214 protein-coding genes, 2 tRNA genes, 2 other RNA genes, 10 pseudogenes and 1 riboswitch (1 of these 229 running past the window's edge) are annotated in these 221,058 nt (G+C 65.0%); of the genes and pseudogenes, 109 read left to right on the forward strand and 119 right to left on the reverse strand.

The genetic code is table 11. The features are described 5' to 3' along the window. Together ACZ46S_RS04850 and ACZ46S_RS04855 are read right to left on the reverse strand one after the other, a co-directional pair. Positions 1-939 carry the 5' portion of an NAD(P)/FAD-dependent oxidoreductase gene (locus ACZ46S_RS04850; protein WP_464063581.1) on the reverse strand. 168 nt of this gene lie to the left of the window's left edge, so 939 of the gene's 1,107 nt are visible here — the first part of the coding sequence; its start codon is at positions 937-939; the stop codon falls past the left edge of the window. Continuing rightward, positions 936-1,700: an alpha/beta fold hydrolase gene (locus ACZ46S_RS04855; RefSeq protein ID WP_464063582.1), complete on the reverse strand. Its 765-nt coding sequence runs from the start codon at positions 1,698-1,700 to the stop codon at positions 936-938. Before ACZ46S_RS04855 ends, ACZ46S_RS04850 begins: the two co-directional genes overlap by 4 nt. Positions 1,701-1,768: 68 nt before the next feature. Between ACZ46S_RS04855 and ACZ46S_RS04860 the strand changes: the two genes are divergently transcribed. The 5 genes from ACZ46S_RS04860 to ACZ46S_RS04880 all read left to right on the forward strand — a co-directional run bounded on the left by ACZ46S_RS04860 (position 1,769) and on the right by ACZ46S_RS04880 (position 6,279). After that, positions 1,769-2,701 (forward strand): hypothetical protein, encoded by a 933-nt coding sequence (locus ACZ46S_RS04860; RefSeq protein WP_464063583.1) that lies wholly within the window; start codon positions 1,769-1,771, stop codon positions 2,699-2,701. Next, on the forward strand, positions 2,650-3,081 hold the full coding sequence (locus ACZ46S_RS04865) for a hypothetical protein (RefSeq protein WP_464063584.1): 432 nt from the start codon (positions 2,650-2,652) through the stop codon (positions 3,079-3,081). Before ACZ46S_RS04860 ends, ACZ46S_RS04865 begins: the two co-directional genes overlap by 52 nt. Next, positions 2,976-3,971 (forward strand): YncE family protein, encoded by a 996-nt coding sequence (locus tag ACZ46S_RS04870; protein ID WP_464063585.1) that lies wholly within the window; start codon positions 2,976-2,978, stop codon positions 3,969-3,971. The genes ACZ46S_RS04865 and ACZ46S_RS04870 overlap by 106 nt, the downstream gene beginning before the upstream one ends. Before the next feature lie 106 nt (positions 3,972-4,077). Further along, complete coding sequence (locus ACZ46S_RS04875) at positions 4,078-5,043, forward strand: sterol desaturase family protein (RefSeq protein ID WP_464063586.1); 966 nt, start codon at positions 4,078-4,080, stop codon at positions 5,041-5,043. Between the two features lie 9 nt (positions 5,044-5,052). Then, positions 5,053-6,279 carry an argininosuccinate synthase gene (locus tag ACZ46S_RS04880; protein ID WP_464063587.1) on the forward strand — a complete coding sequence of 409 codons (1,227 nt, stop codon included), beginning with the start codon at positions 5,053-5,055 and terminating at the stop codon, positions 6,277-6,279. Positions 6,280-6,371: 92 nt separating this feature from the next. Here the strand turns inward: ACZ46S_RS04880 and ACZ46S_RS04885 are convergent, their stop codons facing one another. Continuing rightward, positions 6,372-6,800: a GFA family protein gene (locus ACZ46S_RS04885; protein ID WP_464063588.1), complete on the reverse strand. Its 429-nt coding sequence runs from the start codon at positions 6,798-6,800 to the stop codon at positions 6,372-6,374. 355 nt (positions 6,801-7,155) lie between these two features. Between ACZ46S_RS04885 and recA the strand changes: the two genes are divergently transcribed. Together recA and alaS are read left to right on the forward strand one after the other, a co-directional pair. Further along, positions 7,156-8,205 carry a recombinase RecA gene (gene recA, locus ACZ46S_RS04890; RefSeq protein ID WP_295738465.1) on the forward strand — a complete coding sequence of 350 codons (1,050 nt, stop codon included), beginning with the start codon at positions 7,156-7,158 and terminating at the stop codon, positions 8,203-8,205. Between the two features lie 201 nt (positions 8,206-8,406). After that, complete coding sequence (gene alaS / locus ACZ46S_RS04895; RefSeq protein WP_464063589.1) at positions 8,407-11,061, forward strand: alanine--tRNA ligase; 2,655 nt, start codon at positions 8,407-8,409, stop codon at positions 11,059-11,061. A 30-nt stretch (positions 11,062-11,091) separates the two neighbouring features. On the opposite strand, the gene ACZ46S_RS04900 is transcribed toward alaS, so the two are convergent. From ACZ46S_RS04900 to fusA, 3 genes are all read right to left on the reverse strand, one after another. Beyond that, the gene (locus ACZ46S_RS04900) at positions 11,092-12,252 is read right to left on the reverse strand and encodes a glycosyltransferase family 2 protein (protein WP_464063590.1); all 1,161 of its coding nucleotides are present in this window, start codon (positions 12,250-12,252) and stop codon (positions 11,092-11,094) included. Beyond that, positions 12,249-13,541 (reverse strand): hypothetical protein, encoded by a 1,293-nt coding sequence (locus tag ACZ46S_RS04905; protein ID WP_464063591.1) that lies wholly within the window; start codon positions 13,539-13,541, stop codon positions 12,249-12,251. The genes ACZ46S_RS04900 and ACZ46S_RS04905 overlap by 4 nt, the downstream gene beginning before the upstream one ends. A gap of 126 nt (positions 13,542-13,667) precedes the next feature. Continuing rightward, on the reverse strand, positions 13,668-15,749 hold the full coding sequence (fusA, locus tag ACZ46S_RS04910) for an elongation factor G (RefSeq protein ID WP_464063592.1): 2,082 nt from the start codon (positions 15,747-15,749) through the stop codon (positions 13,668-13,670). 203 nt (positions 15,750-15,952) lie between these two features. Here fusA and ACZ46S_RS04915 point away from each other — a divergent pair, with 203 nt between their 5' ends. Together ACZ46S_RS04915 and ACZ46S_RS04920 are read left to right on the forward strand one after the other, a co-directional pair. After that, a complete protein-coding gene (locus ACZ46S_RS04915; protein ID WP_295738288.1) occupies positions 15,953-16,279 on the forward strand; it encodes a cupin domain-containing protein in 327 nt (108 codons plus the stop codon). A gap of 25 nt (positions 16,280-16,304) precedes the next feature. Continuing rightward, on the forward strand, positions 16,305-16,973 hold the full coding sequence (locus ACZ46S_RS04920) for a DUF1345 domain-containing protein (protein WP_295738286.1): 669 nt from the start codon (positions 16,305-16,307) through the stop codon (positions 16,971-16,973). 13 nt (positions 16,974-16,986) lie between these two features. Here the strand turns inward: ACZ46S_RS04920 and ACZ46S_RS04925 are convergent, their stop codons facing one another. Genes ACZ46S_RS04925 through hfq form a run of 3 tightly spaced genes read right to left on the reverse strand, consistent with a single transcriptional unit; the run spans position 16,987 to position 19,440 of the window. Next, positions 16,987-17,805, reverse strand: coding sequence for an inositol monophosphatase family protein (locus ACZ46S_RS04925; protein WP_464063593.1), 819 nt, complete (start codon positions 17,803-17,805; stop codon positions 16,987-16,989). After that, positions 17,802-19,082: a GTPase HflX gene (gene hflX, locus ACZ46S_RS04930; protein ID WP_295738280.1), complete on the reverse strand. Its 1,281-nt coding sequence runs from the start codon at positions 19,080-19,082 to the stop codon at positions 17,802-17,804. The genes ACZ46S_RS04925 and hflX overlap by 4 nt, the downstream gene beginning before the upstream one ends. Before the next feature lie 16 nt (positions 19,083-19,098). After that, positions 19,099-19,440 (reverse strand): RNA chaperone Hfq, encoded by a 342-nt coding sequence (gene hfq, locus ACZ46S_RS04935; protein ID WP_295738277.1) that lies wholly within the window; start codon positions 19,438-19,440, stop codon positions 19,099-19,101. Between the two features lie 206 nt (positions 19,441-19,646). On the opposite strand from hfq, the gene mntR reads away from it, so the two are divergent. Beyond that, on the forward strand, positions 19,647-20,084 hold the full coding sequence (gene mntR, locus ACZ46S_RS04940) for a manganese-binding transcriptional regulator MntR (protein ID WP_295738275.1): 438 nt from the start codon (positions 19,647-19,649) through the stop codon (positions 20,082-20,084). A gap of 122 nt (positions 20,085-20,206) precedes the next feature. Here mntR and ACZ46S_RS04945 read toward each other — a convergent pair whose 3' ends face one another. Both ACZ46S_RS04945 and ACZ46S_RS04950 read right to left on the reverse strand, forming a co-directional pair. After that, positions 20,207-21,157 carry a lipid A deacylase LpxR family protein gene (locus tag ACZ46S_RS04945; RefSeq protein ID WP_464063594.1) on the reverse strand — a complete coding sequence of 317 codons (951 nt, stop codon included), beginning with the start codon at positions 21,155-21,157 and terminating at the stop codon, positions 20,207-20,209. A gap of 133 nt (positions 21,158-21,290) precedes the next feature. After that, the gene (locus tag ACZ46S_RS04950) at positions 21,291-21,959 is read right to left on the reverse strand and encodes a DsbA family oxidoreductase (protein WP_295738268.1); all 669 of its coding nucleotides are present in this window, start codon (positions 21,957-21,959) and stop codon (positions 21,291-21,293) included. 150 nt (positions 21,960-22,109) lie between these two features. Here ACZ46S_RS04950 and ACZ46S_RS04955 point away from each other — a divergent pair, with 150 nt between their 5' ends. Further along, a complete protein-coding gene (locus tag ACZ46S_RS04955; RefSeq protein WP_464063595.1) occupies positions 22,110-22,700 on the forward strand; it encodes a biliverdin-producing heme oxygenase in 591 nt (196 codons plus the stop codon). A gap of 85 nt (positions 22,701-22,785) precedes the next feature. After that, positions 22,786-23,334, forward strand: coding sequence for a nucleotide exchange factor GrpE (locus tag ACZ46S_RS04960; RefSeq protein ID WP_464063596.1), 549 nt, complete (start codon positions 22,786-22,788; stop codon positions 23,332-23,334). A 2-nt stretch (positions 23,335-23,336) separates the two neighbouring features. Here the strand turns inward: ACZ46S_RS04960 and ACZ46S_RS04965 are convergent, their stop codons facing one another. Then, on the reverse strand, positions 23,337-26,063 hold the full coding sequence (locus ACZ46S_RS04965) for a YhdP family protein (RefSeq protein ID WP_464063597.1): 2,727 nt from the start codon (positions 26,061-26,063) through the stop codon (positions 23,337-23,339). A 17-nt stretch (positions 26,064-26,080) separates the two neighbouring features. Between ACZ46S_RS04965 and ACZ46S_RS04970 the strand changes: the two genes are divergently transcribed. The 3 genes from ACZ46S_RS04970 to ACZ46S_RS04980 all read left to right on the forward strand — a co-directional run bounded on the left by ACZ46S_RS04970 (position 26,081) and on the right by ACZ46S_RS04980 (position 30,566). Then, the gene (locus ACZ46S_RS04970) at positions 26,081-28,927 is read left to right on the forward strand and encodes a bifunctional [glutamine synthetase] adenylyltransferase/[glutamine synthetase]-adenylyl-L-tyrosine phosphorylase (RefSeq protein WP_464063598.1); all 2,847 of its coding nucleotides are present in this window, start codon (positions 26,081-26,083) and stop codon (positions 28,925-28,927) included. A 2-nt stretch (positions 28,928-28,929) separates the two neighbouring features. Continuing rightward, positions 28,930-29,397 (forward strand): thioredoxin-dependent thiol peroxidase, encoded by a 468-nt coding sequence (gene bcp, locus ACZ46S_RS04975; protein ID WP_464064259.1) that lies wholly within the window; start codon positions 28,930-28,932, stop codon positions 29,395-29,397. Between the two features lie 95 nt (positions 29,398-29,492). Continuing rightward, positions 29,493-30,566: a GGDEF domain-containing protein gene (locus tag ACZ46S_RS04980; RefSeq protein WP_464063599.1), complete on the forward strand. Its 1,074-nt coding sequence runs from the start codon at positions 29,493-29,495 to the stop codon at positions 30,564-30,566. A gap of 98 nt (positions 30,567-30,664) precedes the next feature. Here the strand turns inward: ACZ46S_RS04980 and mutM are convergent, their stop codons facing one another. Further along, positions 30,665-31,492 carry a bifunctional DNA-formamidopyrimidine glycosylase/DNA-(apurinic or apyrimidinic site) lyase gene (gene mutM, locus ACZ46S_RS04985; RefSeq protein ID WP_464063600.1) on the reverse strand — a complete coding sequence of 276 codons (828 nt, stop codon included), beginning with the start codon at positions 31,490-31,492 and terminating at the stop codon, positions 30,665-30,667. A gap of 26 nt (positions 31,493-31,518) precedes the next feature. Here mutM and ubiE point away from each other — a divergent pair, with 26 nt between their 5' ends. The 5 genes from ubiE (at position 31,519) to ACZ46S_RS05010 (ending at position 37,181) form a co-directional block, all read left to right on the forward strand. Continuing rightward, positions 31,519-32,271, forward strand: a complete 753-nt coding sequence (gene ubiE, locus ACZ46S_RS04990) for a bifunctional demethylmenaquinone methyltransferase/2-methoxy-6-polyprenyl-1,4-benzoquinol methylase UbiE (RefSeq protein WP_464063601.1) — start codon at positions 31,519-31,521, stop codon at positions 32,269-32,271. Then, positions 32,268-33,449: a bifunctional phosphopantothenoylcysteine decarboxylase/phosphopantothenate--cysteine ligase CoaBC gene (coaBC, locus tag ACZ46S_RS04995; RefSeq protein WP_464063602.1), complete on the forward strand. Its 1,182-nt coding sequence runs from the start codon at positions 32,268-32,270 to the stop codon at positions 33,447-33,449. Before ubiE ends, coaBC begins: the two co-directional genes overlap by 4 nt. Continuing rightward, the gene (gene dut, locus ACZ46S_RS05000) at positions 33,446-33,898 is read left to right on the forward strand and encodes a dUTP diphosphatase (RefSeq protein ID WP_464063603.1); all 453 of its coding nucleotides are present in this window, start codon (positions 33,446-33,448) and stop codon (positions 33,896-33,898) included. Before coaBC ends, dut begins: the two co-directional genes overlap by 4 nt. Before the next feature lie 227 nt (positions 33,899-34,125). Next, positions 34,126-35,853 (forward strand): ABC transporter permease, encoded by a 1,728-nt coding sequence (locus tag ACZ46S_RS05005; RefSeq protein WP_295738241.1) that lies wholly within the window; start codon positions 34,126-34,128, stop codon positions 35,851-35,853. A 5-nt stretch (positions 35,854-35,858) separates the two neighbouring features. After that, positions 35,859-37,181, forward strand: a complete 1,323-nt coding sequence (locus tag ACZ46S_RS05010; RefSeq protein WP_464063604.1) for an ABC transporter ATP-binding protein — start codon at positions 35,859-35,861, stop codon at positions 37,179-37,181. 80 nt (positions 37,182-37,261) lie between these two features. Here ACZ46S_RS05010 and ACZ46S_RS05015 read toward each other — a convergent pair whose 3' ends face one another. Further along, on the reverse strand, positions 37,262-38,083 hold the full coding sequence (locus tag ACZ46S_RS05015; RefSeq protein ID WP_295738235.1) for an alpha/beta fold hydrolase: 822 nt from the start codon (positions 38,081-38,083) through the stop codon (positions 37,262-37,264). A gap of 120 nt (positions 38,084-38,203) precedes the next feature. On the opposite strand from ACZ46S_RS05015, the gene ACZ46S_RS05020 reads away from it, so the two are divergent. Next, the gene (locus ACZ46S_RS05020; RefSeq protein WP_464063605.1) at positions 38,204-38,671 is read left to right on the forward strand and encodes a MarR family winged helix-turn-helix transcriptional regulator; all 468 of its coding nucleotides are present in this window, start codon (positions 38,204-38,206) and stop codon (positions 38,669-38,671) included. A 121-nt stretch (positions 38,672-38,792) separates the two neighbouring features. Here the strand turns inward: ACZ46S_RS05020 and trmB are convergent, their stop codons facing one another. From trmB to dapB, 4 genes are all read right to left on the reverse strand, one after another. After that, on the reverse strand, positions 38,793-39,461 hold the full coding sequence (gene trmB / locus ACZ46S_RS05025) for a tRNA (guanine(46)-N(7))-methyltransferase TrmB (protein WP_464063606.1): 669 nt from the start codon (positions 39,459-39,461) through the stop codon (positions 38,793-38,795). 2 nt (positions 39,462-39,463) lie between these two features. Then, entirely contained in the window at positions 39,464-40,342 is an 879-nt protein-coding gene (locus ACZ46S_RS05030) for a DMT family transporter (RefSeq protein ID WP_464063607.1), read from the reverse strand. A 115-nt stretch (positions 40,343-40,457) separates the two neighbouring features. After that, positions 40,458-41,645 carry a methionine adenosyltransferase gene (metK, locus tag ACZ46S_RS05035; RefSeq protein ID WP_464063608.1) on the reverse strand — a complete coding sequence of 396 codons (1,188 nt, stop codon included), beginning with the start codon at positions 41,643-41,645 and terminating at the stop codon, positions 40,458-40,460. 239 nt (positions 41,646-41,884) lie between these two features. Beyond that, entirely contained in the window at positions 41,885-42,646 is a 762-nt protein-coding gene (gene dapB, locus ACZ46S_RS05040; protein ID WP_295738218.1) for a 4-hydroxy-tetrahydrodipicolinate reductase, read from the reverse strand. 156 nt (positions 42,647-42,802) lie between these two features. On the opposite strand from dapB, the gene ACZ46S_RS05045 reads away from it, so the two are divergent. Together ACZ46S_RS05045 and ACZ46S_RS05050 are read left to right on the forward strand one after the other, a co-directional pair. Continuing rightward, entirely contained in the window at positions 42,803-43,753 is a 951-nt protein-coding gene (locus ACZ46S_RS05045) for a tetratricopeptide repeat protein (RefSeq protein WP_464063609.1), read from the forward strand. A gap of 1 nt (position 43,754) precedes the next feature. Further along, positions 43,755-44,978 carry a tetratricopeptide repeat protein gene (locus ACZ46S_RS05050; RefSeq protein WP_464063610.1) on the forward strand — a complete coding sequence of 408 codons (1,224 nt, stop codon included), beginning with the start codon at positions 43,755-43,757 and terminating at the stop codon, positions 44,976-44,978. 190 nt (positions 44,979-45,168) lie between these two features. Here ACZ46S_RS05050 and ACZ46S_RS05055 read toward each other — a convergent pair whose 3' ends face one another. Then, positions 45,169-46,803: an electron transfer flavoprotein-ubiquinone oxidoreductase gene (locus tag ACZ46S_RS05055; RefSeq protein WP_295745008.1), complete on the reverse strand. Its 1,635-nt coding sequence runs from the start codon at positions 46,801-46,803 to the stop codon at positions 45,169-45,171. A gap of 112 nt (positions 46,804-46,915) precedes the next feature. Between ACZ46S_RS05055 and ACZ46S_RS05060 the strand changes: the two genes are divergently transcribed. The 3 genes from ACZ46S_RS05060 to moaB all read left to right on the forward strand — a co-directional run bounded on the left by ACZ46S_RS05060 (position 46,916) and on the right by moaB (position 50,051). Then, positions 46,916-47,689 (forward strand): uracil-DNA glycosylase, encoded by a 774-nt coding sequence (locus ACZ46S_RS05060; RefSeq protein WP_464063611.1) that lies wholly within the window; start codon positions 46,916-46,918, stop codon positions 47,687-47,689. A 389-nt stretch (positions 47,690-48,078) separates the two neighbouring features. Then, entirely contained in the window at positions 48,079-49,515 is a 1,437-nt protein-coding gene (locus ACZ46S_RS05065) for a lytic transglycosylase domain-containing protein (protein WP_464063612.1), read from the forward strand. Then, positions 49,512-50,051, forward strand: coding sequence for a molybdenum cofactor biosynthesis protein B (moaB, locus tag ACZ46S_RS05070; protein ID WP_464063613.1), 540 nt, complete (start codon positions 49,512-49,514; stop codon positions 50,049-50,051). The genes ACZ46S_RS05065 and moaB overlap by 4 nt, the downstream gene beginning before the upstream one ends. 75 nt (positions 50,052-50,126) lie before the next feature. On the opposite strand, the gene ACZ46S_RS05075 is transcribed toward moaB, so the two are convergent. Beyond that, on the reverse strand, positions 50,127-51,788 hold the full coding sequence (locus ACZ46S_RS05075) for an ABC transporter ATP-binding protein (protein ID WP_464063614.1): 1,662 nt from the start codon (positions 51,786-51,788) through the stop codon (positions 50,127-50,129). Positions 51,789-51,996: 208 nt separating this feature from the next. On the opposite strand from ACZ46S_RS05075, the gene ACZ46S_RS05080 reads away from it, so the two are divergent. Next, entirely contained in the window at positions 51,997-53,046 is a 1,050-nt protein-coding gene (locus ACZ46S_RS05080) for a glycosyltransferase family 4 protein (protein WP_464063615.1), read from the forward strand. A 23-nt stretch (positions 53,047-53,069) separates the two neighbouring features. Here the strand turns inward: ACZ46S_RS05080 and ACZ46S_RS05085 are convergent, their stop codons facing one another. The 6 genes from ACZ46S_RS05085 to ACZ46S_RS05110 form a co-directional block, all read right to left on the reverse strand. Beyond that, positions 53,070-54,776 (reverse strand): tetratricopeptide repeat-containing sulfotransferase family protein, encoded by a 1,707-nt coding sequence (locus tag ACZ46S_RS05085; RefSeq protein WP_464063616.1) that lies wholly within the window; start codon positions 54,774-54,776, stop codon positions 53,070-53,072. Positions 54,777-54,928: 152 nt separating this feature from the next. Then, positions 54,929-55,333, reverse strand: coding sequence for a DUF5335 domain-containing protein (locus ACZ46S_RS05090; RefSeq protein ID WP_464063617.1), 405 nt, complete (start codon positions 55,331-55,333; stop codon positions 54,929-54,931). A 233-nt stretch (positions 55,334-55,566) separates the two neighbouring features. Next, positions 55,567-56,802, reverse strand: coding sequence for a c-type cytochrome (locus ACZ46S_RS05095; protein ID WP_464063618.1), 1,236 nt, complete (start codon positions 56,800-56,802; stop codon positions 55,567-55,569). Positions 56,803-56,813: 11 nt separating this feature from the next. Then, positions 56,814-58,583, reverse strand: a complete 1,770-nt coding sequence (locus ACZ46S_RS05100) for a GMC family oxidoreductase (RefSeq protein WP_464063619.1) — start codon at positions 58,581-58,583, stop codon at positions 56,814-56,816. Positions 58,584-58,601: 18 nt separating this feature from the next. Continuing rightward, positions 58,602-59,333 (reverse strand): gluconate 2-dehydrogenase subunit 3 family protein, encoded by a 732-nt coding sequence (locus tag ACZ46S_RS05105; RefSeq protein WP_464063620.1) that lies wholly within the window; start codon positions 59,331-59,333, stop codon positions 58,602-58,604. A 306-nt stretch (positions 59,334-59,639) separates the two neighbouring features. Then, a complete protein-coding gene (locus ACZ46S_RS05110; RefSeq protein WP_464063621.1) occupies positions 59,640-60,524 on the reverse strand; it encodes a DMT family transporter in 885 nt (294 codons plus the stop codon). A 77-nt stretch (positions 60,525-60,601) separates the two neighbouring features. Between ACZ46S_RS05110 and ACZ46S_RS05115 the strand changes: the two genes are divergently transcribed. Beyond that, a complete protein-coding gene (locus ACZ46S_RS05115; RefSeq protein WP_295743429.1) occupies positions 60,602-60,913 on the forward strand; it encodes a zinc ribbon domain-containing protein YjdM in 312 nt (103 codons plus the stop codon). Positions 60,914-61,079: 166 nt separating this feature from the next. Here the strand turns inward: ACZ46S_RS05115 and clpA are convergent, their stop codons facing one another. The 3 genes from clpA to ACZ46S_RS05130 form a co-directional block, all read right to left on the reverse strand. Next, positions 61,080-63,422 (reverse strand): ATP-dependent Clp protease ATP-binding subunit ClpA, encoded by a 2,343-nt coding sequence (gene clpA / locus ACZ46S_RS05120; RefSeq protein WP_464063622.1) that lies wholly within the window; start codon positions 63,420-63,422, stop codon positions 61,080-61,082. A gap of 149 nt (positions 63,423-63,571) precedes the next feature. Then, entirely contained in the window at positions 63,572-63,901 is a 330-nt protein-coding gene (gene clpS / locus ACZ46S_RS05125) for an ATP-dependent Clp protease adapter ClpS (RefSeq protein ID WP_008493450.1), read from the reverse strand. 276 nt (positions 63,902-64,177) lie between these two features. Then, positions 64,178-64,711 carry a phasin family protein gene (locus ACZ46S_RS05130; RefSeq protein ID WP_295743437.1) on the reverse strand — a complete coding sequence of 178 codons (534 nt, stop codon included), beginning with the start codon at positions 64,709-64,711 and terminating at the stop codon, positions 64,178-64,180. Positions 64,712-65,070: 359 nt separating this feature from the next. Here ACZ46S_RS05130 and ACZ46S_RS05135 point away from each other — a divergent pair, with 359 nt between their 5' ends. From ACZ46S_RS05135 to ACZ46S_RS05145, 3 genes are read left to right on the forward strand one after another with little or no spacing between them, the layout of a single operon-like run. After that, on the forward strand, positions 65,071-66,411 hold the full coding sequence (locus tag ACZ46S_RS05135; RefSeq protein ID WP_464063623.1) for a serine hydrolase: 1,341 nt from the start codon (positions 65,071-65,073) through the stop codon (positions 66,409-66,411). Positions 66,412-66,466: 55 nt separating this feature from the next. Further along, the gene (locus tag ACZ46S_RS05140; RefSeq protein WP_295743442.1) at positions 66,467-67,051 is read left to right on the forward strand and encodes a DedA family protein; all 585 of its coding nucleotides are present in this window, start codon (positions 66,467-66,469) and stop codon (positions 67,049-67,051) included. Continuing rightward, complete coding sequence (locus tag ACZ46S_RS05145) at positions 67,048-68,157, forward strand: D-alanine--D-alanine ligase (RefSeq protein WP_464063624.1); 1,110 nt, start codon at positions 67,048-67,050, stop codon at positions 68,155-68,157. Before ACZ46S_RS05140 ends, ACZ46S_RS05145 begins: the two co-directional genes overlap by 4 nt. A 90-nt stretch (positions 68,158-68,247) precedes the next feature. Here ACZ46S_RS05145 and ACZ46S_RS05150 read toward each other — a convergent pair whose 3' ends face one another. Together ACZ46S_RS05150 and ACZ46S_RS05155 are read right to left on the reverse strand one after the other, a co-directional pair. Next, on the reverse strand, positions 68,248-69,390 hold the full coding sequence (locus tag ACZ46S_RS05150) for a mechanosensitive ion channel family protein (RefSeq protein ID WP_464063625.1): 1,143 nt from the start codon (positions 69,388-69,390) through the stop codon (positions 68,248-68,250). A 96-nt stretch (positions 69,391-69,486) separates the two neighbouring features. Continuing rightward, positions 69,487-71,487 (reverse strand): primosomal protein N', encoded by a 2,001-nt coding sequence (locus tag ACZ46S_RS05155; protein ID WP_464064260.1) that lies wholly within the window; start codon positions 71,485-71,487, stop codon positions 69,487-69,489. 26 nt (positions 71,488-71,513) lie between these two features. Here ACZ46S_RS05155 and fsa point away from each other — a divergent pair, with 26 nt between their 5' ends. The 4 genes from fsa to ACZ46S_RS05175 all read left to right on the forward strand — a co-directional run bounded on the left by fsa (position 71,514) and on the right by ACZ46S_RS05175 (position 74,574). Then, complete coding sequence (gene fsa / locus ACZ46S_RS05160; protein ID WP_295743454.1) at positions 71,514-72,170, forward strand: fructose-6-phosphate aldolase; 657 nt, start codon at positions 71,514-71,516, stop codon at positions 72,168-72,170. Further along, positions 72,163-73,065, forward strand: a complete 903-nt coding sequence (locus tag ACZ46S_RS05165) for a tyrosine recombinase XerC (protein ID WP_464063626.1) — start codon at positions 72,163-72,165, stop codon at positions 73,063-73,065. Before fsa ends, ACZ46S_RS05165 begins: the two co-directional genes overlap by 8 nt. A gap of 2 nt (positions 73,066-73,067) precedes the next feature. Beyond that, on the forward strand, positions 73,068-73,724 hold the full coding sequence (locus tag ACZ46S_RS05170) for a hypothetical protein (protein ID WP_464063627.1): 657 nt from the start codon (positions 73,068-73,070) through the stop codon (positions 73,722-73,724). Between the two features lie 73 nt (positions 73,725-73,797). Then, positions 73,798-74,574: a sulfite exporter TauE/SafE family protein gene (locus ACZ46S_RS05175; RefSeq protein WP_464063628.1), complete on the forward strand. Its 777-nt coding sequence runs from the start codon at positions 73,798-73,800 to the stop codon at positions 74,572-74,574. Between the two features lie 38 nt (positions 74,575-74,612). Here the strand turns inward: ACZ46S_RS05175 and ACZ46S_RS05180 are convergent, their stop codons facing one another. The 7 genes from ACZ46S_RS05180 to ACZ46S_RS05210 all read right to left on the reverse strand — a co-directional run bounded on the left by ACZ46S_RS05180 (position 74,613) and on the right by ACZ46S_RS05210 (position 77,454). Then, entirely contained in the window at positions 74,613-75,239 is a 627-nt protein-coding gene (locus tag ACZ46S_RS05180; protein WP_464063629.1) for a phosphoribosylanthranilate isomerase, read from the reverse strand. Further along, positions 75,236-75,925: an orotidine-5'-phosphate decarboxylase gene (gene pyrF / locus ACZ46S_RS05185; RefSeq protein WP_464063630.1), complete on the reverse strand. Its 690-nt coding sequence runs from the start codon at positions 75,923-75,925 to the stop codon at positions 75,236-75,238. Before pyrF ends, ACZ46S_RS05180 begins: the two co-directional genes overlap by 4 nt. Before the next feature lie 9 nt (positions 75,926-75,934). Next, positions 75,935-76,180: a LapA family protein gene (locus ACZ46S_RS05190; protein ID WP_295743473.1), complete on the reverse strand. Its 246-nt coding sequence runs from the start codon at positions 76,178-76,180 to the stop codon at positions 75,935-75,937. A gap of 44 nt (positions 76,181-76,224) precedes the next feature. Then, on the reverse strand, positions 76,225-76,548 hold the full coding sequence (locus ACZ46S_RS05195) for an integration host factor subunit beta (RefSeq protein WP_008493465.1): 324 nt from the start codon (positions 76,546-76,548) through the stop codon (positions 76,225-76,227). Between the two features lie 118 nt (positions 76,549-76,666). Beyond that, a non-coding RNA gene (gene ssrS, locus ACZ46S_RS05200) (6S RNA) lies at positions 76,667-76,824 on the reverse strand. 62 nt (positions 76,825-76,886) lie between these two features. Next, complete coding sequence (locus tag ACZ46S_RS05205) at positions 76,887-77,210, reverse strand: cell division protein ZapA (RefSeq protein WP_464063631.1); 324 nt, start codon at positions 77,208-77,210, stop codon at positions 76,887-76,889. 4 nt (positions 77,211-77,214) lie between these two features. Beyond that, a complete protein-coding gene (locus ACZ46S_RS05210) occupies positions 77,215-77,454 on the reverse strand; it encodes a hypothetical protein (RefSeq protein ID WP_295743480.1) in 240 nt (79 codons plus the stop codon). 51 nt (positions 77,455-77,505) lie between these two features. Between ACZ46S_RS05210 and ACZ46S_RS05215 the strand changes: the two genes are divergently transcribed. The 3 genes from ACZ46S_RS05215 to thiE all read left to right on the forward strand — a co-directional run bounded on the left by ACZ46S_RS05215 (position 77,506) and on the right by thiE (position 79,689). After that, positions 77,506-77,895 (forward strand): hypothetical protein, encoded by a 390-nt coding sequence (locus ACZ46S_RS05215; RefSeq protein WP_464063632.1) that lies wholly within the window; start codon positions 77,506-77,508, stop codon positions 77,893-77,895. A gap of 57 nt (positions 77,896-77,952) precedes the next feature. Next, the gene (locus tag ACZ46S_RS05220; protein WP_295743487.1) at positions 77,953-78,867 is read left to right on the forward strand and encodes a class I fructose-bisphosphate aldolase; all 915 of its coding nucleotides are present in this window, start codon (positions 77,953-77,955) and stop codon (positions 78,865-78,867) included. A 186-nt stretch (positions 78,868-79,053) separates the two neighbouring features. After that, positions 79,054-79,689 carry a thiamine phosphate synthase gene (gene thiE, locus ACZ46S_RS05225; protein WP_464063633.1) on the forward strand — a complete coding sequence of 212 codons (636 nt, stop codon included), beginning with the start codon at positions 79,054-79,056 and terminating at the stop codon, positions 79,687-79,689. Between the two features lie 20 nt (positions 79,690-79,709). Here thiE and ACZ46S_RS05230 read toward each other — a convergent pair whose 3' ends face one another. From ACZ46S_RS05230 to epmA, 3 genes are all read right to left on the reverse strand, one after another. Next, positions 79,710-79,964, reverse strand: a complete 255-nt coding sequence (locus ACZ46S_RS05230) for a hypothetical protein (RefSeq protein ID WP_295743494.1) — start codon at positions 79,962-79,964, stop codon at positions 79,710-79,712. Between the two features lie 124 nt (positions 79,965-80,088). Beyond that, complete coding sequence (locus tag ACZ46S_RS05235) at positions 80,089-80,436, reverse strand: hypothetical protein (RefSeq protein WP_464063634.1); 348 nt, start codon at positions 80,434-80,436, stop codon at positions 80,089-80,091. A gap of 24 nt (positions 80,437-80,460) precedes the next feature. Next, the gene (epmA, locus tag ACZ46S_RS05240) at positions 80,461-81,429 is read right to left on the reverse strand and encodes an EF-P lysine aminoacylase EpmA (RefSeq protein WP_464063635.1); all 969 of its coding nucleotides are present in this window, start codon (positions 81,427-81,429) and stop codon (positions 80,461-80,463) included. A 23-nt stretch (positions 81,430-81,452) separates the two neighbouring features. Between epmA and ACZ46S_RS05245 the strand changes: the two genes are divergently transcribed. The 3 genes from ACZ46S_RS05245 to ACZ46S_RS05255 all read left to right on the forward strand — a co-directional run bounded on the left by ACZ46S_RS05245 (position 81,453) and on the right by ACZ46S_RS05255 (position 84,016). Next, positions 81,453-82,247 (forward strand): radical SAM protein, encoded by a 795-nt coding sequence (locus tag ACZ46S_RS05245; RefSeq protein WP_464063636.1) that lies wholly within the window; start codon positions 81,453-81,455, stop codon positions 82,245-82,247. Positions 82,248-82,697: 450 nt separating this feature from the next. Further along, positions 82,698-82,886, forward strand: a complete 189-nt coding sequence (locus ACZ46S_RS05250; RefSeq protein ID WP_464063637.1) for a hypothetical protein — start codon at positions 82,698-82,700, stop codon at positions 82,884-82,886. A gap of 362 nt (positions 82,887-83,248) precedes the next feature. Then, complete coding sequence (locus ACZ46S_RS05255; RefSeq protein WP_464064261.1) at positions 83,249-84,016, forward strand: oxidoreductase; 768 nt, start codon at positions 83,249-83,251, stop codon at positions 84,014-84,016. 146 nt (positions 84,017-84,162) lie between these two features. Here ACZ46S_RS05255 and ACZ46S_RS05260 read toward each other — a convergent pair whose 3' ends face one another. Then, the gene (locus ACZ46S_RS05260; RefSeq protein ID WP_464063638.1) at positions 84,163-84,399 is read right to left on the reverse strand and encodes a hypothetical protein; all 237 of its coding nucleotides are present in this window, start codon (positions 84,397-84,399) and stop codon (positions 84,163-84,165) included. Positions 84,400-84,424: 25 nt separating this feature from the next. Then, positions 84,425-85,357 carry a YbfB/YjiJ family MFS transporter gene (locus ACZ46S_RS05265; RefSeq protein ID WP_464063639.1) on the reverse strand — a complete coding sequence of 311 codons (933 nt, stop codon included), beginning with the start codon at positions 85,355-85,357 and terminating at the stop codon, positions 84,425-84,427. Positions 85,358-85,490: 133 nt separating this feature from the next. Here ACZ46S_RS05265 and purC point away from each other — a divergent pair. The 13 genes and pseudogenes from purC (at position 85,491) to ACZ46S_RS05330 (ending at position 95,951) form a co-directional block, all read left to right on the forward strand. Then, positions 85,491-86,254, forward strand: a pseudogene (purC, locus tag ACZ46S_RS05270) (phosphoribosylaminoimidazolesuccinocarboxamide synthase). A 50-nt stretch (positions 86,255-86,304) separates the two neighbouring features. Further along, the gene (purS, locus tag ACZ46S_RS05275) at positions 86,305-86,547 is read left to right on the forward strand and encodes a phosphoribosylformylglycinamidine synthase subunit PurS (protein WP_295742910.1); all 243 of its coding nucleotides are present in this window, start codon (positions 86,305-86,307) and stop codon (positions 86,545-86,547) included. Positions 86,548-86,635: 88 nt separating this feature from the next. After that, positions 86,636-87,145, forward strand: a complete 510-nt coding sequence (locus ACZ46S_RS05280; protein ID WP_464063640.1) for a hypothetical protein — start codon at positions 86,636-86,638, stop codon at positions 87,143-87,145. After that, complete coding sequence (locus ACZ46S_RS05285) at positions 87,034-87,870, forward strand: NAD-binding protein (protein WP_464063641.1); 837 nt, start codon at positions 87,034-87,036, stop codon at positions 87,868-87,870. Before ACZ46S_RS05280 ends, ACZ46S_RS05285 begins: the two co-directional genes overlap by 112 nt. A gap of 240 nt (positions 87,871-88,110) precedes the next feature. Then, a pseudogene (gene purQ / locus ACZ46S_RS05290) lies at positions 88,111-88,772 on the forward strand (phosphoribosylformylglycinamidine synthase subunit PurQ). Further along, positions 88,769-90,936 (forward strand): annotated as a pseudogene (gene purL, locus ACZ46S_RS05295) (phosphoribosylformylglycinamidine synthase subunit PurL). Before purQ ends, purL begins: the two co-directional pseudogenes overlap by 4 nt. Before the next feature lie 16 nt (positions 90,937-90,952). Beyond that, positions 90,953-91,186 carry a BolA/IbaG family iron-sulfur metabolism protein gene (locus tag ACZ46S_RS05300; protein ID WP_008493484.1) on the forward strand — a complete coding sequence of 78 codons (234 nt, stop codon included), beginning with the start codon at positions 90,953-90,955 and terminating at the stop codon, positions 91,184-91,186. A 14-nt stretch (positions 91,187-91,200) separates the two neighbouring features. Continuing rightward, positions 91,201-91,536 carry a Grx4 family monothiol glutaredoxin gene (gene grxD, locus ACZ46S_RS05305; protein WP_295742924.1) on the forward strand — a complete coding sequence of 112 codons (336 nt, stop codon included), beginning with the start codon at positions 91,201-91,203 and terminating at the stop codon, positions 91,534-91,536. Positions 91,537-91,584: 48 nt separating this feature from the next. Then, on the forward strand, positions 91,585-92,778 hold the full coding sequence (locus ACZ46S_RS05310; protein ID WP_464063642.1) for a glycosyltransferase: 1,194 nt from the start codon (positions 91,585-91,587) through the stop codon (positions 92,776-92,778). Positions 92,779-92,879: 101 nt separating this feature from the next. Then, positions 92,880-93,728 (forward strand): EAL domain-containing protein, encoded by an 849-nt coding sequence (locus ACZ46S_RS05315; RefSeq protein WP_464063643.1) that lies wholly within the window; start codon positions 92,880-92,882, stop codon positions 93,726-93,728. 215 nt (positions 93,729-93,943) lie between these two features. Then, the gene (locus tag ACZ46S_RS05320) at positions 93,944-94,210 is read left to right on the forward strand and encodes a DUF3253 domain-containing protein (RefSeq protein WP_464063644.1); all 267 of its coding nucleotides are present in this window, start codon (positions 93,944-93,946) and stop codon (positions 94,208-94,210) included. A 2-nt stretch (positions 94,211-94,212) separates the two neighbouring features. Continuing rightward, entirely contained in the window at positions 94,213-94,335 is a 123-nt protein-coding gene (locus tag ACZ46S_RS05325) for a hypothetical protein (RefSeq protein WP_464063645.1), read from the forward strand. Beyond that, a complete protein-coding gene (locus ACZ46S_RS05330; protein ID WP_464063646.1) occupies positions 94,296-95,951 on the forward strand; it encodes an ABC transporter ATP-binding protein/permease in 1,656 nt (551 codons plus the stop codon). The genes ACZ46S_RS05325 and ACZ46S_RS05330 overlap by 40 nt, the downstream gene beginning before the upstream one ends. 231 nt (positions 95,952-96,182) lie before the next feature. On the opposite strand, the pseudogene ACZ46S_RS05335 reads toward ACZ46S_RS05330, so the two are convergent. After that, positions 96,183-97,348, reverse strand: a pseudogene (locus ACZ46S_RS05335) (Hint domain-containing protein). A 199-nt stretch (positions 97,349-97,547) separates the two neighbouring features. On the opposite strand from ACZ46S_RS05335, the gene ACZ46S_RS05340 reads away from it, so the two are divergent. Continuing rightward, positions 97,548-97,700 carry a DUF3309 domain-containing protein gene (locus tag ACZ46S_RS05340; RefSeq protein ID WP_155992634.1) on the forward strand — a complete coding sequence of 51 codons (153 nt, stop codon included), beginning with the start codon at positions 97,548-97,550 and terminating at the stop codon, positions 97,698-97,700. A 48-nt stretch (positions 97,701-97,748) separates the two neighbouring features. On the opposite strand, the gene mnmA is transcribed toward ACZ46S_RS05340, so the two are convergent. Genes mnmA through cysE form a run of 4 tightly spaced genes read right to left on the reverse strand, consistent with a single transcriptional unit; the run spans position 97,749 to position 100,917 of the window. Further along, the gene (gene mnmA / locus ACZ46S_RS05345) at positions 97,749-98,792 is read right to left on the reverse strand and encodes a tRNA 2-thiouridine(34) synthase MnmA (RefSeq protein WP_464063647.1); all 1,044 of its coding nucleotides are present in this window, start codon (positions 98,790-98,792) and stop codon (positions 97,749-97,751) included. 1 nt (position 98,793) lies between these two features. Continuing rightward, positions 98,794-99,123, reverse strand: a complete 330-nt coding sequence (locus ACZ46S_RS05350) for a ferredoxin family 2Fe-2S iron-sulfur cluster binding protein (protein ID WP_464063648.1) — start codon at positions 99,121-99,123, stop codon at positions 98,794-98,796. 30 nt (positions 99,124-99,153) lie between these two features. Further along, entirely contained in the window at positions 99,154-100,245 is a 1,092-nt protein-coding gene (locus ACZ46S_RS05355) for a cysteine desulfurase family protein (protein WP_464063649.1), read from the reverse strand. 9 nt (positions 100,246-100,254) lie between these two features. Next, complete coding sequence (gene cysE / locus ACZ46S_RS05360; RefSeq protein WP_464063650.1) at positions 100,255-100,917, reverse strand: serine O-acetyltransferase; 663 nt, start codon at positions 100,915-100,917, stop codon at positions 100,255-100,257. 318 nt (positions 100,918-101,235) lie between these two features. Between cysE and ACZ46S_RS05365 the strand changes: the two genes are divergently transcribed. Further along, the gene (locus ACZ46S_RS05365; protein WP_008493499.1) at positions 101,236-101,901 is read left to right on the forward strand and encodes an alpha/beta hydrolase; all 666 of its coding nucleotides are present in this window, start codon (positions 101,236-101,238) and stop codon (positions 101,899-101,901) included. A gap of 64 nt (positions 101,902-101,965) precedes the next feature. On the opposite strand, the gene ACZ46S_RS05370 is transcribed toward ACZ46S_RS05365, so the two are convergent. The 13 genes and pseudogenes from ACZ46S_RS05370 to ACZ46S_RS05430 form a co-directional block, all read right to left on the reverse strand. After that, positions 101,966-102,454 (reverse strand): chemotaxis protein CheW, encoded by a 489-nt coding sequence (locus ACZ46S_RS05370; RefSeq protein WP_295742955.1) that lies wholly within the window; start codon positions 102,452-102,454, stop codon positions 101,966-101,968. Positions 102,455-102,659: 205 nt separating this feature from the next. Further along, complete coding sequence (locus ACZ46S_RS05375; protein ID WP_295742958.1) at positions 102,660-103,034, reverse strand: hypothetical protein; 375 nt, start codon at positions 103,032-103,034, stop codon at positions 102,660-102,662. Positions 103,035-103,105: 71 nt separating this feature from the next. Next, a pseudogene (locus ACZ46S_RS05380) lies at positions 103,106-103,677 on the reverse strand (chemotaxis protein CheD). Next, positions 103,678-104,709 carry a protein-glutamate methylesterase/protein-glutamine glutaminase gene (locus ACZ46S_RS05385; RefSeq protein ID WP_464063651.1) on the reverse strand — a complete coding sequence of 344 codons (1,032 nt, stop codon included), beginning with the start codon at positions 104,707-104,709 and terminating at the stop codon, positions 103,678-103,680. Further along, positions 104,706-105,590, reverse strand: a complete 885-nt coding sequence (locus ACZ46S_RS05390; protein ID WP_464063652.1) for a CheR family methyltransferase — start codon at positions 105,588-105,590, stop codon at positions 104,706-104,708. The genes ACZ46S_RS05385 and ACZ46S_RS05390 overlap by 4 nt, the downstream gene beginning before the upstream one ends. Further along, positions 105,590-106,054 carry a chemotaxis protein CheW gene (locus ACZ46S_RS05395; RefSeq protein ID WP_008493506.1) on the reverse strand — a complete coding sequence of 155 codons (465 nt, stop codon included), beginning with the start codon at positions 106,052-106,054 and terminating at the stop codon, positions 105,590-105,592. Before ACZ46S_RS05395 ends, ACZ46S_RS05390 begins: the two co-directional genes overlap by 1 nt. Then, positions 106,051-108,261 carry a chemotaxis protein CheA gene (locus ACZ46S_RS05400; RefSeq protein WP_464063653.1) on the reverse strand — a complete coding sequence of 737 codons (2,211 nt, stop codon included), beginning with the start codon at positions 108,259-108,261 and terminating at the stop codon, positions 106,051-106,053. The genes ACZ46S_RS05395 and ACZ46S_RS05400 overlap by 4 nt, the downstream gene beginning before the upstream one ends. A gap of 17 nt (positions 108,262-108,278) precedes the next feature. Continuing rightward, positions 108,279-108,644, reverse strand: coding sequence for a response regulator (locus ACZ46S_RS05405; protein ID WP_295744264.1), 366 nt, complete (start codon positions 108,642-108,644; stop codon positions 108,279-108,281). After that, positions 108,641-108,940 carry an STAS domain-containing protein gene (locus tag ACZ46S_RS05410; protein WP_295744267.1) on the reverse strand — a complete coding sequence of 100 codons (300 nt, stop codon included), beginning with the start codon at positions 108,938-108,940 and terminating at the stop codon, positions 108,641-108,643. The genes ACZ46S_RS05405 and ACZ46S_RS05410 overlap by 4 nt, the downstream gene beginning before the upstream one ends. Positions 108,941-108,989: 49 nt before the next feature. Further along, the gene (locus tag ACZ46S_RS05415) at positions 108,990-110,948 is read right to left on the reverse strand and encodes a methyl-accepting chemotaxis protein (protein WP_464063654.1); all 1,959 of its coding nucleotides are present in this window, start codon (positions 110,946-110,948) and stop codon (positions 108,990-108,992) included. 124 nt (positions 110,949-111,072) lie between these two features. Further along, positions 111,073-111,783, reverse strand: coding sequence for a uroporphyrinogen-III C-methyltransferase (cobA, locus tag ACZ46S_RS05420; RefSeq protein WP_464063655.1), 711 nt, complete (start codon positions 111,781-111,783; stop codon positions 111,073-111,075). 142 nt (positions 111,784-111,925) lie between these two features. After that, positions 111,926-112,783, reverse strand: a complete 858-nt coding sequence (locus ACZ46S_RS05425) for a division plane positioning ATPase MipZ (protein ID WP_464063656.1) — start codon at positions 112,781-112,783, stop codon at positions 111,926-111,928. A 68-nt stretch (positions 112,784-112,851) separates the two neighbouring features. Then, the gene (locus tag ACZ46S_RS05430) at positions 112,852-114,054 is read right to left on the reverse strand and encodes an MFS transporter (protein ID WP_464063657.1); all 1,203 of its coding nucleotides are present in this window, start codon (positions 114,052-114,054) and stop codon (positions 112,852-112,854) included. Between the two features lie 125 nt (positions 114,055-114,179). On the opposite strand from ACZ46S_RS05430, the gene ACZ46S_RS05435 reads away from it, so the two are divergent. Next, entirely contained in the window at positions 114,180-114,962 is a 783-nt protein-coding gene (locus ACZ46S_RS05435; protein ID WP_464063658.1) for an AraC family transcriptional regulator, read from the forward strand. Here ACZ46S_RS05435 and ACZ46S_RS05440 read toward each other — a convergent pair whose 3' ends face one another. Continuing rightward, positions 114,963-115,505, reverse strand: coding sequence for an NADPH-dependent FMN reductase (locus ACZ46S_RS05440; protein WP_295744285.1), 543 nt, complete (start codon positions 115,503-115,505; stop codon positions 114,963-114,965). 156 nt (positions 115,506-115,661) lie between these two features. Then, positions 115,662-117,077 (reverse strand): NAD(P)H-dependent flavin oxidoreductase, encoded by a 1,416-nt coding sequence (locus tag ACZ46S_RS05445; protein ID WP_464063659.1) that lies wholly within the window; start codon positions 117,075-117,077, stop codon positions 115,662-115,664. 136 nt (positions 117,078-117,213) lie between these two features. On the opposite strand from ACZ46S_RS05445, the gene ACZ46S_RS05450 reads away from it, so the two are divergent. From ACZ46S_RS05450 to ACZ46S_RS05485, 8 genes are all read left to right on the forward strand, one after another. Then, positions 117,214-117,969, forward strand: coding sequence for a HesA/MoeB/ThiF family protein (locus tag ACZ46S_RS05450; RefSeq protein ID WP_464063660.1), 756 nt, complete (start codon positions 117,214-117,216; stop codon positions 117,967-117,969). Further along, entirely contained in the window at positions 117,951-118,472 is a 522-nt protein-coding gene (locus ACZ46S_RS05455) for an SH3 domain-containing protein (RefSeq protein WP_295744293.1), read from the forward strand. The genes ACZ46S_RS05450 and ACZ46S_RS05455 overlap by 19 nt, the downstream gene beginning before the upstream one ends. Before the next feature lie 114 nt (positions 118,473-118,586). Next, the gene (locus tag ACZ46S_RS05460) at positions 118,587-119,036 is read left to right on the forward strand and encodes a GcrA family cell cycle regulator (RefSeq protein ID WP_026439467.1); all 450 of its coding nucleotides are present in this window, start codon (positions 118,587-118,589) and stop codon (positions 119,034-119,036) included. A 196-nt stretch (positions 119,037-119,232) separates the two neighbouring features. Continuing rightward, the gene (locus tag ACZ46S_RS05465; protein ID WP_295744299.1) at positions 119,233-119,481 is read left to right on the forward strand and encodes a cold shock domain-containing protein; all 249 of its coding nucleotides are present in this window, start codon (positions 119,233-119,235) and stop codon (positions 119,479-119,481) included. A gap of 159 nt (positions 119,482-119,640) precedes the next feature. Then, positions 119,641-121,047 carry a leucyl aminopeptidase family protein gene (locus ACZ46S_RS05470; protein ID WP_464063661.1) on the forward strand — a complete coding sequence of 469 codons (1,407 nt, stop codon included), beginning with the start codon at positions 119,641-119,643 and terminating at the stop codon, positions 121,045-121,047. Between the two features lie 362 nt (positions 121,048-121,409). After that, the gene (locus ACZ46S_RS05475) at positions 121,410-121,790 is read left to right on the forward strand and encodes a MarR family transcriptional regulator (RefSeq protein WP_295744305.1); all 381 of its coding nucleotides are present in this window, start codon (positions 121,410-121,412) and stop codon (positions 121,788-121,790) included. An 88-nt stretch (positions 121,791-121,878) separates the two neighbouring features. Continuing rightward, positions 121,879-122,439, forward strand: a complete 561-nt coding sequence (locus ACZ46S_RS05480; protein ID WP_295744308.1) for a LolA family protein — start codon at positions 121,879-121,881, stop codon at positions 122,437-122,439. A 31-nt stretch (positions 122,440-122,470) separates the two neighbouring features. After that, a complete protein-coding gene (locus tag ACZ46S_RS05485; RefSeq protein WP_464063662.1) occupies positions 122,471-123,280 on the forward strand; it encodes an exodeoxyribonuclease III in 810 nt (269 codons plus the stop codon). A gap of 267 nt (positions 123,281-123,547) precedes the next feature. On the opposite strand, the gene ACZ46S_RS05490 is transcribed toward ACZ46S_RS05485, so the two are convergent. From ACZ46S_RS05490 to ACZ46S_RS05510, 5 genes are all read right to left on the reverse strand, one after another. Further along, the gene (locus ACZ46S_RS05490) at positions 123,548-124,114 is read right to left on the reverse strand and encodes a histidine phosphatase family protein (RefSeq protein WP_464063663.1); all 567 of its coding nucleotides are present in this window, start codon (positions 124,112-124,114) and stop codon (positions 123,548-123,550) included. A 2-nt stretch (positions 124,115-124,116) separates the two neighbouring features. After that, complete coding sequence (locus ACZ46S_RS05495; RefSeq protein ID WP_464063664.1) at positions 124,117-124,734, reverse strand: glutathione S-transferase family protein; 618 nt, start codon at positions 124,732-124,734, stop codon at positions 124,117-124,119. 258 nt (positions 124,735-124,992) lie between these two features. Beyond that, positions 124,993-125,925 carry a ribose-phosphate pyrophosphokinase gene (locus ACZ46S_RS05500; RefSeq protein WP_008493533.1) on the reverse strand — a complete coding sequence of 311 codons (933 nt, stop codon included), beginning with the start codon at positions 125,923-125,925 and terminating at the stop codon, positions 124,993-124,995. A gap of 60 nt (positions 125,926-125,985) precedes the next feature. After that, the gene (gene proC, locus ACZ46S_RS05505) at positions 125,986-126,792 is read right to left on the reverse strand and encodes a pyrroline-5-carboxylate reductase (protein ID WP_464063665.1); all 807 of its coding nucleotides are present in this window, start codon (positions 126,790-126,792) and stop codon (positions 125,986-125,988) included. A 46-nt stretch (positions 126,793-126,838) separates the two neighbouring features. Then, complete coding sequence (locus ACZ46S_RS05510; protein ID WP_295745720.1) at positions 126,839-127,351, reverse strand: type III secretion system chaperone family protein; 513 nt, start codon at positions 127,349-127,351, stop codon at positions 126,839-126,841. A gap of 233 nt (positions 127,352-127,584) precedes the next feature. Here ACZ46S_RS05510 and ACZ46S_RS05515 point away from each other — a divergent pair, with 233 nt between their 5' ends. Next, on the forward strand, positions 127,585-128,364 hold the full coding sequence (locus tag ACZ46S_RS05515; RefSeq protein ID WP_295745723.1) for a tetratricopeptide repeat protein: 780 nt from the start codon (positions 127,585-127,587) through the stop codon (positions 128,362-128,364). Between the two features lie 157 nt (positions 128,365-128,521). Here ACZ46S_RS05515 and eno read toward each other — a convergent pair whose 3' ends face one another. The 22 genes and pseudogenes from eno to ACZ46S_RS05625 form a co-directional block, all read right to left on the reverse strand. Beyond that, on the reverse strand, positions 128,522-129,799 hold the full coding sequence (eno, locus tag ACZ46S_RS05520) for a phosphopyruvate hydratase (protein WP_464063666.1): 1,278 nt from the start codon (positions 129,797-129,799) through the stop codon (positions 128,522-128,524). Positions 129,800-129,885: 86 nt separating this feature from the next. Next, positions 129,886-130,794 (reverse strand): UDP-3-O-acyl-N-acetylglucosamine deacetylase, encoded by a 909-nt coding sequence (gene lpxC, locus ACZ46S_RS05525; protein ID WP_464063667.1) that lies wholly within the window; start codon positions 130,792-130,794, stop codon positions 129,886-129,888. Between the two features lie 318 nt (positions 130,795-131,112). After that, the gene (gene ftsZ / locus ACZ46S_RS05530) at positions 131,113-132,576 is read right to left on the reverse strand and encodes a cell division protein FtsZ (protein ID WP_464063668.1); all 1,464 of its coding nucleotides are present in this window, start codon (positions 132,574-132,576) and stop codon (positions 131,113-131,115) included. Between the two features lie 48 nt (positions 132,577-132,624). Continuing rightward, a complete protein-coding gene (ftsA, locus tag ACZ46S_RS05535; RefSeq protein WP_464063669.1) occupies positions 132,625-133,932 on the reverse strand; it encodes a cell division protein FtsA in 1,308 nt (435 codons plus the stop codon). Beyond that, complete coding sequence (locus tag ACZ46S_RS05540; protein ID WP_464063670.1) at positions 133,929-134,936, reverse strand: cell division protein FtsQ/DivIB; 1,008 nt, start codon at positions 134,934-134,936, stop codon at positions 133,929-133,931. Before ACZ46S_RS05540 ends, ftsA begins: the two co-directional genes overlap by 4 nt. Continuing rightward, complete coding sequence (locus ACZ46S_RS05545; RefSeq protein ID WP_464064262.1) at positions 134,924-135,826, reverse strand: D-alanine--D-alanine ligase; 903 nt, start codon at positions 135,824-135,826, stop codon at positions 134,924-134,926. The genes ACZ46S_RS05540 and ACZ46S_RS05545 overlap by 13 nt, the downstream gene beginning before the upstream one ends. Beyond that, the gene (gene murB, locus ACZ46S_RS05550) at positions 135,826-136,719 is read right to left on the reverse strand and encodes a UDP-N-acetylmuramate dehydrogenase (protein WP_464063671.1); all 894 of its coding nucleotides are present in this window, start codon (positions 136,717-136,719) and stop codon (positions 135,826-135,828) included. Before murB ends, ACZ46S_RS05545 begins: the two co-directional genes overlap by 1 nt. Continuing rightward, complete coding sequence (gene murC / locus ACZ46S_RS05555; RefSeq protein ID WP_295743260.1) at positions 136,716-138,152, reverse strand: UDP-N-acetylmuramate--L-alanine ligase; 1,437 nt, start codon at positions 138,150-138,152, stop codon at positions 136,716-136,718. Before murC ends, murB begins: the two co-directional genes overlap by 4 nt. Further along, a complete protein-coding gene (murG, locus tag ACZ46S_RS05560; RefSeq protein WP_464064263.1) occupies positions 138,149-139,243 on the reverse strand; it encodes an undecaprenyldiphospho-muramoylpentapeptide beta-N-acetylglucosaminyltransferase in 1,095 nt (364 codons plus the stop codon). The genes murC and murG overlap by 4 nt, the downstream gene beginning before the upstream one ends. A gap of 23 nt (positions 139,244-139,266) precedes the next feature. Next, on the reverse strand, positions 139,267-140,382 hold the full coding sequence (locus tag ACZ46S_RS05565) for an FtsW/RodA/SpoVE family cell cycle protein (RefSeq protein WP_295743257.1): 1,116 nt from the start codon (positions 140,380-140,382) through the stop codon (positions 139,267-139,269). Beyond that, positions 140,382-141,671 carry a UDP-N-acetylmuramoyl-L-alanine--D-glutamate ligase gene (gene murD, locus ACZ46S_RS05570; RefSeq protein WP_464063672.1) on the reverse strand — a complete coding sequence of 430 codons (1,290 nt, stop codon included), beginning with the start codon at positions 141,669-141,671 and terminating at the stop codon, positions 140,382-140,384. Before murD ends, ACZ46S_RS05565 begins: the two co-directional genes overlap by 1 nt. Continuing rightward, on the reverse strand, positions 141,668-142,756 hold the full coding sequence (mraY, locus tag ACZ46S_RS05575) for a phospho-N-acetylmuramoyl-pentapeptide-transferase (RefSeq protein ID WP_295743251.1): 1,089 nt from the start codon (positions 142,754-142,756) through the stop codon (positions 141,668-141,670). Before mraY ends, murD begins: the two co-directional genes overlap by 4 nt. Then, the gene (locus ACZ46S_RS05580; RefSeq protein WP_464063673.1) at positions 142,756-144,090 is read right to left on the reverse strand and encodes a UDP-N-acetylmuramoyl-tripeptide--D-alanyl-D-alanine ligase; all 1,335 of its coding nucleotides are present in this window, start codon (positions 144,088-144,090) and stop codon (positions 142,756-142,758) included. The genes mraY and ACZ46S_RS05580 overlap by 1 nt, the downstream gene beginning before the upstream one ends. Continuing rightward, positions 144,087-145,468, reverse strand: a pseudogene (locus ACZ46S_RS05585) (UDP-N-acetylmuramoyl-L-alanyl-D-glutamate--2,6-diaminopimelate ligase). The gene ACZ46S_RS05580 and the pseudogene ACZ46S_RS05585 overlap by 4 nt, the downstream one beginning before the upstream one ends. Continuing rightward, a complete protein-coding gene (locus ACZ46S_RS05590; protein WP_464063674.1) occupies positions 145,455-147,506 on the reverse strand; it encodes a peptidoglycan D,D-transpeptidase FtsI family protein in 2,052 nt (683 codons plus the stop codon). Before ACZ46S_RS05590 ends, ACZ46S_RS05585 begins: the two are co-directional and overlap by 14 nt. After that, positions 147,503-148,336, reverse strand: coding sequence for a cell division protein FtsL (ftsL, locus tag ACZ46S_RS05595; RefSeq protein WP_464063675.1), 834 nt, complete (start codon positions 148,334-148,336; stop codon positions 147,503-147,505). Before ftsL ends, ACZ46S_RS05590 begins: the two co-directional genes overlap by 4 nt. After that, on the reverse strand, positions 148,333-149,268 hold the full coding sequence (gene rsmH, locus ACZ46S_RS05600; RefSeq protein ID WP_464063676.1) for a 16S rRNA (cytosine(1402)-N(4))-methyltransferase RsmH: 936 nt from the start codon (positions 149,266-149,268) through the stop codon (positions 148,333-148,335). Before rsmH ends, ftsL begins: the two co-directional genes overlap by 4 nt. Next, positions 149,265-149,708, reverse strand: a complete 444-nt coding sequence (locus ACZ46S_RS05605) for a division/cell wall cluster transcriptional repressor MraZ (protein WP_008493557.1) — start codon at positions 149,706-149,708, stop codon at positions 149,265-149,267. The genes rsmH and ACZ46S_RS05605 overlap by 4 nt, the downstream gene beginning before the upstream one ends. 263 nt (positions 149,709-149,971) lie before the next feature. Further along, an RNA gene (gene rnpB, locus ACZ46S_RS05610) (RNase P RNA component class A) lies at positions 149,972-150,355 on the reverse strand. Positions 150,356-150,368: 13 nt separating this feature from the next. Further along, on the reverse strand, positions 150,369-151,043 hold the full coding sequence (locus ACZ46S_RS05615) for an N-acetylmuramoyl-L-alanine amidase (protein WP_464063677.1): 675 nt from the start codon (positions 151,041-151,043) through the stop codon (positions 150,369-150,371). After that, entirely contained in the window at positions 151,043-151,675 is a 633-nt protein-coding gene (locus tag ACZ46S_RS05620) for a LysE family translocator (protein WP_464063678.1), read from the reverse strand. Before ACZ46S_RS05620 ends, ACZ46S_RS05615 begins: the two co-directional genes overlap by 1 nt. Before the next feature lie 6 nt (positions 151,676-151,681). After that, a complete protein-coding gene (locus ACZ46S_RS05625) occupies positions 151,682-152,467 on the reverse strand; it encodes a TerB family tellurite resistance protein (RefSeq protein ID WP_464063679.1) in 786 nt (261 codons plus the stop codon). A gap of 120 nt (positions 152,468-152,587) precedes the next feature. Here ACZ46S_RS05625 and ACZ46S_RS05630 point away from each other — a divergent pair, with 120 nt between their 5' ends. Beyond that, entirely contained in the window at positions 152,588-155,425 is a 2,838-nt protein-coding gene (locus tag ACZ46S_RS05630) for an AsmA family protein (RefSeq protein WP_464063680.1), read from the forward strand. Positions 155,426-155,626: 201 nt separating this feature from the next. Here ACZ46S_RS05630 and ACZ46S_RS05635 read toward each other — a convergent pair whose 3' ends face one another. Then, positions 155,627-155,953 carry an FYDLN acid domain-containing protein gene (locus ACZ46S_RS05635; RefSeq protein ID WP_464063681.1) on the reverse strand — a complete coding sequence of 109 codons (327 nt, stop codon included), beginning with the start codon at positions 155,951-155,953 and terminating at the stop codon, positions 155,627-155,629. 99 nt (positions 155,954-156,052) lie between these two features. Here ACZ46S_RS05635 and aroA point away from each other — a divergent pair, with 99 nt between their 5' ends. Continuing rightward, complete coding sequence (gene aroA / locus ACZ46S_RS05640) at positions 156,053-157,387, forward strand: 3-phosphoshikimate 1-carboxyvinyltransferase (RefSeq protein WP_464063682.1); 1,335 nt, start codon at positions 156,053-156,055, stop codon at positions 157,385-157,387. Beyond that, a complete protein-coding gene (gene cmk, locus ACZ46S_RS05645) occupies positions 157,384-158,013 on the forward strand; it encodes a (d)CMP kinase (RefSeq protein ID WP_295743215.1) in 630 nt (209 codons plus the stop codon). Before aroA ends, cmk begins: the two co-directional genes overlap by 4 nt. Before the next feature lie 213 nt (positions 158,014-158,226). On the opposite strand, the gene ACZ46S_RS05650 is transcribed toward cmk, so the two are convergent. Next, positions 158,227-159,660 carry an NAD-dependent succinate-semialdehyde dehydrogenase gene (locus tag ACZ46S_RS05650; RefSeq protein ID WP_464063683.1) on the reverse strand — a complete coding sequence of 478 codons (1,434 nt, stop codon included), beginning with the start codon at positions 159,658-159,660 and terminating at the stop codon, positions 158,227-158,229. Positions 159,661-159,768: 108 nt separating this feature from the next. Beyond that, positions 159,769-161,091: an omega-aminotransferase AptA gene (gene aptA, locus ACZ46S_RS05655; protein ID WP_295740581.1), complete on the reverse strand. Its 1,323-nt coding sequence runs from the start codon at positions 161,089-161,091 to the stop codon at positions 159,769-159,771. Positions 161,092-161,350: 259 nt separating this feature from the next. On the opposite strand from aptA, the gene ACZ46S_RS05660 reads away from it, so the two are divergent. Then, complete coding sequence (locus ACZ46S_RS05660) at positions 161,351-162,382, forward strand: DUF6976 family protein (protein ID WP_464063684.1); 1,032 nt, start codon at positions 161,351-161,353, stop codon at positions 162,380-162,382. Beyond that, positions 162,379-162,714 (forward strand): DUF952 domain-containing protein, encoded by a 336-nt coding sequence (locus ACZ46S_RS05665; protein WP_464063685.1) that lies wholly within the window; start codon positions 162,379-162,381, stop codon positions 162,712-162,714. The genes ACZ46S_RS05660 and ACZ46S_RS05665 overlap by 4 nt, the downstream gene beginning before the upstream one ends. Before the next feature lie 34 nt (positions 162,715-162,748). Here the strand turns inward: ACZ46S_RS05665 and ACZ46S_RS05670 are convergent, their stop codons facing one another. The 5 genes from ACZ46S_RS05670 to folK all read right to left on the reverse strand — a co-directional run bounded on the left by ACZ46S_RS05670 (position 162,749) and on the right by folK (position 167,192). Then, entirely contained in the window at positions 162,749-163,360 is a 612-nt protein-coding gene (locus tag ACZ46S_RS05670; protein WP_464063686.1) for a flavin reductase family protein, read from the reverse strand. 167 nt (positions 163,361-163,527) lie between these two features. Beyond that, positions 163,528-163,929, reverse strand: a complete 402-nt coding sequence (gene acpS / locus ACZ46S_RS05675; RefSeq protein ID WP_464063687.1) for a holo-ACP synthase — start codon at positions 163,927-163,929, stop codon at positions 163,528-163,530. Then, positions 163,929-166,193: a RelA/SpoT family protein gene (locus tag ACZ46S_RS05680; RefSeq protein ID WP_464063688.1), complete on the reverse strand. Its 2,265-nt coding sequence runs from the start codon at positions 166,191-166,193 to the stop codon at positions 163,929-163,931. The genes acpS and ACZ46S_RS05680 overlap by 1 nt, the downstream gene beginning before the upstream one ends. A gap of 4 nt (positions 166,194-166,197) precedes the next feature. Next, positions 166,198-166,611 carry a DNA-directed RNA polymerase subunit omega gene (gene rpoZ, locus ACZ46S_RS05685; RefSeq protein ID WP_026439432.1) on the reverse strand — a complete coding sequence of 138 codons (414 nt, stop codon included), beginning with the start codon at positions 166,609-166,611 and terminating at the stop codon, positions 166,198-166,200. A gap of 74 nt (positions 166,612-166,685) precedes the next feature. After that, the gene (gene folK, locus ACZ46S_RS05690; protein ID WP_295740568.1) at positions 166,686-167,192 is read right to left on the reverse strand and encodes a 2-amino-4-hydroxy-6-hydroxymethyldihydropteridine diphosphokinase; all 507 of its coding nucleotides are present in this window, start codon (positions 167,190-167,192) and stop codon (positions 166,686-166,688) included. 121 nt (positions 167,193-167,313) lie between these two features. Between folK and ACZ46S_RS05695 the strand changes: the two genes are divergently transcribed. Further along, positions 167,314-167,883: a LabA-like NYN domain-containing protein gene (locus tag ACZ46S_RS05695; protein ID WP_008493577.1), complete on the forward strand. Its 570-nt coding sequence runs from the start codon at positions 167,314-167,316 to the stop codon at positions 167,881-167,883. A 5-nt stretch (positions 167,884-167,888) separates the two neighbouring features. Further along, positions 167,889-168,527, forward strand: coding sequence for a uracil-DNA glycosylase (locus ACZ46S_RS05700; protein WP_464064264.1), 639 nt, complete (start codon positions 167,889-167,891; stop codon positions 168,525-168,527). A gap of 35 nt (positions 168,528-168,562) precedes the next feature. Here ACZ46S_RS05700 and smpB read toward each other — a convergent pair whose 3' ends face one another. Then, the gene (gene smpB, locus ACZ46S_RS05705) at positions 168,563-169,045 is read right to left on the reverse strand and encodes an SsrA-binding protein SmpB (protein WP_295740564.1); all 483 of its coding nucleotides are present in this window, start codon (positions 169,043-169,045) and stop codon (positions 168,563-168,565) included. A 7-nt stretch (positions 169,046-169,052) separates the two neighbouring features. Beyond that, positions 169,053-169,931, reverse strand: a complete 879-nt coding sequence (gene dapA / locus ACZ46S_RS05710) for a 4-hydroxy-tetrahydrodipicolinate synthase (RefSeq protein ID WP_295740562.1) — start codon at positions 169,929-169,931, stop codon at positions 169,053-169,055. 1,277 nt (positions 169,932-171,208) lie between these two features. On the opposite strand from dapA, the pseudogene ACZ46S_RS05715 reads away from it, so the two are divergent. The 4 genes and pseudogenes from ACZ46S_RS05715 (at position 171,209) to panB (ending at position 173,336) form a co-directional block, all read left to right on the forward strand. Beyond that, positions 171,209-171,651, forward strand: a pseudogene (locus tag ACZ46S_RS05715) (lytic transglycosylase domain-containing protein). Continuing rightward, entirely contained in the window at positions 171,633-172,094 is a 462-nt protein-coding gene (locus ACZ46S_RS05720; RefSeq protein WP_464063689.1) for a phosphatidylglycerophosphatase A family protein, read from the forward strand. The pseudogene ACZ46S_RS05715 and the gene ACZ46S_RS05720 overlap by 19 nt, the downstream one beginning before the upstream one ends. Continuing rightward, positions 172,091-172,576, forward strand: a complete 486-nt coding sequence (locus ACZ46S_RS05725; RefSeq protein ID WP_464063690.1) for a CinA family protein — start codon at positions 172,091-172,093, stop codon at positions 172,574-172,576. The genes ACZ46S_RS05720 and ACZ46S_RS05725 overlap by 4 nt, the downstream gene beginning before the upstream one ends. Continuing rightward, positions 172,560-173,336, forward strand: a complete 777-nt coding sequence (gene panB / locus ACZ46S_RS05730; RefSeq protein WP_464063691.1) for a 3-methyl-2-oxobutanoate hydroxymethyltransferase — start codon at positions 172,560-172,562, stop codon at positions 173,334-173,336. The genes ACZ46S_RS05725 and panB overlap by 17 nt, the downstream gene beginning before the upstream one ends. A gap of 214 nt (positions 173,337-173,550) precedes the next feature. Here panB and ftsH read toward each other — a convergent pair whose 3' ends face one another. The 4 genes from ftsH to pal form a co-directional block, all read right to left on the reverse strand. After that, a complete protein-coding gene (gene ftsH / locus ACZ46S_RS05735) occupies positions 173,551-175,458 on the reverse strand; it encodes an ATP-dependent zinc metalloprotease FtsH (RefSeq protein ID WP_295740553.1) in 1,908 nt (635 codons plus the stop codon). A 121-nt stretch (positions 175,459-175,579) separates the two neighbouring features. Continuing rightward, a complete protein-coding gene (gene tilS, locus ACZ46S_RS05740) occupies positions 175,580-176,737 on the reverse strand; it encodes a tRNA lysidine(34) synthetase TilS (protein WP_464063692.1) in 1,158 nt (385 codons plus the stop codon). Next, positions 176,728-177,591, reverse strand: a complete 864-nt coding sequence (locus ACZ46S_RS05745) for a tol-pal system YbgF family protein (RefSeq protein ID WP_464063693.1) — start codon at positions 177,589-177,591, stop codon at positions 176,728-176,730. The genes tilS and ACZ46S_RS05745 overlap by 10 nt, the downstream gene beginning before the upstream one ends. Before the next feature lie 126 nt (positions 177,592-177,717). Beyond that, the gene (gene pal / locus ACZ46S_RS05750) at positions 177,718-178,218 is read right to left on the reverse strand and encodes a peptidoglycan-associated lipoprotein Pal (RefSeq protein WP_295740547.1); all 501 of its coding nucleotides are present in this window, start codon (positions 178,216-178,218) and stop codon (positions 177,718-177,720) included. A gap of 309 nt (positions 178,219-178,527) precedes the next feature. Here pal and pheS point away from each other — a divergent pair, with 309 nt between their 5' ends. The 3 genes from pheS (at position 178,528) to ACZ46S_RS05765 (ending at position 182,752) form a co-directional block, all read left to right on the forward strand. Further along, positions 178,528-179,622, forward strand: coding sequence for a phenylalanine--tRNA ligase subunit alpha (gene pheS, locus ACZ46S_RS05755; RefSeq protein ID WP_464063695.1), 1,095 nt, complete (start codon positions 178,528-178,530; stop codon positions 179,620-179,622). A 4-nt stretch (positions 179,623-179,626) separates the two neighbouring features. Next, positions 179,627-182,083, forward strand: a complete 2,457-nt coding sequence (pheT, locus tag ACZ46S_RS05760) for a phenylalanine--tRNA ligase subunit beta (protein ID WP_464063696.1) — start codon at positions 179,627-179,629, stop codon at positions 182,081-182,083. A gap of 72 nt (positions 182,084-182,155) precedes the next feature. After that, positions 182,156-182,752, forward strand: coding sequence for a hypothetical protein (locus ACZ46S_RS05765; protein ID WP_464063698.1), 597 nt, complete (start codon positions 182,156-182,158; stop codon positions 182,750-182,752). Here the strand turns inward: ACZ46S_RS05765 and ACZ46S_RS05770 are convergent, their stop codons facing one another. Genes ACZ46S_RS05770 through ACZ46S_RS05780 form a run of 3 tightly spaced genes read right to left on the reverse strand, consistent with a single transcriptional unit; the run spans position 182,753 to position 185,883 of the window. Continuing rightward, positions 182,753-182,965: a ribbon-helix-helix domain-containing protein gene (locus ACZ46S_RS05770; RefSeq protein WP_464063699.1), complete on the reverse strand. Its 213-nt coding sequence runs from the start codon at positions 182,963-182,965 to the stop codon at positions 182,753-182,755. Further along, on the reverse strand, positions 182,949-185,531 hold the full coding sequence (locus ACZ46S_RS05775) for an MMPL family transporter (protein WP_464063700.1): 2,583 nt from the start codon (positions 185,529-185,531) through the stop codon (positions 182,949-182,951). Before ACZ46S_RS05775 ends, ACZ46S_RS05770 begins: the two co-directional genes overlap by 17 nt. A gap of 43 nt (positions 185,532-185,574) precedes the next feature. Next, positions 185,575-185,883 (reverse strand): YggT family protein, encoded by a 309-nt coding sequence (locus tag ACZ46S_RS05780; protein WP_464063701.1) that lies wholly within the window; start codon positions 185,881-185,883, stop codon positions 185,575-185,577. 121 nt (positions 185,884-186,004) lie between these two features. Between ACZ46S_RS05780 and ACZ46S_RS05785 the strand changes: the two genes are divergently transcribed. The 5 genes from ACZ46S_RS05785 to ACZ46S_RS05805 all read left to right on the forward strand — a co-directional run bounded on the left by ACZ46S_RS05785 (position 186,005) and on the right by ACZ46S_RS05805 (position 188,508). Next, positions 186,005-186,080 (forward strand) — tRNA-Ala (locus ACZ46S_RS05785). 211 nt (positions 186,081-186,291) lie between these two features. Then, a complete protein-coding gene (locus ACZ46S_RS05790) occupies positions 186,292-187,326 on the forward strand; it encodes an ATP-binding cassette domain-containing protein (protein ID WP_464063702.1) in 1,035 nt (344 codons plus the stop codon). A gap of 97 nt (positions 187,327-187,423) precedes the next feature. Then, positions 187,424-187,600: a hypothetical protein gene (locus ACZ46S_RS05795; protein WP_162173883.1), complete on the forward strand. Its 177-nt coding sequence runs from the start codon at positions 187,424-187,426 to the stop codon at positions 187,598-187,600. 150 nt (positions 187,601-187,750) lie between these two features. After that, positions 187,751-187,963 carry a hypothetical protein gene (locus tag ACZ46S_RS05800; protein ID WP_008493599.1) on the forward strand — a complete coding sequence of 71 codons (213 nt, stop codon included), beginning with the start codon at positions 187,751-187,753 and terminating at the stop codon, positions 187,961-187,963. 71 nt (positions 187,964-188,034) lie between these two features. Beyond that, entirely contained in the window at positions 188,035-188,508 is a 474-nt protein-coding gene (locus tag ACZ46S_RS05805; protein WP_295740529.1) for a YbaK/EbsC family protein, read from the forward strand. Positions 188,509-188,601: 93 nt separating this feature from the next. On the opposite strand, the gene ACZ46S_RS05810 is transcribed toward ACZ46S_RS05805, so the two are convergent. Beyond that, positions 188,602-189,495 (reverse strand): ketopantoate reductase family protein, encoded by an 894-nt coding sequence (locus ACZ46S_RS05810; protein ID WP_464063703.1) that lies wholly within the window; start codon positions 189,493-189,495, stop codon positions 188,602-188,604. Between the two features lie 85 nt (positions 189,496-189,580). Between ACZ46S_RS05810 and ACZ46S_RS05815 the strand changes: the two genes are divergently transcribed. Then, complete coding sequence (locus ACZ46S_RS05815) at positions 189,581-190,807, forward strand: transcription antitermination factor NusB (RefSeq protein WP_464063704.1); 1,227 nt, start codon at positions 189,581-189,583, stop codon at positions 190,805-190,807. On the opposite strand, the gene ACZ46S_RS05820 is transcribed toward ACZ46S_RS05815, so the two are convergent. Next, positions 190,782-191,996 carry a glycosyltransferase family 87 protein gene (locus tag ACZ46S_RS05820; protein ID WP_464063705.1) on the reverse strand — a complete coding sequence of 405 codons (1,215 nt, stop codon included), beginning with the start codon at positions 191,994-191,996 and terminating at the stop codon, positions 190,782-190,784. The genes ACZ46S_RS05815 and ACZ46S_RS05820 overlap by 26 nt on opposite strands. A gap of 82 nt (positions 191,997-192,078) precedes the next feature. Between ACZ46S_RS05820 and rpe the strand changes: the two genes are divergently transcribed. The 5 genes from rpe (at position 192,079) to ACZ46S_RS05845 (ending at position 197,127) form a co-directional block, all read left to right on the forward strand. Next, entirely contained in the window at positions 192,079-192,786 is a 708-nt protein-coding gene (rpe, locus tag ACZ46S_RS05825; RefSeq protein ID WP_464063706.1) for a ribulose-phosphate 3-epimerase, read from the forward strand. Next, positions 192,783-194,390, forward strand: a complete 1,608-nt coding sequence (locus ACZ46S_RS05830) for a heparinase II/III family protein (RefSeq protein ID WP_464063707.1) — start codon at positions 192,783-192,785, stop codon at positions 194,388-194,390. Before rpe ends, ACZ46S_RS05830 begins: the two co-directional genes overlap by 4 nt. Before the next feature lie 4 nt (positions 194,391-194,394). Then, the gene (galE, locus tag ACZ46S_RS05835; protein WP_464063708.1) at positions 194,395-195,408 is read left to right on the forward strand and encodes a UDP-glucose 4-epimerase GalE; all 1,014 of its coding nucleotides are present in this window, start codon (positions 194,395-194,397) and stop codon (positions 195,406-195,408) included. Between the two features lie 85 nt (positions 195,409-195,493). Beyond that, positions 195,494-196,630, forward strand: coding sequence for a glycosyltransferase family 4 protein (locus ACZ46S_RS05840; protein ID WP_464063709.1), 1,137 nt, complete (start codon positions 195,494-195,496; stop codon positions 196,628-196,630). After that, the gene (locus ACZ46S_RS05845; RefSeq protein WP_464063710.1) at positions 196,627-197,127 is read left to right on the forward strand and encodes a CreA family protein; all 501 of its coding nucleotides are present in this window, start codon (positions 196,627-196,629) and stop codon (positions 197,125-197,127) included. Before ACZ46S_RS05840 ends, ACZ46S_RS05845 begins: the two co-directional genes overlap by 4 nt. 3 nt (positions 197,128-197,130) lie before the next feature. On the opposite strand, the gene ACZ46S_RS05850 is transcribed toward ACZ46S_RS05845, so the two are convergent. Continuing rightward, on the reverse strand, positions 197,131-197,511 hold the full coding sequence (locus ACZ46S_RS05850) for a hypothetical protein (RefSeq protein ID WP_464063711.1): 381 nt from the start codon (positions 197,509-197,511) through the stop codon (positions 197,131-197,133). Positions 197,512-197,695: 184 nt separating this feature from the next. Then, a riboswitch (ZMP/ZTP riboswitch) is annotated at positions 197,696-197,773 on the forward strand. Positions 197,774-197,797: 24 nt separating this feature from the next. Here ACZ46S_RS05850 and purH point away from each other — a divergent pair. The 5 genes from purH (at position 197,798) to ACZ46S_RS05875 (ending at position 202,393) form a co-directional block, all read left to right on the forward strand. Further along, positions 197,798-199,354, forward strand: coding sequence for a bifunctional phosphoribosylaminoimidazolecarboxamide formyltransferase/IMP cyclohydrolase (purH, locus tag ACZ46S_RS05855; protein WP_464063712.1), 1,557 nt, complete (start codon positions 197,798-197,800; stop codon positions 199,352-199,354). Between the two features lie 23 nt (positions 199,355-199,377). Beyond that, complete coding sequence (locus ACZ46S_RS05860; RefSeq protein ID WP_295740492.1) at positions 199,378-199,800, forward strand: hypothetical protein; 423 nt, start codon at positions 199,378-199,380, stop codon at positions 199,798-199,800. A 303-nt stretch (positions 199,801-200,103) separates the two neighbouring features. Continuing rightward, positions 200,104-200,568, forward strand: coding sequence for a 50S ribosomal protein L13 (gene rplM / locus ACZ46S_RS05865; protein WP_295740490.1), 465 nt, complete (start codon positions 200,104-200,106; stop codon positions 200,566-200,568). 5 nt (positions 200,569-200,573) lie between these two features. Beyond that, positions 200,574-201,065 carry a 30S ribosomal protein S9 gene (rpsI, locus tag ACZ46S_RS05870; protein ID WP_464063713.1) on the forward strand — a complete coding sequence of 164 codons (492 nt, stop codon included), beginning with the start codon at positions 200,574-200,576 and terminating at the stop codon, positions 201,063-201,065. Between the two features lie 155 nt (positions 201,066-201,220). Further along, a complete protein-coding gene (locus tag ACZ46S_RS05875) occupies positions 201,221-202,393 on the forward strand; it encodes a hypothetical protein (protein WP_464063714.1) in 1,173 nt (390 codons plus the stop codon). Positions 202,394-202,436: 43 nt separating this feature from the next. Here the strand turns inward: ACZ46S_RS05875 and ACZ46S_RS05880 are convergent. From ACZ46S_RS05880 to ACZ46S_RS05890, 3 genes and pseudogenes are all read right to left on the reverse strand, one after another. Beyond that, positions 202,437-203,066 (reverse strand): annotated as a pseudogene (locus ACZ46S_RS05880) (cobalamin B12-binding domain-containing protein); the annotation flags it as partial. After that, complete coding sequence (gene yddG / locus ACZ46S_RS05885) at positions 203,063-204,010, reverse strand: aromatic amino acid exporter YddG (RefSeq protein ID WP_464063715.1); 948 nt, start codon at positions 204,008-204,010, stop codon at positions 203,063-203,065. The pseudogene ACZ46S_RS05880 and the gene yddG, both read right to left, overlap by 4 nt. Before the next feature lie 114 nt (positions 204,011-204,124). After that, positions 204,125-204,979 (reverse strand): AraC family transcriptional regulator, encoded by an 855-nt coding sequence (locus tag ACZ46S_RS05890; RefSeq protein ID WP_464063716.1) that lies wholly within the window; start codon positions 204,977-204,979, stop codon positions 204,125-204,127. 187 nt (positions 204,980-205,166) lie between these two features. On the opposite strand from ACZ46S_RS05890, the gene ACZ46S_RS05895 reads away from it, so the two are divergent. The 3 genes from ACZ46S_RS05895 (at position 205,167) to ACZ46S_RS05905 (ending at position 208,091) form a co-directional block, all read left to right on the forward strand. Continuing rightward, positions 205,167-205,949 (forward strand): DinB/UmuC family translesion DNA polymerase, encoded by a 783-nt coding sequence (locus tag ACZ46S_RS05895; RefSeq protein WP_464063717.1) that lies wholly within the window; start codon positions 205,167-205,169, stop codon positions 205,947-205,949. Between the two features lie 96 nt (positions 205,950-206,045). Beyond that, positions 206,046-206,612 carry a heme NO-binding domain-containing protein gene (locus ACZ46S_RS05900; protein ID WP_464063719.1) on the forward strand — a complete coding sequence of 189 codons (567 nt, stop codon included), beginning with the start codon at positions 206,046-206,048 and terminating at the stop codon, positions 206,610-206,612. Beyond that, a complete protein-coding gene (locus ACZ46S_RS05905) occupies positions 206,613-208,091 on the forward strand; it encodes a diguanylate cyclase domain-containing protein (RefSeq protein WP_464063720.1) in 1,479 nt (492 codons plus the stop codon). Between the two features lie 36 nt (positions 208,092-208,127). Here the strand turns inward: ACZ46S_RS05905 and ACZ46S_RS05910 are convergent. Beyond that, positions 208,128-208,304: pseudogene (locus ACZ46S_RS05910) on the reverse strand (IS3 family transposase); the annotation flags it as partial. Positions 208,305-208,655: 351 nt separating this feature from the next. Between ACZ46S_RS05910 and ACZ46S_RS05915 the strand changes: the two are divergent. The 8 genes from ACZ46S_RS05915 to ACZ46S_RS05950 all read left to right on the forward strand — a co-directional run bounded on the left by ACZ46S_RS05915 (position 208,656) and on the right by ACZ46S_RS05950 (position 216,976). Beyond that, positions 208,656-209,660: a hydroxyacid dehydrogenase gene (locus ACZ46S_RS05915; protein ID WP_464063721.1), complete on the forward strand. Its 1,005-nt coding sequence runs from the start codon at positions 208,656-208,658 to the stop codon at positions 209,658-209,660. A gap of 157 nt (positions 209,661-209,817) precedes the next feature. Beyond that, positions 209,818-211,287 (forward strand): MFS transporter, encoded by a 1,470-nt coding sequence (locus ACZ46S_RS05920; RefSeq protein WP_464063723.1) that lies wholly within the window; start codon positions 209,818-209,820, stop codon positions 211,285-211,287. Positions 211,288-211,302: 15 nt separating this feature from the next. Beyond that, entirely contained in the window at positions 211,303-212,178 is an 876-nt protein-coding gene (locus tag ACZ46S_RS05925) for an amidohydrolase family protein (RefSeq protein WP_464063724.1), read from the forward strand. Positions 212,179-212,295: 117 nt separating this feature from the next. Continuing rightward, on the forward strand, positions 212,296-213,537 hold the full coding sequence (locus ACZ46S_RS05930; protein ID WP_464063725.1) for an MFS transporter: 1,242 nt from the start codon (positions 212,296-212,298) through the stop codon (positions 213,535-213,537). A 44-nt stretch (positions 213,538-213,581) separates the two neighbouring features. Continuing rightward, the gene (locus ACZ46S_RS05935; protein ID WP_464063726.1) at positions 213,582-214,253 is read left to right on the forward strand and encodes an RraA family protein; all 672 of its coding nucleotides are present in this window, start codon (positions 213,582-213,584) and stop codon (positions 214,251-214,253) included. 59 nt (positions 214,254-214,312) lie between these two features. Beyond that, entirely contained in the window at positions 214,313-215,263 is a 951-nt protein-coding gene (locus ACZ46S_RS05940) for an amidohydrolase family protein (RefSeq protein WP_464063727.1), read from the forward strand. Between the two features lie 15 nt (positions 215,264-215,278). Further along, the gene (locus tag ACZ46S_RS05945; protein WP_464063728.1) at positions 215,279-216,199 is read left to right on the forward strand and encodes an SMP-30/gluconolactonase/LRE family protein; all 921 of its coding nucleotides are present in this window, start codon (positions 215,279-215,281) and stop codon (positions 216,197-216,199) included. Positions 216,200-216,274: 75 nt separating this feature from the next. Beyond that, entirely contained in the window at positions 216,275-216,976 is a 702-nt protein-coding gene (locus ACZ46S_RS05950) for an IclR family transcriptional regulator (RefSeq protein WP_464063729.1), read from the forward strand. A 46-nt stretch (positions 216,977-217,022) separates the two neighbouring features. Here ACZ46S_RS05950 and ACZ46S_RS05955 read toward each other — a convergent pair. Further along, a pseudogene (locus ACZ46S_RS05955) lies at positions 217,023-217,207 on the reverse strand (IS21 family transposase); the annotation flags it as partial. 56 nt (positions 217,208-217,263) lie between these two features. Next, complete coding sequence (locus ACZ46S_RS05960; RefSeq protein ID WP_464064329.1) at positions 217,264-218,082, reverse strand: hypothetical protein; 819 nt, start codon at positions 218,080-218,082, stop codon at positions 217,264-217,266. On the opposite strand from ACZ46S_RS05960, the gene ACZ46S_RS05965 reads away from it, so the two are divergent. Further along, positions 217,977-218,925, forward strand: a protein-coding gene (locus ACZ46S_RS05965) for an IS630 family transposase (protein ID WP_464063730.1) whose coding sequence is annotated in 2 segments (ribosomal slippage) — positions 217,977-218,318 and positions 218,320-218,925 — 948 coding nt in all. Because the reading frame shifts where the segments join, the coding sequence is not laid out codon by codon here. The genes ACZ46S_RS05960 and ACZ46S_RS05965 overlap by 106 nt on opposite strands. A gap of 65 nt (positions 218,926-218,990) precedes the next feature. Here the strand turns inward: ACZ46S_RS05965 and ACZ46S_RS05970 are convergent. Beyond that, complete coding sequence (locus ACZ46S_RS05970) at positions 218,991-219,509, reverse strand: GIY-YIG nuclease family protein (protein WP_464063731.1); 519 nt, start codon at positions 219,507-219,509, stop codon at positions 218,991-218,993. A 2-nt stretch (positions 219,510-219,511) separates the two neighbouring features. Here ACZ46S_RS05970 and ACZ46S_RS05975 point away from each other — a divergent pair, with 2 nt between their 5' ends. After that, positions 219,512-219,814 (forward strand): DUF3987 domain-containing protein, encoded by a 303-nt coding sequence (locus tag ACZ46S_RS05975; protein ID WP_464063732.1) that lies wholly within the window; start codon positions 219,512-219,514, stop codon positions 219,812-219,814. Positions 219,815-219,885: 71 nt separating this feature from the next. Here ACZ46S_RS05975 and ACZ46S_RS05980 read toward each other — a convergent pair whose 3' ends face one another. Continuing rightward, positions 219,886-220,734, reverse strand: a complete 849-nt coding sequence (locus ACZ46S_RS05980) for a hypothetical protein (RefSeq protein ID WP_464063733.1) — start codon at positions 220,732-220,734, stop codon at positions 219,886-219,888. 150 nt (positions 220,735-220,884) lie between these two features. After that, positions 220,885-220,961, reverse strand: a tRNA-Arg gene (locus tag ACZ46S_RS05985). Between the last annotated feature and the right edge of the window lie 97 nt (positions 220,962-221,058).

The following is a 221,058-nucleotide window of genomic DNA, read 5'->3' on the forward strand; positions in this document are numbered from 1 at the left end:
AAAGGCCAGCGAGCGGTCCGGGGTGAAGGTGCGCAGGCCCGCCCAGCTATGCTCGATGCGCTTCACCGGAATATCCAGCGCCTGCTGCATGCGGTCGATGCCAATGGCGATGTCCAGCTCGTCCGGCTGCACGTCATGCGGCACATCCGGGGTTTCATCGCAGGGTGTGACCATCAGCTTGGCGCGCGCTTCCGGCCTGGCATACCAATCATGGGCGGCGGACTGCACCAGCGGCCAGTGCGCGACCTGGTGCGGGCCAGGGTCGATGATGGCGGCGGTGCGCCGGCAGGGAACAAGGCCGAGCGGGGCGAGGCCGGCGATTTTGCCCACCTCATCGCCCCAGGCCCCGGCGGCATTCACCACGATAGGCGCGGTGATGGTGAGCCCGCCGGAGGTCTCCACCGCCCAGAGACCGCTCTTGCGCGCGATCCGCCCGGCACGGTTGCGAAGCAGCAGCTGCCCGCCACCCTGGCGCATCCGGCGCAGATAATATTGGTGCAGCCCGGCCACATCCATGTCGAACCCGTCCGACTCCAGCCCGGCGCGAGTGGCGTAGCCCTCGATCAGCGCCGGGCAGAGCGCCTTGGCCTTCGACAGGGGGATTTCCTCGATGCCGAGATCCTGGGCGATCAGCTCATCCAGCTGCCGGCCCTGCGCGGGCGGGGCGAGATAGAGGATGGCGCGGTCCACCGCCAGCCGGTCGGTGCCGATATCGGCGGGCGGGGATTTGTAGAAATCCCGCGACAGGCCGGTGAGCACGCGCACCGCGGGCGGGCCGTAATTGCGGATCCAGATCGCCGCCGAGCGGCCGGTGGTATGGAAGCCCGCCTGCTCCTCGGCCTCCACCAGCGCCACCTTATGGGTGGCGATGAGATTGGCGGCGATGGAGGCGCCGACCATGCCGGCGCCGATGACGATGGCATCGAAATCCTGGCTCATGCCGCGAAGAATTCCTGCAGCGCGGCGATCACCTGCTCGGGCTTGTCGGCATGCAGCCAGTGCGCGGCGCCTTGGATGCGGGTGATCTCGGCGCGGGGGAAGCGCTGGCGGATCGCCGCGTCATAATCCGGGCGGACATAGTCCGATTCCGCGCCGCACAGAAACAAAGCCGGGCCGTGATAGGGGGTGGCGCCCGGCGGATCATCCCAGCGGAACAGGTTTTTCATATTGGCGCCGATCTCCTCCAGCCCGACGCGCCAGCGCGGGGCGCTGCCCAGCACCAGATTGTTGAGCAGGAAGGCGCGCATCGGCGGGGCCTTGACGCTGGCGGCGAGCGCCTGGTCGGCCTCGCCTCGGGAGAGGCCGGGGGTGAGCGGGATGGCCCGCATCGCCTCGACAAAGCCTGAATAATCATGGTTGTAGCTGACCGGGGCAATATCCATCACCGCCAGCCGCTCGACCAGATCGGGCGATTGCAGGGCCAGCATCATCGCCGTCTTGCCGCCCATGGAATGGCCGCAGAGCCGCACCCGGGAGAGGCCGAGGCTGGAGAGGGTTTCCGCCACGTCCCGCGCCATGATGGCGTAATTCATCTCAGGCCCGCGCGGGCTGTCGCCATGGTTGCGCAGATCCAGCGCGAAGACGCGGTAATGCGCGGAAAAGGCCCGGGTGAGCACGCCGAGATTGCGGGCGGCGCCGAACAGGCCATGCAGCAGCACCAGCGGCGAGCCGTCGCCGGCCTCGGAAACGTTTAATTTCATGGGCATCATCTTTGGCGCATCGGGAAGAAATCACAAGCGCGGTGGGTTCAAATGGGCTATGACGAGCCATGCTGCAATTCCTGGTTGTGGTTTCTGCGTTGCCGCTCGTGCTGCTGGCCCTGGCGCGGCCGCGCGAGGCGGTGATGCTGTGGGTGCTGGCGCTGGCCACCGCGCCGGATGGCTGGCTGAGTGCCGCCACCGGCAGCCTGGAGGCGACGGCGGGGCTGCTCAAGCTCTATGGCTTGCTGGTGCTGGCCGGAGCACTCTGGCGCTACGGGCCACGGCGGGATGTGGGCAATCCGTCCCTGGCGTTTCTGCTGATGTTCTGCGTCGGGCTGATCCATGGGCTGCATCCGGGGCTGAGCCTGGAGGCCTCGGCGCGGTCGCTGATCGGCTCCGCCGCGCCGTTTTTGTTCGGCTTTGTCCGCCAGGATGAGGGCTTCGCCCGAACCGCCTGCCGGGCGGTGATGATCGCCCCGCTCTGCGCCGTGGGGGTTGCGGCGATGCTGGCGCTGGCGGGGCTGGACCGGTTCTACACGCTGGAGCTGGGGGCGCTGCGGCTGGGCGGGGATGGGCAGCCGCCCTTTCTGGCCGGGGCGGCGCTGGTGGGGCTTTATGCCGGGGTGCTGGAGCTGGCGGTACGGCCGCGCCGGGCCGTGGCGCTGCTGACGGGGATCAATTTCACCCTCATCCTGCTCACCGGGGCGCGCTCGCCGTTGGTTTTGGGCGGCCTCGTCCTGGCGGCGTTGCTGGCCCAGCGCGGCTGCCTGCGGGCTTTCGCCCTGGCCGGGGCGCTGGCCGCGCTGGTGGCGCTCTGTTTCAGCCAGCTCGATTTTCTGCGCGTCATCGACATGACGCAGCTTGGCCTGGCGTCCAACTTGTCCAACCGCACGCTGGTCTGGCCCTATTTCTGGACCGCCATCACCCAGTCTCCCTGGGTCGGCTGGGGGTGGGGGCGGGCAAGATCATCATTCCGCTCAGCGCGCCGCTGGCCAGGCTGATCGGCACCAACGCCGCGCATGATGAATATCTGCGCATCGGCACCGAGGGCGGGGTGCTGGGGCTGGGGCTGCTGCTCGGGCTGATGCTGCTGTGGGTGGGGCGCGGCACGGCGCGGCTGCCGGCCCGGCAGGCCTGGCTGATGCGGTTGATTTTCATTGCATTCGCCGTGCAATCCCTGACCGACAACACCCTGATCGCGGGGACCGCCTCGGCGTTCTTCTTGTGGGTAAGCGCTATCTTCGCAAACGCACAAAACGGGTCTACAGGGGCTGCATGCTCACACGCCGCACCGCCATCGCCCTGCCCGCCGCCCTGCCCCTCGCCCTCGCCGGGGCTGCTCCGGCCCTGGCGGCAACGCCCCCCCTCGCCTTCGTCCTGAACTCCGCCGCCGGCTCGGTCAGCCTCATCGACATGGCGAGCCGCCAGGTGGTGGGGACGGAGCCGGCCTATCGCGAGCCCAGCCATTGGTGCCTGACCCCCGACCGCGGCCAGCTTTTCATCTGCGATGCCTCGGGCAACGCGATTTTCATCTTCGACCCGATCACCGGCGCGCCGCTGGGCCGCAAGCGCATCGCCGACCCGTATCAGCTCGGCTACACGCCGGATAACAAATATCTGATGGTCAACGCGCTGCGGCTGGATTTCGTGGATGTCTATGACGGCGCCACGCTGCGGCTGGTGAAGCGCTTCAAGCCCGGGCGCTGGCCGAGCCATCTGGATTTCTCGCCGGACAGCCGCTGGTCCTTCAACTCCATGCAGAATTCCAACACGCTGGTCTCCTTCGACCTCACCAGCATGACTGAGCGCTGGGCGGTGACGGTGGGCGAGACGCCGGCGGGCGTGCTCTGGCATCGCGGCAAGGTGCTGTGCTGCATCATGGGCGGGCGCGGCTTTGTCGAGGTCGATCCGGTGAGCGGGCAGATCACCCGGCGGGTCGTCACCGGCGATGGCGCGCATAATATCTTCCTGGATACCAGGAAGCAGATCCTCTACGTCTCCAATCGCGGCCCGGGGCGGACCGGCCTCACCGCACTGGACCCGGTCAGCTTCCAGATCCTGCGCCAATATGAGATCCCTGGCGGGCCGGACGATATCGGCATCGATCCGGAGGGGAATATCTGGATCTGCCTGCGCTATGCGGAATCGGTGGCGATCCTCGATCCGGTGAGCGGCAATTACAGCTCCATCCCGGTCGGGCGCTCGCCGCATGGCATCTTCCTCAACACCATGCTGCGCCAGAAAGGCCGGATCACCGCCGAGCGGATCTGAGCGCTTGCATTTAAGCCTTTGTAACAACGGCTTTTGCCCTCTCGCTTTTTGCGGCGGGCGGGCGCTATAAAGGCTGGTTGCCGCCAGTCCTGCATGGGGTTTGGGTATGGGTCTCGATCGTCTCTTCTCCAACATCGCCGGCTATATGGACCAGTATCTGGTGCTGCCCGTGCTGTTCCGGCTGCATTGGATGGCCTGGGACGATCTCGCCTTCGATTGGTGCCTGATCTGCGTCTACGGGATGTTCGCGGTGCTGGTGACCTACGCGGTCTGCCTGCCGCTGGAGGCCTGGCGGCCGGTGGAGCGCTGGCCGGACAACAAGGCGGTGTGGGTGGATGTGTTCTACACCTTCCTCAACCGCGTCGGCGTCACCCCCATCGTCACCTTCGTGCTGTTCTATCAGGTGCAGACCTGGTCCACCGGGCTGCTGGTCGAGCATGGCTTCATCCCGCCCACACTGGACAGTCTGGTGCCCGGCCTGTTCGGGCACCCGCTGATCACCTTCCTGGTCTATGCGCTGATCCTGGATTGCGCCGATTACTGGCGCCACCGCCTCTCCCATTCCTTCCGCTGGTGGTACGCGCTGCACGCGCTGCACCACGCGCAGACGCAGATGAGCTTCTGGTCCGACGACCGCAACCATCTGCTGGACGATGTGATCAGCTTCTTCTGGTTCTTCGCCATCGGGCTGCTCATCGGCATCCCGCCGCTGCAATTCCCGCTGCTGCTGATGGCGATGAAATTCATCGAAAGCCTCAGCCACGCCAATATACGCGCCTCCTTCGGGCCGCTGGAATGGGTGTTCGTCTCGCCGCGCTTTCACCGCTTCCATCATGGGCTGCGCGCCGCCGGGCGGCATAGCTGCAATTACGCCTCGGTGTTCGCGGTCTGGGACATCATCTTCCGCACCGCCGATTTCCGCGACGAATATCTGCCCACCGGCGATGCCCGCGCCCCCGCGGCGCTGGTTTCCGGCTCCTACCTCGCCCAGCAGGCGACCGGGCTGAAATTATTCTGGCAGGCCCTGGGAAAGAGCTGGGCAAGCCTTGGCATCGGCCGCGCCGCGTCATAAGCAGCCAGCATGGAACAGAAAGTCAAAAAGGTCGTCCTGGCTTATTCCGGCGGGCTGGACACCTCGGTCATTCTTCGCTGGCTGCAGAACACCTATAAGTGCGAGGTGGTGACCTTCACCGCCGATCTCGGCCAGGGCGAGGAGCTGGAGCCGGCCCGCAAGAAGGCGGAGATGTTCGGCATCAAGGAGATCTTCATCGAGGATCTGCGCGAGACCTTCGTGAAGGATTTCGTGTTCCCGATGTTCCGCGCCAATGCGCTGTATGAGGGCCAGTATCTGCTGGGCACCTCCATCGCCCGGCCGCTGATCGCCCAGCGCCAGATCGAGATCGCCGAGATGGTGGGGGCGGATGCCGTCGCCCATGGCGCCACCGGCAAGGGCAATGACCAGGTCCGCTTCGAGCTTGGCTATTACGCGCTGAACCCGAATATCCGCGTCATCGCCCCCTGGCGCGAATGGGAGCTGACCTCGCGCACCAGGCTGCTGGAATATGCCGAGGCGAACCAGATCCCCATTGCCAAGGATAAGCGCGGCGAGGCGCCGTTCTCCGTGGATGCGAACCTGCTGCACTCCTCCTCCGAGGGCAAGGTGCTGGAAGACCCGGCGGTGGGGCCGGATGAGATCGTGTATCAGCGCACCATCTCCCCGGAAGCCGCTCCTGATCAGGTCACCGAGATCACCATCGCGTTCAATAATGGCGATGCGGTGGGGATCAATGGCGAGGCGCTCTCCCCGGCCACCATCCTCACCCGCCTTAACGAATACGGCAAAGCCAATGGCATCGGCCGGCTGGATCTGGTGGAGAACCGTTTCGTCGGCATGAAGTCCCGCGGCGTGTACGAAACCCCGGGCGGCACCATTCTGCTCGCGGCCCATCGCGGCATAGAGAGCATCACGCTGGACCGTGAGGCCGGGCACCTGAAGGACAGCATCATGCCGCGCTATGCGGAGCTGATCTATAACGGCTTCTGGTTCTCGCCGGAGCGCCGGATGCTGCAGGCGCTGATCGATACGTCGCAGGCTTCCGTGACCGGCACGGTGCGGCTGAAGCTCTATAAGGGCAATGTGATCGTCACCGGGCGGGAGAGCCCGAATTCGCTCTATAATACCCGCATGGTGACGTTCGAGGACGATGCCGGGGCGTATAACCAGCAGGATGCGGCGGGTTTCATCAAGCTCAACGCGCTGCGGCTGCGGCTGGGGGCGTCCATCGGCCGCCGCGGCGGGAGTTTATAAAAGTTTTTGGGGGTGTGGGGTGTTTTTACAAAAACACCCCAATTCTTCGCCGCTTTTTTGAAAAAAAGCGGCACCAAAAAACTTTTGCTCTTTTATTCCGGCGCCGTTTCGCCGCTGCCGCCCAGTTCGGCGGGAAAATCCTTCAGCTTGGGCAAGCCGTCCTTCATCGGCAGCACCGTCTCGGCATAGTTCACATGCACGCCGGGCTTGAACTCCAGCGTCGGCAAGGTGGCCGCGAACACATCCACCAGCCCAAAGCCCGGATGCGCCGTCATCAGATGCCCGCCGCATTGGCGGCAATATTGCCGATGACTGGCCTCGGTTTTGGCGTAGGTGGCCACCTCGCTCGCGCCCTTGGTCACCTTCACCGCCTCGGGCTTCCATAGCGTAAACGCATTCACCGGCCCGCCCGACCAGGAGCGGCAGGAGCGGCAATGGCAATAGCCCATCGCCTCCGGATCACCGCTCACGGTCAGCTCCACCGCCCCGCAAAAACACGCACCTTGATAAGTCTGGCTCATTTTTCCTCGCCTTGTTGCTTTTGGATGGCTCAGCATGGCGAGACGCGCTGTGCCGTCAAACCCTGTCCCGGAATGGATCAAAGACGCGGCTGAGTCGAAGTTTCCAATATGTTCTAATCACATTACGTATCTGCAATATTTTCTCCAGAATTATCGAACAAAATACGAACAAATTATTAACGGATATGTTGCTAATTTGTTCTCGCCATGCCAGGATGCGATTCAACGATTCCCTATGGCAAGATCAGGAAAACACGCTATGGTTGCATCCACCACAAGCAAAAAAGCTCGTTTGACAGAAATCGAGTCGATGTTGGACGCTCCGGAGGCACCTTTCATGGCGACAGTGACGACGATGGCAAAACCCGATCTCGAAAAAAACAAGGCGCTCGACGCCGCGATGGCGCAGATTGAGCGCGCCTTCGGCAAAGGCTCCATCATGCGCATGGGCGCCAAGGGCGGCAATGAGGCGATCGAGGTGATCTCCTCTGGCTCGCTCGGGCTGGATCTGGCGCTGGGCATTGGCGGCCTGCCGCGCGGCCGCGTGATCGAGGTTTACGGCCCGGAAAGCTCGGGCAAGACCACCCTGGCGCTGCATGCCGTGGCCGAGGCGCAAAAGCGTGGCGGTGTCTGCGCCTTTGTGGATGCCGAGCACGCGCTTGACCCGGTCTATGCCCGCAAGCTCGGCGTGGATGTGGATAATCTGCTGATTTCGCAGCCCGATACCGGCGAGCAGGGTCTGGAAATCGCCGATACGCTGGTGCGCTCCGGCTCGATCGACGTGCTGGTGATCGACTCCGTCGCCGCGCTGGTGCCGCGCGCGGAGTTGGAAGGTGAGATGGGTGATAGCCATGTCGGCCTGCATGCGCGGCTGATGAGCCAGGCGCTGCGCAAGATTACCGGCTCGGTGGCGCGCTCCAACACCACTTTGATCTTCCTGAACCAGATCCGTCTGAAAATCGGCGTGATGTTCGGCAATCCGGAGACGACGACCGGCGGCAACGCGCTGAAATTCTATTCCTCCATCCGCATGGAAATCCGCCGCACCGGCTCGATCAAGGAGCGCGACGAGGTGACGGGCAACCATGTCCGGGTGAAAGTGGTGAAGAACAAGCTCGCCCCGCCCTTCCGGCAGGTGGAGTTCGACATCATGTTCGGCGAGGGGATTTCCAAATCCGGCGAGCTGGTGGATCTCGGGGTGAAGGCCGGGGTGGTGGAGAAATCCGGCGCCTGGTTCTCGTACGACAGCCAGCGGATTGGCCAGGGGCGGGAGAATGCCAAGCAGTTCCTGCGCGACAATCCGAAAGTGGCCGAAAGCATCGAGAAGAAGATCCGCGATCAGTCTTCGACGCTGGGCGAGGCGCTGATGGCCGCCGATGGCGGCGAGGACAGCGCTGAGGATTAAACGTTTTTGGGGGTTGAAGGGGCGTTTTTTCAAAAACGCCCCTTCGTGACGAAAGGCCGGATCGCCCCTTTGGGGGCGTCCGGCCTTTCGTCTCTTCGCGCCCTTTTTGAAAAAAGGGCGCCCCCAAAAACTTTTGCCCTTTTTGCGCCCGGCCGGCGGGCGGGCTTGGCGAAAACCCGTCCGCCTTGTAATCCAGCCCACATGGTCACCAGCAACGATATCCGCGCCACCTTCCTCAATTATTTTGGCCGCAACGGCCACCAGATCGTGCCTTCCGCACCTCTGGTGCCGCGCAACGATCCCACCCTGCTCTTTACCAACGCAGGCATGGTGCCGTTCAAGAACGTGTTCACCGGCCAGGAAAAGCGCCCCTATAGCCGCGCCACCTCCTCGCAGAAATGCGTGCGCGCCGGCGGCAAGCATAATGATCTGGATAATGTGGGCTATACCGCCCGCCACCACACCTTCTTTGAGATGCTGGGGAATTTCTCCTTCGGCGATTATTTCAAGGAACAGGCCATCCTGCATGCCTGGACGCTGCTGACCAAGGATTTCGGGCTGGATAAGGATAAGCTGCTGGTCACCGTGTATCATACGGATGACGAGGCGGCGGGGCTCTGGTCCAAGATCGCCGGGCTGCCGGATCAACGCATCATCCGCATCCCCACTGACGATAATTTCTGGCGCATGGGCGATACCGGCCCCTGCGGCCCCTGCTCCGAGATTTTCTACGATCACGGCCCCTCCATCCCCGGCGGCCCGCCCGGCTCCCCGGATGAGGATGGCGACCGGTTCATCGAGATCTGGAACCTCGTGTTCATGCAGTATGAGGAAGGGGCGAATGGCCGCGTCGATTTGCCCCGCCCCTCCATCGATACCGGCATGGGGCTGGAGCGCTTCGCCGCCATCCTGCAAGGCAAGCACGATAATTACGACACGGACACGCTGCGCGCCCTGATCCTGGCCTCCGCCGAGGCGACCGGCCAGGACCCGGACGGAGCGTTTCGCATCAGCCATCGCGTGGTGGCGGACCATCTGCGCTCCTCCTGCTTCCTGATCGCCGATGGCGTGCTGCCCTCCAATGAAGGCCGCGGCTATGTGCTGCGCCGGATCATGCGCCGCGCCATGCGCCATGCCCACATGATGGGCGCCAAGGAGCCTCTGATGTACCGGCTGGTGCCGGCGCTGACCCGCCAGATGGGCCAGGCCTTCCCGGAGCTGAACCAGGCCGAGGCGCTGATCACCGAGACGCTGCAGCTGGAGGAAAACCGTTTCCGCGCTTTGCTGGACCGCGGCATCTCGCTGCTGAAGAGCGAGAGCGAGGGGCTGGCCCAAGGCGCCGCCCTGCCCGGCGCCGTCGCCTTCAAGCTCTACGACACTTACGGCTTCCCGCTGGATCTGACCCAGGACGCGTTGCGCGAAGAGGGCAAGAGCGTGGATGTGGAGGGCTTCAACGAGGCGATGGCCGAGCAGAAGGCCCGCGCCCGCGCCGCCTGGGCCGGCTCCGGCGATGCCGCCACCGAGACCGTCTGGTTCGAGCTGAACGAAAAACTCGGCGGCACCGAGTTCCTGGGCTACTCCACCGAGACCGCCGAAGGCAGCATCGTCGGGCTGGTGGTGGACGGCCAGCCGACCGACGAGGCGCTGCCCGAGCAGACCGCCTATATCCTGCTCAACCAGACCCCGTTCTACGCCGAAAGCGGCGGCCAGGTCGGCGATACCGGCTATATCACCGGCCCGGACAATCTGCGCATCCGCATCACCGACACCCAGAAGAAGCTGGGTTCGCTCTATGTGCATATCGGCGTGGTCGAGGCCGGCACGGCCCGTGTCGGCCAGGCCGTGGTGGCAACCGTGGATCATGAGCGCCGCAGCGCTATCCGCGCCCACCATTCCGCCACCCATCTGCTGCATGAGGCGCTGCGCCGCGCACTTGGGCCGCACGTGACCCAGAAGGGCTCGCTGAACGCGCCGGACCGGCTGCGCTTCGACATCTCCCAGCCCCGCCCGATCACGGCCGAGGAGCTGGCGCAGGTGGAGCGCGAGGTGAACGCGCATATCCGCGAGAACGCCGAAGTCACCACCCGGCTGATGACGCCCGATGAGGCGGTGAAGCTGGGCGCGATGGCTTTGTTCGGCGAGAAATATGGCGATGAGGTCCGCGTCGTCTCCATGGGAGCGCCGACTAAAGACTCTTCCATGGGCGGCTCCACGGATGAGAAATCCGCCTGGTCCATCGAGCTGTGCGGCGGCACCCATGTGGCGCGCACCGGCGATATCGGGCTGTTCCGCATCGTCTCCGAGGGCGCGGTTTCGGCCGGTATACGCCGCATCGAGGCGCTGGCCGGGGAAGCGGCGATTGCCGCGATCGAGGCGGACACCAAGCTGCTGGCCGAAGCCTCGGCCAGCATCAAGGCACCGCCAGCCGAACTGCCGGGGCGCATCGCCCAGCTGCAGGACGATAAGAAGCGGCTGGAGCGACAGGTGGCGGAGCTGCAGAAGAAGCTGGTGCTGGCCACCGCCTCGGAAGCCGAGGAGATCGGCGGGGTGAAGGCGATCCTGCGCAATGTCGGCGACATTGCCGCCAAGGAGCTGCGGCCGATTGCCACCGACCTGCTGAAGGGGCTGGGATCGGGCGTGGTGGCGCTGGTCTCCACCGCCGAGCAGAAGACCGCCATCGTGGTCGCGGTGTCCGACGATCTGCCGCAGAGCGCGGTGGAGCTGGTGCGCGCGGCGGCAACGGCGGCGGGTGGCCAGGGCGGTGGCGGCAACAAGGCCGTGGCCCAGGCCGGCGCGCCGAGTGCCGGCCAGGCGGGCGCGGCGCTGGCGGCGATCAAATCCGCCCTGGCGGGCTGATGCTCCATAAAGGCGGCCTTCGGGCCGCCTTTATGTTTCCCTGATATGCAGCCGCAGCGTGGAGAGCAGGAAGCTGGAGAGCAGCACCTCCATGCCCAGCGATAGGGCCAGCGACGAGCCCATGATGATGCGCGCGATCCGCCCGACATCGAGATTGCCGAACCCGGCCTGCGACCAGATCGCGATCGCCCAGCCGAGCAGCCCTAGCCCGAGCCCCAATAGGCCCAGCCCCAGCACCAGCCCGTTTTCAAGCGTCACCAGCGGCTCCAGACGGCGCATGCGCAGCGAGGCCGGCAGCAACCCTTCCTGAATGGTATAAGCGCGCGCCAGCCAGGCGAAGATCACCGCCTGCGCCCCCAGCTCAACCATCGTCACGCAATAAAGCAGCGCCCCGAGATCCAGCCTCAGCCCGGCGATCCGCAGCGGCCCCGTCATCAGCGCCCCGCCCAGCCCCAGCCCCAGCAGCGCCAGCCCGAGCCCGGGATAAAGAAACAGCCAGGCCGGCGAGAACAGCAGCATGAAGCGCAGATGCCGCCAGCCATCCCGCCAGGGGCGCAGATGCGGCGGGCGGGCGCGCCCATCCTTCTCCAGCGTGGTCGGCACCTCCTCGATGCGCATGCCCAGCAGCGCCGCCTTGATCACCATCTCGGAGGCGAACTCCATGCCAACGGTGCGCAGATCCATGCGCAGGAAGGCGTCGCGGCTGAAGCCGCGCAGGCCGCAATGGAAATCCTTGATCGGGGTGCGGAAGAGGAAGCGCCCCAGCCCGGAGAGAACCGGGTTGCCGAGATAGCGATTCTTCCAAGGCATCGCCCCCGGGCTGATGCCGCCAGCAAAGCGGTTGCCCATGACCAGATCCGCTCCACCCCGCAGCGCCTGCAGAAACGGCGCCAGCTTGGAAAAATCGTAGCTGTCGTCGGAATCGCCCATGATGCAATAGCGCCCGCGCGCGGCACTCACCGCGCCATGCAGCGCCGCGCCATAGCCGCGCCGCGGCACCTCCACCACCCTGGCGCCCAAAGCCCGCGCCAGCGCCTGCGAGCCGTCGCTGGAGCCGTTATCGCCGATGACGATTTCACCCTCGATGCCGTGCGAGCTCAGGAACGCTTTGGCCTTGGCGATGCAGAGCGGCAGCGTCTGCGCCTCATTGAGGCAGGGCATGACAATGCTGAGCTCGGGCATCGGGGTCATCGATGCCCGAGGGCGACGATCCAGCCGGGGGTGCCGGGCCAGATTTTGAACATGTTCCAGTGCCGGATCTGCCAGGCCTTGGCCTGCGGGCCCCAGGCCGGGCCGTTGGCGAAATTGGCGGTGCCGGTGCGGTCATTGCTAATCCCCACGGCCAGCACCAGCAGCAAGGCGAAAAACGCCACGGCGCGCCGGGCCCAGCTGGTCGCACAGACCGCGCCGGTCAGGATCAGCCCGGTCAACACCAGCGGGATGAAGGCATAGCGCCCGCCCCAGCCCGCCCCCATGCTGTCGGTGAAGTCCGGCGAGAGGGCTTTATCGAACGAGACGAACAGGATGATGATCTGCGCCGCCAGCAGCAGCGCCAGCGTGGCGCGGCCAAAGCGCGCCCCCGCCACCAGCCAGCCCAGCAGCGCGTAGAACAGGACAAGGATCAACAGCGGCGGCCAGAACAGCGCCTGGGTCTGGCCCAGGGCGAGGAAGCAGCGGCCGATGACGGCGGCGCCATGCATGCCGGTGAAGGCCATGACCGGACCGTGCAGCGCGATCACCGCCAGCAATGCCGCCAGCGAGACCTGCCCGCTGCGCGCCGGCACCGGATGGGTGAGATAGATGCCAAGCTGCAGCCCGAATCCGAGCAGCAGGATCAGGCTGAACAGCAGCATCACCCGGCTGCGGGTGAGCATGCCGCGCAGCAGGAACAAAGGCAGCAGGAAGCTGGTGGCGGGGCCGGAGAGCACGCCGACGGCGAGCACCAGCGCGTCGAGCACGAACAGACGCTTGGTTTGGGGCGGGGCGGCGAGGATCAACGCCGCCGCCAGGCCGAGATGGAACTGGCTGGTGATGGTGTTGAGCCAGACCTCGGCGGTGCCGGGCGGCAACGCGCAGAGCAGCACCGCCGCCATGCAGGCCAGCCGGCTGCGCCGCCAGGGAAAGTCGTGGGTGAGGATGATGAACGGGGCCAGCGCCTGCACCAGCAGCGCCAGCAGCACCGTCACCAGCGGCGCATGGTCGAGCCCGCCCAGTTGCAACCCGAGCCAGGTGCCGAACCCCGCGATGAAATTGATATAGCCGGTATGGATGGCGAACCAGGCCTGATACCAGGGCCAGTTCCAGCTATTGGCGAAATAGACCACGCCCTCTTCGGCCCAGAAGCGCCCGCCTTGCGCCAGGATCTGCGGCATCCGCACCAGCACCACGAGCGTGAAGCCCAGCAGCATGAGGATGATGAAGCCGGCGCGGGGGCGCCATGCGGGTTGCGTGCTGGTCTGCGCCGTCCGGCATTCTTGCATGGCCTGTCTCTGCCGTGTCGGGAGTCGGCTTGTCAAACCGCATCGCCCAAAAAAAACGGCGCCCGAAGGCGCCGTTTTCTGGTCTGGGTGAAAGGCTTTAAGCGCTCTCGCTAAAGCGTTCCGCGCTTACGCGCTCTTGGCCATGATCTCGTCGGCCACGTTGCGCGGCACCGGATCATAGTGGTGGAACTGCATGGTGAAGGAGGCGCGGCCCTTGGTCATCGAACGCAGGTTCGAGATGTAGCCGAACATTTCCTTCAGCGGCACGTGCGCGCGCACGATCACGGTGGAACCGGAAGCTTCCTGGTTCTGGATCATGCCGCGGCGACGGTTGAGATCGCCCACCACGTCGCCGACGTGATCGTTCGGGGTGGTGACTTCCACGTCCATGATCGGCTCGAGGATGACCGGGCCGGCCTTCTTCATGCCTTCACGGAAGCAGGCCTTGGCGGCGATTTCGAACGCCAGGGCGCTCGAGTCGACGTCATGGTACTTGCCGTCAACCAGCGCGAAGGAGAAGTCGACGGTCGGGAAGCCGGCCAGAACGCCGGTATCGGCCTGGTTCTTGATGCCCTTTTCCACGGCCGGGATATATTCCTTCGGCACCGCGCCGCCGACGATCTTGTTCTCGAACTCGATGCCTTCGTTACGCTCGCGCGGGGTGAAGGTGATCTTCACTTCAGCGTACTGACCCGACCCACCGGACTGCTTCTTGTGGGTGTAGGTTTCGGTGTGCTCCTTGGTGATGGTCTCGCGGAAGGCCACCTGCGGCGCGCCGATATTCGCGTCCACGCCATATTCGCGCTTCAGACGGTCGACGATGATTTCCAGATGCAGCTCGCCCATGCCCGAGAGGATGGTCTGGCCGGTTTCCTGGTCGGTCTTCAGACGCAGGGACGGATCTTCCGCCGCCAGCTTCTGCAGGCCGATGGTCATCTTCTCGATGCCTTCCTTGGTCTTCGGCTCGACGGAGATGTCGATCACCGGCACCGGGAACGCCATGCGCTCCAGCACCACCGGGTCCTCGGAGGCGGCCAGCGTATCGCCGGTGCCGGTATCCTTCAGGCCCACGAAGGCGGCGATGTCACCGGCGGAAACCTCGGTGATTTCCTGGCGCTTATCGGCATGCATCTTGTACATGCGCCCGATACGCTCCTTGTGGCCCTTGGTGGTGTTCTGCACCGAGTCGCCGCTCTTCAGCGTGCCGGCATAGACGCGCACGAAGGTGAGCGAGCCGTATTTGTCGTTGATGATCTTGAAGGCCAGGCCGGCGAACGGGGCGTTCGGGTCGGCCTTGATGCGGCGCGCGTTGGGATCTTCTTCCTGGCCCTCTTCCGGGGCAACCTTGATGCCCGGCACGTCCACGGGGGACGGCAGGTAATCCAGCACGCCGTCCAGCAGCGGCTGCACGCCCTTGTTCTTGAAGGCGGTGCCGCACATGACCGGGCGGAACGCGCCGGAGATGGTGCCGGTCTTGATCGCGCGCTTCAGGGTCTCGACGGAAACGTCGCCCTTCTCGAAATATTCTTCCATGCCGGCATCGTCGACCGCCAGCGCGGTGTCGAGCAGGAGCTGGCGGGCCTCCTTGGCCTTCTCCAGCATGTCGGCCGGGATTTCCTCATCATGGAACTTCGCGCCGAGCTCGCCGCCTTCCCAGATGATCGCCTTCATCTCGACCAGATCGACCACGCCGAGGAAGTTTTCCTCGATGCCGATGGGCAGCTGCAGCGGCAGCGCCACGATGTCCAGCTTCTCCTTCAGCGTGTCGAAGGCGCGATAGAAATCGGCGCCGGTACGGTCCAGCTTGTTGATGAAGATCAGGCGCGGCACGTTGTAACGGTCGGCCAGGCGCCAGTTGGTCTCGGACTGCGGCTGCACGCCGGCCACGCCCTCGATGATGAAGATGGCGCCGTCGAGCACGCGCAGCGAGCGGTTCACTTCGATGTTGAAATCGATATGGCCGGGCGTGTCGATGATGTTGATCGCGTGGTCTTTCCACTCGCAGGTCACGGCGGCGGAGGTGATGGTGATGCCGCGCTCACGCTCCTGGGCCATATAGTCGGTGGTGGTGTTGCCATCATGCACTTCACCGATCTTGTGGGACACGCCGGTGTAGTAAAGGATGCGCTCCGTGGTGGTGGTCTTGCCCGCGTCGATATGCGCGGTGATCCCGATATTCCGGATCTTACTCAGGTCTGTCTCAGCCATCGATGCCTCCACGGGCGGATAAAATGTCAAACAAGTACGGCGCCGCCTGGGTCAGGCCGCGCTGTTCGCCCGGCTTTTGAGCCAGAGCGGGGCATTTGGCAACCCCGCTTGCGCGTGGATTATGACGCTTTTCGCCGCATCCGCGCCTTTTCAAGCGCTTGGGGCGTGTTACAGCTGGCATACCCCTAGCCTGAGAGGTTTCCATGGCCTTCGCCTGCACCCTTCCCGCCACCTCAACCGTGCAACAGGACGATGCGCAGCTGCGCATCACACGCTGGGATTTCGAGCCAGGGGCGGTGACAGGCTGGCACAGCCATGGCTGGCCTTATTACGTGGTGATGCTGACCGACGCGGTGCAGGAGGTGCATGACGGCGAGACCGTGCACCGTTTCATCCGCAAGGCCGGCGATGCCTATGCGCGCGACCCCGGCGTGCAGCACGATGTGCGCAATGGCGGCGATGCGCCGATGGCGTTCATCGAGATCGAGGTGAAGATGCTGTCACCCGCCCTCGCCGCCCTGGAAAAATGATGCGGCCGCGCTCTAATCCTCGTTCATGAACCGCTTCAACCTGTACCGGATCCTGCGCGTCCGGCCCTTTTTCAGCCTTTGCTACGGGTCCGGCCTGCTGGTCTGGGGGGTGTTGCAGGCGCTGGGGGCATTTCACCCGGCGGTGCGGGCGGTGGCGGGCTGGGATCTGGGCAGCCTGCTTTATATCGTCTTCACGCTGGTGATGTTCTTCCGCAGTGAGGACCGTGACATCAGCGCCGATGCGAAAACCCATCAGGAGGGGGAATGGACGGTCTTCACCCTGACGCTGCTGGGGGCGGTGATGAGTTTTTCATCGCTGGTGCTGTTCTCCCATGCCGCCAGCCAGAAGGCGCATTTCACAGGGGCGTATCTGGCCTTTGTGGTGCTGACGCTGGCCCTCTCCTGGGCGGTGACCCACCTCACCTTCGCCTATCGCTATGCGCATGAATATTATTCCTACGATCTGGGCGCGAAGAGCGTGGATGGCGGGATCGATTTCCCCCAGGACGAGACGCCGGATTATCTGGATTTCGTGTATTTCTCCTTCGTGCTGGGGATGACGTTTCAGGTCTCTGACTGCGACATCACCTCAAAGAAGCTGCGCCGGCTGGCGACCTTGCAGGGGCTGATCGGGTTTCTGTTCAATACGGTGATTTTGGCGCTGTCGGTGAATATCGCCGCGTCGCTGCTTTGAGGGGGCGTTTTATTTATCGAAGCAGCGCCTTCGCCAGCTCATCCCAGCTGGCCTCGTCAGGGGCCAGCAGCAGGCCGCCATCGATTTGCGATGGGCGATAGGGCGAACCGTCGAAATGCCGCGCATGGCCGCCGGCCTCGCGGTGCAGCAGCACCCCGGCCGCATGGTCCCAGGGCATCAGCTTGCGGAACATCTGCACATGACAATGCCCGCCCGAGAGCATGCGATATTGATGCGCGGCGCAGCGATAATCCGTCACCGCCGCCAGCCGGTCCAGCCGGTGCAGCACGTGGCTGCGCAGAGGCTCGGGCATGAAGCGCCAGGACATCGAGCCGACCATCTGCTCCACCGGCACCGGGTCCGCCACCTGCAATTTGCGGCGGGTGCCATCGGCGGCGATCAAATAGGCCCCCTCGCCTTTCAGCGCCACCGCGCAATCATCGCCGAACGGATCGAAAATGAAGCCGGCGAGGATCTCATCCGCCTCCACCAACGCCGCCATCACCCCGAACAAAGGCAGCTCGGCGGCGAAATTCGCGGTGCCGTCGATCGGATCGAGAATCCAGACCCGTCCGGGCTGCGCCAGCCGTTCCAGCGAGGCGGCGCCGGAGGAAACGGCTTCTTCGCCGATCACGTCATCGCCCGGTAACAGCGCGTTCAACCCTGCCTTAAGCGCCCGTTCCGCCGCCTCATCGGCGATTGTCACCGGGTCCAGCGGGCCGGTCTTGGTGCGGACATCCTCGGCGGAGAGCCTCTTGAAGCGGGGGAGGATTTCCGTTCGCGCCACATGCCGCAGCAGATCGATGACGGATTGGACCTCGGCTGGCTTCATAATGCTTCGAACCTCGCTTTATCGACGGCGGAAAGCCGCACCTGCAATGTCACATGGTGCTCGTCATCCTCACGCGCCACCACCTCGCCATGGCGATAGAGCCAGGCCAGACGCGCGCCATCCGCAACCGGCACCTGCAGCTCCAGCAGTTGCTCGGCCGCGGCCAGCCGGGCATCGATGGCCTCCAGCAGCCGGTCCAGCCCCTCGCCGGTGAGGGCGGAGACGGCGATCCCCTCGCCCTGCACGACATTGGCGATGCCGCCCAGCGCGTCGGCCTTGTTCAGCACCTCCAGCGTATGGGCGGGCCAGTCCTCGTCCAGCGTGCCTTCCTTGGCCATTCGGGTGAGCACAGCGCGCACATCGCGGGCCTGGGCCTCGGTGTCGGGATGGGAAATGTCGCGCACATGCAGCAGCAGATCCGCCTCCGCCACCTCTTCCAGCGTGGCGCGGAAGGCGGCGACCAGTTCGGTCGGCAGTTCGGAGATGAAGCCCACAGTGTCCGACAGAATGATGTTGCGGCCCGACGGCAGCACCAGCCCGCGCATGGTCGGGTCCAATGTCGCGAAGAGCTGGTCCTCGGCCATCACGCTCGCCCCGGTGAGGGCGTTGAAGAGGGTGGATTTGCCGGCATTGGTGTAGCCGACCAGCGCCACCACGGGGTACGGCACTTTTCTGCGCGCACCGCGATGCAGGCCGCGGGTGCGGCGCACATCCTCCAGCTCGGCTTTCAGCTTGACGATACGGTCGCCGATCAGACGGCGATCCGCCTCGATCTGCGTCTCACCAGGACCGCCGAGGAAGCCGAAGCCGCCGCGCTGGCGCTCAAGATGGGTCCAGGAGCGCACCAGGCGCGAGCGCTGATACTCCAGATGCGCCAGCTCCACCTGCAACGCGCCTTCACGGGTGCGCGCACGGGCGCCGAAAATATCCAGGATCAGCCCGGTCCGGTCGATGACCTTGGTGCCGAAGGCCTTTTCAAGGTTGCGTTGCTGCACGGGGGTAAGGGCGGCATCCACCACCGCCACATCCACCTGCGCCCCGCGCAGGGCGGTGGCGGCCTGCTCGACCTGGCCCTTGCCGAGCAGGGTGGCCGGGGTGAGCGAGCGGAGCTGGAAGATCTGCTCATGCACGATCACCAGCCCGATGGAGGCGGCCAGCCCAACCGCTTCCGCGAGGCGCGCCTCGGCGGAGCGGATCTGACCGGCGGCGAAGGCCGCCTGCCGGTCCCAGGGCAGCAAAATCGCCGCCCGGCTTGGCGGGGGCGCGGTCTCTTGCATCACGATATCCGGAGGATCAGCCTTCGGACTCGGGGTCGTATTGCGGCTCGGGGTTGCGGCTCAGCCGCAGCGTGCTGGCGCTGGCCGGCGCGCCTTCGCCAGGGGCCGGGGCGGCGCCTTCGGCGCGGCCGGCATCGAACAGCATGATCGGCGCGCCCGGCATCACCGTGCTGATCGCGTGCTTATAGACCAGCTGGGTATGGCCATCACGGCGCAGCAGCACGGAGAAATTGTCAAACCAGGTGATCACGCCCTGCAGCTTCACACCATTGACGAGGAACACAGTGACCGGCGTCTTGCTCTTGCGGACGTGATTGAGGAACACATCCTGCACATTCTGAGATTTTTCGTTCGCCACGATGGCATCCCTTTATTTTTGTCGCCCACTTTATCGGACGAGTGATTGAATCCACAACAAAAAGTTTAAACCTGCGAAGGCGTGGCGCGTCCGCATGGTGTCTGAATATAGCGGATTTGTGCAACGCGGCAACCGCCATGAGCCCCAACTTGCCAGCATGGGGGTTTTCCCGCAAAGCATGCGTCAGACTGGAGCAACGCCCTAAGATGGAAGCTGACGGCAAAAACCCGAACCTTCCCGCCGAGCCGACCCAGGCCAGACGCTTCGGCAAGACCAGGGCCGCGCAGTCGAGCGCGACGCTGGAGGATTATGCCGAGCTGATCGATGATCTGCAGAGCGGCGGCGCCCCGGCGCGGCCGACGGATATCGCCCGGCGGCTGGGCATTTCCCATGCGAGCGTGATCAAGACCATCGGCAGGTTGAAGCGCGAGGGGCTGGCGACCTCCCTGCCCTATCGCGGCGTGCTGTTGACGCCGGAGGGCCGAAGGCTGGCGGCGCGCAGCCGGGAGCGGCATCAGCTGGTGGTGGCGTTGCTGCTGGCGCTGGGGGTGCCGCGCGAGGCGGCGGAGGAGGATGCCGAGGGCATCGAGCATCATATCTCCCCGGCGACTCTGGCGGCGTTTCGGAGATTCTTAAGTAAATAAAAGTTTTTGGTGCCGCTTTTTTCAAAAAGCGGCGAAAACGCCTGGGGCCTTGGCACCGACGTCGTCAAAACCCCCAATGTTTTGCGGCCCTTTTTGAAAAAAGGGCCGCCCCCCAAAAACTTTTAGAACCTGGTCGACACCGCGATCGACCCATATTGGAAGGCCGGCGCCGAGCCGTGGAATTCCGGCGTCTCGAACGTCTCCACCGCCGAAAGCCGCACGCCGCGATAGATCACCGCCAGCCCCACTTCGAGATCGCCCTGCAAATGGGTCAGCCCGACGCCGCGGCTGGAGCGGAAATCATTGCCCTGGACCAGCATGTCATGCGCCACGAAGCGCCCCAGCGCGCCGCCGAACACGTACCAGACAAAGGGGCGCGTGGGCGTATAGGCATCGGTGCCGGAGAGCTGCGGGCCGATCAGCGCCGGACCGAAATCCGAATCCAGCCCCTGGCCGAAGCGCAGGATGCCGCCGGTCTGGGCATAGATCTCGGTATTGCCGACCTGCGCGGTAAGTTGCGGCAGCATTTGCACGCCGATGCCGCCAACATTCGCCAGATCCATCCGCCAGATCCGCCCGGCTGAAAAATCCAGAGTCGGCTCGTCATGCAGCTGGTAGTGCCAGCCTTTGTTGGTGGTATCGCCGATGATGCTGTGGAAGCCGTTCTGCACGGTCTGCGCCAGCGAGGCCGGGCCGACGATGCCGATGGCGGCGCCCAGCATCGAGCGGGTGGTCGTCGTGTCCTGGATCAGCGTCAGCTTCGCCGAAAGCTGCCCGGCATAGGGGCGGTCATGAGGGTTGGGGTTGTAGAGCTGGGTGTCGGTCGGGGTGAAGATGACCTGCTGCAGATCGATCTCCAGGCGCTGGCTGCCCTGGCCGAACACGCCTTGGCCGAGATTGGAGAGAAAGCCGGGCACCGCGCCGGTGGGGCCGACATATCCCAGACGCTCGCCTGAGGTATAAAGCTCATCCGTGCCGGGGATGGAGGCGGCGTCGTTTTCCAGCTGGATGGTGACGATGCTGTGCGGGTCAGCGGGCGGAATATCCGCATGCGCCTGGGGCGCGTAACTCAACCAAGCCGCCGCGCCCAACGCGATGGCAGAAGACGCAATCACAGATCTTTTCACGTTTCGCGGACCTTTTTCCTGAGGCGGCACCTAGAGCCTGTTACAAGCTGTAGCGCAGCCGTGAAAAAAGGAAACCCTGTCAACGCTCCCGGGCGGTGCAAAGGGCGAGGTCGATCAGCCGTTCCAGCACCTCGCTCTCCTGTGCCCCGGCGATGGCATGTTCGCCATCCAGCATGAAACAGGGCACGCCGTTGATGCCGAGCCGGTGCGCGTGCAGGTTTTCCGCGTGCACATATTCCGTGCCCTCGCCGGATTCCAGGAACAGCCGCACCTGGCGCGCGCTCATCCCGGCCTGTACCGCCAGCGCGCTCAGCACCTCATGCTGGCCAATATCCAGCCCCTCGACGAAATGCGCCGCGAAAATCCGCGCCACCAGCGCATCCGCGGCACCGACCCGCGCCGCCTCGCGCACCAGCCGATGCGCGTCCACGCTGTTGGGGGTACGGCGGATGGCGGGGAAATTGAACGCAATCCCCTCCGCCGCGCCGAGCTCGGCGATCGAGGCATAGAGCCGGCGCGCCCGGTCCTCGGCGCCGAATTTGCGGATCATGTAATCCGCGCGGGACATGCCGCCGCGCGGCATGTCAGGGTTGAGCAGGAAGGGCCGCCAGTTGAGGGTGACATCGAGCTCCGGCCGGCGGGCCAGCAGATAGGTCAGACGCTTCACGCCAAGATAACACCAGGGACAGACGAAATCGAAAACGATTTCGATCACCAGCCGTGCGGGCAATGGCGCCAGACTATTCATTTCTCGTCTCATACGCCGATTTCGCGGCCAAGACGAGAGGGAATGGCCGCCCCGCCCGAGAGGATGCGCGCGACAAGGACCAGAGCGGACAGGCGGCAAGACATGACATTGCGGATTGGCGCACGGCCCGCCCCCCCATATCATCCAGATATGGTTATAGCATCCGAAGCGCCGCGGGACCGGCGCGCCGCGCTCAGCGCCTTGACCGCGCCCGCACATGCCAGGCTGGACGAGGCGATGCGCGGCGCCGGCTTTTTCGCCACGCCTGCGCTTTATGCGCGTTATCTGCAGATCACCCAGCAGGCCCGCCGCGCGTTGGAAGCAGCGCTGGCGCCGCTGCGCCTGCTCCCGGCCGATGCATATGAGTTGACAACGTCGCTGGAGGCGGACCTCGCGGATCTCGGCACCGCGCCGCTCGGCGCCGCGCCGCCCATGGGCTTTTCGCGCGGCGGCGGCTGGGGCTGTCTTTATGTGCTGCAGGGCTCCAATCTCGGCGCTTTGCAGCTGCGCGGCTGGGCCCAGGCACTGGGGTTCGATGCCGCGCACGGCGCCCGGCATCTGGCCCTGCAGGCGCAGCGCGCCCGGCATTGGCGCGGCTTTGTCGCGGCGCTGAACGCCCAGAATTTCAGCCCGGCCGAGGAGCAGGAGTGCCAGGCCGGAGCATTGGCGGCGTTTGCCCGTTTCACCGCCGCGATGCCGGACCTTTCGCAGCCCCAACAAGGCCCGCGCGATCCCGCCTGAGCGGCGCGGCCAGGCGGCAATGAAGATGCGCCCGGCAACGTGCGCCCTCCTTGTTTGCGCGCCGAGAATCCCCTAATTCCGGGCCATGAGCGAAGAAGACAAGATCATGCATGAGGATGCCGCCCCGCAGGACGAGGCGCTGCTGGAAGCCCCTGATCAGCGCATCGCGCAGCTGGAGCAGGAGCTTTCGGAGATGCGCGACAAATGGCTGCGCGCCGAGGCGGAAATGGCCAATCTGCGCGCCCGCACCAAGCGCGAGGTCGAGGATGCGCGGCTCTATGCCGTGCAGAAATTCGCCCGCGACGTGGTCGAGGCGGCGGAGAATTTGAAGCGCGGCATCGACAGCCTGCCGAAGAAGACCGATGACGAGCCGGAGCTGATCACCAAGATGCGTGACGGCTTCGAGGGCATCGAGCGCGCCTTCACCGGGATTCTGGAGCGCAACGGCATCACCCGCACCGACCCGACCGGCGCCGCGTTCGACGCCAATCTGCACCAGGCGATGGCCGAGCAGGAAAGCGCGGACCACCCGGCCGGCACCGTGCTGCAGGCTTGGAGCCAGACCTGGCTGCTGAATGGCCGCCTGCTGCGCCCGGCGATGGTCGTGGTCTCCAAGGCGCCCGCCCAGGCCTGAATTCACGGCGCCGCCGGCTTCGCGGCCGGCGGCGCCCCACCCCCCAATCCGAACAGCCCGCGCAGAAATCCCGGTGTGAGCGCGGAGAGCGGGTTCACATGAATTTGCGGGTCGCTCATCTTCCCCTGCACATGGGCCCGGATGGCGAACAAGCCGCCGCCTTTCTCCGCCGAGAATAGATGCCCCAGAACCGGGATTTTCCCCGGCAGCGCGTTGAGCGCGTAGGCGGGCACGATCGTCGTCTGCAGATCGCAAATGCCGGTATTGCTGTCCACGCTGCCGCTGGCGGTGAAGCCCAGCGATTCCGAGTAGGCATCCGCCCCGTTCAGCCGCAGCACCCCGTCATCCAGGGTGAAGGGAATGGTCGCATGGTCGATCAACAGCCCCGGGCCGGACATCGCCTCCGCCACTCCATACAAGGTCGCCGCCTGCATCAGCTTGATGAAACCCGGCGCATTCACCAGCCGGGCCTTGGCCAGCTTCAGCGTGCCCTGCGCCGGGCCGCCGCCGAATTGCGCCTGCAAATCCAGCGCGCCGCCCTGCATGCCGTCATACACCCCCAGTACCCGCAGCAGCGCGCCGGCATCCTGGCCCTGTAGGGCCAAAGCGCGGCGCGGACCGGCGAGCGGGGTGATCTGAGCGCTCACCCCATCGGCACTGGCGCTGACCTGCGAGAGATCCCGCCCCTGGCCGCTGGCGGTGAGGCTGACATTCCGCAAACCCGGCGCCGGCGGCTTGGTGATGTAGAGATGCTGGAAGGCGAGCCTGGCCTGCCAGAGCGGGCCGGAGGGTGCTGGTTTCGGCGGCAGGGCCGGGGCGGGCTGATCCGGCGGTGTCCGCGTCTGCGCGCCATGGCGCAGATCGAGCGTCTCGCCGCTGGCCTCGATTTGCCAGGGCTGGCCGGGGCGGGCGGGCGCGGTCACGCTGCCTTGCGCCTGCGAGCGGCCGATCTCCGCCTGGGTCAGCGTGAACACCCGCCCCTGGCTGTGGCCGCGCACGAACAGCCCCGGCGCTTCCATCATAAAATCCTGAATCGCGCCGAGATCACCATTCTCCAGGCTGAAGCGCGCCGCCAGCCGCCCCGCCCCGCCCGGCTGCTTGGCCCAGCCGAGCAAGGGCAAAGCCAGACCGATGCGGGTAAGGTCGGCCTCCAGCGCCGCCTCCTGGGTGCCATCCGCCGGGCCGCTGAGGCTGAAGCGGAACGGCGCGCGCCCCTGCGTGGCGGAGCTGAAGCCGCTCGGCGTATCCAGCCCGAAAGCGTGCCAGAGGGCGGGCCCGGCCTCGCCCTGCAGATCCAGCGTCTCCGCCCCGTCGGGCCTGGAGACATCCTGGGTCAGAGTCAGGCTGGCCGGGGCGCCGGCCAGCTGCGCGGTGGCGTCCGCCCGCAGGCTCTCACCGTCGGTCGTGATCCTCACCGCGCCGTCGGTAAAGAAGATGCCGGGGATGGGGGTGGCCATCTTCACGTCGCTGAGCTGGGTGGCGACATTGATCTGCACATCCCGCGCGGCGACAGTCTTCGCCAGCGGGATCATCGCCGCCAGCGTGCCTTGCAACGTGCCGGTGGCGCCCTTGATTTCCGGCGGGGTGTGGGCGAGCAGGCTGAGCGGCTTGGCGCCCAGAATGCCAAGCACATTCTGCACCGGCCCGGCGAGATTCAGATTGAGCAAGCCGAACTGGTCCTTGGCCGTGAGATCCGTGATCACCATGCTGCCGCTCTGCAGCCCGACCCCGCCGGCCGCCCCGCCCCCGGCATCGATGACGATGGTGTCCATCCCCGGCATGGTGAACACACCGTCCAGATGCTCCAGCGGCACCGCGCCGGGCAGGAAATGCAGGGTCAGATCGCTGGCCTGAAACCCGCCCTGCACGTTCTCGATTTTGAAATGCGAGAGATCGCCATGGGCGGCCATGTCGATGCTGAATTGCGCGTCATGGGCGGTGCCGGCAGTGATGTTGCGCAGCACCCAGACCCGCGCATCCGGGGCGGCGATGGGCGGCCAGTACGCCGCCAGATCCTGGGCCTGCACGCTGTCCAGCGCCACATCGAGCCGGCCGAGCCAGAGCCCGTCGCGATGCGCGCGGAAGGTAAAGCGCAGGCGCGGCGCGCTCTGGCCCTGCGGGGCGAGCTGGGCCACGCCATCGCTCACCTGCACCGCGCCATCCGGCAACACCGCCAGGGTGAAGCTGGCACTGCTCAGCGCCACCCTATTCACCCCGGCGCCGATCCGCCCGGCGCCGATGCGCACATGCACGGCACCGTGGGAGAGGGTGAAGCCACGCCCCGGCCAGAGATCCGCATGCCAGGAGACCGGGACATTGCCGCCGGGGAAGGTGGCGCCGGCGCCGTTCAGCGCGATCGGGTCGCGCCCGCCGAACAGATCCGCCACCGGCAGAGTCAGATCGGCCGCGGGAATATCCGCCAGCGCCCCGCCTGAATCGCTGCCCACCTTGATGTCGGCCAGACGCAGCACCAGCGGCACCGCGCCGCCTTTGTGATAGCCCGCCCAGGCCAGCTCGGCGGTGCCGATGCGCACCTCAACCCCTTCACCGGAAAGCCGGGTGGCGATGCGCGAGGCGATCTGCGGAATCTCCAACGGCCCCTGCGCCAGCCGAAACCCCAGCAGCCCGAACAAGGCCAGCGCCAGCAGCACAGCCAGCGCGACGATGCGGCCGAGCTGGTGGATCGCCTCTATGATAATCCAGGCCGCTTGACCTCTGCGGAACTTCATCCTGTTCTGCTTGCCAGATGCCCGGCGATCTTCACAAGCCATCCTTCCCCAAACCGGCCGATCCGGCAGCGGCGGCGCGGCTGCGCGCGGATTTCGCGGCGCTGGGCCCGCGCGAGGCGAAGCTGGCGCAGAGCGACTCGGGGGCGGCGCTGCTCGCGGCGCTGGGCGGCAACGCGCCCTTCCTGGCCGATCTCGCCTGCCGTGAATCCGCCACACTCTGCGCCTGCCTGGAAGCCGGCCCCACCCCGCAGGCCAAGGCGCTGCTGGCCGGGCTGGCGGCGCTGCCGCCGGATCTGCCCCGCGCCCAGCTCAGCGGGGCGCTGCGCCGGGCCAAGCGGCAGATGGCGCTGGCCATCGCGGTGGCGGATCTGGGCGGGCTCTGGGCGTTGGAGCAGGTGACCGCGGCGCTCTCGGACCTCGCCGAGACCGCCTTGCGCGCCGCCATCCGGCATCTTTTATATGAGCTGCACGCGGCGGAAGAGATCGCCCTGCCCGACCCGGCGGCGCCGGACCAGGGAAGCGGCTTCGTCGCGCTGGCGCTGGGCAAGCTCGGCGCGCGGGAGCTGAATTACTCCTCCGATATCGATCTGGTGCTGCTCTACGATCCGGAAAGCCCGGTCTATGGCGAGGACTCGCAGCCGATGATGGCGCGGCTGGCGCGCGACCTCACCGCTTTGCTCGCGGCGCGCGATGCCGAGGGCTATGTCTTCCGGGTCGATCTGCGGCTGCGGCCCGACCCGGGGGCGACACCACCGGTCGTCGCCCTGGCCACCGCGCTGTCCTATTATGAGAGCCACGGCCGCACCTGGGAGCGCGCCGCCTTCTCCAAAGCCCGGCCGGTGGCGGGCGATCTGGCGCTGGGGCAGCAATTTCTCGCCGCCATCCGCCCCTTCATCTGGCGCAAATATCTGGATTTCGCGGCGATCTCGGATATTCACGAGATGAAGCGCCAGATCGACGCGCAGCACCCGGCCGAGGGCTTGCGCGGCTTCGATGTGAAACTGGGCCAGGGCGGCATCCGCGAGATCGAGTTCATCGTGCAGACTCTGGGCCTGGTCTGGGGCGGGCAGGACCCGGCCTTGCGCATCCCGGCGACCTTGGAGGCGCTGCCCGCCATGGCCCGGGCCGGACATCTGCCGGAGCGCGCGGCCAAGCAGCTGGCGGCGGATTACCGGGAGCTGCGGCGGGTCGAACACCGGCTGCAGATGGTGGCGGATCGCCAGACCCATGAGCTGCCCGCCAGCGAGGCCGGGCTGGAGGCGTTCTGCATCTTCCTGGCGTCCCCGCGCTTCAAACAGAGTTTCCCGAAACTGCTCGCCCGGGTGCATGCGCATTTTCTGGATTTCTTCGATGCCGGCACCCAGGCCCTGCAGGAGGGGCTGCATCCCGGCCCCGAGGGCGCCCCGGCCGCCGCCTTCACCGCCCGGCTGGAGGCGCTGGGCTTCAAGGACATCAAGCATATCGCCGCCAGGCTGCGCGACTGGGGCTCGGGGAGCATGCCGGCCTTGCGCTCGCCGCGGGCGCGTGAGCTGCTGGATGGGCTTATCGCCCCGCTGCTGGCCGCGCTGGGCGCGCAGCCCGAGCCGGACAAGGCCTTCGCCCAGTTCGACACGCTGATCAGCCGCCAGCGCGCCGGGGTGCAGCTGCTCTCGCTGTTCACCCGCAATCCCGGCCTGCTCAAGCGCCTGGCGGCGGTGCTCGGCGCCGCCCCGGCGCTCTCGGATTACCTCACAGAGGACCCGCAGGCGCTGGATGGGCTGCTCGCCCCGGAAGCCCGCTTTGCCGCCCCGCGCCCGGTGCTGCGCCGGCTGCTGGCCGAGGCGGAGGATCTCGAACAGGCCGCCGCCGCCACGCGGCGCTTCGTGCGGCAGGAGGAATTCCATCTCTCGGTGGCGACGCTGGAAGGACGGCTGGACGCCAACGAGGCCGGGCGCACCCGCAGCGCTTTGGCCGAGGCCGCGCTCTCGCAGCTGCTGCCCTTGGTCATCGCCGCGCAGAAGCAGCGCCAGCCCGCCCCGCGCGGCGCCAAGGTGGCGGTGCTGGCGCTGGGCAAGGCCGGCGCCGGCGAGATGCTGGCGGGCTCGGATCTCGATCTGATGCTGATCTACGACCACGCCCCGATGGCGATCCCGCCGACGCAATGGTTCTCGCGCCTCTCCCAGGCCTTTGTGGCGGCACTGACGGCGCAGGGGCCGGGCGGGCCGGTCTATCATGTCGATATGCGGCTGCGCCCCTCGGGCAATGCCGGGCCGGTGGCGGTCTCGCTGGCCGCTTTCCGCAGCTATCACGCCAAGGAGAGCTGGACCTGGGAGCGCCTGGCCCTCACCCGGGCGCGGGTGATGGCCGCCACGCCGGGCTTCGCCGCCACGGTGCGCGAGGCGGTGCTGGGCGCGCTCTGCCGGCCGGAGCCGCGCGCGCGCATCCTGGCCGACACCGCCGCCATGCAGGCGCGGCTGGCCGCCGAGATGAAGCCGCGCGGTCCCTTCGATGTGCGGGCCATTCCCGGCGGGATGATGGAGGTCGGCTTCATCGCCCAGGCGCTGCAGCTGATCCATGGCGGCAGCGAGCCGGCTTTGTTTCAGCCCAATACCGAGGCGGCGCTGAAAGGGCTGGCCGCCGCCGGGCTGCTGCGGCAGAGCGACGCGGAGGCGCTGATCGCGGCGGACCGGCTGTGGCGGACGATCCAGGGCATCAACCGCATCACCGGCCTGCCGCTGAGCGCCGCCGCCCCGCCCGGCGCCATGCTGGAACCGCTGCTGCGCGCCACCGGCTTTGCCGATCTCACCGCCCTGCAAGCGGGCATGCGCGACGCCGCCGCCCAGGCGCACCAGATTTTCACCCAGACAATCACCGAAGGAGCCTGATGATGAGCCTGAGCGAAGGCCAAGACGCGCCGGATTTCACCCTGCCCGCCACCAATGGCCGCAGCGTTTCGCGCGACGCGCTGAAGGGCCAGCCCTTCCTGCTCTATTTCTATCCCCGCGCCGACACGCCCGGCTGCACCAAGGAGGCCTGCGCCTTCCAGAGCGGGCTGCCGGATTTCTCCAGGCTCGGCGTGACCATCATCGGAATCTCCAAGGACAGCATGAAGGCGCTGGAGAAATTCGCCGCCAAATATCATCTGGAATTCCCCCTCGCCTCGGACCCGGAGGGCAGCGTGATCGAGGCCTATGGCGCCTGGCAGGAGAAATCCATGTACGGCAAAACATATATGGGCATCGAACGCTCGACCGTGCTGGTCGATTCGGCGGGCAAAATCGCCAAAATCTGGCCGAAGGTGAAGGTGGACGGGCATGCCGAGGCTGTTCTGGCGGCGGTTCAGGCGCTGAAATAACCAAAAATGGTAAATTTCCGCGTATCGAACGCGGAAATTTACCATTCATTCAATCTCGCAACCCATCCTGATTTCGCAACAAACAAGGTTGTGGAATGATGGTAGCGACAACGCAGATCCGCCAGCCGCCTGAGCTGCGGGACAGCGCCCCGGCACGGCTGGATCCCCGCGCCACGCGTCTGGCGCAATATGGCTTGAGCGACGGCACGCCCGATCCGGCGTTTGACGAGCTGGCCTGCCTGGCCGGCTATATCGGTGAGTGCGCGGCGGCGCTGATCTGTTTTTTCACCGCCGAGGATCAATGGATCAAAGGGCGCTGGGCGCGGCGCGGCGCGGGTTGCCGGCTGCAGCCCCCCGCCACCCCGCTCTACGATATTTCGCTGCACCAGCCAGGCGAAATCCTGACCGGCTTGGCGGTGGACGGGGCCGCGCAGCTCTTCGCGCCGATGAAGCTGAACCTGCAGGCGGCGATGCCGCTTTGCGCGCCGGATGGCGAGGTGCTGGGCGCCATCCTGCTGGCCGATAGGCAGCCGCTGAAACTGCATCCCCGGCAAAGCCGGGCGCTGAAGCTGCTGGCGGCGCAAATCCTGGAGCAGCTGGAGCTGCGCCGCACCTTGCTGGGTCTGTCGCAGGCCAATGGCTGGCTGGCGCAACAGGCGGTCACGGATTTTCTCACCGCCACCCCCAACCGCCGCGCGCTCGATAAACGGCTGGACATGGAAATCGCCCGCGCCGGGCGCACCGGGGATCCGCTTTGCCTGTTGCTGCTGGATATCGACCATTTCAAGGCGGTGAATGACGAGTTCGGCCACCAGGCCGGGGACACCACCTTGCAGGAGGTGGCGCGCACCTTGCAGGCAGGTCTGCGGCCCTATGATTTCCTGGCGCGCTATGGCGGGGAGGAATTCGCGGTGCTGCTGCCCGCCACCAATCTGGCGGATGCGCTGGTGGTGGCCGAGCGGCTGCGCGCCACCATCGCCGGCACCGGCTTCACCTATGGCCGGCTGACCATCTCCATCGGCGTCTCCCGGCTGGACCCCGCCTCCGGCGCGCAGGCCTTGACGATGGCCGCGGATAACGGGCTCTACCGCGCCAAGGCGGCGGGGCGAAACCGGGTGCTGATCGGCAAGCTCAACCCGGGCGACCCGTCAGGCTCGGCCCGGCTTTAGCGCCACAAGCTTCCAGCTTGAGGCACTAGCTTTGGTTTTGGCGAGCAATTTCATGCGTTGAGGGTGACGCGGGCGCGTCACCTTCAACGCATATTGCTCTAGCGCTGGGTTTTGGCGCAGTAGAAGGTGGAACGGCCGGATTGGGTGATCTGGCTGATCCCGCCGCAGGCCGGCGGGCCGGGGCAGTGCTCGCAGGGCTCGCCGGCGCGGCCATAGACCTTCCAGCCATGCTGGAAATAGCCCAGCTCGCCGCTCGGCTGCACATAATCGCGCAAGGATGAGCCGCCGGCCGCAATCGCCTCGATCAGCGTCGCCCGCACCTGCTCGGCCAGCTTATCCATACGCGGCCGGGAGATTTTGCCCGCCGCGCGGGTGGGGGCGATACCGGCGCGGAACAGCGCCTCGCTGGCATAGATATTGCCGATGCCGGCAACCACTTTCTGGTCCAGCAGAAACGCCTTGATCGGCGCGCCGCGGCCCTTGGCCAGCCCCGCCAGATAGGCGCCGGAGAATTCATTGCCCAAAGGCTCCGGCCCCATCCCGGCCAGCAGCCTGTGGCTGTCCTCCTCCATTGTGCGCACCAGATCCAGCGCCCCGAAACGGCGCGGATCGACAAAGCCGACGCGCCCGCCCGCTTCGGTCTCCAGCGTCAGATGCTCATGCAGCGCCTCCTGCCTGTCCAGCAGCATCCGGCCGGACATGCCGAGATGGATCAGCACCGACCAGCCATTATCCAGCCGCATCAGCATGAACTTGCCCCGCCGCCGGAAGCCCAGCACGACCGATCCGGTGAGCAGGCGCGGCAGCTCTGGCGGCACCGGCCAACGTATATCGGCGCGGCGCAGAATGGCGTGGGAAATGCGCTGACCTGTCAGATGACCGTCCAGACCGCGCATCACGGTTTCGACCTCGGGGAGTTCCGGCATGGCAAAACGAGGCTATATAGGCGCTCATGACCCAGAACAATGCCGACGACATCGCCGATTTCGGTTTCCGCTCCGTCCCCCGCGAGGAGAAGAGCACGCTGGTGCGCGAAGTGTTCGATTCCGTGGCTGGAAAATACGATATCATGAACGATCTGATGTCGCTTGGCATCCACCGGCTCTGGAAGCGCGAATTCCTCACCGCCCTGGACCCGCGCCCCTATCACAAGCTGCTGGATCTGGCGGCCGGCACCGGGGACATTACCTTCGGCTGGCTCAAGCGCGGCGGCGGCCCGGTGGTGATGTCCGATATCAACGAGTCGATGCTCAATGTCGGGCGGGACCGCGCCACCGCCAATGGCCATCTGGCCGATATCGAGTTCCTGGTGACCGATGCCGAGGCGATTCCCTTGCCGGATGCGAGCTTTGATCGCATCTCCATGGCCTTTGGCCTGCGCAACTGCACCAACAAGGACAAGGTGATCGCCGAGGCGCAGCGCCTGTTGCGGCCGGGCGGGCGCTTCATGGTGCTGGAATTTTCCCAGCTGCAGATCGCCGGGCTGGAGAGGCTCTATGATGCCTGGTCCTTCCAGGCGCTGCCGAAAATCGGCGGCATCATCGCCAAGGATAGCGCCAGCTACCAGTACTTGGCCGAGAGCATCCGCATGTTCCCCAAGCAGGAGGAGCTGAAGCGCATGTTCGAGGCGGCCGGGTTTGAGCGTGTGACCTACCGCAATCTCTCCGGCGGCATCGCCGCCATCCATGCCGGCTGGAAGCTGTGAAACGCATCCTGCTCATCGTCTCCGGCGGCATTGCCGCCTATAAGGCGCTGGAGCTGGTAAGGCTGGCGACCAAAGCCGGGCTGGGCGTGACGGCGGTGCTGACCAAGGCCGGGGCGGAGTTCGTGACGCCCCTCTCCTTGCAGGCGCTGACGGGATCAAAAATCTATCAGGATCTGTTCTCGCTGACCGATGACAGCGAGATGGGCCATATCGAGCTTTCCCGCGCCGCCGATCTGGTGGTGGTCGCCCCCGCCAGCGCGGACATCCTCGCCAAAATGACCGCCGGGCTGGCGGATGATCTGGCCAGCACGCTGCTGCTCGCCACCGATAAGCGCGTGCTCGTCGCCCCGGCGATGAATGTGCGCATGTGGCAGCACCCGGCCACCGAAGCCAATATCGCGACGCTGAAGGCGCGCGGCGTGCTGGTGGTGGAGCCCGATGAGGGCCCGATGGCCTGCGGCGAATATGGCCCTGGCCGTCTGGCCGAGCCGCCGATGATTTTGGCCGGCATCCTCGCCGCGTTGCATGACGGGCCGCTCAAAGGCAAGCACGCCATCGTCACCTCCGGCCCGACCCATGAGCCGATCGACCCGGTGCGCTATATCGCCAACCGCTCCTCGGGCAAGCAGGGCCATGCCATCGCCGCCGCGCTGGCGGCATTGGGGGCGCGGGTGACGCTGATTTCCGGCCCGGTCGCGTTGCCGGACCCGTTCGGGGTGGAGCTGGTGAAGGTGGAAACTGCCCGGCAGATGCAGGCGGCGGTGCAGGCTGCCTTGCCCGCCGACATCGCCGTGTGTGCCGCCGCCGTCGGCGATTGGCGGCCGGTGAGCGAGGCCACGCAAAAGCTGAAAAAGGACGGCTCGGGGGCGGGCGCCCTCAGCCTCACCGAAAACCCGGATATTCTGGCCGGGCTCTGCGCCCCCTCGCCCACCCGCCCGCAGCTCGTCGTCGGCTTCGCGGCGGAGACGGAGATGCTGGCCGAACATGCCGCCGCCAAGCGCGCCCGCAAAGGCTGCGACTGGCTGGTGGCGAATAATGTCGGCGGCACCGGCATCATGGGCGGGGATGAGAATGAGGTGCTGCTGCTGACCGCGGATGGCGCCGAGCCCTGGGCCAGGATGAACAAACAGGCGGTCGCCGAAAAACTCGCCGCGAAGATTGGAGCCTATTTCGAATGAATGCCGTGACCGTGACCATCAAGCGCCTCGCCCATGGCGAGGGGCTGGAGCTGCCCGCCTACGCCACCAAGGGGGCGGCGGGCATGGATCTGCTGGCGGCGGTAAGCGCGCCGGTGAGTATTCCGCCGGGCGGGCGCGCCTTGATCCCCACCGGCTTCTGCATCGCGCTGCCGCCCGGCTATGAGCTGCAGATCCGCCCACGCTCGGGCCTGGCTTTGAAGAACGGCATCACCTTGCCCAACAGCCCCGGCACCATCGACGAGGATTATCGCGGCGAAGTCGGTGTCATTGTGCTGAACATGGGCGATGCCGCCTTTGAGGTGACGCGCGGCATGCGCATCGCCCAGGCGGTGCTGGCGCCGGTGGTGCGCGCGAGCTGGAACGAGGTGGCGGAGCTGGACGAAACCGCCCGCGGCACTGGCGGGTTTGGCTCGACAGGAACCAAATAACCCCAAGATAAAGTTGAAAAAGTTTTTTGGGGCTCGGCCCTTTTTTGCAAAAAAGGGTCGAAAACACGTCGGGGGGTTTTTGAAAAAATATCCCCACACCCGCCAAAAACTTTTACGCCATCGTCGCGGCCGGCTTGTCACCAAAGCGCAATGCTTTCCCTAGGTGACAAAGCGCTGCCACATGGCTAAGGGGGGCTTAAACCCTCCACCCGAAGCCAGGCGGCCTGATGAAGAATTACACCCCTCCTGCCCTGGCTGGGCATCGCATGCCGAACCGCTTCGACGGTGCGGCGATGCTGATGGTCATGGGGCTGCTGATCGCGCTGGTCGAGGTCGGGCGCAGCACCATCGCCACCCCGATCGCGCAGATCCAGAACACGCCGATCCATCTGGACCCGGCCTGGCTGCCTTATTACGCGCTGCGCTCCACCGCGCGCATGTTCGCGGCCTTGTTCTTCTCGCTGGTCTTCACCTTCACCTACGCCACGCTGGCGGCGAAATCCCGCCGCGCCGGCCAGGTGCTGATCCCGATTTTGGACATTCTGCAGTCCGTGCCGATCCTGGGCTTCCTCACCTTCACCACCGTGTTCTTCCTGCATCTCTTCCCCGGCCAGGTGATGGGGGCGGAGCTGGCCTCGGTATTTGTTATCTTCACCAGCCAGGCCTGGAACATGGCCTTCAGCTTCTACCAATCCCTCACCACCCTGCCGGCGGATTTGCAGGAAGCCTCGCGCTCCTTCCGCCTCTCCCCCTGGCAGCGTTTCTGGAAGCTGGACGTGCCCTTCGCCATGCCCGGGCTGGTCTGGAACACCATGCTGTCAATGTCCGGCGGCTGGTTCTTCGTCGTCGCCTCCGAGGCGGTGACGGTCGGCAACACCCAGTTCACCCTGCCCGGCATCGGCTCCTATGTGGCGGTGGCGCTGGCGAAGGAAGATCTGCACGCGATCATCTACGCCATCATCGCCATGCTGGTGGTGATTTTGCTGTATGATCAGCTGATCTTCCGGCCGCTGGTGGCATGGTCCGGCAAGTTCCGCTTCGAGACCACGGCCGCCACCTCCGGGCCCGAGCCCTGGATGCTGAAGCTGCTGCGCCGCACCGCTCTGTTCCGGGCCATCGGCGAGGTGATTGGCGGGGCCTTCGGGCGGGTGTTCCGGCTGCGCCTCTCTCTGCGCCAGCCCGGCCAGGTGGATGAAACCAGCGAGCCCTCGCGCATCGTCGACGGCATCTGGTATCTGCTGATCGCCGCCATCGCGGTTTATGCCGCCTGGCAGATCGTCGCCTATGTCTCCGGCACGCTGCATTGGCGCGACCTCGGCACGGCGCTGCTGATGGGCGTCTATACCGCCATTCGCGTCGCGGTGCTGATGGCGATCGCCTCGCTGGTCTGGGTGCCGATCGGCGTCTGGATCGGGTTGCGGCCGAAAGCGACGCGCATCGCCCAGCCGGTGGCGCAGTTCCTCGCCGCCTTCCCGGCCAATCTGCTGTTCCCGCCTTTCGTGCTGTTCATCGTGATGTTCCGTCTGAACGCCGATATCTGGCTGACCCCGCTGATGCTGATCGGCACGCAATGGTATCTGCTGTTCAACGTCATCGCCGGCGCGGCCGCCTTTCCGGGGGACATGAAGGAGGCGGTGGCGAATTTCAACATTCGCGGCCTGCTCTGGTGGCGCAAGGTGATGATCCCCGGCATCCTGCCTTATTACATCACCGGGGCGATCACCGCTTCCGGCGGCGCCTGGAATGCCTCCATCGTCGCCGAGGTGGCGAGCTGGGGCACCCACACCCTCACCGCCCACGGGCTTGGCGCCTATATCGCCCAGGCCACCAGCAATGGCGACACGCCGCGCGTCGTGCTCGGCGTGGTGGTGATGTCCTGCTTCGTCATTCTCTTCAACCGCATTCTCTGGCGGCCGCTTTATGCCTACGCCGTCCGCCGCACCACGCTGGGGTAAACGCCATGGACCAGACCAACATCCCGCTCGTCTCCGTGCGCAATTGCCGGCAGGCCTACCATAAGGAAGCCAGCGCCGATCTGGTGGTGCTGGATGATGTCGATCTCACCTTGCATGAAGGCGAGATCGTCGCCCTGCTCGGCCGCTCGGGCTCCGGCAAATCCACGCTGCTGCGCATCGTCGCGGGCCTGCTGAAGCCGACCTCCGGCGAGGTGAACTGGCGCGGCAAGCCGCTCACCGGCCCCGCCCCCGGGGTCGCGATGGTGTTCCAGAGCTTTGCTTTGTTTCCCTGGCTCACCGTGCAGGAGAATGTCGAGCTCGGGCTGGAAGCTTTGCGGGTGAAAAAGGATGACCGCGAGGAGCGCTCGGAAGAGGCGATCGATCTGATTGGGCTTGGCGGTTATGATGGCGCCTATCCGAAGGAGCTTTCGGGCGGCATGCGCCAACGCGTGGGCCTGGCCCGCGCGCTGGTGGTGCATCCCGATCTGCTGCTGATGGACGAGCCGTTTTCGGCGCTGGACGTGCTGACCGCCGAGACGCTGCGCACCGACCTCATCGATCTCTGGATGGACGGCAAGCTGCCGGTGAAATCCATTTTGATCGTCACACATAATATCGAGGAGGCGGTGCTGATGGCGGACCGCATCCTGGTGTTCTCCTCCAATCCCGGCCGTGTGGCGCATGAGCTGAAAGTGCCCTTCGCGCATCCGCGCAACCGCTTCGATCCCGCCTTCCGTGAGATGGTGGACGATATTTACGGCATCATGACCCGGCGCAAGGCGCCGGAGGTGCACACCGCCGCCACCGCCGCGCCCAACCCGTTCGCGCATGTGCTGCATCCGGTCGGCACCAACCTCATCGCCGGTCTGCTGGAGACGCTGAAGAGCGAGCCTTATAATGGCCGCGCCGATCTTCCCGCCCTGGCCGCCGCCTTGCAGTTCGAAGTGGATGAGTTGCTGCCGCTGGGCGAGACACTGAGCATGCTGGGCTTCGCGGTGCTGGAAGAGGGTGACATCCTCATCACCGAAACCGGACGGCGCTTCGCCGATGCGGAGACGGAGGACCGCAAGGAGATCTTCGCCGAGGCGCTGCGCACGCATGTGCCGCTGATCGGCGCGATCCGCAGCGTCATCGACCAGCGCTCCAACCATCGCGCCGCCGCGGTGCGCTTCCGCGACCAGCTGGAGGATCATATGTCCCCCGAATATGCGGAAGAGACGCTGCGCACGGTGATTTCCTGGGGCCGTTACGCGGAAATCTTCGAATATGACGAAGAGGCGCAGCAATTCGGCCTTGAGGAAGAAGACGAGGACGAGGCAGAAGAATAAGGGCGTGGGCGTTGGGGCGTCGTTGCCAACGCCCCAAACGTTTTGCCGCTTTTTTGAAAAAAAGCGGCACCAAAAAACTTTTATTTCTGAATAAACTTCAGCAAATCTTCGTTGAACGCGTCCGCCTGGATCTGCGCCAGACCATGGCTGCCGCCCGCATAAATCTTCAGCTCCGCGCCTTTGACAAAATTCACGCTGCGCAGCGCGGCATTGCCGATCGGCACAATCTGGTCGTCATCGCCATGCGCAATCAGCGTCGGCACGTCGATCGCCTTCAGATCCTCGGTGAAATCCGTCTCAGAGAATTGCTTGATACAATCGAGCAACGCCTTGATCCCGCCTTGCATGCCGGCCAGCCAGAACGCCTCGCGCACGCCTTCCGAAACCTGTGCCCCCTCGCGGTTGGCGTTGTAGAACGGAATGGTCAGATCCTTGAAGAATTGTGAGCGGTCGCGGCGCACCCCGGCGCGGATGCCGTCAAACACCTCCATCGGCACACCCTCGGGATTGGCCGCGCCCTTCAGCATCACCGGCGGCACCGCCCCCAGCAACACCGCCTTGGCCACGCGCTTGGTGCCGTGCCGGCCGATATAGCGCGCCACCTCGCCACCGCCGGTTGAATGGCCGACATGGATGGCCTCCTTCAAATCCAGCGCCGCGGTCAGCGCCGCCAGATCGTCGGCATAGGTGTCCATGTCATTGCCGGTCCAGGTCTGTTCGGAGCGGCCATGGCCACGGCGGTCATGGGCAATCACGCGGTAGCCGCGCTCGCCGAGGAAATTCATCTGCGAATCCCAGGCATCCGCACTCAGCGGCCAGCCATGGCTGAACACAACCGGCTGCCCCTTGCCCCAATCCTTGTAGAAAATCTGCGTGCCGTCTTTCGCGGTGATCGTACTCATTTGATAGTCTCCAGTTTTGTTTTGGCGATTAAATCGTGAACGACTATTTATCGTACTCTATTTCATAAGTCAATCGCGCACGATATAATCGGCAAACCTTTTTTGTTTGGAGATCCCGCCATGGATGCTGGACGACAAAACCAACCGGACCTCACCGCCCGGCTCGACGATTTTCTCTGCTTCTCGATCTACGCGGCCGAGCACGCCTTCAGCCGCGCCTACAAGCCGCTGCTGGCGGAAATCGGCCTGACCTATCCGCAATATCTGGCGATGACGCTGCTCTGGGAGGAGGATGACCAGACGGTCGGCCGGCTCAGCCAGCGCCTGTCGCTGGAATCCAGCACCCTCACCCCGCTTTTGAAGCGGCTGGAGGCGGATGGGCTGCTCTCACGCCATCGCGATACCAAGGATGAGCGTGTGGTCCGGGTCAAGCTGACCCCGGCCGGCGATAAGCTCCGGCAAAAGGCGCAAAACGTCCCCGCCTGCATTCTGCAGGCGACCGGGATGAGCCTGGAGGAGCTGGGGGCCTTGCGCGCGCAGATCGTGGCGCTGACCAAGCGGCTGCAAACGGCCGCCGGCAGTGATTAGAGCCTGATCGGTTCAGATTGAATCGCGAAGCGATCAAGCTGAACCGTGAATCAGCCTCTCACTCAAAACGTTAGAGCGCGTTCAGGGTGACGCAACCGCGTCAGCCTAAACACATATTGCTCTAACGTTTGATCAAGGACCAGTAGACCGGCTTGCGCCCGGCGGCGATGGCCTTTTCCTTGTAGCGCGTATGCGGCCAGCCATCGGGATGGACATCCACCCGGCTGACCGTGAACAGATCCTGCCCGGCCAGCACCTCATCCGTCCAGCCCTGATAGGTCGGATCGTCGGAGGCGATGCGCCATTCCCCACCCTGGCGCAGCGCCCGGGCGGCTTGCGGGATCATGTCCGGATGCACGAAGCGGCGCTTGGCGTGGCGGGCTTTCGGCCAGGGGTCGGGGAACATCAGGAACAGCTTGGAGAGCGCGCCATCTTCGAAACCGCGCAGCAGCGGGCGGGCATCCTCAGTGTAGAGCCGCAGATTGGGCAGCGGGGTCGGCGCGCCGGCGCCATCCGGGGCGATGCGCGAGAGCAGCGAGCAGATGCCGTTATCGAACACTTCCGCGGCGATATAGCCGACATCCGGGTTGGCGCGGGCCAGCTCATAGGCATGCTCGCCACCGCCGAAACCGACTTCCAGCCAGATCTCGCGGGGGGTGATCGTGAAGGGGGCCGTCGGCCAGGCGGTTCGCGGCAGGAAGTTTTCCAGCAGCCATTCCTGGCGGGGGCGCAGCGCCTTGCCGTGGGCGCGGCCATAAAGCCGGTCGGGTTGGGGTTTCAGGGCGGTCATGGTCAGGCTCTTTGCCTGCGCACGAGCGCCACGCCAAGCCCCGCCACCGCCATCCCCACCCAGGCCAGGGCCGGCATCGCCTCGCCCAGCAGCCCCCAGGCCATCAGCCCGGAGACCGGCGGCACCAGATAGAACAAGGCCGAAACCTGCGAGGCGGCGCCAAAGCGCAGCATGGCGATATAAAGCGAGATCGCGATCAGCGAATTGCCGATGACCAGATAGGCCATGCTGGCGATGAACGGCGTGGTGAGATGCAGGCTGAAATGCAGCAGCGCGAAGGGCAGCGTGGTGACCAGCCCGACCACATATTGCACGATATTCGCCGCCACCGGGTGCATGCCGGTGGAAAAGCGCTTCTCATAGAGGGTCGCGGCCACCATGCCGAGCAGCGCGCCGATGGAGAAGATCACGCCCAGCGGCGAAATATGCCCGGTTTCGCCATAGCCGAGAATGGTGATGGCGGCCCCGCAGAAGCCCAGCCCCAGCCCGGCCCAGCCTTTGGCGCCGATGCGCTCGCGCACCAGCAAAGGGGCGAGCACGCCGACCAGCAGCGGCTGCAGCGACACCACCAGCGCCACCACCCCGGCGGAGGTGCCGCGCGCGAAGGCGGCGTAGCACATGCCGAAATAGATGGTCTGGATGCAGAACCCGACCACCGCGACATGCAGCAGGGCGATGCGCTGTTTGGGCAGCGCCGGGCGCAGCCAGAGCGCGACCGGCACCAGCACCGCCAGCGCCAGCGCATAACGCACCGCCAGGAAGGTGAAGGGGGCGGCGTACTGGATGCCGGTCTTGGAGACTGGAAACCCGGCCGACCACAGCATCAGGAACAGGAAAGGCGCGGCGCGCAGCCAGCCCGGCGGGGCGTCTTCGGGGGTCATGGGGCCTCAAAAAGCAACGGCCCAGGGCAAACGCCCCAGGCCAAAAGTCGCAAAAGTTTTTGGGGGTGTGGGGGCTTTTTTCAAAAAGCCCCCACTCTTTCCCTGGAAACTTCTATTAACGCCCGAAGGCGCTCTTCAGCGCCGGCACCAGGTCGGTCTTCTCCCAGGTGAAGGTGCCCAGCTCGTCATCCGGGGTGCGGCCGAAATGGCCGAAGGCGGAGGTCGGCACATAGATCGGGCGGTTCAGCTGCAGATGCTCGCGAATGCCGCGCGGGGTCAGGTTGACCAGCTCGCGCAGGGTCTTCGCCACCTTGTCCTCGTCGACATCCTTGCCGGTGCCGTGCAGATCGACATAGAGCGACAGCGGCTGCGACACGCCGATGGCATAAGAGAGCTGCAGCGTGCAGCGCTCGGCTAGGCCGGCGGCGACCACGTTCTTCGCCAGATAGCGCGAGACATACGCGGCGGAGCGGTCAACCTTCGTCGGGTCCTTGCCGGAGAAGGCGCCGCCGCCATGCGGGGCCGCGCCGCCATAGGTGTCGACGATGATCTTGCGCCCGGTCAGGCCGCAATCGCCATCCGGGCCGCCGATCTCGAAGATGCCGGTCGGGTTGACGTAGAATTCCTTGTCCTCCGGCATCCAGCCCTCGGGCAGCGCCGCCTTGACGATCGGGCGGAGCATCTCCTTGACCTTCTCCGGGCTGTAGCCCGGCTCGTGCTGGATGGAGACGACCACGGAGGTCGCCCCCACCGGCTTGCCGTCGACATATTTCAGCGTCACCTGGCTCTTGGCGTCCGGCAGCAGGCCCTTGACCTGGCTGTCGGCGGCGCGGCGCAGCTCGGAGATGCGGCGCAGGATCAGATGGGAATAATAGATCGGGGCCGGCATCAGCGCCTTGGTCTCGGAGCTGGCATAGCCGAACATGATGCCCTGGTCGCCCGCCCCCTCATCCTTGTTGCCGGCGGCATCCACGCCCACCGCGATATGCGCGGACTGGGCGTGCAGATGCACGGAGATCTCTGCATTCTTCCAGGAGAAGCCCTCCTGGTCATAGCCGATATCATGCACCGCCAGACGGGCCAGATGGGCCAGATATTCCTTGGTGATATTGTCCGGCCCGCGCACCTCGCCGGCCAGGATGATGCGGTTGGTGGTCACCAGCGTTTCGCAGGCCACGCGCGCGTAAGGGTCGGCCGCCAGATAGGCGTCGACGACGGTATCCGAAATCCGGTCGGCAACCTTGTCCGGATGACCCTCGGACACGGACTCAGAGGTGAACAGAAACTCTCCGCGATCGCGCATGTAAAACCCCCGTATGACTTGGTGTTGCAGACCGGTCAGTCGGCAACGGCGCGGTCCGGATGGCGCATCGGGGGGCTGGGGTCAATATGCCACGCCGCCCCTATGCTTGGCGCGTTTGCCGTATCGCCCCACCCGCCAAGCCCGCATTGGCACGGCGCTTTCGCAAAAGCGGGAAAACTGGGCGGGATTTTTGGAAAATCCCAGGCGCCGGAGAAGATTCCGGCCTTTGGATAAACTGTCTAAAGTTTCAAGAAATCCTTCATGCCATACAGCCCTGCCGGCTGCGCATGCACCCAGAGTGCGGCGCGCACCGCGCCGGAGGCGAAGACCTTGCGGTCGAAGGCATGGTGGGTGAGGCTGATCTGCTCATCCCCGGCGGTGAAGCTCAGCGTGTGGGAGCCGATGATCTGGCCGCCGCGCAAGGTCGCGAAGCCGATCTCGCCATCCTGGCGCGGGCCGGTATGGCCATCGCGGCCGGAGACGATGACATCCGCCAGCTTCACCCCGCGCCCGGCCGCCACCGCATGGCCGATGGCCAGGGCGGTGCCGGAGGGCGCATCCACCTTCTGGCGGTGATGCATCTCGAGGATCTCGGCGTCATACTGGCTGGCGGGCAGCGCGTGGCCGAGCTTCTCGGCCAGCAGCAGCAGCAGATTGACGCCTGTGCAGAAATTCGCAGATGCGATCACCGGGATCGTCCGCGCCGCCGCGGCGATCGCCGCCTCGTCCGCCGTGCCATAGCCGGTGGTGCCCAGCACCCAGGGGGTCTCGGTCTGCGCCAGGGCCGCGGCGTGCTCCCGCACCGTGCTGGCATGGGTGAAATCGATCACCACGTCCGACTCCCGCGCCAGCGCGGTGATGTCCGGGAAATGCGAGGCGCCCGGCGGGGCCATGCCGGAGCGGCTGGTACCGCCGGAGAGGGTAGCGGCGGCGGCGGCTTCCTGCGCCAGATAAATCCCCATGCGGCCGGAAATACCGGCGATGCCAATGCGTATGCTCATGGCGTTTGCATAGCCGGTTCCCGCCCAAATAAAAATCGCGGGAAACACGCAGATTTGTTGCGCCCTAAGATTGTCGAATGCTGGCGGTTTCGGATAGAACAAACATTGTCGCTTAAATTCAGGCTTTTACGAATGACGCCGGGAGAGTTTCAACGAATGGGTTCGAAGACGAGACCAATCCCGGCTAGCGCAGCATTCCTGGCCTTTTTCGGCCTCTCCGCCTGCGCGCTGCCCCCTGCCCAGCCGCCCGCCCCGCCGCAGCCTGCCGCCGCGCCGCAGCCTGCGCCCGACGCCACCGCCATCGTGCCGCCGGCCCCGAACCCGAACGCCTCGCCCTCCAACGCCGCCGGCTCCGCCGACGCGCTGGCCGCGATGGGCGATGCCTATTACACTGGCCATGGCGTGCCGCAGGATTATGCCACCGCCGCCAGCTGGTATGGCCGCGCGGCACCTCTGGGCAATGAGGATGCGCAATATCGCCTGGCGGTGATGTACCAGACCGGCACCGGCGTGCCCGCCGATGCCCAGGCCGCCGATTACTGGTTCGCCAAGGCCGCCGATCAGGGCAATCCCGACGCGGCGCTGGCCCTCGGCAACGCCTATACCAACGGCACCGGCGTACCCAAGGACGACGCCAAGGCCAGCGAATGGTTCGCCAAGGCCGCCGATGCGGGCAATGCCGAGGCGCAGAACAGCCTGGGCTATAATTACAATGCCGGGCTGGGCGTGAAGCAGAATTATACCAAGGCGGCGCAATATTTCACCGCCGCCGCGCAGCAGGGCAATGTGAAGGCGCAGTTCAATCTCGGCAATTACTACGCCCATGGCTATGGCGTGCCGCAGAGCGACGTTCTGGCCGCGCAATGGTGGCAGAAAGCCGCCGAACGCAACAATGCCGACGCCCAGGATGCGCTTGGCAACGCCTATGCCTATGGCGCCGGGGTGCCGGCCAACCCGGGCAAGGCGGCCTATTGGTGGCAGCGCGCCGCCGCGCAAGGCAACAAGCCCGCCCAGTTCAGCCTGAGCCAGGCTCTCTCGACGGGGAGCGGAGTGAAACGCGATGCACAGAAATCTGCCTACTGGTTGCTGCTCGCCACGGCGCCCTAATTTGCTGCGCCTAGGCCTGGCCGGCGCGGCCTGCCTGATGCTTGGCGCCTGCGCGACGCCGCAGCAGACCAGCCAGTTCGCCCCGGGCAATGACACGCTCAACGTCGCCGATGCCGCCATCGCCGGCGGCAATCCGCAGATGGCGCTGAAAATCGCGCAATCCACCCTGGCGCAGAACCCGCACGACCTGCAGGCGCTGTATCACGAGGGCGCGGCCTATTACGCGATGGATCGCTGCGAGGATTCCATCGCCGCCTACAGGCTGGCGCTGGGGCAGAACCCGCGCTCCTCCGAAGCCCAGACCGGAATCGGCCGCTGCCTGATCCGCCGCAACGCGCCGGAGGCGGAGCGCGCCTTCGCCGCCGCGGTGGCGGACGACCCGCAAAACGCCGATGCGCAGAGCGATCTCGGCGTGGCCCGCGCGCTCAGCGGCAACGCCGCCGGGGCGGTGGCGCCGCTGCAGCAGGCGCTGCTGCTCGCCCCCGGGAACATCGCCACCGAGGTCAATCTCGGCATGGCGCTGGCGCTGTCCGGCAACAGCGCCGATGCGCTGCAATATCTCGGCCCGCTGGCGATCTCGGATAACGCCACCCCGAAAATCCGCGCCGATTACGCGCTGGCTTTGGTCGGCAGCGGCCGGGCCGATGAGGCGCGGCAGGTGCTGGCCAATGATCTCCCGCCGGACCAAGCGCGCAGCGCGGTTGCCGCCTATCAGCAATTGCTGAACGCCCCTGCCGCCCAGGCCAGCCTGGCGCCGGCCGACCAGACCGCTTCACTGGCCCCTGCCGCGCCGCAGACCGCGCCGGTGGCAATGCAGGCGCCGGTGCCGCGGAGCGTGGCGCTGCCGGTTCCCGCGCCCAGCCCCGCGCCGGCGCCGCGCCCGCTTCGGCCCGCCCCGCCAGCCCTGCCGGCGCCGCTCCTCACCCAGGCGCCCGCCGCCGTGCCGGAGACGCCGGTCATCACCCCGGCCGTCGCCCGCTTCCCGGCCGGCAGCCTGCCCTGGGCCCGACCGGAAGCGACCGAGGTGGCGGAGCCGGTGACACCATCCGCCGCCCCGGCCAAGCCGAAAGCCGTCCATAAGCCAGAGCATCATCAGCAGGTGGCGCATCGGGTGGCGCACCGTGCCGCGCCGCGTGCCAGGCCAGAAAAGCACGCCCCTGCCCCGCTGATGTCGTCCAGCGGCGCGATGCCGGAACTGGCACCCGGCACCGAGATTTTGCGTTAGAGTAGTAGGCGTTTGGATTGACGCGCCAGCGTCAGTCAGGATGAACACCTCAAACTGCCCGCTCATACCAAAGCGAGAGCCTCAAGCATGAGGCTCTCGGGCTGGGGTTTTACCCGGGGCGATGGCGCCATCGCCCCCGAATGTCTCGCCGCAATCCCGACCCAGACCAGGCGGCGCCAAAACCTTTGGCCTACATGCCGCCCGGATAGTTCGGCCCGCCCGCACCTTCCGGCACCACCCAGTTGATGTTCTGGGTCGGGTCCTTGATGTCGCAGGTTTTGCAATGCACGCAATTCTGCGCGTTGATCTGCAGCTGCGGCGCATTCGCCTCCACCCCGACGATCTCATAAACGCCAGCCGGGCAATAGCGCGTCTCCGGGCTGGCATACTCGTTATAATTGACGCTGATCGCCTTCGCCGGATCCAGCAGCGTCAGATGCGCCGGCTGGTTTTCCTCATGATTGGTGTTGGAGAGAAACACCGAGGAGAGGCGATCGAAGGTCAGCTTGCCATCGGGCTTGGGGTAGTCGATCGGCGTGCAATCCTTGGCCTTCTTCAGCTGGCTGTAATCGGCATGGTTCTTCAGCGTCCAGGGCGCCTTGCCCTTGAACACATAGGTTTCCAGCGCCGCGTTGATCAGTCCGCCATAGAGCCCGAACTTGGCAAAGCCGGGGCGGATATTGCGCACCTGATGCAGCTCCGGCCACACCCAGCTCGCCTCCAGCTTTTGCGGATAGGCGCTCAGCGTATCCGGCTTGTCCGCCGCAAAGGCTTCCACAATCGCTTCCGCCGCGACCATGCCGGACTTCATCGCCGTATGCGTGCCCTTGATCTTCGGCACATTCAGCGTGCCCGCCGCGCAGCCGATCATCACCCCGCCGGGGAAAGCCAGCTTCGGCAAAGACTGGAAGCCGCCTTCATTGATCGCGCGCGCGCCATAGGAAATCCGCTTGCCCCCTTCAAAGGTCGGCGCGATCGCCGGATGGGTCTTGAAGCGCTGGAATTCCTGGAAGGGCGAGAGATACGGATTCTTATAATCCAGCCCGATGACAAACCCGACCGCGACCAGGTTCTCACCAAAATGATACAGGAAGGAGCCGCCATAGGTGGCATTGTCCAGCGGCCAGCCGATGGAATGCTGGGTCAGCCCTTTGCGGAATTTTTCCGGCTTCACCTCCCACAGCTCCTTGATCCCCAGCCCGTAGGTCTGCGGGTCCACGCCCTCGCGAAGATTGAAGCTCGTCTCCAGCTGTTTGGTCAGCGAGCCGCGGCAGCCCTCGGCGAAAATCGTGTAGGTGGCGCGCAGCTCCATGCCGCGGGCATAATTGTCGGTCGGCTCGCCATCCTTGCCGATGCCCATATCCCCGGTAGCGACTCCGACGACGCGGCCATTCTCGATCAGCGTCTCCGCGGCGGCGAAGCCGGGATAGATCTCCACCCCCAGCTCCTCGGCCTGCTGGCCCAGCCAGCGCACGACATTGCCGAGCGAGACGATGTAATTGCCCTCATTATGCATCTGCGGCGGGGTCGGCAGCTTGCGCGCCCCATCCGGGGTCAGCATCAGGAATTCATCCGCGCTCACCGGCGTGGCCAGCGGGATCAGCCCGGGATCGACATCCGGGATCAGCTCTTTCAGCGCGCGCGGCTCCAGCACCGCGCCGGAGAGAATATGCGCGCCGATCTCCGAGCCCTTCTCGACGACGCAGACGGAAATCTCGGGGTTGAGCTGTTTCAGCCGGATCGCGCAAGAGAGACCGCCAGGCCCAGCCCCCACGACCACCACATCGAATTCCATAGCCTCACGCGGCAGCGCCTCGTCCGACATGATCGCGTCCTTTGTTATGTACCAGTTCTGCCCGTCTACTGAAAAATCTACCGGCGAGTAAAGGGGCAAAGCAGGGTGGCGGGGCGGGCACGCTCAAGATAATGAATTGGACATGGAGTTGCTTGAGGCGCTGAGGCTGCAATGGGAATGGGGGGCGGACGAGGCGTTGCTGGACGCCCCGCAGATCCGCGCCCACGCCCCCTCGCCGGCCGCAGCACCGCCCCCCCTGCCCCAACGCCGCCCGCCGCGCGCCGCCGCCGCGCCGCTTCTGGCCGGGCCGGAGGAGGCCGCGCGCCTTGCCGCCGGCTGCGACAATCTGGAGGCGCTGGAAGCGGCGATGCGTGGCTTCGCCGGCTGCGCCCTGCGCGATACCGCCACCCAGCTGGTCTTTGCCGATGGCACGCCCGATGCCCGGCTGATCCTGGTCGGCGAAGCCCCGGGCGCGGAGGAGGACCGTATCGGCCGCCCCTTCGTCGGCCCCGCCGGGCAGCTGCTGGACAAGATGCTGGGCTCGATCGGGCTGGACCGCACCCAGGTACGGATCATCAATGCCGTGCCCTGGCGCCCGCCGGGCAACCGCACCCCGACCGAATCGGAAATCGCGCTCTGCCTGCCCTTCCTGCACCGGCAGATCGCGCTGGTCGGCCCCTCCTTGCTGTTCAGCCTGGGGGCGGTGGCGGCGAAAGCCCTGCTCGGCGCCCAGGCGCAAGGCGGCATCACCAGGCTTCGCGGCAAATGGCAGCAGGTGAGCATCGAGGGCCTGCCCGCGCCGCTGCGACTCCTGCCCAGCTACCACCCGGCCTATCTGCTGCGCACCCCCATCGCCAAACGCGCCGCCTGGCACGACCTTCTGAGCCTGCGAGACCAGCTTTCAGCGCATATCTGATAACTATTTTTTAACAAGCTGCTCTGACAACGATCTCTGGAAAACCAATGGCGAGTATGGCAAAAATGTGGTGAAAGCCTGTGGCTGCCTTAATTGAGCGGCCCGTCGCCGCGTTTAAGGCTTGCGTCACCCTTTCTTCATGTGTACCTCCCTCGCTTATGCGAGGAGCCATCAAAACGCTCTCCCGCCTGAACGTGACGCGTGCGGCGCTTGCTGGCGTGTCCGTTTTTGCTTTCACCTGTGCGTTGCATGCGCAGGCGTTCGCGAAGTCCTCTGATTTGGGACAAGGCCAGGGATCGACGACGCCCCCCACACAGCCGGCCGCCGGCACCAACGGGGAATCTGTAGCTTATGCCGTGCCGCGAAACACGCCTCCTGGCGGTGTCGAGGTGGCATTGCCGCAACCGCTCTCCCCGAGCGATGTGGCTTTCTATCAACGCGCCCTCTCCTTGCAGAAGGCGGGGGATTTCGCCGCGTCCGACAAGATGCTGGCGCGGGTGTCCGATGACGGGCTGGTCGGCAGCGTGCTGGCCATCCGCTATCTCAGCAGCAACTACATCACCAAGCCGGCCGAGCTGACCGCCTGGTGGGCGAAATACAGAAACAGCCCGGACGCCCCGGCGATTTACGAGCTGATGCAGCATAAGCTGGCGCGCGCCGCGCTGCCGGCCGCCCCGCATCTGGCCCTGCTGCCCGAGCAAACCCTCACCGCCGGTGCTGCCGCGCGGCCGGCTCTGGCGCCGGATGCGGCCAGCTGGCGCCGTGGCTTCACGGCCGGCCTCTCCGCCTGGAAGGCCAATAATATCCAGGCGGCCGCCGATGATTTCCGCAAGAGTGCCGGCTTGTCGGGCATTTCCGACGATGACCGCGCCGCCAGCGCCTTCTGGGCCGCCCGCGCGGCGCTGCGCCTGCAGCAGCCGGACCAGTATCTGGACTGGCTGCACCAGGCGAGCTGGGCCGCCGACACCTTCTATGGCATGCTGGCCGGCCGGCTGCTCGGCCAGGGTTTCGGCCCCACCGGCATCTCCGCGACGCTGACCGAAGCCGACGCCACCGCGGTCGACTCGCTGCCGGACGGGCATCTGGCTTTCGAGCTGCTGCAGCTCGGCCTCAACGACGAGGCCGAGACCGCCCTGCGCGCCCTCTGGCCGCAGATGAAGGCGACGCCGGGCCTCAGCCGCTCGGTGATGGCCGTGGCGGCGCGGGCGGGCATGGTGGATGTCACCATCGCCATCGCCGGCACCATGCCAAGCCCGGTGGACGAGATCGCCGGCGCCCGGCTGCCGCTGCCCGCCATGCATCCGCAAGGCGGCTTCAGCGTCGATCCGGCGTTGATCTACGCCCTCGCCCGCACCGAATCCGGCTTTGACGCCCACGCCACCTCCCCGGTGGGCGCGCGCGGGCTGATGCAGCTGATGCCGCAGACCGCCGCCACCATGCGCGCCGCCGAAGGTGTGACCGGCTCGATCAACGATCCCTCCGCCAATCTGGCGCTGGGCCAGGCCTATCTGAAATATCTCGGCAGCCAGCCGGGGATTCAGGATAATCTGCTGGCCATCCTGGCCAGCTACAATGCCGGGCCGGGCGCGGCCTCGGCCTGGTACAGCGCGATCAAGGACGATTCCGACCCGCTGCTCTTCATCGAGACCATCCCCAACGACCAGACCCGCCGCTTCGTGCGTCAGGTGCTGGCCGATAGCTGGCTCTATTCGGAAGAGATCGGGCTGAAGCCGCGTAGCCTCAATGTGCTGGCGGAGGGCGATTTCCCCAGGCTGCAGGATTTCAGCCCGGCGCCGCAAGCGGTGCAGACCGCCGACGCGCAATGAGCCGCATCGACGAAAGCCGGACCTTCCTGCCGGTGCGCATCGCCATCGCCACGATTTCGGACACGCGTACCGCCGAAAACGACACCTCCGGCGACGCGCTGGCGGCCCGGGTGAAGGAGGCCGGCCACGAGCTGGCGGGCCGCGCCATCATCAAGGACGATGCCGGGCTGATCGAAGCCGCCTTGCGCGGCTGGATCGCCGATCCGGCGGTGGATGTTGTCATCACCACCGGCGGCACCGGCGTCACTGGCCGGGATGTCACCCCGGAAGCCTTCGAGCGCGTGCTGGAGAAAAAGATCGAGGGCTTCGGCGAGCTGTTTCGCATGCTCTCCTACGCCAAGATCGGCACCTCCACCATGCAGTCCCGCGCTTTGGGCGGGGTGGCCAACGGCACCTATCTCTTCGCCCTGCCCGGCTCCACCGGGGCGGTGAAGGATGGCTGGGACGATATTCTGCGCTTCCAGCTGGATGCCCGGCACCGGCCCTGCAATCTGGTCGAGCTGATGCCCCGGCTGAAGGAACATTTCAAAGCCTGACCCGCAAAGCCGCCGCGCGCGGCTTGGCTTTTGGCGATCGGGGCCCAGGATCGGGGCCAGGATCGGGCCCAGGCTTCAAGCCGCCTGCAGCTGCAGCGCCAGCATGTCCCGGTACGGGCCAGGGCGGCTGGCCAGATCGTCCGGCGCGCCCTGATCCAGGATCACCCCCTCCTGCATCACCACAATCCGGTCGAAATCCCGCAAGGTGGAGAGCCGGTGCGCCACCGCGATGACGGTGCGCCCCTGCGCCAGCCGGGCCAGCGCCATCTGCACCGTCGCCTCGGACTCCGAATCCAGCGCCGAGGTCGCCTCATCCAGCAGCAGAATCGGGCTGTCGCGCAGAAACGCCCGGGCGATGGCCAGGCGCTGGCGCTGGCCGCCGGAGAGGCGCAGGCCGCGCTCACCCACCATCGTCTCATAGCCATCGGGCAGCGCGTCGATGAAATCCTCCGCATAGGCGGCGCGGGCGGCGGCGCGCACCTCCGCGACATTCGCCTCCGGCTTGCCGTAGCGGATATTCTCCAGCACCGAGCGATGGAACATCTGCACATCCTGCGACACCACCGAGATCGCCCCGGCCAGGCTCAGCTTTTTCAGGGACGACACATCGCGGCCATCGATCAGGATCTCGCCGCTGGCCGGGTCATATTGGCGCTGCAGCAGCGCCAGCAGACTGGATTTGCCGGAGCCCGACTTGCCGACCAGCCCGACATGCTCGCCCGCCTTGATCTCCAGATCGATGCCGCGCAGCACCGGCGCGGCCCCGCCATAGCCGAAGCTGACCTTGCGGAAACTCACCGCCCCGCGCGGCGCCTCCAGCTCGGCGGCACTGGCCGGCTCGGGCATGTCATGCGGGATCAGCAAGGCCCGCAGCGCCTCGGCCAGCCGCGCCCAGTCCTGCACCATATCCACCAGCGCCACGGCGAGGTCGCGGGTGCCGTGCAGAACGGTAAAGCCCAGGCTCACCACCAGCACCACATCACCGGCACTGGCCAGCCCCGCCTGCCAGCGGGCGATGACCCAATAGAGCAGCCCGGCGGTGAGCACCGCCGTGGTCACCGCATGGGCGAGGCGGATTTTTTCCAGATAGCGCAGGCTGCGGCGGCGGGCCTGCATTTCGCCACCCACCTCGCGCTCGAATTGCCGCGCCTCGCGCAGCGTGGCGCCAAAGGCCCGCACCACCCCGGCATTATTGATCACATCGACAATCTGCCCGTCCACCGCGGCGGCGGCCTCGGCATAATGGCTGTTGAGATGCCGGCCCTTCCAGGCCATGCGCCCCAGCACCGCGCCCAGCGCCAGGGACACCGCGACCAAGGCCAGCCCCATCGCCGGGACGACAAAGCCGATCATGATCACCGAGCCCAGCACCGCCACCAAAGGCGGCAGCACATTCCAGGTGATCACGCTCTCGATGCGAAACACCGCATTGCCGGTGGCGGAAATCCGCCCCGCAAGCATGCCCGCGCGCCGGCTGACGAAGAATCCGGTGGAATGGCCGAGCACATGGTTGAACAGGAATTTTCTTAAATCCCCGGTGACTTCCACGAAAGTTTTCGCCGAGACCCAGCCGCCAAGGCGCCAGGAGAGATTATCCACCGCGATCAGCCCGGCCAGCGCCGCGAACGCGCCCCATACCGCCTGGGTCTGATGCCGCGCCATCACATCCACCAGATTTTTCACCGCATATTGCGAGGCCACGGAACAGCCGACACCGGCAAGTACCGAGGCCAACACGACAAGATGCGCAAATCCGTGGCGCGAGACCGCGCGCCACAGAAAGCGCGCTGGCTGCCGTTCAGTTGGCGTTAAAAAATCTTTAGGATTTTCCATCATCTGATTCATGGCTTCCGACATATGCCAGCAGATTGTGCCTTATTGATGACACATCAAGCTGGATTATGCGGCGCAGCATTTCTCCATTGCCGAAGAAAGGGCCGAAAGAATGCGTATTGCCCAGATTGCGCCTCTGCATGAGGCGGTGCCGCCGAAACTCTATGGTGGAACCGAGCGTGTTGTCTCCTTCCTCACGGAAGAGCTTGTGGCCATGGGCCATGACGTGACCCTGTTCGCCAGCGGCGATTCCTTCACCGACGCGAAGCTGGAAGCCGTCTGGCCGCAGGCGCTGCGCCTGGATAAATCCCTGCGCGACCGGATGGCGCCGCAATTCCTGCTGCTGGAAAAAGTTTATGAACGCGCCAGCGATTTCGACATTCTGCATTTCCATATCGACTATATGCCGGCCTCCTTGTTCGCACGGCAGACCACGCCGTTTATCACGACTTTGCATGGAAGGCTGGATCTGCCGGAACTGAACCCGGTCTATGCCGGCCTGCCGGCGCAGAACCTGGTTTCAATCTCGGACTCCCAGGCAACGCCGCTGAAGGACGCGAATTTCATCGCCACCGTGCATCACGGCCTGCCGCTGAATTTGCTGAAACCGCTGGATAGGCCACGCGATTATGCCGCCTTCCTCGGCCGCATCTGCCCGGAGAAGCGCGCCGACCGCGCCATTCGCATCGCCCGGGCCGCTGGGATTCCTTTGAAGCTCGCCGCCAAGGTGGATGCCGTCGATGCCGATTACCACGCCGAACAGATCGCTCCCATGCTGGGCAAAGATGCCGAGCTGATCGGCGAGATTGGCGACCGCGATAAATCCGCGTTCCTCTCCGGCGCGAAGACGTTGCTGATGCCGATCGACTGGCCGGAGCCGTTTGGCCTGGTGATGATCGAGGCGATGGCCTGCGGCACCCCGGTGATCGCCTATGGCCATGGCTCGGTGCCGGAAATCATCGAACATGGCGTCACCGGCTTCATCGTCAATAACGAGGACGAGGCGGCGCAGGCGCTGAAGGCGGCGGACCAGCTCGACCGCGCGCGCATCCGCCGGCGCTTCGAGGCGCGCTTTTCCGCCCGCCGCATGGCGCAGGATTACGTGAATGTCTATGAAAATCTGATCCTGGCGCGCCGCCCGAAACTGCGCCTGGTGCAGTAACCGAAACGCGGGGCGGCGTTTGCTTACGCCGCCCCCTCGACTTCATAGCCCAGAAGCTCAATCGCCGGCCGCAAAATATCCAGCGCTGGCCCGAGATGTTTCAGATAATGCTGGTAGCGATAGCGCGAGCGGTCATATAATCTCTCCGTCACCTGCGCGTAGGAGGCGGTGCGCGCATAGCGTGTATTGCGTTCAAACGCGAGGCAGCGCGGATCAAACCCAACACCGATGAAATCCAGGATCCTGCGCACCTGCGCCTCCTGGTCCACCACCATCTCCTCATAGCGCACCGGCAGATAGCGCATCCGCAAATTCGCTTTATAATGCTCGATCAGATTGAAGATCAGCATATAATGCCGGGCCGCGCTCTCCAGCTCGGCGGCGCAGCAAAAGCCGTGGGTGAGATAGTTGGAATAGACCGACAACACCACATCCAGCGGATGCCGGATCACATGCACCAGCGGCGCCTGCGGAAAGAGCAGCGAGATCAGCCCCATATGGGTCTCGTTCAACGGCATCTTATCCGTGAAAAATCCCGCTCCCTCCTTGAATATCCCCGCCTTGGCGGCGCGGCGCAAATAATAGTCGCGCAGCTCCTCCAGCCCGTCGCGCTGGTCGCCCATCCACAACTCCGCCAAAGCCTCTGGATAATTCAGCGGACTTGCCAACAGGCGCGGCATGATCTGGGTGATGTCGTTGATGAAGGGCAGCTCATCGCCGGCGGCGATCTGCGGATGCACCGAAAGCGTCTGCTCGATCAGCGTCGTGCCGGAACGCGGGAAGCCGAGAATGAACACCGGCTGTGGCATATCCAAACGCGCCTGCGCCACCGGCAGGGTGGCCAGACGCCGGGCGGAGAAAAACCCCTGCAGCCGCGCCACCAGATCGCCCGCCTGCGCCGCCATATAAGGCCGCGCGCCGGCGGCCAAAGCGCGTTTTTTGCCCTCATCGAAACAGGCGAAGGCCTCGTCATGCAGCCCCATGCGCTCCAGCAGCCGGCCTTTTTCGGAAAGCTCGGAGGGCCCCAGCTGGCCGCCGCCCTGCTCCAGCGCGTTCAGCAGCGCCAGCGCCGCCTCATGCTGGCCCAGCCGCGCCAGCACGGTGGCGCGGGTCAGCCGCATCGAGGCTGTGCCGGGAAACAGCTTTTCAGCCTCGTCCAATATCTCCAGCGCCCGCTCGAATTTGCGGTCCGCCTCCTCCATCTTGGCATAGCCGAGATAGGTCTGCTGCACCGGCGGCGGCGCGGCGATGGCGCGCTGATACAGCGCCCGCGCCTCATCGATGCGGCCCTGGGCTTTCAGATTCCAGGCCAGATTGGCCCAGGTCACCGGCTCATCGCGCGCGGTCAGCGCCAGCACCTGGCGGTAATGATATTCGCCCACTTGCGGCCGGTTGGCCTCGGTCAGCACCAGCCCCATCAGATTATGCGCCTGCGGGTTTTGCGGGGCGATGCGGATGGTGTTGCGGGCATGGCCCTCGGCCTCGGCCAGCGCGCCTTGCGCCAGCAGCAGCAAGGTGAGGTCGTTGGTGGCCCAGAAATGATTCGGGTTCAACGCCACCGCCCGGCGCAGCAGCGCCTCGGCGGCCTTGCTGCGCCCGAGCTGGCGGCAGAGCCGGGCCTGCAGCAGCAGCGCATCCTCGCGTCCCGGAGCAAGCTCCAAAACCTGCAACGCCGCCTGCTCCGCCGCGGCAAAATCGCCCGCAGCAAAGTGCTCCTCCGCCTGGCTCATCACAGGTGAAAGGACAAGATGCGCCGAAGCCGGCGCCAGTTCGGCAAGGTCCAGGCCACAACAGCGTACACGCCGCAGCCCGGAGCCGCAGTCACAAGGAGTTAGATCCGTCATGCCAACGAGATTACCGGAGCCTCCCGCCGGCGGCTAGATCATGCCCCGGCCCAGGGTGGCGGATCACTCGCCGGAAATGTCTCCTCCCCGGCCTCGTCGATCACCTCGTCCACATCCTTGCCCGCGCGCGGCCAGCGCAAATGCAGCAGGCAGCGCTCGCCCTGGGCATCGGTGATTTCCAGATTTTCCACCCGCCCGCTTTCGAGCTGGGCATAGGCGGTGGCGGGTGCGTGGATGATATGTTCCAGCCCCTGCATCGAGATCACGATGATGTCGTTATGATGATCGAAGCTGATGCCGTTCAGCTTCATCCAGTCCGCTTCCAGCTGACTGCCCAGCTGCTGCGAGGAAATCCGCAGTTCCGCATCGGCCTGCGGCAAGCTCTTGGAAAGCTGATCGAAATAGGCGCCCCATCCGGCGCGGCTTAGCTGTTCTGTCACCATGCTCGTCCCCTTTGCGCTTGCGTGAGTGACGTTTGGTCAGAGCCTATAGATGGTATCGCCGCCGGCGGCTTTCCAGGCGAAAAAAAGCCCGGCCGAAGCCGGGCGTTTTCATCATTTTACGAGCCGGGCGCTTAGAGCATCAAGCTTTTAGCTTGATGCTCTAGCTTTTGTTTTAGCGAGCAATTTCATGTGTTTATTTTGACGCTGGCGCGTCAACCTGAACACATATTGCTCTAGTTGCTCTTGACCGCGCGGGCCTTGCTCACCTCATCCGCGGTCACGGCGGGCGCGGCATTGCCCCAGCCATTGCGGACATAGGTGGCCACATCCGCGATCTGCTGATCGCTCAACAGCCAGCCGAAGGCGGGCATCGCCGGGGCGGTCGGCGCGGTGGGCATGCCCACGCCATGGCCGCCATGCAGCACGATGCCGATCAGCGTCGCCGGCTTGTCGGCCTGCACCACCGGGCTCTTCACCAGAGCCGGGAAGATGCCTTCCTTGCCCATGCCGCTCCCGGTATGGCAGGCGGCGCATTCATCGCTGTAGATTTTTGCGCCGGCAAGCATCGCCGGATCGGTGGCGGCCACCGGGGCCGGGGCGTTGCCGCGCGCCCCCGCCTGGGATTTGATATAGACGGCCATCGCCTTCACATCCGCATCCGTCAGCTGCGAGGTGGAGTTCTTCACCGCCTCCGCCATCGGGCCGGAAGCGACAGCGTATTTATTATGGCCGGTCTTCAGATAATCCGCGATATCCTGCACGCTCCAGGAGCCGATGCCGTTCCAGGAGGCGGTGATGTTCGGCGCATTCATGCCGTCCACGATATAACCCTGGAATTCATGGTCGGTCTCATCGCCGCCCAGCGCGTTTTTCGGCGTATGGCAGGCGGCGCAATGCTCCAGCCCCTGCACCAGATAGGCGCCCCGGTTCCACGCGGCGGACTGGCTGGCATCCGGCTTGAAATCCCCCTTATCGGGGAAGAACAGCAGGTTCCAGCCGATCATCGCGGCGCGGATATTATACGGGAAGGGCAGCTGATCGGAGACGACCTTATGGTCCACCGGCTTCAGCGTGTTGAGATAGGCGCGGATCGCCAAAATCTGATCATCCGGCACCTTGTTGTAATAGACATAGGGCATCGCCGGGTAGAGATGCCCGTCATGCCCGATCCCCTGCTTCAGCGCCTTGATGAAGTCCGCATCGGACATGTTGCCGATGCCGGTTTCCTTATCCGGGGTGATGTTCGGCGAGATGATCTTGCCGAACGGGGTGTTGATCGCCAGTCCCCCGGCCATCGGCTGGCCGCCGGGGGCGGTGTGGCAGGCCGCGCAATCTCCGGCCGTGGCCAGATATTTGCCCTGGGCGATGGTCTGCGCATCGCCCGGCGCGGTCTGCGCCAGCGCCATGCCGGACATCGCGGTGAACCCCAGAATTGCGGCCGCCTGGGTGAGGAAACGCATATGGCTCATTCTCTCTCTCCTCAGACGTGCAGCAGAGCGCCAGGGCTCTTGATATACTGGTTCACGATCCCGTCCGCGCCGAGATAGGCCTGCGCGCCCACCGTGCCAGTCGGGTTGTAGCCATGGTTCTGCGGGAACAAGGCGGCACCAAAGACGAAGACGTTCGGCACGTCCCAGCTCTGGCCATATTTATTGACCACGCTGGTGGAGGGGTCATCGCCCATCACCGCGCCGCCGGTATTATGCGTGGACTGGTACACGGTGACGACATAATTGCCCTTGCGCGGCGCGGCATGGGTGGAAACCGCCCCCATCGCCTTGGCGATCTCTTCGAGCTTCGCGGTGATATACGCGGACATCTTCAACTCGTTCGGCTTCCAGTCGAAGGTCATGCGCAGCAGCGGGCTGCCATACGGGTCCTTGTAGGTCGGGTCGAGATCCAGATAGCAATCCTTGTAGGAATAGGAGCTGCCCTGGGCGCCCAGCCCGTACACGGTCTGGTAGCTCTCTTTCGCCGCCTTCTTCCAGCCCGCCCCCCAGCTGGGCGTGCCGGGCATCATGGAAAGCTGCTGGATCGGCCGGCCGCCAGTGACAGTGGCCCCCATATTGCCGCCGCCGATGAAGCCGAGGCCGGTATGGTCGAAATTGTCACCGTTGAAGTCGTCGATCACCATGCCGATGGCACCGCCGGCGATGAACTTGTTCAGATGCGTGCCCTCGGGCAGCTGCAGCGCCACGCCGGAATCGCACTGATAAGCGTAATTGCGGCCAACCGTGCCCTTGCCGGTCTTGGGATCGTAAATCGTGCCGATGCCCGAGACCATCAGCAGATGCACGGCGTTGAAGGAGAAGTTGCAGACCAGCACCATATCGGCCGGCTGATACACTTCCTCGCCCTTGGCATCGACATAGGTGACGCCCGTGGCCTTCTTGCCGGTATTGTCGAGATTGATGCGGGTGACATTGCACTTGGTCCGCGCCTCGAAAGTCTTGCGCAGCATCAGCGCCGGCAGCACGCAGGTCTGCGGGCTGGATTTGGAGTAATTGCCGCAGCCAAAGCGCTCGCAGAAGCCGCAATAGGAGCACTGGCCCATCGTCACGCCGAGCGGGTTGGTATAGCTCTCGGAGAGATTGCCCGAGGGCACATGGAACGGGTGATAGCCCAGGCTCTCGGCCGCCTTGGCGAACAGGCTGGGGCCGTAGGTGGGGGTGGTCGGCTTGGTCGGGTATTCGCTGGCGCGCGCGCCCTCGAACGGGTTGCCGCCGGCCTGGATCTGGCCGTTCAGATTCCCGGCCTTGCCGGAAATGCCCGCCAGCTTCTCGAACTTGTCGTAATAGGGCTCCATCTCCTCATAGGTGACGCCCCAATCCTGGATGGTCATGTCATCCGGGATCGCCTTGGCGCCGTAGCGCTGGGTCACGTGGGAGCGGAGCTGAAAATCGGTCGGCAGGAAACGGTAGGTCATCCCGTTCCAGTGCACGCCGGCACCGCCGACGCCGTTGCCGGGCAGGAAGGAGACGAACTGGCGCACCGGCAGGGCGGTCTGGCTCATATTATTGCGCAGCGTCACCGTGCCCTGGGCCGGGCGCTGGAACAGATCCAGCCGCACGCCGTAACGCAGCTCATCCGGCGCCCAGGCGGGCGGGAAATCGGTCGCGGTGTCGCGCCATTCGCCGCGCTCGATGGCGACCACATCCAGGCCGGCACCGGTCAGCTCATAAGCGAGGATCGAGCCGGTCCAGCCGAGCCCAACGATCGCCACATCCTTGCGGGGGAGCGTTTTTACCATGTTTCTATTCCTCGGGGCTCAGGACCAGTCGGGGTGGGTTTTGATGCCGATCGGCGGCAGCGGGAAAGGCTGGTTATATTTGGTCACCCAGTCGCGGTAATCGTAGCGCGCGCCAGGGAAGCCGATCATCTTCCAGCCGGCCATGTCCTTGTTGCCGCCATAGACCGGATCGGAGAAGAAGCCTTCCTTGGTGTTCTGCCAGAGCACCTGGAAGAAGGCCTTAGAGCTGAGCTTGCCCAGCTGCAGCGTGCCCTTTTCCATCTGCCCGATCAGCTTGTCCTGCTCATCCGCGGGGAGCTGCGCGAAGCCCTTGCCGGCATAGGCGCCGTGGCAATAAGCCTCAAGCGCGGCGATGCTCTTGCGATAGCGCTGCGCCGGGGTCACCGGGCTCTGGACGCCCTGGCCCGGATAGCCTTCCTGGAAAGGCGGGCTCATATAGAACCAGCTATCATTGCCGAACGGGCCGGAGAGCTGCCGGTCGATATAAACGGTAATGCCGACATCCTTGCCACCCGGGGAGAGGTCGTCGGCGGGGATCAGCCGATCCACCAGCGCGTCGATGACGGCGACTTCTTCCGGGGTGAAATAGGTCCAACCGGCAGGGTCAACCGGCTTGGGCGACCCGTTTGCGTTGGCACTCCAGGGCAGAGCGCCGGAATAGCTCTGCGCGCAGCCGATGGTCGGCACGGCGGCCATCAGCGAAACCGACGCAAGCAGGAAACGCCGCCTGGCGATGACGGACTGGTTCAAAGCGAGCACTCCATGTCTTTTTATAGCAGCAAGATCGCGCGCCCCTTACATTAGGTAAGGATGACACACCTACATAAGCCGGGATCCCGAGGGCATGAAAGCCCGGCAGCGCATTGTAACGCAGTGTATTTTTGCAAACAGGCTCAGTCTTTTTTACGGCTTGACATGAGCGCCGGTTGAGGTCCGAGCCGAAGGCGAAATAATCAGCTCGGAGCCCTGACTCCGTCTCTCATCCTACCCCTAGAAAGGATTTTCATCCTAATCCGATCCGCAAATTTTCGGCTTATCTAAAATTATAACTTTATTTTAGGGCAGCGCTTTGCGGCCCTGGGCCCAGATGGCCGGGCCGAATTGCGCCAGGGCCAGCGCGCCGAACAGCAAGGCGCAGCCGATCCAGCCGGTTTCGCTCAGCCGCTCATGCAGCAGCAGGGCCGCGAACAGGGCCGCGAACAGCGATTCGGACATCAACATCACCGCCGCATCGGTCGCACCGGTATGGCGCTGGCAGAGCGCCTGCAACAGAAAGGCCACCCCGCCGGAGATGATGCCGCCATAGAGCAGCTGCGGCAGGCAGGCATAAATAGCCGCCAGATGCAGCGGCGACATCACCGCCCCCGCCCCGCTTCCCAGCAGCACGCAGGCGGCGGATTGCGCCAGGGCGGCGGCAACCGGCCGGCCCGTATGGCGGCCCACATGTTGCAGCAGCACGATCTGGGCGGCGAAGCCGAAGGCCGAGACGATGATCAGCGCGTCGCCAAAGCCGAGCCCGCTGATCCGCCCGCCCAGGCACCAGGTTCCGGCCAGCGCCAGCAGCGCCGCGCCCCAAACGGTGGGATGCGCGGCCCGGCGCAGCACCAGCATCTCCAGCATCGGCACGAAAATCACGTAAAGCCCGGTCAAGAACCCGGCATGGGTGACGCTGGTGAAGGAGAGCGCCCATTGCTGCAGGAAAGTAGAGATGGCGAAGATCACCGCCAGCGCCACCAGCCCCATCATCCCGCGCAGTTTCTGGCGGGCGCGCCGCGCCTCCCACAGGCCCAGCGGCAACACCGCCAGGAAGGCCAGCGCGAAACGCAGCCCGGTAAACCAGCCCGGATTGAGCCAGGCCCCCGCCTCGGATTGGGCCACGAAAGCCCCGCCCCAAAGGCAGGCGGCGGTGAGCAGGAGCAGATTGGCAACCAGGCGTGACATGCCGCCCTTCTTCCAGCCAAATCGTTTCAGGACAAGACAGGCTTTACGCGCCCCCGCCCCGCGCCTAAAGCCAGCGCATGACCAAAATAACCTGCCCGCAATGCAGCCTGGAGGAGACGCATCTCTCCGGCGAGACCCATATTTGTGACGTGTGCGGGTTTGAATGGCCCGCCGAGATCACCGAGGCGGCGGAGCTGATCCGCGATGCCAACGGCACCGTGCTGGCGGCTGGCGATACGGTGGTGCTGATCAAGGATCTGAAGGTGAAGGGGTCATCCACCGGGCTGAAGGTGGGGACGAAGCTGAAGAATATCCGGCTGCATAGCGGGGATCATGCGATCGAGGCGGGGGATTATTTCATCAAGCAGGAGTTTGTGCGCAAGGCGTAAGCGTTTTTTGGGGGCGACTCTTTTTTGCAAAAAAGGGTCGCGAGAGACAAAGGCCGGACGCCCCCTCTGGGGGCGATCCGGCCTTTGTCTGAACGCCGCTTTTTGGAAAAAAGCGGCACCAAAAACGTCCGCACAAAAACGGCGCCTTTCGGCGCCGTTTTTAATCTCAGTGCACCTCTTCCGGCGCCTTCTCGTCGTCCCCGTCGCCCTCGGCTTCGGGTTTCGGCAGCGCCAGGGCCGGCGCCTCGGAGATGTCGAAGGCCAGCTTGCCGTCCTTCACACTCACCTTCACCGCCCCGCCCTTCACCAGCTTGCCGAACAGCAGCTCCTCTGCCAGCGGCTTCTTGATCTGCTCCTGAATCACCCGGCCCAGCGGCCGCGCGCCATAAAGCGGCTCGTAGCCTTGCTCGGCCAGCAGCTCCTTGGCCGCCGAGGACAGCTCGATGGTCACGTTCCGGTCCGCCAGCTGCGCTTCCAGCTGCATCACGAACTTCTCCACCACGCGGCCGACAATCTCCGGCGTCAGCGCCGCGAAGGGGATGATCGCATCCAGCCGGTTGCGGAATTCCGGGGTGAAGAGCTTCTTCACCGCTTCCTCATCCTCGCCGATCCGGGTCTGCTTGCCAAAGCCGATCCCCGGCTTCTGCATGTCGGCAGCGCCCGCATTGGTCGTCATGATCAGGATGACATTGCGGAAATCCACCTGCTTGCCATTATGGTCGGTCAGCTTCCCGTGATCCATGATCTGCAACAGGATGTTGAACAGATCCGGATGCGCCTTCTCGATCTCATCGAGCAGCAGCACGCAATGCGGGTGCTGGTCGATCGCATCGGTCAGCATGCCGCCCTGGTCGAACCCGACATAGCCCGGCGGCGCACCGATCAGGCGCGACACCGAATGCCGCTCCATATATTCGGACATATCGAACCGGGTCAGCTCGATGCCCAGGGTCGAGGCCAGCTGCCGCGCCACCTCGGTCTTGCCCACGCCGGTCGGGCCGGAGAACAGATAATTGCCAATCGGCTTCTCCGGGTCGCGCAGGCCGGCACGGGAGAGCTTCATCGCGGCAGAGAGCGCCTCGATGGCGGCATCCTGGCCGAACACCATGCCCTTCAGATCGCGCTCCAGATGCCGCAGCACCTCCTTATCGTCATTGGAGACGGACTTGGCGGGAATGCGGGCGATCTTGGAGACCATCTCCTCGACATCCTTCAGCGTCACGGTCTTGCGGCGCTTATTCTCCGGCAGCAGCATCCGCGCCGCCCCCGCCTCGTCGATCACGTCGATCGCCTTATCCGGCAGCTTGCGGTCATTGATGTATTTGGCCGAGAGCTCCACCGCGGCGCGGATCGCGTCATCGCTGTAGCGCACCTTGTGATGCTTCTCATACGCGCCCTTCAGCCCGCGCAGGATCTTCACCGCATCCTCCACCGAAGGCTCGTTCACATCGATCTTCTGGAAGCGCCGCACCAGGGCGCGGTCCTTCTCGAAATAATTGCGGAACTCCTTATAGGTGGTGGAGCCGATGCAGCGCAGCGTGCCCTGGGCCAGAGCCGGCTTCAGCAGATTGGACGCATCCATCGCCCCGCCGGATGTGGCCCCGGCGCCGATCACGGTATGGATCTCGTCGATGAACAGAATGGCGCCGGGATTGGCCTCCATCTCGGTCACCACCGCCTTCAGCCGCTCCTCGAAATCCCCCCGATAGCGCGTACCGGCCAGCAGCGCGCCCATATCCAGCGCGAAGATGGTGGCGTTCAGCAGCACTTCCGGCACATCCGCATCGATGATGCGCTTGGCCAGCCCTTCCGCGATGGCGGTCTTGCCCACACCCGGATCGCCCACATAAAGCGGGTTGTTCTTGGTGCGCCGGCAGAGGATCTGAATCGTCCGCTCGATCTCGTGCTCACGCCCGATCAGCGGGTCGATCTTCCCTTCCTTCGCCTTCTTGTTCAGATTGACGCAGTAGGTGGAGAGCGCGTCCTGGCCGCGCTTGGCGGTGCCCTTCTCCTCTCGCTCACCCGATTCGTTCGGCTCGGAGGAGCCGGTGGGCGGGCGCGGGGCGGACTTGCCCGGGCTCTTGGCGATGCCATGCGAGATGAAATTCACCGCATCCAGCCGGGTCATGTCCTGCAGCTGCAGGAAATACACCGCATGGCTCTCGCGCTCGGAGAACAAAGCGACCAGCACATTCGCCCCCGTCACCTCATCGCGGCCGGAGGATTGCACATGGATGGCGGCGCGCTGCACCACGCGCTGGAAGCCGGCGGTCGGCTTCGGATCGCCGCCGCGATCGGTCGCCAGACCGGCCAGATCCTTATCCAGGAATTCGGTCAGATCCTTCTTGATCTTGTCCAGATCCACCCCGCAGGCGCGCAATACCGTCACCGCATCCGCGTCGTCCACGAGGCCGAGGAGCAGATGCTCCAGCGTGGCATATTCGTGTTTCCGGTCGGCGGCCAAGGACAGGGCCCGGTGGAGAGTCTGTTCTAGGTTGCGAGACAGCATGGCTAAACCGTTCTTTCACCCCGATCCACGGGGTCTTAGGTCCGGACATTCAATCTGCCTGTCCGGCTGGCATTGGGTGACTGCAATTCCCGTTTACGCAGTTTTGCAGGGTACAGATTAACATGGGAATGTCATCGTAAATTAAAACGTCACTCTTTCTCAATCGTGCACTGCAGCGGATGCTGGTTCTGGCGGGCCAGATCCATCACCTGAGTCACCTTGGTCTCGGCGACCTCATAGGTATAGACCCCGCACACCCCCACCCCGCGGCGATGCACATGCAGCATGATCTGCGTCGCCTGGTCCCGCGACTTCTGGAAAAACCGCTCCAGCACATGCACGACGAACTCCATCGGCGTGTAATCGTCGTTCAGCATCAGAACCTTGTACATGGTCGGCTTGCGGGTCTTCGGCCGTGGCTTCGCCACGACGCTGGCCCCCGGCCCCTCGGTTCCTTTGCGTTTGTCGTTCTCACTCATCAATCACTTACCTTCAGCAAATACCCGCCGGTGCCACCCAGCCAGACCGCGGGACGCCCAACGCGCGGCATTCGAACCCATCCTGGTTCCAAGCATATCGAAACCACACGCCGCTATGAAAGAGCGATTTTCCTCAATGTGAAAAACATGGGGTGCTTAACGGCCGCTTTCAGCCCATGCCGAGATTAGGTGAGGATACGTTTTTAAACAAAAAAACCGGCCCTAAGGCCGGTTTTTCCCCAAACAGCGCCGCCAGAGACGGCGGCGACGGGCTGATTAGTGGAACTTGCCGAAGGTCTCGACCGCGACGGTCAGGCGGGCGGTGAGCGGGGCCATCGCCTGCTCGGCCAGCTTCACGGAGGCATCGGCCAGCTTGTTGGTCTCGGACACCGCCTTCTCGACACTCGCCTTGGCGAAGCCGGTCTGCAGATCGACAGCTTCCTTGACGGACTTCACGCCCATCAGCGACTTCGAGAACGCGACATTCTCTTCCAGCGTGGCCTTGGAGGCGGCGGCCAGGTGCTTGGAGATGTCCTGGAACCCGGCGGCGTAGATCTGCGAGGCCTTGACGAAGGCTTCCAGATTGCCCTGGCCGAAAGCCAGCATTTCTTCGGAGGTCTTCACGGCTTTCTCCACGTTTTCCTTGATCTTGGCCTGAGAGGTCTCAAAGCCCTTGGTGGCCTTTTCCATGTTCTCGCGCAGCGCGGACATGGATTTCTCGAACGACTTCACGGAGGCGTCAGCAGCGCCCTCCATGGTGGCGACGGTTGCATCGGCGGCGGCGGCGGTCTTGGTCTTGGTGGCGCTCATCTGGGTTCGGCTCCCGTTAGAATGACGAAGTCTGCACAGCTCCAACCGGCGAGCATATTGGCGTTCTTTGCCGCAGTGCAGCAACGGCGTTTTAGCGAAACGAAAACACAACCGTCAAGTGTTTTTTGTGCGCCGCACAATTGTTTGGGGGTGAAATTATTGTCAGGATTTTCATGTTACCGCCCCGTGGACCGGGCAGCCGCGCCCACCGCCCGGGGCCAGCGCTGAGACTCACAGGGTAAGCCATTCAATTTTTTGTTCTTTCATCGAGAAGATCAGCGTTTATCGCTGGACATCGCCGTGGCCCCGCGATTAAAACCTTTTCAGAGTCAATCATGGGGTGGCGAGGCATGCAGGGTATGAGCAGGAAGCGCGTGGCCATGTGGGCGGTGGCGGGCCTTGGGTTGGCCGGCACCCTCTTGCCGGCGGCGTCTTCGGCGCATGAACTGCACAAGCTCAAGCACCATGTGCTGAACCACCATTACGTGCATCATTATGTGCGCCCCGCCGTGCCGGCGCGCAATGTCGCCGACAGCAGCGGCTTCGGCCCGACCTCGCCGGGCATCAGCTCCATTCTCATCGATGCGCGCACCGGCCAGGTGATCTCCGCCAGCGACGCCGATACGCCGCGTTACCCCGCCTCGCTCACCAAGCTGATGACGCTGGATCTCGCCTTCCAGGCGCTGACGGCCGGGCGGATGTCGCTCGACACGCAGATCCCGGTCTCCGAGCATGCCGCCTCGGTTGAGCCGGTGAAGCTTGGCCTGCGCCCCGGCAGCACCATTTCCGTGCGCGATGCGATTTTGGCGATGACCACCATGTCCGCCAACGATGCCGCCACCGCTCTGGGCGAATATCTCGGCGGCGGTTCAGAGGCGCGCTGCGCCCAGATGATGACGCTGCGCGCCCACGCGCTGGGCATGGCGCAGACCGAATTCGCCAACGCCTCCGGCCTGCCCAACCCCAACCAGGTGACCACGGCCCGCGACCTCGCCATGCTGGCGCGCGACATCGTCGAGAATTATCCGCAGTTCCAGACCTTCTTCGAGGTCACCTCGTTCGATTTCCACGGCCGCAAGGTGTTCAGCAATAACGGCATGCTGAAGAGCTATGCCGGCGCCACCGGCATGAAGACCGGCTATACCGATCTCGCCCGGCATAATCTGGTCACCAGCGCCGCGCGCGGCGGCAAGCAGCTGATCGGCGTGGTGCTGCATGAGCCGAGCTGGCCGACCTCCTATCACCAGATGACCGCGATGCTGGATTCGGGCTTTGGCGGGCATGTCGACATGACCCGCGCGATGGTCGCCGCCGCCAGCAACCCGGCACCGGCGCATATGCAGGCGGCGAAAATTGAGCGCGTCGCCAGCCGCACCCCCACCCATGCAACGCCGCTGCCCGACTCCACCCGACAACCCACCGCCACCAAACATTGGGTGGCGCAGCTGGGCCTCTATAAATATGAGAGCAATGCCCGCCTGGCGGCGATGAAGGCGCGCAAGTTGCACGGCCATGGCATCGCCCAGATCCAGCATGTCCGGCGGGATGGCAAGGCGCTCTGGCTCGCCCAGCTCACCGGTCTGACCTATGACGGCGCCCACGATACCTGCCGCGCGATGAACGCCCATGGCCGCCAGTGCGATGTGCTGCCGCCGCAGGCCGACCATCTGGCGATGCTGAGCGGGCCGGACGGCACCTGACCTACCGCCCAGGCCGGTTGCGTCCGGCGAAGAAACAAGGCTAAGGGGCGGGACGATGCCCCTGCCAAGCTTCACCGTCCTGCTGGCCGCCGCCGCGGGCCTCAAATCCCTTCAGGCCGCGACGATCATTTCCGGCACCTTCATCCTGGAAGATGCGGCGACCTTGCTGGCCGCGATGCAGGTTGCCTCCGGCGGGCTCTCACTGCCGCTGGCGCTGGGCTCGCTCTATGCCGGCATCGTGCTGGGGGATCTCGGGCTTTACGGGTTGGGGCGGCTCTCCGCCACCCATCGCTGGGCGCAACGCCTGGTGCCGCAGCAAAGGCGGGATCTCGGGCATGATTGGGTGAAAACCAAAGTGGTGCCGCTGGTGCTGGTCAGCCGCTTCGTGCCGGGGCTGCGCCTGCCCACCTACACCACTTTAGGCTTCCTGCGCGCCCCGTTTCTGCCCTTCGCGCTGGCCGCCATCGTCGCCACGCTGATCTGGACCAGCCTGCTCTTCTACATCTCGCTGCGTCTGGGCGCGCTGATGGCGCATTATCTCGGCATTTGGCGCTGGGCCGGGCTTGGGGTATTCCTGGTCATCATCATCCTCGTCGGCCGCCTGGCGACGAAGCTCTACAACAAAAGGACACCGCAATGAGCGGAGCATCGCTGGCCGGGTCTCTCGGCAAGCTGAAGCAAGGCGGGCGGAAAAGCCCGGTTTCCTTCTTCGAGTTCTGGCCGGACTGGCTTTTCTATGCGCCGGTGGTGGCCTTCTGGGTGCTCAACGCCATCCGCTATCGCAGCATCACCCTGCCCTCGCTCGCCAACCCGCTGATCAATGCCGGCGGCATCTGCGGCGAGTCGAAAAACCAGATCCTCGGCCTGGCCGGCCCCAAGGCCCGCGCCTGGGTGGCGGACTACGCCCCCTTCACCGTCAGCGGCCATAGCGATGCGGACGATCTGCCCCGCGCCCGCCTGGCGATGGCGCAGGCCGGGCTCAGCTACCCGGTGGTGGCGAAGCCGGATATGAGCTGCAACGGAGTCGGCGTGCGGGTGGTGCGCGACGATGCGCAGCTGGCCGATTATCTGCGGCTTTTCCCGCGCGGCACCGCGCTGCAGCTGCAAAGCCTCGTCACCTATGAGGGCGAGGCCGGGATTTTCTATATCCGCCGCCCCGGCGAGGCGAGCGGGCGCATCACCTCCGTCACCCTGAAATACCCGCCGGTGGTGACCGGCGACGGGCGGCGCAGCGTCAAAGAGCTGATCGCCGCGGATGAGCGGCTGAACGCGATCTCCCCGCTGCTGCTGCGCAAGCTCGGCGCGCGCGCCGCCAGCGTGCCGGCGCCCAATGAGCGGGTCGGGCTGGTCTTCGTCGGCAATCATTGCCGCGGCTCCACCTTCAAGGACGGTCTCTCCATCGTCACCCCGGCGCTGAGCGCGCGGATCGACGAGATCATGCGCGACATGCCGGAAATGTATTTCTCCCGCATCGATCTGCGCTTCGACAATGTCGAGGCGCTGTGCGAGGGGCGTGAGTTCCGCATCATCGAATTCAACGGCGCCGGCTCGGAGGCGACCCATATCTGGGACCCGGAGATGACGCTGAAGCGGGCCTATCGGGATCAGTTTTTCCATTACGGCGAATCCTTCCGCATCGGCGCGCAGATCCGCGCACAGGGCCGCCGGCCGATCGGCCCGTGGAAGCTGCTGGCGCTGTGGCAGCAGCAGAAGCGGCTGATGCGCGCCTATCCGAGCAACGATTAGGAGCAAGACCCTGGGGTGTTGATGGCGGCGGTGCCCCCCCAGAGTTCTTCGCCGCTTTTTTGAAAAAAAAGCGGCACCAAAAAACTTTTGTTATTTTTGCGGCTCCGCCGCCATTTCTCCGGCCGCCACGAAAGAGCCGCCCGGCCCGGCGCGCTCCGGTGTTCCGGCCATCTCCAACCGCCGGCGCGGCAGGCTGCCCGGATATTCGCGCACCAGCCAGGTCACCATCGCCTCGCGCACATCGCAGCGCAAATCCCACAGCACCCCGGCATTGCGCGCGCTCACCAGCAGCCGCAACTCCACCATCGCATTGGGCAGATCCGTCATCTGCACCACCGCCACCTTGCGGTCCCAGCGCGGATTGGCCTCCACCACCTCGCGCAATTTCCGCCGCACCTGCTCCAGCGGCACGCTGTAATCCACATACAGCATCACCGTGCCCATCAGATCCGCCGAGGAATGCGTCCAGTTCTGAAACGGCTGCTCGATGAAATAAGAGAGCGGCACGATCATCCGCCGCAAATCCCAGATGCGGATGACGACATAGGTGGCGCCGATCCGCTCGATCCAGCCCCACTCGCCCTGCACCACCACCGAATCCTCCAGCCGGATCGGCTGCGTCAGCCCGATCTGTATCCCCGCCAGCAGGTTGGAGAGCAGCGGCCGCGCCGCCAGCCCCACCACCAACCCCGCCGCCCCGGCCGAGGCGAACAGCGACACGCCATATTGCCGCACCGCGCTGCTGGTCATCAGCGCCAGCGACACGGTCAGCAGCACCAGCAGCGTGCGCACCGCCGTGCGCAGAATGCCAACCTGGGTGATCTGCTTGCGCGCCACCAGATTATTGCTGTCATCCTCGAAATGGATCCGGGCGACATAGAGATCGGCGAACAGCTCCACACTGTTCATCAGCGTCCAGCCGAGCACCAGCACGAAGGCGGCGACCAGCAGATGGCCGAGAATGGAGGACGGATTATCCGGCAAGGGCGCCAGCGGCAGCACCGCGCTCACCGCCAGCAGCACCAGCAGCGCGCAGGTCGGCCCCTTGGAGCGCGCCATCAGCATCTGCGGGACATTGCCGAACCGCCCGGCAATGCGCGACAGCCGGGCAAACACCCAGCGGCAGAGCGACATCGCCACCAGCGCGGCCAGCACCAGCATCGCCGTCCCCACAACCGGAGCCGGGATGGCGTTATAAAGCCAGAGCACGAAATTCCGCGCGTGATCGATCATGGAGGGCTTCAATCCTGGTTGATCATGTTCGGATTAACCCGATCTAGCCCGGAATGCCTTGGGTTAAACCCCTTTGGCACATGACCATTCTGTTATTTACATGAACGAAACAGGGTCCACATCCACATCCAGCTTCACCTGGCGGGGCAACGGCACCTGCGCCAGCCAGGCCCGCAGCAAGGGCTGCACCGCGATGTCGCGCCTCGTGCGCAGCAGGAGCCGACGCCGATGCCGCCCGCGCAGCAGCGCGATCGGCGCCGGGGCCGGGCCCAGCACCTGCACCCCCTCCCCTTGCGGCGCCACCCTGGCCAAGGCCCGCGCCGCCTGGTCGGCGATGCGCTCATCCTCGGCGCTGACGATCAACGCCGCCAGCCGCCCGAAAGGCGGCCAATGGCCGGGCCGGCGCAACGCCGCCTCCTGCTCCAGAAAGGCCGGCAAATCCCCGGATAATAGCGCTTCGATCACCGGATGCGAGGGATCATAGCTCTGCAGCAGCACCCGCCCCGGTGCCTCCGCCCGCCCGGCGCGCCCGGCCACCTGATGCAGCATCTGCACCGTATGCTCCCCGGCCCGCAAATCCCCGCCCGCCAGCCCCAGATCCGCATCCACCACCCCCACCAAGGTGAGATGCGGAAAATGCCAGCCCTTGGCGACCATCTGGGTGCCGATGATGATGCCGACCTCGCGCTTGGAAATCTTCTCCGCCGCTTCCGCCGCCTGGGCCGGCCCGGCGATCACGTCCGAGGCCATGGTCAGCGCCGCGACATCCGGAAACAGCGCCGCCACCTCCTCGGCAATCCGCTCCACCCCGGGGCCGATCGGCACGAAGCTGTGCTCGGCCTCGCAGGTCGGGCATTTCGCCGGGCGCTGCAGGCTATAGCCGCAATGATGGCAGGAGAGCCGGGGCGAGGCCTTGTGCTCCACCAGCCAGGCCGAACAATGCGGGCAGGAAAGCCGGTGGCCGCAGCTGCGGCACAATGTCAGCGGCGCATAGCCGCGCCGGTTGAGGAACAGCATCGCCTGCTCACCGCGCGCCAGCGTCTCGCGCATCGCCGCCACCAGCACGGGGGAGAGAAATTTGCCCCGCTCGGGCGGGGCCTCGCGCATATCCAGCGCTTCCATCCGCGGCAAGCTGGCGCCGCCATGGCGGGCCGGCAGATCGAGCTTGCGATAGCGCCCCTGGGCGGCGTTCTCGGCCGTCTCCAGGCTCGGCGTGGCACTCACCAGCAGCACCGGGGCGGCGCAGAATTTACCCCGCACCACCGCCATGTCCCGGGCGTGATACATCACCCCGTCCTCCTGCTTGAAAGAGGTCTCGTGCTCCTCATCCACCACGATCAGCCCGAGATCGGCGAAGGGCAGAAACAGCGCCGAGCGCGCCCCCACCACCACATCCGCCCGGCCCTGCGCCACCGCCCTGAAGGTCTCGCGCCGCTGCGCCGGGGTGAGCTCGGAATGCCAGACCGCCGGGCGGGCGCCAAAGCGCGCCTCGAAGCGCGCCAGCATCTGTACCGAGAGCGCGATTTCCGGCAGCAGCACCAGCACCTGCCTGCCCGATCGCAGCGCTGCGGCCACGGCCTCCAGATAGACTTCGGTCTTGCCCGAGCCAGTCACACCGTCCAGCAGCGTCACCGAAAACGAAGCCTCCGCGACCGTGGATCGCAGCGCTGCGGCGGCTGCCTCCTGGGTTGCGGAGAGGGCCGGGCCGGGCCGGGTGGCGTCCGCGCCGCCGAAAGGGAATTGCTTGGCGCGTTTGGGCGGCGCCTCCAGCAGCTTCTCCTTCAGCGTCAGCGCCAGCACATCGCCCCTGGGCGCCAGCGTATAGCCCCCCACCCAATCGATGAATTTGCGCAGATCCCCGGGCAGCGGCGGGAACTCCAGCACCTCTGCCACCGGGCGGGTTTTCACCGCCTCGTCCGGCGCCTCATCCCACACCGCCCCCACCACCATCCGCCGCCCCAAGGGGACGCGCACCAGCGTGCCCGGCGCCAACGGCGCCTGCGCCTCATACGTAAAGGCCTTATCGAATTTATAGGGGAGCAGGACGCTGACGCGGCTTGTGGGGGGGCTGGCTCCATGCTGTATGCTCTTAACCAGAGTCTAAGTTCACCGGAAAGCCACACATGAAATTCTTTGTCGACACCGCCGAAATCGCCGAAATCCGCGAGCTGGCCACCACCGGCCTGCTCGATGGCGTCACCACCAACCCTTCGCTGATCGCCAAATCCGGCCGCAAGATCCTCGATGTCATCGCCGAGATCTGCGAGGTCGTCCCCGGCCCGGTGAGCGCTGAGGTCGCCGCCACCGAATATAAGCAGATGCTGGCCGAGGCAGAGGTGCTGAAGAAGATCGCCCCGAATGTCGCGATCAAGGTGCCGCTGACCCAGGATGGCTTGAAGGCCTGCTACGCCCTCTCCCAGGAAGGCGTGATGGTGAATGTCACGCTCTGCTTCTCCGCCGCCCAGGCGCTGCTGGCCGCCAAGGCCGGCGCCACCTTCATCTCCCCCTTCATCGGGCGGTTGGATGATATCGGCCAGAACGGCATGGAGCTGATCGCCGATATCGTCACCATCTACAACAACTACCCGAATCTGAAGACCGAGGTGCTGGCCGCCTCCATCCGCAACCCGATCCATCTGATCGAGGCGGCGAAGATGGGGGCGGATGTCGCCACCATCCCGCCCTCCGTGATCAAGCAGCTCTACGCCCACCCGCTGACCGACAAGGGCCTCTCCGCCTTCCTGAAGGATTGGGCGGCCACCGGGCAGAGCATTGTCTGACGAATTGCTGACCGCCTTCTGTTCCTGGCTCGGCGCCGAGCGCCGGGCCGGGGCGAAGACGGTCGAAACCTATGCCCGCGATGTGCGGGCATTTTTGTCCTTCATCGCCGAGCATCGTGGCGAGCCCCCGACCCCCGCCAGCCTCGGCGCCCTGCGCGCCGCCGATTTCCGCGCCTTTCTCGCCCGCGCCGCGCAGGCCGGGGACATCAACGCCACCCGTGCCCGCAAACTCTCTGGCCTGCGCACCTTCTTTCGCTATCTGCACAAGCATCACGGGGTGGAGACGGTGCAGCTCTCCCTGCTTGCCCGCCCGAAGCCGAAGCCGCCTTTGCCCAAGGCACTCTCCACCGACCAGGCGCTCAGCGTCACCCATAATATCGGCGAAGCCACCGACACCGCCTTCGAGCAGGCGCGCGACGCGGCGCTGATGGCGCTGCTCTATGGCGCGGGCCTGCGCATCGCCGAGGCGCTGGCGCTGAATATCGGCGATCTGCCGGCCGCCGACGATGCGTTGCGCGTCACCGGCAAGGGGCAGAAACAGCGCATCGTGCCGCTGCTGCCGGCGGTGCGCGCGGCGATCACGGGCTGGCTGAAGCTGCACCCGAATCCAGGGCGCGATGAGCCGCTCTTCATCGGCGTGCGCGGCGGCCGGCTGAATGCCTCCATCGCGCAGAAAAATCTGCGCAATTTCCGCCGCCTCAACGGGCTGCCCGAGCATGCCACCCCGCACGCGCTGCGCCACAGCTTCGCCACCCATCTGCTGGCCGGCGGGGCGGATCTGCGCGCGATCCAGGAGCTGCTCGGCCATGCCAGCCTGTCCACCACGCAACGATATACGGATGTCGAAACCAGCCAGTTGATGGATATCTGGCGCAAGGCACATCCGAGGGCCTGAACATGAAACCTTGCTGGCTTGGCCTGTCCCTGCTGCTCTTCGCCGCCCCCGCCGCGGCCCAGCCATGTTGCGGCGCCATCACCCCGCAAGGCGCGCGGCTCGGCAGTTTTCTCGATGCCTCGCATGTCGATCAGCTCTGGCTGCCGCATCAGCATGTTTTGTGGCGCAGCGGCAAGCCAAACCCGCTTTTTCCCGGCTATTCCAAAGGCACGCATTGCAGCGCCTACGCCGCCGCGATGGCGATGCGGCTGCATGTGCCTCTGCTGCACCCGCCCGAACATGGCCAGCGCGACCTCGCCAACGCCCAGTATGAATGGCTGCGGACCCAGGGCCCGGCGCAGGGCTGGCAGAGCGTGGATTTCATCAAGGCACAGGCGCTCGCCAACCAGGGCTGGCTGGTGCTGGCGGTGTTCGAGAACCCGGACACCGCCAGGCCGGGCCATATCGCGGTGATCCGCCCCAGCGGCAAAAGCCAGGCGGCGCTGGCGCAGGACGGGCCGCAGGAAGCCCAAGCCGGCGAGCAGAATGACGCCGACACAGATATCGCCCATGGCTTCGCCCATCATCACGGCGCCTGGCTGCCCGGGGGCGGCGGCGGTGTGCGTTTCTTCGCTCATCCGATAGGCTGGGCGCGGATCGCGCCTGCCCCGCCCTCCTGAGGTCAAACCGCGCCATCTTGCGGGCCGGAAAGCTTTATGACATTTTAATCCTACATAAACGATAGGAATTTAAATGTTTCAAACCGCCTATGTCGTCTCTGGCGCTTTTGTCGGGTTCCTGGTGGGGCTCACCGGGGTCGGCGGTGGCTCGTTGATGACGCCGCTGCTGGTGCTGTTCTTCGGCCTGCATCCGAGCACGGCGGTGGGCACGGATCTGCTGTTTGCCTCGGCCACCAAATGCGTCGGCACCGCGGTGCATAGCGGCGGCAAGAGCGTGGATTGGCGCATTGTCGGGCGGCTGGCCACCGGCTCGCTTCCGGCCACCTTGCTCAGCCTGGGGCTGATGGCCTGGCTGGGTGCCGCCAGCAAGAATATCACCGCCGCGATTTCCTATATTCTCGGCATCGCCCTGCTGCTCAGCGCCGTCTCGCTGCTGTTCAAGGAGAAGATCGTCAAGGCCATCGCCCGGCGGCACCCGGAATTCGGCGAAGGCGAATCGCGCCGGCTGACCATCATTGTCGGCTTCGTGCTGGGCATTCTGGTGGCGTTTTCCTCGGTCGGCGCCGGGGCGCTGGGGACGATCGCGCTGATCATCCTCTATCCGCGCCTGCCGATGGTGCGCATCGTCGGCTCGGACATCGCCCATGCGGTGCCGCTGACGCTGCTGGCCGGGCTGGGCCATCTGGCGCTGGGCACGATCAATATGCATCTGCTGGGCGCGCTGCTGATCGGCTCCATCCCGGGGATCATCCTCGGCAGCCTGCTGGCGAAATTCGCGCCGGACAAGCTGCTGAAACTCTGCCTGGGCCTCATCCTCGCCCTCGTCGGCGCCAAGATGCTTTTCAAATAAACGCGAAACTGTTGGGGCGCGGACAGCGCCCGAACAGTTTAACCCCGTTTCACCGCCTCGATGAAGGCCCGGATCAACGCCGGATCCTTCTCGCCCGGCGCGCGCTCCACGCCCGAGGACACATCCGCCCCCGGCGCCCCGGTCTGCGCCAAGGCCCGCGCCACGTTCGCGGGAGTCAGCCCCCCCGCCAGCAGCCAGGGCTTCGCAGGGCGGAATTTCGCCAGCAACTCCCAATCCGCCTGCACGGCATTGCCGCCCGGGCGCGTCGCCCCTGCTGGCGGCTTCGCCTCGACGATATAGCCATCGGCGGTATCGTCATGCGCCGGAAACTCCGCCTCACGCTCCACCCCGAGCGCATGCCAGACCGGCCGGCCAAAGCGCAGACGCAGCGCCTGCACCTGCGCCTTCGTGCCGTGCACCTGCAGAATATCCAGCGAGATATCCTTCAGCACGTCATCCACCTCATCCAGGCTCGGATTGACGAACAGCCCGACGCGTTGCGGCCCGCCTGCATGGCGCAGCGATAATTCCTGCGCCTCGACGCTGGTCACGTAACGCGGCGAGGGCGCGAAAAACACGAATCCGACGAAATCCGCCCCGGCGGCAATGGCGGCGTCAAACCCCGCCGCATCCTTCAGCCCGCAGATCTTGACCAGCCGGCTCATGCGATGCTGGCGGCAATCTCCGCCACCGCCGCGCCAGGATCCGCCGCCCCGGTGATCGGCCGGCCGACAACGATATAATCCGCCCCCGCCGCCACCGCCTCTTGCGGCGCCATCACCCGCGCCTGGTCGCCCAAGGCAGCGCCTGCCGGGCGGATGCCCGGCACCACCAGAATCGGCGCTGCCCCGAGCGCATCGCGCAAAATCGAAATCTCATGCGGCGAGCAGACCAGCCCGTCCGCCCCGGCGCTCAGCGCCAGCCGCGCCAGCCGCAGCACCTGCTGCGCGGTGCCGCCGGAAACGCCGGTCTCGGCCAGGCCGGCGGCATCGAAGCTGGTCAGCACCGTCACCGCGATCACTTTCGGCCGCCCCGCCCCCGCCTCGGCGGCGGCCTTGGCGGCGGCCTCGATCATCTTCGCGCCGCCGCCGGCATGAATCGTCATCAGCTTCGGCGCCAGCGGCAGCAATGAGCGCACCCCCCCGGCCACGGTATTGGGAATATCGTGCAGCTTCAGATCCAGAAACACATCCGCGCCCTGCGCCGCCGCCTGATAACCGGCCACGCCATGGCGCAGAAAGAACTCCAGCCCCAGCTTCACCATGCCGCAATGCGGCGCGACCTCGCGCACCAGCGCCTGGGCGCGCGCCAAATCCGGCGTATCGATCGCCGCGATCAAACGACCCGTCATTTTATGCTCTCACCTGATGATGGTCGGTTGCGTCACCGGCACCGCCGGCGCCGGCGGGGTCAGCTCCACCACCCGCTTCTCGGCCTGGCGCGCCCGGCGCCGCCAATGTAGCTGGCGCGGCAGCGCCACCAGCAGCCCGACAAAAAACCCGATGGCCAGCGCCACCACCGCCACCGGCCCCAGCCAGGCGGAGGCGGTGCCGAACGGCCAGAACCCGATCTGCACCGGCACCCGGTTGGAGAGCACGAAAATCACCAGCGCCAGGATGACCAGGAAGCCGATGATGAATTTGATGGATTTCAGCTCTTTACTCCACTCGTCTTCTTTGCCGCGGCGGGTGCGGCGGGTTTGTTGATCCGCTCGCGCAACTCCTTGCCGGCCTTGAAGAACGGCACGGATTTCTGCGCCACATCCACCGTCTCCCCGGTGCGCGGATTGCGCCCGGCGCGGGCCTGGCGGCGCTTCACGGTAAAGGCGCCAAAGCCGCGCAATTCCACCCGCTCCCCGCGCGAAAGTGCGGCCGTCATCTCGTTGAACAAGGCCGAGACGATCTTCTCCACATCCGCGACGGTCAAATGCGGGTTGTCTTCGGCCAATCCAGCGATCAATTCCGAACGTGTCATGAGGTCCCCCAACGCTCAACGATGCCAGGAAGTAACAGGCAGGTCAATCATTTCATAGGGTTCGGGCGACAAACCCCGCTTGTATCGCCAATTTCATGGCCGCGGCGGCGCGGGGGAAGGTGGAGCCACCCTGGCCGTTGGCGTTTGCATCCTCCCAAGGCCTGCAAGTGCAGGTGGGTGCCAGATATCCGGACCAGGGCCCGGACAGAGCCAGCTCCCGAGGGAAGTGCTTAACGGCCCAGGGGATGTCTTGCCTGACGCACCGGGCAGCTCCGCGACCAGATTTAGGCAAGAGCCGCGCGCCCCGCAATCACCTTGACGGCGCTATTTTCGAAAAATCAGAGATCCAGCAGGTCGGAGGCGATTTCCTCGGCCCGCGCCGCCACCCGGCGCAGCCGCGCCCGGCGCTCGCCATCGGCCCGCGGCGGCGCCACCACCGGCGCGCTGGCCGGCGGGTTGGTTTTCACATCATGCAGCTCATCGGCCAGCAGCAGCGCCGCCAACATCAGCAGCCGCGCCTCCCCGGCCTGGCCGCCGATCGCCTTGATATGGGTGATGCGCTGCTCGATCTCGGCGGCCATCTTGCCGAGATGCTCCTCCTGCCCGTCCTCACAGCCGACCTGATAGGCATAGCCATTGATGCGGATGGTGACCTGCGCCATGGGCTTATTCCTCCGTGGGGGTCTGAGGCGGGGTGAGGCCGCCGCGCAGCCGCAGGATCACCTGGTCCAGCGCGCTGGCCAGAGCCTCGCGGTCGAGCGCCTCCTCCTGCGGGACAGGATCCTGGGGCGCAGGATCGCGGGGCGCGGGCAGGGCGGCTTTACCGTTGCGGGTCACGGATGCGATCTTGCGCAGCGCGTCCTCGATACGGTTCAGGATTTCGTCTTCAGATTCCGACTCAGACATGCCAGCCATTCAACCCGAGCGCGCCGTGCGCGGTCAAGGAGAACCCCGCCGATGAATGATGAACTCTTGCCCTTGCCCCCGGCGGTGATGGTGCACGGGCTCAAAGCGGCGCGGATGGCCCTGGCCCCCGGCCTGGCGGTGACCCTGCTTTCCGCCCCCGGCGCCGCCCTCGCCATGGGCGCGGCCTGGTGGTGCGCCCTGCTGCGCGACTCGGGCCATGCCGGCCCGGCCCTGCTGGACTGTGCCGACGCCCCCGGCCGCGCCGCCGAGGCGCTGGCCCTGGGCTGCCAGGGGCTGATCCTCGCCCCCTGCCCGGCCTGGCCCGAGATCGCTGACCTGGCGCGGCGGAACCGCGCGATTCTCCTCTCCGCCGCCCCCGCGCATCTGGAGCTGAGGTTAAAGCCCTGCGAAAAACGGCTGATCTCCTGGCTCGGCGGATGACAGCGCGGTGTTCTTGGGTTACATCGCCGCCAGTTTCCCCAAGGAGGACTGGTTCAGATGGCGATGACCGAAACCGTTAAAAAAATTCTCTCCCATTATGAGAGCGACAATCCCGGCACCAAGACGAATCTCGCCCGCATCCTGATGCAGGGCAAGCTGGGCGGCACCGGCAAGCTGGTCATTCTGCCGGTCGATCAGGGCTTCGAGCACGGCCCGGCCCGCTCCTTCGCCCCGAATCCGGCCGCCTATGACCCGTATTACCATTACCAGCTCGCCATCGATGCCGGGCTCTCCGCCTATGCCGCCCCGCTCGGCATGCTGGAAGTCGGCGCCGCCGAGTTCGCCGGGCAGATCCCGACGATCCTGAAGGTCAACTCCTCCAACTCCCTGGCCACCGACAAGAACCAGGGCCTGACCGGCTCGGTCTCCGACGCGCTGCGCCTGGGCTGCTCGGCCATCGGCTTCACCATCTATCCGGGCTCCGAGTTCGCCTTCGACCTGATCGAGGAAATCCGCGAGATGGCGGAAGAGGCGAAATCCGCTGGCCTCGCCGTCGTCGTCTGGTCCTATCCGCGCGGCCCGATGCTGGATAAGGCCGGCGAAACCGCCTTGGATATCTGCGCCTACGCCGCCCACATGGCCGCCCTCATCGGCGCCCACATCATCAAGGTGAAGCCGCCGACGGATGTGATCTCGCTGGAAGCCGCGAAGAAATCCTATGCCGGGTTCGACGCCTCGACCATGGCCAAGCGCGTCAAGCACGTTGTCGATAGCTGCTTCGCCGGCAAGCGCATCGTCGTGTTCTCCGGCGGCGAGGCGAAGAGCCTGGACGCGCTGTACGAGGAAATCCGCGGCCTGCGCGATGGCGGCGCCAACGGTTCCATCATCGGCCGCAACACCTTCCAGCGCCCGCGCGAGGAAGCCCTGGCGCTGCTGCAGAAGATTATCGATATCTATCTGAATAAGGCTTAATCAGCAGGGGTTTCACCCCTGCACCCGACCAGGGGCTCTGCCCCTGGACTCCCGCCGGGGCCTGAGGCCCCGGACCCCCGCTACTTTTGGCAACCCATGCGGCCACGCCCGGGACCCAAGGTAACAAAAGTTTTTGGGTGCAGCCTTTTTTCAAAAAGGCTGCTCTTTCTTTTCCAAGAGTCCCCCATGCCCGATTGCCGCCTCTACCTCATCACCCCGCCCACCCTACCCGCTGACTTCGAGCGCATCCTCGCCGAAGCCCTGGATTCGGGCGACGTGGCGGCCCTGCAATTGCGCCTGAAGGACGTGCCGGAAGCCGAGCTGCTGCGCGTCATCGACCGGCTGCGCCCCATCGCCCAAAGCCGCGACGTCGCCTTCCTGCTCAATGACAATCCGGCCCTGGCGGTAAAATCCGGCTGCGACGGCGCCCATGTCGGCCAGACCGACATGCCGGCTAAACAAGCCCGCAAAATCCTGGGCGACCTCACCCTCGGCGTCACCTGCCACAACTCCCGCCACCTCGCGATGGAAGCCGGCGAAGCCGGGGCCGACTATGTCGCCTTCGGCGCCTTCTTCCCCACCACCACCAAGGAACCGCCGGAAATGGCGGAGATCGAAACGCTGAAGCTGTGGGCGGAGACAATGGAAATCCCCTGTGTGGCCATCGGCGGCATCACCGCCGAAAACTGCGCGCCTTTGGTGGCCGCCCGCGCCGAATTCCTCGCCGTCTCCGGCGCCGTCTGGAACCACAAGAACGGCGCCGCCGCCGGCGTCAAAGCCATGCTGCGCGCCATCGAAGCGGCCACACCGCCGCCTGAGTGAAGTTTCGCAGCGGCGCTTAGCTAAGAACCCAGCTCGTGCTCAAAGCTTGGAGACACCAAGCCGCTGCACCAAGCCATCCCATGCTCAGCCCCTCGCCATTTTTGCTCACGCGATTCGGGCCGGAATTCGAGAATAATCGCGATCTCCGGCTTATCAGGACCACTGAGTTCCGTTGTCGGCTCTACGCTAACGACAACCCCGCCAAATTCTGAAAGCTTTGCTTTCGCGGGATGAAAATACACCCACCCACCGACAATTTGCTCCGCATCGGCCATTGAAAGTTCCCACGCCACGGACCGATGTAGGCGTTTATCTCTATCGACAAGCGTTAGACCGCGTAGGCTTGCCCCGTCGCGATGGCATATAAGATGGATGCACTTTGGCACGGCCCCTCCAACATCAGCGGCAATCATTCCCGCGCAGCGTATAGTCCTTTACCTTGCCGCCTTGCAGGGCGAAGGTCGCCTCACAGCTGTAAATTTGTACATCCTGCGGCCCGGCCCAGCCCGGTCCCCAGCCCCATCCGCCCCAGACCGGCCCCATCGGAATGCTCTGCGCGTCATAACGCAGCGTGTAGGCCAGATAGGTGGTATCCCCCACCTTGATCTGCCGCTGCGGCACGCCGAACTGCGCCACCAGCGTCGCTTCCGGCGCGCCGATATAGCTCGCCAACCGCGTATCCAGGCTCGGCCCCGTCGCACAGCCGGCCAGCCCCAAACCCAAAGCCAGAGCATAAATCGGACGCATCGAAAAACTCTCCTTCAGAGCCTTTTATATAGGCGCCGTGGGCAGCCATAAAACATCCGCGATGCGCCTGGCATTGCTCGCCAGCATCGCCAGCCGGTCGAACCCCAGCGCGATCCCGGCACAGGCCGGAAGCTGCCCCACCGCCTGCAAAAAATCCTCGTCCAACGGCCAGTCCGGCCCGTACAGCGCATGCCGCCGCGCCCGGTCCTCGATGAACCTTGCCCGTTGCTCCGCCGCATCCGTCAGCTCCACGAAAGCATTCGCCAGCTCGATGCCGCAGACATACAGCTCAAACCGCTCCGCTACCCGTGGATCGTCAGGGCTGCGTCGCGCCAGCGCCGCCTGCGCCGCCGGCCAATGGGTGAGAAACGTCGCCCGCCCTTGCCCCAGATGCGGCTCGATTTTCTCCAGCAGCAGCCGGAAGAACAAATCCTCCCAATCCTCGCCCGCCCGCAGCGCCACCCCCGCCTGCGCCGCCAGCGCCGCCGCATCCCCCGCCGTGCCCAGCACATCCGCGCCGACATAGCGGCTAAACGCCTCCGCCACGCTGAGATATTCCGGCTCGTCCAGCACCGTGGTGATCCCCCGGCAGCTTACCGCCGGCGGCAGCGTCGCCTGCAGCAACGCGAAGCTCTCGCGCATCAACGCGCCCATATCCGCGTGCAGCGCGTACCATTCGAGCATGGTGAATTCCGGCGCATGAGTGTCCGACCAAGGCTCATCGCGCCAGACCCGCGCCATCTGAAAAATCGGCCCCGAACCGCCCGCCAGCAGCTTCTTCATCGCGAATTCCGGCGAGGTATTCAGCCACTCCGCCCCGGCCTGGCGGGCGCGCAGATGCACCTCCTCCCCCGGTGCCGCCACCGCATAAGGTGTTTCCACCTCGCTATAGCCGCGCGCGGTAAAGAAGGCGCGCACGCCCGAAGCCAGAAGATTGCGCCGGCGCAGAAGCGCCATGCGGTCGGGCAAGGTCTGCCAGGGTTGAGAGCTCATGCCCGCCGGTTTACACGCTCCCGATGCCGGACGGAATTTCCTCCCCCAAACAACGCACGCTGCGCACCCCGCAAGAGCTGGTGCAGGCCGGGCTGCTGCCGCCCGAAGCCCTGGCGGACGCGCAAGCCGTCGCCACGCGCTACGCCATCGCCGTGCCCCCGGCGCTGGCCGCGCGCATCGAAACCCCGCAGGACCCGCTGGGCCTGCAATTCATCCCCGACGCCGCGGAGCTGATCACCGCCCCGCATGAGGATGCCGACCCGATCGCCGACGAAGCTCTCTCGCCGCTCCCCGGCATCGTCCACCGCTACCCGGACCGGGCTTTGCTGAAGCCGCTGCTGGCCTGCCCGGTCTATTGCCGCTTCTGCTTCCGCCGCGAGCAGATCGGCCCCGATGGCGGGCTGCTCTCGCCCGAGGAACTGGACGCCGCCTGCGCTTACATCGCCGCCCGCCCCGGCATCCGCGAGGTGATCCTCACCGGCGGCGACCCGCTGATCCTCTCGCCCCGCCGCCTCGGCGACATATTGCGCCGCCTGCAGGCGATCCCGCATGTCGAGCTGCTGCGCATCCATAGCCGGGTGCCGGTGGCCGATCCCTCTCTGCTCAACGACGCGCTGCTGGCCGCCCTCGATATCGAAACCCCGCTCTATATCGCCGTTCACGCCAATCACGCGCGGGAATTCTCGCCCGCGGCCAATGCCGGCCTGCGGCGCCTCTCCGGCTGGGTCTCCGCTTGCTGGCCAGAGCGTGTTGCTGAAAGGGTGAATGACAGGAGAGGCCTGGCGGACCTGTTCGCGCCATGCTCCGCGCCCGGGTGAAGCCGTACTACCTGCACCAGCTCGATCCTGCCCGGGCACCGCGGTTTCATGTGGAGCCGGCGCGGGGGCGGGAATTCTGGCCGGCTTGCGCGGGCGGATCAGCGGCACGGCGTTTCCGACCTATATTCTCGACCGGCCTGGGGCTTAGGAAAATCCCTTTATAAACAAAAGTTTTTTGGTGCCGCTTTTTTTCAAAAAAGCGGCGAAAACGCCGGGTGTAGGCACCGCCCTCGCCCCACCCAACCCTCCGCGGCCTTTTTGAAAAAAGGGCCGCCCCCAAAACTTTTATACCCCCCTTCAAATCGGAAATTACCGATCTAAATATGCCCGATGACGATGCAGACCCCGCCGCTCTGGATGAAATCCTGAAGCCCTCGCCAACCCGGCCCGGCTCTCCATCCTGCGCGGCTGCGCGACCCGGCAAGGCATTTCCCGGCCAGGACCACCCATATGAATGGGGCGTCTGCGCCCAGAAAATCGAATCCGCCTGCACTTTGGTCGCAATCCACCGTCTCCGGCCATCTCGCCATCCTGCACCAGGCCGGCTCATCACCGCGAAAAATGCGGCAATTCGTGTTCTATCAACGCGATGAAGCCGCCATCGCGGAATTTCTCACCCTGCTGAAGGCGCAGCTATGAGCGCGCCGTCCCTCTCAACCTGAAACAAGGACGAACCATGCCCAATTTGTTTGACCCGCTGAAGCTCGGCGAGCTCACCTTGCGCAACCGCATCATCATGGCCCCCTCACACGCTGCCGCGCCTCCGAAGGCCGCGTCCCCAACGCGCTGATGGCCGAATATTATGCCAGCGCGCCGATGCCGGGCTGATCATCTCGGAAGCCACTCCGTCACCCCGATGGGTGTTGGCTACCCGGACACACCCGGCCTGTGGAGCCAGGAGCAGGTGAAGGCTGGAAGCTGGTCACCAAGGCGGTGCATGACAAAGCGGGCTGATCTTCGCCCAGCTCTGGCATGTCGGCCGCATCTCCGCCCCGCTCTATCTGAATGGCGAGCTGCCGGTGGCCCCGTCTGCCATTGCCGCCAAGGGCCATGTCAGCCTGGTGCGCCCGCTGCAGGATTTCGTCACCCCGCGCGCTGGAGCTGAGCGAGATCCCCGCATCATCGAATGCTACCGCAAGGCGGCGATGAACGCGCAGATGGCCGGCTTTGACGGCGTCGAGATCCACGGCGCCAACGGCTATCTGCTTGACCAGTTCCTGCAGGATTCCACCAATCAGCGCACCGACGAATATGGCGGCTCCATCCAGAACCGCGCCCGGCTGCTGCTGGAAGTGGTGGACGCCGCGCCTCCGTGTTCGGCCCGGAGCTGGTGGGCGTGCATCTCGCCCGCGCATGGACAGCCACTCGATGGGCGATTCCGACCGTCTCGGCACCTTCACCTATGTCGCCCGCGAGCTGCGCGAAAAGAACATCGCCTTCATCTGCGCCGCGAGCACCAGGCGGAGGACTGGATCGGCCCGCAGCTGAAGAAAGCCTTTGGCGGCGTCTATATCGCCATGAGGGCTTCAGCAAGGAGAGGCCGAGGCGGCGCTGCCGAGGGCGTGTGCGATGCCGTCGCCTGGGGCAAGGCCTTCATCGCCAACCCGGACCTGGTCACCCGCCTCAAGCAGAACGCGCCGCTGAACGAGCTGGATACCAGCACATGTATGGCCAGGGCCCGAAAGGCTACACCGACTACCCGGCCTCGAGACCGTCGCCTGACCTCCCCCAGCCCCGCTTCGGCGGGCTGTTTTTTTGGCCATCAATAAGCCGTGACGCCACAGCGGGATATGGCTTCTAAGAGACTGTTTGAAAAGCCACTCTGGCGGCCGCCAAGCGGCGATTTGCTGCGCTCCGGTGCTCACGTACCTCAAGTACGCTGCGCTCCGGTGCTCGCAAATCACCACTTGACGACTCACCATAGCGACTTTTGAAACAGCCTCTTAGCCTCAGCGGCAGCCGTCAGCCTGAGGCAGAGCCCGATCAGGCCGATACTGACCAGCATCGCCAGCGCGCCGATGCCAAATAGCAGCTCATAGCTGCCGGTGAGATGGAACAGGTTGGAGAACAACGCCGCCACGCCCGCCTGCATCACCGCATAGGCCATCGTCGCCAGCCCCCAATCGGCGGAGAGCCGGGCCGGCGGCACCATGCCGGCAATCGCCCCGCCACCAGCATCACCGATCCCAGCGCGATCGCGCCCACCACCAGGGCGGAGACCGCCAGCGCCAGCTGCGCGTGCAGCAGCAGCGGCAGCGCCACGCCGCGCCCATCAGCACATAGCTGCCCCCAATGTCGGCAGAAAGCCGAACCGGTCGGCCACCCGGCCCAGGATCAGCGGCCCCAGCATCGCCGCCACCCCAGACAGGCGGCAAGCTCCGCCCCGCCGCCACGCCGCGCCCGAGCCCCAAGGCCGCGAAGCTGGAAAGGAACAGCATATGCGGCACGAAGCCCAAAGCCGAGAGCGCATAGGCGGTGATCATCAGTAGCACCACGCGCGGCGGCAACCCGTTCGCGGCATGGCGCGGCGGCGGGGTGATGCGCACCGGCGGCATCATCAGCGCCACCGCCAGCGTCGCCGCGACACTGACCGCGCCCAGCACGATCCAGGTGCAGACGAGCCCGCGCGCCAGCAGCAGCGGCACCAGAATGGCGCTGAACGCCGTACCCGCCCCCATCCCGGCGAAGGTGATGCCGGAAACCTTGCCACGGGCCCGGGCCGGCGCCCTTCCGACCACGGCGGCGGCCATCAGTACCATCAAAATTCCGCCGGTGATGCCGGAGAGCAGCCGCCAGGCCCCGAACCAGAGCCAGCCCCAGTTCAGCGCCGAGGCCAGGATGGACAAGGCGGTCAGCCCCATGAAGCCCAGCACCGCCGGCTTCGCCGCGAAGGGGCGCCGCCAGACCCGCATCACCGCCGCGCCGATGAAATAGCCGGCCAGATTCGCCGCCCCCAGCCAGAAGGCGGCGGAGGCGCTGTACCAATGCGCCTTCGCCAGCGCCGGGACGATCGGCGCGAAGCCGAACCGGGCGACGCCGATGCTGACGAACATGGCCAGAAGACCGCAGAAGGCGGCCCGGTTGATCGGGAAGGAGGCGGGCGTTTCCATGATCAATGTCAGATAGCCTGACCGCCCTTTCGCGCAGCCCCGCCAGGGTCTTGGCGCCCATGCTCGGCCCCCATGGTATTCCGGGACACCCTTGGTATAGACCGGCTCCGTTAATTTCGAAGGTTGTTCCGCCATGGCCCGCCGCCGCCAGCTCTATGAGGGCAAAGCAAAGATCCTGTTCGAGGGCCCGAGCCCGGCACCCTCGTGCAATATTTCAAGGACGACGCCACCGCGTTCAATGCCCAGAAGAAGGGCACGATCACCGGCAAGGGCGTGCTGAACAACCGGATCAGCGAATTCCTGATGACCAAGCTGGCGGAGATCAACGTCCCCACCCACTTCATCCGCCGCCTGAATATGCGCGAGCAGCTGATCAAGGAGGTCGAGATCATCCCGATCGAGGTGGTGGTGCGCAACATCGCCGCCGGCTCCATCGCGCAGCGCCTGGGCATCCCGGAAGGCACGCGCCTGCCGCGCTCGATCGTCGAATATTATTATAAGAACGATTCGCTGAACGACCCGATGGTGGCCGAGGAGCATATCACCGCCTTCGGCTGGGCGACCCCGCCGGATATGGACGACATCGTCCACCTGACCCTGCGGATCAATGATTTCCTCACCGGGCTGTTCCTCGGCGTCGGCATCACTTTGGTGGATTTCAAGCTGGAATTCGGCCGTCTCTATGAGAATGAGGAGATGCGGGTGGTCCTGGCCGACGAGATCAGCCCGGATAATTGCCGCCTCTGGGATGCCAAGACCAACGAAAAGATGGACAAGGACCGCTTCCGCCGCGATCTCGGCAAGATCGAGGAAGCCTATCAGGAAGTCGCCCGCCGCCTGGGCATCCTCCCCGAAGCCGGCTCCCGGGACATGAAGGGCCCGGAGACGATGCAATAACAAGCGCCCCCGAACAATTCGCGCTCATTGATAAAAAGGTTTTGTGATATATGAAGGCCATTGTCACCATCATGCTGAAAAACGGCGTGCTCGACCCGCAGGGCAAGGCCATTGGCCATGCGCTGAATAATCTGGGCTTTGACCAGGTGGGCGAGGTGCGCATGGGCAAGATCATCGAGCTGGAACTGACCGAGACGGACGCCGCCAAGGCCAAGACCCAGGCCGAGGAGATGGCCCGCAAGCTGCTGGCCAATACGGTCATCGAGAGCTTCAAGGTCGAAATCGCGGCCTGATCCGGCCCGGGCGCTTTACTTCCGCGCCCCGGCTCTGCACTTAAAGGGGCATGTCTGCCCCTTTTTTCATATCCGCGCGGTGCGGCTGATGCCGCGCTTGCGGGCTGGTCTCGCGGCGCTGCGGCGGGTGCTGATGCGGCTCTACCGCAAGATGCGGCTGGATCTCTGGTTCCCGCATATCCCGCTGGGGCTGGCGGTGGGGGCGGCCGGGATGATCGCGCTGCTGCCGGCGATCCGGCGTTATCTCTCCGAATATCTGCATCTGCAATTCAACGGGCTGTTCGATGCGCTGCATCCTCTGGATGCCAAGGTGCCGGAACTGATCCTGCAGGGTGTGCCCAGCACCATCATCGGGGTGCTGCAGATTTTCGTGGCGATCGGGCTGCTGCTGCGCTCGCGCCTGGCCTGGATCGCGGCGCTGCTGATGGCGCTGGCGCAGGGGCGCTGGCGATCGGCTACAGCCATGAGGCCTGGTATTCGCCGCCGGTGCTGTATATCGGCGCGGTCTTCGTCATTCTCTCGGCGGCCGGGCGCAGTTTTCAGCGCTCCTCGCTGGCCGCCGGCACGCTGTTCGCCGTCGCCGCGACGCTGCTGCTGATCACCTATGGCGTGCTGGGCTCGCTGATCCTGGGCCAGGGGTTTTCACCGCCGATCCTGGACATCCAACAGGCCGCCTATTTCACCATCGTCACCATGTCCACCGTCGGCTATGGCGATATTCTGCCGAAAAGCGACGAGGCCAGGTTGTTCGTGATGTCGCTGATCGTGGTTGGCATCACCGTCTTCGTCACCTCGCTCAGCGCCGTGGTCGGGCCGCTGGTGCAGGGGCGGCTGAGCCGCATCATCGACCCACATCAGAGGAAGCGCATGAAACGGGTGAATCATTACATCATCGCCGGCTCAGGCGCGCTGGCGCATAACACCGCGCGGGAATTGCTGGCGCGGGATAAGGCCGTGGTCGTCATCACCGACGAGGATGAGGATTTCGGCGATGCCGAGATGGTGCATGGCGACGCCACCGAGCTGGACGTGCTGCGCCGGGCCGGGGCGGAGACGGCGCATGCCGTGCTGGCGCTTTCGCCGGACGATGCGGAGAATGCGTTCGTGATTCTGGCGCTGCGCGAGATGGGGTGCGAGGCGAAGAAGATCGCGGCGGTGAGCAGCCGCAAGAATCTGGAGCGGGTGCGCCGGGTGCAGCCGGATATGATCCTGGCGCCGAACGTGTTTGGCGGCGAGGTGCTGGCGATGGCGCTGACGGAGGAGAAGATTGACGGCAACGCGCTGGTGGAGCGGCTGCTGGACGTGGGTGCCCGCCCAAGCTGACCCACCAAGTTGATAAATGTGCAAAAGTTTTTGGGGTGTGGGGGCTTTTTTCAAAAAGCCCCCACAAATGTCTGGGGTGGTGGCAACGCCGTTGTCCCCACCCCGAACGTTTCTGGCCCTTTTTTGAAAAAAAGGGCCAGACCCCAAAAAACTTTTGATTTTTTATAGAGGGCCCTTTGCAAGGGGGCCTTGAGCCAAATCCATATTGCTTTGGGGGTTAAGGTCCGGCATTAGCCCCCCATGCAAGCCGCCATCCTTCTGTTCCCCGGCATCAACCGGGAACGCGACATGATCCTGGCCGTGCGCCAGAGCTTTGGCCGTGAACCGGCGATCGTCTGGCACAAGGAGACGGAGCTGCCCGCCGGCACCGACCTCGTGATCCTGCCCGGCGGCTTCTCCTTCGGGATTATCTGCGCTGCGGCGCCATGGCGGCCCAATCCCCGATCATGCGCGCGGTGAAGGCCCATGCCGAGCGCGGCGGCTATGTGCTGGGGGTGTGCAACGGCTTCCAGATCATCACCGAGGCCGGGCTGCTGCCGGGCGCTCTGCTGCGCAATGCCGGCTTACGCTTCCTCTCGATGGATACGATGCTGAAGGTTGAGCGCGCCGATACCGTGTTCACCAGCAAATGGGCGCAAGGGGCGACCTTCCGCGCCCCGATGGCGCATGGCGATGGCAATTACAATGCGGACGAGGCCACGCTCGACCGGCTTGAAGGCGAAAACCTGGTCGCCTTCCGCTACGCGGACCAAAACCGCAACGGCTCGGCGCGCAGCATCGCGGGGATTTTCTCGCCCAATCTGCGGGTGCTGGGGCTGATGCCCCACCCGGAAAATCTCGTCGACCCGCTGATGGGCGGCGTTGACGGCAAACCCCTCTTTGACTCCCTGGCGGCCGCATGATGCAAGTTAACGAAACCCTGGCGAAATCCTTCGGCCTCAATGCCGAGGAATGGGGCAAGGTTCTGGAGATCATGGGCCGTACGCCCTCGCTCACGGAGCTTGGCATCTTCTCGGTGATGTGGTCCGAGCATTGCTCCTATAAATCCTCCCGCGTCTGGCTGAAGGAGCTGCCGACCAAGGCGCCCTGGGTGATTCACGGCCCCGGCGAGAATGCCGGCGTGATCGATATCGGCGAGGGTCTGGCGGCGATCTTCAAGATGGAGTCGCATAACCACCCGAGCTTCATCGAGCCCTATCAGGGGGCGGCGACCGGCGTTGGCGGCATCTTGCGCGACGTGTTCACCATGGGCGCGCGCCCGATTGCCAATCTGAATGCGCTGCGCTTTGGCGACCCGGCGCTGCCGGTGACCAAGCGCGTGGTCGATGGCGTGGTGCGCGGCATTGGCGGCTACGGCAATTGCGTCGGCGTGCCGACCGTGGGCGGCGAGGTGAATTTCCACCCGGCCTATAATGGCAACCCGCTGGTGAATGCGATGACCGTGGGCATCGCCAAGCAGGATAAGATTTTCCTCTCGGCTGCCGCCGGTGTCGGCAATCCGGTGGTCTATGTCGGCTCCAAGACCGGGCGCGACGGCATCCATGGCGCCACCATGGCCAGCACCGAGTTCGATGCGGCCTCCGAGGATAAGCGCCCGACCGTGCAGGTCGGCGATCCGTTCACCGAGAAGCTGCTGATCGAGGCCTGCCTGGAGCTGATGCAGACGGACGCGATTGTCGCCATCCAGGACATGGGGGCGGCCGGGCTCACCTCCTCCTCCGTCGAGATGGCGGGCAAAGGCGGGGTGGGCATCGAGCTGAATCTGGACGATGTGCCACAGCGCGAAACCGGCATGAGCGCCTATGAGATGATGCTCTCCGAAAGCCAGGAGCGCATGCTGCTGGTGCTCAAGCCCGAGCGCTCGGACATGGCCCGCGCCATCATCGAGAAATGGGACCTGGATTACGCGGTCATCGGCCATATCACCGATACTGGCCGCATCGTGGTCAAGCATAAGGGCGTGGTCGAGGCGGATATTCTGCTGGCCCTTTGGCCGATGCAGCCCCGCTTTACCGCCGCCCGATCGCCGAGACGCCGAAGCCCGCGAAGCTGCCGCCGATCGAGGCGCATGCGCCCTTGGACCAGGCGCTGCTGAAGCTGATCGGCTCGCCGGATCTCTGCTCGCGCCGCTGGATTTTCGACCAGTATGACAGCTCGATCGGCGGACAGACGGTGAAGCGTCCGGCCCAGGCCGATGCCGCCATCGTCCGTCTGGAAGGCTCCAAGCGCGCTCTGGCGATCACCACGGACGTGACGCCGCGCTATTGCGTGGCGGATGCGGAAATGGGCGGTGCCCAGGCGGTGGCCGAGGCCTGGCGCAACATCACCGCGACCGGCGCCAAGCCGCTGGCGGTGACCGACAATATGAATTTCGGCAACCCGGAAAAGCCCGAGATCATGGGCCAGTTCGCCAGCGCCATCAAAGGCATGGCGGCGGCCTGCACGGCGCTGGATTTCCCGGTCGTCTCCGGCAATGTCTCGCTTTATAACGAGACCGAAGGCCGCCCGATTCTGCCCACCCCCGCCATCGGCGCGGTCGGCGTGATCGAGGATGTGGCTTTGGCGGTGGGCTATGGGCTGCGCCCCGACCTCACCTTGCTGGTGATCGGCGAGACCAAGGGCGAGCTGGGGCGCTCGCTCTATCTGCGCGAAATCCTCGGCCGCGAGGAAGGCGCGCCGCCGCCGGTGGATCTGGCGATCGAGCGCCGCAACGGCGATTTCGTGCGCGGGCAGATCCTCGCCGGCGCGGTGGCCGCCTGCCATGACGTCTCCGATGGCGGCTTGCTGGTGGCGGTGGCGGAAATGGCCCTGGCCGGGGATTGCGGCGCGGCGCTGACCGGCGCCGGGGCGGCCGAATATTGGTATGGCGAGGATCAGGGCCGCTATGTTCTGGCCGTGCGCGATGCCGGCGCGGTGCTGGCCGCCGCCGCCGCCGCCGGTATTCCGGCGCAGCATATCGGCGCTTCGTCGGAAGAGAAAAAATTGACTCTGCCGGATGGCCTTGCCATATCTCTGCCTCAATTGCGCGATGCCCATGAGGGGTTCTTCCCTCGCTGGTTCGCCTGAAAAAGGGTTTTAATAGATGGCCATGCCCGCGGGTGAGATCGAAGCTTTGATCAAGGCCGCCTTCCCTGACGCCACGATCCGGATCGAGGATCTGGCGGGAGATAACGACCATTATGCCGCCTATGTGGTGTCGGAAGCGTTCCGGGGCGTGCCCCGGGTGCGCCAGCACCAGATGGTTTATGCCGCCCTGCAAGGGCGCATGGGCGGCGAACTTCATGCCCTGGCGCTGCAGACAGCGGCCCCGGAATAAGGACCAAATACCCCATGGATAACCCCGTTTTTTCCACCATCCAGGCGCAGATCGACAGCGCTCCGGTCATGCTGTTCATGAAGGGCACGCCGCTCTTCCCGCAATGCGGCTTCTCCGCCCGCGTCGTGCAGATCCTCAAACATGCGGGCGTCGCCTTCTCTTCCGTGAACGTGCTGGAAGACCCCGAGATCCGCGACGGGATCAAGCAATTCTCCAACTGGCCGACCATCCCGCAGCTTTATGTGAAGGGTGAGTTCGTCGGCGGCTGCGACATCGTCACCGAGATGTATCAGAGCGGCGAGCTGCAGACCCTGCTGACCGAAAAAGGCATCACCCAGAACGCGGCCTGACCGCGTGACGCAAGGGCAGGTGATCGCCATCCGTGACCGCTCCCGCCCTTGATCGTTTTCGTCACTGACGAACTGCCAAGACCGGGCGCCGCCGGGCATCTGGCGCTCAATTATGAAATTCTGGACTGGCTGCGGGCCGAGGGGCGGGATGTCACCATCCTGCTCACCGGCGCGCGGCTGGCTTCGCCTTTGGCGTGGCTGGGCGGGATGCAAGTGGACGGCCCAAGGCTGCGCCGCTATGGCCGGCTGGCATGGCCGGCCACCCTGCCCGGGCTGGCCCAGGCCAGCGCCCGGCTGGGGCTGCGCGCCTTGCCCAGGCGGCTGGCGCAGAGTCTGCGGGCGCGGCGCAACCGGGCGGATGCGGTGTTGGGCAGCTTCGCCAGCGCGGCGGATCTGCGCTGGTGCGCGGCCGCCATCGCCCGGCTGCAGCCCGAGGCGGTGCTGATCGACACGATTTTTCGCGCGGCTTTGCTGGCGGCCCCCGAGCTGGCGCAGGTGAACAGCCTGCTGATCACCCATGACCTGTTCCATCGCCGCGCCGAGGCGCTGAGGCTGGCCGGCTACAAGGTGCGCCCGGAGGGGCTGACCCGGCAACGCGAGACCGAGCTGTTGGCTCGCGCTCGGCATATCGCCGCGATCCAGCCCGAGGAGGCGGCGATTTTGCGCCAGATGTGCCCCGGTGCCGATATTCTCACCGCGCCGATGCCGGCGCTGCCCTGCCCGCCCCCGGCCGGACAGGCGCGGCTGCCGGGCCGGCTGGTGTTCATCGGCAGCGACACCCTGCCCAATCTGGACGGGCTGCGCTGGTTTCTGAGCGAGATCTGGCCGGGGCTGCGGGGCCAAGGGATCACGCTGGATCTGATCGGCGATTGCGGGCCGGCGCTGCGGACGCTGCCGGAGGGGGTGAAGGCGCTGGGGCGGGTGGCGCGGCTCGCCCCGCTGCTGCACCGGGCAGCACTCGCCATCGCGCCGTTGCGGGCCGGCTCGGGTTTAAAGATCAAGATGCTGGATTATGCCCGGCACGGGCTGGTCACCATCGCCACCCCGGCGGCGCTGGAGGGGTTCGCGCGGGACGATGCCGCGCCCTTCATCCCGGCCAAAGGCGCGGCGGATTTCGCCGTGGCGATCCTACGCCATATCGCCCCGCCGCCCCCGCCCGAGCCGGCCCTGGCCTATGTGGCGGCGCATTACGGCCGGGCGCGCGTCTTTGCTGGCTTGCGGGAAGCGCTTATTTCGGGCTGAATCCCTGGTTTTGTTGAGGGGATGTTAAGAGAGACCGGGCAAATTGGCGCCATGCGCCTCCTGCACCGCCCAGCCCGCCCCTCTCGCCCCCACACGGCGCCATGACCGCGACACACCAAGACTCTGATCATGCCGCCGGGGCTGAGCTGCGGGCGGAGCGGGAGCTGAAGCAGCATAATGCCCGCCACCGCATCACCGAGCGGCGGCGCGTCATCCAGAAGCTGCGCCAGGCTCTGGCCACCAACCGGCTGGCGCTGCATTTCCAGCCGATCATCGCGCTCGCATCCGGGCGGGCCTGCGCGGCGGAGGTGCAGCTGCGGCTGGACCATTCGCGGCGCGGGCTGATCCCGGCGGGGCATTTGCTGCCTCTGGCCGAGCAATCGGACATGATCATCGACCTCGGCGCCTGGATGCTGCGCCAGGCCTGCATGCAGGCGGCGCAGATGCCGCGGGATTTCACCCTCTCCCTGGCTTTGTGTCTGCGGCATCTGCGCTCCGGCCAGCTGGTGAAGCATGTGCTGGAGGCGTTGCAGCACGCCCAGGCCGAACCCTGCCAGCTGGAATTGCTGATCACCGAGGAAATGCTGCTGGATGCCAATGAGGATACGGTCTTCGCGCTGCGGGCCCTGCAAGGTTTGGGGCTGCGGCTGGCGCTGGACCGTTTCGGCACCGGCTATGCCTCGCTCGCCCCGCTGCGCACGCTGAATTTCTCCACCTTGCGGCTGGACCGCTCGCTGTTGCGCGATATCGAGGCGGACGGCGCGGCCGGCATCGTGCAGGCGGCGGTGGAGGCGGGGCATGCGCTGGGCTGCCAGGTGCTGGCGGATGGGGTGGACTCCCAGAGCCAGTATGATCTGTTGCGCCGGCTGCGGGCGGATCTGGCGCAGGGGAGCTTTTTCAGCGCCGCGCTGGATGGCGCGGCACTCGGCAGCCTGCTGGCACGGCGCTGAAGCCTCACCGCTCGGCCTGGCGCGACATCCGATCAGACGGAATCGTTTGATCGGATAAACTTGCCCGCTCAAACAAAGAGCCAGAGAGGCTGTTTCAAACGTCGTTCTGGTGAGCGCAATAGGCTCTGGCGCCGTCACCCGGCGCAACGCTACTTTGCAAATTGCAATCCGGCGCGTCTTGATGCCGCCGCCGCTTGCGGCATAACTCTGTTCCCATGACCGCCGATCCCGCCGAACAGGCCATTCTCGACACGCTCGCCCAGCGCGGGTTGGACAAATCCATCTGCCCCACCGAGGCGGCGCGCACGCTGGCGGGCCATCCGCAGGATGAAAGCTGGCGCCGCGCGCTGGCGCCGGTGAAGCTGGCGGCACAGCGCCTGGCGCGGGCCGGGCGGATCGAGATTCTGCGCAAGGGCAAGCCTGTTGATCCTGAGACGCTGCATGGCGTGATCCGCCTGCGGCTGAGCCGCCAGGAGAGCTAGAGTTGCGCCATGTGATGACGAATTTCCTCACCGGCTTCGCCGAGGGCGTCAGCCTGGCCAAGCCCTATTTCAAATCCGAGCAGAAATGGGCGGCCTGGGGCTGCTGGGCAGCGTGGTGGCGCTGAATCTGCTGCTGGTCGGGTTCAATGTGATCCTGACCTACTGGAGTAATGATTTCTTCAACGCCATCCAGACCTATGATGCAAAAATCGTCTGGGCGCTGCTTTATATGCCGCTGGTGCATGTACCGGGCAAAAATCCGATGCCAGGCTTCGTCGAAATCGTCGTGATCTATGTGCTGATCGCGGTCTATGCCACCTATCTCAGCCAGATGCTGCAGATCAAATGGCGGCAATGGCTGACCACCCATTATGTGGAAAACTGGCTGCAGGACAGGGCCTATTACAATATTTCGCTCTCGCACGCGCCAAGCTCGATCATCGACAACCCGGACCAGCGCATTTCCGAGGATCTGAATAATTTCACCAACAGCACGCTCTCGCTGGGCATCGATTTCATCACCAATGTGGTGACGCTGTTCAGCTTCGTGTTCGTGCTCTACAGCATCTCCGGCTCGATCACGCTGCTGGGCATCACCATCCCTGGTTATATGCTCTGGGTGGCGATTTTGTACTCGCTGGCCGGCACCGGGCTGACGCATCTGATCGGCCGCAAGCTGGTGCCGCTGGCCTTCAACCAGCAGAAGCTGGAGGCGAATTTCCGCTACCGTCTGGTGCGCGTCCGCGAACATCCAGAGGCGATCGCGCTCTCCCATGGCGAGGCGCAGGAAGAGGGCGAGCTGGTCGGCAGCTTCCAGTTCGTGCGGGATAATTTCTGGGCGATCATGCGCCGGACCAAGGCGCTGAATTTCTTCACCATCTCCTTCAATCAGGTGGCGAATATCTTCCCGCTGGTGGTCGACCTCCCCCGGTTTTTCGCCAAGAAGATGAGCCTTGGCGGACTTATGCAAATTCAACAGGCGTTCGGCCAGGTACAGGGGGCACTCTCCTGGTTCATCACCTCCTACCCGGCTTTGGTGACATGGCGCGCCACCGTGTCGCGTCTTTATGGCTTCCGCGAGGCGATGGAGACAGCGCGCGCCATGGCCGCCGGCGGGCCGCGCCTGCGGGCGGGCGATGAGGGTCTGGCGCTGCGGGCGCTGACACTGACCTTGCCCGATGGGCGCAAGCTGCTCGACCATGCCAGCCTGACCTTGCCGCCGGGTGAGCTGGTGACGATTTCCGGTGCCTCCGGGACCGGCAAATCCACCTTGTTCCGGGCGCTGGCGGGGATCTGGCCCTATGGTGAGGGCGAGGTGACGCTGCCGCGCGGCAAGCTGCTGTTCCTGCCGCAAAAACCCTATTTCCCGCTGGGCACGTTGCGGCGCAACCTAGCCTATCCCGGGCCGGAGGCGGAGCTGCGGGATGAGGCGGCGCGCGAGGCGCTGGCGGCGATGGGGCTGGGGCATCTGGCCGGGCGGCTGGATGAGGCGGCGAATTGGGGGCTGGCCCTTTCGGGTGGCGAGCAGCAGCGCCTGGCGCTGGCGCGGGCGATTCTGGCGAAGCCGGACTGGCTGTTCCTGGACGAGGCGACCTCCGCCCTGGATGTGGGGCTGGCGGCGGAGATCCGCGGCGCGCTGCGGGCGCATCTGCCGGGGACGACGATTGTGGCGATTACCCACCACGAGCAAGGGCCGCGCCAGGTACGGTTCGCGAACGCGGCGCTGGCGGCCAGTTTTTAAAAGTTTTTGGGGTGCAGCCCTTTTTTCAAAAAGGGCTGCAAAACGTTTGGGGTGATGGCGACGCCGGTGCCACGCCTCCAAGGTTTTTCGCAGCTTTTTGAAAAAAGCTGCACCAAAAACTTTTGCTCCTTAGAGCAATATGTGTTTAGGTTGACGCGCCAGCGTCAAAATAAACACATGAAATTGCTCGCTAAAATGAAAGCTAGAGCGTTCAGCTAAAAGCTGAAGGCTCTAAGCCAGTTTCAGGCCCGGCTGGCGGGCAGCGATGCGGGCGCGGATCTGCGCCAGCCCCTCCCCGTCCAGGCAAAGCGGCGCGAAACTCTCAATCTCGCGGCGCTGCTGCATCACCGCCGGCAGCACCGCCATCGTCTTGTCCGCATTGTCGAATATGCTCCGATGGCCGGTATCCAGAAAGGATTCCACCGCGCAACCCTCGGCAAATAAAGCGCCATGTGCCGGCAGCTCGATATGATAATAAACCACCTGCGAAACGCTTTGATCCTGGCGGATGGAATTCCAGTTGATCAGCATTTTCGCCGGGACCAGCACCCCCTCCAGATACAGCGCATGATCCGGCGAGAGGCAGAGGCGGCGGGACGGTACCCCTTCGGCCAGCGCGCCGGGCTCGATGATGACCGGGCGCAGCGCCTCGGCCCGCGCCGCCCCCTCCAGCGTCACCGCCCGCCGGCCGATCCAGACAATCTCCGCCTCGCCCCCTCTGGGGTGATGACGCGATCCCCCGCCCGCAACGCCTCCACCCGTATTTCGCCGCGCGTGGTCAGGATCAGCGTGCCTTCGGCAAAGCAGGGATTGACCTCGCTATAGGCGGTGACGACGGCGTCGATAAACGGGTTATTAGGGTTGGCGGCTGGGTTTTCGCGAGTCGCGAAAGCGATATCCAAAGTCGCGCTATTGGCGGCGGTGCCGAACAGCCCGAGCGCGATCTCGTCAATGACCAGCTTCTCATTGGCATTGAGCGTGAACGGGGTATTGGCGCTCATCTCGACCGTGCCGTTGACGATATAAGCATGGTCGCCGCTCAAAGCCGCAAATGTCGCCTGATAGCCGAATGAACTGTTATCGGCGGCCGCCGTGCTGGCGACATCCAGCGTGCTGAACAGGCTGTCGATCGACTGGATGACGATCTCATCCCCGGCGATGCCGGGATAGGCGCCGGGCAACATATTGGCGATGCTGCCGCCGCCGAAGGACGCCACCGGCATGATGGTGCCGTTGATATCCGCCGTGCCGGCAACCAGCCCGGCGCGGGTGAACAGCACCACGCCCTCGACCGTGCCTTTATTCTCGAAGGTCAGGTTGGTTGGAACGACGTAAGGCGAGGTGACCGTAAGGGTCTCGCCCGTGGCGATCAGCGAATTATAGCTCGAGTTCGACATGCTGCATCCCGTGTTCGCGCGCCAAGATCTTGCCTTTGATGGGCGTTACCCAAGATTGTAGCGGAACCGGTTAATTACGCAATAAAATCGAAACCGCGCGCGACGATGAGACATTCATGAAAACCCCGCAAGCCAGCGGTGATGCGGGCGTCACCTCCTTATATCCGGACCACGAGTTGTTTCCGTGGAGGAATTGTTCATGCGCGCCTTGCTCATCATTCTGCTCATCCTGCTGCTGCTGGGCGGCGGCTTTGGCCTGCATGGCGGGCTGTTTGTCGGCACCGGCGGGATTTATTATGGCGGCGGCTTCGGGCTGCTGCTGATCGTGATCCTGGTGCTGCTGATTTTGTAAGGCGGCGCCGATTTCGCAGCGCTACGACGTTATTCGAAGCGCTGCGATTCAGGCGGCGATGAAGCCGCCGCCGAGGATGCGCGAGCCGTCATAAAACACCGCCGCCTGGCCAGGGGCGGCAATCGCCGGCTCGTCCAGCTCGAGCACGGCGCCCGTGCCGTCGGGGCGGATGCTGGCCGGGTGCAGGCTGTCGCGGGCGCGCAGCTTGACCGCGGCGCGCAATTCGCCCGGCGCGGTCAGCCAGTTCACGTCGCGCAATTTGACGATCCGGCTCTGGCTGCCGCGCGGGCCGACGATGATGCGCCTGGTCCCGGGCTCGATGGATTTCACCACCATATGCGCCGCCTTGTCCGGCAGGCGTTTGGCCTGGCCGATCGTATAGCGGGCGATGCCCTGATGGGTGCCGAGCACGCGACCATCCTCGGCCACCACCTCACCCTCGGCGAGCGCGTCGGGGCGGAATTTTTCCACGATCTTGTCGTAACTGCCGGTGGGGACGAAGCAGATATCCTGGCTGTCAGCCTTCTCGGCGACGGCCAGGCCCATTTCGGCGGCAATCGCCCGCACCTGCGCCTTGGAGGCATAGCCGCCCAGCGGGAAGCGGCAGAAATCGAGCTGCGCCTGGGTGGTGGCGAAGAGGAACCAGCTCTGGTCGCGGGTTTCATCCACCGCCTTGTGCATCTCCGCGCCGTTGGGGCCTTCCAGACGGCGGACATAATGGCCGGTGGCGAGCGCATCCGCGCCGAGATCCTTGGCCATTTCCAGCAGATCGCCGAATTTCAGATGCTGGTTGCAGGCGATGCAGGGCACCGGGGTCTGGCCATCCGCGTAGGAATCCGCGAAGGCGGCCATGACGCTCTGCTTGAAGCGGGTTTCGCTGTCGATCACGTAATGGGCGATGCCGAGCCTATCGGCGACGCGCTTGGCATCGCTGATATCCTGCCCGGCGCAGCACGCCCCTTTGCGCCCCACCGCCGCCCCATGATCATAGAGCTGCAGCGTGACGCCGATCACCTCGTGCCCCTCACGCGCCATCAGCCCGGCCACGACCGAGCTGTCGACGCCGCCGGACATGGCGACCACGACCTTCATATTATTTGCCCGCGTTCCGGGTGGCCGAAGGCAGCTTCACCACCAAGCCATCCAGCGCCTCGGACATCACGATCTGGCAGCCCAGGCGGGAGGTCTTTTCCAGGCCGAAGGCGAGGTCCAGCATGTCTTCCTCGTCCTCGGACGGGCCTTTCAGCTTCCCGAACCAGTCCGGATCGACGATGACATGGCAGGTGGAGCAGGCGAGCGAGCCTTCGCAAGCGCCTTCGATGTCGACGCCATGCTTATGGGCCACTTCCAGCACCGACAGCCCGACCGGGGCCTCGACCTCGCGGCTGGTGCCGTCGCGCTCGATGAAAGTCATTTTCGGCATGAAATATCCTTGAATTCGCTTCGGCGGTGCTTACGCCGATTGGGCGGTTTTCCGCAAGGCGCGGCGTGCCATGGGCTCATAGGCCGCCTGGAAGGCGCGCACCATTTGCGCCTCGGCATTCCAGGGCAGAGAGACGCGGATGGCTTGGCCGGCAAGCTCCCCCTGCCCCATCGCCAGCAGCACATGGCTGGCAGTGACCTTGCCCGAGGAGCAGGCGGAGCCGGCGGAGACGCAGATGCCCGCCATGTCCAGCCCGATCAGCTGGGTTTCCGCGCGCACCCCGGGCAGCGCCAGGCAGGTTGTGTTGGGCAGGCGTGGCGCCCCGGCGCCGATGGGCACCGCCCCCGCCGCGAGGGCGGCCTGTTCGATCTCATCGCGCCAGGCGGCGATCCGCGCGGCCTCGTACGGGGTGCCCAAGGCCGCGGCGAGGCCGGCGATGGCGGGCAGTGCGGGGGTGCCGCCGCGCCGTCCCAGCTCCTGGCCGCCGCCTTTGATCAGTGCCTGGATTTCCAGATTTTCCCGCACCACCAGCGCCCCCGCCCCCGGCGGGCCGCCAAATTTATGGCCGGAGAGGGCGAGGCTGGCCGCCCCCAGCGCCAGCCAGCCCTGGTTGCAGCGGCCGATGGCCTGCACCGCATCCACATGCAGCAGCGCCCCGGCCTCGGCGCAGATTGCGGCGGCGGCGGCGATGTCGTGCAGCACGCCGGTCTCGTTATTCGCCGCCATCAGGCAGACCAGGGCGCCGGGATGGGCCGCTAGCAGGGTTTTCAGCGCGGCGAGATCGACCTGCCCGTCCGGCTGCACCGGGATGATTTTGGCGTCGGGGGCGGCGGCGCGGATGGCGTCGTGCTCCGTGGCGCCGATCAGGATCGGACGGTCGCGGCCCAGCGCGTGGATGGCCAGGGCGTCGGCCTCGGTCGCCCCGGCGCAGAAGATCACATCCGCCGGGCGGGCGGCGCAGAATGAAGCCACGCGCTCACGGGCGGCTTCCAGGATTTTGCGCGCTTCGCGGCCGGCCTGATGCACGGAAGAGGGGTTGCCGCCAATCTCCATCGCCGCCAGCGCCGCCGCGCGGGCCTGCGGGCGCAGCGGCTCGGTGGCATTCGCGTCGAGATAGATCATTTTATCCGGTTACAGCCGCTCATCCTGCCGCTCGCGTACCTGCAGCCGGGCTTCCAGCGCCGTCAGCTCGGTGCGCAGCAGCTCGATTTCATGAAAAAGCGGGTCGATGCAGGGGTCGCAAGGCGTGCCATAGGCGTCGAAACGCGGCTTGCGGGCCTCGCGCTCCACCGGCCGGGCGGGGATGCCCACAACCGTGGTGCCCGCCGGCACCGGGGCCACCACCACCGCATTGGCGCCGATGCGCGCCCCCTCCCCCACCGCGATCGCGCCCAGCACCTTGGCACCGGCGCCGATGATGACGTTATTGCCGATGGTGGGGTGGCGCTTGCCTTGCGCGCTGCTGGTGCCGCCTAGCGTAACCTGATGATAAATATAGACATCATCGCCGATTTCGGCGGTCTCGCCGATCACCACCCCCATGCCGTGATCGATCACCAGACGCCGGCCGATGCTGGCGCCGGGATGGATTTCGATGCCGGTGAGGAAGCGCCCGAGATGCGAAAGCCAGCGCCCGGCAGTGATGAAACCCGCTTTCCAGACCGCGTGCGCGAGGCGGTGAATCACCGCCGCGTGCAGCCCAGGATAGCAGAGCCAGACCTCCAGCATGGAGCGCGCGGCGGGGTCGCGCTCGCGGTAGGCTCGGGCAGTCTCGCGCAAAAACATGAAAGGCATGCGAATTTCCGTGGATAAACAGCCGGGAAGCAGTCTATATTGAAAAGCCTGAGACGATTTTAGGTGTTCAGAGATTTAGGTGTTGAGAGACATCCGTAACCTTAGCCACGATCTTGAAGGAGCATTTAGGTATCAAAGCCTTCCTGGTCAATTAATACGGTTAGCAGGGAGAGTTATTTTCCGCGCAGCGGATAAGCTGTAGAAAATCCTGTCCACACCCTGTGCCAGCCCTGGTGCATCACGCGTTCCTCTACGGTTTCCAGCCGGGGGAAGGCTTCGAGGACCGGGGCTGCCAAACGATGAAAGACGAGTTCGAGTATGCCTGAAGTGATGTTTGCTGGCCCGGAGGGCCGTCTAGAGGGTCGTTACCACCATGCGAAAGAGCGTGGCGCCCCGCTGGCCCTGGTTCTGCACCCCCACCCGCTGCATGGCGGCACCATGAATAACCGCATCACCTATACGATGTACCAGGTCTTCCAGCGCCTGGGCTTTTCCGTGATGCGCTTCAATTTCCGCGGCGTTGGCCGCAGCCAGAGCAAGTTCGATGGCGGCATGGGCGAGATCAACGATGCCGCGGCGGCTTTGGACTGGATGCAGGCGCTGAACCCGGGCCATGGCGGGCTGTGGATCTCCGGCTATTCCTTCGGCGCCTTCGTCGGCATGCAGCTGCTGATGCGCCGCCCGGAAGTCTCCGGCTGGGTGTCCGTGGCGCTGCCGGCCGCCGGCTATGATTTCGGCTTCCTCGCCCCCTGCCCCACTGGCGGGTTGATCATCCATGGCGATGCGGACGAGCTGGTGCCGGAGAATTCCGTGCGCAAGCTGGTCGATAAGCTGAACCAGCAGAAAGGTGTGGCCATCGATTACCGCGTGTTCGAGGGCGCTGACCATGTCTTCGCCAACCATGCGGAGAAGGTGAGCGAGGCGGTGGAAGGCTATGTGAGCCAGTCCTTGGCGCGCAAGCAGATGGCGCTGGCGGCGGACTGAGCCACCCCTGATCCCAATAAAAAACCGCCCGTCCGGGCGGTTTTTTTATGCGCGCGAGGCTGCTTCAGGCGGCCGCCCTTTCGGCCATTTCCTGCACGCTCTCCTCCGGGATCAGGCTGCCGATGGCGAGGATGGAGATGATACGGTTATCCATCATCACCAGCCCCTGGATGAATTCACGCGGCATCTCGCTGCCGGTATCGGGGGTGCGCTGGCGCATTTCATCGGTGACGGTGATGATGTCGCACACCGCATCCACCAGCAGCCCGGCGGCGCGGCCCTGATGCTCCACCACCACCACCACAGAGGCCGCCCCCGGTTCCGCCGCGGAGAGGCCGAGACGTTCCGCCAGATCCACCACCACCAGCACGCTGCCGCGCAGATTGATCATGCCTTTGATGAAATGCGGCGCGTAAGGCAGGTGGGTGGAGGCGATCCAGCCGCGGATTTCCCGGATGGAGCGGATATCGAACGCGAATTCCTGCGCGCCTAAGCGGACGGAGAGGAACTCCGCGCGATGCTCATTGGCTTTATATTCGGCCTGATGGGACATGATGTCTCGCTTGCGTTGGCTCGGGTTTCAGGGTCTAGAGCGAGATGGGTTCACACCCGCTCGCTCTCTTTATGTTTTAGCGAGCAATTTCATGTGTTTATCTTGATTCTGGCGCGTCAATCCAAACACATATTGCTCTAGGGTGACCGGCCGCCCGCCGGCGATTTCAGCCTAGGGCGAACAGGTTAAAATTTGGTGGACGGGGTTAGAACAGCTCCAACTCGCCCGAGATATGCCCCTGATCCAGCGGCACGGGCGCGCCTTTCAGCCGGTATTGCAGCTCGGCCAGCCGGATCGAGGAGAGCGCGTTGCGCGAATCCACCGCCAGATCCTCCGGCAACATCGCGCTGATATCGAGAATATAGCCCGAAAGCGCGGCCAGCCGTTGGGAAAGCAGATCCAGAGACTGCACATCGCGGTGACATTCAGGGTCCAGCGCCAGGCGGCGCACGGCCGGGCTGAGGCTGAGCTGAAAACTATCGGTAAAATGCCCAAGCTCCCGAAACTCCTCACCGATGGCGGTAAGGATGGAGCGCAGGGGGGTATGGTGGTCAGCGGCTTGGGGATTAAAATTCGTCATCATACCACTCCTATGCTTCAGCTTTGCGTCTCCCCCGGCGCTGTGCAGGCCTGCCGGGGCGACCGATCGGTTCAGAACAATTCCACCTGTCCGGCGCCGGAGCGCAGAACCGGTTGGCGCGTGGTTTCTTCGCGCATGATCGATTCCGTCTCCTTCTGCAGCAGCGCCTGGCGGGCCCGCCCGCCAACCGGCCAGAACTGGATGCGCCGCCCATGCACGCCGCGCAGGCTGCCCCCGACCAGCTCAATCCCTTCCTCGCGCAGAAACGCCTCGGCAAAGCTGGCATTGAGGGCGCCGATATCTGTCAGCCCCTTGATCATCGCGGCACCGCCAAACAGCTTCGCCTTCATGCGGGGCTTATGGGCGCCCATACGCAAAAGATCGTTGATCAGCAGCTCCATCAGATTGACGCCGTAGCGCTGCGCGTCGCTACGCGGCGCCGGGGTGCGGGAATTGGCATCGCCGGGCAAAAGAAAATGGTTCATGCCCCCGACCTTTGCCGCGGGGTCCCAGATGCAGGCCGCGATGCAGGAGCCGAGAATGGTGGTCAGCACCGCGTTGGGGTCGTTATCCACATGATGAAAGCCCTGAACGATATTGATCCGCTTCTCCCGCCCGGCGGGCGAGGAGAGATTGGAGACATTCATGCGACGGAGCTCCTTTGCCGGCTATTGGTCAGGGCAAGGATCTGCCCGCCGATCTTGTCCAGCGGGCATTGCTTGGCCACCGCCCCCAGCTCATAAGCCACACGCGGCATGCCATAGACGACGCAGCTCGCCGCATCCTGCCCCAGCGTCTCGGCACCGGCCCGGCGCATCGCCAGCAGCCCCTCCGCCCCGTCATTGCCCAGGCCGGTGAGGATCACCCCGACCGCCTGCGCCCCAGCTTGCCGCGCGACGGAATTGAACATCACATCCACCGAGGGACGATGGCCATTTACCTTGTCCGCCTGGCTGAGCTGCAGGGTGAACTGGCTGCGCCCGGAGAGTTCCAGATGGTGATCGCCAGGGCAGAGATAAATATGGCCTGGCTCCAGCCGCATGCCCGGTTCCGCCTCGCGGGCCTGCGGGCGGCATAATTTATCCAGCCTGGCGGCGAAGCTGCGGGTGAAGCTGGGCGGCATGTGCTGGCTGACCAGAGTGGGCGGGCAATTGGCCGGGAATTTCGAGAAAATCTCGATCAACGCCTCAACCCCGCCGGTGGAGGAGCCGATCGCGACGATCTTGCCATCGGGATCGTAATTCTGCACCGGGCTGAACGCGGCTTCGCGCAAGGGCCGGCGCCGCCGCCCCGACTGCGCCGCCGCCTTCACCTTTTCCGCCAGCAGCCGGAAACTATCCGGCGCGTAGGAGGAAGGTTTGGCCACGCAATCAAAGGCGCCGATTTCCAGGGCGCGCAGATTCACATCCGCCCCGGCCTGGGTGAGGGTGGAGACCATCACCACCGGTGTCGGCCGCAGCCGCATGATTTTATCCAGGAAGGAAATACCGTCCATGTTCGGCATTTCGATATCCAGCGTGATCACATCCGGGGCGAGCCGCTTGATCAATTGCCGCGCCTCCAGCGGGTCGCCCGCCTGGCCGACAACTTCGATCTGCGGGTCGGATTGCAGCGTTGCGGTGATGAGACCGCGCATGGTGGCGGAATCATCCACGACGATGACACGAATACTCATGTCCTGGCGCCTCCAGCGCGTTTGCGATAGATGGTCACGCCATCACTGACCAGAAGCTGCTCCGCCGCGCCCGAAACACGTTCGGAGTGACCGATATAGAGCGCGCCTGCATCTTCCAGCAGCGGCGTGAAGCGCGACCAGATCCGCTCCTGGGTCGGGTTGTCGAAATAGATCACGACATTGCGGCAGAAAATAATCTGGAACTTGCCTTTCATCGGCCATTGGCCAATGAGATTCAGCGGCTTGAAGCTGATGAGTTGGCGCAGCTCGGGGGCGGCCTGATAATGCTCCCGGCCATTGCTCACCGGTTTGAACCAGGCTTGCCGCAAAGAAGGCGGCACCGGTTCCAGCTGGGAGTCCTCGTAAATGCCCGCCATGGCGGTGGCGAGAACATTCTGGTCGATATCAGAGGCCAGGATGCGAATATCGAAACGCGGCGCGTCCGGCATCTCCTGAAGCAGGGTCAGCGCCATCGAGTAGGGCTCCGGCCCGGAGGAACAGGCGGCGGACCAAAGCCGGATTTTCTCCCCCGCCCGGGCGCGCCGGATCAGCCCGGGTAGCATCTTCGTGCGCATATGCTCGAAATGATGCGGTTCACGGAAAAACCGCGTCACGTTGGTGGTCAAGGCGGCGACCAGCTCGCGCCGCTCCTGCTTGCCGTCCGGCGCCTCAACCAGCGCGCAATATTCCGCGAAGCCGGGCAGGCCGAGCTTGCGCACGCGCTTGGCGAGGCGGGAATAAACCAGATTGGCCTTCGCGGCGGAGAGGGCGATGCCGGTTTCCTGCATCATCAATCGGGAAATCACGTCCAGATCGGCCGCGGTAAACCGGAATTCGCTGTTCTCCACCAAAACTTTGGCTGTCGCGGTGAGCTGGGCCATCAGGCCGCCTCCAGCTCGTCCGCCGGCAGCACGTCGTCCAACGTGATCAGGCTCACCATGCGCCCGTCCATCGGCAACAAGCCCTTGACGAAGCCCTTGACCAGATCCGATGTCACATCCGGCACCGTCTGGATGAGATTATCGTTGGCGGTGAGAATATCCGAGACCGCATCGACGAGAATTCCGATCTGGCGCTGCGCCAGCTGGACCACGATGATGACATTGCGCGCCGTCGGCTCCGTGCCCGGCATGCCGAGCCGGGTGGCGAGATCGACAATCGGCAGCACGGCGCCGCGCAGATTGATGACGCCCTTCACATAGCGGGGGGCGCGCGGCAGGGTGGTGGCCGCGGTCCAGCCGCGAATTTCGCGCACCATCATCACATTGATGCAGAATTCCTGACGGCCGACACGAAAGGCGATCAATTCACGCCCTTCACCCAGACGCTCCAAAACATCGCTCATGCCGCCCTCCCGCTCAATTCCAGCGCCTTCATCTCGGCGGTATTGCGATTCATGTCGGCGCCGGCATTCACCACCACCGCATCCACATCGACAATCAACGCCACCCGCCCATCTCCCATCACCGTCGCCGCGGCGACGCCGGGCACGGCACGATAATTGGCCTCCAGACTCTTGATGACGACCTGGCGCTGGCCGTGGATCGCATCCACCATCAGCACCGCGCGCGCGCCGCCCTCGCCTTCCACCAGCAGCGCCACGCTCTGCTCCGGGTCGGCATGTTTCGTGCTGTAGCCAAGGCAAAACGCGACATCGACCACCGGCACATAGCCCCCGCGCAGGGCCAGCATGTTGAGATCCCCATCCAGCGGGAACACATCCTTGGCGCGTGGCTTCAGCGTTTCCATGATCGCGCCCAGCGGAATGATCAACGTGTTGCCCTGGGCGGAAACGACCATGCCATCCAGCACCGCCAGGGTCAGCGGCAGAGAGAGGGTAAAGGTCGAGCCCTGGCCGGGCCGGGAGGAAATCGAAATCCTGCCGCCCAGCGCCTGGATGGATTGGCGCACCACATCCATGCCGACGCCGCGGCCGGAAATATCGGAAACTTTCGCCGCCGTGGAGAACCCTGGCAGGAAGATGAGATTATCAATCTCTTCATCGCTGAGCTGGGCATCCGCGGTGATCACGCCATTTTCGATCGCCTTCTGCCGCACGCGGGCGCGGTTAATGCCGCCGCCATCATCGGCAACCTCCAGCACGATGCGCCCGGAACGATGCACGGCGGTCAGCCGCACCGTGCCCTCGGCCGGCTTGCCGGCGGCAAGCCGCGCCTCGGTGGATTCCAGCCCATGATCGATGGCGTTGCGGATCATATGGGTCAAGGGATCGGCGATGCGTTCGATAACGGTTTTATCGACCTCCGTCGCCTCGCCTTCGGTGACCAGCTTGACCTGCTTATTGGTCATCGCCGCCACTTCGCGCACCAGGCGCGGCATGCGCTGGAACACCGAGCGCACCGGCTGGGCGCGGATGGCCATCACGCTGTCCTGGATTTCACGGGTGAGATGCTCAAGCTCTTCCAACGCCATGGCCACACCGGAGGAGCGCGCGATGCCGGCTTCCAGCACGCGCTGGCTCAGCATCGCCTCATTGATGACCAACTCGCCGACCAGGTCGATCATTCTGTCCACCCGGTCGAGATCGACGCGGATGGTGGCGCCGACGGCATTCGCCGCCTCCACCTTCGCCGCCATCGCCTGCACGGCCTGGCTGGCGGGGCTGGGCTCGGCCGGCGCGGCGGGTTTGGGGGGCGGGGAAGCCGCGCGGGGTGGTGCTGCTTCTGGCGCGGCAGGGGGTGCGGGCTCCTCCGGCGCCTCATCCTGCGGCTCGGAAGGCGGGAAAAACTCGAAGCAGAAGCCGTTATCGCCGGTGATCACGGTGCCGGGCGCAAAGCCGGATTCATCCGCGGCCGGGGCAGCAGCGCCGGCCGGCCCGGCATCGCGCCGGGTGATGGTGAGCCGGCAATCATCCTCGACGAATTCAAAGAGATCGACAATCTCTTCCTCGCTGCAATCGCTGTTCAGAAGAATGCGCCAGGAGAGATAGGCGCCTTCCGGGTCCAGCTCATGCAATTCCGGCAACTCGCTGTCATCCAGCGTCACCTGCGTTTCGCCCAGCCGTTTCAGCTCGCGCAACAGCAAGGCGGCTTCATTGGCCTTGGCATAAAGCGCGGGGTGCGGGGTGAACAATATCTCCCAATGCCCGGCGGCGTCCGGCGTCGGGCTGGTGGGGGGCGTGGATGCGGCGTCCGGCGCGGCGCCGGCTTGGTCGATCTGGTTGAACTCCCCCGTCACGGCGGCGATGCGGGCTTCGTCCACGCTGCCGCCATCACGCGCGGCGCGGACGAGATCCGCCAGAATATCCGCCGCGCGCAGGAACACAGCCACCACCGGCGGCGAGGCCACGAGCAGGCCGGAGCGGACCTTGTCCAGCGCGGTCTCGAACACATGCGCGAAGCGCACCAGCGCGTCGAGCGCGAAAATGCCCGCCCCGCCCTTCATCGAATGCACGGCGCGGAATACGGCATTCACCGTTTCGGCTTCGGCGGTGCCATTCTCCATCGCGATCAGCCCGGTTTCCAGTTCAGCGAGCTGCTCCTCGCATTCCTGGAAAAACGTATCTCGGATTGCGGCTAACGGGTCTTCCATGCGGCCCTCCTTGAGGCTCAGGCGGCGACGCGGCGGATCGCATCCACCAGCTTCTCGGGGTCGAAGGGCTTCACGATCCAGCCGGTGGCGCCGGCCTCACGCGCGCGGTTCTTCTTTTCGATATCGACCTCGGTGGTGAGCACCAGCACCGGGGTGGCACGGCGGGCTTCGTCCTGGCGTACGGCCTGGATGAAGCCGAACCCGTCCATGCGCGGCATATTGATATCGGTCACGATGACATCCGGGGATTCGGAGGCCAGAACCTCCAGCCCGTGCAGCCCGTCCTCCGCCTGGATGACGCGGAACCCCGCCGCCACCAGGGAATGTCGCAACATGTCCCGCATGGCGCGGGAATCATCGACGGTCAAAATGGTCATGCTCATGGTTTCGGTTCCCCGCAAATATCGTTGGCCTGGTGCGTCAGATCGTCAGGTTTCAGCCCCATCAGCTCCAGCGAGGTGATGAGATCCTCGGACGGGCTGTGCAGAGTCAGGCTATGGTCCTCTGCCGCCCAGGCGATACGGGCGGCCAGCAGCACCTGCAGGCACTGCCCCCCCAGACGCTGCACCTGGGCGCCGTTGAGGCAGACATCCTGGCCGCGCCGTTGCAGGAACATCTCCTGCAAGGCGGGGGCGGCCACCAGATCCATCACCGCCGGCAATTCGATCTCGTCTGTCATGGTCTCGACCTTCGCTGCCAATCATTCATGTTTGGTTACGGGGACTGGATCAGAATTCGTCCCAATCATCCGCGCCGGCGGGTTGCGGCTGCATCGGCGCCGGGGCGGGCATGCTGGCCCGGTGCGCCGGGGCGGCTGGTTTGGGCGCCGGGCGGGCCGCCTTCGGCTTGGCCGGCGCGGGGCGGGCATGCGCGGCGGGCGCGCTGGCCGGCACATCGCCGATCTTGAACTGGTTCACCAGCCGGGCCAGCTCGTCCGCCTCGGCGGCGAGGGAGTGGCTGGCGGCGGTGCTTTCCTCGACCATCGCGGCATTTTGCTGCGTCACCTGGTCCATCTGGCTGACCGCGCTATTCACCTCGGCCAGGCCTGTCGCCTGTTCCTGGGCGGAGCCGGCGATATCGGTGACGAGCACATTCAGCCGCGCCACCTGCTCGACGATGCGGGTAAGCGCCTGGCCGGTTTCGTTCACCAACCGCACCCCGACCTGAACCTGCGCGCCGGAGGCGTTGATCAGCGTCTTGATCTCCTTCGCCGCATCGGCCGAGCGCTGGGCCAGGGCCCGCACCTCGGTGGCGACCACGGCGAAGCCCCGCCCGGCATCGCCGGCGCGCGCCGCCTCGACCCCGGCATTCAGCGCCAGAAGATTGGTCTGGAAGGCGATTTCATCGATGACGCCGATGATGTTGGAAATCTTCTTGGAGGATTCCTCGATGCCGCCCATCGCGGTGACGGTCTCGCCGACCACCAGCCCGGAGCGTTCGGCATCTACTTTCGCCTCATTCACCACGCCGCGGGCCTCATTGGCGCCTTCGGAGGATTTACGCACGGTCGCGGTGATCTGCTCCAGCGCCGCGGCGGTTTCCTCCAGGCTGGCGGCCTGCTGCTCGGTGCGGCGGGCGAGATCGTCCGAGCTTTGGGTGATCTCGCCGGCGCTGGCGCGCACGCCCTGGGCGTTGGCGGCAATCTGCTGCATGGTCTGCTGCAGCGTCGCCACCGCCTTGTTGAAATCGGTGCGCAGTTTTTCATATTCGTCGGAGAATTGCTGATTGATCCGGAACATCAGGTCGCCCATGGAGAGGCGCTCCAGCCCGTCCGCCAGGCTTTCCACCACCTTTGCCAGCATCGCGGCGGCCTGTTCGCGGGCCGCCGCGGCCTGGGCGCGCTCGGCCTCGACGGCGGCGGCATTGCGGCGCGCCTCTTCCTCGACACGCTGCTTCTCCAGCCCGGCCTGCTTGAAGACCATGACGGCGCCGGCCATCTGCCCGACCTCGTCCTTGCGGCCCATCTCCGGCACCTCGGCCGCGAGATCCCCGCCGGAAAGCCGCGCCATCGCGTCACGCAGGCGGGTCAGCGGATTGGAGACCCAGGCGGCGATGGCGAAATAGGCGCCGATGGCCACGGCGGCGAGGGCCAGCACGATGCCGATGAGCGAGCTCCACATCGTATAGGCGGCGCCACGCTGCACGGCGGCCAGCTGGGTGGTTGCCTGTTGCGTCAGGAGATCGCGTTCCGCCCGCAAATCGCTGGCCAGGGACGGGAAGACGCTGGCGCAATTCTGGTTGAATTCCGCCTGAGCCACCTCATTTTGCGCCACGCTGGTGGAGGCCATGCCGAGCTGCAAGGCCTTGGCGCAGCTGAGATCGAAGGCGGAATCGCCGCGCTGGCGCAGCTGGTTCAACGCATCGGCCTGGTCCGGCACCAGATTGGCCGCCTTTGTCATGTAATCATCGAAAAGCGCGCGTGCGTCCTTGATTTGGTCATGCGCCTGCGCATTCAGATCCGCGCCCACCGTGATGAGCAGCCATTCCAACGACGCGCGCTGGCGCTGCAGGGCGCCGTTGGCATTGGCAACGTCCACCGCCGCCTGCATGGTGGTGGCGTTGATCTGCGCGCCCCGGTTCGAAACGGCGCGGATTTGCGTGGCGACGAAGCCGGTGGCGATCAGGGCGATCAGGCCCAACACGCCGAGCACGGCAAGGAATTTAACGATGATCGGCTGGTTCTTCATATCGGCCCCTCGGGAATGGAACGGCCGGGACCCCCGCCCCGGCGGCACCCGCGAAGGGCGCTTGGGGCGGTGATAATGAATGAAACTTAAGGTTCGGTTGCCGGCTTTTGGCGCCGGGGCGGGGTCAGGCCAGCGCTTCGCCGACCAGCACCAGAACCGGGCCGCTGGGCGCGGCGCGGGTCACCGCGCCGGCCAGGCTGGCCAGGGTGGCGCGCAGCACGCGCTGCGCAGGCAGGCTGGCGGATTCAATCGCGATCGCCGGCAGGCCCGGGGCCATGCCCGCCGCCAGCAATTTCTCGACGAGGCCCGGCAGATGCTTGCTGCCCATATAGATGGCGAAGCTGCCGCCGGCGCGCGCCAGGGCGCCCCAATCATGCGCCGGCAGCCCGGCATCCGCGCCATGGCCGGTGATGATGTGCAGCGAGCGGGCGATGCGGCGCTGGGTGAGGGAGAGCTCCAGCCCGGCGGCGGCGGCGGAGGCGGCGGTGATGCCGGGCACCACCTCGAAGCTGAAGCCGGCGGCGCGCAGCGCCTCCATCTCCTCGGTCAGGCGGCCGAAAATCACCGGATCGCCGCCTTTCAGCCGCACCACCATGCGGCCGGTGCGGGCATATTCCACCAGCAGCCGGCAGATTTCCGCCTGCGGGGCGGAGGCGCGGCCGCAGCGTTTGCCGACATCGACCAGCTCGGCGTCAGGGTTGATCAAGGCCAGGATGCCGGGGCCGACCAGGCTGTCATGCAGCACCACCTCCGCCTCGCGCAGCAGCCGGGCGGTTTTCATCGTCAGCAACTCGGGATCGCCCGGGCCGGCGCCGGCCAGGAAGATGCGTGTCATGTCGGGCCTCTCATCAGAGGCCGCTCTTCGGGCATCGTGCAAGAGCTGGCAAGGGGGTTGGGGCTCTTTGCCAAAAAACCAAGGTTTTTGCAGCTTTTTGAAAAAAGCCGCACCAAAAACTTTTGCTTTTTTAGGGGATTTTTTAGGCGACAAGCTCGGCTTGCGGCTCGGGTTTGCGCGGCGGCGGGAGTTTGATGGCGCCGATCACCGAGCGCACCTCGTTGCGCGCGGCGATGTGGGAGAGGCCCAGCGCGATGCCGATATTGGCTTCCTTCACATCCATCAGCGTCAGCCCTTGCAGATAAAGCTCACGGAAGATCACGCGCTCGCCAAAGCCTTTCAGCGTGCGAAAGCCGATGCGCTTGGCCAGGGTTTCCAAGGTCTCGCCGACATCGCGCTTATTGCGCGCCTCCACCGCGGCCAGGCGGTTGCGCATCACGATCCAGTCGATCTTGCCCTTGTCGCGGTTGAAGCGGGTTTTACGGGCTTCCCAGACCATCTCGGAATAGATGCTGGGCTTGATGATGTCGTGATTATCCGCATCCACCTTCGCCAGCATCGAGAAATCCACGAAGCTGTCATTGATCGGGGTGATCAGCGTGTCGGCGAAGGAATGGCCGTAGCGGGAGAGGTAATTATCGGTGCCGGGGCAGTCGACGACGATGATCTCGGCGCCGGCTTCAACCAGCTCGGCCACACCTGCGTCAAAATTATTGCGCTCTTCTTCCTCGATTTCGGCGCGGGTATCGGCTTCGGAGCGCATCACCGGGCGGAATTCGGGCAGCGGCAGCGCGATGCCCTTGGCCTCGACGAAGGCCTGGCGCGCGGCCAGCGTGCCGGCCAGCGTGCCCTGGCGGGCATCGAGATCCATGGCGCCGACCTTATAGCCGTCGCGCAGCAGCGAGACGATGACATGCACCGAGGTGGTGGACTTGCCGCACCCGCCTTTCTCGTTGCCGAGCACGATGAAATACGGTTTTCTTGCCGCCTGCTCCGTCATGCCTCTGCTCCTTCACGCCGCTGAACCGGCTCGCAGGATAGCCGAGTCCCGCGAGTCGCCCCAATGATTCATGCGGCGTGTTTGGCGCCCATATGCGGCAGGAACGCGGCGGCGAGGCCGATCAAAGGCAGAAAGGCGCAGATTTCATAAACCTTCACGATGCCGATGGCGTCCGCCAGCGTGCCCAGCACCGCCGCCCCGATGCCGCCCATGCCGAAGGCGAGGCCAAAGAACAGGCCGGAGACGGCGCCGATCCGCCCGGGCATCAGCTCCTGCGCATAGACGACGATGGAGGAGAAGGCGGAGGAGAGCACCAGCCCGATGATGACGCTGAGCAGCAAGGTGAGATCCAGCCCGACATAAGGCAGCGCCAGCGCGAAGGGGGCGACACCCAGGATCGAGCCCCAGATGACGAGCTTGCGGCCGATGCGGTCGCCGACCGGGCCGCCAATGACGGTGCCGATGGCGGCGGCGGCCATGAAGATGAACAGATCCACCTGCGCCGCCTGCACGCCCAGATGAAAACGCTGCATCAGATAAAAGATATAATAAGAGGTGAAACTGGCGATGTAGAAGAATTTCGAGAACATCAGCGCCAGCAGCACCACCAGGGCGGTGATTACCTGCCGGCGGGGCAGCGCCGGGGCGCTGGCGGCGCGGCGGGGGGCGCGCTTGGCGTGGCCCTGGGCGCGGTACCATTGGCCAAGCCCGGTGAGCAGCACGATGGCGCCCAGCGCCACCAGGGCGAACCAGGCCAGGCTGGCGCGGCCATGCGGCAGGATGATGAAGGCGGCCAGCAGCGGGCCGATCGACTGGCCGAAATTGCCGCCGACCTGGAACACCGATTGCGCCAGCCCATGCCGCCCGCCCGAGGCCAGACGCGCGATGCGCGAGGCTTCCGGGTGGAAGATGGAGGAGCCGATGCCCATCAGGCTCGCCCCCAGCAGCAGCATGCCGTAGCCGGGCGCATAGGCCAAAGTGAGCAGGCCGGACATTGAGAAGGCCATGCCGACGGGCAGCGAGAAGGGCAGCGGCTTCTTGTCCGTGAACAGCCCGACCAGGGGCTGCAGCAGCGAGGCGGTGATCTGGTAGGTGAGCGTGAGCGCGCCGATCTGGCCGAAATTGAGGTTGAAGCCGCCTTTCAGGATCGGGTAGATCGCCGGCAGCAGCGATTGCACCAGATCATTCAGAAAATGGCAGACACTGACCGCGCCCAGCACCGTGCTGGCGGTTCCGGCCGGGCGCTGTGGCGCCGCGATGACTTCACTCATGCCTTTGCATCCCCGTGCCGCCCGGTTGCAGGGCGACATATTATTGCGTGTGAGAGCGATGAGACTTAAGGGAAGCATGACCGGCCCACAACCGCAGGCGGGCCGAAAATTTACGCGAGTGGGCCATGGTCTGGAATAGCCGGGTTGAAATTCTTGACGATGTCGCGCGTCCCTTACTGGCGCTGGGCACGGATTATGTGGATGGGTTTGCCGTTCCCATGCACCGCCACCGGCGCCACCAGCTTTTGTTCGGCGCGGCGGGCACGGTGATTGTCACCACCAAGGGCGGCAGCTGGATGATCCCGCCGCAGCAAGGCATCTGGCTGCCGGCGGGCACCGACCATGCGGTGCGGATGCTGGGCCAGGTGCAGATGCGCAGCCTGTATCTGGAGCCGGAAGCGATCACCGGCATGCCGGCCGATTGCCAGGTGATGGCGATCCCGCCTTTCGTGCAGGGGCTGATGCGCGAGGCGCTGGAGCTGCCGGCCGCGTATGACCAGGATAGCCGCGCCGGGGCGGTGATGAGGCTGCTGCTGCATGAGCTGCAGCATCTGCCGGCCTTGCCGCTCGGCCTGCCGATGCCGGGGCGCCACCCGGCTTTGCTGGCGCGCTGCCAGGGGTTTTTGAGCGCGCCGACGCCGCATGCGACAATCGAGGGCTGGGCGGCGGCCTTGGGGGTGAGCCGGCGCAGTTTCACCCGGCTGTTCCGGCACGAGACGGGTTTGAGTTTCGCCGCCTGGCGCCAGCAGGCCTGCCTGCATGCCGCCCTGCCCCGGCTGGCCGCCGGGCAGAGCGTGACCAGCGTGGCGCTGGAGCTGGGCTATGACAACCCGGCTGCCTTCACCACCATGTTCAAGCGTTGCCTGGGGGTGCCGCCGCGCCATTATCTGGCGCGGGGGGCGGGGTAATCAGGCCTGGTTCACCTTCGCCGCAAACGCGATAAACGCCTCCAGCATTTTCGCCAGGAAAGCGCGGGTCGGTTCGTCAGTGAGTTTGCCGTCCTGGAATTTCGCCGTGGCGCCGCCGATGAAAACCTCCGGCTGGCCGAGCAGATGCATGTTGAGCACGCCCAAAGTCTGGCGCAGCGGGTACTGGCCGCGCGCGGTGCCCAACACGCCCGGTGAAACGCCGATGATGGCGGCGGGCTTGCCGGCCCAGACATTGCCGCCGCGCGAGCCCCAGTCGATGGCGTTTTTCAGTGGCGCGGGGATGGAGGCGTTATATTCCGGGGTGGCGAAGAGAATGGCGTCGGCGCCACGAATCTCCTGGCGCAGGCGCTCGACGGGGGCGGGAAAGCCGCCGTCTTTTTCGAGATCCTGGTTCATCAGCGGCAGGTCGCCGATTTCGGCGAGGCCGAGATGGTGGTCGGGCAGCAGCTCTGCTGCGGCGTGAAGCGCGCTGCTGTTCCATGAGCCGGTGCGCAGGCTGCCGGAGATGCCGAGAATTTTCATGGTGCCCATCCTTTTGACGCTGAGAGTGGAAAGTTTTTGGGGGCGGTGACGACGACGTTGCATCCGCCCGGCCCTCCTTCGCCGCTTTTTTGAAAAAAAGCGGCACCAAAAAACTTCTGCAATAAAAAAGCCGCCCTGTTGGAGCGGCTTTTTGTTTTATTTGCCGGTGAGGAGGCGTTCCACCAGCTGCTTCACCGAGGGGATGAAGCCGTTGGAATAGAACGGGTCCGAGCCGAAGCGATGGGCGTTATGGCCGGCGAACATCAGGTTGTTATCCATCGCCGCCTCGTCACCATCCGCCGCGTGGGCGATGTTCTGCAGCGTCTTCTGAATGCAGAAGCTGCGCGGGTCGGCTTTCTTGCCGTTATCGAAGCTCGGCTCATGCTGGGACCAGTTGGAGAAGCGGCACTGGCTGAGGCAGCCCATGCAGGCCACCTGGTCCTCATGAATTTCCGCCGCCTTCTCCGGCGCGACGAAGATCAGCGTCGAATCCGGGGTGCGCAGCGCCTCGGTGAAGCCTTCATCCTCCCAGGCCTTGGCGCGGGCATAATCCGGGGCGGTGAGATAGACCGGGCGCTTGCGCGCGCCGACGCCATATTCCACCAGATGCTCACCCACCGCCTCGGGGCTGTAGGCGACCTGACGGTCGCTGCGGGCGCGCAGCTCGCGCATGAAATCATTGTTCACGGCGGAGGAATAGAAGCCGGTGGGCGAGAAGCGGTTGAGGAAGACATCCCCAGGCTTCAGCTTGAACAGGCGCTCCTTCCAGCTCTGCGGGATCGGGCTTTCCTTGGTCAGCAGCGGGCGGGTGCCGAACTGGAAGGCGATCGGCCCGATTTCCGGATTATTGATATAATCCTTCCACTCATCCAGCGCCCAGACGCCGCCGGCCATGATGATCGGGGTTTCGTGCAGGCCGAATTCGCGCATCACCTTGCGCAGCGCGACCAGGCGGGGATAGGGGCTCTCGGGCTTCTCCGGGTCTTCGGAGTTGGAGAGGCCGTTATGGCCGCCGGCCAGCCAGGGATCCTCATAGACCACGCCGCCCAGCAAATCCGCCGCCTTGGAATAGGCGCGCTTCCACAACGCCGCGAAGGCGCGGCCGGAGGAGACGATCGGGTAATAATGCACGTGGAACTTGGCGGCGATGTCCGACAGCCGGTAGGGCATGCCCGCCCCGCAGGTGATGCCGCTGACGATGCCCTTGGTGCGCTCCAGAATGCCGTTGATGACGCGCTCCGCCCCGCCCATCTCCCACAGGATATTGGCGTGGATGCGGCCCTTGCCGCCGGAAATCTCCCAGGCGCGCTTGGCCTGCTCCACCCCGCCCTCGATGGCGAACTGGATCAGCTCCTCATGCCGGTCGCGGCGGGTGCGGCCTTTATAGATCTGCGGGATGACGCGGCCCTGTTCGTCGAAACTATCGGCATTCACCGCCGAAAAGGTGCCGACACCGCCCGCCAGCGCCCAATGCCCGGCGCTGATGCCGTTGGACGCGGAAACGCCCTTGCCGCCTTCGACCAGGGGAAGAATATCCATGCCACCCATGCGGATGGCGTTAATCGCCGTCATTTCTAAGAAAACCTCATCACCCGGACGTGCTCTCGCCGGAACACAATATGCATCCGCCGTTATTACCAGATTGATAGCGGGCTTGAAAGACTCTCACGTTTGGCCCTGCGCGCGGAAGCATAATATAAGCCCGCTCATGGATTTAAATTTCACGGAAGCGGAAATCCAGCGCTATTCGCGGCATATCCTGCTGCGCGAGCTGGGCGGCACCGGCCAGGCCAGGTTGAAGGCGGCGAAGGTGCTGATCGTCGGCGCTGGCGGGCTGGGCTCGCCTTTGGGGCTGTATCTGGCGGCGGCGGGGATCGGCACGATCGGGCTGGTCGACCCGGATGTGGTCGAGCTCTCCAACCTGCAACGCCAGGTGGCGCATGGCGTGGCGGATCTCGGTCGGGCGAAGGTGGAGAGTGCCGCCGAGTCGCTGGCGCGGATCAACCCGCTGGTGCGGGTGGTGCGGCATCGCGAAAAGCTCGATGCACGGAATGTCGGCCGGCTGCTCGGGGATTACGATCTGATCTGCGATGGCACCGATAATTTCACCAGCCGGTTTCTGGTGGCCGATGCCTGCGTGGCGGCGCGAAAAACCCTGGTTTCCGCCGCGGTGCTGCGCTTTGAGGGGCAGATTTCAACCTTCAAGCCGCATGCGGGCGGGCCCTGTTACCGTTGCCTCTACCCTGAGCCGCCGCCCGAGGGGCTGGTGCCGCCCTGCTCCGAGGCCGGGGTGCTGGGGGCGGTGACCGGGGTGATGGGCACGCTGCAGGCGACCGAAGTGATCAAGGAAATCACCGGGATCGGCCAATCACTTTCCGGCTTCTTGCTGGTATGGGACGCGCTGGCGGCGGAATTCCGCAAGGTGAAGTTACGAAAGGACCCGGAATGCCCCGTTTGCGGCTGACATTGCTGCTGTTGGCCCCGCTGCTCTGCGCCGCCGCCCCTGACCCTGGCACCGGCCCTGGCCCTGGCAAGGGCAGCAATACCGGCCTGCCGGTGCCGCGCTTTGTCTCGCTGCGCTCGGACGAGGTGAATGTGCGCGCCGGGCCGGGCTTTCAATATCCGGTGAACTGGGTCTATCAGCGCGCCGGGCTGCCGGTGGAGATCATCGGCGAATTCAATGTCTGGCGGCAGATTCTGGCGCCGGATGGCGGCACTGGCTGGGTGCATGAGGCGACCATCCGCGCCAAGCGCGGCTTCTATATCACCGCCGACAAGGCCGCCTTGCGCAGCGGCCCCAGCGCGGGGGCGAGTGTGGTCGCCTATCTCGCCCAGGGCGTATCCGGGGCGTTGCTGCGCTGCACGCCCACCAGCGATTACTGCAAGGCTGCCACCAAATATGAGACCGGCTATCTGGCCCGCAGCGATTTCTGGGGCGCCTTTCCGGGCGAGGATGTGAAGCCCTGAGCTGGCGAGTTTGAGTTTTCCACAGAAAAGGACTCGTGAAAACGTCACAAGAGATTGCTACGCCCCCTCGCAGCCTCTACTGTATGTAGTAGTCACAGCATGGAGGCCCACAAAATGGAGTGGACAGACGACAGCATCGCGCGGCTGCGGAGTTTGTGGGCCGAGGGTTTGTCGACCGCGGAGATCGGCCGGCGGCTGAATATTTCCAAGAATGCCGTGGTCGGCAAGGCGCATCGGCTCAATCTGCCGGCCCGCCCCTCGCCGATCCGCCGTTCCACCGGCGAGACCGCGCCGCGCCCGGTGGCGCCCAAGCGCACCCAGGGCCCGACCCTGCCGCCGCTCTCCGCCTCGGTGAGCCAGCCCGTGCCGGTGCTGCGCGCGATCATGCCCGCACCCAAGCCGCAGCAGCCCCGCGCCACCCCGTGCTGCTGGCCGATCGGCGAGCCCGGCAAACCGAGTTTTCACTTTTGTAATGCCGCGGCCGTGTCGGGGAAGCCCTATTGCGAGGACCACGCCGCCATCGCCTATGTCCGCGTGCGCGACAAACGCGAAGACGTGGCCTGAAATCTTGCGAACGTTACGCCGCCGGCAGCTGGCCGGCGGCGTTGTCGTTTCAAAAACCCGCTGCAATGCAGCAAAAACTTTGGAATTGATCGATCCTGGCAAATGCGCTTAAATTCCGTTTCGTCCGGAGCGATCCGGCGAAATGACCCAAGCCCAAAAGAACGGGCAAATAAAACTGGGCAAAGAAAGGCGCCACATGGAAACGATGCAAGACACCCAATCCTCTTCGCAGGCTGAGCCGCAGACCGGCGTGGTGAGATGGTTCAACCCCGGCAAAGGCTATGGCTTCATCGCCCCGGATGAGGGCGGGAACGATATTTTCGTTCATATCAGCGCCGTGCAGCATGCCGGCCTGCGCAAGCTGAATGAGGGCGAGCGGGTGCGCTTCGTTCTGCAGCAGCGCGAGGGCCGCGTTGCCGCCATCGGGATCGAACGGCTGCACTGAATGATGGGCGGGGTCGCCCGCCCATCCTTGCGCTGATCTCTCGCGACCCGGGGGCGCTGGCACCAGCGCGCCCGGTTTGATCTCTGGGCAGCGCCTTTACGCGCTACGCGTGCCTTTGCCGCGATGACAGGCCCCCCGCCCCGGCGCTAGCATGCCGGCATGACATATTCCCCTTTACAATTTCTCGACCATCCCTCCGGCCTGGCGCATGTGCCCGGCCCGTCTCTGCCCTTGTACGCGGTACGCCCGGAGGGGCTGGCCGCATGCCTGGCCGCCCTTCCGGATGCCGCCGCGCAGGCCAGGCTGCTTGGCTTCACCGGCGAGGCCGGGCGCGTGCTGCTTTACGCGGATGCGCAAGGCGAGCCGGCCGGGGCCTTGCTCGGGCTGGGTAACGCGCCGGAGACCATTGGCTTCGGCGCCGCCGCCGCCGCCCTGCCTGCCGGCAGCCTGTGGCATATCGAGCCCGGCGGGTTCGATCCTGAGCGGGCGGAGCGGGCGTTTCTGCTCGGCGCCTATCGCTACCAGACGCAGCGCGCCCGCCAGGCCGATTTCGCCCAGCTGGCCCAGGTTCAGCCACGCGCGCGCATTCTGGCCGGCAGCATGATGCTGGCCCGCGAGCTGATCAACACGCCGCCCAACCTGCTCGGGCCCGCCGAGCTGGCGCAGGCGGCGCTGGATGTGGCGCAGCATTTCGGCGCCGATGCGCAAGCGATCACCGGCGCGGCGCTGGAAGCCAATTACCCGACCGTGGCGGCGGTGGGTGCCGGGTCCGCGCGCGCCCCTGTCGTGGTGGTGCTGCGCTGGCAGGGCAGCCAGGCGGGGGCGGAGGCGAAGCTGGTCTCGCTCTGCGGCAAGGGGGTTTGTTTCGATACGGGCGGCTACAACCTCAAGCCCGGCGGCTCGATGCGGCTGATGCGCAAGGATATGGGCGGGGCGGCGATCATGCTGGGTCTGGCCAGCGCGATCATGGCGCTGGATCTGCCGATCCGGCTGGAGCTGCGGCTGGGCTGCGTGGAGAACAGCGTCTCCGGCCATGCCATGCGCCCCTCCGATATTCTGCGCACCCGGGCCGGGATCAGCGTCGAAGTCGGCGATACGGATGCGGAAGGACGGCTGGTGCTGTGCGACCTGCTGCATGAGGCCTGCGCGGCGCAGCCGCACTGGCTGATCGACGCCGCCACCCTCACCGGCGCCGCGCGCGTGGCGCTGGGGCCGGATCTGCCGGCGCTGTTCAGCAATGACGAGACGCTGGCCCAAACGATTCTTGAATCTGGACTCATCGAGAACGATCCGCTCTGGCGCCTGCCGCTGCACGCGCCTTATGCCGCCTGGCTGGAGACCCCTTATGCGGATTTATGCAACATCTCTTCAAAGCCGATGGCCGGCGCGGTAACCGCCGCATTGTTCCTGCAACATTTCATTTCAAAAAACACGCTTTGGGCGCACATCGACACTTATGCGTGGAACGATTCAACCAGACCGGGAAAGCCGGAAGGCGGAGAGGCGCAAACTCTGCAGGCCTTGCTTGCGGCGATCGAGGGGCTGAGCCACCCCCACGCCATGTGACGTCCGAAAAAAGCGTCGACCGGGTCTTATTTTTGATCCCGGTCGCGAATCGATAAAATAGGATGCGCACAAACCAGTTTGCACATTGTCTTATCAAAACGTAAAATTTAAGAAATATAGAGAGAATTTTCGGTTTTCATAAAACCAACAAACTTCGTTACAAAAAAATCGTTTGTCCGCAAAGAGATCATTACGTCTTTTCAGTATGTTAGTGATACGGACAAAGAATTTTTCGTAATCATATTGAAGAGATTTTGTATATACCTATAATATTGTGTACTAACGGTTCACTCGAGAAACGGCTTCCGTGAAATCCTCTGACTGAAACGTTTTTTCTGAGCCTGTTCCCTTGGAGTTATAAAATGGCATCCGCTCAACTGTCTTCCGATCAGCTCGTGGGCATCCTGCGAGATACGGTCGTATCCTTGGTTCGCCGTGATGGCGTGGATCTTTCCGCGCGTCAGCTCGGCGTTTTTCTCACCTGCTACCTGAACGAAGGCGGCCATACCGTGCGCGGCCTGGCGCAGGAGCTGAACGTCTCCAAGCCGGCGATCACCCGCGCGCTCGACCGGCTGACCGAACTCGATTTCGTCCGCCGCAAGGTCGACCCCTCCGACCGCCGCTCGGTGCTGGTGCAGCGCACCGTCAAGGGGGCTGCTTTTCTGCGTGAGACGCGCCATATTATGAGCGATGCTTTCTCTGCGAATAAAACCGAGGCCGCCAGCCGCCGCGCGGCGAGCTGATCGTCTGTCCCGCCGCCAGGCCCTTGGGCTGGCGGCTGCATGTTCAGGGTTGCTGCTCGGATGGCCATTGGCCGCCCAGGCAGCACCCTTGGCCCTCACTCCGGCGGATAAGACCCTTATCGCCCAGATCGAGGCCTATCTGAACGCCCAGAAGGGGCTCACCGCGAATTTCCTGCAGGTTGCGGCTGATGGCGCGACGCGCACCGGCAAGGCCTGGTTGCAGCGCCCCGGCAAGATGCGCTTCGCCTATGACCCGCCCGACCCGCAACTGCTCGTCGCCGGCTTCGGCCTGCTGGTCTATCACGACCCCGCCCTCGGGCAGACCACCAATATCCCGCTCAGCGCCACCCCGCTTGGCATTTTGCTGGCCCCGCATGTCAATCTTGAATCCGCGGGGGTCTATGTCACCGCCATCAACCGCCAGCCGGGGCAGGTAAATATTTCCCTCGTCCGCAAGGGCAAGGAAGCCGCCGGCACGCTGACATTGAGCTTCGCAACCGACCCGCTGGAGCTGCAATCCTGGATCGTCACCGATGCGCAAGGCAAACAGACCAGCGTGCATCTCTACGATATCGCGCCGGGCGGGCCGTTTCCGGATTCGCTCTTCCAATATAATCCATCCTCCGGGCCCAGCACGGTCGGGGGATAGGCAGGCGGTGAAAAGCCTGTAGAGATCGCCCATGACCCTCACCATCGCCACCTGGAACATCAATTCCCTGCGGCTGCGCCAGGCGCATCTGCATCAGCTCGTCGCTCAATTGCAACCTGACGTGATCTGCCTGCAGGAAACCAAGGTTCCTGACGAGCTGTTTCCGGAGGCGATCGCGGCGGAGATTGGATTTCCGCATCTGCTGAAGCGCGGCATGAAAAGCTACAATGGCGTCGCCATATTTTCACGTCTGCCGTTGACGCTTGCGGAAAACACGCCGGATTGGTGCAATAAAAGCGATTGCCGGCATCTCTCGGCCAGCCTTGCCACGCCAAACGGGCCGCTAACAATCCATAATTTCTACGTTCCCGCCGGCGGCGATGTGCCGGACCGCGCGACGAACGAGAAATTCGCCCACAAACTTGATTTTCTGGCTGAAACCACCGGGCATTTTTCCGCTTATCCGCCGCAACGGGCGATTTTGGTCGGCGATCTCAACATCGCGCCGCTCGAACATGATGTTTGGAGCCATAAGCAGCTGCTGGAGGTTGTTAGTCACACCCCGGTGGAGGTGGCGGCCTTGAATGGCTGGCGGGCGCAGGGCTTCTACGACGCGATCCGGCATTTCGTGCCGGAGGACCAGAAATTATATACCTGGTGGTCCTATCGCAACCGCGATTGGGAAGCCTCCAACCGTGGCCGCCGGCTGGATCATGTATGGGTGACGCCGGATTTGAAACCGGCCTTGAGCCGCCACCAGATTCTGCGCGAGGCCCGCAACTGGGCGCAGCCTTCCGACCATGTGCCGGTGGCGCTGACATTGGATCTTGACCGGATCTGAGGCCCGCCCGGGAGGGTTGATCCATGTCGGGCGCAGCCCAACATACAAGGGTGAGCCATGGCATAAGTTGCGCATGGCTCCCTGGATGAAACCGCGCGTGCGGTTTCATTAAAAATCCGTCATAGGCTGCCGGCCGTTGGAACAGAGCTTGGCGTGGCCGGTCTCGCATGACGGTGAAGGAGTGTTTGACATGAAAGGCTTCATGCCGCCGCCGGCCATCATGATGGTGGCGCTGCTGCTCGGGATCGGCATCGCCGCCCTGACCGGCTAAATCCTCAGATCGGGGCTGCTGGCCTGCCAGCCTTCGCCGGTATGGTCACAAAAAATCGGAAGTGCGTGCGCGGTGCGCCCCTCCTTGGGCAGTCCCATGAGTTCGCGCATGGCCCGGAACACGCCGCCATGCGCCACCAGCAGCACCGGCCCCTGCTGGTTTGGCAGGATTCGCCTTAACGCCGCCTCGACGCGCCGGGTGAGCAGGACGAAGCTTTCCGCCCCGTCCGGCGTGACGCGGCCTTCCAGCCAGTCCGGAAACCAGGGCAGCAAGGGTTGGCCTTCCATGCTGCCGAAGGCGACCTCGCGCAGATCCGGCTCGATGCTGAGCGGCAGGCGCAGGAATTCATTGATGATCTCCGCCGTCTGGCGGGCGCGCTGCAGGGGCGAGGCGATGATGGCGGTGATCTCCTGCCCCGCCAGCAACGGGCCGACGCGCTCCGCCTGGGCCCGGCCGGTGGCATTCAAGCCCGCATCGATACCCGAACCCTGGGCGAGCCGGGCGGCATTCAGGTCGGTCTCGCCATGGCGAAGGAACCAGAAGGGCCGCGCCGGCAAGGCCATGTTCAGCTCAACCCCTCGCTGGCGAGGGCGCGCTGCACGGCCGGGCGGGCGCGCATGCGCTCCAGATGCGATGTGAGGGCCGGCGGCAGCGTCATCTTGGCGCGGTTGACCCCCCAATGGGTCAGGTAGAACAAGGCCGCATCGGCGATCGAGAAATCACCCAGCAGATAGGCCTTGGCGCCGAGGCTCTGGGCCAGTTGCTTGAAGCCGGCCTCCACAATCTCGCGCCCGGTGCGCTGCACGGCGGGTTCATCCGCCGTGGTCGGGGTGAAGTTCGCCGGGCGGAAGATGCGGGTGAAGCCGCGCATATGCACGGTCGCGATCATGTAATCCAGCAATTCCAGCGCCTTCACCTCGCCTTCCAGGCTGGTGGGCAGCAGATGCGCTTCAGGGTTGGTCTTCGCCAGATACCAGGCCACGGCCGGCCATTCGGTGATCACGCCGCCATCCGCCAGCCCCAGAGCCGGCACCTTGGATTTCGGGTTCAGCGAGATAAAGGGCTCCTTATATTGCGCCCCGGAGGCGAGATCGACCTTCATCAGCTCGAACGGCTTGCCGATCTCCTCCAGGATCACATGGATGCCAAGCGAGCAGGCATTCGGGGAATAAAAGAGTTTCATGGTGGCTCCCAGCAAATCGCGGCCCTGTGGCCGCCGCCGGGGGAGTTTAGGGCAATAAAAAACCGCGTCCAGCCTGGGGCCGGACGCGGCTTTTTAAGAGGCTGTTTGAAAAGCCACTCTGGCGGCCGCCAAGCGGCGATTTGCTGCGCTCCGGTGCTCACGTACCTTAAGTACGCTGCGCTCCGGTGCTCGCAAATCACCACTTGGCGACTCACCATAGCGACTTTTGAAACAGCCTCTTAACGAAGACGCGGGCGCTCAGTCGAACAGCGAGGAGACCGAGCTTTCGGTGGAGATGCGGCGCATCGCCTCGGCCAGCAGCTGGGCGACGGAGAGCTGACGGATATTATGCGCCAGACGCACCGCCTCGGTCGCCATGATCGAGTCGGTGATGGTCAGCATCTCGATCGGCGAGGCGGCGATGCGGGCTACGGCGCCGCCGGAGAGCACGCCATGGGTCACATAGACCTCGACCGATTTGGCGCCATTGGCCAGCAGCGCCTCGGCGGCGTTGCACAAGGTGCCGCCGGAATCGACGATATCGTCGACCAGGATGCAGTCGCGCCCCTCAACCTCGCCGATGATGTTCATCACCTCGGAGACGCCGGCCCGCTCGCGGCGCTTATCGATGATGGCGAGGTCGGTATTCAAGCGGCGGGCGATGATGCGGGCGCGCAGCACGCCGCCGACATCAGGGGAGACGATCATCGGGGTGCGGCCGGCGAAACGCTCCTCGATATCGCGGGAGAAAAGCGGGGCGGCGGGAAGGTTATCGACCGGGATGTCGAAAAAGCCCTGGATCTGGCCGGCATGCAGATCCATGGTCAGCACGCGGCTGGCGCCGGCCTCGGTGATCAGATTGGCGACCAGCTTGGCGGAGATCGGCGTGCGCGGGCCGGATTTGCGGTCCTGGCGGGCATAGCCGAAATACGGGATCACCGGGGTGATGCGCCGGGCCGAGCCGCGGCGCAGCGCATCGCAGGTGATCAGCAATTCCATCAGATTGTCATTGGTCGGGTAGGAGGTGGATTGGATGACGAAGACATCCTCACCCCGGACATTCTCATGGATTTCGACGAACACTTCCATGTCCGCGAAGCGCCGGACGGAGGCTTTCGCCAGCGGCAGGTTCAAACCGGCGGCGACAGCCTCGGCCAGGGGGCGGTTGCTGTTGCAGGCTACGATCTTCATGCGCGGTGATCCCCGAATTCAACTCGCGCGCGGTGTAGCAACCAGGGGCCTTAAAGTAAATTAAGCCGAGAGGGCGCGGGAGCGATCCGTGGCGGCCTGGATGGCTTCCCTGAATATTTTTGGCAGAGCGTCATCCGCGCGCAACAGTTTCAGCGCCTCGGCGGTGGTGCCGCCGGGGGAGGTTACAGCCACACGTAGCGCTTCCGGGGTTTCGGAGGAGGCGGCGAGCAGGCTGGCGGAGCCGATCACGGTCTGGCGGGCCATGATGCGGGCGAGATCGGGCGGGAGTCCCTGATCCAGCCCGGCCTGTTCCAGCAATTCGGTCAAAAGGAAGACATAGGCCGGCCCGCCGCCGGAAATGGCGGTGACGGCGTCCAGCGCGCCCTCATCCTCAACCCAGGCGACCTGGCCGACGGCTTCCAGCAGCCGGGTGGTGAGATCACGCTGCGCAAGCGAGACGCCGGCACCGGGGAAGGCCACGGTGATGCCCTGGCGCACGGCGGCCGGGGTGTTGGGCATGGCGCGGACCACGGATTTGGCGCCGCCGAGCAATGCCGCCACGCCCTGGGCGGTTTTGCCGGCCATGATGGAGATGAACAGCGCCGTTTCCGCGAATCTCGCGTAGGCGGGCAGCGCCGCGGCGGCCATTTGCGGCTTCACCGCCAGAATCACCGCTTCCGGCGCGAAATCCGCCGGGAGCTGGGCGGCATCCGCCAGCACGGTGACCTCCGGCCCGGCCAAGGCCTTGGCGCCCTCGGACGGGTCGACAATGAAAGCGCGGGAGAGGCCCTGCTCACGCCAACCGGCGAGCATGGCGCTGCCCATGCGGCCGCCGCCGATGAGCAGAAGGGAGGGAAGAGCGGTCATGCAACCGCTCTAACCCATTGGCTGCGTATTGAAAACGGCGGGCGGCTCAGGCCTCGCCGACACATTCCAGCATGGCCGCCTCCAGCGCCTCATCCGCGCTCTTGCCGCCCCAGATCACGAATTGGAAGGCGGGGAAGAAGCGCTCGCACTCGCTGATGGCGATATCGATCAGGTCCTCGATCGATTCCGAGGCGGCGCTGGGGGTGCCGCGCAGCAGCATGGCGTGGCGGTAGACCGGCATGCCGGTCTCCTCATCCATGCCGAAATGGCCGATCCAGAGCCGCTCATTGGCCTTAGCCAGCAGCTCATAAAGGGCGCCGCGCTGCTTGGGCGGCGCCTTCATATCGAAGGCGGCGGAGACATGCATGACGGAAATCTCATCCGACCAGCAGAAATACAGCCCGTAATCGCACCATTTGCCCTGGGCCTCGGCGGCGAGGTCGGACTCGGAGCGGCGGTCGAAGATCCATTCATTTGCTGAGATGACCTGTTCCACCAGGTCGAGCGGGTTGGCAACGTTGGTTACGTCGTCATCATTGGCGTAGGCCAGAGCGGTCATGCAAGGAACCTCCTTGTCACCATGAAAACCGGGTGAGACGATACTGGCAAAAGAGCTTGGCGTCCCGCGCAGAGTTTCTCCCCACGACTCGGATTTTATGGGGTTTTGTGCGCCGCGTACATTAATATTCCGTCCTTAAAGATTGTTTCGCCTGGCTGTCACCAATCCGCCGCAATGGATTATTATGCTAGAGATACCCATATGACAGGCCGGATGCCTCAAGGACTCCTGATATGAGCAAATTCTCTCTTCCCCTCTTGGCGCTTGCCAGCGGGTTGATGCTGGCCCCTGCCCTGCCCGCCTTCGCGCAGGATGCGAGCCCGCGTCAGATCCAGACGATGATCGATAACGGCCAGAGCGGCCAGGCGATCAGCCAGCTGAAATCCGTGCTGAACACGCACCCGGATAGCGGCACCGCCTGGTATCTGCTGGCCGAGGCGCAGGATTCGCGCGGCAATGAAAACGCCGCCGCGCAGGCGCTGGCCAAGGCCGACCAGTACGCGCCGGGCCTGCCCTTCGCCAATGCGCAGAAGGTTTCCGCGCTGCGGGCGCATATCAATAACGGCTTATCCGCCGCGCCGGCGGGGGAGCGCCATCATGGAGGTGTCAGCATGGTGATGTTGGTGATTGGCGGGTTGATCCTGCTGTTCGTGGTGCTGCGCCTGGTCTCCGGCTTCCGCCGGCAGCAGGTTTACCGCCCGTTCCCGGGCAATCCGAACATGCCTTATAATAATTATCCGCAAGGCGGCCCCGGCCCGTATGGGCCTGGCGGCTATGGTCCGGCGGGCGGCATGGGCGGCGGGCTTGGCAGCTCCATCGTCTCCGGGCTTGCCGCCGGTGCGGGGTTTGCGGCCGGTGAGCGGATTGTGGATGGCATGATGGGCGGGCATGAGGCCCAGGCAGCGCAGCCGCAGCAGGATTTCGGCCAGAGCCAGGATGACGGGCTGATGGGCAATCCCGGCTGGGATGACGGCAGCAGCGGCGACGATGATTTGAATAATAACAGCTGGTGAAAAAAGAAGAAGCGGCCTTAAAAAGGCCGCTTCTTCTTTCTGGCCGCGAAACCACACCGCATGGGTTGCCTAGGCTTCCCATGCAGCCACATCGACGACGCCAAGTGGCAAAAGTTTTTGGTCCCGCTTTTTTTAAAAAGCGGGTTTTTCTTTTACCTTAAACCCGACGCATCATCGGCCCGTAATACCGGCCGGTGCCGCCCAGCTCCGCCTCGATGCGGATGAGCTGGTTATACTTCGCCATACGGTCCGAACGGGCCAGCGAGCCGGTTTTGATCTGGCCGCAATTGGTGGCAACCGCGAGGTCGGCGATGGTCGCGTCCTCGGTCTCGCCGGAGCGGTGGGACATGACGGCGGTGTAGCCGGCGCGATGGGCGATTTCGACCGCTTCCAGCGTCTCGGTCAGGGTGCCGATCTGGTTGACCTTGACCAGGATGGAGTTGCCCACGCCGGCGGCGATGCCGCGGGTCAGGCGCTCCGGGTTGGTGACGAACAGATCGTCGCCGACCAGCTGGATCTTGCCGCCGAGACGCTCGGTGAGCAGCTTCCAGCCCTCCCAATCATCCTCGGAGCAGCCATCCTCGATCGAGGCGATCGGGTAGCGGGTGCAGAGATCGGCCAGGTAATCGACGAACTGGCCGGCATCGAGCCTCTTGCCCTCGCCTTCGAGATCGTAAATGCCGTTCTTGAAGAATTCGGTGGAGGCGCAATCCATCGCGAAGGTGATGTCCTCACCCAGCTTGTAGCCGGCCTTCTCGACGGATTTGGCGATGAAGCCCAGCGCCTCGTCGGCGGATTTCAGGTTCGGCGCGAAGCCGCCCTCATCGCCGACATTGGTGTTGTGGCCGGCATCGTGCAGCTGCTTCTTCAGCGTGTGGAAGATTTCCGCGCCGATGCGCACGGCTTCGGCGATGGAGGAGGCGCCGACCGGCTGGATCATGAATTCCTGGATGTCGATCGGGTTGTCCGCATGCTGGCCGCCATTGACGATGTTCATCATCGGCACCGGCAAGGTGCGGGCGGAGACGCCGCCGATATAGCGATAGAGCGGCAGGCCGTTATCCACCGCGGCGGCCTTGGCCAGGGCCAGGGAGACGCCGAGAATGGCGTTGGCGCCGAGGCGGGCCTTGTTCGGGGTGCCGTCCAGATCGATCAGGATATTATCGATGCCGATCTGGTCCTCGGCATCCAGCCCGCCGATGGCGTCCAGGATTTCGCCCTCGACGGCGGCGACGGCTTTCAGCACGCCCTTGCCGTTATAGCGGGACTTGTCGCCATCGCGCAGCTCGACGGCCTCATGCGCGCCGGTGGAGGCGCCGGAGGGCACGGCGGCGCGGCCAAAGGCGCCGGATTCCAGCAGCACATCGACCTCGACGGTCGGGTTGCCACGGCTATCAAGGATTTCGCGGGCGACAATGTCGGCAATGGCGGTCATGGACGGCTCCTTTGGTTTGCCCTGGCGAGGTAAACCAGCCCTTGCCGCGATGCAAGAAGGCGAAGCAGGCCAGAAAACTTGGCGGTTTAAGCCGCGGTGAGCTGCAGCGGCGCTTCCAGCGCGCCGGTGGCCAGGCGGTAATTCGCCTGATCCGCATAAACCGCCCGCAGCAGCTGGTTGTTCAGCGCATGGCCGGTGCGGCTGCCGATGAAACGCCCGGAGATGGGCGCGCCGGCGAGATAGAGGTCGCCGATCACATCCAGCAGCTTGTGGCGCACGAACTCATCCGCGTAGCGCAGCCCCTCGGGATTCATGATCTTGTCGTCATCCACCACCACCGCATTGGCGAGCGAACCGCCACGGGCGAGTCCGGCCTGGCGCAGCGCCTCGATCTCGCCGCGCTGGGTGAAGGTGCGCGCACGGGCGATCTCCTCCGCGAAGCCGGCGGTGGAAAGGTTGAAGTGGTAAGCCTGGGCGCCGATGGCGCGGGCGGCGAATTCGATGGAGAGGGAGATATCGAAGCCGGTGCCGCCATCCGCATGCGGGCGCAGCTCGGCGAAAGCGCCGTTCTGTTCGACGCGCACCGGGCGCAGAATTTCCAGCACCGGGCGGGCACCGCCATGCTCGATGACACCGGCGCTCTCGATCAGGAACAGGAAGGGCGCGGCGGAGCCGTCGAACACCGGCAGTTCCGGCGCATCCACCTCGACGATGAGGTCATCCACCCCGGCGGCGGCCAATGCCGCCATCAGATGCTCGATGGTGCCGATCTTGGCATCGCCGTGCGAGATCAGGGTGCAGAGGCGGGTATCGGTGACATTGTCGAATTTCGCCGGGATATCGCGTTCGAGATCGGTCCGGCGGAAGACGATGCCGGCATTCAGCGCCGCCGGACGCAGCGTGAGGCGCACATCCGCGCCGCTATGCAGCCCACGACCCACCGCCGAAATCGGCGCCTTCAGGGTGCGGCGGGCGGCAGCGTCGAGCTGGATCATGCTGTATCTGTCACGCAAAGACGACATTGAAATCCTGTCCATTAACCAGGCTCTAAATTACGCGTCTCGCTGCATTGCAGCCAATAAATCATTATTTCTGATTATTTCGCCATAAGCATCTGATTTTAAATGAAGTTACAGAGCGCAACAAATGATTGTGGCACGCCGCCTCAGATTGTTTTCGGCTTGTTCACGGGCCGCACTCAGGCTCTGCTTGCGTCACGAACGCGATCCGCACCGGCCATAAAAAACCCCCGGACAATCTGTCCGGGGGTTTTTCGGCGGGGAGAGAGAGAGGCCGCCTGGCCGGCTAGCGCCTTACTGGTTGCGGCGCAGGAAGGCGGGAATTTCCAGACCGACCTCATCCATCTGCGCCGGGCGCACGGCGGCGCGGGGCTGCTCATGCTCGTCAGCGCGCATCGCCGGTTCCTGGCGGTGCTGGGGCTGCGGCGCCGGGGCGGGCGCCTTGCTGGCGCCGAACCCGAACACGGATTTGAAGATGGAGGTGGGCTTGGGCGGCTCAGGGGCCCGCACCGGCGCCGGGGCGGGCGCCATGGCGGGGCGCATGGGGGCTGCCGGGCGCGGTGCCGGGGCCGGTTCCATATGCGCTTCGACATGCGCCGGGGCGACTTCATGCGGGCGCTGCTCGACGAAAGCCTTGGAGACCAGCGGCGCGGCCGGCGGTTCCGGCACATAGCCGGCCGGGCGGCCGGAGCCCTGCTGGGCGGCGTTCTGCGAGGCAACCGCCTGCACGAAATTGTTATTCTCGGCGCTGCCGTTGACGACTTTCAAATTCGGCAAAGCGACCGGGGCGGAATCGATGCCGGTGGCGACCACGGAGACGCGCACCTTGCCGGACATCGTCTCGTCCAGCGACATGCCGAACATGATGTTGGCGTCGGTATCAACCTCTTCGCTGACGCGATTGGCCGCCTGGTCGATTTCGAACAGCGTGACATCGGAGCCGCCGGTGATGTTGATCAGCAGGCCACGCGCGCCGCGCATGTTGGTGTCTTCCAGCAGCGGGTTGCTGATCGCGGCTTCGGCGGCGCGGATCGCGCGATCCTCGCCCTCGGCCTCGCCGGTGCCCATCATTGCCTTGCCCATCTCGCGCATCACGGAACGCACATCCGCGAAGTCCAGATTGACGATGCCGGGCATCACCATCAGGTCGGTCACGCCGCGCACGCCCATATAGAGCACGTTGTCGGCCATCTCGAACGCTTCTTTCCAGCCGGTGCGCTCATTCGCGACCTTGAAGAGATTCTGGTTCGGAATCACGATCAGCGTATCCACGTAGGCCTGCATCTCGATGATGCCTTCCTCGGCGGAGCGCATGCGGCGCTTGCCTTCAAACGCGAACGGCTTGGTGACGACGCCGACGGTGAGGATGTCCCGCTCGCGCGCCATGCGCGCAATCACGGGCGCCGCGCCGGTGCCGGTGCCACCGCCCATGCCGGCGGTGATGAACACCATATGGGTGTTTTCAAGATGCCGGGCCAGCTCATCGGCGGCCTCGTCGGCGGAGAGCTTGCCGATATCCGGACGGCCGCCCGCGCCGTTGCCCTGGGTGAGGTGCGGGCCGAGCTGGATGCGCTTCTCCGCCAGCGAGCGCTGCAGCTGCTGCGCATCGGTGTTGGCGACGACGAATTCCACGCCGGGGAGATTCATCTGAATCATGTTGTTGACGGCATTACAGCCGCCGCCGCCGACGCCGAACACGGTGATCCGGGGTGTGAAATCCGTATGCGTGGGCTTATCGACTGACAAATGTAGGACCATGACTCTCTCTCCTCGAACAATACCGCTAAAGAACCCGTCGATTCTCTGTCAAACGCGATTTTTCAAAAAATCGACGAAGCTGCCGAACCAACCGGCGCTGCGCTGGGCTTCAAAATTGATGTCCTGCATGGTCTGACCATCGCCGGTGGCGAAGGCGAGCAGGCCGACGAGGGTGGCGAAATTCGGCGCGCCCGCGGCATCGGCCAGGCCGATGACGCTGGCCGGATGCCCCTGGCGCACCGGGCGTTCCAGAATTTGCGAGGCCAGATCACGCACACCGCCAAGCTGCGAGGCGCCGCCGGTGAGCACGACCCGGCCATTGCCGGCGCGGCCCAGCCCGGCGGTCTCGAGTCGGTCTTTCACCAGCTCGAAAATCTCCTCGAGTCGCGGCTTGATGCAGGAGATCAGATGCGAGCGCGGGACCTGCGCGATCTGATGCTCAGCCTCGCCGACGGAAGGTACGGGCAGCAATTCCCGCGCATCGTCCGGCGAAGGATGGCAATTGCCGTGCAGCGCCTTGAGACGTTCCGCATGGGCAAGGGGTGTGGAAAGCCCCATCGCGATATCGGCGGTGACGTGATTGCCGCCAACCGGGATCTGCGCGGTGTGCACCACCTGGCCTTCAAAGAACACCGCCATGGTGGTGGTGCCGCCGCCCATATCGATGATGGTGGCGCCGAGCTCGCGCTCATCGCGCACCAGGGCCGCCAGCCCCGCCGCGTAGGGGGCGGAGACCAGGGCCGCGATATCCAGCTCGCAGCGCGAGAGACAGGCTTGCAGCGTGCGCAGCGCGGTGGAGCTGGCATCCACCACATGCAGCTGCGCGGTGAGCGTGTCGCAGAACAGGCCGCGCGGGTCGGTGACACCGGGGGTTTCGTCGGCGGAGAAATTCAGCGGCAGCGCATGGATGGTGACGCGGCCTTCGGTGGAGGCGCGGGTGCGGGCCTCGCGCACCACGCGGCGAATATCGTCGCTGTTCACCGCCCGCCCATCGACCGGCCATTGCACGTTGAACAAACGCGATTCCGGCTGGCCGCAAGAGAGATTGACATAGACGGATTTCAGCCGCTGATCCGCCATATCCTCCGCCGCGCCGACGGCGGCGCGGATGGTGCGCTCGGCCTGGTCGAGATCGACGATGCCGCCGGCCTTGATGCCCCGGCTCTGCTGCCAGCCAAAGCCCAGCGCGCGCAGCCTTCCATCCGCCTCGGCCCGGCCGATCAAGCAGGCGACCTTGGTGGAGCCGATATCCAAAACCCCGAAGGGGCCGGATTTCACCGTCCGGCCGCGCGGCAACTCCTCAGGCAGGGCGGGCTTGTTTTCCAACCGGGCGGCGCGGCGCGTCATGTTGTTCATTGTCCCTCCTGGCGAGCGTCAGGCTTGTTCTTTTTCTTCGACACGTCGGATGTCGGGGTGGCGTAGGGGCGCACGACCAGCCGCCCATCCTGGCGCAGATCGATCGCCTCGACCGGACGATCCAGCAGCTGCATGGAGCTTTGCAGACCGGCGAGCTGGGAGAGCGCATCCGCCTCATGCTCGGCCGGCAGCTTCACCACCGTCTGGTTCTTAAGGATCAGGTTCCAGCGCAGCCCATCCACCCATTCCGCCGCGGCGACATGCGACAACACGCTGGGCACGGCTTGCAATTCCGGAATCAGCTTGGCGGCCTGCTGCGGCGCGCCAGGGCCGGAGAGCAGCAGCAGGCCGGGCTGGCGATGCTTCGCCGCCGCCGCGTCCTGGTCCTGAATCACGTTGCCCTTCTTGTCGATGAGCTGGAACACCACCTTGCCGTTCTGCACGCTCTGCCAGATGGCATAGACATCGCGCTCAGTGACGTTCACCACCAACGTGCCGGGCAGGATGCGCTCGACCGTGGCACTCTGCACCGGGCCCAGCGCCTGCACCCGCTGCTGAATCGCGGCGAGGGAAAAGCCGAAGGTGGGATCACCATCCTTCACGCCGATGGCCTGCATCAGCGCGGCATGATCGGTGGTGACAGCGCCGTTCACCTGCACCGCGCCGATGCGAAACCCGATGCCGGCCAGCGCATCAGCGAGCAGGCCGGGCTGTACCACGCGCGCGGGTGCCGCAGGCGGGGCCTGGGTGATTTCGGCAGGCGCCTCGGCCGCGGCATGGTGCGGGGCACTGGGCAGGCTGCGCACCAGCTCGGCGCCGACGACCAGCACCGCGACGCCGCCCATGATCCACAGGCCCGGCTTCAGGCTGCGTTTCACCCGGCGGAAGAACAGCACGCGCGGGCTGAGCCTATCCTGCGGCGGCGCCTTCTTGCCGCGCGGGCTGTTGCGCCGCGGGCGCGGCGTGGGGGCCAAGGGGCGTTCCAGCGTTTCTACACGCGGCATGCGGCCCTCTCCACCAGCCAGCTGCACAGAGCCGGGAAATCCATGCCCTGATGCGCCGCCTGTTCCGGCAGCAACGAGGTTGCGGTCATGCCCGGCTGGGTGTTCACCTCCAGCAGGATCAGCCTACCGGTCTCCTCGTCATAGCGCAGATCCGCGCGCGAGGCGCCGCGGCAACCCAGCGCCTTATGCGCCGCCACGGCGATCTGCTTGGCGGATTGCGCGATATTTTCGGGCACCTGCGCCGGCAGCACGTGGCGGGAGCCGCCGGCGGCATATTTGGCGTGGTAATCGTAAAATTTCTCAGTCGGCAGAATTTCCGTGACCACCAGCGCGCGGTCTTCCAGCACACCGACGGTGAGTTCGCGGCCCGGGATATATTCCTCCACCATCGCCGCACCGAAATGCCAGGCAGAGACGATTTCCGCGCGGCGATTATCACCGGCCTTGACGATGGACACGCCGACGGAGGAGCCCTCATTCACCGGCTTCACCACGTAGGGGCGCGGCAGCGGGTCGTGCTCCAGCAGCTCCTCGATTTCGATGATTTTATGCGCGGCGATCGGCAGGCCGGCGGCGGCGAAGGCGGCTTTGGCGGCGGCCTTGTCCATGGCCAAAGCCGAGGCGCGCACGCCGGAATGGGTGTAGGGCAGGCCGATATAATCCAGAATGCCCTGGATGGTGCCATCCTCGCCAAAACGCCCATGCAGCGCGTTGAAGACGACATCGGGCTTGGGCTTCAGCGCTTTCAGCAAGGCTTCGAGATCCTCGCCGACGATGATTTCCGTGACCTCGAACCCCGCCTTGCGCAGCGCGCCGGAAACCTGCGCCCCGGTGTTCAGGGATACTTCGCGCTCGGAGGACATGCCCCCCATCAACACCGCCACACGCATCACGCCGGCACTCCAATTCGTTTGATTTCCCAGCGCAGCGAAATGCCGGATTTCTCCAGCACGCGCCTGCGCACTTCCTCGCCCAGCCCCTCCAGCTCGGCGGCGGTGGCGCCACCAAGATTGAGCAGGAAATTGCAGTGCAAGTCCGAGACCTGGGCGTTGCCGATGGTCAGGCCCCGGCACCCTGCCCCATCCACCAGCTCCCAGGCTTTCTGGCCTTCCGGGTTGGCGAAGGTGGAGCCGCCGGTGCGGGCGCGGACCGGCTGGGTGGCTTCGCGCTTGGTTTTGATTTCGGCCATGCGCGCGGCGATCAGCGCGGCCTCGCCCGGCTGCGCGCGCAGCCGGGCGCGCACCACCACCGCATCGGCGGGCAAGTTGGAATGACGGTAGGTGAGGCCCAGCTCCTGCACGCCCAGGCGCCGCAGCGCGCCGGCACGGGTGACGATCTCCACCCAGTCCAGCACCCCGGCCATGTCGCCGCCATAGGCGCCGGCATTCATCGCCACCGCGCCGCCAATGGTGCCCGGAATGCCAGAGAGAAATTCCAGGCCGCTGAGGCCGGCAGAGGCGGCATGTTCAGAGACGGTGATATCGAGCGCCGCCGCGCCCGCGATAATACCGTCGGCCTCGATTTCGACTTCGCCGAAGCCGCGCGCGAGTTTGATGACGACGCCGTTGATGCCGCCATCGCGCACGATCAGGTTGGAGGCGGCGCCGATCACGGTGACCGGCATTTCCAACGGCAATTGCGCCATGAAATCGCACAGATCCTGGACATCCGCGGGGCGCAGCAGGAATTCGGCCGGGCCGCCGACGCGAAACCACGTCATCGGCGCCAGGGGCTCGGCTTCCTTCAAGCGTCCGCGCGTGGCCGGGATCGTGCTCGCCATCATCGACGCGCCCCCGCCGCCCGGGCCTGGGCCTGCAGATCATTCAGCTGATGCGGCAAGGCGGCCGCCCATTGGGTGATGCTGCCGGCACCCAGGCAAACCACGTAGTCGCCATGGCGGGCGATGGCGTGCACCATCTCGGGCAGATGCGCGGGGTCGGCCATCGCCACCACCGAGCGGTGGCCGCGCGCGCGCAGCCCTTCGACCAGCGCGTCCTTGTCCACACCCTCGATCGGCTGTTCGCCAGCCGCGTACACATCCGCGACGATGACGGTGCCGGCATCATTCATGCAGGCGCAGAATTCCTCGAACAGGCTTTGCAGGCGCGAGAAACGGTGCGGCTGCACCACGGCGATGACATCGCGCGCGCCGGCCTGGCGGGCGGCCTTCAACACCGCGGCGATTTCCACCGGATGATGGCCGTAATCATCGATCACGGTGATGCCGCCAGCCTCGCCGGTTTTGGTAAAGCGGCGCTTCACGCCGGCGAAATTCGCCAAGGCGGCTCTGATGTTCTGCTCGTCCACCTCCATCTCCAGCGCCACGGTGATGGCGGCGAGGGCGTTCTGGACATTGTGGTTGCCCAGCATCGGCAGCTTGAAGGGGCCGGCACGCCGGGCGCGGCCGGTGATACGGTCGGAGATCCGCACCTCGAAGGTGGCGCCGTCCTTGGAGGAGATGATGCGCTCGGCGCGCACATCCGCCTGCGGCGAGAAACCGTAGGTGATGACACGATGATCGGACAGAGCCGGGATCATCTGCTGCACGGCGGGATGGTCGATGCAAAGCACCGCGAAGCCATAGAAGGGAATATTGGCGACGAATTGGCGGTAGCCGGCTTCCATCGCCTCTTTGCTGCCCCAATGGTCCAGATGTTCCGGGTCCATGTTGGTGACGATGGTGATGACGGCGGGCAGGCGCAGGAAGGAGCCGTCGGACTCATCGGCCTCCACCACCATCCAGTCGCCGGAGCCAAGGCGGGTGTTGGAGCCGTAGGCATTGATGATGCCGCCATTGATCACGGTCGGATCAAACCCCGCCCCTTCCAAAACCGCGGCGACCAGTGAGGTGGTGGTGGTTTTGCCATGGGTGCCGCCGATGGCGACGGCCCATTTCAGCCGCATCAGCTCCGCCAGCATTTCCGCGCGGCGCACCACCGGGATGAGCTTGGCCCGCGCCGCGAGAACTTCCGGGTTATCCTTCGGCACGGCGGTGGAAATAACAACGACCTGGGCGGCCCCAAGGTTTTTCGCGTCATGGCCGACGGCGACCTGGATGCCGGCGGCGCGCAGGCGCTGCACATTGGCGTTCTCCGAGAGATCCGAGCCCTGCACCTGGTAGCCCAGCTCATGCAGCACCTCGGCGATGCCGGACATGCCGATGCCGCCAATGCCGACGAAATGGATCGGCCCGATGGAAAGCGGAAGCGCTCTCATGCCGCCATCCTTTCCTGCACCAGATCCGCCAGCCTGGCGGCCGCTTGCGGCTGCCCCAACTGCGCGGCGGCGTCCGCGGCCTTCACCAAACTCTCAGGATTCATCAATAAAGTCTCGATCTTTTCAGCAAGGATGGCGGGGGTGAGACCGTTTTGGTCCAGCCGCAAAGCGGCGCCGAAGGCGGCCAGGGCGTCGGCATTGGCGCGCTGGTGGTCGTCAATGGCGCCGGGCAGCGGGATGAAGATGGCAGGCCGCCCGGCGACGGCGATTTCCGCGACGCTGGAGGCGCCGGCACGCGAGATGACGAGATGCGCGCGCGCCAGCAAGGCGGCGACATCCGCGAAGAAGGGGGAGAGCTCGGCATCGATGCCGGCGGCTTCGTAGGCGGCGCGCACGGTTTCCAGATCATCCTTGCGGACTTGCTGGGTCACGTGCAGGCGGGCGCGCAGCGCTTCCGGGAGCATCGTCAGAGCTTCGGGGACGAGGGTGGAGAAGATTTTCGCCCCCAGAGAGCCGCCGAGCACCAGCAAGGCGATCACCTCACTGGGCGGGGTGTAGCCCTGCCCTGACAGCGCGGCGACGGCCGGGCGGACCGGGTTGCCGACCGCGATGGTTTCGATCCTGCCCGGCAGACGCGTGGTGTTGGCGAAATTCAGCGCCAGGATGTTGGCGAAGCGAGACAGGAAACGGTTGGCGCGGCCGAGCACGCCGTTTTGTTCATGCAGCACCACCAAGGGTTTTTTGCCGCCGAGCGAGGCGGCGGCGAGCACCGGCGGCACCGAGGGGTAGCCGCCGAAGGCCACCACGGCGGCAGGGCGCAGGCCGCTCATGATGCCGCGCGCCTGCACCACGCCTTGCGCCAGCGCCAGCGCGGCTTTCGCCGCGCGCTGCACGCCACGCCCGGCGAGGCCCGCGCCGGAGAGCACGTGTTTTTCCGTCTGCGCGAATACCGGGGAGTTGAGCCCGCCGGAGCGCGCATCGGTCATCAGCACCACGCGCTCGCCGCGCGCGATCAGCTCCGCCGCCAGCGCCTCGGCCGGGAAGAAATGCCCGCCAGTGCCACCGGCGGCGATGACGATGGGGCCGCTCATCGCGGGGATCGCCGCGTCATTCATCATTGCGCATCTCCGGCGTGGCGTTTTCGGGTCAGCGCCAGCAGGAAGCCCATCTGGATGGAAATCGCCAAAGCCGAGGAGCCGCCATAGGAGATGAAAGGCAGCGTCATGCCTTTGGTCGGGATCAGCGAGAGCGAGGAGGCCATGTTGACGAAGGCCTGGAAGCCGAACCCGGCGATCAAGCCGCCGGCGGCCAGCACCACGAACAGATTGGGCTCGCCCAGCAGCCGCACCAGCGCGCGCAGCACGATGGCGGCGAACACGGCGATGATGAAGGCGCAGAAGAACAGCCCGAATTCCTCACCGGCGACGGCGAAGACGAAATCCGCGCGGGCATCGGGCAGGAAGTGCTTCACCTGGCCCTCGCCCGGCCCGAGCCCGAACATGCCGCCATTGCCGAAGGCCATCAGCGCCGTCTGCGCCTGGCTGCCTTTCGGCGGGTCGATGAACATCATCACGCGGGTATGCACGTGGGTGATGAAGAAGAAGGCGTAAACCCCCGCCAGCGCCACCAGAACCCCCGCGCCGGCGACCCATTTCATCTCCATCCCGTCCAGATAGAACTGGGTGAAGACGATCATGGTGAAGAGGAAGGTGGTGCCGATATCGGGCTGCATCTTCAAAAGCGCGGCGGTGGCGAGGAACACCGCGATGGCGGCGCGCCGGCCGGGGAAGCCCGGGGTGCGGCGGGATTCGGCGATGCACCAGCCAATGACGATGATGAAGGCCGGGCGCAGGAATTCCGAAGGCTGGATGGTAAAGCCCGGCAGCGAGAGCCAACGCTTGGCGCCATCCACTTCCGTGCCGTGCAGCAGCGTGAAGGCGGTGAGCAGATAAAAGATGATGCCCATGCCAAGGGCCGCCAGCTTCACCTGGCGCACCGAGAGCATCGAGAGGCCGACCATGGTGATGCCGCCGATGACCAGGAAGCCGATCTGCTTGATCATGTCCTGGGTGTGCGGGTCGGAGAGATGCAGCGTGATGCTGGGCATCGCCGCCAGCGCCAGCACGTAGCCGATGCCCAGCAGCACCGCCAGCGCCATCATGGTGACGCGGTCGACACTCCACCACCAGCGGCCGACGATTGAGGTATCAGCGCGGGAGAGCGAGGGCATCAGGCCTCTCCTTTCGCCAGAGCGGTGAAGCGCGCGCCGCGCACTTCGAAATTCGGGAACTGATCGAAGCTGGCGGCGGCCGGGGAGAACAGCACCACACCGCTGCCCGCCTTCGCCGTCGCGTAGGCGGCGGGCACGGCTCGATCCAGCGTTTCGACGACTTCGTTGGGAATGCCCGCTTCGTTGAGCCGTGCCGCGAAAGCTGGGCCGTCGCGGCCGATCAGGTAGGCTTTCTCGATGCGCGGGAAGAGCGAGGCGAGATCCTCGATGCCGCCCTCCTTGCCAGTGCCGCCGGCGATCCAGACGAAGCGCTCATACACCCCCATGGCGCGGGCGGCGGCATCCGCGTTGGTGGCCTTGCTGTCATTGATGAAGCGCACGCCATCGCGCTCCGCCACCAGCTGGGCGCGGTGCGGCAGGCCGGGGAAGCTCATGATGCCTTCGGCGATCGCCGCTTGCTTCACGCCAAGCCCCATCGCCAGCGCGGCGGCGGCCAGAGCGTTCTGGGCGTTATGTTCGCCGCGCAAGGCCGGCGCGCCGGTCTCCTGGCCCTTGCCGGAGATTTCCAGCAGCTTGGCCGGGCGGGTGCGCAGCCAGGCGGCCATCTCGCGGGAGGGGGCGTCGTCCATGCCGATCACCGCCAGGCAGGTTTCGTCCTGGCGCGCGAAAATCTCCCGCTTCGCGGCCGCGTAGCCTGCCATGTCGCCATGGCGGTCCAGATGGTCGGGCGAAAGATTGAGCATCACCGCAACATCGAAGCGCAGGCTGGCGAGTCTCTCCAACATATAGCTGGACATTTCGAGCACATAGACGCCGTCATCGGGCAGGATCGGCAGCGAGAGCGCGGCCGGGCCGAGATTGGCGCCAGCCTCGGTGGGAATGCCGGCGACATGCAGGATATGGGCGAGCAGCGCGGTGGTGGTGGATTTGCCGTTGGTGCCGGTGATGCCGGCGAAACGCGCCTTGGAGCCGGCGGCGCGCACCGCCTGATAGAGCAGCTCGGCATCGGTGAGCACCGGGATGCCCTGCGTCCGCGCCCAGGCGGCTTGCGGGTGGGGTTTGGGCAGATTGTGGGGGATGCCCGGGGAGAGCACCAGCGCATCGAAGCGCCGGCCCGATTCGGAGGGTTGGCCAACCACCAGCCCCTCGGAGGCAGCGGCCTGGCGCGAGGCCTCGCCATCGTCCCAGACCAGCACAGCGGCGCCGAGATCGCGCAGACGCCGCGCGGCCGGCAGCCCTGCCCGCCCCAGCCCGACCACCGCGTAGGATTTGCCGGAAAACAGGCTCATCGGATCTTCAAGGTGGCCAGACCCACCAGCCCCAGAATCATCGAGATGATCCAGAAACGGATGACGATGGTCGGCTCCGCCCAGCCTTTCTTCTCGAAATGATGGTGCAAGGGCGCCATCAGGAACACGCGCTTGCCGGTGCGCTTGTACCAGAACACCTGGACGATGACGGAGATGGTCTCGACCACGAACAGCCCGCCGACAATGGCCAGCACGATCTCATTCTTGGTCGCCACCGCCACCGCGCCCAGCGCGCCGCCCAGAGAGAGCGAGCCGGTATCGCCCATGAACACCGCCGCCGGCGGGGCGTTGAACCAGAGGAAGCCCATGCCCGCGCCGATGAGGGCGGAGAGGAAGACGGTGAGTTCGCCGACGCCGGGGATGAAATGGATTTCCAGATAGCCGGCGAAGATGCGGTTGCCGACCAGATAGGCGATCAACCCGAACACGGCGGCGGCGATCATCGTCGGCACGGTGGCCAGCCCATCCAAGCCGTCGGTGAAATTCACCGCATTGGCCGAGCCCATCATCACCAGCAGCCCGAAGATGGGGAACATGAAGCCGAGCGGGATCAGGAAATTCTTCAGGAAGGGCACCGCCACGCCATCGGCGATGGCGTGCGGCATCAGATGCGTCATCCAGAGGGCGGCAATCAACCCGATCGCCGCCTCGCCCAGCAGCCGCACCCGGCCGGAGACGCCCTTGGTGTTGCGCTTGGTCAGCTTCAGGAAATCATCCGCGAAGCCGATGGCGCCATAGCCGAAGGTGACCATCAGCGTCGCCCAGACATAGCCGTTGGAGAGATCCGCCCAGAGCAGGGTGGAGGCGCCCAGCGCCAGCAAAATCAAGGTGCCGCCCATGGTCGGCGTGCCCTTTTTCTCGATCAGATGCCGCTCCGGCCCATCGGTGCGGATCGGCTGGCCGTGGCGCTGCATGGCGCGCAGCTGGCGGATCAAACGCGGCCCGAGCCAGAAGCTGATCACCAGGGCGGTGAGGCAGGCGCCGCCGGCCCGGAAGGAGATATAGCGGATCAGGTTGAAGGCATGGATATGCCCGGCGAGGGGTAGCAGAATCCAGTAAAGCATCAGCCGGGACTTTCCAGGGCAGAGATCACGTCACGCATGCGGCTGCCATGGCTGCCTTTCACCAACACCGTGTCGCCATCGCGCAAGGCGGCTTTGACCAGGGGGGCGAGGCTTGCCGCGTCAGGCGCACGCGCGCCCTGAATGGCCCGCGGCAGCGAGTCGAACAAAGCCCCGCAATGCGGGCCGGCGGCAAAGACAATGTCAGCGGCCTCACGCAGGGGGGCGGCCAGGGCCAGATGCTCGGCCTCGGCGAAATCGCCCAGTTCCAGAATATCGCCCAGCACCGCCACATGCCGGCCCGGCTGCAGCTTCAGCACGGCAAAGGCGGCGCGCAGCGAGGCGCCGGAGGCGTTGTAGCTCTCATCGATCAGCGCGATCCGCCGTCCATCCTCCAGCCTGATGTCGCGCCTTGCGCCGCGCCCGGCGAAGGGGGCGAAGCCGTTGAGGGCGGCGGCGGCCATCTCCACGTCCAGATCCAAAGCGGCGGCGGCGGTGAGCACGGCCAGCGCGTTGCTGGCCATGTGCCGGCCAGGGGCGCGCAGATGGAAATAGACCTTGGTATCCAGGATTTCGGCGGCGATCTCCGAGGCTTCCGGGCCGTTCAGCACGTCCAGCAGCCTGGCCTCGGCGCCGTTGAAGAGCAGCGCGCAATGGCCCGGCGGCACCGCCTCGCGCAGCACCTGCAGATAGGCGCTCTCACCTGGGATCACCGCCTTGCCGGAGGCGCTGAGCGCCCCGTAGATGCTGGCCTTTTCCTTGGCGATGGCCAGCTCCGAGCCCATCATGCCCAGATGCGCCCGGTCCACGCAGGTGACGATGGCGACATCCGGACGCACCAGGGCGGCCAGCGGCGCGATCTCGCCGGGATGGTTCATGCCGACTTCGAAGATGCCGAAATCCGCGTCATGCGGCATCCGCGCCAGGGTCAGCGGCACGCCGATATGGTTGTTGAAGCTGGCCTCGGCGGCATGCACCACGCCGAAGGCGGCCAGGGTGCGGCGGAGCATCTCCTTCACCGTGGTCTTGCCGACCGAGCCGGTGACGGCGAGGAGCTTGGCATCCGAACGCTCGCGCGCGGCGATGCCGAGCTGCTCCAGCGCCTTCAGCACGTCAGGCACCAGAATATGCGGGCCAGCGACCGGGCGGGAGACCAGGGCGGCGGCGGCCCCTTTCTCGAAGGCGGCGGGGACGAAATCATGCCCGTCGCGCTCGCCCTGCAAAGCGACGAAGAGATCGCCCGGGCGCAGGGTTCTTGTGTCGATGGAGAGGCCGGTAATGTCGTAGCCGGTGCCGAACAGAGCCTGCAGCTCCTCGGCTGTCCACAGCGCGCTCATGCCACCCCTCCCAGCGCGCGGATCACCGCGGCATCGTCAAACGGGATCACCTCACCCTTCACGATCTGCCCCTGCTCATGGCCCTTGCCGGCCACCACCAGCACGTCGCCCTCGCGCAAGCCCGCCAAAGCGGTGCCGATGGCCTCATGGCGGTCGCCGATTTCCAGCGCCTGCGGGCAGGCGGCCAGGATGGCGCGGCGGATGGCGGCGGGATCCTCGCCGCGGGGGTTGTCGTCGGTGACGATGACCACATCCGCACCCCGCGCGGCTTCCGCGCCCATCAGAGGCCGCTTGCCGGGGTCACGGTCGCCGCCGGCGCCGAAGACGATATGTAGCCGGCCGGTGGCGTGCGGACGCAGGGCCGAGAGCACGCGGGCGATGGCATCCGGCGTATGGGCGTAGTCAACATAAGCCGCCGCGCCATTGGGCAGCACCAGAGCCCGTTCCAGCCGGCCGCGCACCCCGGTGAGCCGCGGCAAATAAGAGAGCGCGTCGGCCACCCCCACCGCCTCGGCCAGCGAAGCGGCCAGGGCGGCATTGTCCGCCTGGAAGCGGCCGGGCAGAGGCAGCGCCACCGCGCGGCCATTCATCGTGAAAGCCTGCCCGTCCGGACGCGGCGAAACCGCTTCCACCGCGACGGTCTCGAAACTCTGGCCGTGGCGGCGGGCGGTATCGCGCAGCCTGGCCAGCAGTTCGGCATCCAGATCCGCCATCGCCCGCCCTGCCCCGCCGCGCTTCAGCAGCGCCTCGAACAGGCGCAATTTGGCGGCGCCATAGGCTTGCATCGAGCCGTGATAATCCAGATGGTCGCGGGTGAGATTGGTGAAGCCGGCGGCGCAGAAGCGCAGACCGTCCAGCCGGTGCTGGTCCAGCCCGTGGCTGGAGGCTTCCATCGCTACGTCATTCACCCCTTCCCGCGCCAGCCCGGCCAGGGTGGCGGCAAGCGTCACCGGATCCGGCGTGGTCAGGCTGCCGGCGGGCTCATGGCCCGGCGCGATCACCCCCAGCGTGCCCATCGAAGCCGCCTTGCGCCCGGCCAAGGTGAGGATCTGGCGCAGGAAATCCACCGTGCTGGTCTTGCCGTTGGTGCCGGTGACAGCAACCAGCCGCTCCGGCAGCTTGCCGAAAAACTCCACCGCCAGCTCGGCCAGTTTCGCGCGCGGGTCCTTCGCGGTGATCAGCCGGCGCGGCGGCACGCCGGGGGCCAGAGCGTGCCCTCGGGGGCCAGCACCGCGATGGCGCCGCGCGCCACCGCCTCGGCGATGAAACGGCGCCCATCGGCCTTCACCCCCGGCAACGCCGCGAACAGATAGCCCGGCTGCACCGCCCGGCTATCCGCTGTTATGCCGATCACACCCTGCATCTCAACCTTGCTCATATCCGGTGTCCCGCGCCGTCATATGGCTGCCCATCATCGGGGAGACCGGCGCCATCACCCCGTCATGCGTCTTGCGGCCCTTGGAGGCGGCGGGCTTGGCCTGCGCGCCTTGCGGCTCATCCGCCTTGGCGGCGGCGCTGTTGGCCTGGGGCGGCTTCTTGCCCATCAGCTCATAGGCGAAGGCATTCGCCCCCGGCGGCAACGGATCGCCCGGCCCCAGCGCGCGCTGGCCCGGCGGCGGGGTGGGGTCCAGCGGCACGGTCAGCTTGGCCTCCAGCTGCGCCAGCTGGTCGCCGGTGGAGGGCATGATGCCCAGCATCGGCCCCATCCGCGCGATGATGCGCGAGACGGTGGGGGCGGCGATGAAGCCGCCGGTGGTGAAACCGAAAGTGGTCTTGTCCGGCTTGGGCTGCAGCACCAGCACATAGATCAAATATTGCGGATCCTGCATCGGGAACGCCGCCATGAAGGAGGCGTTGTTGGTGTGCAGCAGATAACGCCCGTTCGGCCCCACCACCTGCGCGGTGCCGGTCTTGCCGCCGATGATATAGCCCGGCACCCCGGCATATTTGCCGGTGCCGAACAGCACCACATTGGTCATGATCTTGCGCATCAAGTCCGAGGTGCTCTGCTGCATGATCCGCACCCCCTGCGGCTGCGGCCCGTTCGGGTCCACCTTCAGCAGGGTCGGATCATAGCGGATGCCGCCATTGACGATGGGGATGGTGGCGGTGACCAGTTGCAGCGGCGAAACCGCGATGCCGGCTCCGAAGGAGACGGTCATCGTCGCCGCCAGGCCCCAATTATCCTTGGACGGGAAGAGCGGCATTGGCGGGCCGGGCAGCTGGATGTCCAGCGGCTTGAAGAAGCCCTGCTTGGCGTACCAGGCCTGCTCGATCTTCGGCCCCAGAATGGTGGCGATGCGCGAGGCGCCGATATTGGAGGAGACATTGATGATCTCCGGCAGCGCCATCCATTTATTCGTCGGCTCGAAATCGGTGATATGGAAGCGGCCGACCTTCAGCGGGTGGGTGGTGTCGAAATAATCCCACCAATGGATCAGCCCGCTATCCAGCGCCATCGAGGCGGTCTGCAGCTTGAACACCGAGCCGGGCTCGTAATTGCCGTTGACGCAGCGGTCGAACTGGTTGTTGGGCTTGGCCGAACCGTAATCATTGACGTCGTAATCCGGCAGGCTGACCATCGCCACCACCTCGCCGGTCTTCACGTTCATCACGATGGCGCAGGCGCCCGGGGACTGGAACTCCTTCACCGCCGAGGCCAGCTCGTCATGCACGATGCTCTCGATGCGGGCATCGATGGAGAGCTGCAGCGGCTGCGGGTCGGTGGTCAGGCGCTTGTTGAAATATTCCTCGACACCGGCGACACCGGAGCTGTCGATGCGCACCCCGCCCAGAATATGCGCGGCGAGATTGCCATCCGGATAATGCCGTTCCTCGCGATTTTCGAAATACACGCCGGGAATGCCGAGCGAGTTCACCGCCAGCTCTTCCTGCGGGGTCAGGCGGCGGTCGAGATAGACGAATTCCTTGCGTTTCTCGGCGGGCACGCCATCGCCCAGCTGATGCGCGAGCCAGGCCTGGTTGGCGCCGGGCAGCGCGTTGGCCAGCACCGTGGCGGCGGCCTGCGGGTCGGGCACCTGCTGCGGGTCGGCGTAAAGCGAGGCGCCGGGCAGCGAGACGGCGAGGATGACGCCGTTGCGATCGACGATATCGGCGCGCGAGGGCGGCGGCGGGGTCTCGGAGAGCTGCGGCGTCATCGCCGCGATCTGCGCGGCGCTGGGATGGATCGGCGCCACCACCGTCGCCCAGATCAGCTTCAGCCCGAGCAGGCTGAACAGGCCGATGAACACGAAGGCGCCGATGACCAGCCGGCCACGGGCGCGCTCCAGCGCGCCGCGCTGGTCGAGATCGGAGCCGGTGATGCGCACCTGCTCGGCGCGCGGCGAGTCGCCACGGCCCGAAGCCCCCTTCCGGCGGGAAGGAGGCTCATCACCCGGCCGGAGGTTGAGGGTCAATTTTGGCTCCCGGTCTGCGCCATGCCGAGAAGGGAGCCACCGCCCAGCGGGGCGGTGGGCGCGGGTTCAGCCGGCTGCGCGGTGGCGCGCACCCGCACCACCTGCGCGCCCATCGGCAGGCTGGGACGCTGGGCGGCAACCGGCTGACGCTCACGCGGCGCCGGGGCGGCCGGCGCGATCGCGCTGCCGCCGGGCTGATACAGCGACGAGGCGAGCGGCCGCGCCGCGGCTTCGCGCACCGGTGCGCTGAGATGATGCGGCGCGGCCTCTTCCCGGGCCAGGCGGGCCACCGGATGATGCGCCGGCGGATGCGCCCGCGCATCGGCATGCGCCGGTGCTGCTTCGTGGGGCACGGCGATCTCGGCTAGGCGCTCGGCCGGTTTCGCCGGCGCGGCGGCGGGGGCGACGCTGTGCCCGGCCTGAATCGCCGTGGCGACATGGCCCTGCACCTCGATCGCCGGGCCGTTCGGCGCCGGGATGGCCTCACTCCCCGGCAATGCCGGCACTTCGTCTTCCGGATTGCTGAAGGGCGCGGCGCTGCCAGGCGGCGGCAACGTGCTGGCCAGATCGGCCAGCGTGACCAGCTGCCCCGGCTTCATCGGCTGCAGCCCGGTGAATTGCGCGGCCAGCGCGGCGATGCGCGAGGGGTCCGCCTCCAGCGCCCACTGCGCCTGCAGCACGCGGATGCTCTGCTCGTCATGCCGGCTGGTTTCGGCCACCTGTTCGAGCTGGTTTTCCAGGGCCCGGCTCTGATGCTTGACCATGAACAAATAGGCGCCGGAGATCGCGAAGAGCAGACCGGTCAGGAAGGTAAGTGGCCGAACGATCATGCGGCGAGCCTTTCCATGACGCGCAGCTTGGCGCTGCGCGCGCGCGGGTTGGCGCGGATTTCCGCCTGCCCGGGCAGGATGGGGGATTTCGTCACCAGGCGAAATTCCGGGGCGCTGGCCTGGGCCAGCCCGGCGGGGTCGTGGCGCGAGGCGCCCGGCGTGCGGCCGGCACGCTGCGCGAAGAAATGCTTGACGATCCGGTCTTCCAGCGAATGGAAGCTAACCACCACCAGCCGCCCGCCCGGCGCCAGCAAGGCGGCCGATTGCGCCAGCGCCGCCTCGATATCGGACAGCTCCTCATTCACGGCGATGCGCAACGCCTGGAAGCTTCTGGTTGCCGGGTCGATCCCCGATTTATCCGGTCTCACAACGCTCCGTATCACGCCAGCCAAATCCGCCGTCGTCGTAAATTTCTGCGCCTTGCGCCGCTCCACGATTTGCTTCGCGATCCGGCGCGCGGCTTTTTCATCACCATATTTGTACAAAATATCGGCAAGATCGGATTCGGCGCAAAGATTCACGAGGTCGGCGGCGGATTGTCCATCGCGGCTCATCCGCATATCCAGCGGCCCGTCCTGGCGAAATGAAAAGCCGCGCGCCGGATCGTCGATCTGAAACGAGGACAGGCCGAGATCGAACACCGCGCCATCGAGCCGGGCGACGCCGCGCGCCGCCATCATCTCCGAAATCTCGCTGATCCGGCCAGGGATCAATTCAAACCGCCCGGCATGGGCGGCGGTCAGTTCGGCGGCGCGCGGCAACGCGTCCGGATCGCGATCGACCCCGAACAGGCGGCACTTGGCACGCTCCAGGATCACCCGCGAATAGCCGCCGCCGCCGAAGGTGCCATCCAGATAAACCCCGTTTTCACGCGGCTGCAGCGCCTCGATCGCCTCATCGCGCAGAACAGAAATATGTGAAAAATTGCTCATGACGGCGCCCCGAAGCTCAAACGCGGGGCGAGCGCGCGGGAGGCGTCGCGGAAGGCCTTGCCGGCCTGCGGTTCCCAGATCAGGAAATGATCGCCGCGGCCCATGAAGAACACGGCATCGGAGAGGTTCGCCTGCTCGGCGAGATAGCCGGTGATCAGCACCCGCCCCTGCGCGTCCAGCTCGACCTCTTCCGCATCGGAGAAAATCTGCGTCTGCAGCCCGACCTGCTCGGGGCTCATTTCCGGCATCGCCGCCAGCTTCTCCTGGAAGCGGGCATAATTCGGCAAAGGCCAGGCCTCGACACAGCCTTCGATGAAAGAGGGGCGCAGGATCAGGGTCATCTCGGGATGGTCCTTCCAGGCGGCACGGAACGACGCCGGAACGGATACCCGCCCCTTCGCGTCGCGCTTGTTCTCGTGGCTGCCAAAGAACTGCTTCATCGCGCCCGCGCCGCAACACCTTTCACCTCAAACCGAACCCGCAGAGTTCACCCCGAACCCTCTGGGCTCACCCGAAACCCACCACACTCCACCACTTTATGGGAAAACATGGGTTTTTTCACCACTACCATGCACGCGACTCCCCGTCAAAATAAAACCCCAGCGTGACAGCGAGGAAATGCGCCGCGGGACTCGCGAGACATTCCTGAAATCTTCTTCATTTGTTCGCTTTTTGTTTACATTTCATTGCGAAATGGACATAAAGATCCAGACGGCCTGTAAGCCGGGTTCTGTCCACACGCCGAAGCGCGCTGGACGGCCATTCCTCTGGGACGGGTGTTGCCACCCGCCTCAAGCAACCAACCCGGGCGGCAAGCCGGAAAAGCTTCGCGCCCCTGCCAAGGCAGGACGCCGGCCGCCCCTATTCGGTTTTGCTCCCGGTGGGGTTTTCCCTGCCCTTTGCGTTACCGCAAAGGCGGTGCGCTCTTACCGCACCCTTTCACCCTTACCACGGCAAGCCGTGGCGGTTTGCTTTCTGTGGCACTGTCCCTGGGGTCACCCCCGCCGGCCGTTAGCCGGCACCGTCTTTCCGTGGAGCCCGGACTTTCCTCTGGCGGTAAACCGCCAGCGGCCGTCCGGCCGTCTGGATCGGCGCGGTGCCTAGGGAGTTTCCGGGGCCGCGTCAACCAGCCGGCGTAAAGCAGCCGCCCGGCCGGCGGTGGGCGCATCCGGCGTGCCGGTGAGATGCGCGGGCAGGAAATGGCGCTGGAAGGCGCGGATCACCGCGTCGTGCGGCAGGGTGGTGTCGTAGCCGATGGCGGCGAGGTCGGCCAGCAGATCGCCGGGCGGGGCGAAATCGTCGGTCCAGATCCCCACGCCATGCGCCGCGAGCCAGGGCCAGTCGAACAGCTCGCCGGGGTCCTGTTTGCGGTTCGGAGCGATGTCGGAATGGGCGACGACATTGCGCGCCGGGATGGCGTGGCGGCGCAGAATGCCCTGGCAGAGCGCCAGCACCGCCTGCATCTGCGCCGGAGGGAAGGCGCGATAGCCCCATTCATGGCCGGGATTGACGATCTCGATGCCGATGGAGGCGCCGTTGAGCGCGCTTTTGCCGCGCCAAAAGGAGATGCCGGCGTGCCAGGCGCGCATCTCCTCGGGCACCAGATTGAAGATGGTGCCATCCTCCTCCACCACATAATGGGCGGAGACTTTCGCGCGCGGCGCCTTCAGCAGGTCGATCGCGGCGCGCCCGCTCGGCATGCCGGTATAATGCAGCACCAGATGCGAGACGGGTTCCTCCCGCGCATCGAAATTCGGCGACGGCTCGAAAATCATCAGCCGGCCGGTCGGCGGGTGAGCAGCAGGCCGAGACCGAGGCAGATCATCGCCCCGCCGGCGGCCTGGCGCACCCGGATGACGGCGTTGCCGCGCCCGGTGAAGAGCCGTTTCAGCCTTGCGGCGGCGAGCGCCATGATCGCGTCCGAGGCGGTGTAGAGCAGGATCGCCATCAGCCCGAGGGCGAGGAATTGCAGCGCCACATGGCCGGCCGCCGGGGCGATGAATTGCGGCAGAAAGGCCAGGAAGAAGGCGGCGGTTTTGGGGTTGAGGGCAGAAACGGCCAGCCCGTCCCGCCAGGCCCGCGCCAGCCCGGCGCGGCCGCGGATGGGGGCGGCATTGGTCGCCGCGCCGGCCTTGCGGATGGTGCTGAGGCCGATCCAGATCAGATAGACCGCGCCGGCCAGTTTCAAAACAGTGAAAAGCTGCGCGCTGGCCAGCACCAAGGCCGAGAGCCCGGCCGCGCCCAGCACCACCTGCACCACGCCGCCGGAGCCGGTGCCGAGGCTGGAGGCCAGCCCTTCCAGCGTGCCGCCGGCCAAGGAGCGGCTGATCACGTAGGTCATGCCTGGGCCGGGCAAAATCGCCAGCATCAGACAGGCCAGGAAAAACACGCTGAGATGCTGGAACATTTCGCTCTACGCCTGGGCGCGCTTGATCGCGTCATAGGCGGCGTTGATCCGCGCCACCTTCTCGGAAGCGGCCGCGATCATCGCCGGGGACGCGCCGCGCGCCGCCAGGCTGTCAGGATGGGTCTCACGCATCAGCTGCTTCCAGCGGGCACGGATTTCATCGGCGCTGGCCTGCCGATGCACGCCCAGCACCAGATACGGATCCTCCGCGGGCATCCGCGGCGGCGGGGTGCCGGTGCCGGCGCGCCGCGTTGCCGCCTCCCCCAGCCCGAAGGCGTAGGCGACGCGGGAGAGGAAATCCGCCTCCGCGCTGTTCACCGGGCCGTCGGCGCGGGCGATCTGGTAGAGCCCGGCCAGCACCTGCTCCAGCGGGGTCTTGTCATCGGCGAAGGCCTGGCCGAGCTGGGCGGCGTAGGTCTCGAACCCGGCGGCGCTGTCGCGGGCGCTGTCGAAGAGTTTCGCCACCTCGCCGATGCTGGCGGGGGGAATCGCGAAGCTGGCCTTGAAGGCGTCGATTTCCAGCCGGCTCACCGGCCCGTCGCATTTGCACAGCTTGGCCGCCAGCACGGTGACGCCGATGGCGAAAACCTGGTCGCGCCGGCCCATCATCGCCGCCAGGCGCAGCGGGTCGAACGGCATGGCGCGGCCGGCGAAGCCCTGGAGATTGGAGGTGAAGCCGTTCAGCCGGCCTTCATCGGCCGCGTGGCCCAGCGCCGCGCCGAACAAAGCCCCCACCGGGCCGCCCATGGCGAAGCCCGCCATGCCGCCGATAAACTTGCCCCAATAGCTCATATACCCCGCCTAGCACAGCGCCGCCCTTGAACCCAACCACACAATGGGACATTCACCAGGGCGGGTTTAGGGGGCCAGAGCTCACTAAATGATAAATGAGAGACAGGTTCACAAGCTGACGTGACGCGCAAACATCTTCTTTGGGCCGCCCCGCTGGCATTGCTGGTGGCGCTGGGGGCCGCGTTGCTGGCGCTGCCCAGCTTTGTCGCGGCGCCGGCGCACCGGATGGCGGTGGAGGCCTTCGCCTCGCGCCTGACCGGGCGGGATGTGCATATCAGCGGCAAGCTCTCCCTGTCCTATTTCCCGCAGCCCGAGATCACCGCCACCGGCATCACCATTTCCGGGCCGGATAAGGAGGTGATCACCGCGCATGCGCTGTCGCTGGATCTGGCGCTGGCGCCGCTGCTGCAAGGCCAGCTCGCCGCCCGCACGCTGGATCTGGACACCCCCAACATCACCTTCCCCTGGCCGCTGCCCGGCGGCATCAGCGCCATTGCCCCGCCGCCCTGGCTGGCGGCGCTGCACGCCCATATCCATAATGGCCGGATCAATTTCGGCGCCGCCGATTTCACCGATGTCAATGCCGATCTGTTCACCGGCTCCGGCGGCAGCGTCAGCGTTTCGGGCAATGGCAAGCTGCAGACGCATGATGTCTCGCTGAGCCTCGCCGTTGGCGAGACCGAGGCGGACGGCGCGGCGCAGATCGCGCTGCGCGGCGCGCTGGGCGGGGCCAGCGCGAATTTCACCGGGGCGCTGAACGCGCGCAGCGAGCTGACCGGGCAGCTGAACCTGGCCCTGCCCGGCCATGCCAGCGTCAGCGCCCGGATCAGCGCCGACGCGAACGGCATCAGCGCCGAGGATATCAGCGCCAGCCAGGACAAGATGGCGCTGCGCGGCACCGCGCGGCTGGCCTTCGCGCCGCTGGGGCTGCGGGCGGATCTGACCGGCCAGGGGCTGGATCTCGACCAGCTGACGCGGCTGACACCGCTCTGGCCCAATGGGCTGGCGACCGAGCTGCATCTCGATGCCGCGAATGTGGGTCTGGCCGGCAGGCGCTTCCCGGCCTTGCGGGCGACGCTGAAGACCGGACCCGCCGGCAGCGCCGTCTCCGGCCTCACGCTGGGTCTGCCCGGCGGCGCCAGCCTGAGCGGCGAGCTGAGCGTCTCGCCCAACCAGAGCCTGTCCGGCAGGCTGAGCCTCGCCGCGCCCGACCTGACGGCGCTGGCAAGCGGGCTGGGGCTGCCGGCCGTGCCCGGCTGGACGAGTGCCAGCCTGCAGGCGCAGCTGGGCGGCAGCCGCGACGCGCCGGACCTCACCGACATCACCGGCACGCTGGGGCCGGACCATGTCGACGGCCGGGTGATCCTTTCCACCGGGCATGCCGCCTTCCGGCTTGCCTTCGACCAGCTCGACCTCGCATCGCTGGCGGCGTGGCTGGCGCAGCGCCCGCTGGGCGGCGGCGTCAGCGTCTCCGGCGAACTCACCGCCGCCCATGCGGTGGCCGGGCCGCTGAAGCTCAGCAACTTGTTCATCGACGCGGTGATGGGCGCGCAGCTCGATATCCGCCGCGCCACCGCCTCGCTCTATGGCGGCATCGCCAATGGCAGCGTGACGCTGGACCGCGACTTCAAGGTGACCTCCGCGCATGCGGTGCTGGATCTGCCATCCGCCGCCCCGCTCGCCGCCCTGCTGCCGCAGGATGTGAAGCTGCCGGCGGAGCTGCTGCGCCCGCATCTCAGCCTGGTGCTGGCCGCCGCCGGGCCGCCCAACGCGCTGGCGACCAGCGCCGTCGCCACGCTGGGGGAATTCACCCTCACCGCCGCGCCGGTGATCGACCTGACCAAGCCCAGCGCCAGCGGCGCGCTCTCGCTGCGCCACCCGGACGCGATCGCGGCGCTGAAGCTGCTCGGGCTGGGAGGCGGCTGCTCGCGCATGGCGCCGCTGCCGGGCTATCCGTTCCAGGGCGGCAGCCAGCCTTGCAGCGCCGGGGTGAACGATCCCGGCCTCGCCTTCCCCGGCCCCGGCGCGCTGGCGCTGCGCGCGCGGTTTTCCGCCGCCCCCGGCAGCGAAGGGCTGAATGATTTCGTGCTCAGCGCCGGGCAGCTGACCGCCGCCGGCCAGATCATGCTGGCCCAAGGCAAGTCCGGCGGCAAGCTCAGCGGCCAGATCGATGCCGGCACGCTGGCCTTGCCGCCGCTGCCCGCCAGCCTGCAGATGCCCGGCAGCCTGCCGGTGAGCGGGCAGATCGCGCTGAAGGCGGACCAGGTGCTTTATGCCGGCACGCCGGTCTTCGGCGCCGCCGCCGGCACGCTTTCCTTCGCGCCGGATCAGGCGAGCCTGACGCTGGATGATGCCGCCATCGGCAACGGCAAGCTCTCCGGCAGCGCCACGCTGAAGCTCGACCCCAAAGCGCCGCCGGCGCTGAGCGCGAAATTCCTCGCGGACGGCATCGATGCCGGGGCGCTGAGCCTGCCGCAGAGTTTCCCGCTGAATCTGACCAGCGGCCAGCTGAGCGCCACCGCGAGCCTGACCGCCAGCGGCTATAGCGCGAAAACCTGGGCGGCGACGCTGGGCGGCAGCGCCACCATCACCGCCAGCAACGGCACGCTGAGCGGGCTCTCACTGCCGGACCTCGCCAGCGCGCTGACCACGACGCCGCGCCCGGCGCTGAGCAAGAGCCTGTCGGGCGGGACGACGCCGTTCGCCACGCTGAATTTGGCGGCGACGATCGCGCAGGGCAATTGCACCCTGACCCAGGCGCAGCTCACCGGCCCTGGCGGCACGCTGACGGGCAGCGGCAATATCGATCTGTTCGAATCGACACTGGCGCTGAAGCTGGACGCCACCCCGGCGGTGAAGCCGCCGCTGACACTGAGCCTGCGTCTCTCCGGCCCATGGGGCAAGCCGAGGCGTGATTATGATCTGAAGGACGCCCCCGGCTGGAAGCCGGCAAACTAAAGCACCTGGAAGCCGGCAAGCTAAGGCACCTGGAAGCCGGCAAACTGAGGCAAAGAAAAACCCCTTCCGCATCGCGGAAAGGGTTTCGGGTGTCGCAACGCCCCGGCCTCGGGTCGCAAAAGTTTTTTGGTGCCGCTTTTTTTCAAAAAAGCGGCGAAGACCGTGGGGGCCGTTTTACCGCCCCCTCAAAAACTCTTCCGCTTAGCGCTCGTCGTCGCCGCCTTCGGTCTGCACGTCGATATCGGCGTCGATGTCGGAGGTGTCGTCCTCCATGTCGTCCGCATCTTCCAGGATGTCGTCATCGTCCGCGTCGTCGGGCACTTCCACATCCACGTCATCCCCGTCGATCGCCGGCTTGACGATTTTCTTCTGCTCATCCGGCAGCGGCGCGGCGCGCTTCAGGCGCGGCTGCTCGGCCGGCTGCTCGGTGCCGCATTTCGGGCAAACGGCCGGCGCCTTGCAGAGATCGAAGAAGCGCGCGCCGCAGGACACGCAGGTATGTTTTTCGCCAAGCTCAGGTTTTGCCATGTCAAACCTCGGATGAAGGGGCCGTATCAATCAGGGGCGGGGCGATGCCATGCCATCGCTTCTATGTCAAACACCATCAGCCGTGCTAAGCGCGCGCGCATGGATCAGTCATCACCCCGTCCCCAAATCTCCCGCCGCCCGGCGGGCGCGCTCACTGGCCGCCTGCATGTTCCGGGCGATAAATCCATCAGCCACCGCGCTCTGATGTTCGGCGCGCTGGCCGTCGGCCAGACCCGCATCACCGGGCTGCTGGAAGGCGAGGACGTGCTGCGCACCGCCGCCGCGATGCGCGCCTTGGGCGCGGAGATCACCCGCGAGGGGGCGGACTGGCTGGTCAGCGGGCGCGGCATTGGCGGGCTGGTGGAGCCGAAGGATGTGCTGGATATGGGCAATTCCGGCACCGCGGCGCGGCTGCTGGCCGGCATCCTCTCCACCCATCCGCTCTACGCGGTGATGACCGGCGATGCCTCGCTGCGCACCCGGCCGATGAGCCGGGTGACCGTGCCGCTGGCGCAGACCGGGGCGCAGTTTTTCGCGCGTGAGGGCGGGCGGCTGCCGCTGACGATTCTCGGCGCGCGCGATCCGATGCCCCTCACCTACCGGCTGCCGGTGGCCTCGGCCCAGGTGAAATCCGCCGTGCTGCTGGCCGGGCTGAATGCGCCGGGCTTCACCGAGGTGGAGGAGCCGGAACCGACCCGCGACCATTCCGAAAACATGCTGCGGCATTTCGGCGCCGAAGTGACCGTAACCCAAGCCGGGGCCGGCCGGCATATCCGGCTGAAGGGCCAGCCGGAGCTGCGCGCCGCCGATGTCGCGGTGCCGGGTGATCCCTCCTCCGCCGCCTTCCCCGTCGCCGCCGCCTTGCTGGTGCCGGGCAGTGCGGTGACCATCGCCAATGTCGGCCTCAACCCGCTGCGCACCGGGCTGTTCCTGACGCTGCGCGAGATGGGGGCGAAGCTGGTGGTGGAGAATCAGCGTCTGCAGGGCGGCGAGCCGGTGGGCGACCTCACCGCGCATTTCTCCGCCCTGCGCCCGGTGGATGTGCCGCCGGAGCGGGCGCCGAGCATGATCGACGAGTACCCGGTGCTGGCGGTGCTCTGCGCGGCGGCCAACGGCACCTCGCGCCTGCGCGGCCTGGCCGAGCTGCGGGTGAAGGAGAGCGACCGCCTCGCCGCCACCGCCGCTTTGCTGCGGGTGAACGGGGTGAATGTCGAGATCGAGGGCGATGATCTGCTGGTGCACGGCACCGGCGAGATCCCCGGCGGCGGTCTGGTGGAGACGCATATGGATCACCGTCTGGCGATGTCGGCCCTGGTGATGGGCCAGGCCGCGCGCGAGCCGGTGCGGATTGACGATGCCAGCTTCATCGACACCTCCTTCCCCGCCTTCCTGAAGCTGATGCGCGGCCTGGGCGCTGAGATGGTGGCCGCGTGATCATCATCGCCATCGACGGCCCCGCCGCCGCCGGCAAGGGCACGCTGGCCAAGCGCCTGGCGAAGACGCTGAAGCTGCCTTACCTGGATACCGGCCTGCTCTACCGCGCCACCGCCAAGCGTGTGCTGGAGAGCGGGGGCGACCCAACCAACGAGCTGGACGCCATCGCCGCCGCCTGGGAGCTGAGCGAGGCCGACACCGCGCGCGGCGATCTGCGCGATGCCGCCACCTCCAAGGCGGCCAGCCAGGTCGCGGGCATTCCGGCGGTGCGCGAGGCGCTGCTGGCCTATCAGCGCTCCTACGGCAACACCAAGGGCGCGGTGCTGGATGGGCGCGATATCGGCACGGTGATTTTCCCGCAGGCGGATGTGAAGCTCTATATCACCGCCAGCGTCGAGGCGCGGGCGAAGCGCCGGCACGCGGAGTTTCTGGCCCGGGGCGAGAGCGTGGCGCTGGAACAGGTGATCGCGGATGTGGCGGCGCGCGATGCGGCGGATAGCAGCCGGGCGACGGCGCCGCTGCTGCCGGCGGAAGATGCCGTGCATATCGACACGACGGCGCTGAACGCGGACGAGGCGTTTGCGGCGGCGCTCAGCGTCGTGCAGCAGAAAACCGGAATAAAATAAAAGTTTTTGGGGGTACGGGGGCTTTTTGAAAAAAGCCCCCGTTTCTTCTTGGGGTGTTTTTGAAAAAACACCCCAAACCCCCAAAAACTTTTGTGACTTCAGGCCGGTGCCTTAGAACATCAAGCTAAAAGCTTGATGCTCTAAGTTTTGTTTTAGCGAGCAATTTCATGTGTTTATTTTGACGCTGGCGCGTCAACCTAAACACATATTGCTCTAGGCGCCGGCTTGGGTGACGAACTTGGTGACCAGATAAGGCTCCAGACCCTCGGCGCCGCCTTCGGAGCCATAGCCGGAATCCTTCACACCGCCGAACGGGGTTTCCGGCATGGCCAGGCCGTTATGGTTGATCGTCACCATGCCGGCTTCGATATCCGCGCCCAGCGCCGCCGCCTGACGGGTATTGCGGGTGAAGGCGTAGGAGGCCAGGCCATATTCCAGGCGGTTCGCCTCGGCCACCACCTCGTCATAGGTGCTGAAGGGCATGAACGCCGCCAGCGGGCCGAACGGCTCCTCATTCATCACCTTGGCCTCCAGCGTGACATCGGTCAGCACCGTCGGCTCGAAGAAATAGCCCTTATTGCCGGCGCGCTTGCCGCCGGTGCGCAGTTTCGCGCCCTTGGAAACGGCGTCGGCGATGATGCTCTCCATCGCGCTGACACGGCGATCATTGGCGAGCGGGCCCATCGTCGTGCCCTCATCCAAGCCATTACCCAGCTTGATCGCCTGCACCTTGCCGATGAATTTTTCCAGGAACGGCTCATAGGCGCCCTGCTGGATCAGGAAGCGGGTCGGCGCCACGCAGACCTGGCCGGCATTGCGGAACTTGGCGGCGGCCAGCACCGTGGCGGCCTGGTCGAGATCCGCATCGTCGAACACGATCGCCGGGGCATGGCCGCCCAGCTCCATGGTCACGCGCTTCATATGCTTGCCGGCCAGAGCCGCCAGATGCTTGCCAACCGCGGTGGAGCCGGTGAAGGAAATTTTCCTCACGGTCGGGTGCGGGATCAGATGTTCGGAGATCTCCGCCGGCACGCCGAAGACGATCTGCACCACGCCGGTCGGCACGCCGGCATCCACATAGGCGCGCACCAGCTCGGCACAGCTGGCCGGGGTTTCCTCCGGGCCCTTCAGAATGAAGGCGCAGCCCGCCGCCAGCGCCGCGGAAATTTTGCGCACCGCCTGGCTGACCGGGAAATTCCACGGGGTGAAGCCGGCAACCACGCCCACCGGCTCACGCACGGAAAGCTGGTACACGCCGGGGGCGCGGGCGGGGATGACGCGGCCATAGGCGCGGCGGCCTTCCTCGGCGAACCAGTCGATCACATCCGCCGAAACCGTCAGCTCGGTCTTGGCTTCCACCAGCGGCTTGCCCTGCTCCTGGGTCATCAGCTTGGCGATTTCAGGCGTGCGCTCGCGCAGAATTTCCGCCGCCTTGCGCAGAATTTTGCCGCGCTCGAAAGCCGAGGTCTTGCGCCACACGGCAAAGCCCTTGGCCGCCCAGTCCAGCGCCTCGTCCAGATCCGCCTTGCTGGCATGGGCCAGCTTGCCGATCACCTCTTCGGTCGCCGGGTTCAGAATCTCGAGGGTCTTGTTGCCCTCCGCCGCGCGCCATTTGCCGCCGATATGCAGCAATACGTCCTGATACATTCTCGCTCCTCCGGAGTTGTAAACAAACCCGGACCGCATATGGCGGCCCGGGGCTTGGATTTCATCGCTGGATTTTGAAAACCTGCCTCCCGGCAGAGTTTTACGGGTTCAGTTTTCCTTCACCAGCTTGCGCATGATGTCGGTCATCTCATTGATCTGCTCGGCCGTGGCGGCGAAGGGCGGGGCCAGCACCAGGCTGTCCCCGGCGGAGCGCAGCACCAGCCCCTGCTCGAACGCCTTGCAGAGGATCTTGAAGCCGCGCTCGCCCGGCTTGCCCTGCGGCGCCAGCTCGACCGCGCCGAGCAGCCCATAGCCGCGCGTATCCACCACCCCATCCATGCCCTTGAAGCTGCCGATCTGCTCCAGAAAGGCCGGGGCCAGGGATTTCACCCGGTCGAACGTGCCTTCCTCGCGATAGATCTTCAGCGTCGCCAGGCCGGCGGCGCAGGCGGCGGGATGGGCGGAGTAGGTATAGCCGTGGAACAGCTCGATGCTGTTCTCCGGTGAGGATTCGAAGATCGCCTGCTGCACCTCATCCTTCACCGCCACCGCCGCCATCGGGATGGAGCCGTTGGTCAGCGCCTTGGCCATGGTGATGATATCCGGGGTGACGCCGAAGGTCTGTGAGGCGAAGGCCTCGCCGGTGCGCCCGAAGCCGGTGATCACCTCATCGAAGATCAGCAGGATGCCATGCTTGGTGCAAAGCTCGCGCAGGCGCTTCAGATAGCCCTTCGGTGGCACCAGAATGCCGGTGGAGCCGGCGATCGGCTCGACGATGCAGGCGGCGATGGTGTCCGCCCCGTGCAGATTGACGAAACGCTCCAGATCATCAGCGAGATCGGCGCCATGCGTGCCCTCGCCCATCTCGAACATGTTTTCCTGGATGCGGGTGTGGCGCAGATGCGAAACACCCGGCAGCCCGGTGCCGAAGGCCTTGCGGTTGGCGACCATGCCGCCGACCGACATGCCGCCGAGATTGACGCCATGATAGCCGCGCTCACGACCGATGAAGCGCACACGCTGCGCCTCACCGCGGGCGCGGTGATAGGCCAGCGCCATTTTCAGCGCGGTATCGGCGGCCTCGGAGCCGGAACCGGCGAAGAAGACGCGGTTGATGCCATCGGGGAGCAGCTGCGCCACCTCGGTGGCGAGGCGGAAGGCGGTCGGCACGCCATATTGGAAAGGCGGCGCGTAATCCAGCTCCTCCATCTGCTTGGCCACCGCCTCGCGGATCTCGCGCCGCCCATGGCCGAGCGGGATGCAATAGAGGCCCGAGGAGCCATCCAGCAGTTTTTCCCCACGCGTATTATAATAATAAACACCCTCGGCCCGGGCGATGAGGCGCGGCTGCTCCTGGAACTGCCGGTTCGCGGTGAAGGGCATCCAGTGATGGATAAGGGGGACGTTGCTTGGGCGGGTCGCGGCGCTCATTGCCAATCACTCCGGTAGATTTGCAGCCAGTTTACAATTTTAAACAGCCTTGCAAAGCGTTTTCTTCCGCCCCGGGGACCGCCAGGCATGAGAAAAAGACGCGGCGGCCATGCATTTGTAAGTTGTCGGCTTTATTGCTCTGGTACAGATTAACAACGCACGGTTTTGTTACTTTTTTTACGTTGCACGCAGACTTAGAAAGCCAGAAACGAGGCTATATCTATTTGGAAAATCTTATTTCTGCGACAGACGCGTGGCAATGATCGATAGTTTAGCTGGCAGCCGCGCCGTGGCCACCCCAGGGGAGGTGTCGCGGCTGATCGAGGCGGGGCATGTATTGATCGTCGCCGGAGAGGAGACAGCGCTGTCCCAGCTGCCGGCGGGGCGATGGATCGGCGGGACCACCGCCTGGTTCCTGCTGCCAGACGGGGTGGGGCCCGCGCAGGGGCGGCTGGTTTATGCCGACCTCACCGGCATCGCCCGGCATGCCGCTTTATTCGCCTTCGACGAGACGGAGCTGCCGCATCTCAGCACCTTCTATCCGCCGCACGGCTTCGCGGTGCTGCTGCTGCCCGGGCGCAGCGCCTTGCTGGAACGCGTCGCCCCCGGCATGCTGGATTGGGACGGCTTGTATAATGCGCCGCTGACCGGCTGGGTGAGCGGCGTGGCGCTGGAGGCGCTGGGGCAAAGCACGCCGAAGATCTTCTGCGGCAATGGCACGCCATATGATGACCGCGCGGCGCTGATGTATGTCACCTTGCCGAACGAGCTTTACCCAGAGCTGAACGTGGTCAACCCGTTCGGCGTCGGGGCTGGCCCGGGCATCGTGTTTTCGGATCGCGGCTATGCCAGCGCCGGGCCGTGCCGGATTGGCGGCGAGACGATGCGGCTGCGCGCGTTCCTCGACCAGGCCATGGCCGATCCGGGGTTGCCGCTGATCGCCGACCGGGACGGCGCGCTGACCAACAACACCATCCTCAACCCCGGCGCGGCGCAGGAGGCGGTCGAGTTTCTCTGCCCGCTCGAACCCGGCCTGATGTACCGCTTCGCCGAGCCGCTGCCGGCCTATGAGGCCGCCTTTGCCCGCGCCGCGCGCGATATCGATCTGGCCGGCGCCGTGCTGTCCGCCTTATGTATCGGCAGCCTGCGGCATCTGACGGACGAGATGCGCCGCCACCTGCCGGCGGTCGCGCCGGTGACGTTCGGGCAGATCGGCTACACGGTTTTGACACAGACCCTGACCTGCCTGAATATCCACCGCCTCGATGAACCGGCGGCGCAATCCAAATGACAGACGAGACAGCCTATAAGATTTTGACCGCGCCGCAATTCGCGGCGTTGCGGGCGGGCTGCTTCGAGGGCGCGCCGGTGGATGTGGCGGATGGCTACATCCATCTCTCCACGGCGGCGCAGCTGGATGAGACGCTGGCGAAGCATTTTGCCGGGCAGGAGGGGCTGGTGATTGCCGCGGTGGCGCTGGCGCCGCTGGGCGACGCGCTGCGCTGGGAGGTTTCACGCGGCGGCGCGCTGTTTCCGCATTTTTATGGCCGGTTGGAGATGCGCCATGTCAGCGCCCACGTGGCGCTGAGGCGCGACGCGCAAGGGCGGGCGGTGCTGCCTTGAAGCGTCGGGGCTTTTTGTAAAAAGCCCCCATCATTCAGGCCGGGCGCTTCATGTCGAAACGGCTTTCAGGGCGGATTTCCGCGTAGGCGGAGGGGCCGCCGGCGCGCAGGATGATACCTGCGTTGAAAGTGTCGAACACGCCGTCTTTCAGCAGGCTCTGGTCGATATGCACGGCGACGACCTCGCCCAGCACCAGGAAGGCGCCGCTGGGCACGCCGGATGCGGATTTCAGCGTGACGATCTCGGAGAGTTTGCACTCGAAATTCACCATGGCGGCGGCGACCATTGGCGGTGCCACCAGCTTCGCCGGGGCTTTTTCCAGCTTCGCCAGGGTGAATTCATCGGTGCCGTAGGGCACGCCAGCGCAGCTCTCATTCATCTGCTCGGCCAAGGCACGGTTGGCGAGGTTCCAGACGAATTCGCCGGTTTCCTCGATATTGCGCAGGCTGTCCTTGCGGGTGGTACTGGAGAAGCCGATGATCGGCGGGGTGTAGCAGAAGGCGTTGAAGAAGCTGTAAGGCGCGAGATTGACGCTGCCATCCGCGCCTTTGGTGGACACCCAGCCGATGGGGCGCGGTCCGACGATGGCATTGAACGGATCATGCGCCAGCCCATGGCCGGCCTTCGGTTCATAAAAATGCTTCACGCGCCTCTCCCTTTAAAAACCAAAAGTTTTTTGGTGCCGCTTTTTTTCAAAAAAGCGGCGAAGGACGTGGGGACTTTTTGAAAAAAGTCCCCACCCCTCCGGCGGCTTTCCAACGCTGCTCACGCAGCGTCGGAACCTTTGCCGCCTACGCCCTCCAAAAACTTTTATCACTCAGGCTCTGCTGTGATGATCACCTGAGCATAAGCGTAGGGATACTCATCGGTCAGCGTGAGGAAAATGCTGGGCTTCATGCCGGGGGGCGTCAAGGCCTGCAAACGCGCCAGCGCGTCGCCATGCAGCTCCATCATCGGCTGGCCGGAGGGCAGATTGACCACCCGCAGATCCGACATGAACACGCCGCGCGAAAACCCGGTGCCGAGCGCCTTGGCGCAGGCCTCCTTGGCGGCGAAGCGCTTGGCGTAGCTGGGGGCGCGGAAATGCGGCCGGCGCTCGCTGCGCTTGCGCTCGAGCTCGGAGAACACCCGCAGCGTGAAGCGCTCGCCATGCTTTTCCAGCACCTGCTCGATGCGGCGGATATCGCAGATATCCGAACCCAGACCGATGATCATCAGTTGCGCGCCCGTTCCACCTGGGCAATGCCGGACGCCGCCCGCAGCCCCGCCACCACCTGGTTGAGATGGCGGGTGTCGCGCACCTCGACATCCACCAGCGCCTCGAAAAAATCCTGCTGGCGATGCACGATTTTCAGATTGGAGATGGCCCCCTCCTGCTTCGCCACCGCATTGGTGAGCGAGGCCAGGGCGCCGGGGCTGTTGCTGGCGATCACACTCACCCGGCCGGTGAAATTGCGCGCCCGCGCCTCCATCCGGCTCAGCGCCTCCTCGTTCCAGTCGACATCGATGAAGCGCTCGGGCGTGGCGTTGAATTGGTCGAGCTGGGCGCAATCCTTGGCATGGATGGTGATCGGCTTGCCGGTGGTGACGATGCCGACGATCTTGTCGCCCGGCAGCGGGTGGCAGCAGCCAGCATAATGCACATCCATCCCGGCGACGAGGCCGGTGATCGGGCTGCCGGCATCGCCGCGCGTGGTGGTGCGCGGCGACCGGGCGGTGAGCGCGCCGCCCATGAAGGCCGGCATCATGCGCGGGGCGCGCACTTCCTTCAGCTCCGGATAGGCGGCGTGGACCACATCCTTCGGCCCGATCAGCCCCGTCGCCACCGCGACATAGAGATCATCCACACTCGCCTGTTTCAGCGTTTTGGCAACCGGCTCCAGCACTTTTTCGGACCCGTCGACGCCGTCCTGGCGGAAGGCCTTCATCAGCAGCGACTTGCCGGAATCCCGATGCTGGTCGCGCATCTGCTGGGCGAGGAAGCGGCGGATGCGCGCGCGCGCCTTGCCGGTGGTGACGAAGCGTTCCCAGGCCGGGCTCGGCGTGCCGCCGCGCGCGGTAAGGATTTCCACCTGGTCGCCATTCTGCAGCTCATAGCGCAGCGGCATCAGCTTGCCGTTGATCCGCGCGCCGACACAGCTATCGCCGATCTGGCTGTGCACGGCGTAGGCGAAATCGACCGAGGTGGCGCCCCTGGGCAGCTGGATCAGCTGGCCCTTCGGCGTGAAGCAGAACACCTGGTCCTGATAGAGCTCGAGCTTGGTGTTTTCCAGAAACTCGTCCGGTGCGGCGGAGTTTTCGAGAATTTCCAGCAGGTCCTTGACCCAGCCGAACTGCTTGACGTCGGCGGCGGAGGCGTCGCTCTGTTTATAGAGCCAATGCGCGGCGACACCGGCTTCCGCCACCGCCTGCATGTCCGGCGTGCGGATCTGGATTTCGATCTTCTGGTTGCGCGGCTGGCGCAGCGTGACACCTGTGTGCAGCGACTGATAGCCATTGCTCTTCGGCGTGGAGATATAATCCTTGAACCGCCCGGCGATCACCGGATAGGCGGCATGGATGGCGCCCAGCGCCACATAGCATTCCGCGCGCGAAGGCACGATGATGCGAAACGCCATGATGTCCGAGAGCTGCTCGAAGCTGACATTCTGCCGCTTCATTTTCTGCCAGATGGAGAACGGCGATTTCTCGCGGCCGGAGAGTTCCACCACGCTCACCCCGGCCTCCTTGCAGACGCGGGTAAGCTCCTGGCGGACTTCTTCAATAACATCCGCCCCCTGCCCGCGCAGATAATTCAGGCGGGTCTGGATGGTATCGTAGGCTTCGGGTTCGATCTCGGCGAAAGAGCGGTTTTGCAGCTCGGTCTTCACCGCCTCCATGCCGATGCGCTCGGCCAGGGGGGCGTAGATATCCATGGTTTCGCGGGCGATGCGCACGCGCCGATGCGCGGCCGAGACCGCGCCCAGCGTGCGCATATTATGCAGCCGGTCCGCGAGCTTGACGATCAGCACGCGGATATCCTTGCTCATCGCCAGCACCAGCTTGCGGAAATTCTCCGCCTGCTTGGTCCGGTCCGATTGCAGCTCCAGCCTTGTCAGCTTGGTGACGCCATCCACCAGCGCCGCCACCTCGGCGCCGAAGCGCTTCTGCAGCTCCGCCAGCGTTATGCTGGTATCCTCCACCGTGTCATGCAGAAGAGCGGTGATGATGGAGGCGGCGTCCAGCTTGTAGCTCGCCAGAATCCCCGCCACCGCCAGCGGGTGCGTCACATAGGGCTCGCCATTATCGCGCTTCTGGTCGGCATGGGCCAGTTCGGCGACGCCGTAGGCCTCGTCGATCAGCGCCGGATCGGCCTTGGAATCATAAGCGGCGATCCGCGACAGCAATCCCGCGAGTTCGGGATGAAAGCTGGGCGAAGCGCCGCTGAGCCCCTCAGGGGCGCGGACCAGGCTCAAACGCCAGCAGCCTGTCCGCAGCATGGTATTAGCGGCGCGAGGATTTGCCGCCGAGCTCCGCCTCGATCGCGGCCTGGATATCCTCGGCGGACATGATGTCCTCGCCCTCGGCGGCCATGGCGGCGGCCTCTTCCTCGGCGGAGACATCCTGCAGGCCGAAGATGTTCTGATCGGTCGGGATCAGATCCATCACCTCTTCATCCACCGGCTCCGGCTCGGGCACGCGCGAGAGGGACTTGATCAGATCCTGCTCCAGATGCGGCAGTTCGACGGTCTCGTCGGCGATCTCGCGCAGCGCCACCACCGGGTTCTTGTCATTGTCCCGGTCAATGGTCAGCTGCTCGCCGCGGCTGATATTGCGGGCACGCTGCGCCGCGAGCAGAACCAGCTCAAAGCGGTTCGGCACCTTCAAAACGCAGTCTTCGACAGTTACGCGGGCCATACGGGGTACGCTCCAAGGCAGAAAATGAAAGAGTGCCTTACCGCAGGCGCGGCAGGGAGGCAAGGTCAATCGGATTATACGGACGGCTCGGCATGCCAGGGTTCGATCTGCTGCGGGGGAAGCTCGGCCAGCAAGGTGGTGACGCTGCGCTTGAACACAGGATGGCGCCAGGAGGAGTTCACATCCAGCAGCGGGCGCAGCACGAAGGCACGCAGATGCATCCTAGGATGCGGCAATATCGGGTCCGGCGCGGTCCGGATCTGGCCGGCAATGTCAATGATATCAAGGTCCAAGGTGCGCGCCGCATTAGGCACCGAGCGCACCCGGCCGAATTGCGTTTCGATCTCCTGCAGCTGACGCAGCAAAACCGCCGGGTCGACCTCGCCGCTCATGCGGATGACGCCATTGCAGTAATCCGGCTGGCTGGAGGCTGGGATCGCGGCACTCCGGTACCATGTCGATAAAGCCACGAACGACAAGCCGGGAATCGTCCGAACCTCTGCCGCCGCCGCCGCGCAGAGCTGCAAGGGCGAGCGCCCATCCTCGGCCGGAAGATTGGCGCCGATCGCAATCAGGATCATGGACTGACGAGGGTCAACGCGGCTAAACTCCCTAAATGGGCACTCGAATGGCGTGCTTTCCTAACATTTATACTATATTTGTGCACCCCCTATAACCCCGGCGAACGGGAAGGAATTTGATGTGAGATTTTCAGACCAGGAGCGGACGGCTTTATTCATCGATGGCGCCAATCTCTACGCGGCGACCCGTAGCCTCGGATTTGAGATCGACTACCGCAAATTGTTAGATTTCTTTGAAGGAAAGTCGAATTTGTTACGGGCCTATTATTACTCGGCCTTGCTGGAAACGGAAGAATATTCGCCCCTCAAACCTTTGACCGACTGGCTGGCCTATAATGGCTATGCGCTGGTGACCAAGCCGGCCAAGGAATTCACGGATGCGCTGGGCCGGCGGCGGATCAAGGGAAATATGGATATCGAGCTGGCGATCGACATGCTGGAGCTGGCAAGCTCGCTCGACCATGCGGTTTTGTTCTCCGGCGATTCGGATTTCCGCCGGCTGGTGGAGGCGGTGCAGCGCAAGGGGGTAAGGGTGACGGTGGTTTCCTCCATCCGCACCAGCCCGCCAATGATCGCCGATGAGCTGCGCCGGCAGGCCGACCAGTTCATCGAATTGTCGGACATCGTGCAGCATTTCGCCCGCCGCCCGCAGGAGCCCCGTGCGCGCGGCGAGCGCGAGGATGAGCCGTGAGCGCGATGCCGCCGCATCTGCCGGGGCGCGACTGCCCTCTCTGCCCCCGGCTGGTCGCTTATCGGGAAGAATATCGGGGGCTGCATCCGGACTGGTTCAACGCCCCGGTGCCGAGCTTTGGCCCGCTTGCGGCGCGGCTTCTGGTCGTTGGCCAGGCGCCGGGCGTGAATGGCGCCAACCGCACCGGCCGGCCTTTCACCGGCGATGTGGCGGGGCGGCTGCTCTACCCGGTGCTGGGCAAGTTCGGCTTCGCCAAGGGCGTGTTCAAGGAGCGGCCGGATGACGGGCTGAGCCTGGTGGATTGCCGGGTGACCAACGCGGTGCGCTGCGCCCCGCCCCAGCATAGGCTGGAAACCTCGGACAAAAATCATTGCCTGCCTTATCTCGCCGCCGAGATCGCGGCCATGCCGAAGCTGCGCGTGCTGCTGGCGATCGGCCAGAAGGCGCATGAATCGATCCTGCAGGGTCTGAAGCTGAAGCCGGGCGCCTATAAATTCCGCCATGGCGCGCAGCACGCGCTGCCCGGCGGGCTGGTGCTGGCGGATAGTTTCCACACCTCGCAATATAATGTGAATACCGGGCGCATCACCGAGGCGATGTTCGAGGAGATCGTCGCCGGCATCAGGGCTTTGCTAGGTCAATAAAAATTGGGGGCTTTTCTCAAGCAGCCCCCATAACCTCATCTATTTCTCAACAACCTGGCCTTGTCGCGCTGCCAGTCGCGCTCGGCGGCGGCGTGGCGCTTATCGGCCTTCTGCTTACCCTCGGCGATGCCGATGGTCACCTTGGCCAGGCCGCGATCATTGAAGAACACGTCCAGCGGCACCAGGGTCTGGCGCTCGCGGGCGATGGCGTGGAAGAGCTGGCGGCGCTGGTTGCGCTTGACCAGCAGCTTGCGCGCCCCGCGCGTCTCGAACCGCGACAGCACCCCGCCCTGATATTCAGGGATATACATATTGAACAGATAAAGCTCGCCGTCGCGCTCGCCGGCCCAGGCCTCGGTGAGCTGGGCGCGGCCCAGCCGCAGCGATTTCACCTCCACCCCGCGCAGCACGATCCCCGCCTCCAGCGTGGAGAGGATTTTGTAGTCATGCCGCGCCTTGCGGTTCTGCGCGGCGATGCCGTGCGAGATGAAGGGGTTGGTTTTCTTCTCTTTGCTCAATTGCGTCTCAGTTCAGCAGGCCAACATCCCGCATCACCGCCTGCATGCGCTGCGCTGTCGCCGCGGACACCGGGGCCAGCGGCAGGCGCACATGGTTGGCGCCATAGCCCAGCAGCGAGGCGGCATATTTCACCGGGCCGGGATTGCTCTCGGCGAACATCGCATCATGCAGCGGCACCAGGCGGTTCTGGATCTCCATCGCCGCCTTGAAATCGCCCTTGGCCCAGGCATCATGCATCTGCGCGCACAGGCGCGGGGCGATATTGGCGGTCACCGAGATGCAGCCATGCCCGCCCGAGGCCATGAAGGCCAGGATGGTATGGTCCTCGCCGGAGAACTGCACGAAATCCGGCCCGCAGGCGCGCGCGGTGTGCAGCGGCCGGGTCAGGTTGGCGGTGGCGTCCTTCACCCCGACGATGTTCTTGATCTGCGCCAGACGCGCCATCGTCTCCACCGACATGTCGATCACCGAGCGGCCGGGGATATTATAGATGAACACCGGCAGCGCCATCGATTCGGCGATGGCCTTGAAATGCTGATACAGCCCTTCCTGGGTCGGCTTGTTGTAATAAGGGGTGACGACCAGGATCGCATCCGCCCCGGCCTGCGCGGCATGGCGGGCCAGGCCGATCGCCTCGGCGGTGGAATTGGAGCCGGCACCGGCCATCACCGGCACCCTTCCCTTGGCGGTTTTCACCGCCAGCTCGACCACGCGTTTATGCTCATCATGGCTCAGCGTCGGGGATTCGCCGGTGGTGCCGACGGGCACGATGCCGTCAGTGCCCTCGGCGATCTGCCACTCGATGAGGCGCATATAGGCCTCTTCGTCGATGCGCCCATCCTCGTGCATCGGAGTCACGAGGGCGGTGAATGAGCCGTGAAACATTGCTGGTCCTTGGAAGGCGTTTGGTGAAGGCGTTTTGTCAGTTCATTCACCTAATCGCCTCCGCGGGCCGGGGCAAGCGCGCAGCGGTAAGGTTTGGCCCGCGCTGCCAGCGCTGCTAGATAGGCCACATGAAGTTTCTGGCTGCCTTGCCTCTGCTCCTGATGCCGGCCTGCGCGCTGGCGCAAACCGCCGCCAGCCCGCAAATCATGGAAGATGTCCATGCGGGCAATTTCTCCCAGGCGGACCAGCTGGCGGCCGCCACCGGCGACCCGCTGGTGGAAAAGATCGTCACCTTCTTCCGCATGACCTCCTCGGGCGGCGCCAGCGCGGATGAGATCGCCGCCTTCATCAAGCAGAATCCGGACTGGCCCGAGCAAGGGCTGCTGGCCCTGCGCGAGGCGCAGGCATCGGGGCTTTATCAACCCGCCGCGCCGGAGATGACACCGGATTTCATCACCCAGGTGGAGGCCTTGCACGAGGCCGGGCAGGACCAGCAGGCGGCAGCGCTCTGGCAGGCGCAGGGCAAGAGCGCCATGGCCGCCGCCGATGCCGGGCAGCAGCTGATGTTCTGGCCGGCCCAGAACAGCCTCGCCCGCGCTTTGCTGCAGGAAAACGACGCCAAGGACGCGTATCAGGTGGTCATCGCGGTCGACCCGCCGATTGCCGGCAGCACGGCGCGCGAGCAGATCGCCGACCGGGACTTCCTGGCCGGCTTCATCCTGCTGCGCTTCCTCAACCAGCCGCAGGAAGCCGCGACCTGGTTCCAGAACCTCGCCTCCTCCTCCACCGCCGTCATCACCCAGGCGCGGGCCTATTACTGGCTGGGGCGCAGCGAGAGCGGGACGCAGGCGGCGCAGGATTACGCCCGCGCGGCGAATTACCCCACCACCTTCTATGGCCAGCTCGCCTCCATCGCGCTGGGCGAGAGCCCGCAGCAGCTGGCGGCCCGGATCAAAGCCGTGCCGGAGCCCAGCTTCACCATGCAGGATGCGCTGGATTTCGGCCTGGGCGAGCTGCCCCGCGCCGGCGTGCTGCTGATGCAGATGGGCGATGCGCATGACGCCGCCATCTTCCTCACCCGCGCCGGGCAGACGGCGGTGGATGACCGCAACCGCATGCTGGCGGCGCGGCTGGCGCTGGCGCTGGGCTTTCCGCAATCCTCCGTCGCCATCGCCCGGCTGGCGGGGATTTCCGGGCAGATGCTGGTGCGCGAGGGCTGGCCGATCCCCTATCAGCCCCCCGCCTCTGCCCTGCCGCCCGCGGTCTCGCTCGGCATCATGCGCCAGGAGAGCAGCTTCAACCCCAGCGTGGTCTCCGGCGCCGGGGCAATCGGGCTGATGCAGCTGCTGCCCTCCACCGCCCGCCTCACCGGACGGCGCTACGGCCTGCCCGCCGATAACCTGTTCGACCCCAGCCAGAACATGGCGCTGGGGCGGCCTATCTGAGCCAGGAGGTGAATAATTTCGGCACCTGCCTGCCGCTGGCCATCGCCGCCTATAATGCCGGGCCGGGCAATGTCGCGCGCTGGCTGGGCGAGAATGGCGATCCGGAGCTGGGCAGCCAGCCGGGCGGGGCGAATATGCTGGACTGGCTGGAACTGATCCCCTTCAACGAGACCCGCAATTACGTGCAGCGCGTCTCCGAGAACATCACCATCTATGGCGCGCTGCTGAATGGTGAGGCGATCTCGCCGGTGGCGAAATGGCTGACCCAGAAATGAACCTGTCCCGCTTCCTGGCCTCGGGCTTCGGCTCTGGTCTGGCGCCGAAGGCACCCGGCACATTCGGTTCACTGGCCGGCCTCGCCATTGGCTGCGCGCTGCTCCAGGCCGGGCATCTGGCCCTGCTGGCCGGCATTGTCGTGGCAACCGGCATCGGGCTGCTGGCGATCAAGCGGATGCCGGAAGCCGCCAGCGATCCGGGCTGGATCGTCATCGACGAAATCGCCGGGCAGATGATCCCGCTGCTGGCGCTCTATGAGGTGACGATCTGGGGCGCGCTGATCGCGTTCGGGCTGTTCCGGCTGTTCGATATCTGGAAGCCCGGCCCCGTCGCCTGGGCGGATCGGCGCAAGGACGAATACGGCATCATGGGCGACGATATCATCGCCGGGCTGATGGCCTGGCTGGTGATGCTGGCGCTGCATCTGGTCTCGCCGCTGTGAGCGCCGCCGCGCTGGTCGCCCTCTACCGCCAAAGAGGGCTACGCCTGGCCACGGCCGAGAGCTGCACCGGCGGGCTGGTGGCGGGGGCGATCACCGCCATCCCGGGCTCGTCCGCCGTGTTCACCCATGGCTTCGTCACCTACGCCAATGCGGCGAAAACCCAGATGCTGGGGGTGCCTGACGCGATGCTGGCGGCCAGTGGCGCGGTCTCCGCGCCGGTGGCCCGGGCCATGGCGGAGGGCGCGCGGAGGCTGGCGGATGCGGATTACGCCGTCTCCGTCACCGGCATCGCCGGGCCGGATGGCGGCAGCATCGAAAAGCCCGTGGGCACGGTGTGGTTCGGCATTGCGGGCCGTTCCGGCAGCATCGCCCAGCATCAGCGCTTCCATGGCGATCGCGACGAGATCCGCGCCCAGGCGGTGGCCTTCGCCATCGCGCTGCTGGCGCAGGCAGGAGAGTTGAAACATGAGCAAAACGCTTAGCGCCTGGGACAAGGCGAAGTGCCAGCAGCGCAAAATGACCATGGTCACCGCCTATGACGTCACCGCCGCCAGGCTGGCCGAGGCCGCCGGGGTGGATGCGCTCCTGGTGGGCGATTCGCTGGGCATGATGGTCGGCGGCGAGGCGGATACGCTGCGCGTCAGCCTGGAGCAGATGCTCTACCACACCGAAATCGTCGCCCGCGCGGCAACCAATACGCTGGTGATGGCGGATCTGCCCTTCGGCAGCTTCGAGGAAAGCCCCGCCCAGGCCTTCGCCGCCTGCGCGAAACTGCTGAAAGCCGGCGCGCAGATCGTGAAGCTGGAAGGCGGGGCGCCGATGGTCGAGACCGTCGCCTTTCTCTCGCGGCGCGCCGTGCCGGTCTGCGCCCATATCGGCCTCACCCCGCAGCATGTCCGCCAGATGGGCGGCTTCAAACGCCAGGGCAAAACCCCAGAAGCCGCCGCGCAACTGCTGGAAGACGCCCTCGCCCTGGAAGATGCCGGCGCGCGCATGGTGCTGATGGAAGCCATCCCGGCCGAACTCGCCGCCGATATCACCGCCAAGCTGCGCGTCCCCACCATCGGCATCGGCGCCGGCCCTGGCACAGACGGCCAGGTGCTCGTCTTCCACGACATACTCGGCCTCACCCCCGGCCGCGCCCCCGCCTTCGCCAAACGCTACCTGGACGGCGCCAGCCTCATCACCAACGCCCTGGCCGAATATGTCCGGGAGGTCCGGGAGTCCCAGTTTCCGGCGTAAGGGGTGGGTTCGGGGTGTAACCCAAGGGGGACGCTGTCCCCCTTGACCCCCTGCAAAGGGCCGAGAGGCCCTTTGATCCCACCATATTCGGTTCAAAAAAGAGGGGGGCCTAAAAGGCCCCCCTCTTTTTTGAACCGGGTGGGTTCCAAGGGCCTTCCGGCCCTTGGCGGGGGTCAGGGGGCAGAGCCCCCTGGGTCACGCCCGGAACCAGCCCCTACGCCGGCACCGGCCCCAGACCGCCGACATCCGGCTTGGGGGTGGCGGTGGGGACGGAGCCGCGGCGGTTATCCGGGGCGGGTTCGTCGACGACCTTGCGTTCGATCTTTTCGCCGCGCAGGACCATCTGGATTTCATCGCCCGAGAGGGTTTCATATTCCAGCAGCCCCTGGGCGAGGCGCTCCAGATCGTCCTTGCGTTCGGTCAGGATACGCTTGGCCTCGGCATAAGCATGGTCGATGATGCGGCGGACCTCATCGTCGATCTCGCGGGCCGTCGCCTCGGAGACGCTCTTGCCGCCACCGAAGCCCTGGCCGAGATAGCTTTCCTGGCCATCGGCGTAGGAGACCATGCCCAGCGTCTCGGACATGCCCCATTCGGTGACCATACGGCGCGTGGTGTCGGTCGCCATCTTGATGTCGCCGGAGGCGCCGTTGGAGACCTTGTCCGCCCCGAAGGTGAGTTCCTCGGCGGCGCGCCCGCCCATCGCCATGATCAGCTGCTGGAGCAGCTTGATCTTGGACATCGAATAGCGGTCGCCTTCCGGCAGGGACATCACCATGCCCAGCGCGCGGCCGCGCGGGATGATGGTGGCCTTATGCACCGGGTCGCATTCCGGCAGGGTGATCGAGCAGATCGCATGGCCGCCTTCGTGATAGGCGGTCATCCGCTTCTCATCGTCGGACATGACGAGCGAGCGGCGCTCCGCCCCCATCATCACCTTGTCCTTGGCGTGCTCGAACTCGGCCATGGCGACGACGCGCTTGCCGATGCGCGCCGCGTGCAGCGCCGCCTCGTTCACCAGATTGGCGAGGTCCGCGCCGGAGAAGCCCGGCGTGCCGCGCGCGATCACCTTGGCATCCACATCGGAGGCCAGCGGCACCTTGCGCATATGCACCTTCAGGATCTTCTCGCGGCCGGACACATCCGGGTTCGGCACCACCACCTGGCGGTCGAACCGGCCCGGGCGCAGCAGCGCCTGGTCCAGCACGTCCGGACGGTTGGTGGCGGCGATCAGGATGACGCCTTCATTGGACTCAAACCCGTCCATCTCCACCAGCATCTGGTTCAGCGTCTGCTCGCGCTCATCATTGCCGCCGCCCAGCCCCGCACCGCGATGCCGGCCGACCGCGTCGATCTCATCGATGAAGATGATGCAGGGCGCGTTCTTTTTGCCCTGCTCGAACATGTCGCGCACGCGCGAGGCGCCGACGCCGACGAACATCTCGACGAAGTCCGAACCGGAAATGGAGAAGAAGGGCACATTCGCCTCACCCGCGATGGCGCGGGCCAGCAGGGTTTTACCCGTACCGGGCGGGCCGACGAGCAGACAGCCTTTCGGGATCTTGCCGCCAAGGCGCTGGAATTTCTGCGGATCGCGCAGGAAGTCCACGATCTCCTGCAGCTCGCCCTTGGCTTCGTCGATGCCGGCCACGTCCTCGAAGGTCACACGGCCCTGCTTCTCGGTGAGCAGGCGGGCCCGGGATTTGCCGAAGCCCATGGCCCGGCCGCCACCAGACTGCATCTGCCGCATGAAGAAGATCCACACCCCCAGGATCAGCAGCATCGGCGCCCAGTTCAGCAGCGCGCGCAACAGGGGGTTCATCGTGTCCCCTTCCGGCTTGGCCGAAACATCCACGCCGGCATCGGTCAGCTTGGAGACCAGGGACTGGTCGGCCGGGGCATAGGTTTCGAAGCTCTTGCCGTCCTTGGTGGTGCCGGTGATGTCGTGCCCGGCGATGGTCACGCTCTGCACCTGGTTGTTCTTCACCTCGTCCAGGAAGCTGGAATAGGCGATTTCGGACGCGTTGCTCTGCGTGCTGGAAGGCTGCAGCACATTGAACAGCACCACCAGGAACAGGGCCACCACCACCCATACAGCGATATTTCGACCCAGATTATTCATCTAGACTTTTTCCAATTCTTTCAGTCAGTTCGTCCGCCCTGCACGAGGCACGGAGAGATCTTCATGAGCTCAACGTGGTCATACTGCACCGGATTCCTAGCCCAGCACAAATAAATCATTGCTAAAAACCCGCCCGAAACGGCGCCTGCGACGCCGGCAAAGGCGGAGAAAACCGCACCGGGGCCGGAAAGATCAGCCCGCCGCTGGCCGGGCGCAGCGCCGGCAGGCCGCGCAGCACCAGGGTCGGCAGGCCGTTAAACCCATGAAACGCCGCCGCTTGTGCGCCCAGCGCGCCCAGCGATGCGGGGCATTCGGGATCTTGCAACAAAGTGAAACGTCCATCCCAGAGCACATGGCTGCTCGCTGCAATCGGCGCGGCACAGGCGGCGGGTTCGCGCGCCAGCAGCCAGCCGGGGCCAAGCCGCCCGGCCGGGGCGATGCGCACGCCCCCCAGCGTCGCCGGGCGCAACATGCCCGCCAGCCGCGCCAGCGCGTCGCGCCGGGGCGGGTAGCGTTTGCCGCCAAGCGTGCGCAGCAGCGCGCCGAGCGCGGAGGGCGGCGCGCTGCCGGCATCCAGCAGCGCGAACCCTTCCGGATAAATCTCGGCATGGCGGGCGAGGAAGGCGGCATCCCCGGCCTCGCGCGCGGCGCGGGCGGCGGCGCCGTCCGGGTTCAGCCCGGCGGCGTCCTGGCGGATGCGCACGCGCTCGAACCGGCGGGACTGGTTGGAGGGGTCCTCGACCCAACCCATGCCCTGATCGATGAGATAGGCGCGCAGCTGCTCCGGTTCGGCCCGCAGCAGCGGGCGCAGCAGCACCACGTCCCGCCGCGCCGCCCAGACGGCCATGCCCTCCACCCCGCCTTCGCCGCGGGCGGCGCGCATCGCCACCGTCTCGCGCTGGTCGGCGGCGTGATGGCCAAGGGCCAGATACAGAAAGCCCGCCTCGCGCGCGGCTTCGGCCAGGGCGGCGTGGCGGGCATCCCGGGCGCGGGCCTGCACGCCCGGCCCCGGCGCCAGCGCCAGGGTGATGATCTTCGCCGCGATGCCGCGTTGGGCGAGGCAGCTTGCGGTCAGTGCCGCTTCCGCCGCCGCGCCGGCGCGCAGCCCATGATCGACAATCAGCGCCAGCACCGCCCCACCATAGGTGCGGCAATACTCATCGGCGAGCAGGGCCAGAGCGCTACTGTCCGCCCCGCCGGAAACACCCAGCGCCAAACGCGGGGGGCTATGCGGCAGCAGCCGCGAAAGCGCCGCCGCGAAGGCGCCGCTTAGGAGCAATGGGCGCGTTTGGCGACCGCCGCGACATCCGCCCGCATGCCGGCGGACTGGTTGGTGAACTGGCTGTTCAGCGAGGCGATCGTGTCGCAGGCCGCGCCCTTCTGGTTGATCGCGGCCAGCGAGGAGGCGAGGCCGAGCAGGGCGTGCGGCGCGTAGGTGCCGTTACGGTTCATGTTGTAGGTGCTGTCATAGGCGATGGCGGCGTTCTGCGGATCGCCTTTGGCGGCGTAGCTCTGCGCCACCAGATATTGGGCGCGATAGGCCTGCGGCGCGGATTTATCTTTCGCCACGATGCCCTGCGCCAGCCGCGCCGAGGTGGCATAATCATGCTTGCCATAGGCATCCAGGGCGGCCTGCAGGGCGGCCTTCGGGTCGCTCGGCGTCGCGGTCGCCTGTGGCGGCGGCGCGCTGGGCGTGCTGGCCTGCGGCGCGGGGGCGGCGGGGGCCTGGCCGCTCTGGCCGGGCTGCCCGGCCGCACCGCCATTCTGCAGCTGGAATTTCAGATCCCCGATATCCTTCTGGGTCTGCGCGTTCTGGGTATCGACCTCGTGCTGCAGCTCGGAGACCTGGCCGTTGAGGGACTGCACCTGGGATTGCAGCGTCTGCACCTGGTTGAGCAGGCTCGCCACCAGCCCGCCATTGGCGGTATTGCCCGATGGCGGCGGCGCATTGCCACCCCCCAAGGCGGAGCCGCCATTACCGCCCCCTTGCGCCTGCAGCTGCTGAATCTGTTGCTGCAGCTGCAGAATCTCGTTCTGCAGGGCGATGCCCTCCTGGCTCTGGATCAGCGGCTGGGCGGATGCGGCCAGCGGCGCGAAGAGGGGGGCAGCGAGAAGCAGGAAACGGGTGCGCATTGAGACTCCAGTCAGGCCGTGAATGGCCTCAAATATAGTCAGGGATAGGCGCAAAACAAAACCGGCGGCCAAGGGCCGCCGGTCTGTAACGCAAGGCCCGGCCAGATGGCCGGACGCAGGCCGCAATTACTTGCAGTTCTGCGGGTTGAAGCCCTGCACGGAGGTGATGGCGTTACGGTTCTGCGCGTAGGCGGACTCGTCATTGCCAGCCGCAACCGGGCAATCCTTGCCGTAGGAGATGGTCTGGATGCGCGAAGCGGACACGCCCTGGGCCACCAGATAGTCGCGGGCGGCGTTGGCGCGGCGCTGGCCGAGGGCCAGGTTGTAGGTCTCGGTGCCGCGCTCGTCGGCGTTACCCGCCACCAGCACGTTCACGGAGGGGTACTTGGCCAGCCAGGCGGCCTGCTTGCCCAGGGTCGCGTCGGCATCGCTGGACAGACCGGACTTGTTGAAGGCGAAGAACACGCGGTCGCCGACATTGGCAACCAGGTCCTGCTCGGAGCCCGGCGCCGGACCGGTGGAGGAGGTCATGCCCGCGCCGGTGTTGGAGGCGGTGCTGGTCGGGTTGGAAGAGCAGGCTGCCAGCAGGGCCAGGCCGGCAAGAGCGCCCAGAGCTTTGATTTTCATGGTAGGAACCGATCCCTGTCCGAATTGAGTGAGCAAAAATAGCCGTTTGGTTGCGTAATCACGATGATTACGTCACCTTGCGGGCTGTACTCTTCCGCCCTGGGAAGGGTCAAGCGCCACGTTAAGCTAATTTGTTCATATCGCGGGGGTTTCCAGCACCCTGATGTTTTTCTTTACATCTGTTGATTATTTGTAACACCAGAGCAAGCCGTCGGGGCTTGCGGGGCGGCGGCGACGGACAGCGCGCGGCTTGACATTTGACCCCGACCGGGCTCTGCCCTGGCCGCGAAAGAGTGAGGCATAATCAAGATGCAGAGCGATGATTTGAAGAGCTTGGTGGAAGCGGCGCTGCCCGCCATCGCGGCCGCGGACGCGGCTGCCTTGGAGGAGCTGCGGGTCTCCCTGCTCGGCAAAAATGGCAATGTGACATTGTTGCTAAAATCGCTGGGCGGGATGGACCCGGACTCCCGCAAACAGGCCGGCGCGGAAATCAATCTGGTAAAAACGCAGATCACCGATGCGCTTTTGGCGCGCAAAACCGTGCTGGATGCGGCTTCTTTGGACGCCAAGCTGGCGGCTGAGCGCATCGATGTCACCGCGCCCGCCCGCCCCGACTCGACCGGCGCCATCCATCCGATCAGCCGCACGATGGAAGAGCTGGCGGCGATCTTCGCGCCGATGGGCTTTGCCATCGCCGAAGGGCCGGATATCGAGACCGACTGGAACAATTTCTCCGCCCTCAACATCCCCGCCCATCACCCCGCCCGCGCGATGATGGACACGTTCTATCTGCAGGCGCCCGAAGGCGAGCGCCCGCCCGTGCTGCGCACCCACACCTCACCGGTGCAGATCCGCACCATGCTGGACTGGGCCAAGGCCCACGGCCTGGCGGAAAACGCCCCGCCGATCCGCATCGTCGTCCCCGGCCGCACCTTCCGCGCCGACCATGACGCCACCCATTCGCCGATGTTCCATCAATGCGAGGGGCTGGTGATCGGCGAGGGCATCCATCTCGGCCATCTGAAAGGCGTGCTGATCGACATGCTGCGCGCCTATTTCGGCGTGCCGGAATTGCCGGTGCGGCTGCGCGCCTCCTATTTCCCCTTCACCGAGCCCTCGATGGAGGTCGATATCGGCTGGAACCGCAAGACCGGCGAGATCGGCGGCGGCACGGACTGGCTGGAGATCGGCGGCTCGGGCATGGTGCATCCCAACGTGCTGGCGAATTGCGGTATCGATCCGCGCCGCTTCCAGGGCTTTGCCTTCGGCATGGGGCTGGAGCGCCTCACCATGCTCAAGCACGGCATCAACGATCTGCGCCTGTTCTATGAGAGCGATGTGCGCTGGCTGCGCCATTACGGCTTCTCGCCCCTCTCTCCCGCCAGCCTGCACGAAGGACTGTGATCCGATGAAATTCTCTCTGTCCTGGTTGAAGAGCTGGCTGGATACGCAGGCCTCTCTGGAAGAGATCCTGGCGACGCTGAACAAGATCGGCCTTGAGGTCGAGGGCGTGGAAAACAAGGCCGAGGCGCTGAAGCCCTTCGTGATCGCGGAAGTGATCGAGGCGGTGCAGCACCCGAATGCGGACCGTCTGCGCGCCTGCCGGGTGAATGCCGGCGGCCAGGAGCTTTCCGTGGTCTGCGGCGCGCCGAATGCGCGCACCGGCCTGAAAGTGGTGTTCGCCCCGGCCGGCGCGGTGGTGCCGGCGAGCGGCATGGTGCTGAAGGTGGGCGAGATTCGCGGCGTGAAGTCCGAAGGCATGCTCACCAGCTTTCGCGAGCTGGGGCTGGGCGAGGAGCATGACGGCATCATCGAGCTGCCGGCGGATGCGCCGGTCGGCGAGAACTACGCGCAATGGGCCGGGCTGGATGAGCCGGTGGTGGAAATCTCCATCACCCCGAACCGGGGCGATGCGCTCTCCATTCGCGGCATCGCCCGCGACCTCGCCGCCGCTGGCCTGGGCACGCTGAAGGATTTCGCGCCGGCGCCGATCAAGGGTGAAGGCGCGTCCGCCATTCAGTGGGCGAATGAATTCCCGCAAGCCGCCCCCTGGGTGCTGGGCCGCACCATCTCCGGCGTGAAGAACGGGCCGAGCCCGGATTGGCTGGCCAAGCGGCTGGAGAGCATCGGGCTGCGCCCGATCAACGCGCTGGTCGATATCACCAATTTCTTCACCTACGATCTCGGCCGCCCGCTGCATGTCTTCGACGTGAAGAAGATTAACGGTAGGGTATTGACCCTGCGCCCTGGCCAGGACGGCGACGCCTTCCCCGGCCTCGCCGGCAAAGAGGTGAAGGCTGGGCCTGAGGATTGCGTGATCGCGGATGAAAGCGGCGCGCAGTCGCTCGCCGGCATCACCGGCGGCGAAGGCACCGGCTGCGATGCAGGCACCACAGACGTGTTCATCGAATGCGCCTTGTTCGACCATGTCAGGATCGCCCGCACCGGCCAGCGCACCGGCATCTTCTCCGATGCGCGCGCCCGGTTCGAGCGCGGGATCGACAGCCAGCTGCTGCCTGCCGCCCTGGATGCCGCCAGCGCCAAGGTGATGGAGATTTGCGGCGGCCGCGCCAGCGAGATCACCGAGGCCGGGGCGCGCCCCGCCTGGACCCGTCAGGCCAGGCTGCGCTTTGAGCGGCTGCGCAGCTTCGGCGGCTCGGACATCGCGGCGGCGGATGCGGTGGCGTCCTTGCAGCGTCTGGGCTTTGGCGTTGTCGCCCAAGATGCGCAAAGTGTGACAGTCGCGGTGCCGAGCTGGCGCAACGATGTCGCCCAGCCGCAATCGCTGGATCAGGCCCCCGGCCTGCCCGGCGGTACCGAGGCGGCACTGGGTGCGGCCGAGATCGAGCCGGAGGTGGATCTGATCGAGGAGGTGCTGCGTCTGCAGGGGCTGGATGCGATCGCGCCGGTCTCGCTCGGCGCGCAAACCCTCCTGCCCGCCCCCATCCTCACGCCGAAGCAGTCGCGCACCTATCTGGCGCGCCGGGTGCTGGCGATGCGCGGGCTGCTGGAGTGCGTGACCTTCAGCTTCGCCGATGCGCAAAGCTGCGCGCTGTTCGGCGCGGCGCCGGAAAGCCTGCGTCTGGCCAACCCGATCGCCTCGGACCTCAACCAGATGCGCCCCACGCCTCTGGTGACCTTGGCGCAGGCGGCGGCGCGTAATCTGGCGCGCGGCCAGGCGGATTTCGGCCTGTTCGAAACCGGCCCGGCCTATGCGGCGGATCTCTCCCAGGCGCTGGTGGCGGCGGGGTTGCGGGTCGGCGGCACGCCGCTCTCAGCGCTCACCCCGGCCCGGCCCTTCGATGCGATGGATGCCAAGGCCGATGCCATCGCCGTGCTGAGCGCGCTCGGCGTGCCGATGGAGGCGATCACCACCCAGCCGGGCGGGCCGTCCTATTACCATCCGGGCCAGAGCGGCGCGTTGATGCAAGGGCCGAAGACCGTGCTGGCACGCTTTGGCACGCTGCACCCGAACGTGACCAAGACGCTGGACCTGCCGGCCAACGCCATCGCCTTTGAGATCTTCCTGGATGCGATCCCCGAGCCGAAGCGCCGGAAGAAATCCGCCCCGCTCCTGCCGGCCTTCCAGCCGCTGCGCCGGGATTTCGCCTTCCTGGTGGATGAGAGCGTGGGCGCCGAAGCGGTGCTGCGCGCCGCCAAGGGGGCGGAGCGCAATCTGGTCACCAATGCGGTGCTGTTCGACCGCTACCAGGGCAAGGGCGTGCCGGAGGGCAAGGTTTCGCTCGCCATCGCGGTGACGCTGCAACCGGCGGAAAAGAGCCTGACGGATGCCGAAATCGAGGCGGTCTGCGCCAAGATCGTCGCCGATGTGGCGAAGAAGACCGGCGCCACGCTGCGCGGCTGAGTAGAGCCACACAGAAAACCCGCCCTGGGCAACCAGCGGCGGGTTTTTTGTGTTCGCGATCAGCCGTTTTTCTTGGTGCTGCCGCTGCCCGTTTTGCTGGGGCAGGCGTTGGATTTTTTGTTTTTCTTCTTTTTGCTGCTGCAGGCGGTGACGCCACTGGTAGAGGTGCCGCCACCGGAGGCGCTGGTGCCGCTGCTTCCGCTGCTACCTGTATTCGCCCCGCTGCTGTTACCGCTGGCACCAGAGCTGCCTGTGCCGGCAGCGCCCGGCCCGCTGGGCGTGCTGCTGCTGGAACCGGAACTGGAACTGGTGGTCGTGCTGCCCGTGCCGCTGCCGCCGCTCGTGGCTTTGCTGCCCGTCGCGCTGCTGCCACTGCTCGTACCGGAGGCGCTGCCCGTGGTTCCGGCATTGCTGGCCGTCCCGCTGCCGGTGGCCGTACTCGGCTTGCCGGACAATGCTTTGTTGACCGTACTGACCGGCTGCGCCGTCGCATGGCCGACACTCGCCACACCAACGGTAATGTTGGCCGCAATCACCATGCCGATGATCGCGTATTCGATCGAGGTCACCGCCCGGCACTGGCGAAATAGGTCGGCGATTGGTTTCATGAAAGGATGCCTACCCAATACGGCACGGCACCGCAATCATCCAGCTTTCACAATGGGTTGATCAGTCCACGTTCTTGTTTTGCAACAGCGCGAACACCCGCAGCGCCGAGGCCAGCGGCCGCTCTCCGCCCCGCTCGGCGTCGATCAACGTCACCAGCGCGGAGACCGCCAGCCCCCGGCGCGCCGCAATCTCCCCCAGCACCGCCCAGAATTCCGGCTCCAGCGCCACGCTGGTGCGATGGCCGGAGAGCGAAAAACTACGTTTTTCGAGCATCGGCGAGGGTGTGCAGCAAGGCTGGCAGGAAGATGAAAGTGGAGACCAGCACCGCCGCCAGGCTGAGAAAGAGCAGATCCCCCATGCTGGCCGTGCCGCGATCCGCCGAGGCGGCGAGCGAGCCGAAGGCGGTGGCGGTGGTGAGTGCCGAGAACAAAACCGCCCGCGCCGTCGCCGAGGCCAGGAAGTTGCGCATCCCGGCACGGAAATTCATCACGAAATAGACATTGAAGGACACCCCCACCCCCAGCAGCAGCGGCAGCGCGATGATGTTGGCATAGTTGATCGACATGCCCGCCATCCGCGCGAACAAGGCGGTGAGCAGCGCCGAGAGCGCCAGCGCCGCCAGCACCAGCAGGCTGTCGCGCAGATTGCGGAACACCGCCAGCAGGATCACCGCGATGGCGATGAAGGCCAGAATCGCCGCCTCCTTGAAGGAGCTGAGAATCGTGCCCGCGGTGGCGATGGTGGAGATCGCCGGGCCGCCGGCATTGGGAGCCGCCGCCAGCACCGCCTTGGAGAAGGCATAGAGCCCCTTGGTGCTCTGCGCCGCCGCGGTCGGGAAGGCTTCCACCCGGACCTGGCCATCGGGCAGGAACCAGTCCGCCTTGATCGAAGCCGGCAGATTTTCCTGGGTGATCGGCTTGGCCTGCAAGGCGCGGGTGAGGTTTTGCAGCTCCAGCGGCAGGAAGCGGGTGATGGCGGCATTCATCGCCATGATATGCGCGTCATCCTCGCCCTGCAGCTGCTTGAGCACCGTCGCGATCCCCAGAAGCGCGCTGCCCTGCGGCAGTTTCGCCTGCACATTGGTAATCGCGGCGATGGTCTTGGCCATCGCGTCGCGGATCTCCTGCGCGGTGACCGGCTGCTGCGGCGGGGTGGCGGCGGCCAGCAGGGTCGGCGCCAGGATGGTCTGGGCCTGCGCCAGCATCGCCAGCTTCTGCGGCTGGTTCTGCGGCACGAAGGTGGCGCCCGAGATCGCCTGCGACACTTCTTTCAGCTGGCTGAGTCTATCCGCCAGGGCGCGCGCCGCATCCAGGTTGGGGGCCAGCGCATCCGCATAGAACGGGTTGGTCTGCGGGTCGGCGAGCAGGGAATGGATGGTGCGCATGCTCTCGGTGTTCGGGTCCTTGGTATCCAGCGGGTTGGCGTCGAAGCGCAGCGTTATCGCCCCCCACAGCCCGGCCAGCGCCAGCGCCCCGAACACGCCCAGCACCGCCCGGCGGTGGCGGCGCAGGAAATGGTCCGCCTTGGCTCCGCCCGGCAGCGCCACCGATTCCGTCTCAGGATGCGGGCGGAACAGCCGCAGCAGCGCCGGCAGGAAGCTGATGGTGCAGAAGAAGGCGATGAACATGCCCGCCCCCGCGATCTCGCCCAGCTCCGCGACGCCGACGAAGGGTGTGGGCGCGAAGGCGAGGAAGCCGCAGGCGGTGGCGGTGGCGGCGAGCGCGATCTGCGCCCCGGCCAGGCGCGAGGTTTCGCGCAAGGCCGGGCCCAGCTCCGGCTCCATCAGCCGCACCGCGCGCAGCCGCACGCAATATTGGATGGCGAAATCCACCGCCAGCCCGATGAACAGGATGGCGAAGGCGACCGAGATCAGGTTGATCGTGCGCACCACGATGGCGGCATAGCTCATGGTCAGCGCCAGCCCCATCACCAGCGTCAGCAAAATCGGCAGGATCAGCCGCCAGGAGCGCAGCGCCAGATAGAGCCAGAGCGCGATCAGCACGACGCTGATAATGCCGCCCAGCACCAGCCCGTGGGTGAGCGAGGCGAATTGCTCGTCCGAGAGCGGGATCTGCCCGGTATAATTCACGCTCGCGCGCCCGGCCTTCACATCCGGCAGGGTCTTGGCGATCGCCATCAGCGCCTTGGTCGCCGCGCCGCCCGGCTGCAGCGTGCCTTGCTGCAGCTTCGGGTGGGCCAGCACGAATTCCGCGCCCCCCTGCCCCGGCGCGCCGGCCATGATCAGGCTTTGCCAGGAGAGCGGCACCGGCTTGCCATTCGCCGCCGCCTGCAAATTCGCCCGCACCCCGGCGATCGCCTGATTATAAGGCGAGATATCCGCCCCGGCCTGCACCCCCTGGGTGATCAGCGCCAGCCCATCCAGCAGCCCGCGCGCGGAGGGGTCCGCCGCCAGCTGGCCGAGGAAGGGCTGTGCGGCGACAATCTGGTTCAGCAGTTTGGCGAGCGCGTCCGTGGGCAGCAGCAGCAGCCCTTCATCGGTATAGAAGGGCGCGCCGGACGGGTAGCTGGAATCTTTGAAATGCGCGGTATCGGCCTGCAGCGCCGCGTTCAGCGCGGTGGCGGTCTCCTTCGCCTCCTCCGGCGTATCGGCGCGCACCACCGCCACGATCAGATCGTTGAATTGCGGGAAATTCTTATCCTCGGCGATCTGCGCCTGGCGCCAGGGCAGCGAGGCGGCGAAGAGATGATCGGTATCGGTATCGATGGCCAGATGCCGCGCCGTATAGCCCAGCCCGAGCCCGCCCAGCACCAGGAACAGCAGCACGCACAGCACGGCATGGCGGCTGGCTGTGGCGACGATGGAATTGATCAGCCTCACACTTATCCCCTGGCGAGCCGGGCGCTTGCGCAACGTCCCGGCCTTAGAATGCCAGACCGCGCATCACGATCTGAGCGTAAAGATCAGCCAGCACCATCTGCAGCGCTTCCAGCAGCAAAATGGCGATGACCGGCGAAATATCGATATTCCCCATATAGGGAAGGAATCGCCGGATGGGACGCAGCACAGGGTCCGTGATTCGGGTGAGGAAATCCCCCACCGTATAAACGAACTGATTGCGCGGATTCGCGATGCCGAACGCCACCAGCATGCTCAGCACCGCCGCCGCGATGATCGCGAGAATGAGCAGGTGAATCAGTTCGGACGCCAGCCAGAAAATCGCGCCAACCATGGTTTTCCTCAAAAATTTCGGGTGCCAGAGACCTAGCGGGAGGAATGTGTCAAAGCAATGTTGACTTCCGCTTCCGAATGCGCGAAACGCCGCCCCCACGCGGTCATCGCATGACGGGACCGGGGCTGTAGCTCAGTTGGTAGAGCGCGTCGTTCGCAATGACGAGGTCAGGGGTTCGATTCCCCTCAGCTCCACCAGCCGCCCTTCCGACAAAAATTTAATCCCGGCGCCAGATCAGTTGTGCCGATTTGGTTACAAGCTTGTCATGTTTCGGTTTTTCCGGCACCAGCCCGCTGGCGGCTGAATAACGGCCGCGCCGGCGCGACACCTGCCCCGGACGAACAATCTTTCCGGTAGCCGTTTCTCCATCCAAACGTTTTAATGGGATGTGCGGTTGCGAGAGCCTCGATGGAACATGTGGCACCTTACCTAGGGCTGGCGGGCGTTTGCGGTGGGATCGCCGTGGCGGCGTTGCGGCTGCACGGGCGGCGGCTGCGCCGCGCCGAGGCCGCGCGGGCCTTAGAAAGCCATATGGTGGATGGCATCGCGGCGTTGCGGCAGAGTCTGCGGGAGGATCAACCGGACGAGGATGATGACGGCCCGCTGATCGATGCCGAGCCGCTCTCTGGCGCCTTGACGCATCAGGCCGCGCCGCCAGTGCTGTCCTGCGCGGCGTTCGGGCTGGGGTTCGGCACCAAAATCGTGCTGGACGATCTCAGTTTCACGCTGCCGGCCCAGGGCGTCTGCGTGCTGATGGGGCCGCCCGGCACCGGCAAATCCACGCTGCTGCGCGCCCTCGCCGGGCTGTATGCGGAGAATGCGCTCTATCAACAATGGGGAGAGGTCTTTTATCAGGGGCTGACGCTGGGCGAGACGAAACCGCCCGTGCTGGTCGCGCCGCGGCCGGATCTGCTCCGGCGCAGCGTGCTGGAGAACCTGCTCTTTCACCGCGACTCATCGTTGCCCGCCGCCGCCCGGCGCGGCTGGGCGGAAGGCTGGGTGCGCGAGATGGGCATGGAGGCGCTGATCCCGCTCTTCGACCAGACGCTCCTGGAGCTGCCGCCCGGATTGCGCCGCGCCACGATGCTCCTGCGCGAAGCCGCCGCCGCGCCGAAATTGCTGATGCTCGACGAACCGACCAGCGCCATGAGCGACGAGGACACCCAGATGCTGCTCGGGCTGCTGCGCCGGCTGGGGGCGCGCGGCGCGTTGCTGGTGGTGCTGCAGAGCCAGAAACAGGCCCGCGAGATCGCCGACAGCCTGGTGCTGCTGGCTGGCGGCGATCGGCAGACGGCGGGGCGGGTACGCGGCATCTATCACCGCCCAGCCCAGCCCGCCGGCGGCCTCGAAGCAGGGGCGGGCCTGAATCCGTCCGGCATAGCGGCGCAGCCAGGCGCCGCCGCGCCGCGCTTCCCCTCCCTCCCTCTGTCCGGAGCGGGTTGAAGCTGCCCGCGTCTGCGCTTGCGGGGGGCGGGGGCGGATCTCATATCATGTCCGCCGCCCCCTCCTGGCGCGGCCTTTTGGGGAGATGAGGCAGGCCATGGCGCCATCCATCTGCACGACCATCACCTCGCCGGTGATGGCGGCCGCGTGCCATCCCAGCGCGCCGCCGGTGACCTGGCATATGGTCCCGCTCTCGCCGATCGCGACGCAATGGGTGCTGGTGCTTTTAAGCGCGTTGCTGGCGACCTTGCTGGCGGACCGACCGAAAAAATAAGCCCCGTTCATTGCTGCTTCGGACGCAAGGCAGTTGGCGAAAATAAGCGATTGTGCAGTGCGGTATAAAGCCGCCATTTGAGGGGGCGCCGGCCTATTGCGTGCCGGCGTGTTTCGCCGATCTGGGACGCTGCAATCTGGGACGCTGCAAATGAATCTTACCGCCTGTCCGGACGCCTTCGAGGCGTATTACGCTTCCACCTGTGATGCCACGGCCCTGCAGGCCGCGAGTGGCTTTCCGGCCAATCAGGTGCCGGCCGTCACCTGGCATGTCGTGCCGCTGTCCCCCTCCGCGACCGAGCTGGTGCTGGTGCTGCTGACCATCCTGCTGGCCACGCTGCTGGTGAGCAAGCCGGAGAAATAAGCCGCGGGGCTTTCGCCACCCCGCGATCCATGACAGCCTCCCGGGCTGAACCATTCAACTGGGATATTGCCATGAGCCTCGACTCTGTCCGCGCTTTTCTGGCGGAGCAAGCGCCTGACATCGAGATCCTGGAGCTTCCGCAAAGCACCGCGACGGTGGCGCTTGCCGCCGCCGGGCATGGCGTTGCCCCCGCCCAGATCGCCAAGACCCTGGCGCTGCGTGTGGGCGAGGAGGTTGTGCTGCTGGTGGCGCGCGGCGATGCGCGGCTGGATAATAAGAAGGCCAAGACCGCCTTTGGCGGCAAGGTGAAGATGGTGCCGGTGGAAGAGGTGGCGGCGTTGACCGGCCATCCCGTCGGCGGGGTCTGCCCGTTCGGGCTGGCCAGCCCGCTGCGGGTTTATTGCGATGTCTCGCTGCAGGCCTTTGAGGAAGTGCTGCCCGCCGCCGGCGCCACCAACAGCGCGCTGCGCATCAGCCCGGCGCGGATGGTGGAGATCACCCAGGCGGACTGGGTGGATGCCTGCCAACCCCCTGAAGCAGCTTAAGTTACAAAAGTTTTTTGGTGCCGCTTTTTTTCAAAAAAGCGGCGAAAACGTTCGGGGTGATGGCAACGCCGTTGCCACGCCCCCAAAGACAGTTCAAGCCGGCGCGGTTTCCAGGATTTTCACCAGCGTCGTCATCGCCGCATTCACCGGGGTGGGAATGCCATGCGCCGCCCCGCGCCGCACCACATGCCCGTTGAGATCATCGATCTCGGTCTTGCGCCCCCGGATCAGATCCTGCGCGGTCGAGGAGAGCTGCCCCTTCATCGCCTGCGCCGCTTCGATACAGCGCTCGGCCTGATCCGGCGCCAGCAGCCCCCCTTCCGCCGCCGCCACCGCCACCGCCTCATCCACCAGAGCGCGGATCAGTTCATGCGCCCCCTCCACCGCGACGATATGCCCGTATGGCGCGCGGGTGACGGCGGAGACCGCATTATAGGCGCAGTTCAGCACCAGCTTGGTCCACAGCACCGCCTCGACATCCTCGGCGATGTCGGTAGGGATCGCGGCCTCGTTGAGCAACGCCGCCAGCTCCCGCGCCCCATGCCCCTGGCCCAGCTTCAACTCGCCCCGGCCATGATGGCGAACATGGCCAGGCCCGGCCATTTCGGTGGCGACATATACCGCCGCCGGCAAAACGCCCCGCCCCAAGGCAGTTGTGAGACGCTGGGCATTGCCGACCCCGTTCTGCAGGCTGATCAGCATCGCCGCCGGCGCCAGATGCGGCGCCATCTCGGCGGCAACCTGCTCGGTATCGGCGGATTTCACGCAGACCAGCACCAGCCCGGCGCCCTGCACGCCCTCAGCCCCGGTGACGGCCCGCAGCGGCACGTATTCGCTACCCGAGGCGCGCTCCAGCAACAGCCCCTTGGCCGCAATCGCCTCCACATGCGCAGGCCGGCCGATCAGCACCAGCTCATGCCCCGCCTTGGCCAGCAGCGCGCCGAAATAGCACCCTACCGCGCCGGCCCCCATCACCGCGATCTTCATGGCAGCTTTCCTTCCTTTTCGCCCTGAGCGATGGCCAGAGCCCCCGCCATTATGCTAGGCCCCGCCCCTGAACCCAAGGACGCTTATGACAGACCCGACCCGCAATGCTGGCTTCACTCTGCTCCACGCCGTGCTGGCGAAGGGCCGGCCGCTGGATGCAGCGTTAGATTCGCTGCCGCGTATCGAGCCGCGCGACAAGGCCGCCGCGCACCGGCTGGCGGCCTGCGTGCTGCGCCATGTCGGCACGCTGGACGCGGTGCTGGAGCCCTATCTGCGCCGCGACCCGCCGCCGGAGCTGCGCATCATCCTGCGCATGGGGGCGGCGGCCTTCCTGTTTCTGGACACACCCGCCCATGCCGCCGTCGCCACCTCGGTCGAGCTGGCGCGCGCGCGCAAGCTCACCCCCTTCGCCGGGCTGGTGAATGCGGTGCTGCGCAAGGTGGTGGCCACCGGGCCGGCGGCGTTGGAGGAGCTGGACATGCCCAGGCTCGACACCCCCGCCTGGGCCTGGGCGAGCTGGGGCAAGGAGGCGCGGGCGATTGCCGAGGCGCATGCGCATGAGGCGGCTTTGGATGTCTCCGCCCTGCCCGGCGTCGTGCCTGCAGGCGGCATCGCCCTGCCCACCGGCTCCTACCGTTTCCCCGCCGGGACGCCGGTGATGGAGATCCCCGGTTTCGCCGAGGGCAAAATCTGGGTGCAGGACGCCGCCGCCGCGCTGCCGGCGAAGCTGCTTGCCACCCAGCCGGGCGAGCGCGTGCTGGATCTCTGCGCCGCCCCGGGTGGCAAAACCGCCCAGCTCTGCGCCGCCGGCGCCGCGGTAACGGCGGTGGAGCGCGACAAATCCCGCCTGGCGACGCTGCGCGGCAATCTGGAGCGGCTGCATCTTGCCGCCGAAACAGTACTGGCCGATGCCACCAGCTGGCAGCCCGCCGCCCCTTTCCCCGCCATCCTGCTGGATGCGCCCTGCAGCGCCACCGGCACCGCGCGACGCCACCCGGAGCTGCTGCATATCCGCAAGGCCCGCGACATCGACACCGTCACCGCCCTGCAGGACAAGCTGCTGGACGCGGCGGCCGCGATGCTCGCCCCTGGCGGACGGCTGATCTACGCCGTCTGCTCCTTGCAGCCACAAGAAGGTGCGGCGCGGGTGGAGGCCGCCTGCGAACGGCTGGGGCTGAAGCGCGACCCGCTCAGCCTGCCCGAACTGCCCGAGGCGGTGACCGCGCAAGGCGACATCCGCACCCATCCCGGCCTCTGGCCCGAACAAGGCGGCATGGACGGGTTCTTTATTGCCAGGCTGGTGCGTCCCTGACCTTCCAGGCCAACCACGCACCAGCGACAGCGACGAGGGGGAAAAGCAGAAGGCCTGTTAGGTTGGCGACTGTCCCGGTGTAGCCCCCGCATAGCCAAGCGAGCGAGGCGACAAGGCCCAGCTCGCCGCCAATTTCAACCATGATAAGTGCCATCGCCGTGGAAAATGCCACAAGATCGTAAAGAAATCCGTGCGGCATGACCAAAATACTTAGACTGACCGTGCAGATCATGCGTGGCATTTCCACCATGCGAGCTGGCTTCCAGATCCACCAAATCAACCCCAACGCAATTGCACCGCCTATAATTTGCAGCACCCAAGCCTGATGATTTGCCGCACCAAGGCTACGCGCCATATGATAAATCGTGATCCCAGCGGCTGGAAAATCGACTTTGAACGGAACATTTGCCGTAAGCCACTCATCGCGCTGGGCAACACCAAGAAAGCGCACCCAATCCGCCCACCCGAACACGAGCAACGACAAGCCCACCAAGACCAGCGCCACAAATACTGCGACCAACAGCAATTTCCATGCACGGCGACGCAGGATCAAGGTCACCAGCGGCAAACCAAGATGCGGCTTCATGGTCAGCAAACCAGCCAATGCCCCAGCTAACACGGGCCTTCTCAGCGCCAGCAGCAGAGTGCTCACGAGCATGGCCCCGGTTAACGTTCCGTCTTGACCGCCAAAAAGATCATGCCATGCGGCCGGACTTGCCAAGCCAAGCAGAATCACCCGCCATCCCAGACCGGCGACCCGCAACATGGCGGCCGCGAACAGAATCGAAACACCACGCCAGACCCAGAACCCTAGCTTGATCGGCAACAACGCAAAGGGAACAACTAAAAAACCCATCGTTGGCGGATATGGCCAAGCTAAGCGAGCCGGAGCATTGATTGCCAAAATATCTGTCGTGCAAATCTCCCTGTAGCTGTCGGCAAGGTGCAAGCCGAACCGGGCGGCGGCTTCGGTAATCAGCCCGTTGCCGGCGCACCAGAACAAGCCGAAATCACCCTGCGGCAATTGGCCGTCCGTCGGCAGGATTTCAGGATCACGCCGACTCATCCACAGCAGATAGATATTCGCTGCCGCGTACAGGCCATAAAACAAAAGAATAAAGGAGACAGCGAAGATGAATAGAATTCGCAGTCGAGGACGATCAGATTTGGCGTGGTGCGACTCGAGCATCTCCGCCAACATGCCGCTTCGTCACACGCCGCTCAATCCCCCGCTTGTGAAACCCATACCCTGCCGGTTACAACCAAGCATCATGAATTCCGCCCCGACTCGCCCGCTCATCGCCCCCTCCCTGCTCGCCGCCGATTTCGCCCGGCTGAAGGAGGAGGTGATCGCCGTCGAGCAAGCGGGGGCGGACTGGCTGCATCTGGATGTGATGGACGGGCATTTCGTCCCCAACATCACCTTCGGCCCGCTGGTCGTCAAAGCGCTGCGCCCGCACACCAAGATGCCGCTGGACGTGCATCTGATGATCGCCCCGGCGGACCCGTATATCACCGCCTTCGCCGAGGCGGGGGCGGATCATATCTCCGTGCATCCGGAATCCGGCCCGCATCTGCACCGCACGCTCCAGCATATTCGTGGCCTGGGCAAGAAATCCGGGGTGGTGCTGAACCCCGCCACGCCGATCGATGCGGTGGCGCATGTGCTCGACCTCACCGACATCATCATGGTGATGACGGTCAATCCCGGCTTTGGTGGGCAGGCCTTCATCGCCTCGCAACTTTCCAAAATCGCAGCGCTGCGACGCATGATCGATGAGAGCGGCCACGATATCGTGCTGCAGATCGATGGCGGCATCACGCCGAAGACGGCCCCTGGCGTGCTCGCCGCTGGTGCCACCTGCCTGATCGCCGGCACCGCCGTTTACGGCGCGCCGGATTATACGAAGGCGATCCAGGATATCCGCAACGCCCACCCTGCCCTGCCGGCTGCCACCAGCCTTAGCCAGGGCGGATGAGCGAAGGCCCCGCCAAGCCGGTTGGCATCGGCCGCCAAGCCCGCACCTGGTTCACCAGGCTGCAAAATCTGCGCCCCGCCGGCGGGCCGGACGCGCCGGCCCTCTCGCTGCGCGACCCCTGGCCGGGCGACCCGGCGCGCGGCGCCCGGCTGGTGAAAGCGGAGCTGGAATTCGGCGGCGCGGTGCTGCCCATCCATCATGACATTTTCGCCGCCGCCCCCGGCTGCACCCGGCTTTTGCGGGCGCATCTGCACGGCTTCACCTGGCTGCGGGATCTGCGCGCTCTGGGCACCGATGCCGCCCGCTCCCGCGCCCGCGCTTTGGCCATGGATTACATGGACACGCCCAAGCCCGAGCCGATTTCCTACGCGCCGGACGTGGCGGGCGCGCGGCTGGCCGCCTGGCTCGGCCATTATGATTTCTTCGCCGCCTCGGCGGATGACGCCTTCCGCCAGGCGCTGATGCACCGGCTGGTGCAGGATGCCCGCACCCTCTCCGCCGCCCTGCCGGCCGAGTTTCTGGATGGACGGGCGCTGACCGCGTTGAAGGGGCTCACCGCCGCCTCCATCGCCATGCCCGAGCATGTGCAATATCTGCCCCGGGTGCAGAAGATCCTGCTGCCCGAGCTCTCCCGGCAATTCTTCGCCGATGGCTGCCATATTGAGCGCAGCCCGGCGGCGCATCTGCTGGCGCTGCAGGACCTCACCGAAATTCGCGCCTTGATGCAGGCCGGCGGCAAAACCCCGCCGACCGAGCTGGTCACCGCCATCGAGCACGCCGCCGCCGCCCTGCGCGCCTTGCGCCATGGCGATGGCGGGCTGCCTCTGTTCAACGGCTCGCAGGAAGAGCTGGCGACCTTGGTGGATCTGGTGCTGGCCCAGGCCGGGCGGGCGCGCGGCACGCTGGCGCATCTGAAAGCCTGCGGGCTGTTTCGCCTGGCCGCCGGCAAGGCGGTGTTGTTCATGGATGCCGGTGTGCCGACCGCGCCGGGGCTGGACCGTTTCGCCCATGCCGGCACGCTGGGCTTTGAATATTCCTTCGGCAAGGACCGGCTGATCGTCAATTGCGGCGCCGCCCCGGCTTTGGCCAGCGACTGGGCCGGGGTGCTGCGCGGCACCGCCGCCCATTCCACCTTGATCATCGCCGACACCTCCTCCGCCGAGATCAAGGAAAACGGGCTCGGCCGGCGGCCGCTGAACGTGAATGTGCACCGCCAGGAGGCCGGCGGTGTCGGCTGGATCGAGGCCAATCACGATGGCTGGAGCAAGCCCTTCGGCGCCATCCATCACCGCCGCCTCGGCCTCTCCGAAACCGGCGAGGAATTGCAGGGCGAGGATCTGATCGAGGCGGAAACCCCGCAGCCTTTCGCCATACGCTTCCATCTCCACCCCAACGTCACCGCCAGCCTGGTGCAGGATGACGAGACGGTGCTGCTGCGCACCCCCTCCGGGCGCGGCTTCCGGCTGAAGGCCGAGGGGGCGGCGCCGAAGATCGAGGAGAGCGTGTATTTCGGCCAGGCCGAGCCGCGCCGTGCCGAGCAGATTGTGCTGCCGGGCCATCAGGATGGCCCGCAGCATGTTAAATGGACCATCACCAAGGCCTGATCCCATGCGCATTCTGTTGACCGGCGGCGCCGGCTATATCGGCTCCCATACCGCCGCCGTGCTGGCTGAGCGCGGCCACGAGATCGTCATTCTCGATAATTTCGCCAATGCCGAGCGCGATGTGCCCGCCCGCCTCGCCCGCCTCACCGGCCAGGACATGACGATCATCGAGGCCGATATCCGCGATACCGAGACGGTGACGGCGGCGTTGAGGGCGCATCCTGTGGAGGCGGTGATCCATTTCGCGGCGCTGAAGGCGGTGGGCGAGAGCGAGGCCGATCCGCTGCTCTATTACGACATGAACATTATCGGCACGATCCGGCTGATGCAGGCGATGCAAGCGGCCGGCGTGGCGCGGCTGGTATTTTCCTCCTCCGCCACCGTCTATGGCCAGCCGGACAGCTCCCCGATTCTGGAGGACGCGCCGACACGGGTGGAAAACATCTATGGCCGCACCAAGCTGGTGATGGAGGATCTGATCCGCGACTTGGCGCGCACCGGCAAGCTCAAAGGTGCCGCCAATCTGCGCTATTTCAATCCGGTGGGCGCGCACCCCTCCGCCGTCATCGGCGAAACCCCGCGCGGCGTGCCGAACAATCTGATGCCTTACGTCACCCAGGTGGCCACCGGCGAGCGCGCCCAGCTCAATGTCTTCGGCAATGACTATCCCACCCGCGATGGCACCGGCGAGCGCGATTATATCCATGTGATGGATCTGGCCTTGGCGCATGCGCTGGCGGTGGAGCATATCACCGCCAATGATGTCTCCGTCACCGTCAATCTCGGCACCGGCAACGGCACCACGGTGCTGGAGCTGGTGAAGGCGTTCGAGGCGGCGACGGGCCGGGAGATCCCGGTGAACATCGCCCCGCGCCGGGCCGGCGATGTCGCCAGCTATTACGCCAACCCGGCGCTGGCCGAGCGGCTGTTCGGCTGGAAGGCAAGGCTGGGGGTGGAGGATATGTGCCGCGATAGCTGGCGCTGGCAGGCGGCGCGGGCCGGGATCAACGATATTTGAAAGACACGGGGTATTTCGCCTGAGCCGCATCGGTCCCCGCACCGGCGGGCTGGCGGTGCTCACCCGCATGGCCTAAATCCGCCGCATGCCCAAGCAACGCCCCACCCTCGTCTTTCTGCTGATGGAAGACTGGTTCTTCGCCTCGCATTTCTGGGCGCGCGGCCTGGCCGCCCAGGCGGCCGGCTGGCGGGTGGTGCTGATCACCCGCGAAAACCAGTCCCGTGCCGACATCGAGGCCTCGGGCATCGAATTCATCGCCGCCGATCTCGACCGCAAGCGCCTCAACCCGTTCAAGGAGCTGGCATTCTCGCTCTGGCTGGCGGGGCAATATCGGCGGCTGCAGCCGGATGTGGTGCATCATATCGCGCTGAAGCCGATCATTTTCGGCGGCATCGCCGCGCGGCTGGCGCGCGTGCCCGCCGTAGTGAACGCGCCGATCGGGCTGGGCTTCGTGTTCTCCTCCCAAAAGCTGCTGGCGAAAATTTTGAAGCCGCTGGTCTCGGCAGGCTTGCGCGCCACGATGAGCCCTAAACACGGCATCGCCATTTTCGAAAACCCGGATGATCTGAACGCGATGGTCGAGGGCCGGATGGTGGCCCGCGAACGCACCGCGCTGATCCGCGGCGCGGGGGTGGATATGACGCTGTTTGCCCCGATGACGGAAGCGGAGGGCCGCCCGCGCATCCTGCTGGCGGCGCGTTTGATCCGCGAAAAGGGCATCCCGGATTTCATCGAGGCGGCGCGGCTGCTGAAAGGCCAGGCGGAGTTCTGGCTGGCCGGCGCGCCTGACCTCTCCAACCCCAACCCGATCACCGAGGCCGAGCTGCGCGGCTGGGAGGCGCAAGGGTTGATCAAATGGCTGGGGCCGGTGAAGGACATGGCCGGGTTGCTGCGCCAGATTCATATTTTCACCCTGCCCTCGACCTATCGCGAAGGCCTGCCCAAGGCGCTGCTGGAGGCGATGTCCGCCGGCCGGCCGGCGGTGGCTACCGACATTCCCGGCTGCCGCGAGGCGGTGGTGGATAACGAGACCGGCTTTCTGGTGCCGCCGCACAATCCGCAGGCGCTGGCCGCCGCCCTGGCCCGGCTGATCGCCAGCCCCAGCCTGCGCGCCCGGCTGGGGGCGAACGGGCGGGCGCGCGTCGCCGCGCATTTTTCTGACGAAATCGTCTGCCAGAAAACCCTGGCGATCTATGACGGGCTGAAGGAGATACGGGGTTGAGGAAATTTCTCTATCGCGCGCTGGCTGTGCTGCTGGCGATTCTGGTGCTGGTGGGGCTGTTTTTCTGGCTGGTGATGCCCCATGGCGGCGACCGGCATCAGATCGGCGCGGTCAGCACGAATTTCCGCTGGTTCGGCCCCAATGACAAGGTGGTGGTGGAGCGCTTCGACGATCCGAAGATCCCGAATATTTCCTGCTACGCCGCCTCGGCGCAAACCGGCGGCCTCGCCGGCGGAGTCGGGCTGGCGAGCGATCCGAGCGAGTTTTCACTCAACTGTATTGCTCATGGGCCGGTGAACCTGCCCGCAGACCTGCCGCGGCAGGAGCAGATCGGCGCGATTTCCGCCTCGCTGATCTTCAAGCATTTCATCCTGACGCGCATCCTCGATGATAAGAAGGATGCGGTGATCTATGTGCTGACCAGCACCAAGGTGCTGCGGGGCTCTCCCGCCAACGCCGTCTCCGCCGTGGCGGTGCAGGCGCAGCCGGGGGCATGAATCCTATTGGCCGGGGGAGAGCTCGGCCAGATCGGTATTCACCTTCTTCAGATCGCTCTGGGTCAGCCGGCCGCCGGAGAGGCTGGCGAGCTGGGAGAGGCTCATCGAGGAAAACAGCTCATAGCGCGGATCGCTGATCAGCCCCGGCATATCGCGATTCAGCACCGCCTTACCGCGCGCATCCGCCGCGATCTGGTCGATCGGCGTCTGCACCGAAAATTGCGGCGCCGCCGGCTTGGCGGCCGCTTTCGGCAGTGCCGGGGTGGGAACCTGCACCGATGCGTCCGTGACATGCGGCCCGGGTGCGGCCATCGCGCAGGCGCTGATCGCCGCGATCCCCGCCACACCGGCGAAAACAAAACCCTGCCAACTTTGCCTGACCATGCTCAAAACCTCCTGAACAACAGCCTGACCGGGAGGCGCCCCGGCCTGATTAAATTCATACAGCAAAACTTGATTACACTGCGACAAATTTGCCACAGGCAGAGTGGTTTAAATTTACGACATGCCTGCGTTACCCGCAGCGCTTGCCTGCTTGCATCCGGTTTTGCCGCATGCGAAACCGCGCCGGCCCGCACGTGACTGGCGCTCAGATGGCTACCATCGGGGAGCGTGGGGGAGATCGCCGCGCGCCTGGGCATCGCATCGTCGCCAATAACGGAGCCGCCTCGTGTCAGACATCGTCCCTATCCGCACCGCTTTGATTTCCGTCTCGGACAAGACCGGATTGGTCGAATTCGCCCAGAGCCTGGCCGCGACCGGAACCAAGATCCTCTCCACCGGCGGCTCGGCGAAGATGCTGCGCGAGGCCGGCGTGCCGGTGACCGAGGTTTCCGAACATACCGGCTTTCCGGAAATCCTGGATGGCCGGGTGAAGACGCTGGTGCCGCAGGTGCATGGCGGCATCCTCGGCCGCCGGCACGACCCCGCCCATATCGAGCAGATGGCCGCCCACGATATCGCGCCGATCGATCTGGTCGCGGTCAATCTCTACCCGTTCGAGGCGACGGTGGCGCGGGGGGCGGCGTTCGAGGATTGCATCGAGAATATCGATATTGGCGGCCCGGCGATGATCCGCTCCGCCGCCAAGAACCATGAGAGCGTGGCGGTGCTGACCGAGCCCGCGCATTACGCCAAGGTGCTGGAAGAGATCGCGGCGCATGGCGGCACCACGCTGGCGACACGCCGCACCCTCGCCGCCGGCGCCTATGCCCGCACCGCCGCCTATGATGCCGCGATTTCCGGCTGGTTCGCGGGGCAGCTGGGCGAGGAATATCCCGAGCGCTTCTCCTTCTCCGGCGAGAAGAAGCAGGCTCTGCGCTATGGCGAGAACCCGCACCAATCGGCGGCCTTCTATACCTCTACGCCCAAGCGCTTCGGGGTTGCCACCGCCACCCAGCACCAGGGCAAGGAGCTGTCCTACAACAACTTCAACGACACCGACGCCGCCTTCGAATGCGTGGCGGAGTTCGACGCGCCCTCCATCGTCATCGTCAAGCACGCCAACCCGTGCGGGGTGGCCACGGCCGAGAGCATGTCCGCCGCCTGGGATCTGGCCCTGGCCTGCGACCCGGTTTCGGCCTTTGGCGGCATCGTCGCGCTGAACCGCACGCTGGATGAGGAAACCGCCGCGAAAATCGCCACCATCTTCACCGAGGTGATCATCGCCCCGGAGGTGACCGAGGCGGCGAAGGCGCTGCTGGCCAAGAAGAAGAACCTGCGCCTGCTGACCACTGGCGGCGTGCCGAACCCGACCGAGGCCGGTGTCACCTTCAAATCGCTCGCTGGCGGTTTCCTGCTGCAGAGCCGCGATGCCGGGCGGGTGGAGGCGGCTGATCTGAAAGTGGTGACCAAGCGCGCCCCCAGCGCGGCGGAGCTGGAGGACATGCTGTTCGCCTTCCGGGTGGGCAAGCATGTGAAGTCCAACGCCATCGTCTATGCCAAGAACAAGGCCACCATCGGCGTCGGCGCCGGGCAGATGAACCGGGTGGATAGTGCCCGCATCGCCGCCTGGCGCGGCAAGGAGGCGAAGCTGGATTTCACCGGCTGCGCCGTGGCCTCCGACGCCTTCTTCCCGTTTGCCGACGGGCTGGAAGCGGCGATTGCCGCCGGGGCGAGCTGCGTGATCCAGCCCGGCGGCTCGATCCGCGATGCCGAGGTGATCGAGGCGGCTGACAAAGCCGGCATCGCCATGGTGTTCACAAATATGCGGCATTTCCGGCACTAATTCGTTATGATGAGGCTATGCTGATGACCCTGCCCTTCACTCTGCCGGACTGGATGCCGGGCTGGCTGTTCCTGGCCCTCGCCGTGCCGGCCTTGCTCTGGTTCCTGGCCTTCCTGATGGTGCCCTTCAATGTCTTCGGCCTGAAAGCCCGGCTGGAGACGATCGAGGGTGAGCTGGAGGATATGCGCGAGGAGCTGCGGGTGATGCAGATGCGCGCCAGCGGTGTGATCCAGACGCCGGTCCGCGCCATGGACAGCTATGACGACACCCCCAATTTCGCCCAGTTGAAACGCGCCCGCCAGGCGCCCGTAGAGGAGCCCCAAGCCCCCTCGCGCGCGCCCATTCCCCATAGCCGTGGCTTCGCGGACCGGGATTTTTCCGCCACCCGCGAGCCACGCCCCGCCGCCCCGCAGCGGCCACGGCGCAGCGAGCCGAGGCTGGATTAAGAAAAAACCCTGCTTTCCCACTGAGAAAGCAGGGTTTTTTCTTTGCAGCTTTTTGGCAGCTTTTTGAAAAAAGCTGCCCCTCCGGCGGCCTTCCACCGTTGCTTTGCAACGGCGGAACCTTCGCCGCCTCCGCCCAAAACTTTTGCGACCTTCAGTTCTGGGCGTTTTGAGGCCTTCGCCTCTGCGGCTAAGGCGCGGAATGCTTTGACTCAGGGCGATGTGGTATGAAAATACCACACACAAAACCCTTGACCTTTGAGACGCGCTTGCTCATAAGCCCGCCACTATTCTTTGGGTGAGCATATGAAAACGACGATTTCCATCAAGCCCGCGGATGTCAAGAAGGACTGGATCCTCATTGACGCCGAAGGTCTGATCCTCGGCCGCCTCGCGGCCATCGTTGCCACGCGCCTGCGCGGCAAGCACAAAGCCACCTTCACCCCGCATGTCGATTGCGGCGATAACATCGTCATCGTCAACGCGGAGAAGGTGAAGCTGACCGGCAAGAAGCTGGAAGACAGCATCTTCTACTACCACACCGGCTATGCTGGCGGCATCAAGGAGCGTTCCATCAAGGACCGCCTGGCCGGCAAGAACCCTGAGTCCGTGGTCGAGAAGGCGGTTGAGCGCATGATCACCCGTGGCCCGCTGCAGCGCCAGCAGATGAAGAACCTGTATGTCTATGCTGGTCCTGAGCACCCGCATGGCGCCCAGCAGCCGAAGGCGCTCGATGTCGGCGCGCTGAACTCCAAGAACAAGAGGGCTTGATTCCAATGTCCGAAACCAATGCTTTCGCCGGTCTGAAGGACCTCCAGGCCACCGCCGGCGCCGCCGCCCCGGACGCCCAGCCCCAGAAGCGTGAACCGAAGAAGGACGCGCAGGGCCGCTCCTACGCCACCGGCCGCCGCAAGAACGCCATCGCCCGCGTCTGGGTGAAGCCCGGCAAGGGCGAGATCATCGTGAACGGCAAGACCGCCCCGGTCTATTTCGCCCGCCCGGTGCTGCGCATGCTGATCACCCAGCCCTTCCTGGTGGCTGACCGCTACAACCAGTTCGACGTGTATTGCACCGTCACCGGTGGCGGCCTCTCCGGCCAGGCCGGCGCCGTGCGCCACGGCATCTCCCGCGCGCTGACCTTGTTCGAGCCGGATCTGCGCCCGATCCTGAAGGCCGCCGGCTTCCTGACCCGCGATAGCCGCATGGTCGAGCGTAAGAAGTACGGCAAGCCGAAGGCCCGCCGCTCCTTCCAGTTCTCCAAGCGCTAAGTCTTAGGCTTCAATTTATTCAATTAAAACAGGGGCTTGACGTAGATCAGGTCCCTGTTTTTACATTCACAGACGCTTTACAGACCCTTGTTTCCAACGCTGTTTCCAGTTAGCGTTTTGCACAGAACTTTCACAGAAATTGTGGAGTTTGGATCATGGTCGAGAGCTTCTACCAGCAAGCCCACCGCCTCCGAGACGGGGCCGTCATGGTGTACCGGCGAGGCGACACCAACCAGCAGGTCTATCAGGCCCGCTTAAAAATCCCCGGCGTCACCGGCTACATAATCCGGTCCCTCAAGACCCGCGACCTTCCCACCGCCCTCAACTTGGCTGAGGACCTGTTCTACGAACTCCGGGCCGAGCAGAAGCTCGGCGTGGATGTGAGAATCGCCGGGAACCTCAAATTCAAGGACCTATGGAAGCGCTTTTACAGCGCTCACGAAACTGGCCTGTCGGTCCACCGCCAGAGGCTGCACAAGTTCATGTCGGAGAAATATTTTATCCCTTTCTTCGGGGACGCCCGCGTGAACGACATGCCGGATGCCTTCGTCGAGCAATATTGGGATTGGCGCATCAACTACCACAACCCTGAGAAATGGGAGGATGACGAAGACATTCCGGCCAATGCCGCCCGCGTGCCCGCGCAAAAGACACTGGATATGGAGGCCGGCATGCTCCGGCAGATATTCCGCTGGGGCAAGCGCATCGGCTTCGTCAAACGCGAACCATGGATCAAGGCCACCAAGGTTAAGCACACCAAGGGCGTGGAGCGCAGGCCATCCTTCGATGAAGCTGAGTGGAAACAGATCTATACCTACCTGCGTGAGTGGGTGAAAGAGGGGCTGGTTTTAACCCCGGAAGAGCGGGGCGGCCGGCTGCACCGCTCCGGACCGAATGCAATGCATCGCTATCAGCGCGAGCTTCTGCGCAACTACCTTCTCTTCATGGCCAATTCCGGCCTTCGGCCCAACGAAGCCCGGCAGCTCTGCTGGCAGGACCTGCGGATAGAAAAGGACGCCGAGAACAAACCCGCACTCGTTGTGGAGGTCGCACCCACGACCAAAACCGGCGCACGCACCGTTGTCTGCCGCGAAGGCACGCAAGCCTATCTGGACCGGCTCAAACAACTCTCGCGACACGTCGAACCTGGCGATCTGGTGTTCTGCGGCTATGACGGCAAGCCGGTGGAAAACTTCAACAAGACGTTCGCCAGCATCCTCTCGCGATTGAAGCTGCTCGACGACCGCTGGGGCAAGCGGCGGACGGTTTACAGCCTGCGGCATTTTTATTGCACCCTGTCCTATAAGCAACCCCAGGCACCGCATTGATGTCCTCGCCTATGGTTGTCAAAGCATTCAGAAGATCAGAAAAGCTCTTGTCAGTCTCATTAATGACTACAATGTCGAACGGAGAATCTGAGAGGGCATTTCTCCAATCACCACTTGAATGTGCGCCGCCCGTTATTAAAACAAAACTGTCTGAGATACCCTTTAGAAAATCCGATAGATAGCGAGCGTTTCCCCATTGGACAGTGTAGTTGCATTGTACCCCGATGATATCGGGGTCGAATTCTACGACGATATCTTTGATTTGTTGGTAGGTAAGGCCATACCGAATCAAACGCCCGCTATCGACGGGAATATCATCATATTCTTGTTCCCAGCCAGCGAATGGGCAATCTATAATTCTAACCTCGTATCCATTTCGTCTGGCGGCAGTAGCGATACGAAGAAGGCCAATCGGAGTTCCGGCGCGCTTCATCACCTCGAAATGCCCGATTCCGATATTTTGAAACGCGCTCCCCTGCGGAGCGGGTTCGATCAATCGCGTGTAAGGTGGAACAAGAAGAAGCACACGGGGTTTTTCACCGGCCGCGCGGCGTCTTGCCCCTGCTGTACTAAAGGTTTGAGACGGCCGTCCTATATATCGAAGAGGGGGGCGCGTTGGCGCGACTGTAAACTCTGGCGTGTGTATAGTTTCTGCTGATAAATCCATCGTCATGGGGCACACTCCCGGCTATTGCGGTTCAAACGGATCGTGTTCAAACGGAAAGAGGCCAACGCAGAACCAGCAACGATCAATGTCGCAGCACCAAGAAGACTCCATTGTGCTGGCACAAAGCCAAAGAGGATTAGGAGGAGGGTTGAAAGCAGCGGGGCCATATAGGACACTGCCCCAAGTAGGGAGACGCGGCCGTGTTTAGTAGCGTGATCCCAGGCAAAGAAGGCTAAACCTACAGGACCGACTCCAAGAAGGAGGATAGCGCCCCACTGAATAAAAGTTGGCCAAAGCGTAGGCTCGATCCAAAAATGGATGCAGGCGCCAGCTAGAGCAACGAGGCCGCATACGCCTCCAATGAGATCGCTCGGCACGCTGCGAAAGCGCCGGTTGGCAACAGAGTATATTGACCATACAAGCGCACAGCCGGCGGCTGCTAAATATCCAATAAGCGTTCCTTCGGAACTGCTCGGAGAAGAATTGCCAAGAAAAATTACAAGCGCGGTTCCAAGAAAGCCCAGGATGGCCCCCAGAAGGTGCCGCAATTGAAGTCCGTTGTGAGTGGTGAATGCGGAGAGCAGAACTATGAGCAATGGCCATAGATAGGCAATCAGGCTGGCTTGTGCGGCGGGAGCTGAACTGAGAGCGAAGAAGTAAAGGGCGTGATATGCGAAGATACCGACGAAACTATAAATCCAAGCTGATATTGGTTGCCGCAGGGATATGAGGCCAGCTTTTCCTTTTCGTAGGATAAATGTCGCGCTTGCTATGAATGCAATGGAAAAGGTAAGCGCGAGCAGTTCAAAGGGAGGAATCCCACCGGCGAACTTGGTGAGAAGGGCCAGCGCAGACCATAAACCGATTGCCAAAAAACCAATGGCCGTGGCGCGCCCAGGATGGTGGGACGCCGTTGGGGTATGTGCATCGACGCTGGCGAGTTTCTTCATTGGAAGCGCACTAGTTGAGATTTGAACCCAACAACTATGGCGCTATGGTTGTTCTATCTTTGGCTAGATCTGCATTTTTTTATACAAAAACGGTAAAAGTCGGGAAGAGTGTTGTTACGACAAACTCTCAGATTTACCCTTTTGAATTTTCTTCCGATAGGCAGAAGGTGTTATGTTATAGGTTTGCCGTAGGAAGCGTGTAAGAGCGCTTTGGTCAGCATAGCCAGATAGGATTGCAATATCCGAAATCGCTTTCGATGTACGAGCTAGTAGAGATAGGGCGTACTGGGCTCTCCGATGCATCAGATAGGCATGAGGTGTGGTTTTCAACTCAACGAGGAACAGAGCATGGAGGCGTCTTTCACTGACACCGACTTCACGGGCAATAGTTGAAATTGTTATGGAATTAGAGAAATGTTTTTCAATATAGCGGCACGCATTCGATATGTGGCGAGATCGCAGACCTATTGTATCTGAAGCGGATTGAAAAGCGGCTTCCATAAACAAATTGGCCCACGCTTCGGAAATTTCTGAGGCGTCGGTATTATCCTTCAATGATCCGGCATATCCAATTAGATGTTGGAGTGGAGCAGTTAAAGGAAAAAATTTTTGGCTTGAGAAATAGTCCAAAACGTTATGACCATTTCTTACAGATTGAATATAGTCGTTTGGGATATCGAGAACGATAAAAGCATTTTCTTCCTTACTTGCAAAAGTATGCCTTTCGCCGCTCGGAACAAAGGCGGCATGCTGGGTATCAACAAAGCCGCCAGAGCCAGAAATCTCGATTTCCATCCTGCCCCGCCGAGGGAGAACAACCTGATGGAAGGTATGCTTATGCAGAGTTGGCGTGAGAGGATATGAACGTTGTTCGAGTTTCGGAACAATGAACTTTTTCTGATAGCTTTTTGGTTCGCTCATATTTTTCAACGCAGGAAGGGGCAGAATGGTGAAAGCATAAAAAGCCACCGGTCAGCCTAGTGCCCAGGACCGAAGGCGAATCTGCCAGAACCGGAGGTTGTCATCAAGAAGGGGGCGCCGCACGATCTGTTAAAAATTGTACGCTAAGCCATAAATATTTGATCTAATTCGGATTTCATAAACGTTCGTTTGTAAAATCAACCAAACCGGCTTCGGCAGCGCCTGCTGCTCGGCTATGCCTGCGTCTCGAAGGGGGACGACCGGAAAAACGCCATGCAGATCAAGGCCCTCAAGGCCGCCGGTTGCAGGCTTCTCTTCGAGGAAACCACATCCGGCGGCCGATGGGAGCGGCCGGGATCGCTTTTGCCGCGATCTTCGGCGGGATGTGCGCCAGCTTGCCAAAATTCCAACCTGCATCGGCATCGGGCCGACCAAGACCCTCGCCAAGCTGGCTAACCGCATCGCCAAGAACACCCCGGCCTTGGGCGGGGTGTGCGATTTGCAGTGCCCGGCCGATCGGGCAGCTTACTTCACGATGCTGCCCGTGGCGGATGTCTGGGGCATCGGCAGTAGGGCCGCCGCGAAGCTGGCGGTTGCGGGGATCGAGACGATCGCGGATTTCGTCAGCCATGACCCCCAGGCGGTGCGCGAGATGCTGATCGTGACCGGGGCGCGCGTCCATGCCGAGTTGCGCGGTGTTTCGTGCCTCCCTTTGTCCCTCATGGCGCCGACGCGGCAGGGCATTGCCGTGACGCGAACCTTTGGCAGCCTCATTGAGACATGGCAGGGGCTTCGCGAGGCGTTGACGAGTTACACGGCCCGCGCGGCCGAAAAGCTGCGTGCCGAGGGGCTTGAGGCTGGGCAGATCGCCGTTTTCGTGCATACCAATCCGCATAACGGCGACCCTTGGTACTCCGCGCAGCGGGCGGCCGAGATCGAACCGACCGCCGACACGGGCGCGCTGATCGGCGAGGCCGTGTGCTTGTTGCGTGCGGCCTGGCGGCCTGGTTTCCGCTAGTTCAAGGCCGGGGTGATGCTGAACGAGTTGAAGTTTTGTTAAGTTCATCGGCTTAGACCTGTTTCCGTAAACCGAATCGCGGCCGGGAACTCGACCATGAAAGGCGTCATTTTCAATCTGCTGGAAGCTTCGGTCACCGAAGCCCATGGCGCCGCCCTTTGGGATGATCTGATCGACGCCGCAGGCGCGCGCGGCGTTTATACCTCGCTCGGCAGCTACCCCGATTCCGAGCTGGAGGCTCTGGTGGCAGCGGCGGCGCGACGGCTGGGGGTGGACCCGGATAAGGTGTTGCGCTGGTTCGGCCAGACCGCACCGCCGCGGATGGCGGTGCTCTGCCCGGATTTCTTTACCAATTCCCCCAATCTGCGGAGCTTCGTGCTCAATCTCAACCCCATCATCCATGCCGAGGTACACAAGCTCTATCCCGGCGCGACCTGCCCGCATTTCGATTTCGCCGCGGCCCCGAGCGGCGCCCCTGAGATGGTCTATCGCAGCCCGCGGCGCATGTGCGCGCTGATCGAAGGCTTCATCGGCGGCGCGGCGCTGCATTACGGCGAAACGGCGGCGCTGACGCATGTCGCCTGCGTGCATCACGGCGCACCGGCCTGCATCTTCCATCTCACCACCGGCGCCCTCCAGGGTGCTGCGGACGTGGCGGCCTGAATGGACCAGACTGATGCCATCTCACGTCTCGAACGTCGCCTGGAGAGAGAGCGTCAGGCCCGCACCCAGGCCGAGGCGATCGCCGAACAGGGACTGCTCGACCTCTACCGCAACCAGCGTCAGGCGGAGCTGCTGGAACGCGTCGCCTCCGCCGCGATCGAGGGGCACGCGCTGGAGATGGTGCTCACCATCGCGCTCTCGGGCATATGCGAGCTCTGCAACTGGCCGCTCGGCCATATGTTCCTGGTCGATCACGGGGCGTTGCAGACCTCAGGAATATGGTGCGGCGGCGACAAAGCCGCGCTGAAGGCGATGCGCGCCACCACCCCGCAACTGGACGCCATCGCGCCGACGCATCTGCCCGGCCGCGTGCTCGCCCACGCCCGCCCCGCCTGGATCGAAGATCTGCAGACGGATCAGGATTTTGTCCGCCAGCAAGCCGCCCGCGCCCACGGGCTGCACGGCGCGGCTGCGTTTCCGCAGCTGCTGCGCGGGCGCGTCGTCGGGGTTGCGGAATTCTTCGCCTATGAGGGGTTGGCCCCGGATGAAGCGAAAACCGGGCTGATCACCAGCATCCTGCAGAAAATCGTCGTGGTGGTGGAGCGCCAGCAGGTGGAGGCACGGCTGAGGGCGGGAAAGGCGCAGCTCGACACAGCTTTGGCCAATATGTCGCACGGTCTGTGCATGTACGATGCCACGCGCCGGCTGCGCCTTTTCAATCGCCGGTTCGCGGATATTTACGGGCTGGCGGCGCTGCACACCCAGCAGACGCTTGAGGAAGTGCTGCTGGCGCAAATCCAGGCCGGTACCGCGCCTCATGATATCGCCCGCTTCCAACGCGAGCGGCTGGAGATCGGCGCCGTGCCGGCGCCGGCTTACATTGTCGAGGCCCTGAGCGATGGGCGCGTGATCGGCATCTCCAGCCAGCCTATGCAGGATGGCGGCTGGATGGAAACGCATGAGGACATCACCGAACATCGCCGTACCCAGGACCGGCTGATCCGCATGGCGCATTATGACGGTCTGACCGACCTGCCCAATCGCCTGCTGTTCCATGACCGGCTGAGCCACGCTCTGGCCCAGGCCAGCCGCCATGGCGGCGATGTGGCGCTGCTCTGCCTGGATCTCGACCGCTTCAAGGAGGTGAATGACACGCTGGGCCATAAGGTCGGCGATGATCTGCTGTGCAATGTCGCCGCACGGCTGCGGGCCTGTGTGCGCAAGAGCGACACCATCGCCCGGCTGGGCGGCGACGAGTTCGCCATCATCCAGGCCGGCATGCCCGAGCCTTCCGCGGCGATGACCCTGGCCACCAGGTTGCTGCAGGAACTGTCGATGCCTTACGATCTGCATGGGCATCGCGTTGTCATGGTCTCGGCCAGCATCGGCATCGCGCTCTCCCCGCGCGACGGCCAGGATGCGGACACATTGCTGCGCGCCGCCGACCTTGCGATGTACGAGGCAAAAACTGCCGGGTGAAGCGTCCCGGGTTTTCCGGAGGCGGTTTCATTTGAGTCATGCGACCATATCGAGGGTCTCGTTGGCTGCATAGTAGTTGGCCTCGGCTTCGGCGGGCGGGATGTGCCCGATGGGGCCGAACAGGCGGTGGTGATTGAACCAATCGACCCAGCGCAGCGTTGCCATTTCCACTGCCGACACGCTGGGCCATGATCGCTGCCGCCAGATGACCTCACACCATCCCCTGAGACGCCGTGCACAAGGGCCTCGAGGTCGCTGACATCTTTCGCGCTGAAGGTCCCGGATACCGCGCCGCCCAGGTCGGGCATCTGAGCCGGGAAGCCAGCTCTCTGCGGGCCGTCGCAATCCATCATCGCAAGTGTAGATTAACGGGCGCAGCAATATTTCAGAACGACGTTCTGTTTTAATTTGCAACGCCATTCCGTTTTTGCTTAACTAGACCTGAGGCGGCAGGGCGCGTGTTGTTTGGCGCGCGCCGGTCTCAAAAAAGATATGGGAGGTCTTGCCGGTGAAGGTTGTTTGTAAACGCGACATCAGAATTCCGTTCGCGGCGGCGCGATGCGCATGAGATCCGTGCTTGTAACCGGGCCGGCCCTGAACGAAGCCGCGATGGCACTGGCCGCCCGCCATGGTGTGCGGGTGATAACCATGACGCCCTATGCCGCCCCTGATGAAGCCGCGGCCCTCCTGGCGGCGGAGCAGGCCGATGCCGTGATCGTGCGCATGGGCCGCCTGACCGACGCGGCGATCGCCGCGTCGTCGCGGTTAAAGATCATCGTGAAGCACGGGGTTGGCGTCGATACAATTGATGTTGACGCCGCCACGAAGCGGCAAATTCCCGTGCTGACCGCCGTTGGCGCGAACGCACAATCAGTTGCCGAGCACGCGCTTGCGCTGATGTTCGGTGTCTCACGATCGATCCCCTATTTGGATGGCCGCATCCGCCAGGGCCATTGGGATAAGGCGACAAGTACCGGCACCGAGTTGTTTGGTAAAACGCTCGGTATTGTCGGGCTGGGAATGATTGGTCGCATCCTGCTATCCTTGGTGCAGCCTCTGCGCATGAGGCTGCTTGCCTTCGACCCAAAAATCTCCGCGGACATGAGGGAGAAACTCGATATACCGGGCTTGACGCTCGTGGACGAGCTGGACGCGCTGCTGCGACAGAGCGATTATGTGAGCCTGCATTGCCCGCTGACGCCCTTGACCCGAGGCATGATCGGCCCCTCTCAGCTGGCGCTGATGAAGCGGGACGCATTCTTGATCAATACCGCGCGCGGGGAGTTGGTTGACATGGCGGCGCTGGCCAATGCGCTCGCGGAAGGAAAAATTGCCGGCGCTGGCCTCGATACATTTTCGACTGAACCTCCGCCGGCCGATAGCGATCTATGGCCGCTGCATAACCTCGTGGTCACGCCGCATGTGGGGGCCAATACGCATGCCGCCGCCGCCCGTGTGGGCTTGATGGCCATGCAGCACGTTCTGGATGCGTTGGATGGGAAAACCATCGATCCCCGCTTTGCTGTCAATCCCTCCGTGCTCGACGCCGGAGCCGTCGCCACCACCTAGAACATAAAGCTTTTCGCTTGATGTTTCAGGTTTTGTTTTAGCGAACCGTTTCACGTGTTTATCTTGATGCTGGGCATCAAGATAAACATATGTTGCTTTAAAAAGAGCATGTCATCACCAGGATGCCTTGCAAAAACCCTATTCGGGAGACGTTCATATGAAAACAAAAATATCCGCCGCCCTGGCAGGATCTGGGGGGAACGAAAACAACCAGAATGGCCGTGCCGGGCGAGATGACGCATCAGCGAGCATCGCGGCGCGGCTTGATCGTTTGCCGGCGTCGCGAACAATCTGGATCATGGTGTGTCTCATCGCCCTGGGCGGCTGGTTTGAATTTTATGACGTGTTTTTCATCGGATATGTCGCGCCGGGGATGATCAAGTCTGGCTTGTTCAAGCCGGAATCGCTTGGCATATTATCACATCTGAGCGTGCTTTCCTTCTCTGGTTTCGGCACGTTTGTGTTCGCGACCTTCGCCGGGTTGTGGGTCGGCACGCTGATGGTCAGTCAGCTACTTGACCGCTTTGGCCGCCGCGCCGTCTTCACCTGGGCGCTCCTCGGGTATCTCGGCTGCAATGCTGTGATGGCGTTCCAACAGAGCGGCTTCGCGCTTGATGTCTGGCGTTTTCTTGGCGGCATCGGCATCGGTATCGAATTCACCACGATCGACACGTATCTCGCGGAATTGATGCCCCGCCATATCCGTGGCCGCGCCTTTGCCGTTCAGCAGATGGTGTCGTTTTGCGCGGTGCCTTTTGTCGCGCTGTTGTCCTGGCGCCTGGTACCGCTGTCACCCTTTGGGTTCGATGGCTGGCGCTGGGTTGTTTTGATTGGTACCGCTGGCGCGGTTGTCGTATGGTTCATGCGCCTGGGTTTGCCTGAGAGCCCCCGCTGGCTCGCAAAACATGGACGCCTCGCCGAGGCGGATCAGATCGTGAGCCGCCTTGAGCGCCGCGTTATGGCCGAAACGGGCCGCGCCCTGCCGCCGCCTTCCGCCGCATTGCAGGACGATAGCGGTAAGGGCGATTATGTCGAGATGTTCCGCAAGCCTTATCTGCGCCGGATCATTATGCTGTCACTGTTCAATTTCGCCGGCGCATTCAGCTATTACGGCTTCGCGGCCTGGGTCCCGACGCTGCTTGCGCATCGTGGCATCACCGTCACGCATAGCCTTGAATACGCCTTCATCATCGCCATCGCCAATCCGTTCGGGCCGTTGTTCGGGCTCTTATTCGCCGAACGCTTCGAGCGCAAATGGATCATGTGCGCCGGCTTGGCCGCGATGATGACCTTCATGTTGCTGTTCGCGCAACTTTCCTCTGGCGCCGCGTTGATCGCTTGCGGGGTGCTGTTCACGCTTGCCGCGAATATCCAGGCCTTTGCCAGCCACAGCTATCAGTCGGAGATATTCCCGACGCGGTTCAGAATGCGCGCCGTTGGCTTCGTCTGGTCCTGGCTGCGGCTTTCCTCGGCCTTCTCCGGCTTGATTGTTGGGTATCTTCTAAGCTCTGGCGGGGTCTTGTCAGTCGCCGTGCTGATCGGCGCGACGACCTTGCTGCAAATCCTGCTGATCGCCATTTTGGGGCCGAGATCGACGGGGCTGGCCCTCGAAGAGATCAGCCACTGACCGGTGAGCCAAAGCATGAATGCGCAGGGTGAGACAAGGTTGCTCTGGTCGGGTACGGTGCGCGGACCGGCCCTATCCGTACCGGCCGGGGCGACCGATTGTCATCATCATATCTACCAGTCTCGCTATCCCGCGGATCCAGTGGCAAGCCTGTCGCATGCGGATGCGAGCCTGGAAGATTATAGGCGGTTGGCAAATTGCCTTGGAATCACGCGGCATGTCATTGTCCAGCCCTCTCTCTATGGCACGGATAATCGTTGTATGATGGAGGCGCTCGGCCTTGCCGGGACATGCGCCAGGGGGGTTGCCGTGATCGATGGTTCCCTCCCGCGGCGTGCGCTCATCGAGATGCACGCGCGCGGCGTGCGCGGCATCCGGATCAATGCGCGCCTGCCGGGACATGTCGGGCTGGCAAGCTTGCAGGAGCTTGCCGGGATAATCGCGGAATTCGGCTGGCATGTTCAACTCGCCCTGTCGCCCGACCAGCTGGTCGAGATCGCGCCGCTTTGCGGGCGCCTTCCGTGCCAGCTTGTATTCGATCACATGGCCTATCTCCACGCGCATGGCGGTGCCGGACATAAGGGATTTGGGGTGCTCGTCGACCTCATGCAAGCTGAGAAAGCCTGGGTGAAATTATCCGGCCCGTATATCGGGCGGCCCTTTGCCGGGCCGGCCTACGAGGATGCGGTGACATTCGGGGCGATGCTCGCGCGCGCGGCGCCAGACCGGCTGCTCTGGGGAACGGACTGGCCCCATCCCACGGTTCAGTCTCCCAAGCCGGATGATGCGGCATGGCTGGACCGGCTGGCCGAGATCGTGCCGCACGACCGGGATCGATATCGGATTCTCGTGGAAAACCCCGCAAAAATTTACGATTTTTCGAATTCCTGAAAACCAGAATATATCGAGGTAGGCAATATGGAAACGTCTCAAATCGGTCAACGTCATGGCGAGGCTTCGGCCGTAAACGCCTTATCCGCCATAAGTCTCGATCCATGGCGGGTATCCTTGGCGGCCGCTATAGGATCCTTCCTGGAGTATTACGATTTCGGTGTGTACGGGGTCCTGGCGATCTCCCTGGCGCCTTTATTTTTTCCGGCGGGGGACGCCACGGCGTCTCTGCTTTCGGCATTGCTGGTTTATGCATTCGCTTTCGTGGTCAGACCTATCGGGGCTGTTTTCTTCGGTTGGCTGGGCGACCGCCACGGCCGCAAGAATGCGCTGATTGCCACGATCATCGGCATGGGCCTGACCAGCGCGCTCGTCGGCGCGCTTCCGACCCATGCGCGTATCGGTGCGCTGGCGCCGGCGCTTCTGGTGCTGCTCAGAATCGCCCAGGGCTTCTTCGCTGGCGGCGAGGTGAGCGGTGCCGCGACGTATGTTGCGGAATGCGCCCCTGAAGGCCGGCGCGGCTTTTTCGGCTCCATCAATGTCGCGGGTGTTGTCGCCGGCGGCGCCGGCGCGGCGATCACCGCCGCGATCGTGCGGACGATGGTTTCGCACGCCGCTTTGCTGAGCTGGGGCTGGCGTATTCCTTTTTTCCTGTCCCTGCCCTTGCTGTTGGTCGGTCTCTACGCGCGGCTTCGCCTGGCGGATTCACCGCATTTCCTCGAGGTGGCTGAACGGCACGAGACCGCGAAAGCGCCCTTGCGCACGGTGCTGACGCAACATCTTGCCGGCCTCCTGCAGACGATGGGGCTGGCATTTGGCATGACCCTGACGGGTCTATTCTCCAGCGTATATTTGTTCATTTATCTCGTCCATGTCGTGAAATTGCCCCTGGCCTGGGCGTCGTGGGTCTTCGCGATCGTCGAGATTGTCGCGGTATGCCTGATTCCGCTTATGGGATCGCTCTCGGATCGCATCGGCCGCAAGCCGCCTGTGGTGCTGGGGTTTCTGGGCTATCTCGTCATCACACCTCTGAGCATGATCTTGATGCACGACCAAAATCTCGCTCTGGATGCGTTCATGCTGCTATTGCTGGCGGTTCCGCATGCCGCGGTCCAAGGCGCGGCCTACCCGATTTATCCGGAGCTTTTTCCCACCCGCGTGCGCTATACCGGCATGGCCACCGGCTTCAATGTCGCCATCGTGCTGGGCGGAGGCTTGGCGCCTTACATCTCCACGCAGCTCGCCGCCCTTACCGGGGCGTCCTGGGCGCCCAGCCTCTACGTCATGTTCGGTTCGGTCGTGGCGCTCGTCACCCTGGCCACAATCCGCGATATGCGCCTTGCGCCGCTCGCGGACTGAGGCATCGGGCAATTTTCAATAATTTTTAGCAAAGGAGACACGCCGTGCCGATAGGTTTTCGGATTTGTGAACGTACTCGCAAGGTTGATGCGCAGACGGTCGAGGGCTTTCGCGCCCTGCCCGTCGCCAATGTCAGCGACGCGATGAGCCGCATGGCGGCTGGCGGATCGCGGCTTCGCCCGCTTCATGCCGGCGGCGTGCTGGCCGGGCCGGCGATAACAGTGAAGGCCCGGCCTGGCGATAATCTGATGCTGCACAAGGCGCTCGACATCGCGGATCCAGGCGATGTCGTGGTGGTGGATGCCGGCGGCGACCTGACCAACGCGTTGATCGGGGAGTTGATGATCGCGCATGCGCAAATGCGTGGCCTCGCGGGCATCGTGATCAACGGCGCGGTCCGGGATCTGGCGGCGATCCGGGCAGGTAACTTCCCGATTTTTGCCGCTGGTGTCACCCATCGCGGGCCGTACAAGGACGGTCCCGGCGAGATCAATGTAAATATCGCGATCGACGGCATGGTGATCGCGCCGGGCGACCTGATTCTGGGCGATGATGACGGGCTCGTTGTCGTCCCGTTCGAGGAGACGGACGCGGTTTTTGCCGCGGCTAGCGCGAAGCACAAGGCGGAGACCGCGCAAATGGCGCAGATCCGCGGCGGCGGACAGGATCGAAGCTGGGTCGATGCAACGCTCAAGCGCTTGGGTTGTGTCCTGTGACGGACCGGCCGCCGTCCGCGTCCTCCCCGCATATTCCGATCCGGCCGGAATGGCTGGAGTTGCGCGACGAATCCCCGCTGCCTTTGGAGGCGCCGATCATCGACGCGCATCATCATTTGTGGGACCGCCCGGGGTCTCGCTACCTCGAAGCGGAATTGCGGGACGATATCGCGCAGGCAGGCGGCGTCGCGGCGACGATCTACGTCCAATGCCGGTCTTTTTACGCCGCCGACGGGCCGGAGGCGTTCCGGCCCGTCGCGGAGGTCGCGTTTGCCGCGCAACTGGCGGTGCAGGCGCAAGCCGCGGGCGGCCCGCGCCTATGTGCCGCCATCGTCGGTGGGGCAGAGCTATGCCTGGGGGATAAGGTGGCGCCCGTTCTCGAGGCCATGCAACAGGCCGGAGAGGGTCGGTTTCGCGGCATCCGCAATCCGCTCGCCTGGCACCCGGACCCGGCGATCCGCTCCAGCCCGATCCTGCCCCCGCCCGGGTTAATGGCGGAGCAGCGGTTTCGTGAGGGTGTTGCATGGCTTGGTCGCCTTGGTCTCACCCTCGATATCTGGGCCTATCAGACGCAGCTGGCCGAGGTTTTTGCGCTGGCCGCCGCCTTTCCGAATGTTTCGATCGTGCTCGATCATCTCGGCGGCAGGTTGGGCGAGGCACAGGACCAAAGCTGGCGGACGGACCTGCTGGCGCTTTCGCGCTTGCCAAATACCTATCTCAAACTCGGCGGCCTGGGCATGCCCGTGGCGGGGTACCAGTTTCATGAGGCGCCGGTGCCGCCATCCTCGCGGGCGCTGGCTGAGGCGTGGCGCGCGCCCATCATGGCGTGCATCGAGATGTTTGGGCCCGATCGCTGCATGTTTGAGAGTAATTTTCCGGTGGATAAAGGGATGTTCGGCTATGTCACACTCTGGAACGCGTTCAACCATCTTACCGAGCGCTTTACCCGATCCGAGCGGAGCGCGTTGTTTGGCGGCACCGCCTCGCGCGTTTACGATCTTGCGCTCTGAACAGGAGAGCGGACTATGAGCTTCTTCCCGCCGCCTTACCGGACCGAAACCACGGTTTTCACCCGTCTTCCCGACCGCTTCCGCGCGTCCAGGCGCACCGCCTGGAGCGATGCGAACCGGATGGGGCAAGAGGTGGATTCCTTCCTTGAAGGCCCGTCCTTCGATCGCGCCGGCTGGCTGTACGTGACCGACATCCCGTTCGGCCGTATTTTTCGTATCTCGCCCGACGGTGAGTGGGAGCTTGTCACCGAATATGACGGCTGGCCCAATGGCCTCAAAATCCACCAGGATGGCAGGTTGTTTGTAACCGACTACAAGCGGGGGCTGGTCGTCGTCGATCCAAAGACCGGCGCGGTCGAACCGCTTCTGGAAACGGTGGGGTCCGAGGGGTTCAAAGGGGTCAATGACCTCGTGTTCGCCGCGAATGGCGATCTATATTTCACGGATCAGGGGCAGACCGGTTTGCAGGACCCCACGGGCAGGGTCTATCGCCTCTCCGCAACCGGGGTGCTGACATGCCTGATCGGGACGATTCCCAGCCCCAACGGTATCGTTATCGGCCCGCATATGGACTATCTGCTCGTCGCCGTGACCCGCGCCAACCAGATTTGGCGTATCCCTCTGCTGGCCAGCGGTCTGGTCGCGAAGGTCGGGATATTTTCGCATCTCCATGGCGGCCCGGGCGGCCCGGATGGTCTGGCGCTCGACGAGGACGGCAACCTGCTGGTCGCCCATACCGGGTTCGGCACGATATGGCGGCTCTCGCCGCGGGCTGAACCGCTGGAGCGTATCGTATCCAGCGCCGGCTATTCCACGACCAATCTGGCGTTCGGCGGCCCGGAGCGTCGCGAGCTGTTCATCACGGAATCGCAGACCGGGACGATCTTGAAGGCAGGGCTTGCGGTGCCGGGCCAGCGCTTATACAGCCATAGCTGATGGTAATTTTCGGGCGACGTTACGAGCCCAAGCGGGCGCCGGAACGGCTGAGCGTCAAGGGCACAGTTGAAGGCGATGGATAAGGATCAAGAGACCACGGCGGTATCTGGCGTTGCCGCGGCGGACAGGGTGCTGACGATACTGACGGCGTTCCAGAAGGGCGACGCTGCGTTGGAGCTGGCCGAGCTGGCCGCGCGTACCGGGCTCGTCAAAAGCACGATCATGCGTTTGGCGGTGTCGCTCGAACGGTTCGGCCTGGTTGTACGGCTGCCAGGTGGTCGTTATCGGTTAGGCGCGGAAGCGCTACGTCTGGGCGCGGTCTACCAGCATTCTTTGGAGATCGAACAATTCGTGATGCCCATCTTGGAACGGCTGGTTGCCGGGATAGGTGAGACGGCCTCTTTCTACGTGCCGCACGGCAAGAGCAGACTCTGTCTCTACCGGGTTGATTCGATGCACAGCCTGCGCATGCATGTGCAGCCCGGCGATATCCGTCCCATGGATCAATCCGCGATCTCCCAGGTGTTGCGCGAATATGCGGCGGGGCCCGGCAGCGCGGCCGATCTGGACCCGCCGGTTTACAGCGGTGGCATTACCGACCCCCATATTGCCTCGCTGGCCATGCCGGTATTCGGGGCGGGGCAGCGCCTTGTCGGCGCGCTCGCGGTATCCGGGCCGATCACGCGGCTGACCGCGGCGCGTGCCGCCGAAGTGCGTGACCAGTTGAGGGATGGCGGGCTGGAGTTGACCATGAGTTTGGGCGGCGACCACCGATAAGCGCGAGCGGCGCTTCTGCCGAGGCTATGAGATCATGGCTCACCCCCAGCTTCTCGGCATATGGGTCCAGATTGCTCGGACGGTCCGGAACCCGAAACTTCGGCTCAATCTGGTCAGATCGAAGATATTTGCGGATCGTGTTCCGCGCCCCCCCCCAAGCCGCCGGGAAATCTCCCGGATCGGCACATGCTCACGCTTATGCCACCGGCGAATAATGCTCAAAAACGCCATGTCCAACACTCCGTTCGCCCCCGCCTCTTCCAGACGGGGAAACAGTCAAACATGGGTCAATTCTCAGTGGAAATCAACATATCATCACCATACAGTGCAAGACGAAGTCTCCAGCGACCAATATTAAGTTTCGCTGCAATCTCATCGATGGTTTCATCCGGGATCGGCTTACCAGGATCTCCATCGTACCATTGGCTCCTGGGTCCGAGCGTCGAAGAGATTAGCAAAGTATTAAGGATGCAAGGTACACCGTCGATCGTACCATCCAAACGAAGCGGGCGGAGAATATCGACCAAAGGTGCCAAATCATTTTCGGAAAAGACGTCGACATTGACATGTATGATCTTTTCGCAGGTCGGCATCAACCAAACACCGAGCTTGGTCACAATCCCAAAATTCGATTGCATGAATAACGTATCTAACGAAGGGCCATAGCTTCGCCGATACAGGTTCCAACTGGCATTATCGGGTTGTGCCCCCATCCCCGTCCGCATGATAGCGCCATCGGCCAGGACAACCTCAAGACCGCATGGGGCCATGAAGTCTTTCCCATACGGAAGATATGTCAACCCACAATCCAGCGAGTTGCCGGTTAGGCTGCCCCAACCAATATCGGGTACAGAGAGCATAAGCTTCGCGCCACGAGATTGAATTTCATCGTAAAGCTGTTGAAAGCTAGAGTCCTCTGCGAATAGCTTGAATCGTATCTCTTTACCGACGCGGGGCTGATGTGATTCACGATTAGGGCTGGTTGAGGAGGCCAGCGCTGATGCCCCGAGCTTATTCTTCTGATCTTCGTGAACGCGTGATTTCGGTTGTGGAGAGCGGTGAGGAGACTTGCCGGTCCGCGGCGCGGCGTTTTGGCGTGAGCGCATCGTCTGCCATCAAATGGGTTCAGCGCCTGCATCGGGTTGGTGACCGACGCAGCGCTGGCACTGGTGGCCACCGGCCCTCGAAGGTGAAGCCTGAGCGCGCCTGGCTTTTGGCGGTCATTGAGGAGCAGGCCGACATCACGCTGGCGGCGTTGAGCGTGCGCCTGTGGGAAGAGCGTGGCGTGCGCGCCGACACCGGCATGTTGTCGCGGTTCTTCCGCGCTGAGGGCATCAGCTTCAAAAAAAACCGTGCTGCCCGCCGAGCAGGACCGGCCTGACATCGCCTTCAAGCGGGCGCGCTGGCGGCGGTATCAGGGAAAAATTGACGCGTCTCGCCTGGTGTTTATCGACGAGACCTGGGCCAAAACCAACATGACCCGCACCCATGGGCGCTGCCGGCGTGGGCAAAAGCTGCACGCCAAGGTGCCGCACGGGCATTGGAAAACCTTGACCTTCATCGCCGCCCTGCGGGCCGACAAGGTTACCGCGCCCTGTGTACTCGATGGACCCATCAACAGCCGCAGCTTCACCGCCTATGTCGAGCAATTTCTGGTGCCGACGCTGCGCCCCGGCGATGTCGTCATCCTCGACAATCTCGGCAGCCACAAGGCCAAGACAGCGCGCGATGCCATAAGAAAAGCCGGCGCCAAACTCTTCTTCCTGCCGCCCTACAGCCCAGACCTCAATCCCATCGAGCAGGTCTTCGCAAAGCTCAAAACCCTACTCAGAAAAGCCGCCGAGAGAACCGTCGAAGCCACATGGCGGCGCATCGGGTCACTGCTCGATCACTTCCCGCCAGAAGAATGCACAAATTACCTCAAACACGCAGGATATGCGTCAATCTAATCACAGAAGATTCTAATGTCATGATCGATAAATATCTATGATTATGCTGAATGGAAAGGGCATGATCAATGGGCAAGGTCGCGGTAGCAGTTGAACTTGATGAGGGGGAGCGCACGGAACTTGAGCGGCTGAAGCGAGGGCGCAAGGTCTGGGCTGGGTTGTCTCGCCGCGCGCGTATTGTTCTTCTGGCTGCCGATGGTTTGCAAAATTGCGAGGTTGATCTCGAAATCGCCATACCGGAGGTAAGAGATCGGGTTGAAGACGAAGATGCGGACCGACGCCCCCTGCTCCAGCAACTCCCGAATTTTGGAATTGCACCGCCAGTTGGTGCGCTGGCTCTTTCCCGGATTCTGATATCCCGCAAACCTGGCCCGGACCGTGCGCGACGTCTTGCCGATGTACTTCACGTCATCGCCGTGGACGAAGGCATACAGGGAGTTCCGCTCGTCCACCAGCAGCCTGTCGGCCTCTGGGCTTGTGCCGTCGAGATGGAAGTCCAGGCCGCCCCCGCGCGCCGCAAGCACCCAGGCGCCGATGTCCCGGAAGCCCAGATTCAGGAGCGTCTCGGCGGTCTGTACCGTCATTTTTGCTTCCTCTTCCTTCCCGCCGGCAGCGAGGGCGGCGCCCCGCCGTCCGGCCCGGGATCGGCGAACAGCACCGCGATTTCCACCCCCAGCGCCGCCGCATCTTCTCGACCGAAAGCACCACGGAAAAAGCCGCCAGACTGGCCGAAGCCAACCCGCGCGGACTGATGCTCCAGCGCGACGAATTGGCGGGCTGGATTGCGGCGATGGACCGCTACAGCGGCGGGGCCGGTGGAGACCGCCCCTTTTGGCTGCAAGCCTATGGTGGCCGCGCCTGGGCGGTGCGGAGTTTCTTTCCACCCTAAGGCGCTAAAGAAGAAATCCCCAGGTAAGCGTGGCTCTCCATCTGTAAATGGGGAGTGATTTGCCAACCACCTTACGCATCGAGTTGGCAGGCAAGAGGCCAAAGAGGTTTTTCATTTTCGAATTGTGCTTCGGTTCGATAATACGATTCTGATACATCTCCATTATCGTGTACGAACACCCCGTGCAGTCCATATTCATTGGTGTCTTTGAAATGAACGCCCAAGCGGCGTTCCGCAAAATGATGGGTATAAACAACCTTGAAGCTGTTGTTTTCATATTCAACTGGTGTTTCTTTAGCTTTCGCAAAAACAGAATGTTCTTTAATCGCGTCTTTGATTCTTTTTTGCAAAACCCCATCTTTGTAATTGGCTATATATTCTTCAAAGCGAGACATATCTCTATGACCCGCAACTGCTGATTCTGTCCAATAGACGTTAAAGGTTTTCTGTAGCGCATTGAAGATCACGATATCTTTGTAGTGTGATGCCACTTCATCAAACGTAAGATCACTCAGGCCGTCATCGTACAGGACATGTTCACGTGTCCCGATAAGATCAAAATCCCTATAGAGAGGATGGCGCCGAGCAATTTCATCATACTTAGCTTCTTGGTCTCCACGGCTTGAGGCTAATATCCCCTCAACTTCAAGCTGCGCGCTATTGTAGGTTGCTGCATACCTATCCGGGGACTGACGAAGCATCCAGTTGGCTAATTCCCGCCGCAAGAGGGATAGGATCATATGCCTATCTGTGGCGTTGTCCTTCTCATAGCGGAAAGCCATGGCTTGCTGGGCAGCAGCAAGCCGCTTGGTGGCAAAATAAACACCTACGATAAAGCCTCCCCCACCAAGCAAGGCCGCCCCGCCTAAAAGCAAAAGCCAGTCTACCGTGCTGCTGCCAAGCCCTTGCACCAAGGCCATGCTCCACCTTCATGTTTTACGCAACGAAATGCATAGCACGACATAAGAGGAATCGAAGCGCCAAGAGGCCCAATTTCGGGCTGAGTGTTGCTGTTGTGTAGCTTCTTAGGTTCTGGAGATATGGCTTTTATCGTAAAGCCTTGATTTTTCTGGCGGACCCGGCGCGATTCGAACGCGCGACCTTTGCCTTCGGAGGGCAACGCTCTATCCAGCTGAGCTACGGGTCCGGCTTGGAAGCCCTTCTAGCGGCATCAGCCTGCCGGGGCAACTGTCGGGGCGGCCAGGGCTGCGGCGATGGCGAGGCGGTGCGTCTGGCCGCCGGAG

Source organism: Acidocella aluminiidurans (assembly GCF_055383125.1).

What these genes read in the sequence shown, in the direction of transcription:
- ACZ46S_RS05945 (WP_464063728.1), top strand. Translation starts at nt 215,279, where the DNA reads ATGAGCTTCTTCCCGCCGCCTTACCGGACCGAAACCACGGTTTTCACC.
- ACZ46S_RS05615 (WP_464063677.1), bottom strand. Translation starts at nt 151,043, where the DNA reads ATGATTTTCGAGCCGTCGCCGAATTTCGATGCGCGGGAGGAACCCGTC.
- ACZ46S_RS05220 (WP_295743487.1), top strand. Translation starts at nt 77,953, where the DNA reads ATGGCGATGACCGAAACCGTTAAAAAAATTCTCTCCCATTATGAGAGC.
- pal (WP_295740547.1), bottom strand. Translation starts at nt 178,218, where the DNA reads ATGAAAATCAAAGCTCTGGGCGCTCTTGCCGGCCTGGCCCTGCTGGCA.
- ACZ46S_RS05095 (WP_464063618.1), bottom strand. Translation starts at nt 56,802, where the DNA reads ATGAGCCATATGCGTTTCCTCACCCAGGCGGCCGCAATTCTGGGGTTC.
- ACZ46S_RS05470 (WP_464063661.1), top strand. Translation starts at nt 119,641, where the DNA reads ATGACATATTCCCCTTTACAATTTCTCGACCATCCCTCCGGCCTGGCG.
- ACZ46S_RS04870 (WP_464063585.1), top strand. Translation starts at nt 2,976, where the DNA reads ATGCTCACACGCCGCACCGCCATCGCCCTGCCCGCCGCCCTGCCCCTC.
- ACZ46S_RS05970 (WP_464063731.1), bottom strand. Translation starts at nt 219,509, where the DNA reads ATGACGGTACAGACCGCCGAGACGCTCCTGAATCTGGGCTTCCGGGAC.
- trmB (WP_464063606.1), bottom strand. Translation starts at nt 39,461, where the DNA reads ATGACCGCCCTGAAACCCCAACCCGACCGGCTTTATGGCCGCGCCCAC.
- ACZ46S_RS05980 (WP_464063733.1), bottom strand. Translation starts at nt 220,734, where the DNA reads ATGGCCTTGGTGCAAGGGCTTGGCAGCAGCACGGTAGACTGGCTTTTG.
- ACZ46S_RS05720 (WP_464063689.1), top strand. Translation starts at nt 171,633, where the DNA reads ATGGCTGACCCAGAAATGAACCTGTCCCGCTTCCTGGCCTCGGGCTTC.
- ACZ46S_RS05455 (WP_295744293.1), top strand. Translation starts at nt 117,951, where the DNA reads ATGCCCCGTTTGCGGCTGACATTGCTGCTGTTGGCCCCGCTGCTCTGC.
- ACZ46S_RS05665 (WP_464063685.1), top strand. Translation starts at nt 162,379, where the DNA reads ATGACAGACGAGACAGCCTATAAGATTTTGACCGCGCCGCAATTCGCG.
- yddG (WP_464063715.1), bottom strand. Translation starts at nt 204,010, where the DNA reads ATGAAGAAACTCGCCAGCGTCGATGCACATACCCCAACGGCGTCCCAC.
- acpS (WP_464063687.1), bottom strand. Translation starts at nt 163,929, where the DNA reads ATGATCATCGGTCTGGGTTCGGATATCTGCGATATCCGCCGCATCGAG.
- galE (WP_464063708.1), top strand. Translation starts at nt 194,395, where the DNA reads ATGCGCATTCTGTTGACCGGCGGCGCCGGCTATATCGGCTCCCATACC.
- ACZ46S_RS05895 (WP_464063717.1), top strand. Translation starts at nt 205,167, where the DNA reads ATGCCTGCGTCTCGAAGGGGGACGACCGGAAAAACGCCATGCAGATCA.
- fusA (WP_464063592.1), bottom strand. Translation starts at nt 15,749, where the DNA reads ATGGCTGAGACAGACCTGAGTAAGATCCGGAATATCGGGATCACCGCG.
- ftsL (WP_464063675.1), bottom strand. Translation starts at nt 148,336, where the DNA reads ATGATCGTTCGGCCACTTACCTTCCTGACCGGTCTGCTCTTCGCGATC.
- ACZ46S_RS05500 (WP_008493533.1), bottom strand. Translation starts at nt 125,925, where the DNA reads ATGAAGATCGTAGCCTGCAACAGCAACCGCCCCCTGGCCGAGGCTGTC.
- rpoZ (WP_026439432.1), bottom strand. Translation starts at nt 166,611, where the DNA reads ATGGCCCGCGTAACTGTCGAAGACTGCGTTTTGAAGGTGCCGAACCGC.
- fsa (WP_295743454.1), top strand. Translation starts at nt 71,514, where the DNA reads ATGAAATTCTTTGTCGACACCGCCGAAATCGCCGAAATCCGCGAGCTG.
- eno (WP_464063666.1), bottom strand. Translation starts at nt 129,799, where the DNA reads ATGACCGCCATTGCCGACATTGTCGCCCGCGAAATCCTTGATAGCCGT.
- ACZ46S_RS04880 (WP_464063587.1), top strand. Translation starts at nt 5,053, where the DNA reads ATGGAACAGAAAGTCAAAAAGGTCGTCCTGGCTTATTCCGGCGGGCTG.
- pheS (WP_464063695.1), top strand. Translation starts at nt 178,528, where the DNA reads ATGCAGAGCGATGATTTGAAGAGCTTGGTGGAAGCGGCGCTGCCCGCC.
- ACZ46S_RS05850 (WP_464063711.1), bottom strand. Translation starts at nt 197,511, where the DNA reads ATGGTCAGGCAAAGTTGGCAGGGTTTTGTTTTCGCCGGTGTGGCGGGG.
- cysE (WP_464063650.1), bottom strand. Translation starts at nt 100,917, where the DNA reads ATGCCTTTCATGTTTTTGCGCGAGACTGCCCGAGCCTACCGCGAGCGC.
- ACZ46S_RS05580 (WP_464063673.1), bottom strand. Translation starts at nt 144,090, where the DNA reads ATGAGCGCGCTGTGGACAGCCGAGGAGCTGCAGGCTCTGTTCGGCACC.
- grxD (WP_295742924.1), top strand. Translation starts at nt 91,201, where the DNA reads ATGGATAACCCCGTTTTTTCCACCATCCAGGCGCAGATCGACAGCGCT.
- mutM (WP_464063600.1), bottom strand. Translation starts at nt 31,492, where the DNA reads ATGCCGGAACTCCCCGAGGTCGAAACCGTGATGCGCGGTCTGGACGGT.
- ACZ46S_RS05170 (WP_464063627.1), top strand. Translation starts at nt 73,068, where the DNA reads ATGAAACCTTGCTGGCTTGGCCTGTCCCTGCTGCTCTTCGCCGCCCCC.
- ACZ46S_RS04885 (WP_464063588.1), bottom strand. Translation starts at nt 6,800, where the DNA reads ATGAGCCAGACTTATCAAGGTGCGTGTTTTTGCGGGGCGGTGGAGCTG.
- ACZ46S_RS05060 (WP_464063611.1), top strand. Translation starts at nt 46,916, where the DNA reads ATGGAGTTGCTTGAGGCGCTGAGGCTGCAATGGGAATGGGGGGCGGAC.
- ACZ46S_RS05770 (WP_464063699.1), bottom strand. Translation starts at nt 182,965, where the DNA reads ATGCTCGAAAAACGTAGTTTTTCGCTCTCCGGCCATCGCACCAGCGTG.
- ACZ46S_RS05435 (WP_464063658.1), top strand. Translation starts at nt 114,180, where the DNA reads ATGGTCTGGAATAGCCGGGTTGAAATTCTTGACGATGTCGCGCGTCCC.
- ACZ46S_RS05860 (WP_295740492.1), top strand. Translation starts at nt 199,378, where the DNA reads ATGACCCTGCCCTTCACTCTGCCGGACTGGATGCCGGGCTGGCTGTTC.
- ACZ46S_RS05400 (WP_464063653.1), bottom strand. Translation starts at nt 108,261, where the DNA reads ATGGAAGACCCGTTAGCCGCAATCCGAGATACGTTTTTCCAGGAATGC.
- alaS (WP_464063589.1), top strand. Translation starts at nt 8,407, where the DNA reads ATGGTCACCAGCAACGATATCCGCGCCACCTTCCTCAATTATTTTGGC.
- clpS (WP_008493450.1), bottom strand. Translation starts at nt 63,901, where the DNA reads ATGAGTGAGAACGACAAACGCAAAGGAACCGAGGGGCCGGGGGCCAGC.
- ACZ46S_RS05905 (WP_464063720.1), top strand. Translation starts at nt 206,613, where the DNA reads ATGGACCAGACTGATGCCATCTCACGTCTCGAACGTCGCCTGGAGAGA.
- ACZ46S_RS04905 (WP_464063591.1), bottom strand. Translation starts at nt 13,541, where the DNA reads ATGCAAGAATGCCGGACGGCGCAGACCAGCACGCAACCCGCATGGCGC.
- ACZ46S_RS05235 (WP_464063634.1), bottom strand. Translation starts at nt 80,436, where the DNA reads ATGCGTCCGATTTATGCTCTGGCTTTGGGTTTGGGGCTGGCCGGCTGT.
- ACZ46S_RS05110 (WP_464063621.1), bottom strand. Translation starts at nt 60,524, where the DNA reads ATGTCACGCCTGGTTGCCAATCTGCTCCTGCTCACCGCCGCCTGCCTT.
- ACZ46S_RS05805 (WP_295740529.1), top strand. Translation starts at nt 188,035, where the DNA reads ATGAGCCTCGACTCTGTCCGCGCTTTTCTGGCGGAGCAAGCGCCTGAC.
- ACZ46S_RS05175 (WP_464063628.1), top strand. Translation starts at nt 73,798, where the DNA reads ATGTTTCAAACCGCCTATGTCGTCTCTGGCGCTTTTGTCGGGTTCCTG.
- ACZ46S_RS05100 (WP_464063619.1), bottom strand. Translation starts at nt 58,583, where the DNA reads ATGGTAAAAACGCTCCCCCGCAAGGATGTGGCGATCGTTGGGCTCGGC.
- moaB (WP_464063613.1), top strand. Translation starts at nt 49,512, where the DNA reads ATGAGCCGCATCGACGAAAGCCGGACCTTCCTGCCGGTGCGCATCGCC.
- ACZ46S_RS05350 (WP_464063648.1), bottom strand. Translation starts at nt 99,123, where the DNA reads ATGCCGAAAATGACTTTCATCGAGCGCGACGGCACCAGCCGCGAGGTC.
- ACZ46S_RS04965 (WP_464063597.1), bottom strand. Translation starts at nt 26,063, where the DNA reads ATGAAGTTCCGCAGAGGTCAAGCGGCCTGGATTATCATAGAGGCGATC.
- ACZ46S_RS05830 (WP_464063707.1), top strand. Translation starts at nt 192,783, where the DNA reads ATGAGCGAAGGCCCCGCCAAGCCGGTTGGCATCGGCCGCCAAGCCCGC.
- ubiE (WP_464063601.1), top strand. Translation starts at nt 31,519, where the DNA reads ATGACCCAGAACAATGCCGACGACATCGCCGATTTCGGTTTCCGCTCC.
- ACZ46S_RS05950 (WP_464063729.1), top strand. Translation starts at nt 216,275, where the DNA reads ATGGATAAGGATCAAGAGACCACGGCGGTATCTGGCGTTGCCGCGGCG.
- ACZ46S_RS05355 (WP_464063649.1), bottom strand. Translation starts at nt 100,245, where the DNA reads ATGATCTATCTCGACGCGAATGCCACCGAGCCGCTGCGCCCGCAGGCC.
- ACZ46S_RS05445 (WP_464063659.1), bottom strand. Translation starts at nt 117,077, where the DNA reads ATGACGGCGATTAACGCCATCCGCATGGGTGGCATGGATATTCTTCCC.
- murG (WP_464064263.1), bottom strand. Translation starts at nt 139,243, where the DNA reads ATGAGCGGCCCCATCGTCATCGCCGCCGGTGGCACTGGCGGGCATTTC.
- thiE (WP_464063633.1), top strand. Translation starts at nt 79,054, where the DNA reads ATGCCCGATTGCCGCCTCTACCTCATCACCCCGCCCACCCTACCCGCT.
- ACZ46S_RS05460 (WP_026439467.1), top strand. Translation starts at nt 118,587, where the DNA reads ATGGAGTGGACAGACGACAGCATCGCGCGGCTGCGGAGTTTGTGGGCC.
- ACZ46S_RS05440 (WP_295744285.1), bottom strand. Translation starts at nt 115,505, where the DNA reads ATGAAAATTCTCGGCATCTCCGGCAGCCTGCGCACCGGCTCATGGAAC.
- ACZ46S_RS05415 (WP_464063654.1), bottom strand. Translation starts at nt 110,948, where the DNA reads ATGAAGAACCAGCCGATCATCGTTAAATTCCTTGCCGTGCTCGGCGTG.
- ACZ46S_RS05700 (WP_464064264.1), top strand. Translation starts at nt 167,889, where the DNA reads ATGCCGCCGCATCTGCCGGGGCGCGACTGCCCTCTCTGCCCCCGGCTG.
- rpe (WP_464063706.1), top strand. Translation starts at nt 192,079, where the DNA reads ATGAATTCCGCCCCGACTCGCCCGCTCATCGCCCCCTCCCTGCTCGCC.
- ACZ46S_RS05790 (WP_464063702.1), top strand. Translation starts at nt 186,292, where the DNA reads ATGGAACATGTGGCACCTTACCTAGGGCTGGCGGGCGTTTGCGGTGGG.
- ACZ46S_RS04955 (WP_464063595.1), top strand. Translation starts at nt 22,110, where the DNA reads ATGGTTATAGCATCCGAAGCGCCGCGGGACCGGCGCGCCGCGCTCAGC.
- ACZ46S_RS05465 (WP_295744299.1), top strand. Translation starts at nt 119,233, where the DNA reads ATGGAAACGATGCAAGACACCCAATCCTCTTCGCAGGCTGAGCCGCAG.
- ACZ46S_RS05020 (WP_464063605.1), top strand. Translation starts at nt 38,204, where the DNA reads ATGGATGCTGGACGACAAAACCAACCGGACCTCACCGCCCGGCTCGAC.
- ACZ46S_RS04970 (WP_464063598.1), top strand. Translation starts at nt 26,081, where the DNA reads ATGCCCGGCGATCTTCACAAGCCATCCTTCCCCAAACCGGCCGATCCG.
- ACZ46S_RS05385 (WP_464063651.1), bottom strand. Translation starts at nt 104,709, where the DNA reads ATGAGTATTCGTGTCATCGTCGTGGATGATTCCGCCACCATGCGCGGT.
- hflX (WP_295738280.1), bottom strand. Translation starts at nt 19,082, where the DNA reads ATGCAAGAGACCGCGCCCCCGCCAAGCCGGGCGGCGATTTTGCTGCCC.
- ACZ46S_RS05485 (WP_464063662.1), top strand. Translation starts at nt 122,471, where the DNA reads ATGACCCTCACCATCGCCACCTGGAACATCAATTCCCTGCGGCTGCGC.
- ACZ46S_RS05780 (WP_464063701.1), bottom strand. Translation starts at nt 185,883, where the DNA reads ATGGTTGGCGCGATTTTCTGGCTGGCGTCCGAACTGATTCACCTGCTC.
- ACZ46S_RS05490 (WP_464063663.1), bottom strand. Translation starts at nt 124,114, where the DNA reads ATGGCCTTGCCGGCGCGGCCCTTCTGGTTCCTTCGCCATGGCGAGACC.
- mraY (WP_295743251.1), bottom strand. Translation starts at nt 142,756, where the DNA reads ATGCTTTACTGGATTCTGCTACCCCTCGCCGGGCATATCCATGCCTTC.
- ACZ46S_RS05145 (WP_464063624.1), top strand. Translation starts at nt 67,048, where the DNA reads ATGAGCGGAGCATCGCTGGCCGGGTCTCTCGGCAAGCTGAAGCAAGGC.
- ACZ46S_RS05840 (WP_464063709.1), top strand. Translation starts at nt 195,494, where the DNA reads ATGCCCAAGCAACGCCCCACCCTCGTCTTTCTGCTGATGGAAGACTGG.
- ACZ46S_RS05625 (WP_464063679.1), bottom strand. Translation starts at nt 152,467, where the DNA reads ATGAGCTATTGGGGCAAGTTTATCGGCGGCATGGCGGGCTTCGCCATG.
- recA (WP_295738465.1), top strand. Translation starts at nt 7,156, where the DNA reads ATGGCAAAACCCGATCTCGAAAAAAACAAGGCGCTCGACGCCGCGATG.
- ACZ46S_RS05475 (WP_295744305.1), top strand. Translation starts at nt 121,410, where the DNA reads ATGGCATCCGCTCAACTGTCTTCCGATCAGCTCGTGGGCATCCTGCGA.
- folK (WP_295740568.1), bottom strand. Translation starts at nt 167,192, where the DNA reads ATGATCCTGATTGCGATCGGCGCCAATCTTCCGGCCGAGGATGGGCGC.
- ACZ46S_RS05800 (WP_008493599.1), top strand. Translation starts at nt 187,751, where the DNA reads ATGAATCTTACCGCCTGTCCGGACGCCTTCGAGGCGTATTACGCTTCC.
- ACZ46S_RS05540 (WP_464063670.1), bottom strand. Translation starts at nt 134,936, where the DNA reads ATGCCGCGTGTAGAAACGCTGGAACGCCCCTTGGCCCCCACGCCGCGC.
- ftsZ (WP_464063668.1), bottom strand. Translation starts at nt 132,576, where the DNA reads ATGGTCCTACATTTGTCAGTCGATAAGCCCACGCATACGGATTTCACA.
- ACZ46S_RS05340 (WP_155992634.1), top strand. Translation starts at nt 97,548, where the DNA reads ATGCGCGCCTTGCTCATCATTCTGCTCATCCTGCTGCTGCTGGGCGGC.
- ACZ46S_RS05205 (WP_464063631.1), bottom strand. Translation starts at nt 77,210, where the DNA reads ATGGCGCAGGTCACCATCCGCATCAATGGCTATGCCTATCAGGTCGGC.
- ACZ46S_RS05925 (WP_464063724.1), top strand. Translation starts at nt 211,303, where the DNA reads ATGAATGCGCAGGGTGAGACAAGGTTGCTCTGGTCGGGTACGGTGCGC.
- ACZ46S_RS05430 (WP_464063657.1), bottom strand. Translation starts at nt 114,054, where the DNA reads ATGAGTGAAGTCATCGCGGCGCCACAGCGCCCGGCCGGAACCGCCAGC.
- ACZ46S_RS05545 (WP_464064262.1), bottom strand. Translation starts at nt 135,826, where the DNA reads ATGCGTGTGGCGGTGTTGATGGGGGGCATGTCCTCCGAGCGCGAAGTA.
- ACZ46S_RS05080 (WP_464063615.1), top strand. Translation starts at nt 51,997, where the DNA reads ATGCGTATTGCCCAGATTGCGCCTCTGCATGAGGCGGTGCCGCCGAAA.
- ACZ46S_RS05510 (WP_295745720.1), bottom strand. Translation starts at nt 127,351, where the DNA reads ATGACCGCTCTGGCCTACGCCAATGATGACGACGTAACCAACGTTGCC.
- ACZ46S_RS04875 (WP_464063586.1), top strand. Translation starts at nt 4,078, where the DNA reads ATGGGTCTCGATCGTCTCTTCTCCAACATCGCCGGCTATATGGACCAG.
- ACZ46S_RS05230 (WP_295743494.1), bottom strand. Translation starts at nt 79,964, where the DNA reads ATGGCCGATGCGGAGCAAATTGTCGGTGGGTGGGTGTATTTTCATCCC.
- epmA (WP_464063635.1), bottom strand. Translation starts at nt 81,429, where the DNA reads ATGAGCTCTCAACCCTGGCAGACCTTGCCCGACCGCATGGCGCTTCTG.
- ACZ46S_RS05260 (WP_464063638.1), bottom strand. Translation starts at nt 84,399, where the DNA reads ATGGTGCCGCCGGCCCGGCTCTCCGCCGATTGGGGGCTGGCGACGATG.
- ACZ46S_RS05245 (WP_464063636.1), top strand. Translation starts at nt 81,453, where the DNA reads ATGCCGGACGGAATTTCCTCCCCCAAACAACGCACGCTGCGCACCCCG.
- ACZ46S_RS05135 (WP_464063623.1), top strand. Translation starts at nt 65,071, where the DNA reads ATGAGCAGGAAGCGCGTGGCCATGTGGGCGGTGGCGGGCCTTGGGTTG.
- ACZ46S_RS04915 (WP_295738288.1), top strand. Translation starts at nt 15,953, where the DNA reads ATGGCCTTCGCCTGCACCCTTCCCGCCACCTCAACCGTGCAACAGGAC.
- ftsH (WP_295740553.1), bottom strand. Translation starts at nt 175,458, where the DNA reads ATGAATAATCTGGGTCGAAATATCGCTGTATGGGTGGTGGTGGCCCTG.
- ACZ46S_RS04860 (WP_464063583.1), top strand. Translation starts at nt 1,769, where the DNA reads ATGCTGCAATTCCTGGTTGTGGTTTCTGCGTTGCCGCTCGTGCTGCTG.
- dapB (WP_295738218.1), bottom strand. Translation starts at nt 42,646, where the DNA reads ATGAGCATACGCATTGGCATCGCCGGTATTTCCGGCCGCATGGGGATT.
- ACZ46S_RS05130 (WP_295743437.1), bottom strand. Translation starts at nt 64,711, where the DNA reads ATGAGCGCCACCAAGACCAAGACCGCCGCCGCCGCCGATGCAACCGTC.
- ACZ46S_RS05045 (WP_464063609.1), top strand. Translation starts at nt 42,803, where the DNA reads ATGGGTTCGAAGACGAGACCAATCCCGGCTAGCGCAGCATTCCTGGCC.
- ACZ46S_RS05405 (WP_295744264.1), bottom strand. Translation starts at nt 108,644, where the DNA reads ATGAGCATGACCATTTTGACCGTCGATGATTCCCGCGCCATGCGGGAC.
- ACZ46S_RS05215 (WP_464063632.1), top strand. Translation starts at nt 77,506, where the DNA reads ATGAATGATGAACTCTTGCCCTTGCCCCCGGCGGTGATGGTGCACGGG.
- pheT (WP_464063696.1), top strand. Translation starts at nt 179,627, where the DNA reads ATGAAATTCTCTCTGTCCTGGTTGAAGAGCTGGCTGGATACGCAGGCC.
- purS (WP_295742910.1), top strand. Translation starts at nt 86,305, where the DNA reads ATGAAGGCCATTGTCACCATCATGCTGAAAAACGGCGTGCTCGACCCG.
- ACZ46S_RS05900 (WP_464063719.1), top strand. Translation starts at nt 206,046, where the DNA reads ATGAAAGGCGTCATTTTCAATCTGCTGGAAGCTTCGGTCACCGAAGCC.
- ACZ46S_RS04855 (WP_464063582.1), bottom strand. Translation starts at nt 1,700, where the DNA reads ATGAAATTAAACGTTTCCGAGGCCGGCGACGGCTCGCCGCTGGTGCTG.
- ACZ46S_RS05140 (WP_295743442.1), top strand. Translation starts at nt 66,467, where the DNA reads ATGCCCCTGCCAAGCTTCACCGTCCTGCTGGCCGCCGCCGCGGGCCTC.
- murC (WP_295743260.1), bottom strand. Translation starts at nt 138,152, where the DNA reads ATGAGAGCGCTTCCGCTTTCCATCGGGCCGATCCATTTCGTCGGCATT.
- ACZ46S_RS05450 (WP_464063660.1), top strand. Translation starts at nt 117,214, where the DNA reads ATGGATTTAAATTTCACGGAAGCGGAAATCCAGCGCTATTCGCGGCAT.
- ACZ46S_RS05265 (WP_464063639.1), bottom strand. Translation starts at nt 85,357, where the DNA reads ATGGAAACGCCCGCCTCCTTCCCGATCAACCGGGCCGCCTTCTGCGGT.
- bcp (WP_464064259.1), top strand. Translation starts at nt 28,930, where the DNA reads ATGAGCCTGAGCGAAGGCCAAGACGCGCCGGATTTCACCCTGCCCGCC.
- ACZ46S_RS05320 (WP_464063644.1), top strand. Translation starts at nt 93,944, where the DNA reads ATGACCGCCGATCCCGCCGAACAGGCCATTCTCGACACGCTCGCCCAG.
- ACZ46S_RS05300 (WP_008493484.1), top strand. Translation starts at nt 90,953, where the DNA reads ATGGCCATGCCCGCGGGTGAGATCGAAGCTTTGATCAAGGCCGCCTTC.
- ACZ46S_RS05180 (WP_464063629.1), bottom strand. Translation starts at nt 75,239, where the DNA reads ATGAGCCGGCTGGTCAAGATCTGCGGGCTGAAGGATGCGGCGGGGTTT.
- ACZ46S_RS05390 (WP_464063652.1), bottom strand. Translation starts at nt 105,590, where the DNA reads ATGGCCCAGCTCACCGCGACAGCCAAAGTTTTGGTGGAGAACAGCGAA.
- ACZ46S_RS05795 (WP_162173883.1), top strand. Translation starts at nt 187,424, where the DNA reads ATGGCGCCATCCATCTGCACGACCATCACCTCGCCGGTGATGGCGGCC.
- lpxC (WP_464063667.1), bottom strand. Translation starts at nt 130,794, where the DNA reads ATGATCCAGCTCGACGCTGCCGCCCGCCGCACCCTGAAGGCGCCGATT.
- ACZ46S_RS05365 (WP_008493499.1), top strand. Translation starts at nt 101,236, where the DNA reads ATGCCTGAAGTGATGTTTGCTGGCCCGGAGGGCCGTCTAGAGGGTCGT.
- ACZ46S_RS05650 (WP_464063683.1), bottom strand. Translation starts at nt 159,660, where the DNA reads ATGTATCAGGACGTATTGCTGCATATCGGCGGCAAATGGCGCGCGGCG.
- panB (WP_464063691.1), top strand. Translation starts at nt 172,560, where the DNA reads ATGAGCAAAACGCTTAGCGCCTGGGACAAGGCGAAGTGCCAGCAGCGC.
- ACZ46S_RS04920 (WP_295738286.1), top strand. Translation starts at nt 16,305, where the DNA reads ATGAACCGCTTCAACCTGTACCGGATCCTGCGCGTCCGGCCCTTTTTC.
- mntR (WP_295738275.1), top strand. Translation starts at nt 19,647, where the DNA reads ATGGAAGCTGACGGCAAAAACCCGAACCTTCCCGCCGAGCCGACCCAG.
- rsmH (WP_464063676.1), bottom strand. Translation starts at nt 149,268, where the DNA reads ATGAGCAATTTTTCACATATTTCTGTTCTGCGCGATGAGGCGATCGAG.
- ACZ46S_RS05280 (WP_464063640.1), top strand. Translation starts at nt 86,636, where the DNA reads ATGCCGCGCTTGCGGGCTGGTCTCGCGGCGCTGCGGCGGGTGCTGATG.
- ACZ46S_RS05375 (WP_295742958.1), bottom strand. Translation starts at nt 103,034, where the DNA reads ATGACGAATTTTAATCCCCAAGCCGCTGACCACCATACCCCCCTGCGC.
- ACZ46S_RS05115 (WP_295743429.1), top strand. Translation starts at nt 60,602, where the DNA reads ATGACCAAAATAACCTGCCCGCAATGCAGCCTGGAGGAGACGCATCTC.
- rplM (WP_295740490.1), top strand. Translation starts at nt 200,104, where the DNA reads ATGAAAACGACGATTTCCATCAAGCCCGCGGATGTCAAGAAGGACTGG.
- ACZ46S_RS05915 (WP_464063721.1), top strand. Translation starts at nt 208,656, where the DNA reads ATGAGATCCGTGCTTGTAACCGGGCCGGCCCTGAACGAAGCCGCGATG.
- ACZ46S_RS05395 (WP_008493506.1), bottom strand. Translation starts at nt 106,054, where the DNA reads ATGAGCGATGTTTTGGAGCGTCTGGGTGAAGGGCGTGAATTGATCGCC.
- ACZ46S_RS05920 (WP_464063723.1), top strand. Translation starts at nt 209,818, where the DNA reads ATGAAAACAAAAATATCCGCCGCCCTGGCAGGATCTGGGGGGAACGAA.
- ACZ46S_RS05330 (WP_464063646.1), top strand. Translation starts at nt 94,296, where the DNA reads ATGGGCGGCCTGGGGCTGCTGGGCAGCGTGGTGGCGCTGAATCTGCTG.
- ACZ46S_RS05565 (WP_295743257.1), bottom strand. Translation starts at nt 140,382, where the DNA reads ATGCCCTCGCTCTCCCGCGCTGATACCTCAATCGTCGGCCGCTGGTGG.
- ACZ46S_RS05370 (WP_295742955.1), bottom strand. Translation starts at nt 102,454, where the DNA reads ATGTCCCATCAGGCCGAATATAAAGCCAATGAGCATCGCGCGGAGTTC.
- ACZ46S_RS05195 (WP_008493465.1), bottom strand. Translation starts at nt 76,548, where the DNA reads ATGACACGTTCGGAATTGATCGCTGGATTGGCCGAAGACAACCCGCAT.
- ACZ46S_RS04925 (WP_464063593.1), bottom strand. Translation starts at nt 17,805, where the DNA reads ATGAAGCCAGCCGAGGTCCAATCCGTCATCGATCTGCTGCGGCATGTG.
- dapA (WP_295740562.1), bottom strand. Translation starts at nt 169,931, where the DNA reads ATGTTTCACGGCTCATTCACCGCCCTCGTGACTCCGATGCACGAGGAT.
- ACZ46S_RS05815 (WP_464063704.1), top strand. Translation starts at nt 189,581, where the DNA reads ATGACAGACCCGACCCGCAATGCTGGCTTCACTCTGCTCCACGCCGTG.
- murD (WP_464063672.1), bottom strand. Translation starts at nt 141,671, where the DNA reads ATGAGCCTGTTTTCCGGCAAATCCTACGCGGTGGTCGGGCTGGGGCGG.
- ACZ46S_RS04950 (WP_295738268.1), bottom strand. Translation starts at nt 21,959, where the DNA reads ATGAATAGTCTGGCGCCATTGCCCGCACGGCTGGTGATCGAAATCGTT.
- cobA (WP_464063655.1), bottom strand. Translation starts at nt 111,783, where the DNA reads ATGACACGCATCTTCCTGGCCGGCGCCGGCCCGGGCGATCCCGAGTTG.
- ACZ46S_RS05425 (WP_464063656.1), bottom strand. Translation starts at nt 112,783, where the DNA reads ATGACGGAGCAGGCGGCAAGAAAACCGTATTTCATCGTGCTCGGCAAC.
- ACZ46S_RS05150 (WP_464063625.1), bottom strand. Translation starts at nt 69,390, where the DNA reads ATGATCGATCACGCGCGGAATTTCGTGCTCTGGCTTTATAACGCCATC.
- ACZ46S_RS05660 (WP_464063684.1), top strand. Translation starts at nt 161,351, where the DNA reads ATGATCGATAGTTTAGCTGGCAGCCGCGCCGTGGCCACCCCAGGGGAG.
- ACZ46S_RS05515 (WP_295745723.1), top strand. Translation starts at nt 127,585, where the DNA reads ATGAGCAAATTCTCTCTTCCCCTCTTGGCGCTTGCCAGCGGGTTGATG.
- ACZ46S_RS05745 (WP_464063693.1), bottom strand. Translation starts at nt 177,591, where the DNA reads ATGCGCACCCGTTTCCTGCTTCTCGCTGCCCCCCTCTTCGCGCCGCTG.
- ACZ46S_RS05055 (WP_295745008.1), bottom strand. Translation starts at nt 46,803, where the DNA reads ATGTCGGACGAGGCGCTGCCGCGTGAGGCTATGGAATTCGATGTGGTG.
- clpA (WP_464063622.1), bottom strand. Translation starts at nt 63,422, where the DNA reads ATGCTGTCTCGCAACCTAGAACAGACTCTCCACCGGGCCCTGTCCTTG.
- ACZ46S_RS05085 (WP_464063616.1), bottom strand. Translation starts at nt 54,776, where the DNA reads ATGAGCCAGGCGGAGGAGCACTTTGCTGCGGGCGATTTTGCCGCGGCG.
- ACZ46S_RS05015 (WP_295738235.1), bottom strand. Translation starts at nt 38,083, where the DNA reads ATGAGTACGATCACCGCGAAAGACGGCACGCAGATTTTCTACAAGGAT.
- pyrF (WP_464063630.1), bottom strand. Translation starts at nt 75,925, where the DNA reads ATGACGGGTCGTTTGATCGCGGCGATCGATACGCCGGATTTGGCGCGC.
- proC (WP_464063665.1), bottom strand. Translation starts at nt 126,792, where the DNA reads ATGACCGCTCTTCCCTCCCTTCTGCTCATCGGCGGCGGCCGCATGGGC.
- ACZ46S_RS05010 (WP_464063604.1), top strand. Translation starts at nt 35,859, where the DNA reads ATGGACCAGACCAACATCCCGCTCGTCTCCGTGCGCAATTGCCGGCAG.
- ACZ46S_RS05030 (WP_464063607.1), bottom strand. Translation starts at nt 40,342, where the DNA reads ATGACCCCCGAAGACGCCCCGCCGGGCTGGCTGCGCGCCGCGCCTTTC.
- ACZ46S_RS05250 (WP_464063637.1), top strand. Translation starts at nt 82,698, where the DNA reads ATGAATGGGGCGTCTGCGCCCAGAAAATCGAATCCGCCTGCACTTTGG.
- ACZ46S_RS05495 (WP_464063664.1), bottom strand. Translation starts at nt 124,734, where the DNA reads ATGAAACTCTTTTATTCCCCGAATGCCTGCTCGCTTGGCATCCATGTG.
- ACZ46S_RS05875 (WP_464063714.1), top strand. Translation starts at nt 201,221, where the DNA reads ATGGTCGAGAGCTTCTACCAGCAAGCCCACCGCCTCCGAGACGGGGCC.
- ACZ46S_RS05820 (WP_464063705.1), bottom strand. Translation starts at nt 191,996, where the DNA reads ATGCTCGAGTCGCACCACGCCAAATCTGATCGTCCTCGACTGCGAATT.
- ACZ46S_RS05635 (WP_464063681.1), bottom strand. Translation starts at nt 155,953, where the DNA reads ATGGCAAAACCTGAGCTTGGCGAAAAACATACCTGCGTGTCCTGCGGC.
- ACZ46S_RS05960 (WP_464064329.1), bottom strand. Translation starts at nt 218,082, where the DNA reads ATGCGCTCACGCCAAAACGCCGCGCCGCGGACCGGCAAGTCTCCTCAC.
- ACZ46S_RS05315 (WP_464063643.1), top strand. Translation starts at nt 92,880, where the DNA reads ATGACCGCGACACACCAAGACTCTGATCATGCCGCCGGGGCTGAGCTG.
- ACZ46S_RS05210 (WP_295743480.1), bottom strand. Translation starts at nt 77,454, where the DNA reads ATGTCTGAGTCGGAATCTGAAGACGAAATCCTGAACCGTATCGAGGAC.
- dut (WP_464063603.1), top strand. Translation starts at nt 33,446, where the DNA reads ATGAATGCCGTGACCGTGACCATCAAGCGCCTCGCCCATGGCGAGGGG.
- ACZ46S_RS05090 (WP_464063617.1), bottom strand. Translation starts at nt 55,333, where the DNA reads ATGGTGACAGAACAGCTAAGCCGCGCCGGATGGGGCGCCTATTTCGAT.
- mnmA (WP_464063647.1), bottom strand. Translation starts at nt 98,792, where the DNA reads ATGAAGGTCGTGGTCGCCATGTCCGGCGGCGTCGACAGCTCGGTCGTG.
- ACZ46S_RS04900 (WP_464063590.1), bottom strand. Translation starts at nt 12,252, where the DNA reads ATGACCCCGATGCCCGAGCTCAGCATTGTCATGCCCTGCCTCAATGAG.
- ACZ46S_RS05620 (WP_464063678.1), bottom strand. Translation starts at nt 151,675, where the DNA reads ATGTTCCAGCATCTCAGCGTGTTTTTCCTGGCCTGTCTGATGCTGGCG.
- ftsA (WP_464063669.1), bottom strand. Translation starts at nt 133,932, where the DNA reads ATGAACAACATGACGCGCCGCGCCGCCCGGTTGGAAAACAAGCCCGCC.
- aroA (WP_464063682.1), top strand. Translation starts at nt 156,053, where the DNA reads ATGGATCAGTCATCACCCCGTCCCCAAATCTCCCGCCGCCCGGCGGGC.
- ACZ46S_RS05005 (WP_295738241.1), top strand. Translation starts at nt 34,126, where the DNA reads ATGAAGAATTACACCCCTCCTGCCCTGGCTGGGCATCGCATGCCGAAC.
- ACZ46S_RS04980 (WP_464063599.1), top strand. Translation starts at nt 29,493, where the DNA reads ATGATGGTAGCGACAACGCAGATCCGCCAGCCGCCTGAGCTGCGGGAC.
- murB (WP_464063671.1), bottom strand. Translation starts at nt 136,719, where the DNA reads ATGATGGCGAGCACGATCCCGGCCACGCGCGGACGCTTGAAGGAAGCC.
- metK (WP_464063608.1), bottom strand. Translation starts at nt 41,645, where the DNA reads ATGCGCGATCGCGGAGAGTTTCTGTTCACCTCTGAGTCCGTGTCCGAG.
- aptA (WP_295740581.1), bottom strand. Translation starts at nt 161,091, where the DNA reads ATGAGCGCCGCGACCCGCCCAAGCAACGTCCCCCTTATCCATCACTGG.
- ACZ46S_RS05810 (WP_464063703.1), bottom strand. Translation starts at nt 189,495, where the DNA reads ATGAAGATCGCGGTGATGGGGGCCGGCGCGGTAGGGTGCTATTTCGGC.
- ACZ46S_RS05680 (WP_464063688.1), bottom strand. Translation starts at nt 166,193, where the DNA reads ATGCTGCGGACAGGCTGCTGGCGTTTGAGCCTGGTCCGCGCCCCTGAG.
- ACZ46S_RS05410 (WP_295744267.1), bottom strand. Translation starts at nt 108,940, where the DNA reads ATGACAGACGAGATCGAATTGCCGGCGGTGATGGATCTGGTGGCCGCC.
- ACZ46S_RS04960 (WP_464063596.1), top strand. Translation starts at nt 22,786, where the DNA reads ATGAGCGAAGAAGACAAGATCATGCATGAGGATGCCGCCCCGCAGGAC.
- rpsI (WP_464063713.1), top strand. Translation starts at nt 200,574, where the DNA reads ATGTCCGAAACCAATGCTTTCGCCGGTCTGAAGGACCTCCAGGCCACC.
- ACZ46S_RS05605 (WP_008493557.1), bottom strand. Translation starts at nt 149,708, where the DNA reads ATGAAGCAGTTCTTTGGCAGCCACGAGAACAAGCGCGACGCGAAGGGG.